The following is a 229,206-nucleotide window of genomic DNA, read 5'->3' on the forward strand; positions in this document are numbered from 1 at the left end:
CCACTTGCGATAGTCGCCGGAGGCGACCTCGTCCGACCATGCCTGATTGTCCAGATACCACTGGACCGTTTTCGCGAGACCCGTTTCGAACGTTTCCGCAGGCTTCCAGCCGAGTTCGCGTTCGAGCTTGCGCGCGTCGATTGCATAACGGCGGTCGTGGCCCGGACGATCCTTCACATACGTGATCTGATCGCGGTACGACGCGCCCGTCTTCGGGCGCAACTGGTCGAGCAGGTCGCACAGCGTGTGGACCACGTCGAGATTCTTCTTCTCGTTCCAGCCGCCGATGTTGTACGTCTCGCCCGGCGTGCCGCGCGCGAGCACTTCGCGGATCGCGCTGCAGTGATCGCCGACGTACAGCCAGTCGCGCACGTTCTGACCGTCGCCATACACCGGCAGAGCCTTGCCGCCGAGCGCGTTGGCGATCATCAGCGGAATCAGTTTCTCGGGGAACTGGTACGGACCGTAGTTGTTCGAGCAGTTCGTGGTGAGCACCGGCAAACCATACGTATGATGGTAGGCGCGCACCAGATGGTCGGAGCCTGCCTTGGTAGCCGAGTAAGGGCTGTTCGGCGCGTACGGCGTGGTCTCGGAGAATTGCGGATCGGTGGCGGAGAGCGAGCCGAACACTTCGTCGGTCGACACGTGCAGGAAACGGAACGCGGCCTTGTCGGCCTCGCCGAGCGCAGTCCAGTATTGACGGGTCGCCTCGAGCAGCGTGAAGGTGCCGACCACGTTCGTTTGCACGAAATCAGCCGGGCCGTGGATCGAACGATCCACATGGCTTTCGGCGGCGAAATGCAACACGGCACGCGGCTTATGCTCGGCAAAGAGCGCGTCGAGCGCGGCGCGATCGCAGATATCCGCGCGCACGAAAACGTGCTTCGGATTGTTTTGTTGCGACTTGAGCGTACCCAGATTGCCGGCGTACGTCAGCTTGTCCACGTTCAGTACCGCTTCGTCCGACGCATTGAGCCAGTCGAGCACGAAATTGGCGCCGATAAAACCGGCGCCGCCCGTTACCAGAATCATGAAATTCCCTTCTAGATGTTGGTGGCAGATCGAAATGGTTTGACTGATCTGCCACCACGCGTTGTGGTGTCGGAATCTTGTGGACGCCCGCCGCCGCCCCTGTGCACTACGGGTGGGCGCTCAAACGCCAATCTTATGAAGCCCCGATTATAAAGCCGCCAAAGGCAAAAACTAGAACCCTAACAACTTGAAACAGCTTGACAAGTTTGGTTTCCATCAGTTAATTCGGCCGTCACACTTTCGTGACGCATGTTGCAGTAAACGGCCGCAAGCGTGATGGACCGCCGCGCCGACGGAACGGCTAGCGGTCTTACTGAGCGTAATGCACTGGGAAAAACGGAAGCAAACGCCGCACACACCTGATCAAATCAGCCTGCAATGCGAGGCATTATGATTGTTTATACGCGAACGAAAGTCGCGCGTCACGGTGACGCAAAAAGATGGCGGATCGTCGCGCAAATGCGGCTGATTATGCCGCCAGCATCCAGCGCAGCGTATCCATGAACGGGATAGCTTCGACTTTCGGCACGAGCGTGCGCAACTTGGCTGGCGAGCCGGCCAGCATCTTCACATCGGTCTGCCGCACGAAGGCGGGATTGATCTGAATCTCGAGTTCATGCCCGGTCAGATCACTCGCCGCCGAGAGGACTTCGCGCAATGTGAAGGGCGTGCCCGTGCAGACATTGACGGTTTCCGAGGCGGCCTCGGAGTCGAGCAACGCTTCGTAGGCGCTCGCCACGTAGCGTACGTCGGAGAAATCTCGCGCGACGTCGATATTGCCGAGTTCGATCGACGGTTCGCGGCGCGCGAAGTGCTCGACGATCTTCGGCACGAGGAAGTTGGACGCCTGGCCGCGGCCGGTATAGTTGAACGGCCGCACGATTAGAATCGGCAGGCGGTCGAACCAGGTCCGCACCATCGTTTCCATCGCCGCCTTGCTGGCCGCGTAGTGATTGACCGGCGTGACGGGAAAGCTCTCGTCGATCGCGGCGCTCGTCACGTTGCCGTAGACGTTCGCGCTGCTCGCGATCAGCAGCTTGCGCGGCGTATGACCGGCGGCGGCGCACGCCTCCAGCAGATTCAGCGTGCCGATCACGTTGACGCGGTAAAAGTCGAGCGGGTCGTTATGGCCTACGAAGCTGATCGCAGCGAGGTGGACAATGTAGTCGGGCCGCGCGATTTCGATCGCGCGCCGGCAGGCATCCGGCGACGTGATGTCGAGCCGCAGGCGCGTCCGCGTTTCCGGCTCGTCGCGCCCGGCGATCGTTTCGATCACGGTGTGGCCGCGGCCGAGCAGGTTGTCGACCAGATAGCGGCCCGTAAAGCCGCTTGCCCCGGTGACGAGCGTACGAATAGGTTGCTCTGCATGAAAAGACGACATGCTTTCTCCATTCATGAAAGTCATCCTGTTGTGTCGCAATATCGTGAGCGCCCCGAGCCGAGCCGCTTGCCAGCGGCGCCTCACCCGATATCAAGCCTTCAAACGGGCTATTATGTCACGCTAATATGTTGCATTGCCCAACGCGGCACGCCTCGTGCGTAACAGCGTGTATCAAACCGCACCCACTTCCTTGATGACACCCGCCACTACGTCTTCCGCTCTTTCCGATCCGTCCCCACACCCGCTCGCTTTCGGCGATCTGCAAGGCTGCCGCACGCCGTTCCAGCGCCTGCTGGCCAAGGCCGCGCCGCCGGCCGGCACGCCGCTGTGGTTCGCGGGCGACCTGATCAACCGCGGCACGGAGTCGCTGGCTACGTTGCGCGACGTCATCGCGCTCGGCGAGCAGGCGGTGCCGGTGCTGGGCAATCACGATCTGCATCTGCTGTCGGTGTCGGCGGGGATTCGCAAGTCGAAAAAAGGCGACACGATCGACGAGATTCTTGCCGCGCCGGACGCCGCCGACCTGCTCGAATGGATCCGCCACCGTCCGATCGCGCACTTCGACAATGGCATGCTGATGGTTCATGCGGGTGTGCTGCCGCAGTGGGACGTGAACCTCACGCTCGAACTCGCCGACGAATTGCAGCGCGCCCTGCGCGCGCCAAACTGGAAGGAGACGCTCGCCGGTTTGTACGGCAACGAGCCGAACCGCTGGAAACCCGGACTCAAAGGCATCGAGCGGCTGCGTTTGACATGCAGCGCATTGACGCGCATCCGCTTCTGCAACGCCGAAGGCACCATGGATTTCAGCAGCAGCGGCGGCCTGAATGCGGCGCCGCCGGGTTGCATGCCGTGGTTCGACGTCCCTTCGCGCAAGACCGCCGACGTGACCGTGGTGTTCGGTCATTGGGCCGCGCTTGGCCTGATTCTGCGCGACAACCTGATCGGTCTCGACTCAGGCTGCGTATGGGGCGAACAACTGTCCGCCGTGCGTCTTGCGCAAAAACCCGCGGAACGCACGCTGACACAGGTCGAGTGCGAGAACTGCCGCGCCGCGGCCGGTGGCAACTAAGCAGCCGCGCCGGCTCAGTAACGTGTCGGGGTCGACCGTAGGACGAATTTCAGGCCGAACGCCCTGACCGGTCGACCTGATCGACCTGATCAACCGGTTCTTCGATCAGCGTTGCCACGGCGGCGGATGTCGCGGCTCGCTCCGCCATCACCGCGCCGGTCATCGCAGCGCCGCTCTGCATATCCCGCAATGCGGCCGCGATCACGCCTTCCGCTTCGGCCGCCAATGTGCGCCGGTCCGCGCCTGGCGCGAGCGGTGCGCAGACATAGATATGCGCGATGAGCGGTCCGCCTCGCAGCAGCAGATTCAGCGAATCGGCGAGTGACAGATCGTCGATATAGGCAGGCGCGGTGGATTGCCGGCCTTGCGCGTCTTCATACATGATGCACAGCGGCTGCACCGGCACGGAGGCCGACACGGCCGCCTGAAACATGTTCGCGTGAAACGGCAGCACCGCGAGACCGTTGGACGTAGTGCCTTCGGGAAACACGCACATCAGCTCCCCGGCGCTCAGGCGGTCGGACAGTTCATGCATGATCCGCTTCGCGTCGCTGCGCTTCTCGCGCTGAATGAACACCGTGTCCAGTTGCTGCGCGAGCCAGCCGACCACCGGCCATTGCCGGATCTCGGCCTTCGAGACAAACGGCGTAGGCCGCCACGCGTTGATCACATAGATGTCGATCCACGAAATGTGGTTGGCAACCACCAGCGCGCCGCGATCGAGCCGCGCGCTGTCGTTATGCACGACGAGCCGCATGCCGCATAGGCGCAACATCTTCAGCGACCATTCGCGATTGAGCGTGTGACGCACCTCGGCGCTGGCTTTGGGAAAGCGCGTCGCCACGATCCACATGCCGTGCAGCAGATGAACGACGAGACGGGCCTTGCGTAACGCGAGCTTCATGGTCGGAGCGTTCCTGATTGGGCCAGTGATCTGGCCTATAAGCGGGACAATGCGCGTAGCAACACCGCGGCGATCAGTCCTGTTCGAATGCGACGTGCCCGGACACGATGGTCGCCCGCACGCGCGCCGGCAGTTCGTAGCCGAGGAACGGCGTGTTATGCCCTTGACTCTTCAGTGCGCGCGGCTCGACACGCCAATGCGCATTGCGGTCGAACACGCAGAGATCGGCCACGCCGCCCACGGCGATACGGCCGGCCGCGTCCAGCTTGAGCACATCGGCCGGCGCCGTGGTGATGCGGTTCAGCGCCTTCGCGAGCGGCACGCGTGCCTCATCGGCCCACTTCACCGTCAGCGACAGGAACAGCTCCAGCCCGGTCGCGCCGGGTGTCGCCTCGGCGAACGGCAGCAGCTTTTCGTCGTCGTCGACCGGCGTGTGGTCGGAGCAGATCGCGTCGATCGTGCCGTCGACCAGGCCCGCGCGAATCGCTTCGCGATCGCGCTGTTGACGCAGCGGCGGGTCGAGCCGGAACTGCGCGTCGAAATAGCCGATGTCGAGGTCGATCAGATGCACGTGATTCACGGTGACGTCGCACGACACCGGCAAGCCCTCGGCCTTCGCCGCGCGCATCAACGCAATGCCCGCCGCCGACGACACGTGCGACAGATGCACCCGCGCGCCGGTCACGCGCACCAGTTCGAAAATGGTGTGCAGCGCGATGGTTTCCGCCGACACCGGCACGCCCGAGAGCCCCAGCCGCGACGCCAGTGCGCCGCTCGCGGCGACGCCGCCCTTGCCGAGATAGGCGTCCACGGGACGCAGCCACACGGTATAGCCGTAGGTGTTCGCGTATTGCAGCGCGCGCATCAGCACCTGGGTGTCGACCACTGGCACGTCGGCCTGCGAAAAGCCGATGCAGCCCGCTTCGGTCAACTCGACCATCTCGGTGATGACCTGCCCTTTGAGGCCGACCGTCAGCGCGCCGAGCGGATAGACATGCGCCTGGTTCAGATTGCGCGCGCGGAATTTGAGCATCTCGACGAGGCCCGGTTCATCGAGCGTCGGATCGGTGTCCGGCGGGCAGACGAGGCTCGTCACGCCGCCCGCGAGCGCGGCGGCCATTTCGGATTCAAGCGTCGCCTTGTGTTCGTAGCCCGGTTCGCGCAGACGCGCGGACAAATCGACGAGGCCCGGCACGACGCAGAGACCTTGGGCGCCGATTGTCTTCTCCGCGTGGAAATCCGCAGGCGCGTTGCCGATCGCGGCGATCTTGCCCGCTTCGATAAAAATGTCCTGCTGCTGTTCGGTGCCCGCTACCGGATCGATCAGCGTGCCGCCTTGAATATGAATCTTCATGCGCTGCCTTATGTTCAGCTGAGTTCAGCTAGTTCCGCGTGACGTGCCGCGGGTTCGTACTGTGCGTGAGTGACGCGGCGCTCTGCATCTGCATCTGCATCTGCATCTGCATCTGCAAGATCAATCGTGATTGCCCGCGACAATCCCCATCACCGCCATGCGCACCGCGATACCGAAAGTCACCTGATTCAGAATCACCGATTGCGGACCGTCGGCCACCTGCGAGTCGATTTCGACGCCCCGGTTCATCGGTCCCGGATGCATCACGATCGCGTCGGGCGCGGCGAGCGCGAGGCGCTCCGGCGTCAGGCCCCAGCTCTTGAAATATTCCTGCGCCGAAGGCAGCAACGCGCCACTCATGCGCTCGTTCTGCAGACGCAGCATGATGATCACGTCGACGTCTTTCAGGCCTTCGTCGAGGTTGTGGAACACGCGCACGCCCATCTGTTCGAGGCCACCCGGCAAAAGCGTGCGCGGACCGATCGCACGCACTTCCGGCACGCCGAGCGTGGTCAGCGCGTGAATGTCCGAGCGCGCGACACGCGAATGCAGAATGTCGCCGACGATCGCCACGCGCAGCTTCGTGAAATCCTTCTTGTAGTGGCGGATCGTGTACATGTCGAGCAGCCCCTGTGTGGGGTGCGCGTGACGCCCGTCACCGGCATTGATCACGTGCACGTGCGGCGCGCAATGCTGGGCGATCAGATACGGCGCGCCGCTCGACGCATGACGCACGACGAACATATCGGCATGCATTGCCGAGAGGTTGTTGATCGTGTCGAGCAGCGACTCGCCCTTGCTGGTGGACGACGCGTTGATGTTCAGATTCAGCACGTCCGCCGACAGACGCGTCGCGGCGATCTCGAAGGTGGTGCGGGTGCGCGTCGAGTTCTCGAAGAACAGGTTGAACACCGACTTGCCGCGCAACAGCGGCACCTTCTTCACTTCGCGATCGGTCACGCTGACGAACTGGTCGGCGGTATCGAGAATGTGATTGACGATCGCCTTCGGCAAGCCCTCGATCGACAACAGATGTTTGAGCTCGCCGTTTTTCGTGAGCTGCGGGTTGCCCTTGAGGAAGCCGTAACGGAAGCGCTCGGCGGCGCTATCGGCGGAATCCTTGGGAGCCTGGGTGGCGGTGTTCATGATGTACCTGCTTCAAATACGGGCTTCAACGTGATCGGTGTCGATGCGGACTGCGTGTGACGATGCCAGGCTGTGCTTCGCGCGTTGAGCTGCGACGACCGGCTTGAAAATTCTCTTTTGCGTGGCGCGTGATGGTTCGATGCGAAGCGTGAAATGCGACGGATTCGAGGCACACTCGCGCAGTTTCGCGCCGCGTTCAATCGACGCGTGCTTCAGTGTGAAAAGTGAAACGCGGCTGGTCTTGCGCGCCGTCCGAACGGGCCAGGACGAGCGTGGCGTCGGCGGGAATGTTCACCACACCGCCGACAAAGCGCGCCGCCACCGGCAATTCGCGTCCACCGCGATCGGCCAGCACCGCCAGTTCGACCGATGCCGGGCGGCCGTAGTCGTACAGCTCGTTGAGCGCCGCGCGAATCGTGCGGCCGGTGTAGAGAACATCGTCGACCAGCACGATGCGGCGGCCGTCGACCGAATACGGCAACGAGGTGGGGCTCGCCTGTGAGTGCAGGCCTTTTTTTGCGTAATCGTCGCGATGCAGCGCGACGTTCACCACACCGAAGCTCGGCAGCTTCAGGTCGCGCGCCAGCCGTTCGGCGAGCCACGCGCCGCCGCTGTATATGCCGGCCAGCACGGCGCCCTCGGCGCCGTCTTGCCCGGCGCCGAGCTGGTCGCCATACACCGCGCGAATCTGGTCGAGCAACGCGCGATAAAGCGCTTCGGCGTCAATGGAACTCATGATCGTCGGAAAGTCCGTCTAGATATTGCTGGAGGATGATGCTCGCGGCTTCGGCGTCGAGCATGTCGGCGCGGCCGTTGCCGGCGCGGATTTCCGCCTTCGCCTCGACCGACGAATAGCGTTCGTCGACCCACGTGACCGGAAGATTGAAGCGGCCATTCAGCTGGTTGCCGAAGCGCTTCGCGAGTTGCGTCATTTCGTGCGGCGTGCCGTCCGGATGCAATGGCAGGCCGACCACGAGCACGTTTGGCTTCCACTCGGCAATCAGCTTACCGACTGCCTCGAAGCGATATTCGCGGCTGCGGTTCTGCACGATCACGAGCGGCCGCGCGCGACGTGTCAGCGAATTGCCGACCGCCACGCCGATGCGTTTTTCACCGTAGTCGAACGCAAGCAGCGTCGCCTCACGTCCGGCCGGCAGACTCATGCGTGGCCCGCCTCGCCCGACAGCATCGACAGGTTGATGCCGAGCAAGGCCAGCGCCGCTTCGAGACGTTCTTCGGCAGGCACGTCGAAGACGATTTTCGGGTCGGCTTCGACCGTCAGCCAGCCGTTCTTCGAAATCTCTTCTTCGAGCTGGCCCGCGCCCCAACCGGCATGGCCGAGCGTGAGGAGAAAACGCTCCGGACCCGTGCCGCTCGCCACGGCTTCGAGCACGTCTTTCGACGTGGTCATCTCGAGGCCGCCCGGCACCGACATGGACGACGTGTACGCGTTGCCGTCTTTCGGATCGTGCAGCACGAAGCCGCGCTCGGTTTGCACCGGGCCGCCGAAATAGACGGGCACATGGAGAAGGGGTTCGATCTCGAGCTTGAGATCGATGCGACTGAAGAGCGCTTGCAGGTCGATGTCGGTCGGCCGGTTGATCACGAGGCCGAGCGCACCGCGCTCGCTGTGATCGCAAAGGTAGACCACCGTTCCTGAAAACGTCGGATCCGCCATGTTCGGCATGGCGATCAGGAACTGGTTGGTCAGATTGATGCGATCGGTACTCTTGGACATAGTTCGGATTTTAGCAAAGACGATGCAGGATGGCGGGGCTTTGAGCGTGGAACCGCGATGTGTGCCATGGAACGTGCCGCGAGCCATCGACGGCGAATCAAGTTGCACTCTATCACGCACGCGGGCGCTCGCCACGGTGCGGGTTCGCGAGGCTTCGCGGCACACGGGTTGCGTGCCGCCGGCTTGTCTCATTGCGGCCCGTTGCTGCCGGCCGGCGGAGGGCGAGGCTTACCGGTTCGGTCACGCATCTCGCTCACGCGCCGCCCTGCTCGATCGAGCGAGTCAAGGCGGCCAGCGCGGTGTTGCCGCCGGGCGGCGCGACGCCCGCCGCCACTTTGTGCAGCGTGGCGCGCAAGGCTTCGGCGGCTTGCTCGAGCGTGCTCGCCGCCGGCGCGCCGACGATCACGTGCGCGCGCACCGCGGGCGTCGAGACGCCGGCATGCGCGCGACGGCGCCACGCAAGCCCCAGTGCATCGGCCAGCAGCGCCACATGGCCGAGGCCCAGCGCGCATGCGGCGGAGCCGAGCCGATAAGCGGCATCGCCCGCTTGCAGCGCTTCGCTCGGATCGGCCTTCTCCGGCTGCTCGGCTGCACGGGCATGCTCGGACAACGCGGAGATCGATGCATCCGCCGTCTGCAGAAAATCTTCGTAGGCGTTCACATTGACGGCCAGCACGCCCAACTCACGTGTCAACGCGCTACGCGTGGCGCTGATCGCCTGGGCCTGCACGGCGCCCGCTTCCCACAGCATTTCGGACGCCTGGGTGGCCGCGACGTGCCAGTCGACGGTCAAGCCGTAGTCGTGCAGGACTTCCACCTGATCGGCGTCTTCGGCGGCGGCGCCGAATAACGCGTAGTCGCGCCACAGCAGCGCAAGCGTTGCGCGCACGAGCGAGCGCGGCGCAAGTTCGATGCCGCGCGCATGGTCGGCGAGCGCGAGGTTGCAACGGGCGTAAAAACGCCGCGCGTCGGTTTCGCCCGCGGCGCGGCCGCTGACTCGCAACGCCTTGGCGCAAGCTTTCGCGAGGCGCCAGAAATCATAGGGTTCCGGGCCGGCGAGTTCGCCGAACACGGCGTCCAGTTCGTCGAGGGCCGCATTGGTAACCGCCAGCGCCGCCGCACTGCCGGTGTCGGCCTGCGAGCGCAGCACCGGCAGCAGCGCGCGCTCATAGCGCGCCCGCAGATGCGCCAGTTGATCGGCGGACTGCGCGTACAGCGAGACCGGCGGCACCGGCCGCGCGGTCAACGCGAGATCTTCGAAGGCAACGGTGGAACCGGGCGTGTGCTCCGACAGATGCGCGCAGAGCGCCCGGTAATGATTGAACAGCACGGGCGAACAGGACAGTTCGCGCAGATTGTGACGCTCGAGCGCGGCGCGGAAGTCGCGCAAGGCCGCGCCGAACACGGGCCGGGCGTTGACCGCGTCGGCCGGATCGCCCTCCGCGAGCGGCGACAGCCGCACCAGCGCGTCGGCGAAGCGCTGTGCGCTCAGCCAGCCGGCTCCGCGCAATGCGTGTGACGCCCGCAACAACGCCGACGTGCTCTCGCTGTGCTGTTCGAATGCCAGCAGCGCCTCAGCCAGCGCGAGTTCGGCGGGACGCACAGCGCCGCCGCGCGGATTCGGCAAGGCATCGAAGGAAACGGGTGCAGCGGATTGAGGAGTCATGGGCAGGCGACACGAAGCTGACGGGCCGTCGCCTCGCGCCGCACGCAGACTGATCGGCTAACGCGCGAACCGGCGACGGGACAATGACAGACTAACGTTGCGACACGGCGCGACCGAGGACGTTCCGCGTCGACGCATTCGGGCAAACCTCAGAGCGCACCACGTGCGTTCGATCCGGCGCGTCACGCCGGCGGCTGCGAAACACCTTGCCAATGCCGCGCCGCGGGCATGCGGCACGGCCCGCAGCCGGCCTGCCGGCTGCTCCCGACTTCAGATCTGGACCATCTCGAAGTCTTCCTTACGCGCGCCGCACTCCGGGCAGGTCCAGTTGATCGGGACGTCTTCCCAGCGAGTGCCCGGCGCAATGCCTTCGTCCGGCAAACCGGCTTCTTCGTCGTAAATCCAGCCGCAAATCAGGCACATCCAGCTTTGATATTCCATTCTTGTGTCGCGTCGTAGAGTCCGTGGAAACGGGAGCCATGATGGTACCGTGTTGCCGCCCCAATGCCTAGCAATCGAAACGCGCAATCGTAGCGTGCGACGGCCTTTGGCTATGCAGTTTGCGTCGGCTGGCACAGCGGTCGCGGCGTCGTGCCGCGCGCCGGCCCGCGCCTGCTTGCTGCGACACATCGCGAGATGCGAAAAAACGCCCTCGGGACGGTTTAGGCCGCATAATTGAGTCGATTGCGCACTCTCTGCGCCTAAATTCAGCTCCTTTCCGCAAATCTTCATGCCCAGCGACACGCCTCCGATCGTCCTCACCTTCGGCCTTTCCGATCCCACCGGCGGGTCCGGCCTGCAAGCCGACCTCATGACCCTTGCCAGCATGGGCTGCCATGGCGTCTCCGTGCTCACGGGCTACACCGTGCGCGACTCGGCAAGCTGCGACGAAGTGACCGGGCTCGACCCCGAAGTGGTCGCGACCCAGGCGCGGATGCTGCTCGAAGACATGCCGATCGCCGCGTTCAAGGTCGGCGCCTGCACCCGCGCGGAAGTGGTGAGCGCTATTGCCGAAGTCGTCGCCGATTACGACGATATTCCATTGATTCTCGCCCCCGACTTCACGCTCGACGACGAGCACGTGCTGTCCGCCGACGAACTGCGCGAAGCGATCGCCGACCTGCTCGCGCCGCAAACCACCTTGCTGGTCGCCGATTCGGCCACGCTGCTCGCGCTCGCCCAACCGGACGGCGACGCCGAAGCTCCGAGCCTCGACGCCGCCATCTCGCATCTGCTGTCGCAAGGCTGCGAATACATTTTGTCGACGGAAACCGGCACGCACCGGCACGTCAATACGCTCTTCAGCGAAGACGGCCAGTTGCGTCAGGACATGTGGGACCGTGGCAGCCAGCGGATCATGGGCTTGACGGATACGTTGGGCGCGGCGATCGCAGCTTTGCTGGCGAATGGCCAGGATCCCGCCGAAGCGGTGCGCGAGGCGCAGGAGTATTTGTACCAGGCCGTGCGCAATGCGTTCCGGCCGGGCATGGGCGCGTATATGCCGGATCGGTTCTTCTGGGCGCGCAGCGCCGACGACGAAACGCCGCCGGCAGCCGGCAAGGACGCGGCGCCGGGCGAAGCGCGGCACTGATAGTTGATGGCCGGCGCGAAGCGCCGGTCTGTTTCGCGCCCTTCATCCTGAAACAAACGCCCACAAAAAAACCCGCAAATGCGGGTTTTTTTGTTTGGGAAGCACGCCTCGCGGCGCACTTCCCCATGTGCTTCCAACTGGACCTCGCAGTGAGGCCCAATCGAGATTACATGTCCATGCCCATGCCGCCCATGCCGCCGGGCATGCCGCCAGGCATCGGTGCATCTTCCTTCGGCAGTTCGCAAACAGCTGCGTCGGTCGTCAGCAGGAGACCCGCCACCGAAGCTGCGTTTTGCAGCGCCGTGCGCGTCACCTTCGTCGGGTCGACAACACCGGCGTCGACCAGGTCGACGTACTCGCCGGTTGCTGCGTTGTAGCCGTAGTTGCCTTGGCCAGCAGCAACTGCCGCCACCACGACGCTGGCTTCTTCGCCGCCGTTCGTGACGATCTGGCGCAGCGGCTCTTCCATCGCGCGCAGCACGATCTTGATACCTGCGTCCTGATCGGCGTTAGCGCCCTTCAGGCCGGCGATTGCCGTACGTGCGCGGATCAGTGCGACGCCGCCGCCAGCCACGATGCCTTCTTCCACAGCTGCGCGCGTTGCGTGCAGTGCGTCTTCGACACGCGCCTTCTTTTCCTTCATTTCGACTTCGGTCGCAGCGCCGACCTTGATCACTGCAACGCCGCCTGCCAGCTTGGCAACGCGCTCTTGCAGCTTTTCACGGTCGTAGTCCGACGTTGCTTCTTCGATTTGCGTGCGAACCTGCTTCACACGTGCTTCGATGTTCGCGGCTTCGCCAGCACCGTCGATGATCGTCGTGTTTTCCTTGCCCACTTCGATACGCTTCGCTTGACCCAGTTCAGCCAGCGTTGCCTTTTCGAGCGTCAGGCCGGTTTCTTCAGCGATGACTTGACCGCCGGTCAGGATCGCGATGTCTTCTAGCATAGCCTTACGACGATCGCCGAAGCCCGGAGCCTTGACAGCAACGGTCTTCAGAATGCCGCGGATGTTGTTCACAACCAGCGTAGCCAGCGCTTCGCCTTCGACGTCTTCTGCGATGATCAGCAGCGGACGGCCAGCCTTGGCGACCTGTTCCAGTACCGGCAGCAGATCACGGATGTTCGACACCTTCTTGTCGTGCAGCAGCACGAACGGGTTGTCCAACACGGCAACTTGCTTGTCCGGGTTGTTGATGAAGTACGGCGACAGGTAGCCGCGATCGAATTGCATACCTTCGACCACGTCCAGCTCGTCTTGCAGCGACTTGCCGTCTTCAACTGTGATGACGCCTTCCTTGCCGACCTTGTCCATCGCTTCAGCGATACGGTCGCCGATCGACGAATCGCTGTTTGCCGAAATCGCGCCGACTTGAGCGATTTCCTTGTTGGTCGTGCACGGCTTGCTGATCTTGCGCAGTTCTTCGATTGCGGCCGTCACAGCCTTGTCGATACCGCGCTTCAGGTCCATCGGGTTCATGCCCGATGCAACGTACTTCATGCCTTCGCGGACGATCGACTGAGCCAGGACCGTTGCGGTCGTGGTGCCGTCACCTGCGTTGTCGCTGGTCTTGGAAGCCACTTCCTTGACCATTTGCGCGCCCATGTTCTGGAGCTTGTCTTTCAGTTCGATCTCTTTCGCGACCGAGACACCATCTTTCGTGACCGTCGGGCCGCCGAAGCTGCGTTCCAGGACAACGTTGCGACCCTTCGGGCCCAGCGTGACCTTCACAGCGTTCGCGAGGATGTTCACGCCTTCAACCATCTTGGCACGGGCGGAATCACCGAATACGACGTCTTTAGCTGCCATCTTCTAACTCCTTGAATTCTTTAAGATATGACCGGGAAAAGTAGCGGCTTGCCGCTTACTTCTGCACCACGGCCATGATGTCTTCTTCGCGCATCACGAGCAGTTCGTTGCCGTCGACCTTAACGGTCTGGCCTGCGTACTTGCCGAACAGGACGCGGTCACCAACCTTCACGTCGAGCGCGATTTGAGCGCCCTTGTCGTCGCGCTTGCCCGGGCCGACTGCCAGAATTTCGCCTTGATCCGGCTTTTCTGCTGCGGCTTCGGGGATCACGATGCCCGACGCGGTCTTGGTTTCTTGATCCAGACGTTTGACGATCACGCGATCATGCAAAGGACGAAGGTTCATACATACTCCTCTCTTGATTGAGACTGAAGAACGCTGAGAAAACCCGGCTGGCTGAGCCAACCGGCGATGTTGTTAGCACTCTCGTGCAGTGAGTGCTAATTATATGGACGGGTGGTGACAAATTCAAGAAGGGATGCTGCGGTTGTTGAGATTTGCCGAGACTCGGTTAACGTTGAACTTTGGTCGCTGCATTTCGCACTGTCTCCGTTGCCGGGAGTCGCTGAGCGTCGGTTGATTGTTATAGAAAAAACAATAGGTTAGGTTGAGTCTCCGCCGCAGATTGATCTTTCGCCCGTATCAGGCACATTGCGCGCTCACGGCTCCTCAGCCCTGCGCGAAGCCTACCGCCGCGACCCAGGGGAATCCCGTAGCGCCATTCTCCGACCAATATTTTGGTGCCCAGCCGCCCGCCTGCGTTACGCAATTGATTTCGGTAGTCGCGGGTTCCGTTGCAACGAAAATGAGCGTTCGTTGATCCGCGGACCGGTGTCTGTTTCGGCAATCTCGCCGGCCGCGAACTGTTTGCGGTAAGCGCCGGGCGTGAGTTCTTTCAACGCCTTGAATTGCCGGTTGAAGTTGGCGACGTTCGGAAATCCAGACCGGGCTGCAATCACGGAAACAGGCGTGGAGGTGTGCGCGAGCATCCGGCAGGCATGTCCAATCCTGACCCGCGCGATATATCGCCCGACGCTCTCTCCAATGTGCTGCTCGAAGTAGCGCGCCAGAGAACGCTCCGACACGTTCGCAGCCTCGCACAGCTCGGATAAACGCAAAGGTTCAGCGAAGCGCAAATCGATCATCGAAAGCACGCGGTTGATACGCTCCGGTTCGTGACCTGAAGGACCCTCCGTCCGGTCGCTAAACGCGGCAGGCGAAGCGAGCGGTTCACCGGGTGCTTCCGCTAGCGCGCACAAAACATTTAGCACGACCGCAAGGCGTTCGCGCGGCGCGTTGGACAGAAGATCGTCGAGTTGGCCGTGCATGGCAGCGGCGACCTCCGGACTGAATGCCAGCCCGCACGCCGCCCGCCGTAGCAGGTTACGCAACGGCGCATATTCCGGGCAGACATCAGCCAGTCGCCGCGCCCATTCGCCGCCGAACCAGATCACGACGGCAACCTGAGGGGACGCCGCGTCGATCGAGCGATTCGACGCCCATGTGTGAGGAAGATTCGGCGGCACGAGAACCAGGTCTTTCTCTACATAGTCCGCAATCGAATCTCCGATGTAACGCTTGCCTTGACTGTTCAGCGTCAAAGTCAGTTCGTACTCGGGATGATGGTGCCATTCGAACGGAATGCGCGGCAGACGCCGATGGTAAACCCGGACCGAGCAGTCGTCGCCAAATTCGACGTGTTCGTATGCTGGTTTCATGGCAGAAGACGCAAAGAAATTGTCTGAATGGTATCACTTTTACGCGTGCGGTCAGCCTATCCTGCGGATACACCAGAACCCACAAGGAGACGACCATGGCACTCATCATCGACGATTTGCCGGCAGCCATCCGGCAGGCCAAGCAGGAGCTTCGCGCACGACTTCCGAACTATCGTGATGTTTTCGCCGAGGTCGATGAAGCGATTCGCGCCGAAGCCGGCAGAATCGCCGCGCAACGCAATCGCGGCGAAAACGTGATCCCGGAAATCCAGTTCTCCGACATCGCGGAGCAGCGCATGAGCGCCGAGCAGATCGAACTCATCAAAACGCATGGTGCATGCGTGATCCGCAATGTGTTCGACCGCGCGCTGGTGGAAGGGTGGGACCGTGACATCGCGGACTACGTCGAACGCAACGACCTGGAGACGCGTCTGCAGAACCGCGCCGAGGACAAATACTTCGGCCAGCTCGCGTCGAGCAAGCCACAGATTTACGGCGTGTACTGGTCTAAGCCGCAAGTCCTCGCGCGCCAGGCGCCGTCGCTGACTGCGGCACGCGTCTTTCTGAACCGGCTGTGGCGCAATGAAAGCGAAGGCCGGGTCCATTTCGATCCGGAGCGAGTGCCGGTTTACGCTGACCGGATGCGTCGGCGGCCGCCTGGTTCCGAGTCATTGGGCTTGTCCGCGCATTGCGACGGCGGCTCGGTCGAGCGGTGGATCGAGGCGAATTTCCGCAAGGTGTACCGGCATGTGTTCGACGGCAACTGGCGTCGATATGATCCGTTCGATGCCGCGTTCCGGCCCGACGTGGAAGAGATCGCGTCGCCCGCGGTCTGTTCGATGTTCCGCACGTTTCAGGGCTGGACCGCACTGACGCCGCAAGGTCCCGGCGACGGCACGTTGCAACTCGTGCCCATTGCGAATTCGATGGCCTATATCCTGTTGCGCGCCCTTCAGGACGATGTCGCCGACGACGACCTGTGCGGCGCGATGTCAGGCCGCGCGCTCTCCATCAAGCCGGAATTTCACGCGCCGCTGTTCGACGCGCTCTCATCGATTCCCCACATGCAGGCGGGCGATACCGTGTTCTGGCACAGCGACGTGATCCACGCGGTCGAAGACGCGCATCGCGGCGCGGGCTACAGCAACGTGATGTATATCGCGTCGGCGCCCGCGTGTGCCAAGAACGATGAATACCTCAAGCGGCAGTTGCCGAGCTTCCTTGAAGGCAAGAGCCCGCCCGACTTCCCGACCGACCATTTCGAAGTCGACTTCGTAGGACGGGCAACCGCCGAAGATCTGACGCCCCTCGGGAAAGCCCAGCTCGGTTTCGATCTGTAGGGACTGCGTGAACGCACGCCATCGTGGCGTGCGCCTGCCTGGTGATTCATAAAGAAAATTAACGGAGACAGCAATGAAAAGAACACTCACGTCAGTTGCAATTGTCGCATCGACCCTCGCCACGGGCGCACAGGTCGCAAGCGCTGCCGAGTCACTTTCTGTATTGCACTGGTGGACCTCGGGCGGTGAATCGAAGGCAATCAGAGTGCTTAAGGACGACATGGATAAACAGGGCTACGAGTGGAAAGACTTCGCCGTAGCCGGAGGAGCGGGTGCGGCTGCCATGACGGCGTTGAAGACCCAGGTCATGTCCGGCAACGCACCGTCGGCTGCGCAGATCAAGGGGCCGTTGATACAGGACTGGGCCGATCAAGGCGTGTTGGTCGATGTAGACAAGTCCGCCACCGACTGGAAAGCTCAACTCCCCGCGCAGATCAACACGACCATGATGTCAAAAGGCCACTACGTGGCTGCGCCATTTTCGGTGCACCGAATCAACTGGCTGTGGATCAACAAAGCCGCCCTCGATAAAGTGGGCGGCAAGCCGCCGACCACATGGCCCGAATTCTTCGCGCTCGCCGACAAGTTTCGGGCTGCGGGCATTACGCCCGTCGCGCGTGGTGGCCAGCCCTGGCAAGACATGACCATCTGGGAGACGGTGGTGCTTTCTCAGGGCGCGGATTTTTATCGCAAGGCCATGATCGATCTCGATCAGAAAACACTCACTTCGCCTCAGATGTTGCAGGTGTTCCAGACTGTCCGGAAGATTCAGGGTTACTTCGACAAAGGCTCGACCGGTCGCGACTGGAATCTCGCGACAGCGATGGTCATCAACGGATCGGGTGGGATGCAATTCATGGGCGACTGGGCGAAGGGTGAATTCGCGAATGCGAACAAGAAAGCCGACGTCGACTATATCTGCGCGGCTGCGCCTGGTACGTCGAACGCCTTTACCTACACAGTAGACTCGTTCGTGTTTTTCCAGCAGAACGGCAAAAAAGAAGCGACGCCCGGACAGCTTGCGTTGGCAAAGACAATCATGTCGCCCGCTTTCCAGGAGCAATTCAGTCTTTACAAGGGTTCGATTCCGGTCAGGCAGGATGTTTCAATGGACAAGTTCGACGCCTGCGCGAAGAAGTCATACGCGGATGAGCAGGCCACAATTAAATCCAAAACGTTCTTTCCCTCGTTTGCGTTTGGTGACGTTCAGTCGTCAGCCACCGAAGGCGCGATTACCGATGTCGTGACCGGCTTCATGAACTCGAATGAAGACCCGCAAGAGGCAATGCGCAAGGTCGCCGCTGCAGCGAAGGTCAAATAGGTACGAGCTTCGCAGCCGCTCGCGAAAATCAAGCGGTTATGCAAGGTCATTCGAGGATATGTGGTGACCTTTATGAACGTCTCCTCCATGTCTCCATGGACGTGGATTTAGCCCGCCGTTCGCGCGGGCTTTCTTTTTGTCGGAGACCCTCGCAACCGACGTATTGTCGTTCAGACGGACACATATTGGTGCCGGATGACATAGGCAGAGCGTCTTAAGATGGATCGTGCGCCACTGCTATTCAGCGGTGGCATAAAAAGATGCCGATTGCGACCGGCAAATCATCGAAAAGAGGCCAGAAAAAAGCCCTGTTCGTGACGCAAGCGCACGCACACGACCGATAGAATTTATTCCGATACGCACGTTACGCAACGTCACGCGCCCGACACCTGTCGGATCGTTTTCTCACATCGGATTTCCCCGGTTAATTCAGCATGACACGGCTTGCACGGCACTACGTCCCAGACCAACCGCAGCACGTTATCCTGCAGGGGCTCACAGGGCCCGCATTCCTGGACGAAGGAGACTACCGGTACTTCCTCGCCTGCCTGGCCGACGCAGCGCGTGTCGCCGATCTTGCAGTCCACGCGTGGGTACTCATGCCCGACGCGGTACAGTTCCTTGTCACGCCTTCATACGAGTCGAGCGTGGCCATGGCGATGCAGGCGGTCTGCCGTCGCTATGTCGAAACCTTCAACCGCCGCCATGGGCGCCGCGGAACAATGTGGCGTGGCGAGTACCAGGCGACGGTGATCGAACCCGACCGTTATTTCCTGCTCGCGAGCCAGGCCATCGATCATGCGCCGGTGCGCAACCGCCTTGTGGTCGAGCCGGGACACTACCCGTGGTCGAGCTATACGCATCACGTCGGGCTGCGTGTCGATAGCTTCATCAAGGATCATCCGCTCTACCGGGCGCTCGGCAATACGCCGTCCGAACGCCACCGGGCTTACCGCGATCTGGGCGCACAGGCTCTCGACGAGCGCGATGTCGATAACCTGATGCAGTCGACGCTCAAGGGCTGGGTGCTCGGCAGCGCCGCATATTGCGAGTGGGCGGCGCAGACCGCCAACCGACGTTTGATGCCCCTGCTGCTGCGCGACCGGCCGCGCAAACTTCAGACGACGCGCGCGCTCGAACACGCGGGCTGATCAAAAGATCGTCGGGGTAGAAAAGTTCATGGCAGTGTGGGCACTCCGGTATGCCCACAGTTGCTAATGCGACGCCCAAGTTGCACCTCTTGCGTCCCGCCGGCCGAACCTTCCAGACCCTCATCCAAACACCGGAAGATCGAGCACAGGTACGTCGTCAGCCGCCTCCGCGCGGCCGACGACCGACCGCGCACCGAGCTTGATCGCCCTCTTCTCTTCCCGCCGAATCCGACATCCTGCGAATTGACTTGCATCCCGGCCGAATACTGTATAAATTTACAGTACTGTTTTTATATACAGGATCGGCCATGAACCAACTCATCCGCATCTTGAACGACGGTGACCGCGAAACGCTTGCGTGGTTGCGCAAGCATGTCGGAGACGTGCGTGTGGCTGCCGCGGCACGACATCTGGGAGGCAACGGCAAGCCGTATCTATCCGCCGTGTGCCGCTATCTCGGCGTGCGTCCGCCCATGCCTCATCAACTTAGCCGGCCTGTTGAAGACTGCACGGTCGGCGACAACCATCTAGCCCAGATCCGCGAATTGTTGGCACAGCGAAACCGGGCATTGTTGAAGCATCAGTTTTGATGCTGCGAGTTACTGCGAATTCTCAGGAAGATAACAATATGCTTAACGACGCTGCTCTTGATATGGATGTCCACGAGATCAACCCCGCAGCCCTCGAGCGCGCGCTCCGCAGCGCGTCGCTGGACCTGCAGCAGATCATTGCCACGGTCGCAAGTCGTCACCTCGACACGGGTCGTCGCCGTCACTCGAATAGCGCGCGATTGCCGACCTGGCGCGCGCTGCTCACAATCGATGAACAGGTTTTTGAGAATCGGGGCTTCCTGGCCAGGCACAACGAGACAGTACGTTCGACGTTTGTGCGGTTCGAGGACAGTCGTTTGTGCGGGATGGATCTCGACGAACCCGTCGACTGGCGGCGTGACGACGACAACCTGCCAGCCGTTTACCTGCTCGTGCGGGCACTGGTGCAGGCCGACGCTAGTGATATGGCCACTCAGGACTGATGCGCGGCGTCAGCCGTTGTCGTCATAGTTTTGGATGCGCTCCAGAAGTCGCGCGGCGAATCCTGATGTCGTTCGCGATTCCACCGACGGAGCCATCGGCTGACACGCCCGTAGGCGACCAGCTATACACACGCTGCGTCGCCCTTTACAACGCCGTGCTCACGCGGCAAAAGCCCTCGACAATAGCGAGGCGGAACGCGCCATCAACTCCAACGTGTCAATGGGAAACGAGTGTGGTCGACCAATGAAGTGAAAGAGCACTATCCGACTCGCAACGACGTCTGAATAGTTTCTCACGTCCCGCTCCGCGGCTCCTGAATCATCTTCCAACCGTTACCGGCGGGGTCGCGAAAACCCGCATCGACGCTGCCGAAGCGGTCCACCGGCTCCTGGGTGAATTCCACGCCACTTGCCTTTAGCCGGGCGTAGCTCGCGCGGCAATCGGACACCAGCAGGACGAGCGGCGGCATGGCGCCCTTCGCGACCATCGCACGCAGGGTCTGCGCGGTGGCGTCGTCATGGATGGGCGGACCGGGTCTGAACAGCCCGAGCTGGAACGAAGGCTGATCCGGATGCTGCACCGTTAGCCACCGGTAGGCGCCGTTGACCACGTCCGTATGGACGCGGAATCCGAGTTTGTCGACATAGAACTTGAGTGCTTCGTCCTGATCGTCGACGTACAAGCCCACCACACTGATACCCTGGTTCATGAGACCTCCTTGGTTGATGTGGGCAATGTACCTTTGACCGAGCGGCGACGCTTCTCCAAAACTGCGATGGTGAGATCGGGACGCTGGGCGGCCTTCAGAACGCAGGCGGGTACGCGGTCGAGCTGCTGCATGCCGGCCTGCGCCTCGCGGCGCATGGCGCTGGGGCTCCGACCGTTGATGTCGCGGAAGACGCGGCCAAAGGTGCCCAGGCTCTCCCAGCCAGTGGCGAAGGCGATTTCCGTGATGCTGAGCGCCGTGTCGCGCAGCAGCGTATTGGCTTGCTCGATGCGCCGCGTCAGCAGGTAGCGATGTGGCGGGATGCCGAAAGCCCGCTTGAAGGAACGCGCGAAATGGGCCTCGGAAACGCCACTGACCGCGGCCAGCCGTTCGACCGGCCAAGCCTCGTGCGAAGCCGCGTCCATTCGGTCTTTGGCGCGCAGCAGCCGACGCAGCAGCGCCGGATCCTGCAACGTGTCCGTGCCGGCCGGCGCCGCAGACGAAGTGAGTGGTGGATTGGATTCGGCCATGGTCGTCAATGATTCGGCATCGCTGGCTGCGAGCGTAGTGTGTCGAAGACGGATTACGGAAACGTCGGCACCGTTGGTGAGTCTCGACGTTGGCAGGCCGTACTGCGCCTTCATCCCGGTTAATTCTAACGCGCTGGATGCACGGTAGCCGCGCCGTGGCGCAACCAATGGGCGCTCGAAGGGTACGCAAAGCGGGCAGCAAAGAAGCCCCCGGTGAGACGACTGTTCAATTCGCCCCGCTGCGCCTAACATTGCCTGAAATGCAGTGGGGAGGCGTATGAACAGCTTCGGTACCGATACTCGCTTCACCGGCTCGATCGCCGAACTCTATGAGAGCCACCTTGTTCCGATGCTCTTTGAACCCTACGCCGCGGATCTGGCGAACCGGGTCGCCGGGCGTCATCCGTCACGCGTGCTCGAGACCGCGGCCGGCACGGGCGTAGTGACCCGCGCGATGGCGCATGCGCTACCCATGCATGTCGAGCTGATTGCAACCGACCTGAATCAGCCGATGCTCGATCGCGCCGCTGCAATCGGCACTTCGAGACCAGTGAGGTGGCAACAGGCAGACGCGACCCACCTGCCGTTCGACGACGCGAGTTTCGACGTCGTCGTCTGCCAGTTCGGGGCCATGTTTTTTCCGGACAAGGCGCATGCGTTTTCCGAAGCTCGGCGCGTGCTTCGTCGCGACGGCGCGCTGTTGTTCAACGTCTGGGATCGCATTGAAGAAAACGAGTTTGCCAATATCGTCACGACGACGCTCACCGGTCTCTTCCCGGCGGATCCGCCACTTTTCTTAGCGCGCACGCCGTACGGTTATTTCGACCCGGCGATCATTTCACGCGACCTGGTCAATGCGGGCTTCCGAGAGGCTCCACGCTTCGAGACCATTGCGGCGCGCAGTCGTGCGGCATCGGCGCTTGTGCCGGCCGTCGGCCTTTGTCAGGGAACGCCTCTGCGCAGCGAGATCGTGGCGCGCTCCGGCGGCGCTGTGGATGACGCGACGTCAGCGTGCGCCACTGCGATTGCCAAGCGCTTCGGGACGGGGCCGGTCGACGGTAAGATCCAGGCGCGCGTGGTCATGGTCCAAAGCTGACCAACGATACGAACGCTCGCCGGCGCGGCGACTCCAAAAATACACACCACGGCCATTATTATGGATAGCTGAATGACAACGTGAGAATAGTCCATGAACGCATCGGTTATCTCTGCCCTGGCTGCACTTGTCGGCGCTGCATCGCGAGGAAAGCCGGGGTTTGCGCGCTGAGCGGCCAGAAGGTTGCAAGAGGCGATGCCGTGTATCGACCGAGGCATGCTCGACCTGCACCACGAAATGTCAAAGCGATGATTCTGGCTACCGTCACGCAAGCAACACCCGTGGAAGAAGCTGGCTGAAATGTCGGACTCACCTTGCCTCTGAACGATGAGCGAGTGCAATCGCATCGAGCCCTGCCAGCACGAACCGCACAAAATCCTCTGCAAGCGCATCCTTGTCCTTTGCGACAGCCGGCAACAGCGCCGACTGCATCTGCTTGGGCGCGATCATCATGGCGACGCAGGGCAACACGGTAAACATCAAAGCCCGCTGAACCACGGGCGTGGTCGGGTCCAGACCCAGCACTTCGCCGATCACCTTGAGCAGGAGAGCGGCTTTCGGACGCACCGCTTTCTCGATGAGCGCCGGGATAGCTTTCGACGGCGACAGCACTTCGCGCAACATCAGCATGAAGCCCCAAGGCGTGCCTGTGCTCGTTGAAAGACCCAGGAATCGGGAAAGGATGGCACGCAACCGATCCCTGGGATCGTCGAGGCCCGCGACAAGCGCCGCCAGCTCGTCAAGACCCACGACTTGCCGGTGTGCCTCGACCAGCGCCGCTTCGTAGAGCGCCTCCCTGCTGCCAAAGTGATAGTTCACCGACGCCATCGGTGTGCCGGCACGCTCGCAAATTTCCTTGCTGGTGGCATCCGCGAAACCACGTTCGGCAAACACCCGGCCCGCAGTCTCGAGCAGGTGCTGACGGGTCGCCGCGCCGTCTTGGCGCGAGGCCCGCTTAGGCTGCGTCGCGGTTGTTTTTTTCGGACTCGTCGGCATAGTCGAAGGCTGTCATTCCAGAAACAGTTTGAATTTGAATTCAAATTCGCATAGCATTAATTCTACTTCATCTGCGTCCGGTCCGCGAACGGATGCACCGGCATGGAACGCCGAGTCACCAAGGCAGCCGGATCGCCCTCGCGGAGATTGCAGATTGCGCTCGCCGCGTGCTTCTTCTCGTGCTGAGTCGATCCGCCTGATGTGCCGGTCGCGGTTCCATGGGATTTTAATTATGTATTACTCACTAAATAAACGACTCTCTGTGGAAGTCTTGTCTAACTCCAAACGAGCGCAACGAATTGCCTGGACCGCACTATCGGTGCTGCTCGCCGCTCTGTTATCGGCCTGTTCGCGGCACGAAACCGCAACCTATCAGGGCTACGTCGAAGGTGAATTCGTCTACCTCGGCTCCTCGCAGGCCGGCAAGCTCACGGCGCTATCAGTCTCTCGCGGCCAAACGGTCAAGGCGAACGCCTCGCTATTTTCCCTTGAATCCGACGACGAAGCCCACGCGCTCGAAGAGGCGCAGCAGCAACTCGCGGCAGCCCGCGCTCAACTCGCGGACATCCGGACGGGCAAGCGCGCACCCGAGGTCGACGTCAACCGTGCGCAGCTGGCCGAGGCCGTTGCCAACGCTCGCAAGGCGGCGCTGCAACTGACGCGCGACGAAGCCCAATACCGCGCAGGCGGCATCGCAAAAGCTCAACTCGACGATTCGCGCGCCAACGCCGAGTCGACCGCCGCGCAGGTTCGGGAGCTCACGCACCAGGTCGACGTGGCTCGCCTGCCGGCCCGTTCACAACAGATCGTCGGGCAGGAAGCGCAAGTAGCCGCCGCCAACGCCGCAGTCGCGCAAGCCCAATGGAAACTCGATCAGAAACGCGTCGCCGCCCCATCAGAAGGCCTCGTCTATGACACGCTCTATCGCCAGGGTGAATGGGTGCCCGCCGGCACTCCGGTCGTCCAGATGCTGCCGCCGCAGAACGTCAAGGTGCGTTTCTTCGTTCCGGAAACGATCGTCGGCCAACTGGCGCTCAATCGCGGCGTGACGCTGCATTGCGACGGCTGCGCGGCTGACGTGCCCGCGAAGATCACTTATGTGTCGAGTCAGGCCGAATACACGCCGCCGGTCATCTATAGCAACGAGAGCCGCGCCAAGCTCGTGTTCATGGTCGAAGCCCACCCGTCGGTTGCGGATGCAACTAAGCTTCACCCGGGCCAACCTGTCTCGGTGGTGCTGCAATGAACGACGACGCCCAACAGTATGTGATCGACGTGCATGACCTGAACAAGCGCTTCGGCAACAAACACGTCGTCAATAATGTCTCGCTGCAGGTCGGCCGTGGCGAAATCTTCGGCTTTCTCGGGCCGAACGGCAGCGGCAAGACGACCTCCATCCGCCTCATGTGCGGATTGCTCACGCCGGATTCAGGCAGCGGCACCTGCCTCGGCTACGACATCGTGCGTGAGAGCGAGCAGATCAAACGCAATGTCGGATACATGACGCAGCGCTTTTCCTACTGGGAAGACTTGACCATCCGCGAGAATCTGGACTTTGTCGCGCGCATCTACCAGATGCGCAACCGGCGAGAAGCGGTGGATCGCTCGCTGGAATCGCTCGGCCTGCAAACGCGCGCGAACCAGTTGACCGGCTCGCTATCGGGCGGCTGGAAGCAGCGGCTCGCGCTGGCCGCCTGCATGTTGCACGAGCCCAAATTGCTGCTGCTCGATGAGCCCACCGCCGGCGTGGACCCCACCGCGCGGCGCGACTTCTGGGAAGAATTGCATCGCCTCGCCGCCACCGGCATATCCGTGCTCGTCAGTACCCACTACATGGACGAAGCGGAACGCTGTCACAAACTCGCTTATATCGCTTACGGAAAGATGCTCGCGCGCGGCACCGCGAGCGAGGTGATCGAATCACAAGGTCTGTCGACGTGGGCTATCCACGGCGAACACCTGAGCAAGCTATCCGAACAGCTTCGTACCACGCCCGGCGTCGACCAGACCGTCGTGTTCGGTTCCGCGCTGCACGTCAGCGGGCGCGATCATCAAGCGCTCGAAAACGCGGTGCGGCAAGCGGTCGCCGGAACCTCCCTGCGCATCGAACCGATCGGCACGGGACTCGAAGATGTATTCATCTATCTGATGAGCCATTCGAAGGACAACTTCGGAGCGCCGTCATGAAGAATCGCACCGCCTTCTCTCTGACGCGCTGGTGGAGCATCGTCCTCAAGGAGTTTCTTCAGTTAAGGCGTGACCGCATTACGTTCGGCATGATCGTCGGGTTGCCGATCATCCAGCTTGCACTGTTCGGCTTCGCGATCAATACCGATCCGAAGCATTTGCCGACAGCCGTCATCATCCACGACCAGAGCGAATTTTCCCGCAGCTTCGTTGCGGCGATGACGAACTCGGCCTATTTCGACATCGTTGCAATCTTGCCTGACGAAGAGGCCGGGCGTCGCGCGCTCGCCCAAGGCAAGGTGCAGTTCGTCCTCAACGTGCCCGTGGACTTCTCGCGCAAACTGCTGCGTGGCGAGCATCCGTCGCTGCTGGTCGAAGCCGACGCGACCGATCCCACCGCAACGAACACCGCCGTCGGCGTGCTGCCGAAACTCGTCCAACCAGTCGCGGATAAAGATCTCACGGGTCCGCTCGCACACCTGAACGGCACGCAAAACGCCTTCGACGTGCAGGTTCACAACCTCTACAACCCCGAAGGCGTGACGCAATACAACGTGGTGCCCGGACTGATGGGCGTAATCCTCACCATGACGCTCGTCATGATGACGGGGCTCGCCGTGACCCGCGAACGCGAGCGCGGCACGATGGAAAATCTGCTCGCCACTCCCGTTCTGCCAATCGAAGTGATGACCGGCAAGATCGTGCCCTATGTCGTTATCGGGCTCATTCAGGCGTCGATCATTCTTGCCGCGACACGCTACGTATTCCATGTTCCGTTTGTCGGCAGCGCGCTCGCCATCTATCTCTCGGCATTGCTTTTCATTGCGGCGAATCTGACGGTGGGCATCACGCTTTCTTCGCTCGCACAAAACCAGTTGCAGGCGATGCAGCTCACCGTCTTCTACTTTTTACCCAATATTCTGCTCTCGGGCTTCATGTTCCCTTTCGCGGGCATGCCGGCGTGGGCACGGTTTATCGGCAACCTCTTGCCGCTGACCTATTTCAACCGGCTGATTCGCGGCATCCTGCTCAAGGGCAATGGCTGGGCCGACCTGTGGCCCTCCGTCTGGCCAATGGCGGTGTTCACTGCAATCGTCATGGCTATTGCATTGCGCTTCTACCGGCGCACGCTCGACTAGGAAGATACGATCATGAAGCAACTCGCTTTCCTGTGCTCACTCGTGCTGTGCGGCTGTGCAGTGGGTCCGGACTTTCACGCGCCCGCGGCACCGGACACGCAAACCTACACGCACAAGGCCGAGCCGGTTCGCACAGTACTGGCCGACGGCACCGAGAGTTCCGCTCAAACCTTCACGACAGCGGATGCGCCACTGCCGATGTGGTGGCGCCAATTTCACTCGGCGGACCTCGACCGTCTGGTCGATCATGCGCTGAGCGGAAACCCATCGCTGGCGCAAGCTCGCGCAAAGCTGATCGAGGCGCGCGAAAACTACAATGCGCAGTCGGGTGCGACACGATTTCCGAGCGTCGACGCAAAGATTTCCGGAACGCGTCAACAGGTCGACCTCGCGGCGTTCGGCATCCCGCATGTGGAGAACCCGGGCCCCTTTTCGCTATTCAATGCATCGGTGACAGTGGCGTACACATTCGACGTTTTCGGCGGCAATCGCCGGGCGCTCGAAGCCACGTTGGCGCAGGTCGACTACGCGGCGTTCCAACTGGATGCAGCGCGTCTTTCGATTGCAGGCAATGTCGTATCGACGGTGGTGCAGCGCGCTTCGTTGCAACAGCAGGTCTCGCTGACGCAACGTCTCGCCGACGCGCAGGCGCAACAGCTCAGCATCATGGAGGCGCGCCTCGCTGCCGGAGGCGTATCGCAACTCGACGTGAACAGCCAGCGCACGCTGCTCGCGCAAACGCGCGCGTCGCTGCCGCCGCTCGCCACGCAACTTGCGCAGGCGGATCACCAGCTTGCGATCCTGGTGGGCGACCTGCCGTCCAAAGCGGAGTTCGATCGACTCACGCTGGACTCGCTTCATTTGCCGGCCGAGATACCCATTACGCTGCCATCGTCACTTGCACGGCAACGCCCTGACATTCGCTCCTCCGAAGCACTGCTGCACCAGGCCAGCGCAAACGTGGGCGTCGCGACAGCGAACCTGTATCCACAGTTTTCGCTGTCGGCGGGAATCGGCTCTGAACGCACGCGTATTCAGGACATTGTGAATGGCCTGAACATCTGGAATATCGGCCTGAATCTGACCCAACCCATTTTTCACGGCGGCGAGTTGCATGCGAAGAAACGTGCTGCCCAGGCGGCTTATGACGCTGCGTTCGCGAGCTATCAGCAAACAGTACTTCAGGCCTTGCAACAGGTTGCAGACGCGCTGACGGCATTGCATGACGACGCGCACGAATTGCAAGCTCGCGACGAGGCTGCCCGGCGTGCGCAAGCGAACCTCGACATCGCACGTGCGCAGTATTCGGCGGGTGGCGTCAGCCAGTTCAGCCTGCTCGACACGCAACGCCAGGCGCTGCAGACCGCTCTCGATCAGACGCGTGCGCAGGCGGCGCGATTAAGCGATACGGCCGCGCTGTTTCAATCGCTGGGCAGCAACGAGGCGGACATGGCGTTGGGAAGCGCGCCGCAATAACTTGCGCCGTTCAAATCGTGGCCGCGCGCCACGCGTATGTCCAGCGTCTAAACACCTCATTTTGTGATACTCGTCCGAGTTATTCTGCCCGTCAAGTGGGCGCTATTCCTCTTCTCATCCCCCTGATTACATCTATCACGTCGTGATATATAATGAAATCGAGGAAGTCATGTGACGCGTGGGAGGCGGAATGGTCATCAACAACGACTTTGAAATCAGCTACCTGCTGATCGCATTTGCGCTACTCGGCACTATTCTGATCGGCGATCTGCTCAGCATGCCGCGCTTGCGGCTCTGGCACCCCAAACTGCTAGGTGCGGCAATGGGTGCGTTACTGGGCTTCGCGCTGATCGAGGCCGTGCCCATGTTCACCTGAACAATTGCGTGGCGAGCCGATCCAATCGATCGAATCGACAATCCCGCAGAAGTTGGCAAAGGAATCCACCATGGCTCCGTTCAACCGGATCCTGCTCTGTTACGACGCTACACCGGAGGGACGGCTCGCGCTGCGCTGCGGCGCGTCCCTCGCTCAGCAGTTGCACGCGGAAACCCATCTGCTGTCGATCTTCGACAGCACCTACTGGTCCGGCGGATTCGACGTTTTGTCGTCGATGAAGTTCGAGATCGATGAGCAGGCGGCAAAAGAAACGCTGAGTGAAGGTATCGACCGCCTGCGGGCATGGGGCGTAACCGCAACGGGACACTACTTGGTCGGAAATGCCATTGATCAGATTTCCCACCTGGCGGATTCATTGAGGGTCGACCTGATCGTCATTGGACACCATCCGCACGGATTTTTTGCGCGCTGGTGGACCGGAGAGAACCACGCATTGCTGCTTGATCGCGTGTCTTGCGCTGTCCTCTTCAAGGTAGACGAATGACGGGCTGGCGAGAACCCGGATCAGGATGCGAGCTTCTGAATGGAGACAGGCGCCGCAACCATGACAGAGGCAATGATGCTAATGGATCTTCTGGTACAGATTGCTGTTTCGACCGCCGTGCTGGTGATGGTGATTCTTTTCGTCGTCACGCTGGATGCGCGCGTTGATCCACGTGAGCGCGTTCTCCGGCGTTTGACCGGCAGGCATTGGTGGAACCACACGCGTCACGGACCAGATTGAAGCTGCCGGTGGAGTCGGTCCGGTGTCTGTTCGCGTTGCACGGATCGTCTAAAGTGCCGGCCACAGAAAGTTCACGTGCTGGGCGTCGTCGGCGTGGCCTTGCCGCGTGTCCGCCGGGCGCCACCGTCTGCTTTGCGGACAACAGCCGTCTGGCCACTTCACGAGCATGAATGGTCCGCTCGACAGCATATCGAGCGTCGTATGACCGTACACGCCGACAATCGTCATCGGAATATCTGCGAAATATGGGGCAACCGTTGCGTTGCCTGGCATCGATCGCCGCGTCCCGAGTTGCGGGCAATCAGTATGGTCTGCGCATAATCCCCGGCGGCCTTCTTGCGATTGCGCGCCAGGTTGCGCATTTGCCCACGTCGACGGGTAAATGCCGCACGTACCAACAGCCGCGGCAACCAGGCTGTGTGCAATCCATCGTTTCATTCCGGTCCTTCGATAAGATACGCGGCATGGGCTCGGCGAGAAACCGGCGCCTACAGTCCCCAGATGATGTCGGCGTCCTGTTTGCTGGCTTCGCGCATCATGTCGAGAAATGGCCAGGCACGTTGCGAAAGTCCACCGCCGGATTGCTGCCGGCGTTCGCGGGAATACTGCAGCGATTCGGGAGCGACCTCGGCTTTTTCATCGTCCGAAATCGCCGCTTCGAGACGGCTGATTGCATGAGGCAACTCGTCATGGAGAATCACCCCGCGCGTATCGAGCCGCTTGCCCACCAGCCCCAGCAGATACTGGGCAAGATCCCTGAGCATGACGACATCGGGCGTAGCCGGCGATTGAAACGTGATCAGCATGATGGCTCCTTTGCGATCTCTACTGCGTCGTCGCATCGAACCACGCGAGCGGCGAGAGTCGCCTACAACGACGGCGGGGGCCTTCACGATAACCGGCCTCGTGCATCGGAGCACGGCGTCCCCATAGGCGCGTGCAATCCGGGCAAATCATCCTTGCAGTTTTATCCGGACTGTTCCTGCAGAGTGACCGGTCACGAGAAGGCCTGTTTTCATTTTATATCACAACGTGATCCAATCAAGCGGTGATTGCAAACACCGCCAGCCAATCCGTGCCTTGCGGAAAGACGCGCTGGAACCGTTGGCCACCGCCCGGCTCTGCTGCACTGCATCAACCCGCACAGGGGGTTTTATATCACAATGAAATATAATCATGACGATGCAGTCTTTCGTTTCCCGAGGATTTGGCCTTAATGTGTGGCCTCCTCTAATGCGGTATCGCCTTCATTCTTCTATTCGAACCTTGTCCCGCTACGCTCTCATCCGCTGGCTCGCCAGCTTCGCCCCGCATCCCATGGCCGTCCGGTGGCCTGAACGCCTGAGATCATGTGTCGGCGCGTTGCTCGGCATCGCGTTCACCGGCGGGACCATGCACGTTCTTCTCGGACCTGCGGCAAATATTCCATTGCTCGTCGCGCCAATGGGCGCTTCGGCCGTGCTGCTGTTCGCGGTTCCGGCAAGTCCGCTCGCGCAACCGTGGTCGATTATCGGCGGCAATATCGTCTCCGCTACGGTCGGCGTGGCCTGTGCAAGCTGGATCGGCGACCCGGTGGGCGCGGCCGCTTTGGCCGTTGCGCTGGCGATCTGTGCGATGTTTGCGCTGCGTTGTGTCCACCCGCCGTCGGGCGCGGTTGCGCTGACCGCGGTGCTCGGCGGTCCGGCGGTGCACGCGCTGGGCTATCGCTTCGTAGCCGAGCCGATTGCGATCCAGTCGGTGACGCTGCTGTGCGCCGCCATCATCTACCACGCGGCTACCGGGCATCGATATCCCCACGTCGCCCAGGCGAGTTCGCTCAAAGGCGCGAGAGCGTCGGCCTCGGCGTCGAGCGAAGGTTTTACGCGCGCGGACCTCGAAGCGGTGCTGAACCGGCGCGGCGAATTGCTCGACATCGACACGGACGATCTGGAATCCCTGCTGCGCGACGTGCAGTTGCAGGCCTATGCCCGCACGTTCAATGAACTGACCTGCGCGGACATCATGTCGCGGTCGCTCGTCGCCGTGTCGGCAACCACGCGCGCTTCCGCCGCATGGAGCCTGCTGAAACAGCGCCATATCAAGGCACTGCCGGTCACCGACGAGAAGCAGCACGTGATCGGCATCGTGACCCGCGCCGATCTTGTGGACAAACGGGCATTCGGCAAAGCGCCCGGCCAGACGTCTCCCGTGCAACGCTGGTTCAGGCGTAATGTCACTCCAGCGCCGCTCGTTGGCGCACTGATGAACGTGGACGTTCAGACAGTCGAAGGAACGACCGCGATCGTCGAACTCGTGCCGGTGTTTGCGAACTACGGACACCACCACATCCCGGTTCTGGACTCGCAACAGCGGCTTGCCGGCATGATCACGCAGGCCGATCTCATCGCGGGACTGTATCGCCAGGCTTACGCCAGGCAGCGAACCGCGGCATAGCCAGCGTCATTCACACCAGGATCGAGCACGGACATACATATCACGTCGTGATATAATCTACGCTTTACCTCTTCCTCCACGGCACTCCGATGAAAACACTCGCGCGCGGCTTGACCAAGGCGAACTTCGAGCAACTGTCAGAGTTTCGCTATCAGATGCGGCGCTTCGAGCGTTTTTCCGAGCAGGCCGCTCAGGGCGAAGGCATCACGCCGCTGCAGTATCTGCTGCTTCTGCATATCAAGGGTTATCCGGAGCGCGACTGGGCGACCGTCGGCGAGCTTGCGGAACGGCTGCAGGCGCAGCATCACGGCGTGGTCGCGCTCGTGTCCCGCTGCGAGGCGCTCGAGCTGGTCCGCAGAAAAGTCAGCGAGACGGATCGCCGCCAGGTCGAGGTTCATCTGTTGAAAGCCGGCGAGCAGGTGCTCGCCCGTCTCGCCGAGATGCATCGTGCCGAGCTGAAGTCGCTCAAAGGCGCGTTTAACGTTCCCCAGATCGATATTTGAGTCCCCATGAGTTTCGATACCCATAAGCGCGATTTTTCCACCAACGCGCGGCTTCCCGGCATTTCCGTACTCGCCGCCGGAATCGGCGCGCTCAGCACGCTCGCGGCATTCGTGCTGCTGAGCCTGATTCATCTGTTCACCAATCTGTTCTTCTTCCAGCAGTTTTCGTTTGCGGACCGCTCGCCCGCCGTCAATACATTGGGTGTCTGGGTGGTGGTCATCCCCGTGATCGGCGGCCTGATCGTCGGTCTGATGGCGCGCTATGGTTCGGAGAAAATTCGCGGTCACGGCATTCCCGAAGCGATTGAAGCCATCCTGTTCGGCAAAAGCCGCATGTCGCCGAAGGTGGCGATTCTCAAACCGTTGTCGTCCGGCATCGTGATCGGCAGCGGCGGCCCGTTCGGCGCGGAAGGCCCGATCATCATGACGGGCGGCGCGCTGGGCTCGCTTATCGCTCAGTGCGTGAAGGTCACCGCCGCGGAACGCAAGACGCTGCTGGTGGCGGGCGCGGCGGCGGGCATGACGGCGGTCTTCGGCACGCCCGTGGCGGCCGTGCTGCTGGCGGTCGAACTGCTGCTGTTCGAATGGCGCCCGCGCAGTTTTCTGCCGGTCGCGCTGGCGTGCGCCGTCGCGGGTTTTGCGCGCGCGGCATTCTTCGGCACAGGCCCGCTGTTTCCGCTCGAAACCGCGCCGCCCGGCGCGCTGTCGCTGCTGTCCTGCATCATCGCCGGCTTGCTGTCCGGTGCGCTCGCCTCGGGCTTGTCGGCCGCACTTTATAAAGTCGAGGACCTGTTCGGCAAGCTGCCGATTCACTGGATGTGGTGGCCCGCGCTCGGCGGACTTGTCGTCGGCATTGGCGGCTTTCTTGAACCGCGTGCGCTGGGCGTCGGTTACGACGTAATCGGCGATCTGTTGCATCAGCACATTGCCATCCAGATCGCGTTGGCGATCCTCGTCGTGAAGGCTGTCATCTGGGTCGTCGCGCTCGGCTCGGGCACCTCGGGCGGCGTGCTGGCTCCGTTGCTCATGTTGGGCGCGGGACTCGGCGTCCTGCTCGGGCACGTGCTGCCGGGCGGCGAACCCGCGCTGTGGCCGCTCGTCTGCATGGCGGCCACGCTCGGCGCCACGTTGGGCGCGCCGTTGACCGCCATCGTGTTCGCCTTCGGTCTGACACACGACAGTAACGCCCTGCTGCCGCTGCTTGCCGCGACACTGATCGCGCACGGGTTCGCAACGGTCGTCATGAAGCGTTCCATCATGACCGAGAAAATCGCCCGGCGCGGCTATCACATTTACCGGGAATACGGTGTCGATCCACTCGAACGGCACCACGTCGACGAGGTGATGTCGCGCACGGTCAAGACAATCGATGGCGACATGTCCGTGGCAGAAGCACTGGCAACGTGCTTCGGCGCGACGCAGACACATCGCGCCTATCCGGTTGTACGTCAAGGCGCGTTGGTGGGCGTCGTCGATCGCGCGGTACTGGAGGCAATCCGTGATGACGAGACGCACAATGCGCTCGACTCGCGACTCGCCGATATATTGCGGCACCGTTCGCCCACTTTCGCGTTGCCCGGTGAAACCTGCCGCCTCGTCGCCACGCGGCTTGCGGTGCACGGTCTTGAACGTTTGCCCGTGGTTGCGGACTCCACCACGTTGCGACTGATCGGCATCGTGTCTCGCAGCGATCTGATCAAACCGTCTCTTGCGCACTTCGACGAAGAGCACAAGAAAGAGCGCTTCCGGCGCTTACGGATGCACACCGGCAAGCGGCACTTCCCGCCGGTTCCGTAAGCCGCCCGATCTGCAAGCAGTGCTTCCGTGCCCCTTCCCAGGGGCACATCTGTTTTCGCCAACCGATGGTGGACTTATGTGGCACGGCAGACCGTCCGCTATCCTTATCCGTGTCCTCTCCTGGTCACGATGCCGCGCAATGCCTCTGCATTCCGCAAGCGCCAGTTAACCGTTTCATTTCTGCGGACGAACCCGCACGGCGTTCTGCGCCATCCACTTGAGCCGCTCGCAGTCAGCCTTCACTCGCGACGCGAATTCCTGCGGATCGTTCAACCGCAGGGCGTTCATCTGAATGCCGTCCTTCTCGCCGCGGCGCCAGCCGGTCTGCCATCGCAGGTCGAAGTTGCTGGCGTCGTGCAGCACCTTGCGCAAGCGCTCCTTATACGCGCCGATGCGCGCGGGCGAGATCCCGCAGTATGTCTGCGCGAAATAAGCTCGCTGCCCCGCGGTTTGCGCATTGTCGTTCGCGGTTTGCTCGTTCGCCACGGCCGATAGCGGCCACGCCACCGATAACGACAATGCGGATGTCACCGCCAACAGTATTCGATAGCAGTACTGCCATTGATTCATGTCCGACTCCTCATCATCCACGGCGGCGCGGCTGTCCAATCGCTCCCGGCACGGCCGCGATGCCTGGGGATACTCCCTACGTTTTCCGCCATTTCACGCCGATCTGTCTTGTTTCGACTGCAGGATGGCGGTTTCGCGCGCTATGCCAGTGTATTGCGTTGACAATACACGGTGTTACGCTCGGTAAAGCAGCCTTCGCGGTAGTGAGCCGCCGTCCAGCGGCAAAATTAGCAGGCATAGAACACATCGCGAAGCGCCATTGCCTACGAAAGGCGAAACATCGCTGCGGGAGAGACTGCGATGCAAATCAAAACATATACCGTACTGACGCTATTGGTGTTTAGCAGTGCTGCTTTCGCATGGCAGCCGCTCACTTATCCAATCCGAAGTCAAAGCCCTTATCAGCGCAGCGTCGATACCGCGCTGTGCTACGCGGCGGCGAACAAACAGACCAAGGTCAACATCGTTCACGAGTCGCAGATTCCACCGCGCAAGCCGGCTGCCACCAAGACTTCGTCGACCGGCGCGCCGTCGCGGCCGCCTTTGCCGTCCAGCACCTTCGCGTCCGCGCCGTTCGGCGCGAGTATGCCGGCCGCCACCGAGCCGGGCGCGAGTGCGCCCGTAGCAACCACGGCAGCCAAGGCGGCCACGGCGAAGGGTGCCTCAGCACCCATGGCGGCGAGCGCGACTTCGGCGGGCACCACGACTACGGCCGCCACCGCGGCATCGGCGACGACTGCGGACAACAGCGCCTCGGAAATGGCGGCTGCGAGCGCCGCGCAGACGGCTGCGGCATCCAGCGTGAAGCTGCCGCCGCTGCCGGCGCCCGAACCGCCAATGACACAGTACTGGGCCGCGTATGGCGCGTGCATGCAAGCGCGGGGTTACGTAGTCGCACAGTAACCCTGCTTGCATGCCTCGTTACGGTGCCTTGTTTTTCTGATTGTGGCGCCGGCATTCGACGCCCCTTTGCGACACGGCGATGCTTAGCGACTTGACTTCCGATCAGCACGATCCCTTCCGATGCGGGCACTGCGGTGTCCCGCTAGCCGGTCGCTTCACGCCCTGTCCTTCGTGCCATCGGCGTCAGGCCGATTCGTTCGGCGCGCGTGCGGCGCCGCCTGCCTCGCTCAAAGTCCCGCTGAACAGTCCATTGGACGACTCCCAGCCGCTCGTCGACAACCGTCTGCCGGCACGCAGGATCTGGAATCCGTCCTCGCGCGCACTGGTCAATCCCTACGAGTTCGTCGAGGAGCCCGAGGTCGCCGTGTCCGCCTATCAGCGTCTGCGCCAGCCCCTCGTGCTGGGCGCGTCGGCGTTGGTGGTGACCTCGGCGGTGTACCTGGGTTTCATCCATAGCAACGACTCGAATGTCGGCACGCCAATCGCCGTGTCCGGCAAGGTGAAGACGCAAAATGTCGCGCCGCTCGTCGTCGTTCCGCAGAAGCCGGCGGCCACCGTCGCGCAGCGGCCCGCGTCTGCCGCCCCGCAAAAGCCCGCGATTGTCGCTGTGCAGAAGCCTGCCGCTGTCGCTGTTCAGAAGCCTGCCGCTGCCGTCACCCTGAAACCGGCCACGGTCGTCACCCAGAAGCCCGCTATTGCGCCGTCTGCGGCCGCACAAAAGCCCGCGGTCACCGCCGCCACACAGCGCGCCACGACCGCGGCGACCATCGCCGCCGTGCGGCCCGCGCCACTGCGTTCGTCGCCGATTCCAGCACCGGACACTGCACCGCCGCTTTCGCGCCGCGTCGCATCCGTTGGACCCGAGGCGAAGCGCAATCCCGGCGGACAGTCAGGCAACGCGCCGGAGCAACCACGCGCCGATATGTCGCGGCATCTCAAAGCCGCGCGGGCCAATCTGCAGCAGAACAATCTGTCGGCGACCAGAGCGCGCCTTGCGGCGATCATCGCCGTGCAACCGAACAATCGCGACGCGTTGAACATGCGCTCCACGCTGAACACGCGCGAACAGCAGCGCGACGCGCTACTGAGTCTCGCACGAGGCTGCGGATATATCGCGCGATGGACCTGCGTCTCGCACAACGCCGGCACCGCGCTGCAGATCGATTCGAGCAGCAAGGAGGCGCAGCGTCTCGTAACACTCGCGCAGCGCGAAACGGAACTGCAGATTCCGCCGCCCGTGGAGCCCGCGCCCGAACCGGCGCCCGATTTGCGTGACGTGAGCAATCATCACTGATCGCAGCGCCCAACGGGCCGTGCTTGAACAAGAACAGGACCAGGCGCGCCAAGCGCGCCCTAGCGGGCCGACACGGCGAGACTCACCTGACGCGCGATCGCGCGATAGCGGTCAGCGGTATCTCTGAGCGTCAAGCCGGCCAGAGAGCGTTGCGCCCGCGCCTGCCCTAGCGCAACGATCACCGCCTCGGCATAGCACTGCACGTTGCCGGTATCGACCAATTGGACGCCCGGAAATCCGCTCGCGAAAGCGAAGGCCGGAATCTTGCTCGCGACGATCGGCACGCCGGAAGCCAGTGCCTCCAGAAACGCCACACTGTGCGCCTCGGATTGCGACGGCATGACGAACACGTTCGATTCCGACAGCACCGTGGCGACATCGGTGCGCGGGCCCGCCACCGCGACACGCTCCGCGATGCCCAGCGTCTTCGCCTGCGCGATGACGTCGCGCCAGTAGTCGGGGTCTTCGATCACGCCGTACAACACGAGCCGCGCGTCTCTCTCGTGCTTGAGTACTTCACTGAACGCGCGCACGGTTAGCAGTTGATTTTTCACTGCCGCGTACCGGCCGATCTGCACCACCTGCGGCGCGCGGCCGTCGCGTTCCACGCCGTCGGTGAACGCGAAACGTGCGAGATCCACGCCGTTCGGCACCACGGTCATCGAAGGATGCGCCCCAATAGCCTGCACGTAGTCCGTCACGCCCTGCTCCGACACGCCGATCACCATCCGGGCGCGTCCCGACAGGACATGTTCGATGCGCCTGAACAGCGGACGCTCGAAGTCGTTGGTCGCCGAATGCATGACGTAGACCACCGGCACGCGCAGCGGCAACGCGCGCGCGTAAAACGACGGAATGGTCGCGTGCGCGAAGATCACATGCGGATGAAAACGCCGCACCGCACCGAACAGATGGCACAGCTTGATAAACGAACGATGACGCCGCTGGGGAAAGAAGCACTGCACGCCGTGGCTTTCCAACTCGTTTTGCAAAGGCGCGAAATCGGCGTGCGCCGGCAACAGCGAAGCCACGCACACTGCCATGCCCTCGGCACACTGATCGAGCGCAAGGTCCCTGGCCAGAACTTCAGCTCCTGACAGACGCGGCGCAAGAACCAGATGAAAGACGCGCATCACGGCGTCCTTGCCGTCAACGTCCGCAATAGCATCCATGCCGCGGCGCAGCCAAGGCCGAGCGTCATGGACCACGCAATGCCCGTCACGCCCCAATAGTGCACGGCGGGCGGCGCGCTCAACAGCAGCACCACGACCTGAATCGCCGACGCATGCACGGTCGCCTTCGCGTCGCCCACCGCGCGCAGATAGGCCACGAGCACGGCGATCAATGCGCCGATCGCCATGTTGATCACGAGAATCCTGAAGAGCGGCACCGCAGGCAGCCATGCGGCGCCGAGAATCAGCGAGAAGAGCGGCTCGGCGATCAGCCTCAGCAGCGCGACGAAAGCCGCAAGCCCGAGCGCGATCGCCAGCAGATAGATCTTGATGATGCGCGCCGCCGACTGCGGACTGCGGCGATGATGCGCCGCGAAAGTCGGAAAGAGGTATTGCGACATGGCGATCGCGGCGTCGGCGAGCAGCATCTGCGCGAGCCGCGACGACATCTGATAGCTGCCCAGTTGCGCCGGCCCGAGCAGCTTGCCGACCACGACCTTGTCGAACTGATTGAGCAGCAGATTGATGACGCTGCTGGCCCAGATCCAGCGGCTGAACCCGACATAGTGGCCGATGCCCGACCACACGGCGCGGATCGGCGGACGCGGTTTCATGGTCGCCCAGGTGAGCGTGCTTTTCAGGCTTTCGCCGGCCACGAGGCCGATCAGCACCGACGACGCGCCGGCGCCGAAATACGCGAGCGCGAGTCCGACCGCGCAATCGACGAACGACGCCGCCACTTCCACGCCCGCGATGTGCTGGAAGCGCCGCTCGCGCTGCACCACGTAATAAGCCGGCGACGCCAGACCGCGCAGCAACGGCAGCAGCGCGGCGAGTTGGATCAGGATCAGCGAGCCGTCGAGATGGAACTGGCTGCTCAGCAATGGGGCGAGCGCGACCAGCAGCAGCGAGATGAGCACGCCTCGCGCCGTCAATGTGGTCCACACCGCGCCGAGCTGCGAGCGCGAAGGCGGATGTTCGCCTTGAATGACCGCTTGCGCGAGGCCGGTATCGGACAGTGCTTCGGCAATCGCCACCGCGAGCAGAGCCACGCTCACGCTACCGATTGCCGCCGGCCCGAGCATCCGGCCAATCGCAAGAAATTTGATCGCTACAAGTCCACGCACGGCGAACTGCTGTAGCAGGACCCACGTCGCCGCACTCGCGCCGAAGCTGCCCGCCACCGAGAACGCCGGAAGCCTGATCGCCCGCAAGCTGTTTCTCCGTCGAATCGGAGCGCCGTTGAATCGGCCGCGCGCGGAGCGATTTCGTGGATCGCTCTGCGAACGCCGCCAGCGCATAATTTGTTAGGTCGCGCCAGCAAGCCGGCGAGTTTTTTCATCGAACTTCATGCACGACCATACCGCGAGAGAATCGCCTACAACCGCCATCAGCTAGGCCGGTTCAGCCTAAGCCGACGCCCCCTAGTACGCTGACCCACAAAGCCGGACAAATTAGTAGTTACACGGATTCCGGCGATGCTAACGTTGTTCAGCCAGCGCCATGCGGGAAGCGGCGCTCGGGTACTTATTTCCGCAACGCAAATGGTTACCGACGCAATGGAACAAGACTACGTCCTGATCGTGGAACCGAATCTCACCGGCCACCGCTGGCGATACGCCGAGTGGATCATGCAGGCCTGCGCGGAAGCCGGCTATCCGTGCATGCTCGTGACCGAGTGCGCCAACGAAGACCACCGGCTCGCAAGACAGATCACCGCCGCCAACCGCCCGGACCAGCAAATCGCTTTCGTCGATCCGGAGGAGCGAACCCGCAACCGCCTGCCCGATCCCAACGAGTACTGGCGCTTTCACCGCTATTTCAAGCGCGTGCACTCGATCATCACCCGCATGCAGTCGATCCGTCTCGTGGTCGTGCCCTACGTCGATTACTTTTTCTATTCGCTGCCGTTTCTCGGCTCGCCTTTCGGCAAGACGCCATGGATCGGCATCACGATGCGCTCGACGTTCCATCATCACAAGGTCGGCATCAAGGCGCCCGATCGTCCGGTCGTCAATGCGGTCAAGGCGCTGCTCTTCAAGCGCGCGATTCGCACCACCGGCCTGCGCACGCTGCTGACTATCGATCCGACCTTGCCGGAATGGTCGGCACGCAGCGCGTCGAAGCACAGCGCGGCGATCGCCTACGTGGCCGACCCGTTTCCCGATGAACACGCGGAAAATCCCGTGCTGGCCCGCGAGCGCCTGGGGCTCGATCCCGACCAGCGCTATCTGCTGGTGTACGGCGCGATCACGGAACGAAAGGGCATCTATGAGCTCGTGCATGCGCTGACGCGTCTCGAGCATGCGCCCACGCTGATCGTCGCCGGCGAGCAGGATGCGGGCACGCGTCACTTCATGCGCAACCATGTGCGCAGTCTCAACCCTGCGCCGCTGGTGCTCGACGCCTTCATTTCCAACGATATGGAACGCGATCTGTTCTCCGCGTGCGACGCGGTGTGGCTCGGCTATAAGGGGCACTACGGCATGAGCGGCGTGCTGGTGCAGGCGTATCGTTTCGGCAAGCCCGTGATCGCCACTGAAGACGGTTTGATCGGCTGGTTCAGCCGGCGTTGCGAGCTGGGGCCGATTCTGAGCGACCTGAGTTCCGCGTCGATCGGCCGTGCGATCACAGAGACCATGACCTCGTGGCCGCATGCGCCTGAAGCCATGCCGTCCGCGCGTGAAGATCTGCTGTCACGACATACGCTCGGGCAATTCAAGCAGACCTTGCTGCAACAGATGGCCTGATTCCGCGGCAGGTTCTACAAAAAACGAGGCGTCCATCGGTGCGATGGACGCCTCGTCACATTTGGCATCGGTTTATCGCCGCCTATGCAAGTAAGCGGCGCGCATTCTCTTGCATACTCAGGATAACTGCCCACCGGCGGCAGCGGCGGGCACTTCCTCGCGCACCGAGCTGCTGCGCTTTTCGGGGAACAGCGCATTGCGCATCAGCAGGAACGGATACTCGATGGCGCGCGTGGTCACGTAGCCGATTGCAATCGCGATCGCAAACTGCGCCGCGAGCGCGACGACCCAGATCAGGCTCGGCGCGAGACCGAGCGCGGTCGCTTTGCGGATCAGCATGTCGCCGGGCGCGAGCGCGAGCGAATGCCACAAGTAAATACCGTACGAATAGAGTCCGATCCAGGCGACGCCGCGATAGATCCACGACGTACGCAACGATCCAGAATATTCGAGCACCAGCACGATCAGCGCGGCGAATCCGAGCGCCTGGATCGTATAGCCGATGCTTTCGTCCAGTACGAGGTTCCTGGTGGCGAATGCGAGCCATGCACAGAGCAGGACGACACTGAAGATCAGCAGCCACTTGCGCTTCGCGAGCTGATGATAGACGCCGGGTTTCATCCAGTAGATCGCGGAAAGAATCACGCCCACCAGCAGGCTGTCGATGCGGTATTGCGTGTAAGCAAACGCGCCGTCGAGATTGCCGCCCGCCACCGCGAAGCAGCGCGCCGTCAGCACCACCGCGCAGATGCCGGTGAGCACGCCGACGATCGTCCACGCGCCGAGACGCCAGCGCGAGAACATCAACAGAAGCGCCGGCAGCACCAGATAAAAGTGTTCTTCGACCGCCAGACTCCAGGTCTGCGTAATCGACGTGCCCAGGTAGTTCTGCAAGTGCGTCAGGTTCTGGACGAGGAAGCTATTCCACGGGTGGCGTCCGGCCAGCACATGGAAGGCGATCAGCACGTAATACGCGGGCCAGATGCGGAAAATCCGCCGGATGATGAAGCGGCGGGCATCGACATGACCGGTCTCGGCGTACTGTCGAAGCAGCAGGCCGCCCACCAGAAAGCCGCTCAATGTGAAGAACAGGTTCACGCCTTCGCGGCCGAAACTCTTCAGCGGGTACTCAATAATCTGAATGAGGTAATTGCCGGTATGAACCGCATGAAAGTGAAAGCCCATCACCATGATGATCGCGATGCCGCGGACGAAGTCGAGCTCGATTGCCCTTCCGGCTTTTGCGGGTCCCGCCCCGCCGAATAACTTCATGCTGTTCCCCTCTGTCGACCCAAGTTAGCGCTTTAGCGCTTACTTGGGTCCCATGCAAAGCTGTCGACCCAAGTTAGCGCTTTAGCGCTTACTTGGGTCCCATGCAACGCCGTCGACCCGAGTTAGTGCTTTAGCCCACACTCCGATCCCATGCAATATCGCGGTCGTCTCTCTCGCAAGGCACGCGCCCTTTTTGCATATTCGGTGTCGCCAAGCGTGCGTGCGCGCCAACTTCAAGGCATTGGCCGACAACCTGCGCAAGTGTGCGCGCCTCTTGCAGAGCTTACGCTTTCCGCTGACGCCTAAACCCAGGCATTGTTCGACGAATGCGGTCCAGCCCACTAACAGGCCTAGCGATTCCTTCAAAATAAGCCGATACGAGACCGTCCGCTATAGACCGCGGCGAATCTACGGCGACGGGGAGGGAATCGTTAATGCGCCATCAGTATGCAACGCCCTGGATATGGTTTTTTCTGCTGCCGCTCGCGTTCGACTACAAGGCGACCGACGCGAATACGGGTCACTTCGCGCAGTTCATTTTCGTGCTGCCGGCGATCGCCGCAGGTATTGCCCTGCTTCTCATCGCGCCGCGCTTTCACGAGCGCTCGCGGCTGCGCTCGATCGTCACGTGGAGCATGATTCTGTGCGTGGCCGGCAGCATCGTCGCGCAACTGGTTCAGGATAACGACACCGGCAACTATCTGCGCGTGCTGCTGCCGTTCATTCTCTTCACGCTGGGCTATCTCGTGGCGTGCCGCCCGTGGAGCGAATTTCGCATCGCCCAGTTCGAAAAGGCCCTGTTTGTCGCCAACGTCATCAGCCTTCTGTTCACCCTGGTCTACGGCATGGCGACGGGCGGCGATCTCGACGACGTGCGCTTCCGTATCCTCTCCGTGACGTTGCTGGGTTTGCAAGGCGTGTTGCTGCACGAATTCATCGTGGCAAAACGTTATTCGCTTTTCACCGTATCGATTTTCGCCCTGAGTGTCGTCATCGAATTGCTGAGCGTGACCCGCAGCGTGATGGTCGGCACGGTGCTGCTGTTCCTGATCGCAATGGGGCTGAGCGCGCCGTCGATCCGGCACATCTGGCGCGCGATGAGCCGCACCATTATCATCGGCGCCGTGCTCGCCGGCGCGGCCGGCATCGCCGCCCTGACTTTCCCGACCGTCGCCGAGCACTGGACGCAGCGCATTTTCTTCTCCGAGGAAACCCGCTCCGGCAAGGATCCGACCACGATCACGCGTCTCGCGGAAATGCGCGACCAGTACGATCAGGTGACCGCGGAGCCGACGACCTTGTTGTTCGGCGAAGGCTACGGCCACTACTACCGCTACTCGCCGGTCTATCTGCCGGACCTCGCCGGCCAGATCAGCGAGAAGGACTTCTACGCGATCAACGAATGGGCCGCGGGCCACAACTTCTGGGTCTATCAGTTCTTCGCGGGCGGCCTGCTGTTCGGCATCGGCATGCCGCTGGCCACGCTCGCCGCGCTGGCGATCTGCTTCTTCTCGTATCGCTACTGGCGCTCCGTCGTACCCGACGCGCCCATGCTGCCGGTACTGGGGCGCGCCATCATGCTGTTTGCCGCGTTGCCGGCCACGTCGATCGGCGGCAATCCGCTTGGGCCGCGTTTTTCCGGGCTGATCTTCGGCGTCGCGCTCGGCCTGATGATCGCCACGCACGCGCGTTTGCAGCGTGCGCTGCCGGCGCGCGTACGGCGCTTCCGCAGCCCGCCATCCGTGCGCCCGGAAGCGATGCCCGAGTTGCCCGGACGGATCCGGCCGGGCATGGGCCGCGCCGACCTCCCGTCCACACTCGGTATGTCGCGCACCGCCAGTTCCGCGTCCGAAGCCGGCCAGTTCGGCGCCCTCGTTCCGCACTCGCCGCCCAGGCATCGTTCCAACTGACCGAATACCGCCCGATGAAAGTTCTCCACCTGCTAGCAAGCGTCGACCCACGCGCCGGCGGCCCCGTTGAAGGCGTTCGCCGCAGCGGGCTGGCGATGCGCGAAGCCGGCCACGAGATTGAAGTGGCGACCTGCGATGCGCCGCGCGACGCCTACCTCGCGTCCTTCCCTTTTCCGATCCACGTCTTCGGCCCGACCAAAGGCCGCTATAGCTTCAGCGAACGCCTCGCGCCGTGGCTCGCCGCCAACGCGAAGCGCTTCGACGCGGTGATCGTGCACGGCCTGTGGCAATACCACGGCTTCGCGGCATGGAAAGCGCTGCACAGGAGCGAGGTGCCGTACTACGTGTATGTGCACGGCATGCTCGACCCGTGGTTCAAGGAGGCTTACCCGCTCAAGCATCTGAAGAAATGGCTGTATTGGCCGTGGGCCGAATATCGCGTGTTGCGCGACGCGCGCGCCGTCATCTTCACAACCGAAGAAGAACGCGCGCGCGCACGCAAGTCGTTCTGGCTGTATCGCGCGCATGAACGGATCGTGCCGTTCGGCACGACGGTGCCGCAACTCGAAGCGGCGCCGCTGCGGGAAGCGTTCCTGCAAGCCATACCGAGCCTGCGCGGCAAACGCATCGTGCTGTTTCTCGGCCGCGTCCACGCGAAGAAAGGCTGCGATCTGCTGATCGACGCTTTCGCACGCGTTGCCAGCCGCGATCAGACGCTGCATCTCGTGATCGCGGGTCCGGATGAAACCGGCTGGGCCTCGACGCTGCGCAGCCAGGCGCAGGCGGCCGGCATCGCGCATCGCGTGAGCCTGCCGGGCATGCTCCAGGGCGAACTCAAGTGGGGCGCTTTTCATGCGAGCGACGTGTTCGTTCTGCCGTCGCATCAGGAGAATTTCGGCGTGGCGGTGGCCGAGGCGCTCGGCTGCGGATTGCCCGCGCTGATCTCCGACAAGGTCAACGTGTGGCGCGAAATCGAAGCGGACGGCGCGGGGATGGTGGCCGCGGACACCATCGCCGGAACGGAAAAGAATCTGCTGCGCTGGCTGGAACTGGACGACGCGGCTCGCGCTGCGATGCGCGCGCAGGCGTCCGAGACCTTTAACGCGCGCTTCCGTGTCGAGACCATGGTCAACGCGCTGACCGCTCTGCTCGAAACCAGGGGCGGCCACGACGACGCGCGTAACAACGACAACACGCCCACCACATTGCGCGAAACGACCCAGCCAACCCACTGACACGCGCCGGCTGCCACCAGGCAAGCTCCCGAACCGGCAACCCAAGCGAAGATGGCGCGCCTTGTGCGCGCCATCTTCGCTTGTCCCGATCACACGCTCACTGCTCTTTCATCAACGGCGTCAACGTCGAAGCCGCGATCGGCAACGTGTCGACCTGCGGCGGCGTCTGAAGCGACATGGTGGCGCTGTTGGCAACTGCGCCTCGCGTACTGCCAACGGCGTCCGGCACCTCGAGTTGCCGCATCAGATGGCCAGCGAGACGCAACGACAGCGCGGCAATCGTGATGGTCGGGAAATTGGCGCCGACGGTCGGAAACACCGAGCTGCCGCCAATGTAGAGATTGCTGATCCCATGCACCTTGCAGTCGCGATCGACCACACCCTCGCGCGGCGAATCGTGCATGCGCGTGGTGCCCATGTGGTGCCACGTGCCTTCGAGCTTCGCCGGCCATGTCCGGCCTTCGAGCGGCTCATCGAGCGTGACGTCCGCGACGTTCGCCATCTGCAACTCCTGCGCGAGCAACTGGAAGGTCTTGTCGAAAGTGCGCTGCACCTGGTCGCCAAGGCGCCACTCCACCCGCACGCGCGGCATGCCGAAGTGATCGCGCTTGTCGGCGGACAAGGTCACCCGGCTGTCCGGATTGGGCTCCGCTTCGACGATGGCCTGCAGCGTCACGTCGGTGATCAAGGCAGGCCATTGCAACAGCCGCGTCAAGCCGAAACCGACGGTGTCCAGCGGGTGCGCGATCATGGTCTCGATGTCGCGCTTCACGCTGCGCCCGGGCTGGTCCTTGCCCATCAGCGCTTCCTTGAAACGGATCAGCGCCTCGGAACCCGCGCTGCCCTCGCCGTACCATTTCGAGTAAAGCCACACGCGCGAATTGAGTAGCTTCTCGCGTTCCATCCACTCCTGCTTCGGCGCGAACTGGGACGAGATCTTCGTGCCGTGCGCCGAGACAGCCACATTCTGGTAGTGGTACTTGATGTCGTATAGCTTGTTGCGCGCGATGCCCGGACGGAAGCGCACCTTGCCCGACATCATGCGCGGATGATCCATGAAGTAGCGGCCGACCAGATCGTTGGCATTGCCAAGTCCGGCCGCCTGCACGTTGTTCGATGCCAGCAGCAGGCGCGCGTTTTCGATACCGCCCGTGGCCAGCACGAAAATTCGCGCGGTCACCGTTATCGCGCGGCCGCTGATGGTGCCCACCTTCAGTTTCGAAATCGTCGTGCCCTGCGCGTCGGCGTCGATACTCAGCACGTTTGCATGGAGGAACACGCGGACCCGCGTCGAATGCGACAGTTCTTCGCGATACGCCTTGCCGAAGCGAACCGGCGGACTGAACTGCGCAACGGTATCGCGCATGTCGCCGGTGGCGAGCGGCAGACGGCGCACGTCCTGACGCCCGATCTCGCGCTCCCAGTAGGCGGGGTCGAAATTCTGCGGGCCGAGCTTCAACAGTTCATGCGTGCGCGCATAGTAAGGCGCCAGTTCATCGAGGCCGAACGGCCAGCCGCTGTGGGGAATCCAGTCGCGCTTTTCGAAGTCCCAGGGATCGAGCGGGCGGCACCAGCCGCCCCAACAGTTGCTGCTGCCGCCGAAATAGCGGCTGCGCGAGCCGTCCGCGAACGTGTAGGGAAGGCCGATGTTCTCGCCGCGATAGAGGTCGCGAGTTGCGTCGTCAGGTCCAAAACCACCGCTTTCGAGCATGCAGGCGTCGATACCCGCCCTCGACATTTCGAGCGCGAGCGTAATGCCCGCGACGCCTGCGCCGATGATGCAGACCGTCGTCTCGACGACGGTGTTCTGTTCAACAGTACGTGTATCGATGAACATCCGCTACTCCCATCTGCTTCACGCATTTCCTGAGCATGGCGCGGTTCGCCAGGCGGAGCCGGCAACCAGACCACGCAGACGTCGCAGCCGGAACTTGCATGGGTGCCATCGCGAATGCCGCGCATCCCGCAGCGCGGCAATCCTGTTTGCGACGGCCGGCATTCCGGCGAAACGACCTCGGCCACCTCAGCGTACAGACGCTGCGGTTTCAGGTCTGTGGTTCAGGTCACGGAGTCGAACCGTTTCCTGATAAAACGGCAAGGATTGCCGCCGTACACGCCCTCCGCTTCCAGCGAACGATGCACGACCGACAAAGGTGTCACGACCGCCGAACGGCCGATCGTCACGCCCATTTGCACTACGCACTTCGAAGTGATCCAGACGCCGTCCTCGATGATGATCGGCGCGACATGCAGATCCATCGTGGTGCTCATGTCGTGCGATCCCGCGGTGAGGAACGTGCCCTGAGAAATGCACACGTTTGAGCCGATGCGAATCAGCGTCTGGTTGTAGATCCACACATCGACACCGAACCAGCAGTTCTCGCCCACCTCGAGATTCCACGGCGCCTTCACGCGCAGCGGATGCACGAATCGGCAACCCGTACCGATCTTCGCGCCGAACAGACGCAGCAACGCCACGCGCACACCGGAGAACGGCAGCAATTTGTTGTTGATCACACAGGCTTCCAGCACGAACCAGATGAGTTCGATCAGTGCACCGCGCTTCGCCTGATAGTTTCCTTTTCCGGCCTGCGACAGATCGATCACGCGGCCGTTCTCGCGCGCGCTCTCGGCCTGCGGCATACGCCCGACGTGAGGATCGTCGGCTACGTGACCCATCAGCTTTCTCCGAACCACGAACAGTGGTAAACATAGGCAGGCATGCCAGGTAAACCTCTCACATTATGTTGCGGCACCTGGCCCGGCTTCACGCGGTGGCTGTGCAGGCAAGCGTTTTGGCGGCTACACGCGTACCGGTTGGCGCACGATAGCTTTATCCCGACAGCATCTTCTTGAGGAATCAGATGATGACCTCGCTTCGACACACTGCTACCTGGACGCTTCTCGCGATCGCATCGTGCGCGGCGCCGGCGTTCGCGCAGAACGCCGCGCCCAATAACGCGGCGCCCGCCCTGCCGCCCGCCGCGACGGCGGCCAACGGCTACGGTCTCAATGCGCAGCTTCCCGCCAACCGGCGCGCCGCGCATCGCAGTAGTGAGCAGGCGTTGCTCGGCGCTCCGAACCCCTACAGCACCGACGGCGCGCAAGGCGATACGAACGACGCCCAACGCGCGGCGCTGCTCGACACGCAACGCATGACGGTGCTGGGCGGCGACCAGGCCGCGCAGCCCGCGGTGGGTAAAGGCAAGGGCAAGGGCAAAGCGCCGGCTGCGGCCAACGGCCAGCTGCGTGTGGCCGCCCAGCCGGGACGTCCGAACGCGGCTGCCGGTGTTGTGACGCCCGAAGGGGCCGCGAGAACCACCTATACCGATCCCTACGCCAGCAAGCAGGGCGTCTACCGTTCTCCGTGGTGATATCCACTTCATGACAGAGCCGCGTGCCGGATCAATCCGGCGCGGCTTCCTCCGCGGTAGCCGGTTTTCGCCGGCGTCTCGCCGCAGCACCTGAAGGCCGCGCGCCGAAAGACGGTGTGCCGCGGTTGCCGCCTTTACCGCGTTTGCCTCCCACTTCGCGCAACAGCATCGCGAGCCGTTCCTCGAAGGTGCGAATCGTCGACTCCGGCGAGAGCGTGCGCTCCGCGTAAGCGCGCGCCGCTTTGCCAAGTGCCGCGCGTCGTTCCGCGTCGTTCGCGAGCGTCGTGATCGCTGCGGTCAGCGCTTTCAGGTTGTCGGGCGGCACGACCACGCCGCGCGGCGCCACGGCTTCGTAGAGCGCCGTGCCGCGACGCGCCATCGCCACGGTCGCGCGTCCGCTCGCGAACATGCCGGTGAGCTTGGACGGCATGACGAGATCGGCCGCGTCGCCGCGTTGCGGCAGCACGTGAATGTCGGCGAGGTTGAGCAGTTCGTTCAGGCGGTCTAACGGTTGCAGCGGCAGGAACACGCAATTCGTTAATGCCGAGCAGCGTTCGCGCAGATCTTCTTTCGCCGCGCCGCTGCCGCAGAACACGAAAGTGAGGTCCGTGCGCGCGGCGAGTGCGACCGCCGCATCGGCGAGCGTTTCGATGCCCTGCTTCGCGCCCATGTTGCCGGAGTACAAAATCACTTTCCGGTCGTCGGGAATCCCCAGCAGGCGACGGAATTCGCTCGGCCGCGTGAGCGGAAAGATCATCGACACGTCGACCCAGTTGGGCAGGCAAACGACCTTTGATGCGTCGACGCCCTTGGTCGTCGCGCGCTCGCTCATCTGCCGCGTGATCGAAGACACCGCATCGAAGCGCCGCAGCAAAGCGCTTTCCACCCAGCGCGCCACGCGGGCCGCGAGCGAGCTTTTCAGCAGCCCCAGATCGAATGCCGCATCGACCTCATAGTCCTGAATATGCACCCACGCTCGCGCTCGCGCGACGCGTGCAAGCATCAGCGACCCCGGCGCACACATCAAGGTCGGTGCGATCAGCATGACCGCGTGCGGGCGCCACAGCACGTGTCGCGCAAGCAGCGGCAGCGAGGTCGCCGCGAAGGTCGCCAGATGCAGCATGCGCTTCAGGCCGCTCGGACGCGCGGGCACCCACAGCGGCGCGCGCCAGATCGCCACGCCCTCGCGCGTCTCGCGCTGATAGCGCCACGACGCGTAGCCCTCGCCGACACGCCACTCCGGGTAATACGGCGGCGCGCACACCACGCGCACGTCATGTCCGCGGCTCGCCAGCAGCACGGCCATTTCCGCCGTGTACTTGCCCACTCCCGTCAGCTCAGGCGCATAGTTGATGCCGTAGATCAGTATCTTCATCGTGGCTGCCGGAGCGAGTAAGGGCGTTGTGCGCGACCTGGCCGGGCGAAGCGGCTCAGTCGCTCAACATCAATGCACAGCCGCGAGCGATGTTGGCGGCCGCGGAAGGCGGATCGAAACGGCGAATCACATCCATGCAGCGGCGCGCGGTGCCGCCCGCATCGGCGAACGCCTCCATGGCCTTGAGCATGGTGCGCTGCAGGCCGGCAACATCGCCCGCGGTAAACGCATAGCCGCTCACCCCGTCGATCACCAGTTCCGGCACGCAGCCGCAACTTTCGCTGACCACCGCCGGGCAACCATGCGCGAGCGCCTCGTTGACCACGAGTCCCCACGGTTCGCTGTAACTCGGCAGCACCATGCAAGTGGCGCCGTAATATTCCCGCGTCAGCGGCTCGTCCTGCAGACTGCCGACGAACGTCACCGCGTCGCCGAGTTCGAGCTCGGCCACCTTCGCATGCAACGCGTCGCACATCGGGCCGGTGCCGACAATGCGCAGCTTCGCCGCCGGAATACGCCGCCGCAATCCAGCGAACGCGTCGATCAGCGTGCCGATGCCTTTCTCTTCGGACAAACGTCCCACGAACAGAAACACCGGCGGATTACCCGCGCGGGCGGCGACCCGCTCGACCAGCGCACGTTCCGGCGAAAACGAACCGGGCATTGCCGCGGCCTGACACGGCACGAAAATCTTGTCGCGCTTCGCGCCGAGCGACAGCAGATACTCGCGGCTGCGCTCGCCGAAACCGAAATAGCCGTCGCATAGCGAGAAAAACACGCGCTTCGGAATCGACGTCAGCAACTTTTTGGGCCGGTCGCGCGCGGTCGAATCGCAGAACACCGCGCGCCGTTTACCGGTCACGATGCACGCCGCGAGCATCGCCCAGTACTCCGGCCGGTGATAGCCCGGCAGCACGATCAGATCCGACTTGGTACGCAATACTTCCCACGTGAGCCGCGCGATCAGCTTCATGGTCGGCACGTCTTCGTAGCAGCCATCGAACAGCTTTTGCATCGGATAGCGGTGAAACGAATAATCGACGTCGGAAAAACCGACGCGGTCGTGCTCGGTATCGGCGATCTGCACCATCGAATAGCGAATCGCTCCGGATGCCGAAATGTTATGCAAGGCGGAAAACACGACACCCTTGTGGCGCGACCACACGACGTTGTGGAAGATCGTGACTGACGCTGTCATTTTTATGCCACTCCTAGAAATATCGTCCTGCGCGCATTGCGCGTCCTGCGCATGCACAGCGTCCCCTTTGGTCCTTCAATGCAAAGCCGCGCCGAGGCGGCCGTCCACGCGCCTACGCTTCGATGGCGGCGGCGGGCGTCGAACCAGCGTGTGATTCGACGAAGTCACGATAGGTGGAGGCAATGCCGTCGGTGAGGCCGATCGTGGCCTGCCAGCCCATCTGCGCGAGTCGCGAAACGTCGAGCAGCTTCCGCGGCGTGCCGTCGGGTTTCGAGGCGTCGAACACGAGTTCGCCTTCGAAGCCGACCACCTTGCAGATGCATTCGGCCAGCTCGCGAATCGACAGGTCGTCACCCACGCCGACGTTGAAGAGGCCTTCGGTCACGTTGCGCTCGAGCACGAACAGCGTGGCCGCGGCAAGGTCGTCGACATGCAGGAACTCACGGAGCGGCGTGCCCGATCCCCACACCGTCAAGGTGGCGTCGCCGTTCAGCTTCGCTTCGTGCGCCTTGCGCAGCAGCGCCGGCAACACGTGGCTGCTCTTCAGATCGTAGTTGTCGTTCGGGCCGTACAGATTGGTCGGCATCAACGCGACGTACTGCGTGTTGTACTCGCGGTTGTACGCTTCGCACAACTTCACGCCGGCGATCTTCGCGATCGCATAGGCGTCGTTGGTCGGCTCCAGCGGCGAGCTCAGCAGATACTCCTCGCGGATCGGCTGCGGACATTGCTTCGGATAGATGCACGACGAACCGAAGAACACCAGCCGCTCGACCTTGGCGCGATACGCGGCATGGATCACGTTGGTTTCGATCACCAGGTTTTCATAGATGAACTCACCGGGCTGCGTCGCGTTCGCGAGAATGCCGCCCACGCGCGCGGCCGCGAGCAGCACCACGTCGATCTTTTCGCTTTCGAAGAAGCGATTCACGGCCGCCTGATCCGTGAGATCGAGCTCCTTGCGCGAGCGGGTAATCACGTTCTGATACCCGTCGGCGGCGAGACGCCTGACCAGCGCGGAGCCGACCATGCCGCGGTGGCCCGCGACGAAGATGCGTGCTTGTTTGTTCATCGCCGTTACTCGTGATGTTCCAGCGCCGTGAATCCGGCCAGCGTGACGAGCGCGTCACGTCGCGCGATCTGATAGTCGGAGCGCACCATTTCCTTGACGAGCGAGGCGAACGAGGTGGTCGGCTGCCAGCCGAGCTTCGCATGCGCCTTCGACGGATCGCCGAGCAGCGTCTCGACCTCGGCGGGCCGGAAGTAGCGCGGATCGACGCGCACGATCACATCGCCCGGCGACATTCTGATCTCGCGCCCTTCCACCTTTTCGACGATGCCGATTTCGTCCACGCCGGTGCCTTCGAAACGCACGGTGACGCCCAGTTCAGCGGCGGCGTGCTGCACGAACTGACGCACGCTGTACTGCACGCCGGTCGCGATAACGTAGTCCTCCGGCTGCTCCTGTTGGAGCATGCGCCATTGCATCTCCACGTAATCACGCGCGTGACCCCAGTCACGCAGCGCCGACAGATTGCCGAGATACAAGGTCTTCTGCATGCCCACCGCGATGCGCGCGACGGCGCGCGTGATCTTGCGCGTCACGAACGTCTCGCCGCGCACCGGTGATTCGTGATTGAACAGAATCCCGTTGCACGCGTAGAGACCGTACGCTTCGCGATAGTTGACCGTGGTCCAGTACGCGAACAGCTTGGCGACGGCATACGGGCTGCGCGGATAGAACGGCGTGGTCTCCGACTGCGGCACCTGTTGCACAAGGCCGTACAGTTCCGAGGTCGAGGCCTGATAGAAGCGCGTTTTCTCCTGCAAGCCGAGAATGCGGATCGCTTCGAGAATCCGCAAGGCGCCGAGGCCATCCGCGTTGGCGGTGTATTCCGGTTCTTCGAACGACACCGCAACATGGCTTTGCGCGGCGAGGTTATAAATCTCGTCCGGTTCGACGCGCTGGATCACGCGCAGAATGCTGGTCGAGTCGGTCAGATCCGCGTGGTGCAGAAAGAGGCGCTGGTCCGGATCGTGGGGATCGCGGTAGAGATGATCGATCCGGTCAGTGTTGAACAAGGATGACCTGCGTTTGATGCCGTGTACGTCGTAATCCTTGGAGAGCAGCAGTTCCGCCAGATACGACCCGTCCTGTCCAGTGATACCGGTGATCAGCGCGACCTTACGTTTCATGGAGCCTTCTCCTCGTTAACCTTTGCAATCCCACCGGTGCCACAAGCTTGGCTGCGCGGCTTTGCGAGCGGCCGGCCGCCGGCCCCGCTGCATCAACCGGCGATGCTGTCGTAGCCGTAGTAGCCGCCCTGATAGCCCGAGCCGAGGAACGCGCCTTCCTGCGGCACATCGGTCAACAGAACGCCTCTGAGCCCCACGCCGCCATTGCGCAGCCGCTTGGCCGTTTCCATGACTTCGTTGAGCGGATGGCGGCCGTGGCGCACCACCAGCAGCGTCGTGCCCGCGTACTTGCCGATCACCGTCGAGTCGGTCACCGCGAGAACCGGCGGCGTATCGACGATCACGAGGTCGTAATGCGCCTTCAGTTCTTCGAGCATCGTCTCGAAGCGCTTGCTCATCAGCAGTTCGGCCGGATGCGAGGGCAGCGTGCCCTTCGCAAGCACGTCGAGACCGGGCAGCACGTCGCGCTGAATCATCGAGCCCAGATCGCCGCCGCTCAGCACGTCGGACAGACCCGGCTGATGCGCGACACCGAAATGCGAGTGCACGTCGCCGCGCCGCATGTCGCCGTCGATAATCAGCACGCGCTTGTTCGCCGACGCCACCAGCGCCGCCAGATTCACCGACAGGAACGACTTGCCCGAGTCGGGCCGCGAGCCGGTGATCATCACCACGTTGTTCTCCGCGTGATCGAGCGAGAGCTGCAACGAGGTGCGCAGATTGCGCACGCCTTCCACCGCGATGTCTTCCGGCGCCTGCTGCGCCAGCACATGCAGACCGCGACGGCGCAGCATGACGTTCTCCTGCAGCTTCAACTGCGTCTGGCTGCGCGGCACCACCGCGAACACCGGCACGCCAAGCATGCCTTCGAGTTCGTCCGGACGTTCCACGCCGCCGTACATCGCGCGCTTGAAGAAGGTCAGCAGAATGCCGAGCACGAGGCCGCCGCCGAGCGCGATCAGAATCGCGAGCACGCGCTTCGGCCGCACCGGTTCATCGGGCGCTTCGGCGAAGTCGACCACGCGCACGTTGCCCACCTGTCCCGCCTTCGCCACCCGCAGTTGCTGCGCGCTGTTCAGCAGATTGGTGTACAGCTCCGTATCGACGTGCACGTCGCGCAGCAAACGCAAAGCGGTTTGCTCGGTATCCGGCATCACCGCCACGCTGCGGTTCATGTTGGCCGCCGCGCCTTGCAATGCGGCGATCTGCGCGTCGAGCGCGGCCACCGCCGGGTGATTCGCCGTGAAGCGTTGCGACATCTCCGCGCGTTGCTGCTGCAGATCCATCAGCTTGGTTTTGTTATCGACGATCTGTTGCAGCAGCAGGCGGCTTTCTTCGCCCAGGTCGACCGTGCCGTGCGTGTTGCGGAACTTGTTGTAGCGTTGTTCGGCGTCGTCGAGTTCCTTGCGCAAGCCCGGCAGCTGCTGATCGAGGAAGGCCAGCATGTGCTCGGCTTCGGTCGAACGGCTCTCCACATCCTGACGCACGAACTCGCGCGCCATGCTGTTGACGATCGCAGCCGTCAGGCCGGCGTCGCCGCCTTCCAGACTCGCGCGGATCACGCCGGATTGCAGCGTGGTTTCCTGCACCACCAAAGCCTTTTGCAAACGGTCCACGGTGCTCAGTGTCGAGGCGCGCTGCAATTCGAAACGCGAGCCGGCGGGGCCGACCAGCTTGTCGACGCGCAGCGTGATCGGGCCGTCCGCGGTATCCGTTTGCACGGTTTCGCCGACTTTCCCCGACAGAATCGCAATACCGTTCTTGTCCCGCAGCACATACGACCCGTCATTACCGGAAACCAGCGTGAAGGTCGCGTCGTACATCTCCTTGGACGTGTCGAACTGCGACACCGAAATGCTCTCGTCACCCCATGCATAGCCGGACAGGTTGATGAACTGCGGCAACCTGAAGCCCCATTGCCCGTTCACCAACCCCGCGATCATTCCACCGATAACCGGAAAATAGCGCGGCGTAGCCGTGATATCGAGGTGCAGCTTCTTGACGGTCTCTTCCGTGACGAGCCGCGACTTCAGCAACTCGATCTCCGCCGCCGTCGAAGGCTTGGTGTCGAACATGCCGGTGAGCGGCGGCAGGGAATCCTTGTTGTTCCCATTGGCATTCGCCGTCTTGTCCTCTACATGAAACAGAACATCCGCGCGGTACGTCGGCGGCGCGAGGAAAGCGTAAGCGCACCCCAGCGCGAGCGCGATCAGCGTCACCACGACGATCGTGCGCCAACCTCGCACGATCGTGCGCAGATAGTCCGACAGGTGAAGCTCGTCCGGACCGGACACGTCGGTGTAACGGTTTTCAAAGTTGATTGCCATTTTGTTCACCCAACAAGGTCCGGAGGTTCGAGTTCACACTGTGCGGCTACTATTTCGCGAGAACGGCGCCCGTTACAGCCGCGTTGATCGCCGGCAGCAGCAGGTTCAACACACGGTTGAAGCGGACCAGCCCGCCTTGACCGACATACACCACGTCTTTCGGCTGCAGTTCGAACTGATTCGCGAGCACCATCGACACCGGCGAGGTCGCGTCGAGGTGGTACACCTGAGGCGTTTCGCTCGTCGAGTTGCGGATCACGAACAGTTGCCGCGCCGCGGCCGTGTTCGAGTCGAAGCTGCCGCTGTCGGAGATCGCTTGCGAAAGCGTCAACGAACCGTTGCGCATCGGCAGGATGGTCGCAGGCTTGTTGACTTCGCCCATCACGTAGACGCCACTGTCTTCACGCGATGCCACCCGCAGCACGTCACCCGGTTGCAGGTAGATGTCCGAAGGATTTTTGCCGCGCTTGATCAGGTCGTCCACGTTCAGCTGATACGGCACGCCGTTGCGCAGCAACACCACGCGGCTGCGATCCGCATTGGCGCTGAGGCCGCCGGCCTGACCGATCGCGTTCGTCAGCGACATCGGAATGTCGGTGACCGACAGCGCGCCAGGCGTGCGCACTTCGCCGTCGATATAGACCTGCTGCGCGCGGAACGAGGCCACCCGCACCGTCACTTCCGGCTTCTGGTACACCTTGCTCAAACGCCTGTAGAGCTCCTTCTGGATCGACGTGGCGTCCTTGCCGGCCACATGCACCGTGCCGGCATACGGGAACTGCACGTCGCCGTTTTCGTCGATCAGGAAGCCGGGCGCGGCGTCCGAGGTCTTCGTGTTCTGCTGCGGCTGACCGAGCGCGGCCGCGAGTTCCGGGTGATCCCACACGGTGATCTGCAGCACGTCGCCGGGGCCGACCTTGTAAGCGGTCGGCTTGCCGAACAGTGCGGTCGTCGCCGGCGGCAGCGTCGAAGCCGTCTGCGCCTGGTTCATCTTGCGCAGCAGCGAAAGATTGATATCCGTAATCGGAATCTGCGTTTGCTGCGACGGCTCAGTACTGTAATCACCACCGGTGTCCTGAATGGCGGCCGGTGTGATCATCCGCTGGCCGGGTGCGATCCCGCATCCGGAAAGCAGTGTTGCAGTAGCGAAAACCAGGAGACTTCCCGTGCGTAGACCAAGCGAGCTCATGATGTTCCTCCTTGTGCCACGGCGTTTTTCCTCAAGGAACGAAGCGCGCGGCGTTTTGTTAACAACTAATAAGCGTTTCGATGCACCAGTCCGGCGACTATCGTCGCGCCGATAATCCGCATGTCGAGCGCGAACGACCAATGGCCCAGGTAATACAGGTCATGTTCGACGCGACGTTCCATCTTCTCGATGCGGTCGGTTTCGCCACGAAAACCGTTGATCTGTGCCCACCCCGTGATCCCCGGTTTTATGCGGTAGCGATTGATATAGCCCGCGACCACTTTCTGGTAGAGGTCGTCGTGCTCGAGTGCGTGGGGACGCGGTCCTACGACCGACATGTCGCCACGCAACACGTTAAAGAATTGAGGCAATTCGTCGAGACTCGTGCGGCGCAAAAAGGCGCCCACTCTGGTGACTCGCGGATCGTTACGCGTAGCTTGCCTGACGGTGCCTTTTTGCTCCGTGTGCAACCGCATAGAACGGAACTTATAGATTGTGAAGACGCGACCGTCGGCGCCTTTGCGTTTCTGCCTGAACAGAACCGGACCGCGCGAGGACAGCTTCACCGCGATCGCGATGACGAGCATGACCGGCGCGAGCGCGATCAGGGCGGTCAAGGCGAACAGGCGGTCGAAGATTTCCTTTTTCAGCATCGAACTGGCGGACAGCGGCGAAGCCACGAGATTGATCGCCGGCACGCCGAGCAGATCGATCACGCCGCTGCCCTCGAAGAGCGCGAGGCTGCGCACGTCCGGCATGAAGCGGATGTTCACCAGGTCGTCGCGGAATTCGCTGACCAGCGAACAGATCAGCGGCTCTTCGGAAAGCGACAGCATCAGCCACAACTCGTGCACGTCGTTGGTCCGCATGTAGTTGGCGAGCGCGTCGACGGTGTCGAACACCGGGACGCCAGGGCTTGCGACCGGCGACACATCCGGACGCGCGTTGTACACGGCGGTGGCGCGAAAACCGGTGGTCGGCGCGGCGTTGATCCGGCGAATAATCGCGTCGCACTGCGAGCCGCTGCCCACGATGGCGACCTGATGCAGATTCATCCCGGCACTGCGCGCGCTCGCCAGCACGGCATGCGTCATCAGCCGGTAAGCGATCAGCAGGCCGCCTGTGACCGCTGTCCAATACGAGAACCACAGCCGCGACACGAAGTCGATACGATGTAGCGAATACATCAGCACGAGCGCGCTGACCTGCACCATCAGCCACGCGAGCGACACCTGGCCGGCCAGCACCAGCTTGGAGCGGCCACGCCATGATTCGTAGACGCCGAACGCCGGAAAGATGGCGAGAGCGAAGGCTGCGGAGAACATCACGAGCGCCCAATAGAAGCCGGATTGAGCGAGGTAATCAAAGCGGATTTGCGACGCCACCGCCGCACCCACCAATACCAATGCAACATCAAAAATTCGCGCGAGCAAATCCTGAAACTTGCGCATTCTGGTCACCTCGTTCTTGCCGTTCTTGTCCGCAGTTGAGTCCGGCGTGCTGTTTAGGAGCAGCGGCCGTAGTTGTCGTTGAACCTCACAATGTCGTCTTCGCCGAGATAGGCGCCTGACTGGATTTCAATGATTTCGAGCGGCACCTTGCCCGGGTTTTCGAGCCGGTGCTTGATGCCGAGCGGGATGTAGGTCGATTCGTTTTCACTCAGCAGAAACTGCTCTTCGCCGCGTGTGACGAGCGCCGTGCCGCGCACGACGACCCAGTGTTCCGCGCGATGGTGATGCAATTGCAACGACAGTTGCGCGCCCGGCGTCACCACGATGCGCTTGACCTGGAAACGCTCGCCATGGTCGATCGAATCGTAGAAGCCCCAGGGACGGCGCACCTTGCGATGCGCGTCGGCCTCCGGCGCGTGTTGCGCCTTGATGCGCGACACCAGCCCCTTCACGTCCTGCACATGCGAGCGGTCGACCACCAGCACCGCGTCGGCGGTTTCGACCACCACCACGTTGGTGGTGCCGACACAAGCGACCAACCGGCCTTCCGAATGCGCGTAGCTCGACACAGCGCCTTCGAACGTCACCCGGCCGCGTCCTGCATTACCGTTCGCGTCCTTCTCCATCGCGGCCCAGACGGCGTCCCAGGAACCCAGGTCCGACCAGCCGGCATTCAGTCCGACCACCACGCCCGCCGGCGTCGCCGGTGCGCTACCCGGCATTTCGGGGCCGGCCGTCTCGGTGAGGCGCTCCATCACCGCGTAGTCGATCGAGTTCGCGGGCGCACTGAGGAACGCATCGACCAGCGGCCGGAAATACGCACCGTCCAGCCGGCCGCCGGTGAATGCGCGTTCGCAGGCCGAGTGCATGTCCGGTTGCAGACGCTTCAACGTATCGAGCCACACGCTCGCGCGCACGATAAAGATGCCGCTGTTCCACCAGTACATGCCTGCCGCGACGTACTTCGCCGCGAGTTCTTCCGCCGGCTTTTCGACGAAACCGTCGATCACATGGCCGCCGCCCGCCAGCCCGGCGCCGACGCGGATATAACCAAAACCGGTGTCGGGCCGCGTGGGCGGCACGCCCAGCGTCGCGATCGAACCCTGCGCGGCATAGCGCGCGGCAAGCTCCAGCGCGGACTGCAAGGCGGGCACGTCGGCGATCGAGTGATCCGCGGGCATGACGACGAGAATCGCGTCGCCACCGTCCGCGCACGCGAGCGACGCCGCGAGCGTCAACGCCGGTGCCGTATCGCGACGTGCCGGCTCGACAATAAGACGAGCGTCGACGCCATTTTCATGAAGTTGTTCTGCGATCACGAAGCGATGTTCTTCGCCGCATACGATGATCGGCGAGACATCCACGCTCCAGCCGGCCGGAAAGCCGTCCATGCGCCGCGCGGTAGCCTGCAGCAGCGAGTCGGAACCGACGACGTCGATCAGTTGCTTCGGATAGTTCTCCCGCGACACCGGCCAAAGCCGCGTGCCCGACCCGCCCGCCAGAATGACTGGGACGATGCGCGTGCAACGCGCGCCCGCCGTCGTGGCATCCGCACCGTTCGTGTCGACCGATGCGGCGCCTACAGCTCCCTGATTCAACATATTCGCATTCCTTACAATTCCCAAAGTTGGGCAGAAGTACGGACCGGATGCCGTGTTGTCACACGGCATCCGGCTGGCCCCGTCGCGCTATTCGCCGACTAGTCGGCGACTTTGAATCCGAAATTCGGTTGGCGAGATTCTCATCCGCTTGCGAAACACTTTCGCGAGTCGATCGCCGTTGCCCATGCCGGTGCGCCGGGCAATCTTGTCGACCGGCAATTCCGATTCGGTCAACAGGCTGCAAGTCACCGCAAGGCGCTCGTGCAACAGAAAACTGGAGGGCGTAATGCCCATTTCCATCTTGAAGCGGCGCAGAAAGTTGCGCTCGCTCATCGCGGCGAACTGCGCCGCGTCGGCAATCGAAATGGCCTGCTGGCAATTCTCTTGCAGCCAGCGAGCTGCCGCGCGCACCTTGTCGCCGGGACTCAGGCCGCCGTCTTCGCCGAGCAGCGGCGCGAGATTCGAGCACGAGTCCGCCAGCAGGCGCTCGGCAACGGTACGTGCCGTGGCGCCGCCGAGATCGCGCTTGATCATGGCGAGCGCGCTTCGCATCGATTCGAGACGATCGCCCGCATCGGCTGTCTGTTCGGGCTGGCGCGCGGGTGCGGCGGACTGCGCATGCGCATCGCCGACCTCCTGGCTGTCGGGCACATAGGCTGCCTCGAGCAACGCGCGACCTTCCGCGATCGGCCGGATCATGCCGGTGTTGCGGCGCACACGGCGCAGCCACGCAATCAGGCGTTCATCGCTAGCGGCAGCCAATGCGCCTTTGCCGCCCGCGACATACAGCGCGTCGAAACCGCCGTAATGCCGCGCGTCGAGTCCGTCTGTCCAGACCCGCAGCGCGGACGACGACGTCACCATGCCGCCGTCGGCCGACAGGAACGAAACGTCGTATAACCAGCCGCCCGAGCCGGACGAAGCCATTTCGTTCGCTGCCTGGAACACCTCGGCAACAACCCCTGCTCCCTGCAGCGAGCAGTCGTTGAACATCAGTATCGCGATGCGACGCATACCCTTGCTCGGAGCGTGCACCCAGCGCAGCATTGCGGACTCGAGACTTGCGCAGGTCATAGTCATCCTCTCACCAGAAAACGGATCTACTTTTCACCTTGGACGGCCACAGAGAGGCCATCCTCTGTGCAGCGCATCATAGTCACCGCCACTCAAGCACTTTGCCGCCATGACCGAAAGCGCAGACATGTTGGCGTATGGACAGGGTGACCATCCAGGGATTTTCGGAACAACCCCGCTACCGCCGTCTTTTCAACGAATTAATTGCCGATTCCGCATAGGAATGAATTTGCATTCTGCGAATGTTAATGCAAATAAAAACGCCATTTCGTACGCCACCGCACACACCACGACTACTCGAAAACGGCGTAGTTACAATTTGATCCATCCATCGCGATGCCGATTTAAAGTGATTTTTCCCCATTCGGATGCCAGAATGAGTGCAACCGGCTTTGCAATCCCGGCATCCGCCGCGCCCCTTGCCCACCTGGGTTTCTTCTGACGATATATGCGCGGGGATGGCAATAAGTAAAACGAACAACCAATATAAACACTTGAGAGTTCGACAAAATTATTTACTTGGTTGTTATTGGATCTCGGGAATATAAACGTGACGATTAATGTTTCAAACGTGAAACACGGGAATAAGGCAACTTTAGGGCGCACGGCAATAGACGGGCCAATGGCCGAATGTGTCGAGGGGGCACCGAGCCATTTCCGCCACCGGTTTGCGGAAATACACTATGCGGTTTCCGCAACACATTACTTGAAGAGGTCACGCGAGGCGGCTCTGACCTGGTGAACTAGTAGTTGGGCGACGCGTCTCTAACCTTTGGACGGACTGCGAACGGCACGGGGAACACATGTCGAATGTACGCGAGCAGCGCGCGCCGCGAAACCGCGATGGCGCCTTTTCCGGCGGCGCGAGAAGCCTCGGAATTGCCATCGCTTTCTCGGCGATGATGGTCGTTCTGCTTGGCTTCGCGGCCGGCCAATGCGCAGCCGCTGATGCTGCGCCGCAAGCGAATGGTGTGAGCAATAGCGAGTTCAGCGCAGACGGCAGGAAGTGGACACCGTGCGCGGCGGAATACGGCACCTGCCGTTTCAGCGGCACGCGCGACGTGCTGTACGGCACGCCGCAACAACACGTCATCAAAACATTCTCGAGTAGCGCGGAGTGCAATAACGGCGTTTTCGGCGATCCTGCGCCAGGGGTGGAGAAACGTTGCGCGATGGCGCCGGCGGCGGCGAGCAATGCGCCCGCGCCTGTCGCGAAGCAGGACGCAGCGCCGAGCGCTGCGATGCAATCGGCCACACCGGTAGAGCTGAAGGCGCCATCCGGGCAAGGGCTGCGTTGCTCGTCGCCCTCATCGCAAGTTCCCGCTGCGGCGAATGGCGCTCTGCTTGAGGCCGATACGCCCAGCGACGGCACGCGTCTGTTCGCCGCGAACAAACCGTTCGCGCTGGTTTTCGCCACACGCCCGACGCAAGCCGACACACTCAACTGGCAGATACGCGACGCGTGGAATGCCGTGCGCGCCAGCGGACGCTTTCCCGTCAGGGCGGGTGCGACGCTGTCCACGTTGAGTTGCGCGTCGAGCGTGGCGGGCTACTTCGCGGTGTCCGCGTCGCTGGAACGTGCACATGGTCAGCTCGAATCGCGTGGCACGCGCCCCGCGGGCATCGCGACGTTCGGCGTGCTGCCGGATGTGTCCGTTGCATTGCCCGCCGTCCGTTTTCCGTACGAAGATCTGCACCGCTTCGGCGGACAGGGCGCGGCTTATCTTGCGCCGGGGCAGCATTGCTGCGACGGCGACGGTTATCGGCCGGTCTATACCGCGCTCGGCCTCACATGGGTCAATGACAATCGCAACTGGTATACGGAGGAGCCGAAAAAAGCGGGCACGTTCGAGCCCGCGAGCAAACAGCTCACACCGTTTTTCCGGCGCGGCGACCTGCTGCGGTTGATCCAGCTCGACGGCATTCCGCAGTGGGCGAGTCCAACCGGGAGCGAGACGCACAGCTATGCGCCGACATCGCTCGCGCAAATGAAGGACTACATGGCCAAGGTGGGCGCCGAGTCGAATCGCGTGCGCACGACTTACTTTCCCAAACAGCGCGACAACTACTATCAGGTGACGTGGGAACCGGACGCCGACGGCGGTCTGCCATGGCGCGACACCGACGCGAATTTCATCGCCATGTACAAGGCCGTCTGGGAAGGCATCCATCAGACGGATCCGCATGCGGTGGTCATGGGTTTGACTTATTCGTCGGTGCAGGGCAACGTCAAGTGGATGCGCAAGCTCGGCCCGCTTGGAATCGGCCGCTATATGGATGGCATGACGATTCACGGTTACTACGACATCGGCACGACGCCCTCGCATCCGCCCGAGCGCGTCGCGGACACCGGCAATCAGGGCACCGTGCCGGGCGCGCTGCCCGCCGCGATGCGCGCGCTGCGCCACGAAATGCGTCTGTACCTGAAGCCCGGCGCGCCGCTCTTCGTGACCGAAACCGGCATCAGCTACGACATCGGGCAATCGTATGGCAAGAACTATCCGGGCGCGAACGTGCTGTACGCCCAAGCTGCCGTGACGGCGCGCACGCATCTGATTTTGCTTGGCGAAGGCGCCGACATGACCTACGTGTTCTATCTCGCGGATATGCCGGACGCCGCGCCCGGCTACGGGATTTTCTTCGAGCTCGATCATCCGAAAGGTGCATACGGTCCGGCCCAAATCAGCCCGAAACCGGCGGCGCTCGCGGTGGCGGCGATGACGCGCATCGTCGACGGCACCGACACGCTCGGCCCGCTCAAGGATCTGCCCAAAGGCGTCTACGCTTACGCGTTTCGCCGGCTCGGCGGCGGCAAGATCGTGACCGCGCTATGGACGCACGACAACGACAAGTGGAACGCCAAAAGCGGCTTCGACGCGAGCCGCAGCGTGGACTATCGTCTGCGGGTCGACTCGCCGGGCACGACCGGCGAGGTGACGGCGTTCGACATGATGGGCAACGCGACGAGCTTGCCGTACCGCGACGGCGTGGCTAACCTGAAACTCTCGCCCGCGCCGGTCTATGTCGTCTCCGGCAACGCCGACGTCTTCAAGGACGCGGTCATCACGCCCGAGGGTTACGTGGCGCATTAGCGGCGCGATGTGCCGATACTTCGGCGTGATGGGACAGCCTCTGCGGCGACTGGCGCACATAGTATGCAAGCGGAGGCACGTTAGCATGCCTATCAACACGCTGGAGCCGAGACATGAACGGCCTTGCTTGGATGACACTGATACTGGCCGCAATGATCGGCGCGTTTTTCTTCGCGACGATCGGCGCGATTGTGCTCGCGCTTTTTTTGACGAGCGTCTCGGGCCGGCTTACGCGGCACGACGACCACCATCGCGATTATTAGTCGATGACGCGCACAAGCAGCGCGAGAACCGCGGGAGATGACATGCTGCTGACCGAGATCGATTTCCTGGATGTGGTCCGCCTCACGCCTCTGGTTGCGTTCGATCTGATTGTCAGCGATGCGCAAGGGCGCGTGCTGGTGGGCCGCCGCCGCAACCGCCCTGCGCGCGGCACCTGGTTCGTTCCAGGCGGCCGCATCCACAAAGACGAAACACTCGACGCCGCGTTTGCCCGCATCGCCGACGCCGAGCTGGGCATCGCGAAACTGGCGCGCTCGACGGCACGCTTCGAAGGCGTGTTCGAACATCACTACAGCGACAACTTCGCAGGCGAGCCGGATGTGTCGACGCACTACATCGTGCTCGCCTATTCGCTTGCGCTTACGGGCACCGCGCCGCTCGGGCGGCCCGAGCAGCACAGCGAATATGTGTGGCTTGCGCCTTCGGAATTGCTCGCGCGCGAGGACGTTCACGACAACACCAAAGCCTACTTCCGCTAACGCAGTCGCAAACCATCGCACGATGGCTGAATCCGCGCCGCCGGATCGCGATTTGCCACTGACTGTGAGTTCGGCAACGTGCCCATCAAAGCCGCTACAGTATGATTCGAGCTTACCGTCAGAGCTCGAATCACTATGCGATTATCGGCAAGCCCGCTCGTTCGCGATTCATTCTTTGCTTTTCTCGCGGTTCTCTTCTTCGCCTTCCTGCCGGGCGCGGCGCGCGCGGCCGAGTGCGGCCCCGGCACACTGGTTACGGTAGTCGCGCATCTCGACGACGATCTGCTCTTCGTCGACCCTGCCATCAGCGAGCGTCTCGACGCGGGCTGGTGCATCACCACGGTGCATCTGATCGGCGGCGCCAACGGTGCCGACTTCGCCTACGTGCAAACCCGCGAGCGGGCCTCGCGGCTCGCTTACGCGCGCATGGCCGGCGTGCCCGACGAGTGGCTGGAATCCAACGTCACGATTGCCGGCAAGCTCGTGCATCAGATGGTGCTGAAGGCCAGGCCGCAAGTGCGATTGCTCGAACTTCGCCTGCCCGGCGGCGCCGTGCGCGGCGGCCGCGTGCCGCTCGGCCTGCTGTGGGAACAACACGCCACGATTTCCACGTATCCAATGAACGCGGACGGCTCCGTGCGCGTGAAATACGATCGCGATTCGTTGTCGGCCACTTTAAAAGCGATGCTCGCGCCGGCGACGCTGATCTACACCCTCAATCCGGACACCGTGCCGTTTATCGAGCATCCCGATCATATCTATTCGGCGCGTATTACTCGCCACGTAGCGCAGACGCTCGGCAAAGGCGTGCCGATCGTCTACCACGTCACCTATCCGACCGGCGGCTGGCCCGGCAATCTTCCCGCGGCCGAAGTGCAGCGCAAGCGCGACATCGTCGCCAGTTATTTTTCGATCGACGGCAGCGAGTCGTCCCATGTATTCGGCGAGTTTCAATGGGACGGCAACTGGATTTCGCGACGCTACGCGTTTGCCGATCGCGCCGATCGCCGCGTGCCGGATTTCGTGTCTCATCCGATCCAGCTGTTCAACGCGGCGGCGAGCCGCTGCCTGACGTCCGCGGGGCCAGGACGCGCGCCGACGCTCGCCGCCTGCACGGACTCGTCCACGCAGCAATGGCGCTGGGATCCGCTGACCGTGTATCCCGGCAATACGCGCAACGCCGCGCTCGTGAGCGTCGCGACCTCGCAATGTATTGCCGAGCGCGACGGCTATCTGGTCGCCGAGACTTGCGATCGATGGGATGTGGCGCAAAGCTGGACGCCGTGGGACTTCGGCCTCGTCTATACGCCGCTGCGGCATTGCCTCGGCGAAAACGACGGCAAGCTGACCATGCGAGGCTGCACCGCGCTCACCACGCGCTACCGCTGGGCCACCACGCAGCGCACGCAGGCGAACGACTTGAGGCTCGCCACCGCGATGGCCGGCGATATTGCCGGCTCGGGCGAGCAGTCCGCGGTGTATGTCCAGCGGCAACACGACGGGCCGGGATTCAACGTGTATGCCGCTTCCCTCGCCAAAGCTTCGGCGCCCGCGCTGTGGTATGCGAACGCCATCCCGTTCGATCCTCAGGCTACCGCACCGAGTTGCGCCGGCGACAAACTGTGCTTCGACAGCGTGCGCTTCCTGCTCGGCGATTTCGACGGCGACGGCAAGGCGGACCTGATGATTGTCGCGGCACGCCAGGGCGGCACCGCGTTCTGGTTGCTTCGCAGTACCGGCGAATCGTTCGAGGCGCCACGCCTCTGGCTGCAGACGAGCAATGCGTTCCGGCCGGAACTGACGCAGCAATATGTGGCGGCGAACTTCACCGGAACGGGACGAGCCAGCGTGCTGATCGCGCAGAAACGGCCCGACAGTGGACTCGATCTGTGGCTGGCGTCTTCGCAAGCACCGGGCGCCTCGACGGGATCGGCGCCGGTGCTCTGGGCGCAGGCCAGGAATCTGCCGCAGAACGTCGATCTGCTGGCACGCGGAACGGCCGGCTCGCGCGCCTCGCTGGTCGCGGTGGACGGCGCCGACGGACGCCTCGCGCTCACGCCGATCACCAACGAGGGCACGCGCATGAGCGTCGGCGAACGCAACGTCTTGCCGGCGAGTTTTGCGCCCGGCTTCGTGAAAGTGACAATGGGCGCCGTGCATGGCCGCGACGGCAACACGCTGATTCTGCTGACGCCGCATCTGGACGAATCGAGCGAAGAAGCCATGATCGACGTCGCCACGCTCGACCTGAGCGGCGCGGCGAGCGCGCCGGCCCAGACGGCGACATTGCATGGCATGTCGTGGTCGGATGTGTTTCCGGAATTCGTGCGCGACAAACAGGGGGCGGCACTCGTGCTGTTTCGACGAACCGACGCGACCCTCGGCGATTTCTATTTCACCGGCGGCGCGCCGGCAATCACGCGCTATCCATCCGGAAACGGCCTGGTGCTGGGCGAAGCTCAGGAACTCGGCAAATTACCGGGGCTCTTCTCGGAGACCGTGCGAATCGACCGGCTCGCACAGTAACCGCGGTAACGTTAAGCAAGCCGGCCGGTCCGACCGGCGTCAGGCCGAAACCTGCAGCGGGTGAACGAACTTCCGCGCGATCGTCATGTAACGATCCGCCGTGTCGTGCAGCGTGTAGCCGGCCAGCTGCCGGTTCGCGCGCGGCGTGTCGAGCGCGTGCAACAGCGCGCGGCCGTAGGCTTCGGCGTCGGTCGTGTCGACCAGGCTGACGCCGGCAAACGCGCTCGCAAAGCCGAACGAGGGAATCCGGCTCGCCACGACTGGAATGCCCGACGCAAGCGCCTCGAGAAACCCAATGCTCTGCGCTTCGAAACGCGACGGCATCGCGAAGACCCGCGAGGCGCGCAGAATCGCGGCGACGTCGGAACGCGGCCCGCCCACCGTCACCCTACTTTCCAGGCCGAGCTGACGAACCAGCGACAGCACCGCCCTGTGATAGTCGAGATCTTCGACGACGCCGCAAAACAGCAGACGTGCCTCAGGCTCCGATTGCAACACGCGCTCGAACGCGCGGATCGTGTCCAGCTGGCTCTTGCCTTCGATATAGCGGCCGAGCTGGACGATCTGCTTCGGGTGCATGCCGATGTCCGGCGCGGCGACGTCGTTGGCTTGCGAGAACAATTGCGCATCCACGCCATTCGGAATCACCACCATGGCGGGATGCCGGCCAATCTCACGAAGGTAGTCGTCGATATTCTGCTGTGACACGCCGATGATGGCTCGCGCCCGCCGCGAGAGCAGGCGTTCGGCCCGCTTCAGCGCGCCGTTCTCGAAATCATTGACGCCGGAATGCATGACCCACGCAATCGGCGTATGGACCGGCAGAAGGCGCACATACAGCGCGGCAAGCGTGGCATGAGCGACGATGAAATCGGGCCGGAATCGCCGCACCACGCGATACAGGTGCAGCAGCTTTCCTACCCTGCCGTAGCGAACCTCGGGAAACAGACACGTGACGCCGGCTGCCTGAAGTTCTGCATGAATTGCGGCGAAATCCTCCTGCTCCGGAAGCAGCGATGTCATGCAGACCTCATGGCCACCGCGCTGATGATGAATGGCCAATCCTTTTACGAGTACTTCTGCGCCGGACAAACGCGGTGCATGAACCAGTTGAAGAATCCTCACGATTTATCTCTCTGGATAACCGCCCTTTTTGCGCAGCGGAGGGATGCCGCCCCCGTTATGGCAGACGCAAAGTAACGTCGGCATCCAACATCGTGGTTGGCGCGTTCCGCTTTGCAGAGCGCGTCAATGTCTTCGTAAAACAGCGACAGTTCCGCTGCGAAGTCCATGTCGCGAAGAAACCTTACACCCAAGGTTCAGCACTTTTACGCCAACCCCAAGAGCTTTTCGGCTGACCAATGAGCGCTAGCGCCCATTTCTCAGTCGATTGACCATGCCAGATAGTTAGGCATCCGTTTCAAATTATTGCGGCCCCCAATTCGCTCTGGCGGGAAAATACTGGTTTCGCCTGACAGATATTTTCGTGCGATCAAAGCAATTAGTACTGCATTAATGTTCATACGTAACGACTCGTTACTTCTTTTAAGCATACTAATGCGTATCGTTGCGGTCGATTCTTCCCAAACTAAGCTCTTCTAGCTTGCAGGACAGTAAAAAATTCAATGGCTGCGCCGTGAGTTCACGTACTGCGATCTGAATCGCGCTGTTCCTCAACACGCTGGCCGTTTTCGTCGTACCTTCCCCGGTCGTCCGATTCCGCCAAAATCCGCTTCCTCTAAGCGGTGGCTTTCGTATGACAAACGTTTTCTCAGCACAGAAGCGTTCGGGGCCGGCATCCCGGGAAGGCATCACCCTCGCGCAGCCGCGAAGCTGCGCACTCAGGACGCCAGTGTCGAAGCCTCGGTCATCGGCTGGCTTGCAAATGAACCCCGCTGTTCACCCGACCTCCCGACGCGCTTTGCGCGAGGACGTCGACCCATGATCAGCTCACGCATTGCTTACAGATTGATGAAATCACGACTACTCCTACTCTCGACACTCTCCCTCGCACTCGCCGGATGCGGCGGTGGCGGCGGCAGTAACGGCGCCGCCAGCACCGCGGCAGCCCAGGCCGGCGCCACCGGTTCAAGCAGTTCGGCCAGCACGTCTGCCGCCGGCAACGCCAGTACCGGCACCGCCGCACTGAACGCCGCGGGCGGCACCGCGGCCATGAGCTGCGCCTCGCCCGCCACGTCGGGCGGCTCGGGCAGCGCCACGATCTCCGCCGATACGCCAAGCGCCGACAACACGCGCATCTTCGCGTCCGGCAGCGCCTTCCAGCTCGTCTTCAACACCAACGCGCCGAGCGCGGACACGCTGAACTGGGCCGTCACGGACACGCTCGGCCGCGTCGCCGCGAGCGGCAGCACCGCCGTGCCGAGCGGCGCGAAAACCATCACGTTCAATTGCACCTCGACGCTCGCCGGCTATTTCGCGGCGACGGGTACGCTGGCGAAGAACGGCGGCCAGTTGCCGCAAGCCGGCACACGTCCGGTCGGCATCGCCAGCTTTGGCGTAACGCCGAACCTCTCCGGCGTCGTTCCGGCCGTGACCTATGCGCGCCAGGAGCAGCATCGCTTCGGCATGCAAGGCGCGAACGACAACGGTCCTCTGCTCGCCGCGCTCGGCATTTCGTCGACGATCGACGACCGCCAGCTCTCCAGCACGGAACCGAACGGACCGAACACGTTCAACCCGTCGGCGAATAATCTCGACTCGTTCTACAAGAGCGGCAACGTGATGCGCCTCATCCGCCTCGACGGCATTCCCGCGTGGGCGAGCAGCACCGGCGCCTTCCAGGATGACACGACGCTGCCGACCGACATGTCGTACTACCAGAGCTATATGAGCCGCGTCGGCACGGAATCGAACGCGATCCGCGCCGCGTACTTCCCGACTCAATCGGCAAACTACTATCAGGTGACGTGGGAACCGAACCAGATGTGGACCGACACCGACGCCAACTTCGTCGCGTTGTACCAGGCGGCCTATCAGGGCATTCATTCAACCGATCCGCACGCGATGGTGATGGGCCCGGCCGATGCCTTCCCGAGCCTGACCACTTCGCACCTGAAGCGTCTCGCCTCGCTCGGCTTCGGCCAATACATCGATGCGGTCGCCACGCACGGTTACTACGACGCGGGCACCTCGCCGTCGCATCCACCTGAGCGCTACGACAGCGATCCGTCCACCGCCGACGGTTCGTTGCGCGGCCAGATGCGCAACCTGCGCGCGGAAATGGCCACCGACTACCGCACGGGCATGCATCTGTTCTCGACGGAAGCGGGCATCAGCTACGACCTCGGCACGTCGTACGGCCCGAACTATCCGAGCGCGAACGTGTTGTACGCACAAGCGGCGGTCGCGGCGCGCATGCACATCATCACGCTCGGCGAAGGCGCGGACCAGACCTACGTGTTCTACGGCGCGGACTATCCGGATGAAGTCGGCTACGGCACTTTCTTCGACCTGAGCGACGCGCAAGGCGCCTACGGCGCGACCAACATCAGCCCGAAGCCGGTCGCCATGGCGATCAGCGCGATGACGCACACGCTCGACGGCACCACCACGCTCGGTCCTGTGAACGGCACGCCTAACGGCGTCTACGCGTACGCGTTCCAGCAGGTAGGCAACGGCGCGGTTGTCACCGCTTTGTGGGCGCACAACAACAACGTGTGGAGCGCGAGCGCGGGCTTTAGCTCGACCTATAGCGTCGCGTACAGCCTCGACGTCGACGCGCCGGGCACGAGCGGCACCGTGAAGGTGGTCGACATGATGGGCAACGCGACCAATGCGAAGTACAGCAACGGTGTGCTGACGCTCAACCTGACTGAATCGCCGGTGTACGTGGTGTCGAACAATGCGTCGGTCGCCAAGGCCAACGCGACGACGCCGGTGGGATACGTCGGCATGTAAGACACGCGTTTGATGGACCCGGATTCGGGTACTCGGCGGACATGAAAAACGTCAGCCGGCTCATGGGCCGGCTGACGTTATTTTTTTGGCCGCTCGAAACAGGCACCGCAAGTTCGGCGTCGAAACGAGTCACGCTGTCACAGCAGCGCATCAAAAGCTTGAGATTTGTCTTATAGCGAAGCAGGTTCCCGCTGCCTAGAATCCGCTACTCCTTTAAACAGTCAACAGGCCAGCACTCTCAGCGGGCGAGGTAAGACGTGAGCAACACCTACCAGATGAACTACAGAACTCCGATCGCTGAAAGCTGGAACCACAACATTCCCCTCCCCACACCTGAAGCAGCAGAAGACGTCTCGTCGATGCTCGAACGGTTGAAAGCCGAATCGAATTCGCTGGAGTCGTACTTCACCGAACTCGAGAACGAACTCAAGCGCGTCCATCTCAAACGAAAGATCGTGGGCAAAAAACTGGGCGTGCTTTCGGAACTCGTCAAGGATGTCGACGCGCTGCATGCGGAGCCCGCAGTAGCGGTACGGACCGTAGCTGCCGGAGCCGAGACGCAAACCGTTCCGCGACGCTCGCGCAAGAAACAGATATTCGCCGTTGCGGCGATTATTCTCGTGGCGCTGGCGATTGCTTTCATCGCACTGGAAAAAACCGGTCAGATTTCTTGCGTGACTTGCGCGCCGGCCAGGCTGCTGGGCCTGATGTAAGTTTCGCTGCGACCCGAGCCAGGCGAACGTCTTAAAAACCAGAAACCCCAACATAAAGCGCTAAATCGGGCGCACACTAGCGTATTGCTCGTATGCGGAGCAAAAACCGCCAATTGGGGAGTCCATCATGGCAAAAGGTCAAATGCGCAGTAACCGCGAAGTCAAGAAACCGAAGCAGGCGAAAAAACCCCAACCCGCCACTTCGCCATCCGGCGCGCCGCCGATCCGCGTAGCACCCAGCGTGTCGGCGACCCAGAAGAAGCACTAAAACGAGCAAGCCCGCCACGTACAGGCGGGCATTCTCGTCAACGAATTACTTCGAAATATCCTCCAGCGCCACGTCCCGTGTCTTCGGTCCAAGCATCCCAATGGCCAGCATCACAACCGCCATCGCTCCGGAGATAAACACGAACACGCCGTCCACGCCGAAGCGGCTCAAACATCCCGCGATCACGAACGCGGAGAACATCGCCGAGATCCGGCTCCACGAATAAACGAATCCCACGGCCCGCGCCCGGATACTGGTCGGAAACAACTCGGCCTGATACGCGTGATAGCTATACGAAATAATATTTCCCGCTAGCACGAGACACACGCCCAGGCTCACCAGCAAGACCGTCTCGCGCGCCTGGCTAAACGCCAGCCCGCACACCACGTTCACCCCCGCCATGCAGATGATCACCGTCTTGCGCTCGAAGCGGTCGGCAATCAGCAAGCCCAGCAACGGCCCGAGCGGCGCGGCAATCGCGATGATGCTCGCGTACATCAGACTCGTCGTCACCGTAATGCCCTGTTTGATCAGCAAGGTCGGAATCCAGTTCGCGAAGCCGTAATACCCCATTGTCTGAAACACGTGGAAGATGATCAGCATCAGCGTGCGTTTGCGGTACGGCGGCACCAGCAGATCGCGAAACGCCGCCCTCGCGCGCACCGGTTCGGGCAACGCGGGTTCCGGCAGCGGCCGTCCGTACTCACGCTCGACGCGTGCTTCGAGCCGCGTCATGATCGCGTCCGCTTCGTCGATGCGGCCTTTTTGCGCGAGCCAGCGCGGGCTCTCCGGCAGACGCAGACGGATCCACCACACCACGATCGCGCCGACCACGCCGGTCAGCACGACCAGACGCCAGCCATCCAGACCGAAGTAACGATGCGGCACCAGCAGATACGACATAAACGCGACGATCGGCACCGCGCAAAAGCCGACCGCCTGCGAACACGCCGACGCGCGTCCGCGCACATGCTTCGGCACGAGTTCGGAGATGTAAGTGCCGATCGTGACGATCTCCACGCCAATGCCGATCCCTGCGATGAAACGCCAGAGATTGAGCCCGAGCGCCGTGTCCTGAAACGCCATGATGATGTTGGCCGCCGTGTACCAGAGCAGCGACCACGTGAAGATCGCGCGCCGGCCGAAACGATCGGCGAGAAACCCGCACGCGGCCGTGCCGATGAACAGGCCCGCGAACAAGGCCGCAATGAAACTCGCCACACCGCTCGTGCCGAACAGCCCGTGCGTGGTCGCGGTGAGAATGCCGCTGCGCACGAGTCCCGGTGCGATGTAGCCGGAGAACATCAGGTCGTACAGTTCGAAGAAGAGCCCGAGGCTCAGCAGCATCACCAGCTTCCAGATCGACCGCGTGGCCGGCAGGCGGTCGAGCCGCGCGGAAATGCGCGCGCCGTCCAGCCCGATTTCGTCCGCGCGGTCGCCGGCGGATGCGCCCGCGCCGGAAGGTAATCCGCCGAGCGCGCCGGCATCGCCGATCGACGTTGCATACACCGCTTGATTCGACGACTTCATCGTCTGTCTCCTTGATCCGGTCTCGCGCCGGATGAGATTGATTTGATTGCGTTCGATGCGTCGAGCGCAGCGCTCAGGCAGCGGCTTCGCGCGGCACCTGCGTCGAACCGCCGCCCAGCGCCGCGGTCTGCGCTTCGTCGTAGCCCAGCTCGCGCAGCACTTGCGCGGTGTGCTCGCCGATCTTCGCGATCGGTTGACGCGGTTGCAGACGCGCGCCGTCGAGTGAGATCGGCAGCAGAGGCATGGCGGTTTCGCTGCCGTCGTCGAGCGTGAGGCGCGCAAGACCGCCGCTCTCGTTCAGGTGCGGATCGTCGAACAACGCTTCGGGTTTCGTGATCGAGGCGAACGGAATGTGGTCGCGCTCGAACTGCGGCGCGAGCGCCGCGCCTTCGAACTGGCTCAGCGTTTCGCCGAGCGTGCGCAGCAACCATTCGCGCGCCTGCACGCGGTCGTTGTTGGTGGTGAGGCGCGGGTCGGCCAGCAGATCCGCGCGGCCGAGAATCGCGCACAGCGCGCGCCACTGGCCGTCGCCGGTCGCGGCTATGAACATCTGCTCGCCGTTGGCGAGCGTGAACACGTCGTACACGGCCCATGCGCTGATGCGCTCGGGCATCGGCGCGGCGGGCACACCGGTCGCAGCGAACTGCTGCATGTGCTGCGCGGAGAGCAGCACGCAGTTCTCGAACAGCGCGCTCTGCACTTCCTTGCCGCGGCCGCTTGCACTCCGTTCATGCAACGCGGCGAGCACGCCGATCGCGCCGAACATGCCGCCCATGATGTCGTTGACCGAACTGCCCGCGCGCAACGGACGGCCAACCGGTCCCGTCATATAGGCGAGGCCGGCCATCATCTGCACGACTTCGTCGAGCGCGAGACGGTGTTCATACGGACCGTTCAGGAAGCCTTTGTGCGAGACGTAGATGAGCTTCGGATTGCGCTCGCGCAACGAGGCGTAATCGAGGCCGAGGCTCGCCATGCGGCCCGGCTTGAAGTTCTCGACGAACACATCGGCGGTATCGACCAGCTTGTGCAGCGCGGCCAAGCCCGCTTCGCTATCGAGGTCGAGCGCCACGCTCTTCTTGTTGCGGTTGAAGGTGCGAAAAAAGCCCGCGCCGGTGCCGAGCAAACGACGCGTACCGTCGCCGCGCGGCGGTTCGACCTTGATCACTTCGGCGCCGAGGTCGCCGAGAATCATCCCGCAGGTCGGGCCCATCACCATATGCGACAACTCGATCACGCGAATGCCCGCGAGCGGCAGCGCGCCGGACTGCGGCTGCGGCGCCAAAGAAGAAGTAGAGGAAAGCGGATTCATTGCAGTACCTGCGAGTCGGAGGATTCGAAACGTTGACGGGTGGCGCTGAACTGTTTCGGCAAGCCGGCGCGCGCCAGATAGCCGTACAGCGGTTCGCCGGGCAAAGCGTCGGCGAGCACGGCGCGCGACGCGAGCAGACGGTCGAGGTCGATGCCGGTCTCATAGCCCATGCTGTCGAGCATGAACACGAGGTCTTCGGTGTTGACGTTGCCGGTCGCGCCCGGCGCGTGCGGGCAGCCGCCGAGTCCGGCGAGCGACGCGTCGAATTCGCGGATTCCGTGTTGCAGCGCGACCAGCGTGTTGGCGAGACCGAGGCCGCGCGTGTCGTGGAAATGCAGCGAGCGCAGCTTGCCGCCCACGAAGTCGCGCACCAGTTCGATGATCTCGCCGACCTGACGCGGCGTCGCTTCACCGGTGGTGTCGCCGAGCGCGACCACATCGGCGCCCGCTTGCACCGCGGCGCGAGCGATCGCGGCGATATCCGCGTACGGCACCGCCCCTTGCAACGTGCAACCGAACACCGTCGATAACCCGGCGATCAGTTCGACGCGCCGCGCGCCCGCTTTCGACGCACCGTCGATCGACTCGCGCATTGCCGCGAACGCCTCGATCATTTCGGCCGGCGTCTTGCGCACGTTCGCAAGGCTATGCGCGGTGCTCACCGAAATCGGCGCGACGATGCGGTGCACGCCGGCTTCGAGCGCGCGTTGCGCGCCCTTCAGGTTCGGCACCAGCGCCGTCACGATCAGATCGTCGTAGGTGAGCGCGTGGGCGATGACTTCGTCGGCGTCGGCCATTTGCGGCAGCAGCTTCGCCGGCACGAACGAGGCGACTTCCATATGGCGTACGCCGGCGGCATACGCGGCGTCGATCCAGCGCCGTTTGAACTCGGTGGGCATCGTGCGGGCGATGCTTTGCAGGCCGTCGCGCATACCGACTTCGGTCACGACAACGCGCTCCTGGATGTCACTCATGGTCTTGTATCCCGGTCTTGAATGCCGCGGAGAATGCGGGGAATGAAGCAACTGAGTGACAGCGTGCCCACGCATCGGCGCGCGGAAAAGTCTGCGTTGGCGACGCACTCCATCGCCGTTCGCGATGGCGGCTCAGGCAGGCGGGACGGGCGTGAGCCGTCGCAAAGGGGAAACCCTTAAGGGCTTTTCAGAGGGTCTTGATGCGTGGATCGCCGTTGGATTCGCAGGCTTCGCCTCCCACCGCGTTCAACAGATGATCGAGCAGATGCGCCGCCGCGAGCGTGAGCGCCTGACGGTCGCGCATGCAAATCACGAAGCGCCGTTCGGCCCAGGCTTCGCGCAAGGGCACGGCGATGATGCCGTATTCGTCGGCGGCATGGCGGGGCAGCGCTTCGCGCGGCAGGATCGCCACGGCGAGGCCGGCCTGGATGAAACGATAGGCGGCGTCGAACGTCGACACGTAGGTGCGATAGTTGAGTTCGCGGCCCTTTTCCAACGCGATGCGCTGCATCAGCGCGTTCACCGACGCATTCGACGAGAGCCCGAGGTGATCGAACGCCAGCGTCTGCTCGAAGCTGATCGCGGCCTCGCCCGCGAGCGGATGATCGCGCGGCACGATCAGCGCGAGATGATCGGCGCGATACGGCACGATGTCGAGACTGCCCATCGCCACGACGTCGCGGCAAATGCCGAGATCGGCGACGCCCTCTTCCAGCCCTCGCACGATTTCCGCGCTCACGCGCTCTTCGACGTCCACGCGAATTCGCGGGTTCGCCTTCAGAAACGCCGAAAGCGCCTCGGGTAGGAATTCGACCATCGACGACACGTTCGCCAGCACGCGCACATGGCCGCGCGCGCCGGCCGCGTATTCGCTGAGTTCGGCCTGCAGGCGTTCGTGGCCGCGCATGATGAGCCGCGCGTGCCGCAGCAGCGCCTCGCCGGCGGCGGTCGCGCGCACGCCGCGCTGGCTGCGCGAGAGCAACGCGACGTCGACCAGCGCCTCGAGATCGGCGAGCCGCTTGCTGACCGCCGACGGCGCGATGAACTCGCGTTCGGCCGCGCGCGCGATCGTGCCTTCCTCGCAGACGGCAATGAACAAGCGCAACGTGACCTGATCGATCTGCCACATGAGCGGGCGTGCTCCCAAGCTTCAAAGTGGGAAAATTATGCCCGACGATGACGGCGGCTGAGGCCATGTCAGGGTATCTACCGCGGGAGTTGCTTGGACTGTCGCGTCGTGTGGACTGATTGGGCACCTGAGGCGCTCACCGCTGCGTGAGACGCCCAAGCCGCTTGATCCGCCTGAGCTCGTGACCGCGCCCGCACTTGCCGGGCTTTTCCAGTCTGGCTATGCTGAGGGGCTTGCCGGGCGCGCGCATCTTTGCAGCGTGCATGTTTTGCAGTGCGCATCACCGCAGAAACACCAGAACAATCAATCAGAGATAGCCATGTCCACCACCAGTCTTTTCCTTACCGCCGCTGGCGTCGGCCTCGCGATTGCCGCGCCGGTCGGCCCGATGGGCATGCTGTGTATCCGCCGCACGCTGACCGGCGGTCCGCGAGCCGGGCTTGCCATCGGTTTCGGCATCGCAACCGGCGACGCCGCTTATGGTTTGATCGCGGCGCTCGGCCTCGTCAGCATCTCGCAGTTCATGCTCGCGTACGACCGGCCCTTGCATTTGCTGGCCGGGTTGTTCCTGTTGTATCTGGGGGTGCGCACGCTGCTGCAAAAAGCGCCCGCCGACGCGTCGAACGGCAACGGCGAAGCCAACGGCAAGCTCGCGCAAGTGGGCCGCGCGGGCGCGCTGCGCGCGTACGCGAGTTCCTTGCTGCTCACGCTGACCAATCCGCAAACGGTCATCATGTTCGCCGCGCTGTTCACGACGCTCGCCCCGCGCGGCGCGTTCTCATCGAGCATCGCGCTGACCACGGTCGGCGGCGTGTTTTGCGGTTCGATCGCGTGGTGGTGTTTTCTCGTGACCGTGGTGTCGCTCGCGCGCCATGCGATCGGCAGCAAACTACGCGTGGCCATCGACAAGATTGTCGGGTTCACGCTGGCGGCGTTCGGCGTCGTGGAAATTCGCCGGGCGCTTTGAGCGGGGGTTGGAACACATCGCTTTGCGCTAGCGCTGCGGTTGCGCTGGCGGTGCGGCCTCACTTTCACGAGCGCTCGCGCAGCGCCACGACCACCACGTCGGCAATCGCCATCAACCCACCCCATAGCGTCGCGAGCCCCGGGCGCTCGCCGATGCCTATCTGCAGCGCAGCGGTCTCGCGCGCGTGGGCCGCCATGAAGTCGCCTCGCCGCTGACGTACTACTTCGTGCACGCGAAAGGCGAGACCCGGCCCGAAGTGCTGGCGTTGATCGACCGTATGCATGCCGCTTCATACGCAAACGCGGCAGTTTTGCGACAATAGCGGCTTTCGCCGCGCCCCGGCGGCCTGAGCGCCGCGCTCCATCGACCGTCGAAGGCCGGCGCGCCGGCCTTGCCGCCTATAACCCGTCCAATTCACCCGACCGTCAGCGGTCCGCTCAATGGCCCTTCCCCACATCGATCTGCTGTACTCCGTCTCCGGCCTGTTTGTCGGCTTTCTGGTCGGACTGACGGGCGTCGGCGGCGGCTCGCTGATGACGCCGATCCTGGTCCTGCTGTTCAACGTGCATCCGGCCACCGCGGTCGGCACCGACCTGCTGTACGCGGCGGCCACCAAGGCGACCGGCACGCTGGTGCACGGCCTGAAGGGCTCGGTCGACTGGCAGATCACGCTGCGTCTCGCCGCCGGCAGCGTGCCGGCGGCCACCATCACGCTGATCCTGCTGCATCGGTTTGGGATGGACACGCCGGGCGCCGGCCGGCTTATCCAGGTCGTGCTCGGCGCGGCGTTGCTGGTGACGGCGGTGGCGCTGGTGTTTCGTCCGCAACTCGCGGCGCTCGGTGCGCGCAAGCAGCGTACGCCGCGTCAGGGACGCACGCTCGCGCTCACCGTGCTGACCGGCGCGGTGCTCGGCGTGCTGGTGTCGCTGACTTCGGTCGGGGCGGGCGCGATCGGCGTGACGGTGTTGCTGCTGCTGTATCCGCTGTTGCCGACCACGCGCATCGTCGGCTCGGACATCGCGCATGCGGTGCCGCTCACCTTGCTGGCGGGCGCCGGCCATTGGCTGCTCGGCTCGATCGACTGGTCGATGCTGTTGTCGTTGCTGGTGGGATCGCTGCCGGGCATCGCGATCGGCAGCTATCTGTCGTCGCGCGCCCCGGACAAGCTGCTGCGCAACCTGCTCGCCGCCACGCTCACGCTGGTCGGCGTGCGTCTCGTGCTGGCCTGAAACCGCCTGAAGAATATCGACGCACGCCGACGCAAACGCGCCGACGCAAAACGTCCAGCGGTTATTTGAAGAACCGGCAGGTCAGATCGGACTCGAACTGCCTGATCCATTGACCGTGACGGTCATGATAGGACTGCGCCCAGCCGCCGCGCCGCACGGTGACGAGACGTTCGTGCGCCACGTCGCCTGGATCCGCGCAGGCGCTGATGTCGAAATGCGCCGGCGCGAAACCGTGACGCGCGCACACCAGTTCGAAAGCCGCCCGATCGCCGATAGGTAGATCGGTATAGCGCAAAGGCGAGGTTTCCATGGCGTTGACTCCGGTTTGCTATCCGTCACAGTACGCTTAGCAACGCGTCAGCAGTGTGTCACAGCGCACAGACGGACCGTGGCCGCGCCACCGTCCCGTTCGACATGGCTAAGCCTCATCATCGCCGCGTCAATAATCGCCAGATAAAAATAAAAAAAGGCTCCGGTTTTTTGCCGGAACCTTGGTGCACGTCTGCATCACGATGGCGCATGACGGCATGAACCGCCCGCGCCAGGTGCCGCAGCTTACTTACTGCTGCACAACGGTCAGCTTGTTCGACACCGACGTCACGCCGGCGACGCCCTTGGCGGCCTGGCCGGCAGCGTCGATCTGGCCTTGGTCAGGCACCGAACCCGTCAGCGTCACCGCGCCGCCACGAGCACGCACGGCGATGTTCGACACGTCGACACCTTGTGTCTTGGCCAGCGCGCTACGCACCTTGCGGCCCAGCTGGCTATTCGCCTTCTTGACCGACTTGGCGCTCGCAGCCGGCGCGGCGGTCGTGCCGGTTGCCGTTGCGTCGCTTGCCTGAGCGTACACATTGCACGCCACCACCATTGCCACAACCGAACCCAGCGTTTTCAGAAAACCGACCGATTTCATAGCTTTTCTTCTCCTTTGCTTCACATTGGACCGCATAGACAAGCGGCTTCGTTACGACTTCCGGCGGCCATGCGAGGCGCACGCGACAAAGCGCGCGCGAGCGACGGCCGACTATGGCTGTAACACGATGTGCGAGAGGCGAGAGAGGCCGGTTGCCGTTGCCGCCCGCGATGACGGGCATGCAGCGCGGTACGAAAACCGGCAAGCCGCGAGGTCCGCCGACGCGCCCGGTTCTTGTATGTCGTGCCGGGTCGCGCCGCGCAAAACATCCGTTTGCGGCAGCGATGCACAATTTAATCTAGCCGGGCCAGAATCGCAAAGGGTTTAGTCAGGTTTAGTCATACTCGAGATGCTTTAGATGCAAATCGCGTCAGCGTGTGGACTGCCACGCCACGTTCACGATTTGTTACGGGTTTGTCGGCGCCGGCCGCCGCCACGCGTTTCGCCGGGTGGTGAATCTCAGGTACCATCGGCGCGACGCGCGCTGCCGCACCGCCGCGCGCTTGCGCGCCGCGGAGCGCCGCCCCTGTTCACTTTCGACCGTAGCCGTCACGTCATCCGATGAAGCCAGCCACCGGCCGCAAAAGCCCTCCCCGTCTCGTCGCCCGTTTTGTCGCGATCTCCTGGCGCGATCTCGCGGTCTCGTTCGGGCCGATCCTGCTGATCGTCGCCGTCGCGATCTGGGTCGCCGTGCGGCTGATCCAGCCCGCGCCGCCCAGCACGCTGACCATCAGCGCCGGCCCCGAAGGCAGCACCTTCTGGAATGCCGCACAAAAGTACAAGGAGATTCTGGCGCGCAACCGCATCACGCTGAAGGTACTGCCGTCGGAAGGTTCGCTGCAGAATCTCAAGCGGCTGTCGGACCCGAAGTCGGATGTGGATGTCGGCTTCGTGCAGGACGGCGTCGCGCCCGGTCCGGCCGCGGAAGGGCTGATGTCGCTCGGCAGCGTGGCCTATGTGCCGCTCGCGATTTTCTATCACGGACCGACCGTCACGCGGCTTTCCGAGTTCAAGGGCGAGCGGCTCGCGGTCGGCGCCGAAGGCAGCGGCACGCGCGAACTGGCGCTCGCGCTGCTCAAGGCCAACGGCATCGTGCCGGGCGGCGCGACCAAACTGCTGCCGCTCTCCGGCGACGACGCCGCCGAGGCACTCGTCTCCGGCAAGGTCGACGCGGCGTTCCTCGCCGGCGATTCGGCGCAACCCGCGGTGATGGGCAAGCTGTACCGCACGCCGAACGTGCAGTTCTACGACTTCTCGCAAGCCGACGCCTACACGCGCCGCTTTCCCTACCTGACGCAACTCCAAATGCCGATGGGCGCGTTCGACCTCGGCAAGAACCTGCCGTCGGCGCCGATTCACATGGTGGCGCCAACCGCCGAGCTGGTGGCGCGCGACTCGCTGCATCCCGCGCTGTCGGACCTGTTGATCGAAGCCGCGCGCGAGGTGCACGGCAAGGCGAACATCATGCAGCGCGCCGGCGAATTCCCCGCGCCGCTCGCGCACGACTTCCCGATCAGCGACGACGCCGCCCGCTATTACAAGTCAGGCAAGAGCTTCCTCTACCGCATCCTGCCGTTCTGGCTCGCGAGTCTCGCCGACCGGCTGCTGGTGGTGGTCGTGCCGCTGATCGTGTTGCTGGTGCCGGCCTTGCGCCTGGTGCCGTCGCTCTATGCATGGCGGGTGAAATCGCGCATCTATCGCTGGTACGGCGCGCTGATCGCGATCGAACGCAGCGCGCTCAGCGACCATTCGCCGGCCGAGCGCGCCACGCTGATCGAGCGGCTCGACGCGATCGAGGAGTCGGTCAACGGGCTGAAGATGCCGCTCGCCTATGCGGATCAGTTTTACGTGCTGCGCGAGCATATCGGCTTCGTGCGCCAGCGGCTCACGCAGGCCCGCGACGCCCAGCGCGACGACGCTGCCAACGAAGTGGAAAGCGCGGAGAGCAATTCAGGCGAACCTGGTGCGGAGCCCACGCCGGCCGCCGCGAACGAAGCGGCCGAAATCGGCGAAACACGCGAAGGCGGCGACGAGGGCAACGCCAAACCATATTGACGGGTGCAAGCCGCGGCTGCACCGCGTAAGATCATTACAATTCCGACGGTGCAGCAGACGCGCCGTGAGGAAACAGGCAATTCGGGAGACATTTATGACCGTTGGCATCGACGCCAGGCAACCGCTGTGGTTTTACGACTTCGTCTCGCCGTTTACCTACCTGTTGCTGGAGCAACACGACAAATGGCCGGGCTTCGACTTCGTGTTCACGCCGGTCGTACTGAACGATCTCTATCGTCACTGGGGACAGCGGCCCGCTTACGGGGTGCCCTCGAAACGCACCTTCCTGTACCGGCACGCTCTGTTTCGCGCGGAGCAACTCGGCATTCCGTACAAGATGCCGCCCGCGCATCCGTTCGACTCCATGAAGCCGCTGCTGCTCGCCACCGCGGCGAACGGCGACGTCCAGTTCGTGCGCGAGATCTTCCGTTTCATCTGGCGTGAAGGACGCGATCCGTCCACCGAAGCAGCCTTTGCCGAGCTGTGCGACCGCGTCGGCATGCCTGACGGTCCGGAGATCATCCAAAGCGCAGCCGTGCTCGAACAATTGCAGCGCAATACGGCGGATGCGATCGGCCTCGGCGTCTACGGTGTGCCGACCTTCTTCCTGAACGATCAATTGTTCTGGGGCGAAGACGCGTTGCCCATGGTGCTGTACTGCGCGCGCACGCCGAACTGGCTCGAATCGAGAGAAGTCAAACGGATCAGTTCGCTGCCCTCGGGGCTCGCGAACATTCAAACGTAGGCGATACGTAAGCGTAGCGCGGACAAAACGCGCGCCGCACGGCGCTTATGTGGCTTTGTCGCGGCAAAACGGGCTTGCTGATGCCGGCCATACCGTGCCCGCTATGCCGCTACACCGCAAACGGGCCTAAGGTTATGACCTTCGCGCCATGCGCGTTGGCGTTGCGCGCTTGCGAGAATCTCGCGAGCGGCTCCGTAAGACGCCTCATCGGATCCGATTCGTTTGCCCCGCCTTGCTTAAACCATGGACGACACCGCCGCTTCCCTCGATATCTGGCTCGTGCGCGTGCTGCGCACGCTGCTGGTCGAGCGCAGCGTCACGCAGACAGCGTTGCGTCTGAATCAGACCCAGCCCGCCATCAGCACCGCGCTGCGCAAACTGCGCGAAACATTGAACGACCCGATCCTCGTGCGCGGCAAGTCGGGCATGGTGCCGACCGAATATGGCGAATCGCTGCTGGCTTCCGCGCAACGCGTGCTGCGCGACGTGGACTTCGTGGCGACGCCGCACGGCGACTTCGATCCCGGCCGCTCGCGCCGCACGTTTCGCGTGGCCGCGCCGGACTATCTGAACGACTTCTTCATGCCGACGGTCATCGCGCAGTTTCGCGAGGCGGCGCCACATGCTCGGCTCGAGATCGGTTCGCTCAGCCCTTTGCTCGATTATTCCGCCGCGCTCGACGCCGGCGAACTGGATCTCGTGATCGGCAACTGGCCGAAGCCCGAGCCGCGTTTCGAGCGCAGCGATCTGTTCTCCGACACCGTGGTGTGCATGATGCGCGCCGATCATCCGTTGACGCGTATGCCGTTGACGCGCGAAGCGTATCTCGCCGCGCCGCATCTCGCGCCGACGCCGTACAGCGGCGCGAGCAGCGGCGCCATCGACATCGGCTTCGCGCGGGCGCGCGCCGAGCGCCGCATCGTCGCCACGCTGCCCTACTTCGGGCTGGTGCCGCAGACGCTGCTGCAATCCGATCTGATCTTCACGACGACGCGCCGCTTTGCGATGCACTACGCGGACATGTTGCCGCTCGCGGTCGTCGATGTGCCGATTCCGTTTCCGCGCATCAAGTGCTATCAATTGTGGCATCCGCAGCCGGACCGGCCGAGCGATGTCGGCTGGCTGCGTACGCTCATGTCGCAAGTGTCGGATACGCTGGTCGCGCAGAAGGTGCGGCGTGCGAAGCGCGCGCCCAAAAAGGAAACGTCAGCCGCAACGGGCTGACGTTTCGAGTTTTGCAGTTCGATCGGCGCCGGCCGGGCGCCTCGTTCTGATTCGCTCTATTGCTCAGACATCACACGCTCGCGCAGAGTTGCTGCGTCGCGCGTTGCGCCACGACCTGCCGCGTGCGAATCTGCAGCAACTCGGCGCACACCGCCACGGCAATCGCCGAAGGCGCCTTGTCGACGATACCCGCCACGCCGATCGGACACGTCATCTCCACCAGCCGATCCAGATCCACGCCTCGATCGAGCAAACGACGCTCGAATTTCACGCGCTTCGTCTTCGAGCCGATCATGCCGAAGTAGGTGAAATCGCGCCGCCGCATGATGCGCGCGGCGAGCGAAAAATCGAGCGCGTGGTTATGCGTCATCACGAGAAAGTAGGCGCCGGGCGGCGCGGCATCGACGATCGCGTCCGGCGTGTCGGTCGCTTCGACTTGCACGTTGGCGGGCGTTTCGTCGGGGAACAGTTCGTCGCGTTCGTCGACCCACTGGACCACGCACGGCAAGCTGCCGAGCAGCTTGACGAGCGCGTGCCCGACGTGCCCCGCGCCGAACAGCACGATATGCATCGGCGCCGGACGCGGCATCTGCACGGTGCTGCGTCGGCCGATCTGAACGGATGAAAAATCGTTCATGGCGATCATTCCAGTGAGTGTGTTGTTCACGTGCTTCTTTCCCGGCTTATTGGCGCGCGACAGCCGCGCTTATTGACGCGCCGCTGCGGTTGCGGCCCGCACCGCGCCGACCGCCTTGAGGATTTCCTCGCTGGTCGCGGGCGCATTGAGCGGCGGATTGACCTTGTGGTCACCGACTGCCGATACCGCATCGCGCACGGCGAAGAACACCGAGAACGGCAGCAGCAGCGGCGGCTCGCCGGTTGCCTTCGAACGATGGATGCTGTCCTCCGCATTGCGGTTCTTGAAGAGACGCACGCGGAAATCGGGCGGCGTATCGTTGACGGTCGGAATCTTGTAGGTGGACGGCGCATGCGTCATCAGCTTGCCGCCCGCGTTCCACCACAGTTCTTCGGTCGTGAGCCAGCCCATGCCTTGAATGAACGCGCCTTCCACCTGGCCGACGTCGAGCGCGGGATTCAACGAAGCGCCCACGTCATGCAATGCGTCCGCGCGCAGCACGCGCATTTCGCCGGTCAGCGTATCGATCACCACTTCCGACACGGCCGCGCCGTACGAGTAGTAGTAGAACGGACGGCCTTGCAGCTTCGATTGATCCCAGTAGAGCTTGGGCGTCGCGTAGAAACCGTCTGACCAGAGTTGAATACGCGCGACATAAGCTTTCGCGATCACTTCTTCGAACGGCACGATCGCGTCACCGACCACCACGCGGTCATGCATGAAACGCACTTCCGACGCGCTCACGTTCCCCGCGCCGAAACGCTCGGCGGCAAACGCTGACAGACGTTCGCGCAACTGGCGCGCGGCGTCCTGCGCGGCCTTGCCGTTCAGATCGGAGCCTGTGGATGCCGCCGTCGCCGACGTATTGGCGATCTTGCTGGTGTCGGTCGCCGTGACGCGAATGCGGTTAAAGCCAACGCCCAGCTCATGCGCGACGACCTGCGCCACCTTGGTATTCAAACCTTGGCCCATTTCCGTGCCGCCGTGATTCACCAGCACCGAACCGTCGGTGTAGATGTGCACGAGCGCGCCGGCCTGGTTGAAGTGCGTCACGTTGAACGCGATGCCGAACTTGACCGGCGTCAGCGCCATGCCCTTCTTCAGGATTGCGTTGTTCGCGTTGAACTCGTTGATCGCCGCGCGACGTGCGCGGTATTCGCTGGTCGCTTCGAGTTCGTCGATCAACTCGTGGATCACGTTGTCTTCGACGATCTGGCCGTACGGCGTCTGGTTACGCTCCGTCTTGCCGTAGAGATTGCGGCGGCGCACGTCGAGTGAATCTTCACCCACCGAACGCGCGACGTTGTCCATGATGTACTCGATCGCGAACGCGCCTTGCGGACCGCCGAAGCCGCGGAACGCCGTGTTCGACTGCGTGTTGGTCTTGCCGCAGAAACCGTCGATCGTCACATCGGAGAGCCAATAGGCGTTGTCGAAGTGGCACAGCGCGCGCGTCATCACGGGACCGGACAGGTCGGCGGAGAAGCCGCAGCGCGAGGTCATGTCGACCGTCACGCCGTCGATCACGCCCTTGTCGTCGTAGCCGACTTCATACGTGTAGTGGAAGTCGTGGCGTTTGCCCGTGACCATCATGTCGTCGTCGCGGTCCGGACGCAGTTTCACCGGACACAGCAGCTTCCATGCGGCGAGCGCCGCGCAGCACGCAAACAGACCCGATTGCGATTCCTTGCCGCCGAAGCCGCCGCCCATGCGCCGGCACTCGATCAGCACGTTATGCGACGCCACGCCCAACGCATGCGCGACCATGTGCTGCATTTCGGTCGGGTGCTGCGTCGAACAGTAGACGTGCATGCCGTCGTCATCCTTCGGCACCGCGTACGAAATCTGGCCTTCCAGATAGAACTGCTCCTGGCCGCCGAGCAGCATTTCGCCGGCTTCGCGACGCGCGGCGCGAGCGATTTTCGTGTCCGCTTCGCCGCGCGCGAGTTTCATCGGCGGCAGCACGTGCTGGTTGGCGGCGCGCGCCTGTTGCGCCGTCAGGATCGCCGGCAGTTCCTCGTAGACGATCTCGGCGCGGCGCGCGGCGAGACGCGCGGTGTCATGCGATGTCGCGACTACGATAAAGATCGGCTGGCCGATGTATTGCACGAGGCCGTCGGCGAGAATCGGATCGTCGCCGTGGATGATCGGACCGACGTCGTTGACGCCCGGGATGTCGTCAGCGGTGAAGATCGCGACCACGCCCGGCGTGGCGCGCACTTTGTCGAGCGATATCGAGACGATCTTCGCATGCGCTTTCGACGACAAACCGAGCGCGGCGTGCAGCGTGCCGGCGAGCGTTGGGATGTCGTCGGTGTAGGTCGCGCGGCCGCTCACGTGCAAATGCGCGGACTCGTGCGGACGTGAGACGTGGACCTGCGTGAAGTCGTCGAGCTCCTTGAGGTCTTTCAGGAACGGTTCGGCGTGCTGATTCATTGTGTGTGTTCTCCATATCCGTTGGGCTTCTGCTTAGACGCCTGCAGGCGCGCACGCCGCGGCAACCGCGCGCACATCGAGCGCGCTCTTGGGCAGCGGATTGTTCGGCCGCGTTTCGAGCCAGAAGCGGTACAGCGTGTTCTTCGCCGATTCGAGGCGATAGTTGCTGGTCGCGCGCATGTCCGAGAGCGGCGCGTAGTCGTTGCCGAGCGCGAGCATTGCGGCTTGTGCCGTGGCTTCGTGCCATTCGGCATCGCGCAACACGGCTTCGGCGTGCGAAGCGCGTTTGGACGTGGCCGCCATGCCGCCGAACGCGATGCGCGGTTCGCGAATCACGTTGCCGTCCGCGATGAACGAGAACGCGGCGCACACCGCCGAGATATCCGAATCGAAACGCTTCGAGAGTTTGTAAGAGCGGAACTGCAGGTTCTTGCGAACGCCAGTGCGCGACGGCACTTTCAGGCCGACGACGAACTCATGCTCCGCCATGTCCTTCTTCTGATACGCGAGGTACAGGTCTTCGAGCGGCATTTCGCGCTCGATCTCGCCGCCCCGCACGATCACGCGCGCGCCGAGGGCGATCAGGCCCGGCATCGAATCGCCGATCGGCGAACCGTTGGCGATATTGCCGCCGAGCGTGCCGGCGTTGCGAATCGGCAGCGACGCGAAGCGCTGCTGCATTTCGAGCAGTTCCGGGTACTGCTTGACGATTTCCGTGTAGGCCTTTTCGACGCTCACGCCAGCGCCGATCTCGATCCATTCGTCGTTGGTTTCGAGCTTCTGCAACTCGACGATCTGCCCGACATACACGATGTTGCCGAGGTCGCGCATCATCTTCGTGACCCACAGGCCGATGTCCGTGCTGCCGGCGAGAATGCGCGTAGCCGGTTCGGCTTCCTTGATCTTCGCGAGCGCCTCGACCGTGCGCGGCGCGTCGAACTGCTGGCCGGCGTGCTGGTAGTGGAAGGTGTCCTTGCGCTCGATCGTAGCGAGCGTTTTCGACAGCGCCTCGATGTCGACCGGCGCTTTAGGCGCGGGCGCTTCGAACATGCGCACCGCCGCGTCGACGATCGGACGATAGCCTGTGCAGCGGCACAGGTTGCCGGTCAGCGCGTTGCTGATCGCGTCGCGCGACGGCACGGTCTTGTTCGCGCAGCTATGTTCATGGCCGTGCTTTTCGTACAGCGACCACATCGACATGATGAATCCCGGCGTGCAAAAGCCGCACTGCGAGCCGTGGCACTCCACCATCGCTTCCTGCACCGGATGCAGCGAGCCGTCCGGCTGGCGCAGGTCCTCGACCGTGTAGAGCGCTTTGCCGTCGAGCGTCGGCACGAACTGGATGCAGGCGTTGACTGCCTTGAAGTCGACGCCGCCTGCCTCGTTGCGCTCGCCGATCACAACCGTGCACGCGCCGCAATCGCCTTCGGCGCAGCCTTCCTTGGTGCCCGTGCAATGCGCGTCTTCGCGCAGATATTGCAGGACGGTGCGGGTGACGGGCGCGTCCTTGATCTCGCGGATCGCGTTGCGGTGGTAGAAGCGAATCGGCTCAGTCATGTCTCGTTACTCTCGAATGTTCTGTGTCCGTGGGGACCTGCAGCAGTGATGGTTCGAAAACTATCACCGTCAATAAATACAACCCATAGCTCGGATCGCATGCGGGACATATCCGCGAAAAGATATCGAGATGAGTTTGGGAGTCGGCTGGCTTATGGTCATTAGGGCGTTTCGCTGTGTTTTTAAATTTAATGCGGCATAACGGACATTTTAGATCGCGGTAGTTTGGCCGATCGAGCTCAAAAATTAGGCATCGAAGGGGCAAAAACGGACCACTATATGGTTCCCGGAGCAGCTTTTCGTCCGACGAATTATTAAGCAAGTCCTGCAAGAGAATCGGTTCCATGGGAAAATCACGCCTTCCCGCCGATTTCAAGTCTCGTTTTCCCCATGTCCACCGACTCAGCGACACCTCGCAGCGAATTTGCGACGACCATGCAGATCATTCCGGTCGTCTTTTTCACGTTTCTTTGCTATCTGACGATCGGAATTCCGCTTGCGGTGCTGCCGGGCTACGTCCACGACGACTTGGGTTACAGCGCCGTGCTGGCCGGCGCGGCAATCAGCGTGCAGTATCTGGCGACGCTGGCGTCGCGGCCTCTGGCCGGCCGCTCCGCGGATACGTTGGGGCCGAAGCGGACTGTGACGATCGGTTTGCTGGGTTGTGGCGCGAGTGGGGTTTTGTTGCTGCTGGCTGTGCTGTGTGGGCGCTGGCCGGTGGTAAGTCTTGGGCTTTTGGTCTGCAGCCGTCTTGTGTTGGGCTTCGGCGAGAGCCTGTGCGGCACGGGTGCGATTCTGTGGGGCATCGGCCGGGTCGGCACTAGCAACAATGCTCGGGTGATCTCGTGGAACGGCATCGCCACTTACGGCGCGCTGGCGGTCGGTGCGCCGCTCGGCGTCGCCATCGCGCATACGGTGGGCTTTGCCGCGCTGGGCATTATGGTGATTATGCTGGCGGCGCTAGGCTTCTACCTCGCCCGCCCGATCGCACCGGTGCCCATCGTGCACGGCGAGCGCATGTCGTACCGCAGCGTTTTCACACGCGTACTGCCGCACGGCCTTGGTCTTGCGCTCGGCTCAGCCGGCTTCGGCTCCATTGCTACCTTCATCACGCTGTTTTATGCCGCGAAGCATTGGCCGAACGCGGCGTTGTCGCTAACGGTCTTCGGCACGCTGTTCATCGGCGCGCGCCTGCTGTTCGCCAATACGATCAAAACCTACGGCGGCTTCCGCGTCGCGATCGCTTCGTTTTCGTTCGAATGTGCCGGCCTGCTGATGCTGTGGCTCGCGCCCGAACCGCATATCGCGCTGGCCGGTGCGGCGCTGACCGGCTTCGGCTTCGCGCTGGTGTTCCCAGCGCTCGGCGTGGAAGCAGTCGGACTCGTGCCGCCGGCAAGCCGCGGCGCAGCCTTGTCGGCGTACTCGGTGTTTCTCGATCTGTCGCTGGGGATTACCGGTCCGCTGGCCGGCTACATTGCCGGCGAGTTCGGTTACGCGCAGGTGTTTCTGTTCGCGGCGGTTGCGTCTGCCGCCGCGGTCGGCCTCTCGACCATGCTTTATCTGCGCAATGCGCGGGCGCCGGGTTCGCCTGCGATAACCTGAATTCGCGCGAGAGCCACGAGCGCGAGGCGCGCGATCAATCGTTCAACGCCTCGCTGCTTCATGCCCGCCAGTCGCCGTTCAAGCCTTCGTGTAAAACATCACACCACATCGGCGCGCAGTTGCGTGAAGCGCAATCCGCGGCACGCAGCACACGCGACGCGATGCGCCCCGCCGCGTGACGACCGCTGTCAGCGCGCGACCGCGCGCGCACCGCCGGACAACGATTTCTCCAACGCCGCCACACCGGCCGGCAGATCGACCGCCGAGCCGAGATCCACCATCGTGCGGCCGAGCGCGTGCAGTGTCCTGAACAGATTGTGCTCGCGGCACTGCTCGCCCATCTGGCCGATGCGCACGATCGGCAATCCGAACGAGCCCGAAATCTCCACCTGATGATGCCGCGAGATATGCCCGCAAATATCGCCAGGGCTCGAACCGGCCGGCACTTCGATCCCGACCACCGAGTTCAGCCGGCAAGCCTGCGGCGCGTATAGCTTGAGCCCGAGCGCGGCGATCCCTTCCTGCAGCGCCAGCGAGCACTTCAGATGCCGCGCAAAACGCTTCTCAAGCGTCTCCGCGCATACGAGCCGCAGCGCCTCGTGCAACGCCAGCACGCCGGACACCGGCGCCGTGTAGTGATAGCCCGCGTTGTGCCAGAAGTTCTCCGCCAGCGACGCGTCCAGACACCAGTGCGCATTCGGCGCCGTGCGCGTTTTCACACGCTCCCAGGCCGCGTCGGAAAACGCGATCAGCGAGACGCCCGGAATCGACGACAAGCCCTTCTGCCCGCCCGTGATCACCGCGTCGATGCCCCATGCGTCCATTTCGAGCGGCATGGTGCTCAACGTGCACACCGCATCGACGACGACCAGCGCGCCCGCCGCCTTGGCAAGCGCGGCGATGTCCTTCAGGTGGTAATTCCACACTGTATTCGACGTCTCGCCCTGCACCACCGTTACGACTTCAGGGCGCTCGCGGCGAATCGCCTCGGCCACTTCGTCGAGACTCGCTACCGCTCCGTCCGCGACGTCGAGCACGCTCACGTGCGCGCCGACACGCCGCCCCATTTCGGCCATCCGTTCGCTGAAAAAGCCGTTCTTGATGGACAGCACGCGCGTGCCTTCCCACGCCAGGTTGGAGATTGCCATTTCCATCGCGGCCGAGCCCGGACCCGCTACGCCCAGCACCCATTTCGAATTGGTCTGGAACACGTAGCGCGCCATCGTCTTGACCTGGCCGATCACCTTCACCATCGTGCCGCCCAGGTGATTGATGACGATGGTATTGGCCTTGGCGACGGCCGCGGGAATCGGCACGGGGCCGGCGCCCATCATCAGAAGCGGCTCTTCTGGAAGAATGGCGTCGAGCGATTCGACAACCGGACAGGGCACTACGGAAGCAGCGGAAGTGAATGAGGAAGTCGGCATGATGATCGGTACGTGAATAACGGAACGCCAGGGAGCAAACGGCCTCGCCGACAGTGACGCCGGCGAGGCCGCGTGTCCGATCATTCACCGATCCGCGCGATTGCGCAAGTTTTTTGACTGTGCTTCTGTGCGCGAAATTTCGTTCAGCATCCGCGCAAATGACAGTTATTTAACCTTGGTCTTGTCGAGATTCTTGCCGGTCGCGGCATTGAAGCGCTCCACCAGTTCCTCGATCAGCTTGCGCATGGCGCGGCCAATCTGCCGATAGTCCGACTCGTTGAGGTTCGCGAGCGACACCCGTCCCGAAGGATGTTGCGTGCCGAAGCCAAGGCCCGGCAGCAGCACCACGCGTGCTTCGCGCGCGAGACGGAACAGCAGTTCGGAAGGCTCCGTGTTCTTCAGCAGCCAATCGACGAACTCGCGTCCGAACATCTTCTCGCCCAGGAATTCGACGTCGAGAATCGTGTAGTAATCGACCTGATTCGGATCGTCGTCCTTGAACGAAATGCCGACCTCTTCGTAGAGCGCCTGCTTGCGTTTGCGGATCAGGCGCTTCAACGCGTTCTTGTATGCGTCCGGCGTGTCCATCAGCGAGAACAGTGAAAACAGTACCATCTGCACCTGTTGCGGCGTGGACAGACCCGCCGTGTGATTCAGCGCGACGGTGCGGCTGTCCGCCACCAGACGGTCGATGAACTTGAGCTTGTCCGGCTCCGTGGTGATCGACTCGTAACGTTCGTGCAACTGCTTCTTGACGTCTTTCGGCAAATCGGCAATCAGCTTGTCGAGCACGTTGTCGCGGTGCGTGGCAATTGCACCCAGACGCCAGCCGGTCGCACCGAAATACTTCGAATACGAATACACGAGAATGGTGTTCTTCGGCGCGAGCGCGAACAGCGACACGAAGTCATCCGCGAACGTGCCGTACACGTCGTCGGTCAGCAGGATCAGATCGGGCCGTTCCTTGACGATGTCGGCAATGTACCGAAGGCTTTCGTCATTCATTTTCACCGAAGGCGGATTGCTCGGATTCACGAGGAAGAACGCCTTCACCTTCGGATCGCGCAGCTTGTCGAGTTCCTTCTTCGAATACTGCCAGCCGTTCGCGACGTCGGCTTCGAGATTCACCACGTTGAGCCTGTAATCGTTCAGGCGCGGAATCTCGATGTACGGCGTGAAGATCGGCATGCCGAGCGCGATGGTGTCGCCGGCCTTGATCAGGTGATTCTCGCGCATCGTGTTGAAGATGTACGTCATCGCCGCCGTGCCGCCTTCCACCGCGAACACGTCGAACTCGCCGACAAAAGGATGGTCGCCAATCATCTCTTTGCGCAGATACTGCCCGACAATCAGTTCGGACAGCTTAAGCATGCGGTCCGGCACCGGATAGTTCGACGCGAGAATGCCCTCGCACATTTCATAGAGAAAGTCGCCCGCCGAGTATCCCAACTGGTCGCGCACATACGACACCGCGCCGCGCAGGAAGTCGATGCCCGCCACACCCTTGTTTTCGCGCAGGAACAGATCAAAGCGCTCTTCGAGGCCATCGCGTCGCGGAAAGCCGCCCACGCCTTCCGGCATGTAGGCAAACGAGCGCTCCGATTCGCGCATCGCAAAGAGGCCGAGTTGCCAGAAGCCGTGGCGCGGAATCGTCGCCAGAAAATTGGGGTTGCCGCGGCCGGCGTTGAGCATCGATGCATTGGCGGGCCGCTCCACGGCGCCGCCCCCGGCCGCCTTGATCAACTCGTCCTTCAACTCGAACGGGCTGAGCGCGGCCATGCCTGCTTGTGCCATATCTGCATGCTTCTTGTCGCCCTTCTCTTTTGCCATGATGCGTTCTCCAATGAGTCAAGTGAAAGACGCCGGCGCGGCGATGATCGCTCGGTGAGCGCCGGCGCGAGAGATCGATTGCGCCCGCGCTAGACGAGCCCGACCACGAGCGGCCCGAGCAGCGTCAACGCGACGTTCGCGATGGCATACGTGATCGCGAACGGCACGGTCGGCACGGCGCTTTCCGCTTTGTCGAGCACGCCGCCGAATGCCGGATTCGCGCTGCGCGAGCCGGACAGCGCGCCGGCCAGAATGGCCGCGTTGTTGTACTTCAGCACGTAGCGGCCGAACAGCATGGTGAGCAGCAATGGAAACAGCGTGACGAACACGCCGAGCAGGAAAATCGTGATGCCGAGTTGCTTGACCGTCACCACGGCCTGCAAGCCCGAGTTAAGCCCAACCACCACCACGAATGCCGCCAGACCGAAATCCTGCAGCAGCCGCGAAGCCGCCGACGGCATCACGCCGTACATGGGATGCTTGCCGCGCATCCAGCCGAACAGCAGGCCGGCCAGCAGACAGCCGCCGCCCGATCCGAGCGTGAGCGGAATACCGCCGACGTTGATCACGATCAGCCCGATCAGCAAACCGAGCACGAGGCCGACGCCCATGTAAATGAAGTCGGTTTTGATGCTGTACGGCAACTCGTAGCCCGCGGCTTCGACGGCGCGCTTGGTGTCTTTCGGCGAACCATAGAAGGTGATGACGTCGCCGTGCTCGAGTTCGGTTTCCGGCAGGATCGGCAACGGCTGACCGGCGCGCGAAATACCCTGAATGTAGACACCGTGGCGCATATCGCGGTCCACCACTTCTCGCGCGGCGGCGATCGTGGTGTGATTCATGCCCTTGCGCGTGAACACGCCCTGGCGTGTCTGCATGACCACGCCGACGTCCTCGACGGTGGCCACTTCGCCGCCGCTCGCGCCGAATGCGACCACGGCTTCACGGCGGCCCACCACCAGCACCACGTCATCGGGCTTCAATACGAGGTCGGGCGCCGGGTCGAGTTGCTGGCCATCGCGCTTGATCCGCTCGATCGTCAACAGGTCCTGATGCTGCGTTTCGACGGCCTTCACCGTTTTCCCGGCGCTGACGTCGATCTTGTACGCGCGGCCGACCATCTCGGGCAACGCGGAAAGCTGCCCGGGCGCGACGGACGGCGCGCCTGACGTCAACTCGCGTTCCGCCTGGATCGAGGCGTCGCGCAAACTTTGGCCCATGAATTTGGGCAGAATATTCACGCACACGATGATCGCGCCCAGAGAGCCGAACACGTAGGTCACCGCGTAGGCGATCGCCACATCCGATTGCAGCGACTTGACCTGATCGGCGGGCAAGCCGAGACGCGCGATCGCGTCGCCCGCCGTGCCGATAATCGCCGATTGCGTGAGCGCACCGCCCGCGAGCCCGGCGGCAAGTCCCTTGTTCAGGTGGAACAGCTTCGCGCAGATGACCACCGTAACCAGCGCGCTGGCCGCCAGAAACACGGCCATTGCAATCTCGCGCAGCGTCTTGCGGTTCAGCGAATTGAAGAAGCCCGGCCCGGAGTCGTAGCCGACCGCGTAGATGAAGACGGCGAACATGACCGACTTCACGCCGTTATCGATCGTCACGCCCGCCTGACTGATCACGACCGCGGCCAGCAGCGACCCGCCCACGCCGCCCAACTGAAACTTGCCGAAGTTGATCTGCCCGATGAAGTAGCCGACTGCGAGCGACAGAAACAACGCAATCTCGGGTGACTTCTGAAAGATGTGATGTAGCCAGTCCATCGTGCCCTCGCTGGATAGTTTGCGATACTGAGTACTTTACCGAGTGCGCCCTGTGCACACGGAGCGCCATCGTGTCGCGCGTCGCGTGCCGCATGCCGCATCGGCCGAACGTGACATGGCGCGCCACCTCCGGCACATCTGACCGCCTAGTGGAATTTCCCGGCGAGGCCGACCACTACCGGCCCCATCAGCGGCAACAGAATGTTCGAGAGTGCATACGTGATCGTGTAGCCGATCACCGGCGTGGAATTTCCCGTGACGCCCACGAGTGCGCTGATCGCGGGCGTGCTGCATTGCTGGCCGGCAATCGCGCCGAGCAGCATGGGCGCCTCGAGCTTGAGGAACATGCGGCCGATCCACAGCGACAGCAGTCCCGGCACGAGCACCATCAGAATCCCGGCCACCGGCAACGCGAGACCGTATTCACGCACCAGCTTGATGGCGTCCGGTCCCGCCGACAGACCCACTGCCGCGATAAAAGTGGCGAGACCAAAGTCCTTGAGGATTTGCGCGGCCGCCGAAGGCAGCGAACCGATCAGCGGATACCGCGAACGGATCCAGCCGAACAGCAGCCCCGACAGCAAACAACCGCCGCCGGTGCCGAGCGCGACCGACACGCCGCCCACCCGTCCGCCGAGATGGCCGATCGCCATACCGGCCAGCACGCCCAGAGCCAGATAGACGAAGTCGGTCTTCTGCGTCGCGACGACTAGGTAGCCCAGACGCTTCACGCCGCGTTCGACATCGGCCTTTGCGCCTACCAGCGTCAGGACGTCGCCGCGATTCAGTTCGGTGCCGGGCAGCGCCGGCACCGTGGTTTCAAGCCGCGTGACCGCCGCGATGTAGACACCGCGGCCGTTTTCCGGCGTCGCCTGTTCGCGCACCTGCGCGATGGTCCGGCCGTGCAGATCGCGGCGCGTCAGCACGACATCGACCTTTTCGGCGACCACGAGGCCGAAGTCCGCGCCGCTCACTTCGTCGCCGAGACCGGCTGCGGCCGCCACGATCGCTTCACGCCGCCCCGCCAGCAGAACGATGTCGTTGGGCGCGAACGTCAGTTGCGGTTCAGCCGGCACGTCCGCGCCGTCGCGCCGCACGCGCTCGACCGTCAGGTTGAAGCCGTACTGCTGTTCGAACGCCTGGATCGTCGCGCCGGCCGCCGCGCCGACGAAAAACGCCCGCCCCACCAGCGCCGGCGCAGCCGCGCGCTGGCCCTCGCCGAACGAGCCTTCGCCGCCGAGCTTGCGCCACACGCGCTCGGCTTCGTCGCGCAGATTGACGCGCAACAGCAGCGGCGCGAACTGGCTCGTAAAGAGCACAATGGTGATCAGGCCGAACAGGTAGCTCACGCTGTACGCGGTCACGATATTGGCCTGCAGCCGGATCGTTTCCGCTTCGCCGAAGCCGAGCTTGGCGATCGCCTCGGATGCCGTGCCGATCACGGCCGATTCCGTCGCGGCGCCGGCCAGCAGACCGGCCGCGGTGCCGGCATCGAGCCGCATGACGGCCACGGCGATCATGATCAGCATCAGCACCGACACGATCTCGACCACCGACAGCAACCCGTAGCGCCAGCCACGGCCAATGTTGGCAAAGAACTGCGGCCCGCCGGTGAAGCCCAGCGCGAAGATGAACAGCGCGAAGGCGATGTTCTTCAGATCGGGGGCGATGCGCGCGCCCGTCTGGCCCAACAACAACGCGACGATCAAGGTGCCGCACACACCGCCGAGCTGAATCGGACCGATGCGGAACGAACCAATGAAATATCCAATTGCAAGGCTTGCGAACAGCGCGATCTCCGGTTGAGACCTCAGCAATTCACCGATCATGTTGGCTCGCCGATTGACGGGTTTATTAACAGGAGACTGAACAATCATTCGAAAAACTCGAATAGATTAATTCGTCGCAGTATGACGCACGCTTTACTCAACCCGCATCGTGATTGAGTGAAAATTTAATTTATGGCAATGAAATGACGCGAATTGCGCCCGAGCTGATTTGCCGCACTGCAGCGGCAGTTATTGAAACAGTCTTCCGATAGCTCGACAGTCACTCTTTCCTCGCGAAGTCGCCTTGCGCCTTGAAAAGACATCGTCTGCTGATGGCCGATTTATTACAGCATGAGCGAACATGCTTTTTTGGAACTGCTTTTTAATAAATATTGTAATTTTCTGTAGCTGTCAATATTATTTTCACCTCGCGTTCGCTTGACTTCGCAAAACAATGATTTTTAGCAAAGGTAAATGGATTGGCAATGCAGCGCGTGCGAGACGCTAACCTATATATTGGACCGCTCGGCTGCCGCGTCGTGATTCCGCGTGGTTAGTGCCGGCACGCATTCTTCGGAGCCCGACATGCGCATGATCCTGTTCAGCAGCCGCCAATACGACCGCGACACGTTCGCCGAAGCCAATGCCACGCATTGCTATGAATTGCACTGCCAGGAGTCGCACCTCGACAGCGAGACGGCCATTCTCGCGCAGGGTTACGACGTGGTGTGTCCGTTCGTCAACGACAACGTCGACGCGGTGGTCCTTGCGCGGCTTCATGCCGGCGGCACGCGCATGATCGCGCTGCGCTCGGCGGGCTTCAATCACGTCGATCTGGCCGCGGCCGAGCGCCTCGGCATCACGGTCGCGCGGGTGCCGGCCTACTCGCCGCATGCGGTGGCCGAACATGCGGTCGGCTTGATTCTGGCGCTGAACCGGCGGCTGCCACGCGCTGTCGCACGTACGCGCGAAGGCGACTTTTCGCTGCACGGTCTGCTCGGTTTCGATCTGCATGGCAAGACCGTGGGCGTGATCGGCACCGGCATGATCGGCCGCGTATTCGGGCGCATCATGGCGGGCTTCGGCATGCAGGTGCTCGCGTACGATCCCGGCGAGCCCGCCGACGATCTGCTCGCGCTCGGCGCCCGCTACGTGCCGCTCGACGCGCTGCTCGCCGGGTCCGACGTAGTCAGCCTGCATTGTCCGCTGGTGCCGGACACGTACCATCTCATCGACGGCCCCGCGCTCGCCAAGATGAAACGCGGCGCGATGCTGATCAATACGGGCCGTGGCGGCCTCGTCGAAAGCAATGCGCTGATCGGCGCCCTGAAAGATGGCCAGCTCGGCCATCTCGGGCTAGACGTGTACGAGGAAGAAAGCGGCCTGTTCTTCGAGGATCACTCGAACCTGCCGTTGCAGGACGATGTACTCGCGCGTCTTTTGATGTTCCCGAACGTGATCGTCACCGCGCATCAGGCGTTCTTCACGCGCGAGGCGATGAACGAGATCGCCCAGACCACGCTCGACAACGTCGCGGCCTGGCAAGCCGGCACGCCGCGCAACGTGGTGCGCGCGCCCGCCTAGACGCCGCCGGTGTTCAGCGGCGTCGCGCGGACCACGGTGCGCGCGTCGTCCGCCGCGCCGCAAAGTTCGCGCAGCAAGGTCGCCTCACGTTCGTGCACTTCCACTGGAAACCAGCGCGCGCCCGCATCGGCCAGATAGCGCGCACGATGCTGGCCGTTGCGAAACGCCACCACGCCTTCGCGCTCCAGTCCGAACCAGCCCAGAAGACCCGGCGCGCGACGCGTCGAGATGGTCACGTACGGCATCTGCGGAATACGCGGATTCTCCGGATCGAGAAACTCGCGAATGCCGCGCACCTTGCCCGAATGCCATTCGGCGACCGGCTTCAGCACGTAATCGGTGTTGTCGCGATCGGCGCACGCGAGCAGCTTGCGCACGTCGACGAGCACAACCTGATGGCGCGTGCCGTCCGTGACGAAGACGCGTTTCAGACGCACATGGTCGTACCATGGATGCTCTTGCAGAGGCACGGTCCAGACCGTTTCGGCACAAGCCGGCGCGGCGGCTGACGATGAATTGGACAAGGGCAAAGGCAGGCTCGATAAGCTGGCGAAAAGACGCCAGCGTGTTAGGAGAGCGCTTACGCTACGAGCCGATTGTGTAAGAAGCATGACAGACCACGGTATTAATTACTCTGCATGAGCACACTGCTCACAACCCCGCAACGAGCGGGCAGACGCTGATGACTTGTACGGTGACAACGATGATAACCACGCAAAATTTCAACGACCACGTGCGCATCGAAGCTAATCGGGATATCGGCGTGGCCACGATCGTCCTTGAGCGTCCCACGCGTCGAAATGCCGTGGATCGTCCTGTCGCCGAGGCGCTCAGCGCCGCGTTCGCCTGCTTCGAGGCGGAGCCGGCCTGGCGCGCGGCGGTGCTGTTCGGAGCGGGCGGCACCTTCTGCGCCGGCGCGGACCTGACCGCTCTCGCCGACGACACCCGCCGCAACGAACTGCACGCGGACGGCAGCGGCCCCGGTCCGATGGGACCGACGCGCACGAGCTTCAGCAAACCGGTGATTGCCGCGATTGCGGGCTATGCGGTGGCGGGCGGGCTGGAACTGGCTGCCCTGTGCGATCTGCGAGTCGTCGAAGAGGACGCGGTCCTGGGCGTGTTCTGCCGACGCGTCGGAATTCCGCTGATCGACGGCGGCACGATCCGCTTGCCGCGCTTGATCGGACTGTCACGTGCGCTGGACCTGATCCTGACCGGGCGCGCCGTGAGCGCGCAGGAAGCGCTCAGCTTCGGTCTTGCCAATCGCGTCGTACCGAAAGGCACGGCACGCGCGGCGGCCGAGCAGCTGGCCGCCGAACTGGCTGCCTTTCCGCAGGCCGCGCTGCTCGCCGACCGTCGTTCGGTGCTGGAAAACAGCATGCTCGACGATCTCGCCGAAGCATTGCGTCGTGAAGGCGCCGGCGGCTATCAAGCGGTTTTCGACGAAGGCGTGACGGGCGCGGCACACTTCGCGAGTGGTGCCGGCCGGCACGGCAGCTCGCTCGATCCCAATGGCGGCGGTCGCTAAAAACGCAGCGAGGCTCGCGATCGACAGCGGCTTTCTGCAAAAAACAACATCCGTGCCGACGATCAGCAAGCCCGATTTGACTTAGGTAGAATCCCCTACTGTTTTACCCCTGTACGGCGCACGCGTTTTCGCCCCGAAAATGCGCGCCGGCCGCGCGACGCTTCCCGTCGCGCCGATTCACGCTCTTTCGCCATGCCCTTACCCCTGCTTGCTCTTGCCGTTGCCGCGTTTGGAATCGGTACCACCGAGTTCGTGATCATGGGGCTGCTGCCCGATGTCGCGCGCGACCTGTCCGTGTCGATCCCGGCGGCCGGCATGCTGGTGTCGGCGTACGCGCTCGGCGTCACCATCGGCGCGCCGATCGTCGCGATCGCGGTCGCCAACATGCCGCGCAAAAAGGCGCTGATGAGCCTGATCGGCGTGTTCATCGTCGGCAATCTGCTGTGCGCGGTGGCGCCGGGCTACGCGGTGCTGATGGCCGCGCGCATCGTGACGGCGTTCTGCCATGGCGCGTTCTTCGGCATCGGCTCGGTGGTGGCTGCGGGCCTCGTCGCGCCGAACCGCCGCGCGCAAGCCATCGCGTTGATGTTCACGGGCCTCACGCTCGCCAACGTGCTGGGCGTGCCGCTCGGCACCGCGCTCGGCCAGGCGGTCGGCTGGCGCGCCACCTTCTGGGCGGTGACGGGCATCGGCGTCGTCGCGGCGGCCGCGCTCGCCGTGTGCCTGCCGGCGAAGATCGAGATGCAGAAGGCCAGCCTCGTGCGCGAATTCAGCGTGTTGAAGAACCCGCAAGTGTTGATGGTGCTCGGCATCAGCGTGCTGGCGTCGGCGAGCCTCTTTTCCACCTTCACCTACATCACGCCGATTCTCGAAGACGTGACCGGCTTCACACCGCACGCCGTCACGCTCGTGTTGCTGCTGTTCGGCCTCGGCCTGACGGTGGGCAGCACGCTCGGCGGCAAGCTCGCGGACTGGCGGCTGATGCCTTCGCTGGTGGCGTTCCTGCTGGCGATCGTCGTGATTCTGACCATCTTCACCGGCACCATGCACGCGGAGATCCCGGCGATGATCACGATTTTCGTGTGGGGCATTCTGGCCTTCGCGATCGTGCCGCCGCTGCAAATGCTGATCGTCGACCGCGCGAGCCATGCGCCGAATCTGGCCTCGACCTTGAATCAGGGCGCCTTCAACCTCGGCAATGCGACGGGCGCCTGGCTCGGCGGCATGGCGATCGGCGCCGGCGCACCGCTCACCACGCTGCCGTGGGTCGGCGTGGCGACGTCGATCGGCGCGCTGGTGCTGACGCTGTGGTCGGTGTCGATTGACCGGCGTGCGCAACGCATGGCGATGGCGGGTTAAGCGCCCCTCTCTCCGCGGTCCTCTCAGACCGCACGCAGGTGCGGTCGACTCACGGCCGTAGTAGCATCTCGGCCGATGAAAGTCATCTTCACTCGCGATTTCCTCGCTTTGATCCTGAGCGTCGCCGTCGTCGGACTCGGCAGCGGCGCGACGCTTCCCCTCACCGCCCTCGCGCTCACGCAAGCGGGCTACGGCACCGACGTGGTCGGCCTGCTGACCGCCGCGCAAGCGGGCGGCGGGCTCGTCATCGTGCCGCTCGCGGGATGGATCGCCGCGCGTTTCGGCGGCCGCCAGGTGATCGTCGGCGCGGTGCTCGTGGTGGCGTTCGCCACCGCGTTGATGCAACTCACCTCCAACCTGTGGCTGTGGGCCGTGCTGCGCGTGCTGTGCGGCGCCGCGCTGATGCTCCTCTTCACGATCGGCGAAGCCTGGGTCAACCAGTTGGCCGACGACGCCGCGCGCGGCCGCGTCATCGCTATCTACGCGACCAACTTCACGCTGTTCCAGATGGCCGGTCCGGTGCTGGTGAGTCAGATTGCCGGCTTCGCGCCATGGCGCTTCCTGATTTGCGGCGTGATCTTCCTGCTGGCCCTGCCGATGCTCTCCACGATCCGCAAGACGCCGCAAGCATCCGAGGACGAGCACGCGGCGCACGGCAGTTGGCGTCATGTTTTACCGCAAATGCCCGCGCTCGTGATCGGCACCGGCTTCTTCGCGTTGTTCGACACGATCGCGCTTTCGCTGCTGCCGCTCTTCGCCATGTCGCACGGCATTTCGAGCGAGGTGGCCGTGCTGTTCGCGTCGGCGTTGTTGCTCGGCGATACGACGATGCAATTTCCGATCGGCTGGCTTGCCGACCGGCTTGGACGAGAGCGCGTGCATATCGGTTGCGGTGTGGTCGTCGTGGCGCTGCTGCCCTTGCTCCCGTGGGCCATCGCCTCGCCTTGGCTGTGCTGGCCGCTGCTATATGTGCTCGGCGCGGCAGCCGGTGCGATTTATACGCTGTCGCTGGTTGCCTGCGGCGAACGCTTTCGCGGTGTCGCATTGGTGTCCGCGAGTTCGCTGGTGGGCGCGTCGTGGAGCGCGGCGAGCTTCGGCGGGCCGCTGGTGGCTGGGGCGTTGATGAAGGGCGTCGGGAATGACGCGATGGTCGGTGTGTTGCTCGTCGCCGCGTTGGCGTTTCTGGCGGCCGTTTGGTGGGAAAGACGGCGGGTGACGGTGCGGGTCGCGGGTTGATCGGCTGATCTTCGTGCAGCACTGCGGCGTCGGCAGCGATGCGATCGCCGACGTGCCGCTCTCCGCTGCTTTGGCGTTTTTTGCGGCAGCTTTGAGAGAGGCGGCGGGTGCGGGTCGCGAGGTTGGATCGCGGCTCACAGTTGGCGGTTCGCCAGTCGCCGATAGCCGCTCGCCGCTCGCCGCTCGATCGACAGTCTCTGGCACGGGCGCAAGATGATGCGCAAACAACAAAACGGGGAAGCCACTATCGCGGCTTCGCCGTTCTCGTCATGCACGCTGCGAGCGCGTCGCCCGCTATGACAGCGTCACGTCAACGCCGGCAAAATCTCCCCGACACACGCGCCAAAACCCACGCGATAACCCTCACCCTGGCACCATCCGGCGAGCGTCAGTTCGTCTCCGTCTTCGATGAAACTGCGCGTGCCGCCTTCCCGCAACTCCAGCGGCTTCTTGCCGTTCCACGTCAACTCCAGCAGGCTGCCGAACGAATCTTCCGTCGGTCCGCTGATCGTGCCCGAGCCCATCAGATCGCCCACGCGCGTATTACAGCCCGATACCGTGTGATGCGCGAGCTGCTGCGCCATCGTCCAGTACATGTGCTTGAAGTTGGTCCGCGAGATCGTGCTCGCCGCTTTCGCCTGCTGCGGGCGCAGCGTCACTTCCAGCGTGATATCGAACGCATGCTCGCCCTCATGACGCAGGTACGCGAGCGGCTGCGGCTCCTGCGCCGGCTGCGCGACGCGGAACGGTTCGAGTGCGTCGAGCGTCACGATCCACGGCGAGATCGTCGTCGCGAAAGTCTTCGCGTTGAACGGTCCGAGCGGCACGTATTCCCATTGCTGAATATCGCGCGCGCTCCAGTCGTTCAGCAGCATCATGCCGAAGATATGCGCTTCCGCATCCGCGCACGCAACCGGCTCGCCCAAGGCATTGCCGGCGCCGATCACGAAGCCGGTTTCCAGTTCGATATCCAGCTTGCGGCACGCGCCGAACACCGGACGATCCTGATCCGGCAGCTTCAACTGTCCATTAGGACGACGCACCGGCGTGCCGCTCACCACCACCGACGACGCCCGTCCGTTGTACCCGATCGGCATCTCCGACCAGTTCGGCAGCAGCGCGTTCTTCGGATCTCGGAACATGGAGCCGACGTTCGTCGCGTGCTCCTTCGACGAATAGAAATCGGTGTAGCCTGGAATTTGCACCGGCAGATGCAATTGGGCATCGGCCTGGCGGATCAGCGCGCGGCTGCGGAGTTCGGCGTCGTCGCGCAACGTTGCGTTATCGCGTGACAGCAGCTTGCTCAACTGAATGCGCACGCCGCGCCAGGCGTCACGACCGAGTGCGATGAAATCGTTCAACGCGTCGCGCACGAACACGCTGTTGCCCGCGGCCGATGCAGGCACGCTCAGCAGACCCGCGCTTTCAAGCGCGGCCAGATCGACGATGCTGTCGCCGATCGCGACGCCCACGCGGCGAGTCGCATTCAGGTGGTCGCTAAAAACACCGAACGGCAGATTCTGAATCGAAAAGTCGTTGGCCGAATCGTTAGCCGACTCGACCCAACTTTTACGCGACGGATCGAGCGTCGCCTGAAGATCGCTCAATGCGTTCATCGTTGCTCCGGGTTGAAGTGTTTCGTGAGACCTTGCCAGCACTCGTAGTAATGCGCCTGCAATTGCGCCGTTTCGAGCGCGAAGCGCGTGGGCTTGATCAGCGTGCGCGTCTCGAACATGAAGGCCATCGTGTCGCCGACTTTCTTCGGCGTCGACGTATCGCCGTGCGAGGCTTTCTCGAACGTCTCCGCATCGGGGCCATGACCCGACATGCAGTTATGCAACGATGCGCCGCCCGGCACGAAACCTTCGGCCTTGGCGTCGTACACGCCGTGCACGAGGCCCATGAACTCGCTTGCCACATTGCGATGGAACCAGGGCGGACGGAATGTATCTTCGGCGGCGAGCCAGCGCGGCGGGAAGATCACGAAGTCGATGCTATCGACGCCCGGCGTGTCGGTTTGCGATTGCAGCACGAGAAAAATCGACGGATCCGGATGGTCGAAGCTGATCGAGCCGATCGTGTTGAAGCGGCGCAGATCGTACTTGTACGGCGCGTAATTGCCGTGCCACGCGACCACGTCGAGCGGCGAGTGGCCGATATCCGCGCGCCACAGGTTGCCGTTCATCTTGGCAACGAGTTCGAAGTCGCCTTCGCGGTCTTCATAGGCCGCGTGCGGTGTGAGGAAATCACGCGGATTGGCAAGGCCGTTCGAGCCGATCGGACCAAGGTCCGGCAAGCGCAGCAACGCCCCGAAGTTCTCGCAGATGTAGCCCCGCGCCACGCCGTCCGGCAGGCTCACCGCGAAGCGCACGCCGCGCGGAATCACCGCGATTTCGAAGGGCTCGACGTCGAGCTTGCCGAACTCCGTGGCGATGTGCAGGCGCCCTTCCTGCGGCACGATCAGCAATTCGCCGTCGGCGGTGTAGAAGAAGCGGTCCTGCATCGAGCGGTTCGCCGCATACACGTGAATCGCGCAGCCGGTCATCGACTCGGCCGCGCCGTTGCCCGCCATCGTCACCCAGCCGTCGATGAAGTCGGTCGGCTCGGCCGGCATCGGCAACGCGTCCCAGCGCAACTGGTTGGGCGGCGTCGGAGGCACCTCGGCGAAGTTGGCGACGAGCCGCTCCGAAGGCAGCGGCGTGAACGGCATATGCACTGCCGCCGGACGAATCCGGTACAACCACGAGCGGCGATTATGGCCGCGCGGCGCGGTGAACGCCGTGCCCGACAGTTGTTCGGCGTACAGACCATAAGCCGCGCGCTGCGGCGAGTTGCGGCCTTCCGGCAACGCGCCCGGCAAGGCCTCGGTGGCGAATTCGTTTGCGAAGCCCGACTGATAGCCGGGCTCGATTTCGAGCCGCGAGCTGCCAGTGTGCGGCGTACGGGTTTGGGTATCCATGCTAGGTTCTCCGTTGATACTCGATCTCGTCATTTCATGCGGTCCGCGGCTCGGACGGCTGGCCGCGCTGGCGCGTCGCGGCGGCCAGCGCGATCACCAGCAGCGCGGAGCACAGCACCGGCAAGGCGGCCGCATGAAACAGCGCGGCGTTCGACCAGTTCAGCGCGATCAGCTGGCCGCCGATCAGCGGTCCGATCACCGAGCCGATCCGCCCGATACCGAGGCTCCAGCCGATGCCCGTCGAGCGCAGCGTGGTCGGATAAAAATGGCCGGCCAGCGCGTTGACGGCGGGTTGTCCGCCGACCACGCAGAAGCCGCCCGCGAACACCACGAGCAACAGCCACGGCAACGCATGCGCCACCGTGCCGATCGTGCCGACCGCCAGCGCCGCGCCCGCGAAACACACGAACAGCACGCGCACAAAACCAAAACGTTCGATGAACCAGCCGAGCAGCAAGGTGCCGACCACGCCGCCCGTCTGCAACACCGTGCCGACGATCACCGCCGTGCTCGGCGAATAGCCTGCGTCGCGCATCACGGTGGGCAGCCAGTTCGACAGAAAGTACAGATCGATCAGGTTCATGAAACTGATCGCCCACAAAATCAAGGTTACCGGACCGCGGCCTGCACGGAACAGCTCGGCGACCGGCGCGCCGCCATTGCCCTTCTCACGCACGATGAGCCGGGTGTTCGCGTCGATCGGCAGCGCCGGGTTGAACTTCGCGAGCCAGCGCAACGCGCGCTCGCTGCGGCCCTTGAGCACGAGGAATTGCAGCGATTCCGGTAACGCCATAAGCATGGCCAGCGCGAGCAGCAGCGGCACCGCGCCGCCAACCCAGAACACCGCGCGCCAGCCATAAGCCGGAATCAGCGCGGCGCTGATAAAGCCGCCGAGCGCCGCGCCCAGCGTAAAGCCGCACGACACCAGCATCATGCGCTTGACGCGATGGGCGGGGGTCGAGAATTCGCCGACCAGCGCCATCGCGTTCGGCATGATGCAGCCGAGCCCAAGACCGGTGATGAAGCGCAGCGCGATCAATTCGGGGATGGTGGCGACGAAGGGCGTGGCCAGCATCGACAGCGCGAAGAAAAACGTCGACCCGATCAGCACCGGCCGGCGCCCGATGCGGTCCGCCAGCACCGACAGCCCGAGCGCGCCGAGCAGCATGCCGAACAGGCTCGCGCTGAACACCGGACCGAGCGCCGCCTTCGACACGTGCCATTCGCCGATCACGCTCGGCGCAACGTAGCCCATCGCCTGCGCGTCGAAGCCGTCGATCACGAGGCACAACCCGCATAGCGCGAGCAGCAGCAACTGGAATGCCGGGTGATGCGTTTCGCCGAGCACCTGCTCGACTTCGATCACATTGGCGGCGGCCGCGGCCGGTTTCGCGCTCATTGGGTCGTCTCCTGATGCTGACTGGATGGATTGCTCGTTGGTTGCGAGGGGGCTGAACACTGCTGGAAAGCGCCTGTCCGCGGCGCTTGGGCGGCGTGCACGGCACAAGCCATCACACGATCGAAGCCGCATTGCAATTTACGTATAGTAAAACTAATTACGTATAGTGAAATTAACGTAAACCCTGAAAAGTCACCCGAAATCCCCGAACGGCCCGTCGGCACAAGCGTTCGCCGGATAACGTTATGAGCAATTTGTTCATGTGAGCGCGGTTCGGACTGCTACCATCAATGGATGCGCCTCACTTTCGCCATCCATACGCCTACATGATTCCGCCGACCATCCCCAACCTCATTGCCCGCTGTGCCGATCATCCGTTTCTCGGCGAGCATCTGGTGATGGGGCAAGGCTTGCATCACGACGTCGCGCTGGCGCAATTCGACGGCTTTGAACTCGCCAGTGCCTATGAGCCGATCTTCGATATCAGCGTGCATGCGTTGGCGCAGTCGCTTTCGTCTGGGGTCGAAGGGGTGGACCGTTTCGGCGATGAACTCGGCTTTCAGGCCGTCACGCATCAGGTCGACGCGGCGCCGTTCGACGTATTCGATCCGTTCGACCGCATCGCCGACGATCAGGAATTGGTCGCGCTCGACCGCATGTCGCGTGCGCTGCATGCCATCAACTTCTTTGGCGCGCAGCGGCATGGTCTGCTGTTTTTGCGCGTGCACGAGCGGCTGCTCAAGAGCGTGAAGTACGACCACGGGCGGCATTTTTCGAGCGTGCTGGTGTCGTTCGGATTGAACCCGTCGCGGGTGGTGATCGAGCTGCCCGCAGCGGCGGTCGCGCACAAGACTTTTCTCGGCTATCTGACCAAGAGCTACCAGCACTACGGCTTCAAGGTGGCGGGCAATCTGTCCAACGCGGGGCAGATTCTGTCGGTGTCGGAGACCGCGCGGCTCGACTTTCTCAAGATGGATGCAGGGACCGCTTTGCGCGATGCCACGGTCAAACCGCTAGTGGGTTATGCAGGCCGGCTGCGGATTCCGCTGATTTTCAATCGCGTGGTGGATGAAACGCAGTTCGAGGCTTTGCAGCAGTACGACGTGCGCTTCGTGCAAGGGCCGCTGTTCAATGCGCATTATCACGACCGGGCGGTTTGAGCGGGGCGTTGACCTGGTGCAGTGACAAACGCGCGCCACTGGCGTCAACCGGTATCGCCCAAACGCCGCGCAAGCGCCTTCAGCCGCGGCGCGACGTTGTCACGAAACACATCCTCTCCCATCGACGACGCCGGCCCGCTGCAGCTCAGCACCAGCCAGCGCCCTTCGCGCGGCTCGCGAAACGGCACGGCGACCGCGTTCACGTCGTCGTGCCACGCGCGGAACGAATAGCAGCAGCGCTGCTCGGCGAAGGCGGCGATTTCTTGCTCGGCGTCGGCGACCAGTTCGGCGCCTGCCTTGCCCGCTGCTTTTTTCAATTCCGCCAATAACGCGGCGCGCGCGTCGAACGGTTGCACGGCCAGATAGGCGCGGCCCATCGAACTCGTCAGCATCGACAGTTTCGAACCGGACGCCAACCCAAGCGTCAATGCGGTTTCGCTGCGGATCGTCTCCAGATAAATCATGTCGAGCCCGTCCCGGCAACCTAGCGAAACTGCCGCGCCCACGTCGCGTGCGAATACGCGCAAGTGCGGGCGTGCGAGTTCGAGCGTGTCCGTACCCGAAAGCAGCGCGAAACCGAGCGACAACACGCCGGCGTCGAGCGCGTATTTGCCCAATGTTTCGTCGAGCCGCAGATAACCGAGCACGGTCAGTGTGTAAGCAAGGCGGTTGACGGTCGCCTTCGGCAAACCCGTGCGTTCGACGAAATCGCGATTGCCGAGCATCGTTTCGCCCGGCTTGAACGCGCGCAGCAAATCCAGCCCGCGTGCCAGAGCGACGACAAATTTGCGCTCGTCGAGCGGTTCGGAGGGAGTAGATGTCGGCGTCATGGGGTGGTACACTCGGACGTGGTTTGCAAAACATTGTTTCGCATAGCGGAACTCAAGTCAAGCGCAAACACGTTTCCGTCAAGCAAGGAATCAGGAGATAAGCCATGGCCGAGGCCGCGCAGTTTCACTGGGAAGACCCGTTGCTGCTGGATCAGCAGCTCACCGAAGACGAACGCATGGTGCGCGACGCCGCCGCGGCTTACTCGCAGGACAAGCTGCAGCCGCGCGTGCTCGAAGCGTTCCGTCATGAGAAGACCGACATCGAGATCTTTCGCGAGATGGGCGAACTCGGCCTGCTCGGCCCGACCATTCCTGAGCAATACGGCGGCCCCGGCCTGAACTACGTGGCGTACGGCTTGATCGCGCGTGAAGTGGAGCGCGTCGATTCCGGCTACCGGTCAATGATGTCGGTGCAGTCGTCGCTGGTCATGGTGCCGATCTACGAATTCGGCTCGGAAGCGCAAAAGCAGAAGTACTTGCCGAAGCTCGCCACCGGCGAATGGATCGGCTGCTTTGGTCTAACCGAGCCGAATCACGGCTCCGATCCAGGCAGCATGGTCACGCGCGCGAAGAAAGTGGACGGCGGCTATTCGCTGTCGGGCTCGAAGATGTGGATCACCAATTCGCCGATCGCCGACGTGTTCGTCGTGTGGGCAAAGCTCGAAGAAGATGGCAAGGACGCGATCCGCGGCTTCATTCTTGAGAAGGGCTGGAAGGGGCTGTCGGCGCCCACCATCCACAGCAAGGTGGGTCTGCGCGCGTCGATCACCGGCGAGATCGTGCTCGACGAAGTGTTCGTGCCGGAAGAGAACCGCTTTCCGGAAGTCAGCGGTTTGCGCGGTCCGTTCACCTGTCTGAACTCGGCACGCTATGGCATTGCCTGGGGCGCGCTCGGCGCGGCTGAGTCATGCTGGCACACCGCGCGTCAGTACGTGCTGGATCGCAAGCAGTTCGGCCGGCCGCTCGCCGCGAACCAGTTGATCCAGAAGAAGCTCGCCGACATGCAAACCGAGATCACGCTCGGCCTGCAAGGCGTGCTGCGCCTCGGCCGCATGAAGGACGAAGGCACCGCGGCCGTCGAGATCACCTCGATCATGAAGCGCAATTCATGCGGCAAGGCGCTGGACATTGCACGGCTCGCGCGCGACATGCTCGGCGGCAACGGCATCTCGGACGAGTTCGGCATCGCGCGGCATCTGGTGAATCTGGAAGTGGTGAACACCTACGAAGGTACGCACGACATCCATGCGCTGATTCTCGGGCGCGCGCAAACCGGCATTCAGGCTTTTTTCTGAAGGTTTTCTGAAGAACGGATCGCGCGGATTGCTTCGATTGCGGCAGGTTTGCGCAGCACGATAAAAAAGCCAGTTCATTCGTGAACTGGCTTTTTTCATTCGATTGAAAGCACCGTGGCTAACGGTCCGCTTCGCGGCGCTTCAACCCTTTACTTGTTCGGCTGCGGCGTCATGCGCAGATACGGACGCAGCGCCTTGTAGCCCTTCGGGAATTTCTGCTTGATGACTTCCTCGTCCTTCAGCGACGGGACGATCACCACGTCATCGCCCTGCTTCCAGTTGCCCGGCGTGGCGACCGAGTGGCTGTCGGTGAGTTGCAGCGAATCGATCACGCGCAGCACTTCGTCGAAGTTGCGGCCGGTGCTGGCCGGATAGGTGATGATCAGGCGCACCTTCTTCTTCGGGTCGATCACGAACAGCGAGCGCACCGTGAGCGTCTCGTTGGCGTTCGGGTGAATCATGTCGTACAACTCGGCGACCTTGCGATCGCCGTCCGCGAGAATCGGGAAGCCGACATTGGCGGCTTGAGTCTCGTTAATGTCTTTGATCCACTCTTTGTGCGACTCGGCGCTGTCCACCGACAACGCGATGGTCTTCACATTGCGCTTGTCGAATTCGTCGGCCAGCTTGGCGGTCAGGCCGAGTTCGGTCGTGCAGACCGGCGTGAAGTCGGCGGGATGCGAGAACAACACGCCCCAACTATCGCCCAGCCACTCGTGAAATTTGATCGGGCCGACACTCGATTGCTGTTCGAAATCCGGCGCGATATCGCCAAGACGTAGACTCATTGTGCATCTCCTATGGGTTTGGACATTGCCGCACGAAGCATTCACACGCGGCGCCCCGCAACGATAAAGCATACGGGAGCGCCGGTGTATGACGAACCAACATCGCGTCACTACTTTATGCGTTTTTGTAATTTTCACCGATTTAGTGGAAACTTTGCGGGACAGATCAACTCCATCTTAAGCAAACTTTGTCTGCACGTCGTGCGGCAGCGGCGTTGTTTGTGGCTATGCTTCAAGCGGGAACGGTTCGTGCGATGTTGTGAACCAACCAAGCCCTGCGCTCGCCAGCGGCCGTTTCTTTGGTTACGATTCACGCGTGGCGTGAGACGAAGGGGAGCTGTCAATGTCGGAAATCAACAAGGAGAGATTGATGTCGGATATCAAAACCGTCCTCGCGGACGCTGAAGATCTGCTGAAACAGGCCGCGAGCGCCACCGGCGAGCGCGCTTCGGAACTGCGTGAAACGGCGCTGACGCGCCTGAAGCAAGCCAGGGAAAAGGCGGCCGACGTTCAGGTCGTGGTGGTCGAAAAAGGCAAGAAGGCGGCCCGCGCCACCGACGACTACGTGCACGAGCATCCGTGGGCGTCCATCGGCATTGCCGCTGGCGCCGGTGTGCTGCTTGGGCTGTTGATCAACCGCAAGTAAGCACTGGCAATGTCGCCGGGCGTGTCTCGTCCGGCGCACCAGCGAATCGAGTTGACCGGCGCATGCCTGGCCGGTCCGCTTCTTCTGGCGCGCGCGCGCGCCGGTTAGGCCTTCACGCGCAACGCCCACAGCCATGACGATCGAAACACAATCGCAGCGCGGAGAACATAGTCCGTTGCGCCGCATAATCGGTTCCGTGTTTGCCATTCTGCAAACGCGGCTGGAACTGGTCGGCATCGAACTCGCCGAAGAAAAGGACCGATTGCTCGCCGTGCTGTTCCTCGGCCTTGCCGCCATGATGCTCGCCACCATGGCCTTGATCGCGCTGACTGCGTTGATCGCCATCGCGTTCTGGGACACCTACCGCTGGCAGGCGCTGGCAGGCATCACCGCGGTCTACGCGATTGCCGGACTGATCTGTGCATTAAAAGCGCGCAGCGGTTTGCGCAATGCGCCCATGGTGTTCGAAGCGACCATCGCCGAGTTTGAAAAAGACCGCGATGTGTTCCGCAAACCGTGAGCCGGAAGACGCAACCGCGTGGCACTTGCGTCTTGCGTCTCTTCGGTTCTGCGTCTTGCTTAACAAACTTGCGCGATTTGCAGCGCCGTTCTACTGCTCCACCTTCACTGCCGCCGACACGCCATGAGCCAGAACCATTCCGATACCGCGTTCCGTAACAAGCGCCATCAGGCCAAAGATCTGAGCGCGCCGCATTTGCGCGCACTGCGCAAGGAGCTCCTGCTGGTGCGCGCCGATGTCGAGCGCATGGAACTCGCTCAGGCGACCATCGAGTTGCGACAGGCGGTCACGCACTTCAGTTGGCTCAAATTTATTCTGCCGGGCTTCGGCGGCATGCGCGTCGGTAAAGGCTCGAAGGCGAGTTTCATCAACGCGGGCAGCATCGGCGCCCTGCTCAAACAATATCCGCTGATCAGCTCGATCGCCTCGATCGTGCTTGCCAAGCCGCTGCGCACAACGGTCGTAGCCGGCGCCAAACCCGTGCTCAAATGGGGCAGCCTCGGTCTTGCCGGGTGGGAAGCCTATCGGATCTGGCAGCAGATGAAGCGGGATTCGGCGGCATCATCGGGTGGCAAGGTTGAGTCGACGGATGGTGGGTACTGAGGGCAAACGCTGCGTGCCGCTATGCCTCGCTATGCCTCGCTTTGGTTCGGTTCGCTAGCTCGTATTCCAGCAGTCGCCGCTAGCAGCGGTCGAACCGGTTGCCGCGTTTTTGTTGCCGCGTAATCCTGTCGCATCGAGCGTGAAAATGCCGCATGTGTCGTCGCGCATCGGGCCGGATTCGCTCGGCGTTGCTTCGATCGCATAGCCACCGTTTGCATCGTCCGCGGGCAGTACATGCAGGCGATAGACAGCCGTGCCGAATTGCGGCGCCTGGTCGAGACCCGGTGGCAATGTCGGTGCGCTGTCGTTTGTCGCTCCTTCGACGAATTGCGCCGCGCGATAGAGCGCGGACGCCGCGTCGATTCGATGAGTTCGCGCAATATGGCTGCGATACGACGGCACGGCAAAGACGGCCAGCGTGGCGGCAATCGCTAGCGTGATCACCAGCTCGAGCAGCGTGAATCCGGATGCATGCGGCTTCATGTCGCCTCCGTCAGAACGGCCTGGCGGCAACGCGCCGCCAACGACGTTCGATCTTCTCGCCATCAATCACGAGTTCCATTTGCAGCCATACCTGCGACTCGCTGGTACGGCCGAAACCTCGCGACGTCAATAGATACGCCCGCGCGTCGGCACGAGTGGCGAGACGCCACGCCTCGATCAAACATTGCGGCGCGCGCGGCGATCCCGGCCATTGCGCCACGGGCGTCACGGCCCCTGTGTCGAATGCGGCAGCGAGTTTCCATTGCGCGGGCGTGCCGGATGCAATCGGCAGCGATGCTGCGGACTGCGCGCTTGCAGCCGCGATGACACTGCGGGTGCACAAGGTCAGCGCCGAATCCGCGGCATGAAAGGCCTGCAAGTACTCGCGAACATTGGTGGTGCCACGCGCTGCCGCTAGTGACGTCTCGAACCAGGCCGCGGACGTGACCAGCATCATTGTTGAAATCAGCAGGACGATCGGCAGGACCATGCCGTGTTGTCTGGTGCGTCGCGCGTTGCACCTCATCCGATTGAGGCCTGCCACGTTTGTCAGGTTTGCCGGTTGACCGTGAAGTCTCACGCACTTCCCCTCTGTGCGGTACGGTTGCTTTTCCATTCGCAATCTCGTCATGGCGAAACCTCCACGTGATTGCGTATTGCCACACGCCGCGAGAACGCCTGACGCGGTCGTAAATCCGCGCCGAGAGCGCTTACGCCATCGCAATCGACATAGCGCGAACGCTGTTGCCCCAGCGGCGCGCCACGTACAAGCACGCAAAGATCGACGGCGACGATCTTCGCCCATTGATCGGCCGTGACGGCAGAAGCGTCGATCGCGGCCAGCCCACCGGCTAACCAGTACTTGATCCGCAGCCGCTCGATACCTTCGACCAGCGGTTGCGCGGATCCCGTCTTGCCGTTGCCCTCGCAGTAAAGTTCCGGTTCACCGGTCGAACCGCTGACCCTCGCGAAGTATCGGTTGACGACCGCCGCGCCCTGGTCGCCGAGCGCGGCGCTGCTGCCTGATACGGCCTGTCCGAGGCAGTCGGTTGTTTGCCCACTGGCCGACGGCCACGTGGAGACGTTGTCACCGACATAACGGACCGCGACGCCGTCCGAGTGACTGGGCAAGCTCTCACAGGCGAGGCTATCGTCCGCGCCGGTCGGGCGGCCGCCCGAGCATCCGAACACCGGCGGCGGACTGTTGTACCGCGCGATGTCCGCGGGTACGAAGCCGGCCATTTGCAATTGCTGGCCAATCAGCATCAGCGCAGTCAGCCCGGCTTCGCGAATCCGCATCGCATCGCTCGCGCGTTCGAATGCGCTCCGCTGCGTCGTATAGAGCGAGACGGCACCCGCAGTCACTAGCAGGCCCAGCGCCATGGCAATCACGAATTCGATTAAGGTGTGGCCGCGCGCAGGATTCGAACGCCGCGTCATTTCGCAAACGCCAACACTACGCATGACGAGCCCACGGGCAGATCCGCTCCGCCGCAGGGCGCGGGCTTGTCGATCACGTCGTCGGAAGGTGGCAAGTCGCGTAGTGAGGTCCAGGTCACACGCGCAGCGGACACACCGCCGATGTCACCCACCGAGGCTTCGCCATGCGGCAAAAGTGTCGCTGCCCGCGCGCTCCATTGCCTGATTGCGGAGTCGCCCGAGGTGGGAGCGTACATCGCCTCCGCGACGGAATCGGCTATCCAGGCAGCATGTTCGCGCTGGGACATCGCACGGGCTTCGCGCGCGGTCCATAACTGACCGGCAATCAAGCCTAGTGCGGTGACCGCCATTAGGCCGACAGCCAGCATGACTTCGATCAATGAGCTGCCGCCACACCTGGAATCGCAGCAGCGCGAGTGCGGACTCTGCGAATGTCGGCTCATGACGCTGCTCCGCATGCACCCTCGACGACCCGCGCGCGGCCGCCCGCAGCAATGTGAATGCAGCGTCGCCACTTGCCCCCTTGCGTCACCCTCGACGGTGTACGCGGCGCGATATCAAAACTGCGAAACGTACCGATCAATTGCCCGGCCGGCGGCGTGAACGTGAGGTTCGTCTGCGTGCCGGTGATACTCACGGCCGCAAGGAGAGGTTGCGCACGCAAGAGCGAAAGCGTGCCGCCACGGTCGGCCAGAACGGCCCAGCCGCACGACCAGTCAGCGACGCCATTACCGCACGGCTGCCCCGCGGCGAGACAATGGCGCGCGGCGTCGGTCCGGCATACGGTGACGCGCGCGCCTCGGCGTAACGCTTCACTGCGCGCATAAGCGAGCGTCGAGGCAAGCGCCTTCGCGCGGGCGTCGACCTGGTCTCGCACGTGCCACGCTACGAACGACGGCGTGGCCATCACAGCGACGACGGCCAGCAGCGCAATAACGGCCAGCGTTTCGACAAGCGTGAAGCCGCGGTATCGCGGCGGACGGACTGCATTCCGATTCATCTGCATCCCTGATCGATTCGAAGAATGCAGCCAATCTAGCGATTTGCAAATCGCCCAACAATCGGCCGAACGGCCAGGTGGCACTCAGACGCTATCCCGCGCAAAAATGCACGCGACGATCCATAACGGCAGCGGGAGATACGGATGCGCGAAACAACGCGAAACAGATCGGCGATTCAAACGCAACGCGCGATGCGGCTGCGTTCAGCGCTTGCGGGAAGGCTTGGGAGGAGAAGAAGCGCGGCGAAATTCTTCAATCACGTCTTCGAATTCGGAGACGTCTTCGAAACGCCGGTAAACGGAAGCAAAACGAACGTAGGCAATGGTATCGAGCGCACGCAATTCGTTCATCACGAGTTCGCCGAGGCGCTCGCTGCGCACTTCGCGCTCGCCGCTGCCGAGCAGCAGATACTCGATGCGGGCAACCGCGGCGTCGATCGCGTCAGCTGCCACCGGGCGCTTGCGCAGCGCCAGTTGCATGCTCGCGACGATCTTGCGGCGGTCGAACTCGGTGCGGCTGCCGTCCTTCTTGACGACCGACGGCAACGCCAGCTCGACCCGCTCATACGTCGTGAAACGTTTGTCGCAGGCCGGGCAACGGCGGCGCCGGCGAATCGTCGCGCCGTCTTCGGATACGCGCGAGTCGACCACTTGCGTATCGGCGTGACGGCAGAAGGGGCAATGCATGGCGGCTTAGCGGTAAACCGGGAAGCGCTGGGTCAGCTCGGCGACCTGGCCACGCACACGTTCGATCGTGGCGGCGTCTTCCGGGTTGTCCAGCACGTCGGCGATCAGGTTACCCACCTGCTCGGCTTCCTTGACGCCGAAGCCGCGCGTGGTCATGGCCGGCGAGCCGAGGCGCACGCCGCTCGTCACGAACGGCTTTTCCGGATCGTTCGGAATCGCATTCTTGTTGACCGTGATGTGAGCGGCGCCCAGTGCGGCTTCCGCAGCCTTGCCGGTGATCTTCTTCGCGCGCAGGTCGACGAGCATCACGTGACTTTCGGTACGGCCCGACACGATACGCAGACCGCGCTTGACGAGCGTCTCAGCCAGCACGCGCGCGTTTTCGACGACTTGCTGCTGATAGGCCTTGAATTCCGGCGACAGGGCTTCCTTGAAGGCGACGGCCTTGCCGGCGATCACGTGCATGAGCGGACCACCTTGAATGCCCGGGAAGATTGCCGAGTTGATCTGTTTTTCGAACTCGGCCTTCATCAGGATCACGCCGCCGCGCGGGCCACGCAGGCTCTTGTGCGTGGTGGTGGTGACGAAATCAGCGTGCGGCACCGGGTTCGGATAGACGCCCGCGGCGATCAGACCGGCGTAATGCGCCATGTCGACCATGAAGTACGCGCCGACCGACTTGGCGATCTTCGACATGCGTTCAAAATCGATACGCAGCGAGAACGCGGAGGCGCCCGCCACGATCAGCTTCGGCTTGTGTTCCTGAGCGAGCTTCTCCGCAGCGTCGTAGTCGATGTCTTCGGCTTCGTTCAGACCGTAGCTGACCACGTTGAACCACTTGCCCGACATGTTGACCGGCGAACCGTGCGTGAGGTGGCCACCGTGCGCGAGGCTCATGCCCATGATCGTGTCGCCCGGCTTGAGCATGGCGAAGAACACGCCCTGGTTGGCCTGCGAGCCGGAATTCGGTTGCACGTTCGCGGCTTCGGCGCCGAACAGTTGCTTGACGCGGTCGATCGCCAGTTGCTCGGCGACGTCGACGTACTCGCAGCCGCCGTAATAGCGCTTGCCCGGATACCCTTCGGCGTACTTGTTCGTGAGTTGCGAGCCTTGCGCAGCCATGACAGCTGGGCTCGTGTAGTTTTCCGACGCGATCAGTTCGATATGCTCTTCCTGACGGCGATTTTCCTGCTCGATGACCTTCCAGAGTTCAGGATCGACGTTGGCGATGGTGCTTTGGGCTCTGTCAAACATACGGATTCCGTTGAATGTGTTCAGGTTGACCGGATCGTGCGCCGAATCTTGCGTAGAGGGTACGCAGCGCTGCTGGCGGCTGTGCCAGCCCTGACGTGGCGGATGGAGAGTCGCCGCACACGCGAGGCAGGACAGCCACCGTCAGCGCAGATCGATGCGCGCGGATCACGGCTGCCCAGGCGAACGGCAAAACGGCACCCTGCGCTTCACGGTGGGTTGCTCCACCTTGAATCCGGTTGTTTGAACCGGTTCTATCGCCAGTCACGCAGGGATGAGCGCGTTAGTTTATTGGAAGCGGATCGAATAGGCAACCGGCGCCCGGCCGATCCCGCAGATGCCCGCCTGGCGGCCCGCAGAGCCTTCTTATGCGGCGCACAACCGTCTGAGGAAAATCCCACGGAAACTCGCGTCGCCTCCCTGCCACGGCCTCTCGTGCGCTTGGTTCATCCTTGCCGCAGCGCCGCAATGGAAGTAGGCTTGGGGCCTTTCTCTCTTACCAGCCTGGGAACCACTGCAATGATCGTGTTCGTCACCGGAGCGTCCGCCGGATTCGGCGCCGCCATCGCTCGCGCCTTCGTCAAAGGCGGCCACCGCGTCATCGCCACCGCTCGCCGCAAGGACCGCCTGCAAGAGCTCGCCGACGAACTGGGCGACGCGCTTCTGCCGTACGAGCTCGACGTGCGCGACCGTGCCGCCGTCGAAGCCGTGCCGGCCTCCCTGCCGGCCGACTTCGCCGCCATCGACGTGCTGGTCAACAATGCCGGCCTCGCGCTCGGCATCGAACCGGCGCAGAAAGCCAGTCTCGATGAATGGAACACCATGATCGAGACCAATTGCACAGGGCTCGTCCAGGTCACGCACGCGCTCCTGCCCGGCATGGTGGAACGCGATCGCGGCCACATCTTCAATCTCGGCTCAGCAGCCGGCAGCTGGCCTTACGCGGGCGGCAACGTCTACGGGGCCACCAAGGCGTTCGTGCATCAGTTCAGCCTGAATCTGCGCGCCGACGTGGCCGGCACCGCGCTGCGGGTGACGAACGTCGAGCCCGGCCTGTGCGGCGGCACCGAGTTCTCGAACGTGCGATTTCGCGGCGACGACGCGAAGGCCGGCAAGATGTACGAAAACGTGCAGCCGCTGACGCCCGAGGACATCGCCGACTCGATCTACTGGATCGCCACGCGTCCCGCGCACGTCAACATCAACACGATCGAACTGATGCCGGTGGCTCAATCGTTCTCTGCCTTATCCGTCCATCGCGGCTGAAGTCCCGGCTGAAGCCCGCCGGACGGGGCGCACATCTTGAAACAGACCTGGGGGTGTGCGTTCCGGTAAAATGCGCCGCATGAATATGTCGACCAGCCAGCCCGGCGCGGAAATCGGCTACACGTGGCCAATCCGCGTGTACTACGAAGATACCGACGCCGGCGGCATCGTGTTTTACGCGAACTACCTGAAGTTTTTTGAACGTGCGCGCACCGAATGGCTGCGCGCGTGCGGCGTCGACCAGAACCGGCTCGCGGACGAAGCGGGCGCGATTTTTATCGTCCGCAGCACCGCGGTCGATTATCGGGCGCCGGCCCGGCTCGACGACGTGGTCAACGTGGTCAGCCGGATCGAACGGCTCGGGAGAGCCTCGGTCGATTTCGCACAAGAGGCGTGGCGGGACGGCACGCTGCTTGCTACCGGTTCCATCCGGGTCGGCTGCGTGGACCGCATTGCGCTGCGGCCGGCCGCGATTCCTCCGCCGGTTCTCGACGCCTTGCGGCGTGGGCCGAACGTGAGCGAGCCCCGCGTGTCAACGGACAACGAATGAACGCCGTTGTTACGGGGTCAGTGAACTCGTAACGATCAAGCAACACAAAGCATGGTTCGGCTTGCAATATCGCCGATGCTTCCGTTTTGCTCACGGCAAGCTTCGAGCGGCCTTGCAGCCGGACGCCCCCTTTCGGGACGTTAAAACGAACCTTTATGAACACTACACAAGATCTGTCGATCGTTTCACTCGTACTCAACGCAAGCCTGCTGGCGCAGGCTGTCATGGCCCTGCTACTGCTGTTGTCGCTGTTGTCGTGGACTTTCATTTTTCGCAAGTGGTTTGCGATCCGCCGGGCGCGCGCGCAAACTGAGCGTTTCGAACGCGATTTCTGGTCGGGCGGCGACCTGCAGGCGCTGTATCAGAGCGCTGCGAACAACCGTCACACGATCGGTGCACTGGAACGGATTTTCGAATCCGGCATGCGCGAATTCCTGAAAGGCAAGGAAAAGCGTTTGAACGATTCGGGCGCGATTCTCGACGGCGCACGGCGCGCCATGCGTGCCGCGTTCCAGCGTGAAATGGACGTGCTCGAGGCCAACCTCGCGTTTCTCGCGTCTGTCGGCTCCGTCAGTCCGTATATCGGTCTGTTCGGCACGGTGTGGGGGATCATGAATGCGTTCCGCGGCCTTGCCAACGTGCAGCAGGCCACGCTGGCCAACGTCGCGCCGGGTATTGCCGAAGCGTTGACCGCCACCGCCATCGGCCTGTTCGCCGCGATTCCTGCCGTGGTTGCCTACAACCGTTACGCGCACGACATCGACCGTCTGGCAATCCGCTTCGAGACTTTCATCGAAGAATTCTCGAATATCCTGCAGCGCCAGGCACAGTAAGGAGTCCACGATGGCAGGCTCTCGCTCCTCCAGCATGCGCGGCAGCCGCTCGCGCCGCGCGATGGCCGACATCAACGTCGTGCCTTACATCGACGTGATGCTCGTGCTGCTCGTGATCTTCATGGTGACCGCGCCGCTCGTGGCGCCTTCGATCGTCAATCTGCCGACCGTCGGCGGCGCCGCGCCGCAACAGCAAACGCCGCCCGTGATCGTCAACATTCGCGCGGACGGCAACATGAGCGTCAAGTACAAGGACGATTCGGGCGCGCAACAGCAGGAGAACATGACTAAAGCCGATCTGAACGGCTTCATCGCCGATCGCGCGCAATCGCATCCTGATCAGCCGGTCGTGATCGCCGCCGACAAGACCGTCAAGTACGAAGTCGTGATGAACGTGATGTCCGAGCTGAAAGCTCGCGGCGTCAAGCGCGTTGGATTGCTCGTCAAATCGCAATGATCCGCAAGAATTCCGAATACCCGCTCCAGCCACCGCGTGAACGCGGCACCGGGCGAGCCTTTGCGTTCGCGCTGGTGATGCACGCGTTGCTCGGGTTCTTCCTGTACCACGGCATTCAGTGGCAAAACAGCACCCCGGAAGGCGCGGAAGCGGAGTTGTGGACGGAGGTGCCGGATACGGCGATCCCGCGTCCCGTTCCGCCGCCGCCCGCTCCGGTCGTGGCCCCTCCTCCGCCGGTGCGCGACGACCAGGCAGACATTGCGCTGCAGGAAAAGAAGCGTCAACAGCAGCAAGCGGCGCGCGAGGCGCAATTGGCTGAACAACAGCGTCAGCAGAAGCTGCAGGCGCAACAGGAAGCCGAGGCGAAGCGTCAGCAGCAACTGGCAGCCGAGCAGGCGGCACAGCTGGCTGCGCAGAAAGCCGCGGCGGCCAAGCAGAAACAGCAGCAGCAACAGCAACAACAGGCCGACAAGCTGAAACAACAGCAATTGGCCGAGCAGCAGAAGCAACAGCAACTGAAGGAACAGCAGCAGGAACAGAAGCTGGAACAGCAGAAGCAAGCCGAGGCTGAAGCGCAGAAGAAGGCCGACGCGCAGAAGGCAGCGAAGGCCAAGGCTCAAGCCGAAGCCGCGGCGCAGGCAAAGAAGGCGGATGCCGAGCATCGCGCGCGCGTCGCGCAAATGATGCAGGGCTCGGCCGGAGGCACCAGTTCGAACAGCGACGGGCTTGGCAAGAGCGGCACGGGCAGCGGCTCGGGTGGCACGGCGACATCGCCGGGGTACTCTGACAAAGTGCGTCGCGCCGTGCGCCCGAATATCTCCTGGGGAGGCGAAACGAGCGGTCTGGAGACGGTGGTCTCCGTACGCTGCTCACCGACGGGTACCTTGCTTGGCGCATCGATTTCGCGCAGCAGCGGCAACGCGGCGTGGGACGATGCCGCACTGCGCGCCGTCCAGCGTACTGATCCGATGCCTCAGGACATCAATGGCAAAACACCGACCAGCTTCCTGATCACGTTGCGCCCGGCCGGTTGATTCACCGTAGTTTGACAATCAGTTGACAGCAGACTCCGCGCCCTGCCCACCGGGGCGCGCTCGGGAACGAATTAGTTCTTTTCGGGTCTGTCTGCTGTCTTGAAGTGTTAGTAAAACCGTTTTTGGGGAATCCATACAGCATGAGTTTGATGACCAAGCTAGGCCTGCGGACACTTGTAGCGTCGTGCCTGATCGCCGTCGGCGGCGCCGCCCACGCACAACTCAACGTCCTCGTGACAGGCGTCGGGTCCACCCAGTTTCCGATCGCAACGGCGAATTTCGCCAACGAAGCGAACTCGCCGCAGCAAGTCAGCACGATCGTGCGTCAGGATCTGCAACGCAGCGGCAAATTCACGAATATCGACGCGGGCTCCACGCCGGTTGCCGAAACGGATTCCGTCGACCTCGGGAGCTGGAAGGCCAAGGGCGCCAACGCCTTCGTGTCGGGCAGCGTGAACCGCTTGCCGAACGGCCAGTACGAAGTGCGCTTCAAGCTGTACGACACTGTCAAGGGCGAAAGCCTCGGCGGCCTCGTGCTGGTGAGCCCGGAAAGCGGCTTGCGCATGAGCGCTCACAAGGTCGCGGACTACATCTACGCGAAGCTGATGGGCGGCCGCGGCGTGTTCGCCACGCGCCTGTCGTACGTCATCAAGACGGGCGGCCGTTATCAGCTGCAGATCTCCGATTCGGACGGCCAGGACGCGCACATCGCGCTGTCGAGCCCCGAGCCGATCATCTCGCCGGCATGGTCGCCTGACGGCACCAAAGTCGCTTACGTCTCGTTCGAAAAGAAGAAGCCGATCGTCTACATCCACGACCTGCCTACGGGCCGTCGCGTGGTCGTTTCGGACCAGAAGGGCAACAATAGTGCGCCGGCGTGGTCGCCGGACGGACGCACGCTGGCCGTCGCGCTCTCGCGCACCGGCAACACGCAGATTTTCGCCGTCAATGCGGACGGCAGCGGCTTGCGCCGTCTCACGCAAGGCAGCTCGATCGACACCGAACCGTGCTTCTCGCCCGACGGCCAGTCGATCTATTTCACCAGCGACCGTGGCGGCCAGCCGCAGATCTACAAGATGTCGGCGCAAGGTGAAAACGCCGGCGCCGCGCAACGCGTCACGTTCACGGGCAGCTACAACACCAGCCCGCGCGTGAGCCCGGACGGCAAACAGCTCGCTTATATCTCGCGCGTGGGCGGCGGGTTCAAGCTGTACATCCAGGACCTGCAAGGCAACACCGCCACAGGCCTGACGGACACGACACATGACGAATCGCCGAGCTTCGCGGCGAACGGTCAGTACATTCTTTACGCCACACAGGTGAACGGCCGTGGCGTGTTGGCCGCAGTATCGACCGACGGTCGCACTCGGCAGGTCCTGTCCGTTCAGGGTGGCAGCGTACGCGAGCCATCCTGGGGCCCGTTTATGCAATAACGTTGATGCAATAACACAAGGAGAGTTATCAAAATGATGTCCAAACTTCGCTTCGCTTTTGCAGTATTGATGGTCGGTGCGCTGGCCGCATGTCACTCGGGCGTCAAGCTCGACGAAAACGCTAACAAGGGTGGTACGGTTTCGGCACAGCCGAACCCGAACGATGTCGCAACGGTCAACGTCGACCCGCTGAACGATCCGAACAGCCCGCTCGCCAAGCGCAGCATTTACTTCGACTTCGACAGCTACTCGGTCAAGGACGACTACCAATCGCTGCTGCAACAACACGCGCAATACCTGAAGAGCCATCCGCAACGCCACGTCCTGATCCAGGGCAACACTGACGAACGCGGCACCAGCGAGTACAACCTGGCACTCGGCCAGAAGCGTGCTGAAGCTGTGCGCCGTTCGCTGTCGCTGATGGGCGTGACGGACTCGCAAATGGAAGCCGTAAGCCTCGGCAAGGAAAAGCCGCAAGCTACGGGTCATGACGAATCGTCGTGGGCACAAAACCGCCGCGCCGACCTCGTGTACCAACAGTAAGTAACGGGTGATGAGCCGAATGACGCATCGTTTCTCCTGGCTGCGGTTTGCCGCAGCGGCCTGCGTCGCAGGCACGGCCTTCGCGGCTGTGCCCGCGCATGCGGGCATCTTCGACGACGACCAGGCCCGTCAGGCTATTCTCGACCTGCGTTCGAAGACCGATAGCCTGTCGAGTCAGTTGTCGGCCGCGCAGCGCACCATCCTCGATCAGTCCAACCGTCTCGACCAGCTGAATCAGCAGGTCGCCACGCTGCGTGGACAGAACGAGGACATGGCCAACCAGCTCGCCACGGTGCAAAAGCAGCAGAAGGACTACTACACCGATCTGGACACGCGCCTGAAGAAATTCGAGCCGCAGCAGCAGACAGTGGACGGCGTCCAGGGCGAGGTGCAGCCGGGTGAGACCGATTCGTTCAACGCGGCTTCACAGCAATTCCGCAACGGCGACTTCAAGAATGCCGCGGCGTCGTTCCGCACCTTCATCGCCAAGTTCCCGAACAGCCCTTACCAGCCGACCGCGCAGTACTGGCTCGGCAACGCGCTGTATGCACTGCGCGACTACAAGGGTTCGACGGCGACCTGGCAGGGCGTGGTGCAGAAATATCCGCAGCATCCGCGGGCGCCGGAAGCGCTGCTGGCAATTGCTAACAATCAGCTCGAGCAAGGTCAGAAGGCTGCGGCCAAGAAGACGCTGGAGCAGATCGTCGCGCAATACGGCGGCTCGGACGTCGCACAGTCGGCGCAGAGCAAGCTATCGCAGATTAAGTAGTTGTGGTATTGCTCAAGTAGTTGAGCAGTAACGCGCAGTGACCGACGTCATAGCCACGCGCGCCTCTCGCTGAAAAGCCCGGGTAGTGATGCCCGGGCTTTTCACTATCTGAAGTGCCGATCGCTCGGATTGCCGCGATGGGTTGACAGCGCGCCGAGGCTATCGCTATAATCTCGCTTCTCTTTTGGGTCGTTAGCTCAGCTGGTAGAGCAGCGGACTTTTAATCCGTTGGTCACAGGTTCGAATCCCGTACGGCCTACCAAAGACATGAAGGGCTCAGCGCAAGCTGAGCCCTTTTTCTTTGCTCCGCAAAAATGCGATCTGCGCCCTTGGCACATCGTCCGCAAATTGGTCTGGATCACGCGCTCCGCGTCGAAATCAAGGCTGGGAGCGCTGCCGATACCTCGGCTCCTCCTGAACATCCATGTTCAGATATTAACCAATCGTGTTGCGCGGCAGGCTCGTGAGACCCGCTATCTCGCGTGCCGACCTGTTCTGGCGATTGAACATCCGCCGCACCGTGCCGATCATCGTCATCGGGATCGTCCCCAAACACCCTGGCAGAAAAACTGGCGGGATAGGTTGACTGCCCGGCTCAATTTTCAGTCAGCGCGATCGGGCTGAATTTTGGTCCGCGTAAACACTATGTATAGCAAAGTCGAATACTCGACCGAAGAAATAGAATTTCCTCGAGTAGATTCGCGGCGATATGCTTCGATCTGTGCTCGCGCCAAGCGAAGGTTCGGTGAGCCGGTCACATATACGGTGGCGTACGACGCCCGTGCGGCATGGACGGCAATGGTTTGCAAAACAAGCAGAAGAGACACATCCGGCAGAGAAGCCCGCGAGAGACGTTCCCAAAAGGAATATTCCTCGCCGCGTCGGGCTGCAGTCATGCATGAGATCACACGTGAGCAGCTATTGATCCACCTCAAGCTGCCTGGAATGGGCGGGGATAATCGATAAACGTCGAAAGTAGTTATCTGCGCAAACATGCGAGAGCGCAGATAGCCTATTTTTGGAATGTTTAGAATTTTCTACAACGTTCATAAACGATAACGCAAAAGAGAGGCTACTCGAAATACGTCGACTTTTAAGTCGCTGAAAAATAATGGCAGCGACCTAAAATTGACGACTCCGATTCTTCAATATTATTCGTACTACCAACCACCACAGCAACATGGTTAACCAATATTGCGGAACATTCACTCGCCGGCCGAGTGCAGAAGTATAAAGCGCAGCAGCGGCCACAGCCGACTTTCATCTCTATACCCAGTGCCAACACTTCAAATCTAATTCAGTTATGACGGCAATCAAAAACGAAAATATCCCCATATAAAGCTTTGCACTGCCAATTTAAATCAGCTCTCCGGCAGACAGGAAAACAGATCCGATCACCACACAAAAAGATCCTTCGAGCCAAACCCAGTACCAACAAGGAAGCGAACGATGAAGCGAATAAAATACGTGAAAATTACCCTGACCAGCACTGCAGTACTGGCAGCCGTTCCTGCTCTCGCGCAAAGCAGCGTTACGTTGTACGGAATCGTTGATGCAGGTATCGGATACTTGAGCAGCTCGACGCCAAGGGGCGCCGCGACCGGCGGCAAGTCGTCAATTGCTATGAACAGCGGCATTTGGTCGGGCAGCCGGTTCGGGCTAAAAGGTAGCGAAGATCTGGGCGGTGGCACAAGGGCCATTTTCACACTGGAAGAAGGTTTCAACAGCGCAACCGGCGCCCAGTCGGTGTCCGGATTGGCGTTCAATCGCCAGGCATTTGTTGGCGTGGAGAATAAAAGCTACGGCACGTTCACAGGGGGGCGCCAGTACACTTCTTATTATCAGCTTCTGTCACCCTACAGTCCGACCAAATGGCTGACCGGCGCATACGGCGCCCACCCCGGTGATATCGACTCGCTCGATACGAGTTATCGTGTCAGCAACGAACTCAAGTATACGTCGCCGGTCTTCAATGGCCTGACGCTGGGCGGCTCCTACGCGCTGAGTGGTACTCCGGGGTCGCTGTACAGCGGCTCGACATGGAGCGTGGCGGCCCAGTATGCCAACGGACCAGTCGGCATCGCTACAGGCTTCATGAGGGTCAATAACGCGACAACGAACGGTGGTCCGTGGGGTTCCAACTCGACCCTGTCGAATAACGGCTCCCAACCCGCCGTCTCGGCAATCAATATCGGCTATCAGACCGCGAGAGCACAACAGCGCTTTGCGGTGACAGCGGGATATAACATCAACCCGCAATGGGACATTACTGCCTCGTACTCCAACGTGCAGTATGTTCCCGGCACAGGCTCCGCATTCCGTGACACGGCGATCTTCAATACAGGTGGCGCGGTGGTGCACTGGAGGCCACTCACGGCACTGGACCTGGCCGCAGGCTATAGCTACACGCGTGCGACGAAGGCGAACCGCATCTCCAGTCCTGCAAGCTATTCGCAGTTCAATCTCGTGCAGTACTACAGCCTGTCCAAGCGAACGGGCCTGTATGCCGCGGAGGCCTATCAACGCGCCGGAGGGCAGACGCTCCTGGCGAGCGCCACGAGCACCAGCATCGTCAACGCCACCGCATCGATCGGTGATGGCCAGAACAGCACGCCGTCGTCCTCGCGCAGCCAGGTTGGTATCGGCGTCGGCATGATCACCCGTTTCTAGTCGCCGTTGCCAGAACAGGCCGCGACCCGACCACGTCGCGGCCATGTCGTCCTTTCCGTTTCTCGGGATGGGACGACCGGCACTACTTCCACGTGCGATCCCACCCGGCAGGGCTTCTCCGCATCCGGGCGTGTGCGTCGCGGTGGCGATCGATGGGCCTGTCACTCTCTTTGGGGCGCTGTCCAATCGTCGCCGCCGGGCTCGTCGCCCAAGGGTTTCCTCACATTCAGGATATGAACATGAAACGAATATTTGCGGCGATCTTCGCTTTCGTTGCGTCTGCTCAACTATCTCTGGCCTGCACCACGATTATCGTCGGCAAGAAGGCCACGGTGGACGGCTCAATCCTCGTGGCCCGCAATGACGACGGTCCGGGAATAACTGCCGTCAACTTCCTCTATCATCCCCCCAGGCGCGACGGCTACACACTGCGCAGCGTCATGAAGAACAAGTTTTCATATGAGATGCCCTCGCATCTGATGGGCTACACAGGTTCTCCAAGAGGAAGTGGCAGTGCCTACGACGAGTCGGGGTTTAACGATGCCGGCGTCGGCGTATCGGCTACTGAAACCATCGTAAGTAACGCACGGACTCTGTCCGTCGATCCCTACGTAAAGGAAACGGGCATCGTCGAAGAAGTGATTCCCACCATTATTCTTTCGCAGGCGAAGTCGGCGCGCGAAGGAGTCGAGCTGCTTGGTGCGCTTGTTGAATCACACGGATCCGCGGAGGGCTTTGGCGTCGCGTTCGTCGACAGTAACGAAGCGTGGTATCTGGAAAACGCGGGCGGTCATCAATGGCTTGCCATGAAGATCCCGGACGACAGCTACTTTGTGTCGGCTAACCAGTCGCGACTTGGCGAATTCGATCCTGACGACCACAACATTCTTTCGTCCCCGAATCTGGTCGGTTTCGCACAAACGCATGGCCTGTACGATCGTGGAACAGATGGGCCGTTCAGCTTTCGCCGTGCATTCGGACGTGACAATGAGATCGACGTCAGGTACAACTACCCGCGGGTCGCTCAGCTCCAGAAGTGGTTTACTGCGAATGCTGCGGATCAGTCCGTCACGGCAAACGGCTTTCCGACGTTCCGGCGACCGGATCACCCGGTGGCGGTGACGGATGTCCAGCGTGCGCTGCAGGACTACTTCGCCGGGACGCCGAGCGATCCTTACACAAGCGGAAATCCGGCCGCTACGGCGAGACCGATTTCGGTCTATCGCACCTATCAGTCGCATGTGCTGCAAACGCGCAAAGGACTGCCGGAAGGAATCGCCAACGTGGAGTACCTCGACCTTGGCATGACTGCGCTCGGAATCTATCTTCCGTTCTACCAAGGCGCGGCGATCCCGGAATCCTATCGGGGCGTCACCGGCGATTCAGACGACAGCAGCGCATTCTGGCAATTCCGCAAGGTCCAGTTGCTCGCGATGCAGGACTTCCCCCACCTCGCTCCAATCGTGCGTAGCCGATACGACGCATTGGCATTGGCGATTGCCGACAAGCAATTGCAGTTTGAGAAAGACTACGCGCGGGTTGCAAAGACCGACCGGGTCGAGGCAGACCGTATGCGGGATCGGTTCACGCGCGGGAATGTCGACGCCGCGCTCGCGGTATCGCGAGAACTTGTCAATACTCTCGTCACGCAACTTTCCCTGCGGACAAACCAGTTGTACAGATTCCCGGGCTCATAAAACGACTGTTCGCGCGCGAGAGGGAGTGCCCTCGGAATTCGGACTTTTCTGTATGCAGAGTCGATGGCTGGGTACTGAGGAAAATCGAGAGAGGGACTGCAAGCCGGCCGTTTGACTGTGGTTGAGTTTGCACCGGGTAACTGATCACCGGCAAAAGTGCCATTCACGCCGACCTCTCCGGCACGCCCTTCTCTCTCGCGCGCCGACACCCAGAAAGTCACGCAAAAACGCTCGTGAAATTTATATCGCAGCCACATATAAATACCAATCACGTTGCGGAAATTTCCCGCAACACTCAACGCCATTTCCACAACACAACCGCGTTTTCCCACGCCAACACGATTGGTACAAACAGGAAACAACGGACTCCGAACTGGACATTTATTGAGACGTAAAGACGTGCAATGATCGCGGCCGGTCCGGCGAAATACGCTGCGACTCTGCGTGAGCAGACGCTTTGGTAACGCCGCAGCCCCCTGCGCTTTCATTTCATCGATATGACTAATTTCCTGTTCGACCTGTTCTCGAACCTGGCTCTGCTTGCCTTCGTGCTGGCAGCCTGTCACTTGTGCAATCGCTTCGTCCCCGGCGCGTCACTCAATGGTTCGCATATATTCGCCGCGCTGGCATCGGTCGCATTCCTGCTCGATGCCGCGCTGACCTTCCTGGTATTCGCCGACTCGCAGAGCCGCTACGGTCAGTTCAGCACATCGACTGCATTCTTCGAGCGCGGCGGCGCCTACCTGCTCGCGATCATCGCCGCTTTCATCCCGCGTCGCGCCGCACGCCGGACAAAAGTCAGCGCCGACAAAACGCTCGTCATCCACACTTCGCCGTATTCGAAATCGAATCTGCCAATGTAAGCCACGGCAAGCGCGGTCGAGCCGAAAGCTTCCGCCGAGCCGCCTGCTTTTTCCCGCCAGACATGGCATATGAGCAACTGGAACGGTCCTTGCGCATGCCCGCGCCGTCGCCTATAACTTCCGAAGACCGAGTGGTACCCCGAGTTACCATTTGCGCCCGCCGCCGGGCATTTGCCGCTGTATTGCACCACCGCTGTCCAATCAGTCGAAGGCAACTCACCCAGCGAGGAACATCTTGGATCTCGAAACCGTACGCGTCTTCATCATGACCCGAGGCATCGACCTCGGCACCAAGGTCGTCGGGGCGATCGTCCTTTGGATCGTCGGCCGCTGGCTCATCGGCTTGATCACCGGACTACTGCGCAAAGTGCTGGCGCGCAACGGCCGGGTCGATCCCACGCTGGCGCATTATCTCGGCTCGATTCTCGGCGCACTGCTGAACCTGCTGCTGATACTCGCGATCCTGCAGGTATTCGGTGTCCAGACAACGTCGTTTGCCGCACTGCTCGCCGGCCTGGGTCTCGCGATCGGCACTGCCTGGGGCGGCCTGCTTGCGCACTTCGCAGCGGGCGTGTTCATGCAGGTATTGCGGCCGTTCAAGGTCGGCGATTTCGTCACCGCGGGCGGCGTCACCGGCACGGTTTCGGAGTTGGGTTTGTTCGGCACGACTATCGTGACGCCGGACAACGTGACGACCATCGTCGGCAATAACAAGATCTTTTCCGACACTATCTCGAACTACAGCATCCTCCCGGTGCGGCGCGTCGAACTGACGGCGAAGATCGCCAATGGCGTCGATCCGACTGACGCGATGAACCGGTTGAAAGCGGCCGTCACACAGATTCCGAACGTGGCCGAAAGTCCCGCGCCGGACATCGAAGTACTGACCTTCACGCCGGAAGGCCCCCTGCTGTGCGTGCGGCCTTACACGAACAATGAGCACTATTGGCAGGTCTATTTCGACACCAATCGCGCGATCATCCAGACGTTCAAGGAAGCCGGCTACCCGACGCCGGAAACGCCGCTGGCGCCGCGTGCGGTGACCTGAGCATCGTCGCGAGACGCGGATGTCTCGCGTCGTCAATTGTCAAATCCATAGGATCTGGACGTACCAAAGAAAACGGCGTCGCTAGATTCGCGACGCCGTTTTTTTCATCTGGCCGGCTCTGCTTGTAGAACGTCAGCGGTTGTTCGCATTCGACGTGTTCTTGCGCATCATCTTCCACACCGCTCCGAGCACGACGGGCACGATCGCGGCGCCGATACCCACCAGCACGATCACATTCAGATACTGACGGATAAACGGAATGTTGCCGAAGAAGTAGCCGAGCAACGTGAGCAGCAACACCCAGAAAAAAGCGCCGGCAAAGTTGAACAACTGGAACCGGCTCACCGTCATTTCCGATGCGCCCGCAACGAAAGGCGCGAAGGTCCGCACCACCGGAATGAAACGCGCCAGCACGATGGTTTTGCCGCCATGCTTCTCGTAGAAGTTGTGCGTCTTCTGCAGCGCGGTGCGATCGAGAAAGCGTTCGAGAAAAGGAATGTGCGAATTGAATACCCGCGGCCCGATGGCCCGCCCGATCATATAGTTGACAGTATTGCCGGCGATGGCCGCCACAAGCAGCAACACGATCAGCAACCCAATGTTCATTTCGCCAGTCGCGCAAAAAGCGCCGCCGATAAACAGCAGCGAATCGCCCGGCAGAAACGGCAGGATCACGAGCCCGGTTTCGCAGAACACGATAAGAAACAGCACCGCGTAGACCCAGGCGCCGTACACATGAATGAAGTCTCCGAGGAACTTGTCGATATGCAAGACAAGGTTGACGAAATGTAGCAACGTGTCCAAAGAGAATCCTTTATGAAGCGAATATGACGATGGCAAGAACAGCCGTGTGAACAGGCCTGTTGACGATGGCGGCAAGCGCTCACTCGCCGCCGGAAATTGACCGCGTCATGATACAGAAAGTGCCCGGCCATCATTAAAAATCTCCCGCGCGCGGGTGTGCTTGCACGCGCTGCGGGCTTGCCGCGCCGAATCGCTATAATTTCGCCATGTCCGAATTCTCCGAAACGCCTGCCGGCCTCGACGCCGCGGCCGCGGTTTCCGCCGCCGCGCCCGCCCCACGCCCGTTACGCGCGATCCAGCCCCTTCCCGATCAGCTGATCAGCCAGATCGCCGCCGGCGAGGTGGTCGAGCGGCCGGCCTCGGTCGTCAAGGAACTGCTGGAAAATGCACTCGACGCGGGCGCGCGGTCGCTGCGCATCCTGCTCGACGAAGGCGGCGTCAAACGCATCTCGATTACGGACGACGGCTGCGGCATCCCCGAGAACGAACTCGTGCTTGCGCTAATGCGCCATGCGACCAGCAAAATCCGCTCGCTTGCCGAGCTGGAAGCCGTCGCTACGCTCGGGTTTCGCGGCGAGGCGCTGGCCTCGATTGCCTCGGTCGCGCAGATGACCATCACGAGCCGCACTGCCGACGCGGCGCATGCGGTGCGGGTGGACGCGGACACCGGCGTGCTGAGCCCGGCTGCGGGCACGCAGGGCACCACGATCGAAGTCCGCGAGTTGTATTTCAACACGCCGGCACGCCGCAAGTTTCTGAAGAGCGAGCAGACGGAACTCGGCCATTGTCTCGAACAGATCCGTCGCGCGGCGCTGGCGCGGCCGGATGTCGCGATTTCGGTGCTGCATAACGGCAAGGCGGTCGAACACTGGAACGCCAGCGAGCCGCCCGTGCGGGTCGCGAAGATTCTCGGCGAGACGTTCGCGACCGCCCATCTGCCGCTCGACGAATCCGCCGGACCGCTGGCCGTCTACGGTTGCGCGGGTCTGCCGACCGCGAGCCGCGGGCGGGCCGATCAGCAATATTTTTTCGTCAACGGCCGCTTTGTGCGCGACAAGCTGCTTACGCACGCCGTGCGCGCCGCTTATGAAGATGTCTTGCACGGCGAACGCTATCCGTCCTATGTGCTGTTCCTCGATCTGCCGCCTGAAGCGGTCGATGTGAACGTGCATCCGTCGAAGATCGAAGTGCGGTTCCGCGATTCGCGCTCGATTCACCAGTTCGTCTTTCACGCCGTGCAGCGCGCACTGGCGCGGCATGCGGGCGCATCGCCGGAAACAACGGCGGGCGGGCATGCGGCGCATCTGGAGCCCACGGCGGGCGGACCGGCTTCGTTTGGCGCGACGCCGTTGGGTGGCGCGGGCATCGGCGGCGGCGCTTTCGGCGCGAGCAACGGCGCAAGCGGCTTCGGCGGCGGCTTGGGTGGCGGCTTGGGTGGCACATCAGGCGGCGGCTTCGGCTCGTCGCAACCAGGCCCGTCAGGCAACACGTGGATGCGCCAGGCTCGCATGACGCAGGGCACACTGCCGGTCGCGCAACCGCTCGCGTTTTACGACGCGCTGTTCGGCCGCAGGGATACCAACGCGGGTACGGCAGAAGGCGCCACGCTGTTCGAAGCGCGCGACTCGGCGGCCGAATCGCCATCGCCGTACAACGCGTCAGCGCCCTACCCGGCGCCCGCTTTCCACGCCGCCGACGAGCAACCGCTCGGCTTCGCGCTCGGCCAGATCCATGGCATCTACGTGCTGGCGCAGAACGCGCACGGTCTGGTGATTGTCGACATGCACGCCGCCCACGAGCGCATTCTGTACGAGCAGTTCAAGAACGCGCTGGCCGATCGTACGATCGCCGTGCAGCCGCTGCTGATCCCGCAATCCATGCAGGCGGACCCGATCGAAATCGGCACGGTGGAAGAAGAGCGCGACACGCTCGACGCGCTCGGCTTCGACCTCGCCGTGCTATCGCCCACCACGCTCGCGATCCGCGCCGTGCCGGCGCTGCTGAAAGACGCCGATCTGCAGGCGCTGGCGCGCGCGGTTCTCTCCGATCTGCATGCGTACGGCGGCTCGCGCGTGTTGACCGAACGTCAGCACGATATGCTCGGCACGCTCGCCTGCCATCACGCGGTGCGCGCGAATCGTCGTCTGACGCTCGATGAAATGAACGCGCTGCTGCGTCAAATGGAAGCCACCGAGCGCGCCGATCAATGCAATCACGGGCGTCCCACGTGGTATCAGTTGACGCTGTCCGATCTGGATCGGCTGTTCATGCGCGGGCAATGACGTGACGCTGCTTCGACGCGCACCCGTTTGCCCATGACCGCGCACATGACGTCGCGCCCACCCACGGTCGTGCCATGCCTGCTCGGCCCGACCGCATCCGGCAAAACCGCGGCCGCGCTGGCGCTCGCCGCACGGCGTCCGGTGGAAATCATCAGTGTCGATTCAGCGCTGGTCTATCGCGAGATGGATATCGGCACGGCCAAGCCAACCGCTGAGGAACGCGCGGTGGCGCCGCATCACCTGATCGATATCGTCGATCCCATCGACGCCTATTCCGCCGCGCAATTCCGCGCCGACGCTTTAAGGCTGACCGCCGAGATCCACTCGCGCGGGCGGCTGCCGTTGCTGGTCGGCGGAACCATGCTGTACTACAAGGCGCTCACGCAAGGGCTCAACGATCTGCCCGCCGCCGACGCGGATGTGCGCGCCACGCTCGACGCCGACGCCGCACGCGAAGGCTGGCCGGCCCTGCATGCGCGGCTCGCCGCGCTCGACCCCGTAACGGCTGCGCGGTTGGCGCCAAACGATTCGCAGCGGATTCAGCGGGCGCTTGAAGTCTTCATGCTGACCGGACAGACCATGTCCGCGCTGCTGGCCGCGCCGGTCATGCAAGACGACTCCGCTGCCCGGTGGCGCTTCGTGCCGATTGCGCTGGAGCCGTCCGAGCGCAGCGTGCTCCATGCGCGCATCGAGAAACGCTTCGACGCGATGCTGGCCGGCGGCTTTATCGATGAAGTGGTAAAGCTGCGCGAACGCGGCGACTTATTGCCCGAGATGGCGTCCATGCGTTGTGTGGGCTACCGGCAAGTCTGGGAATATCTGGATGGCGTGGTCGATTATTCGACCATGCGCGACAAGGGCGTCTTTGCGACGCGGCAGTTGTGCAAGCGACAGCTCACATGGCTGCGAAGCATGCCGGAGCGGGTGGTGGTGGATTGCTGCGATCCGCACGCGACGGCGCGGGTGCTTGAAGCGGTTGAAGCGTTGCTTTGAGATTGCTGCAAAGTTTTGAACCCGCGAGGTGAAGACTATCCTCACACCACGCGGGTACCAGAAGCTTTGACTTTAGACCACGACAGTTTGAGCTTCGCCGGCCGCGCTTTCGCGAATCACGCCGATCTTCCAAACTTGCTCGCCGGCGGCCGACAGCAGACCGATTGCCGCATCCGCATCAGCAGCCGACACAACCACCGCCATGCCGATACCGCAGTTGAACACGCGATGCATTTCCGCATCCGCCACGCCGCCGTGCTTTTGCAGCCACGAGAACAGCGGCGGCAACGGCCAGCCACGATGATCCAGTTCGGCCGTCAGGCCTTCACGCAGCACGCGCGGAATATTCTCGACCAGGCCGCCGCCGGTGATGTGCGCCATGCCTTTGACGGCGATCTGTTGCATCAGCGCCAGCAGCGGCTTTACATAAATATGCGTGGGCGCCATCAGCGCATCGGCGAGCGAGCGGCCGTCGAAATCCGCGTTCAGATCCGGCTGCGCGCGCTCGATGATCTTGCGCACCAGCGAAAAACCGTTCGAATGGATGCCGCTCGAAGCCAGACCCAGCACGACGTCGCCCGGGGCGATGGTGCTGCCGTCGATAATCTTGCTCTTCTCCACCGCGCCGACTGCGAAACCGGCCAGATCGTACTCGCCGTCCGGATACATGCCCGGCATTTCCGCCGTCTCGCCGCCGATCAGCGCGCAGCCCGACAGTTCGCAGCCATGCGCGATGCCCTTCACGACCGTTGCCGCCGTGCCCACGTCCAGCTTGCCGCAAGCGAAATAGTCGAGGAAGAACAGCGGCTCGGCGCCCTGCACGAGAATGTCGTTCACGCTCATCGCCACCAGATCCTGGCCGACGGTGTCGTGTTTGTTCAGCTGAAACGCGAGACGCAGCTTGGTGCCGACGCCGTCGGTGCCGGACACCAGCACCGGCTCCTTGTACTTCTTGGGCACTTCGAACAGCGCGCCGAACCCGCCGATGCCACCCAGCACGCCGTCGCGCATCGTCTTTTTGGCAAAGGGCTTGATCGCGTCGACCAGGGCGTCGCCCGCGTCGATGTCCACGCCGGCGTCGCGATACGACAGACCTTGGGCCGAATCAGTTGAATTCGGGGCGGATTTCGGTTGATTCATGGGGAAGAGCTCGAAGGTCGGTAAAATGCGATTTTACCTGATCCGGTCGCGACGACACCTGGAAAACCACCTTGCAAGAGAACTCTTCGATCCTGACGCCTGTTCAGCGCCGCGCCTTCATCTGGGTGGCTATCGCGCTGGGCGTCGGCATTCTGCTCTGGCTGCTGAGCCCGGTCCTAACGCCGTTTCTGCTCGGCGCGATCCTCGCGTACATTCTGCAGCCGGGCGTGGCGTGGATGGTGCGCCGGCGCGTGCCGCGCGCTCTGGCCGCCTTGCTGATGATGCTGCTGTTCACGCTCGTCATGACGCTGCTCGTGCTGCTGGTTCTGGCTGTCATCCAGAAAGAAGCGCCGCAACTCAAGCAACAAGTGCCTGTATTCTTTGCGCACGTGAACGCCTGGCTGCAACCCAAGCTGGCCATGCTCGGACTCGCCGATTCGCTCGATTTCGCCAGCATTCGCGATCTGGTCATGGGGCAACTGGAAGGCAGCGCGCAAACCGTTGCTGTGTACGCGTGGACCTATATCCGCACGAGCGGCAACGTGATGGTGACCGTGGTCGGCAACGTCGTACTGGTGCCGCTCGTGCTGTTCTATCTGCTGTACGACTGGAACCGCATGCTCGCGCGTGCGCAGGTTGTCGTGCCGCGCCGCTGGCTCGACAAGACGCTGCAGCTCGCGCGTGACATGGACCAGATGCTGTCGCAATACCTGCGCGGCCAGTTGCTCGTAATGGGCGTATTGGCGGTGTTTTACGCGGTGGCGCTGACTATCGCGCGCTTCGAGATCGCCTTGCCGGTTGGTATTTTTACCGGACTGGCGGTGTTCATCCCGTACATCGGTTTCGCAACCGGCCTCGTGCTGGCGCTGCTCGCGGCGTTGCTGCAGTTCGGCGACTGGTACGGCTTCGGCGCGGTCGCGGTGATTTACGGTGTCGGCCAGATTTTGGAGAGCTTTTATCTCACGCCGCGGCTGGTGGGCGAACGGATCGGCCTGCACCCGCTCGCGGTGATTTTCGCGTTGCTCGCGTTCGGGCAGCTGTTCGGCTTTTTCGGTGTTTTGCTGGCCTTGCCGGTCAGCGCGATTCTGTCGGTCGCCGTGCGCGAGTTGCGGCAAAGCTATCTGACGAGCACGCTCTATAACAACTGACTGCTCCTTGACTATTTCGGCCCGTCATACGGCCGTTTGCGGCCCAAGCCTCATTTTCGGCATTCACCTACTGTGCTTCGTCAACTGACGCTCGATCTCGGCACCCCGCCGCCATCGACATTCGACAATTTCTTCGCCGGCGCCAACGCCGAGCTGGTCACGCGCCTGCGCGAGCTCGAGAACGCGCTCGCCGCCGGGCCGGTCGCCGATCGCACCTTCTATCTGTGGGGCGAGTCGGGCAGCGGCCGCACGCACCTGTTGCAGGCGCTCGTGCACGAAGCATCGCCGGGGCATGCGCGTTTCGCCGGCCCGCAGAGCAGTCTCGCCGCGTTCAGCTTCGACCCGCGCGTCGCGCTCTACGCGATCGACGATTGCGACGCCTTGTCGGCCGCGCAGCAGATCGCCGTCTTCAACCTGTTCAACGAGGTGCGCGCGCATCCCACCAGCGCGCTGGTCGCCGCGGGCAACGCGCCGCCCATCGGCATGACGGTGCGCGAGGATTTGCGCACGCGCCTCGGCTGGGGTCTCGTGTTTCATCTCGCGCCGCTGCCGGACGAAGGCAAGGCCGCGGTGCTGAAACACGCGGCGCGCGAGCGCGGCATCATGCTCGCCGACGACGTGCCGGCCTACCTGCTCACGCATTTTCGCCGCGACATGCCCAGTCTGATGGCACTGCTCGACGCGCTCGACCGCTTCTCGCTCGAACAGAAACGCGCGGTCACGCTGCCGCTGCTGCGTACCATGCTGGCTTCGCCCGACGCCGAAGAACGGCGCGGCGGGCCGACCTCGGCGGCCTCATCCGCGTCATCCGCCGCTTCAAGTAAAATAGACCCCCATGGCTAACCTCGCACTCTTCGATCTCGACCACACGCTCATCCCCACCGACAGCGACCACGAATGGGGCCGCTTCATGGTGAAACACGGCATGGTCGACGCCGAAAATTTCGCCCGTGAAAACGACCGCTTTTTCGCCGACTACAAAGCCGGCAAGCTCGACATTCACGCGTATCTGATCGCGATGCTCACGCCGCTGTCGAAGTACACGCGCGCGCAACTCGCCGACTTTCACGCGCAGTACATGCACGAAGTCATCAAGCCGGCCATTTTTCCCATCGCGCTGGAACTGGTGAAGCAGCACCGCGAAGCCGGCGACCTGTGCTGCGTGGTCACCGCCACCAACGAATTCATCACCCGCCCGATCGCTCAGGCATTCGGCGTCGACGCGCTGATCGCCTGCGAAGCGGAAACCGTCGACGGCGAGCCGCATTCGCCGTACACCGGCCGCCCCACCGGTACGCCGAGCTACAAGGAAGGCAAGATCGTGCGCACCGAAGCATGGCTCGCCTCGCTCGGCAAGACGTGGAGCGACTTCGAGCGCAGCTATTTCTATAGCGATTCGCACAACGACATTCCGCTGCTCGAAAAAGTCACGGACCCGATCGCGACCAATCCGGACGACACATTGCGCGCCCATGCGCAGGCCAAAGGCTGGCGCATCCTCGAACTCTTTCAACCCTCGTGATCAAAAAACTTATCCGCAAGCTATTCGGCCAGGACTCGGCGCCCGCTGACGACAACCTGCCCGCCGAAGCCGAGACAGACGAAACCGGCAGCGCACCCGCGCGCACTCCGTCAGGCGCGAGCAAAGCGCGCCGCAAACCCGCCCGTTCCAGCGCGCCCGTCAAGACCGTGCGCGATCCGGACGTGCCGATCATCATTCCGCACGACGTGCATGGCATCGACCAGGCGCTGATCTCGAGGAACGCGATTCGCGTGACCGAAGGTCTGCAACAGGCGGGGCACCGCGCGTTCATCGTCGGCGGCGCGGTGCGCGATCTGCTGCTCGGCATCAAGCCGAAAGACTTCGACGTCGCCACGGATGCCACGCCCGAACAGGTGCAAAAGCTGTTCCGCCGCGCGCGCATCATCGGCCGGCGGTTTCAGATCGTGCACGTGCAGTTCGGTCAGGAAATCATCGAGACCTCGACGTTCCGCGCGCTGGTCGATCCGCCCGCGGCCGACGCGCCTCCGGCCCGCCGCCTGAAACGTGACGAACTCGACCGCCGCACCCACGCGGTGGACGCGAGCGGCCGCGTGCTGCGCGACAACGTGTGGGGCGAGCAGCACGAAGACGCCACGCGCCGCGACTTCACGATCAACGCGATGTACTACGATCCGGCCACGCAAACCGTGCTGGACTATCACAACGGCATGGCCGACATGCGCGCGCGTCTGCTGCGCATGATCGGCGACCCGGCCACGCGTTATCGCGAAGATCCGGTGCGCATGCTGCGCGTAGTACGTTTCGCGGCCAAGCTCGACTTCGAGATCGAGGACAGCACGCGCGAGCCGATCGCCAACATGGCCGATCTGATCAACAACGTGCCCGCCGCGCGTCTGTTCGACGAGATGCTCAAGCTGATGCTCTCGGGCCATGCGCTCGCGTGTCTGAAACGCTTGCGCAAGGAAGGCCTGCATCATGGTCTGTTGCCTTTGCTCGACGTGGTGCTCGAGCAGCCCATCGGCGAAAAATTCATCACGCTCGCGCTGAACAACACAGATTCCCGCGTGCGCGCCGGCAAGCCGGTGTCGCCGGGCTTCCTGTTCGCTACGCTGTTGTGGCACGACGTGCAGCAGCGCTGGCAAAAATTTGAAGCGAACGGCGAATATCCGGTGCCCGCATTGCATCGCGCGATGGACGATGTCCTCGACATGCAAACGGAGAAACTCGCGATCCACAAACGCTTCTCGTCGGATATGCGCGAGATCTGGGGCCTGCAGTTGCGCCTCGAAAAACGCTCCGGCAGAAGCGCGCTGAAGCTGCTGGAACACCAAAGATTTAGAGCGGGGTATGATTTCCTCCTGTTGCGCTGCGAATCGGGCGAACTCGACGAGTCGGTCGGTGCGTGGTGGACGGAGTTCATAGAAGGAGACATCGCCGCGCGTGAGGCATTGCTCACGCAAGGCGGGAAGGACCGAAGCCCCAGAAAACGACGGCGGCGCAGCAGCGCCGGTAGAAACCGCAAGCCGGGGGACGGATTGGAGGGCGGCACGCCAGCCGAACGCACAGCCGAAGACGCAGGCCATGACGGCCCGCACGAAGACTGACCTAGCGTTGGCTGTTGCCGTCGAACGATAGTTGCAGGAAGTTATGCCATGACGGTTGCTTATCTCGGCCTCGGCGCGAATCTCGGGGACGCGCGCCAGACCCTGAAAGACGCGGTGGTGTGCCTCGCACAACAGCACACCATCTCCGTGCTCGCCAAGTCGAGCCTGTATCGCACTGCCCCGATCGACGCGGGCGGCGACGATTATTTCAACTGCGTCGTGAAGATCGATACGACGCTCCCCGTGCGGCATCTGCTTGCGCTCTGCCACAAAATCGAGCATCAGTTCGGCCGCGAGCGGCCGTTTCGCAATGCACCGCGCACGCTCGATCTGGACATCCTGCTGTTCGGCGATCAATCGATCGATGAAGCCGATCTGATCGTGCCGCATCCACGTTTGATCGAACGCGCATTCGCGCTGCTGCCGCTCGTCGAGATCGATCCCTCACTCGTGATCCCACAGCATGGCCGCGCCGAAGCGTTGCTCAGCGGTGTGAGCGATCAGCGCATCGAGAAAGTGAAGGGGCCTTGCCAGTGCCCCATGCTAAATGCATTGGCCGCAGGTGAAAGCACCACTCCTAAAGGCCGTTGCGAATGAATTCAACGCCGCTTACCGTCACGGCGCCGCAGTTGCGGCCTCCGTTCGGCTATCTCGCGATCGAAGGGCCGATCGGCGTTGGCAAGACCTCGCTCGCACGGCGCCTCGCGCAACGCTGGTCGATGCAGGAACTGTTCGAACGGCCGCAGGACAATCCTTTCCTCGAACGCTTTTATCGCGACACCGCGCGTTATGCGTTGCCTACGCAGTTGCACTTCGCCTTGCAGCGCGCGCAGCAGGCTCAGGACGTAAGCGCGGCACACGCATCGGGCACACCGCTGGTCGCCGATTTCATGACGCAGAAGAACGACATCTTCGCGCGTCTGACGCTGCAGGAAGACGAGTGGCAGTTGTATCGCGCGCTCGCCGCGCGCATCGACGTCAATGCGCCGGCACCGGACTTCGTGGTCTATCTTCAGGCAAGCCCGGAAGTGTTGTTCGCGCGAATCCAGAAGCGCGCGGTGCCGATGGAGCTGCAGATTTCCGACGCCTACCTGCACGCCCTGTGCGACGCGTACAACGAGTTTTTCTATCACTACGACCGCACGCCCGTGCTGACGGTCAATGCCGAACATCTGAATCCGCTCGACTCGGACGCGGACCTTGCGCTACTCGCCGAACGCATCGAAACCATGCGCGGCCGCAAGGAATTCTTTGTCAAAGGCACGTCGCTGTAAGCAGCGCGGCCACCTCTCTTTTCTCAACGGATTGACCCCATGACCTATTTGCAGGAAGCGAGCCGGAACGCCATCACCGTGCCGAAACTGCAGGCAATGCGCGATGCCGGCGAAAAAATCGCCATGCTCACCTGCTACGACGCGAGCTTCGCCGCGCTGCTGGACCGCGCGGGCGTCGACGTGCTGCTGATCGGCGATTCGCTCGGCAATGTGTTGCAAGGCCAGACGACCACGCTGCCCGTGTCGCTCGCCGACATCGCGTATCACACGGCTAGCGTGGCGCGCGCGCGGCCCGCGGCGCTGATCGTGGCCGACTTGCCGTTCGGCACCTACGGCACGCCGGAAGACGCCTTCAGAAGCTCGGTGGAGTTGATGCGGGCTGGCGCGCAGATGGTGAAGCTCGAGGGTGGCGAATGGCTCGCGGACACGGTGCGCTTCCTGGTGGAGCGCTCGATTCCTGTATGCGCGCACGTCGGTCTGACGCCGCAATCCGTGCATGCGTTCGGCGGCTTCAAGGTGCAGGGCAAAACCGAAGCAGGCGCGTCGCAGTTGATGCGCGACTCGCTCGCCGTGCAGCAGGCCGGCGCGCAATTGATCGTGATGGAAGCGATTCCGACGCTGCTCGCCGGCGACGTCACGAAGCAGTTGCGTATTCCGACGATCGGCATCGGCGCGGGCGTGGATTGCTCGGGTCAGGTGCTGGTGCTGCATGACATGCTGGGCATTTTCCCCGGCAAGCGGCCGCGCTTCGTGAAGGATTTCATGCACGGGCAGCCGAGTATTCTCGCTGCTGTGGAAGCGTATGTGGCAGCGGTGAAGGATGGTTCGTTTCCCGGGCCGGAGCATACGTTCTGAGTTTGAAATCGATCAAGTTTGCGGCAAAACGGGCTGCTTCGTGCCCGTTTTGAGATCGATCCGATATTGCATGCAAAGCCGGTTGTCTATCTTCGTCTTCCTGTTTATGCGGCCTGGCCGCGAGCCGAGGAGAGACCACCATGAGCCCATTTTGTCTGATCGACGTAGCGGGAATCCGCGACCACGCGACCGTGCCGCATGACGTGCGCGAATCGGGTTTGCATGCATGTTTGAGCGGCTGGATGATTCGGCTGCTGCATGCATTTCACGGTTGAGGCGCGGGCGGCGGCCCTGCTTTGCGTTGATTGCCGCATTTAGCGGCTTGCGCTCTCGCCTCTATCAGTTCACGATCCGCGCCGGTACTGCGCCTCGCAGCGCATTGCACACCATTAGCGCTTCGGCGTTTTGCAGATCGGTCCGGGTCAGCACACGTTCGCCCGCCTGCAGTTCCGACGCGCTATCCAGCAACACGCCACGCATCACGCCTGGCAGCACGCCCGACGCGAGCGGAGGCGTCCACCAGCGGCCAGCCAGTTTCACGAAGACGTTCGAGCGGCCGCCTTCGGTCAACTCGCCTTGCGCGTTGAAGAACAGCGTGTCGAACGCGCCCTTTGCTTCGGCTTCACGCCAGCCACGATCGTATTCGGCGCGGCGCGTAGTTTTGTGATGCAGCAGCGGGTCGGCGGCGTCGGTTGCAGGGAATGCGTGATCGGGTCCAAGCATCACACCGACGGTCGGTTCGGCTAGCGCCGTCAACACCGCGACCGTGATCTGAATCGTGCCGTTTTTGCTCAGCGCAAGCCGCATGCGATGCGGCGTTTCAGCGGGCAGCGACGCGCATTTCGTGGCGATCTCTGAGCTAATGGCGTTTGCGTCGTCGAACCTGAAGCCGAGCGTCGCGGCGCTCGATGACAGTCGCGCGAGATGGCGGGACAGATGCCGTACGCCCTCTTCGCGCGTCGCATACATCGTTTCGAACAGCTCGAAACCCGGCTCGGCGCCGGTCAGAAAGCTGGCCTTCAATTGGCACTCCGCAAATTCGTCGGCGGCGACGCTGTCGAGCACGATGCCCGCGCCGACGCCCATCTTGCCTTTCAGATGACCGGTTTGCGTGGACGGACTCAACGTCAGCGTGCGGATCGCGACAGATAAGCAGAAGTCGCCGCAGCCGGTCCGGTTTGCGTCGCGCCTGGTCGCGTCCGCATTCTCAGCCGACGATGAAGGCGCGTCCAGCCAACCAATCGCGCCGGTATAGAGTCCGCGCGGCGTGCTCTCGAGCTCATCGATCAACTGCATCGTGCGATGCTTCGGCGCGCCGGTGATCGAGCCGCAAGGGAACAGCGCGCGCAACGTCTGGGCGAACGACGTGGCGGGCTTTAGCGCCGCCTCCACGGTCGAGGTCATTTGCCACACCGACGCATACGGCTCGACCGAAAACAGCGCCGGCACTTTGACCGAGCCCGTTTGCGCCACCCGCGACAAATCATTGCGCAACAGGTCGACGATCATCACGTTTTCGGCGCGGTTTTTCGGATCGTTGCCGAGGAATTCGGCAGCACGCCGGTCCACCGCCGGGTCGTCCGAGCGCGGCGCGGTGCCTTTCATCGGCCGCGCACGCAACGTCGCGCCCTGCTTCTCGATGAAGAGTTCCGGCGAACACGACAGCACCCAGTGTCCGCCCGGCAATGCGATCAGCGCGCCATACGGTACCGGCTGACGCGCCCTCAACCGCCGATACAGCGCGCTGGGCGAGCCGAAGATATCGAAGCCGAGCCGGTACGTGTAGTTGACCTGATAGGAATCGCCGGCGCGCAGGGCCGAGTGGATCGCATCGATCGCTGCGTTGAACTGAGCCGGGTCGACGCTCGCACGCACGTTCATCGTGCCCGCCACGGACGGCTCGACCGCGCTTGCGTCGCGCGCCATAAGCCACGCGTCGACCTCTTCACGACTGAGCTTCTCGCAACGTTCGAATAATAAAAAACGCAGCGTGGCATCGCCACGCTGCGTTTTCAAAGACTGGCTCGAATCTCCGCCGAGAAGATGCCGGCCGAACTCATAGTCGGCGAGCACGACGGCATGCAAACCACACTGCGTCTGCGCTGCCACGGTTTCGCACACGGCTTCGAGCTGCGCGGCGTCCGCGCACACCCGTTCCTGCACAAAACCCGTGTACAGACGACTCGAACGGCGCGCCGCCGTCGCGTCGCAATCGTCGAGCAACGCGAACACCGTGCCGCGCTCATCTGCCGTCATACCTACCGCCAACTTCAAACCGCCATTAATCGAAGAAGCTCTTCACCCGGTCGAACCAGCTCTTGCTTTGCGGGCTATGCCGCGAGCCGCCTTCAACCAACGCCTTCTCGAACTGCTTGAGCAGATCGCGTTGCGGCTCGGTGAGTTTGACCGGCGTTTCGACTTGCACGTGCACGTACAGATCGCCGGCAATGCTCGAACGCAGCCCCTTGATGCCCTTGCCACGCAGACGGAACGTCTTGCCCGACTGCGTGCCTTCCGGCACGGTGAAGCTGGCGCGGCCCGCGAGCGTCGGCACTTCGATTTCGCCGCCGAGCGCCGCGGTGGTGAACGGAATCGGCATCTGGCAATGCAGATCGTCGCCGTCGCGTTCGAACACCGAGTGCTGCTTGATGTGAATCTCGACGTACAGATCGCCCGACGGGCCGCCGTTGATACCCGGCTCGCCGTTGCCGGCGGAACGGATCCGCATGCCGTCGTCGATACCCGCCGGGATCTTCACTTCCAGCGTCTTGGTTTCCTTCACCTTGCCCGCGCCGTGGCAGTGGCCGCACGGTTCAGGAATATAGGTGCCGGTACCGTGGCACTTCGGGCAGGTTTGCTGAATGCTGAAAAAGCCTTGCGACATCCGCACCGAACCCGAACCGCTACAGGTCGGGCAGGTTTCCGGCTTGGTGCCGGGCTTGGCGCCCGAACCGTGGCAGATTTCGCACGATACCCAGCTCGGCACGCGAATCTGCGTGTCGTAGCCGTGCGCGGCCTGTTCCAGCGTGATTTCCATGCTGTAGCGCAAGTCGGCGCCGCGGTACACCTGCGGACCAGCGCGGCCGCCGCCGCGTGCGGCGCCACCGGCCGCCTGGCCGAAGATGTCGCCGAAAATATCGCCGAATGCGTCGGCAAAACCGCCGAATCCTTGCGCCCCGGCCCCGCCCATGTTCGGATCGACGCCCGCGTGGCCGTACTGATCGTACGCGGCACGCTTTTGCGAGTCCGAGAGCATTTCATAGGCTTCCTTCACCTCTTTGAAATGCCCTTCCGCATCCTTGTTGCCCGGATTGCGGTCGGGGTGGTGCTTCATCGCCAACTTGCGATAAGCCTTCTTGATTTCGTCGTCGCTCGCGTTCTTTGCGACGCCCAGAACCTCGTAGTAATCCCGTTTCGCCATATCGGTTCAACGCCACTCGCGCAATGCGCACGGTGGCTCCTCTTGAATGCTGGAGTCTCACGACTCGTCCGGCCGCTGTTTCATGCCGCCTGAATGCGGTACAAAACAACGCCCTCCATAAAACAAATGTGCCCGGAGAGCCTAAAAGGCTCGCCAGGCGAGATAACCGCTCTTGCACGTTTGCTGTCCCGATGTCCGGCACGCGGGCGCAGTCTCTGGTGCAGCCGGGCCGCACACAGGGCTGTGTGCGGCTTTACGGTCGAAACGCGACCTGGCTTTAGTCTTTCTTGACTTCCTTGAACTCGGCGTCGACCACATCGTCCTGCTGCTGGCTCGCGCCACCCGCCGTTGCACCCGCGCCAGCGGCCGCAGCTTCGGCACCTTGCGCAGCCTGCATGTCGGCGTACATCTTCTCGCCCATCTTCTGCGAGGCGGTGGCCACCACTTCGATCTTGGCTTCGATCGCAGCCTTGTCCGCCGAACCGCTCTTCAGCGTTTCTTCGAGGTCCTTCAGCGCGGCTTCGATCTTTTCCTTCTCGGCAGCTTCCAGCTTGTCGCCGTATTCGGTCAGCGCCTTCTTCGTGCTGTGGACCAGCGCGTCGCCCTGATTGCGAGCATCGGCCAGTTCACGCAGCTTGTGATCTTCTTCCGCGTTCGCTTCGGCGTCCTTCACCATTTTCTCGATTTCGGCTTCGGACAGACCCGAGTTCGCCTTGATCGTGATGCGGTTTTCCTTGCCGGTCGCCTTGTCTTTCGCGCCGACGTGCAGAATGCCGTTCGCGTCGATGTCGAAGCTCACTTCGATCTGCGGCGTGCCGCGCGGTGCCGGCGGAATGCCTTCGAGGTTGAACTCGCCCAGCAGCTTGTTGCCGGCTGCCATTTCGCGTTCGCCCTGGAACACCTTGATCGTCACGGCGCCCTGATTGTCGTCAGCCGTCGAGTAGACCTGTGCGTGCTTGGTCGGGATCGTGGTGTTCTTGTTGATCATCTTCGTCATCACGCCGCCGAGCGTTTCGATGCCGAGCGACAGCGGGGTCACGTCGAGCAGCAGAACGTCTTTACGGTCGCCCGACAGAACCTGGCCTTGAATCGCGGCGCCCACGGCCACGGCTTCGTCCGGGTTCACGTCACGGCGCGGATCCTTGCCGAAGAACTCCTTGACCTTTTCCTGCACCTTCGGCATGCGGGTCATACCGCCGACCAGAATCACGTCGTCGATTTCGCCGACCTTCACGCCCGCGTCCTTGATCGCCACGCGGCACGGTTCGATCGTGCGTTCGATCAGCTCTTCAACCAGCGCTTCCAGCTTGGCGCGCGTAATTTTCAGGTTCAAGTGCTTCGGACCCGATGCGTCGGCCGTGATGTACGGCAGGTTGATTTCGGTTTGCTGGCTCGACGACAGCTCGATCTTCGCCTTTTCAGCCGATTCCTTCAGGCGCTGCAGCGCAAGCACGTCTTTCGACAGATCCACGCCTTGCTCTTTCTTGAACTCGGCGATGATGTAATCGATGATGCGCTGGTCGAAGTCTTCACCGCCCAGGAACGTATCGCCGTTCGTGGAGAGCACTTCGAACTGCATTTCACCGTCGACGTCGGCGATTTCGATAATCGACACGTCGAACGTACCGCCACCCAGGTCATACACCGCGATCTTGCGGTCGCCCTTTTCGGCCTTGTCCAGACCGAATGCCAAAGCGGCTGCGGTCGGTTCGTTGATGATCCGCTTCACTTCCAGACCGGCGATGCGACCTGCATCTTTGGTGGCCTGGCGCTGGCTGTCGTTGAAGTACGCGGGAACCGTGATCACGGCTTCGGTGACCGGCTCGCCGAGGTAGTCTTCAGCGGTTTTCTTCATCTTGCGCAACGTTTCCGCCGAGATTTGCGGCGGCGCGAGCTTCTGATCGCGCACTTCGATCCATGCGTCGCCGTTGTCGGCTTTCATGATCTTGTACGGCATCAGCGCGATGTCTTTCTGAACTTCCTTTTCTTCGAAGCGGCGGCCGATCAGGCGCTTGACCGCGTACAGCGTGTTCTTCGGATTCGTGACCGACTGACGCTTCGCCGGTGCGCCGACGAGAATCTCGCCGTCTTCCATGTAAGCGATGATCGACGGCGTGGTGCGCGCGCCTTCCGAGTTCTCGATCACCTTGACCGAATTGCCTTCCATGATCGCCACGCACGAGTTGGTCGTGCCCAGGTCGATACCGATGATTTTGCCCATTTTTCCTATTCTCCTAACTTTGATCGCTGCGGGAAGCGCCTTGTTTGCCCTGCCGGCCGTAAGGCGATCCGCTCTCAATTCCTACCTGCACTCAACATAAGTGCGTCCGCATCGTTTTCAAGACCTCTTTTACGATGCGGTCTTTAATTTTTTTCAATCGGGCGAACTTTTGCCCGAATTCGTTCCATCGGCCTGGGCACAGTTCGTGGCGCCGGGCATTTTGCCCGTGTGTCGGCCCGAATCCTCTCCCCGTGCGGCGGTGACCGCGGCCGCAGGTTCGAACTGCTCAAGGCCTTGCCAGCCGAGTCGCTTGCGCAGCAGAAAACTATGAGGGCAGACCATGCACGATAAAGCACAAGCCGGGTTCGCGATGCCCGTCAACGCTGCTGTGAAGCCGTTGAGGCCGAGGGCGGTGGCGTCGACGGGAGGTCTGCCATGGAGCGCATTGCCTGCCGGACGAAGCGGCTTACCGAATCCTCTGCGCTTACTTCGGTGCGGCGACGGTCACGAGTGCCGGACGCAGCACGCGATCGGCGATCACGAAGCCCTTTTGCAGCACGGCTACCACGGTGTTCGGCTCCTGCTCGGCCGGCACCATGGAAATGGCCTGATGACGGTGCGGATCGAACTTCTCGCCAACCGGATTCAGGGCGACCACGCGGCCCTTTTCCAGCGCGCCGGTGAGCTGGCGCAGCGTGAGCTCGACGCCTTCGCGCACCTTCTGCAGATCGTCGGACGAGTGGGCGACCGCGGCTTCGAGACTGTCGACCACCGGTAGCAGATGCTCGGCGAAGCTCTCGATTGCAAATTTGTGCGCCTTGGCGACGTCTTCCTGAGCGCGGCGGCGGACGTTTTCGGTCTCAGCCTTGGCGCGCAGGAAGCTCTCCTGCAACTCGGCGATCTTCGCTTCGGCTTCGGCCAAGGCCGTCTGCTCTGCGTTGACCGGCGAGTCGGTTGCGGCGTTGGCCGCCGCTTCCTGCTGAGGTGCTGCGGCCTCGGCGGCCTGGCGCGCGGTTTCGTCGGCGGGCGTGGGATTCTGGCTCGTCGGGTTCTCTTGCGTGTTTTCCATGTCGCTGAAAGTCGTTAAATAGGTGAAAGCGAGGTAAAAGCCAACGGTGGCCGGCAGCACATCAAACCTGGCGCGGTTTGTGCGTTGCAAAATCGCGACAGACAACTTCGCGAGTCACCGTCAATCAAAACGGCAGATGAGGCCGGGAGCAACCATTTCAAGCGGTTCTCCCGGAACTTTTCGCACCGCGGATGAGCCGCGGAAATGCCCGGTTACAACCATTATTGCTGCGCAATCAGATTGAGATTGAGTGCTGCTGACAAGTGGCCTATGCTCCACTTAAGCATCGGAAAAGACACGTTAACCCTAATCTGACGTAAACCTTTCCGATATATTGCAATTCCCACCCGATTTGCCCGTCTTTATCCTGAACCTTCCCAAGGGGAGTACCGTGAAACTGACCTTTGCAATCTCGGTGGTCGCATTGGTTCTGATTGCGGGCACCACGACCATCTGTATGTCCGGGGCTGTCAACGACCACACCACCGAATACGGCGGTGTGCACGCGACCATGGAACAGCTGTTCAACCCCCACCTGAAAGTTTGTCGATAGTGCGCCTGTCGCGCTTGGTCGGCCGGCCATGCAGTGCGGCCGCCGGTTCGCGATACGTCTTGCGCCGCTCCTGTTCGACCTGCCGCTTCACCTTGCTCTCTTCGGTCTCCGCATAAAGCGTTTGTGCGACGCTCGCCGGACCGCGCACGTCGCACACGCCCAGCACCTCCACCTGCCACACAATCCGCTCGATCTCGATTTCGACCAGGTCGCCGACCCGCACGTCTTTAGCCGGCTTGACGCTGGCGCCGCCAATCCGCACATGCCCTTTTTCGACGGCGTCCGCCGCGAGCGAGCGCGTCTTGAAGAAGCGCGCCGCCCAGAGCCATTTGTCGATGCGCAGCTTCGCGCCCGGGTCAGTTGCAATCCTGTAGTTCATGAGCCTGTTCAAGCTCCTGTCGTATGCGGCACCGGCAACGCCTGCACCGGCCAGCCTTGCAGGTTCTGCGCAACGATTTCGCCCAGCGCGGCAATCCACGCCTGCGAGGCATTGAGGCAGGGAATCCGATGGAAATCCTTGCCGCCTGCATGGAGGAATTCGTCGCTCACTTCCATGCCGATTTCCTCGATGGTTTCAAGGCAATCCGCCGTAAAGCCCGGACAGAACACGTCGGCGCGCCGTACGCCCGCCGCGCCCAGTTCCTTTAACGTGGGCGCCGTGTACGGCTGCAGCCATTCGGCCTTGCCAAAGCGCGACTGAAACGTGATTCGGCATTCCACCTGCGTCAGCTCAAGCGCCTGCATCAGCAGCGCGCCGGTTTGCTGGCATTGCTCGTGGTACGGATCGCCGAGATCCATCGTGCGCTTGGGCACCCCGTGGAAACTCAGCACTAGCTTGTCGCCCGCGGCAAAATCCGGCCGGCCATGCTGATGCCAATAGTGATGCACCTGCGCCGCAAGCGCCGCAATGTAGGCCGGATGGTCGGCGTACTGGCGCACTGTGCGGATTTCCGGCTGATTGCGCATGCGCTTGAGCGCCGAAAAGGCGTCGTCAAACGCGGTGGCGGTGGTCGACGACGAGTACTGCGGATACATGGGCATCAACAGCACGCGCTCCGCGCCCGCCAGCTTGAGCTGATTCAGCATCGCCGGGATGCCCGGCGTGCCGTAGCGCATCGCGTAATCGACCAGCACCGTGTAGTCGTTCAATTGCAACAGATGGCGCAGGCCTTCCACCTGTTTCTCCGTGTGGACGCGCAGCGGCGAGCCCTCCGGCATCCACACCGCGGCGTACTTCTTGGCGGAGGCGACGCCCCGAAACGGCAAAATCAGCAGACGCAAAATGATCTGCCAGAGCAGCGCCGGAATTTCGACCACGCGCGGATCGGACAGAAACTGCGCGAGATAGCGGCGGACCGCGCGCGGCGTCGGCGCGTCGGGTGTGCCGAGATTGATCAGCAGCACGGCGACACGGTGCGACGTGGCGTTCTGTGAGGGCCGCTCGAGGTCGAAGCGCATAGGCAGCAAAGTACCGGTATTGGCGGAGAGTCGGTTGAGGTGGGATTCATTATAGCGGCGCGGTCCATGCACCGGTCCGCCGCACACCCCTGGCCATTCGGCCAATTGGCAAGCCGCGCGCCGTCACGCATTATCTGCAGCAGGAGCAGGAGCCACGCGCGACCGCGGCCCAGGAGTCGAAGCCGCCTACTGCTGGCTGAGTGTCAGCGAAAGCAGGCGCGCGGTGATATCCACAATCGGGATCACGCGGTTGTAGGCCATGCGAGTCGGCCCGATCACGCCGAGCGTGCCGACGATCTTGCCGTTCACCTCATAAGGCGCGGTGACCACGCTCATTTCCTCGATCGGTACGAGATTCGACTCACCGCCGATGAAAATCTGCACGCCCGCCGCGTGACTCGACACGTCGAGCAACTGAAGGAGACTGGTCTTTTGATCGAACACATCAAACAGTTTGCGCAAGCGCGCCATGTCCGACGAAAGGTCGGCCACTTCGAGCAGATTGCGCTCGCCGGAAATCAGCACGGTTTCGCCCGTGTCGGATTCGTCCGTGCTGGCCGTGACGGCGGCGTGCATCAGCGTGGTCATGTCGCCGCGCAGTGCGTCGATTTCTTCGCGCAGGCGGCGCCGCACGTCGTCGAACGACAGGCCCGCGAAGTGCGCGTTGATGTAGTTGGACGCTTCGACCAGTTGCGAGGGCGAGAAGTCGCGCTGAGTCGCCATGATGCGGTTCTGCACGTCGCCTTCCGGCGTGACGATGATCAGCAGAATGCGCTTGTCCGACAAACGCATGAATTCGATCTGCTTGAACACGTGGCTGCGCCGCGGCGTGAGCACCACACCGGCGAACTGCGACAGGTTGGACAGCACACTGGCCGCCGCCGCAACGATTTTCTGCGGCTCGCCTGCCTGCAGCGTAGTCTTGACGGTACGCGTCACGGCTTCTTCGTCCGCGGCGGACTCCACTGTGAGCATGGTGTCCACGAACAGACGGTAACCGCGCGGAGTGGGAATGCGGCCCGCGGAAGTATGCGGACTGATCACGAGCCCGAGATCCTCGAGGTCGGACATCACGTTGCGGATCGTTGCCGGACTCAATTCCAGGCCCGAATAGCGCGACAACGTGCGCGAGCCGACCGGCTGACCTTCGGCGATGTAGCGCTCGATCAGCGTTTTTAGGAGGGTTTGTGCGCGAGGATCTAGCATGAGAGAAAATTTTAGCTCAATGGCACGACTACCGCGAGCGCTAGGGGCACCCATCCCTGACGAACGAGCCGCCGTTTGCCAGGGCGGCGCACTGCCTTCGGTCCGGCCCGCAAGCCGGCGTTCCGCCCGGCGCTGTTCGGACCACCTTGCTGACCACTTTGCGAGCCACCTTCCGGGCGGCCCGGCTGCCGGCGCCCCGCCGCACTTTACACGGCGCACATGTCATCAAGGCTTCACCATTCTAACGATAATCGCGAGATGCGCTGACGGCCCGCGCGCGCCGGCCCGCTACCGGGTCTGTCTGCGGTTCTTTTCAGGCCCTACCTATGGTGTAATGCCGGCATGCAAGTGACCAGCCAGTTCAAGACCGTCGCGCTCGTCGGGCGCAACAATACGCCGGGCATCGCCGAGCCGTTGACCGCGCTCGCCTCGTGCATCGCGAAGCGCGGCTTCGAGGTCGTATTCGAAGCAGACACGGCCGCCGAGATCGGCGTCACCGACTACCCGGCGCTGCGTCCCGCCGAGATCGGCGCGCGCGCTGACGTCGCGGTCGTGCTGGGCGGCGACGGCACCATGCTCGGCATCGGCCGCCAGCTCGCGCCCTACCGCACGCCGTTGATCGGCATCAACCACGGGCGGCTCGGCTTCATCACCGACATTCCGATCTCCGACATGCGCGAGATCGTGCCGCAAATGCTGTCCGGCAATTTCGAACGCGAGGAACGCGTGCTGCTCGAAGCGCGCATCATGCGCGGCGGCAATCCGATCTATCACGCATTGGCCTTCAACGACGTAGTGGTCAACCGCAGCGGCTTTTCGGGCATGGCGGAGCTGCATGTCTCGGTGGACGGCCGCTTCATGTACAACCAGCGCTCGGACGGTCTGATCGTAGCCACGCCCACCGGCTCGACCGCCTACGCACTGTCGTCGCAAGGGCCGATTCTGCATCCGCAATTGCAGGGCATCGTGCTGGTGCCGATCGCGCCGCACGCGCTCTCGAACCGGCCGATCGTGCTGCCGGACGACTCGAAGGTGAGCATCCAGATCGTTTCGGGGCGCGAAGTGAATGTCAATTTCGACATGCAGTCGTTCACCTCGCTCGAACTGGGCGACACGATCGAAGTGCGCCGCTCGCGTCATACGGTGCCGATGCTGCATCCGGTCGGCTACAGTTTCTTCACCACGCTGCGCAAGAAACTGCACTGGAACGAATACCCGTCGCACGAAGAAGACTCCAAGCCCTGAGCGGCGAGCACACCGGAACGCGAACGCCGCCGCTGCCGAAACCCGAACATCAAGCTCACCAGACGACCTCCATGCTTCGCCACCTCTCGATACGCGACTTCGTCATCGTCGCCGCGCTCGACCTCGAATTCGACAGCGGCTTTACTGTTTTCTCCGGCGAAACCGGCGCCGGCAAATCGATTTTGATCGACGCGCTGGCGCTCGCGCTCGGCGCCCGCGCCGATGCGAACGTCGTGCGCACTGGCGAAAGCCGGGCGGACCTCGCCGCTGAGTTCGAGACCCATGCGCAGGTCGAGCAATGGCTCGACGAGCAGGCGCTCGGCACGACCGGCGAGGACGGCCATCACGGCAACACAGTGATGCTGCGGCGCGTGGTGGATGCCAACGGCCGCTCGCGCGCCTTTATTAACGGCACCGCGGCCACGCTCGCGCAGTTGCGCGAGGTCGGCGAGATGCTGGTGGATATTCATGGCCAGCACGCGCACCAATTGCTGATGCGCCCCGACGCGCAACGCGAACTGTTCGACACCCACGCGGGCCTGTCGGACACCGCGGCAAGCGTCACGCGGGCATGGCGCACGTGGCGCGAGAAAGTTCAGGCGGTCGAGCACGCGCAAACGCGTGACCGTGAACTGCAACTCGAACGCGAGCGTCTCGCCTGGCAACTCACCGAACTGGACAAGCTCGCGCCGCAACCGGGCGAGTGGGAAGAGGTCAACGCCGAGCATCGGCGGCTGTCGCATTCGGCCAATCTGATCGACGGCGTGCAGGGCGCGCTCGGCGCACTGTCCGAATCGGACGAGGCCATGATCACGCATCTGTCCTCGATCGTCTCGAAGGTGCGCGATCTGGCCGAGATCGACCCGGCCTTGAACGACGTACTGGCCGCGTTGGAGCCCGCCGAAATCCAGTTGCAGGAAGCGGCTTATTCGCTGAGCCACTACGCGCAAAAGCTCGAACTCGATCCGGACCGGCTCGCCCAAGTCGAAAAACGCCTCGACGTGCTGCATTCAGCCGCACGCAAGTTTCGTCTGCAGCCTCAGACGTTGCCTGAGGAACATGAGGCGCGTCGCGCGCAACTCGCCGCGCTCGACGCGGCCGCCGACCTCGACAGCCTGCACGCAGCCGAAGCCAAGGCCAAGGAAGCTTTCCTGACCGAAGCGAAGAAACTCTCGAAGGCGCGCGCCAAGGCCGGCAAGGCGCTGGGAGCGGCGGTCACCACCGGCATGCAGGAACTGTCGATGAAAGGCGGCAGCTTCGAAGTCGCGCTGGTGCCGCTGCCCGAAGGCGGCGCGCATGGGCTCGAACAGGTCGAGTTCCGCGTCGCCGGTCATGCCGGCGTGCCGCTGCGGCCGCTCGCGAAGGTTGCCTCGGGCGGGGAACTGGCGCGGATCAGCCTCGCGCTCGCGGTCATTGCCAGCGCCGCCAGCCCGACACCCACGCTGATCTTCGACGAAGTGGACACGGGCATTGGCGGGGGCGTCGCCGAAGTGGTCGGGCGGCTTTTGCATCAGCTTGGCCAGCAACGCCAGGTGCTGTGCGTAACGCACTTGCCGCAAGTCGCCGCACGCGGCGACCATCACTTCCAGGTGGCGAAGGCGGGCAACGGCAAAGGCGGCACGGTCAGCAGCGTGACTTCGCTCGACAAGGCGAGCCGCGTCGAAGAAGTCGCGCGGATGCTCGGCGGGTTGGAGATCACGCCAACCACGCGGAAACACGCGAAGGAAATGCTGGCGGCGTAGTTGTTCGTTGGCTGGGAATGCCGTCGCCATCTGCGTCTCGCGCAGAAAAGCTAGCCGCCTGGTTGGTCGCGAGAAACCGGCACCCATGCGGCTCGCAGGCACAACGCCCGCGGCGGCGAACGATCGTAGGTGAGCCCGCCTGACGTCTTGCTTCGCCGCGCCTCACCTCACCACCCTTCATGCCGTTTCGGAGAGCGAACGCCGCGAATTCGCTCACGCCGCTGTATAAGGCACCGCAAGGCACCGAGCTGAACAAACCGCGAACTCCCGACCAACCCTCATCCAAACACGCGCTTCCACAGCGCGAGCACCGCTTCCCGCTCCTTAGCCACCAGCGCCGGCTCGACCCGCGCCTTCTCCATCCCATCCAGCCGCAGCTGATGCTGCAACTTGCGGTAAGTGCGATACGCCGCGCCCACTGTCTCCGCTTCCGCCTCGCTCATCAGGCCGAAGCGCGATACCTCCCGCAGCAACGCGATGTTGCCGGTATTGCGGATCAGTTCGGGATCGCTCGCCGCGTGCAATAACACCCAGTACTGCACGGTGAATTCGATATCCACCATCCCGCCGCTATCGTGCTTCAGGTCGAACAGCGCCGTATGGTTCGGATGCCCGGCTTCGACGCGCGCGCGCATCTCGACGATCTCCTTCATGAGCGGCGCCGCTTCGCGCGGCGTAGTCAGCACCCGTTCGCGGATGGCCTCGAACTTCGCACCGATCTCGGCGTCGCCCGCGCAGTAACGCGCGCGGCTCAATGCCTGGTGCTCCCAGACCCATGCCGTATTGGCCGCGTCGCCCTCGCGCAGCTGGTAACGGCGGAACGCGTCCAGATCGGTGACGAGCAGGCCCGACTCGCCGTTCGGCCGCAGACGCAAGTCGACGTCGAACAGGGTGCCGGCGCCGGTTGCGGTCGTCAGCCAGGTGATCAGGCGGCGCGTGTAAGTGGCATAGACGTCGGCTGCGGCATCGTCGGGGTCGTCGTAGAGGAAGATCAAATCGAGATCAGATGCGTAACCCAGTTCCTTGCCGCCCAGCTTGCCGTACGCGATCACCGCGAAACGCGGCACGTCGCGATGGCGTTTCTGCAACTGGTTCCAGACGGCCTGGAGCGTGACGTCGAGCACGGCGTCGGCCAGTTCGGACAGCCGGTCGCTCACATGCTCGACGCTCAGCTTGCCGGCCAGATCGATCAGCAGAATGCGAAACACCTCGGCCTGGTGGGCATGGCGCAACAGATCCATTTGCTGCTCGACGCCGTCCGCCGCGGCCAGACGCAGGCGCAATGTGCGCTTGAACTCGGGCCAGTCGAACGGACTATTGATCGCTTCGTCGTCCAGCAATTCGTCCAGCAGTTGCGGATGGCGGATCAGATAGCCCGCCGCCCACCGCGAACCGCCGAGCACTGACAGCACACGATGCAGCGCTTGCGGATATTCGGTCAGCAGCGCCAGGTACGCACCGCGCCGGCTCACCGCTTCGAGCAGGTTGAAGAAACGCGCTACCGTATCGCCGCGGCGCTCCGCAGGTTCCAGCGTGCGGGCGGCTTCCAGCGCCCGTTGCGCGACGATGTCGAAACGTTGCCGGCTGCGCTCGGCCAGCCCCGCGTAACGCGACGACTGCCAGATCGCGCGCAGTCGCGCGACCAGTTCGCCCGGCTCGGCCACGCCGAGTTCGACGAGGCGCGACTGCAGGGCTTCGTCGGCGCTGTCGTCGGCAAGCGCGCTGCTCCAGACCCACGCGGCTGCGCCGTCTTCGGGCGCGCCACAGCCGTCGCGGCCGTTCACTTTGTCAGCGAAAATCTGGTCGAACTGCTGTTCGACGAATTCGCGATGGGCATCGAGCTTGGTCATCAGCGCGGCGTAGTCGTCGCAGCCCATTGCGTGGGCAAGCGCCGAACGGTCCTCCGGATCGACCGGCATCGCATGGGTCTGCGCATCGTTACGGTATTGCAGACGATGCTCGAGTTCGCGCAGGAAGCGATAAGCCTGCGAGAGCTTCACGCAAACCGACGTGTCGAGCAGCCCATGCGTGGCCGCGTGACGCAGCACCGCAAGTGTCGGCCGCACGCGAAAGCCCGCGTCCTGGCCGCCGCGGATCAACTGGAACACCTGCGCGCTGAATTCGATTTCGCGGATGCCGCCGCGCCCGAGCTTGATGTCGTCGGCCTTGTCGGGCCGCATCGACGCGCGCCGTTGCGCCTCCTGACGAATCTGCAGATGCAGCGCGCGAATCGCGCTGATCACGCCGAAGTCGAGGTAGCGGCGATAGACGAACGGCATGACGATCGCATCGAGTTGCTTCTGCAGCCGCTGCGCCGCATCGCTCGCGCCTTCGGACACGAGGCGCCCCTTGATCCACGCATAGCGCTCCCACTCGCGGCCTTGCACGTAGAAATATTCTTCGAGCATGCCGAGACTGCACACGAGCGGCCCCGAGTCGCCGTTCGGCCGCAGCCGCATGTCGACCCGGAACACGTAGCCGTCGCCGGTCACTTCGGCGAGAGCGCCGATCAGGCGTTTGCCGAGGCGCGTGAAAAATTCCTGCGTGGCGATCGGCGAACGCTGGCCGCCCGAGGTCTCGCCGTCCTCCTCATAAATGAAGATCAAGTCGATATCGGACGACACGTTCAGCTCGCGCCCGCCAAGCTTGCCCATGCCCACCACGCCGAGCGAAAGCCGTTCGCCTTGCGGCCCGCGCGGCTCGCCATATAGCGTTTCGAGCTCCGCTGACAGAACAGCGAGCGCGCGCTGGACCGTCGTCTCCGCCAGGTCGGTCATCGCGCCGGTGACTTCGGCAACATCCGCCTCGCCCGCCAGATCACGCTCCATCACGGCGCAAAAGACCTCGGTGCGCAATTGGCGCAAGGCCCGTTTGAGTGCATCTTCATTCAATGGCGCGTCGGTCGCGCCGGCCGCTTCGGCGCACAAAGCGTCGAAACGGGCGTCGATACGCTCGCGAGTAAGCGGCCCGGACGCGAGCGCTGCCACCCGCGCCACGAGTTTCGGACGGGCAGCCGCAGCGCGCGCCGCGTAGTGTGAATAGTTGGAACTCAGGAGAGTGGCGTCAGTCATCAGGGGTCTGGCTCGCTCGTTGCTTGATCAGCGTGGTTCAGTTCGCAGTAGTACACGGCAGCGGCGGTCGCGGCCGCCTCCCGCAGGTCGCGAGGCGGCATGCAGACAGGGTTTGCAGGAGGTCCGCCTACGCTTTCCCGTGTGTTACATTTCGTCGTTAATTCGCAAAACTACCATACGCCCACCCGCCGCAGCATGTCCGAGCGAAACGAATCCGCCGATCCGCGCGAAACTGTGCAGGTCCGGCCTGTGAGCGGAAGCGACCACATCGTGCTGCGTCGGATCCTGCACGTGGTCCTCGCGCTAGCGCTCGTCCTGTACTTCATTGCGATGGGTCTGTTTCTCGGCTTGCGCTACGTGGTGCTGCCGCGCGTGGACTCGTTCCGGCCGCGTATCGAAGCGGCCATTTCCGACAAGCTGCACGCGCAGTTCACCATCGGCAAGCTCGCGCCGCACTGGAGCGGCTTCCAGCCTGGCCTCGACGTCACCAACCTGGTGATCCGCGATCACGACGGCAAAGCCGCGCTGACAATCCCGCACGCCACCGCCACGCTCTCGTGGCGCTCGCTCTGGCAGTTTCATCCCGCGCTCTCCAGTCTGATCGTCGATCAGCCGGACGTACTGGTGTCGCGCAGCAGCGACGGCGTGCTCTCGGTGGCGGGCGTGCCGGTGCCGACCCGTCACAGCGGCAACGACACGTTGTCCACCTGGCTGCTGCGCCAGCAGGCGATCGTGGTGCGCGGCGGCGCGCTGCGCTGGCGCGATGCGCAGCATGACGCGCCGGAGCTGGCGTTACGCGATATTCGTATCGCGATCCTCAACGACGGCTACGATCACCGCCTCGCGCTGCAGGCGCCCGCCGACGGCCAGGTCCTGCACGGGCCGCTCGATTTCCGCACGCACTTCAAACACGCACGGCTCTCCGCGATCGGCAAGCCGATCAACTGGACCGGCCAGGTCTACGTCTCGACCGGCCCCGTCGATCTGCCGACGCTCGCGCGCTACGTCAATTTCCCGATCGAGACGTTTGCCGGCCGTATCGACAACGCCATCTGGATCGACTTTGCCGAGGGCCGCATGAAGTCAGCCGGCGGCCAATTGGCCGGCACCGATGTCGCCCTGCGGGTGCGTCCGACCCAGCCGAAGCTGCTCGTGCCAGTCGCCAATTTTTCATGGCGCCTCGAAGCCGACGAGGGCGACTACAAACTGCAACTGACCAATCTGCACGCCGAACTCGGCCAGCCGCCGCTCGACGACGGCACGCCGCTCACCCGTACGCTGGCGCTCACCACGCTCGATGGCCGCTACCGGACCGCCTCGCAGCAACACGGACAGCTCGTCAGCGTGAGCGGCGATCGCGTCGATCTGGGCATCCTCGCCGAATTCAGCCGCGCGTTGCCGCTGCCGCGACGCCTGCTGAACAATCTCGTGCGTTTCAATCCCCGCGGTCTGGTCGCCAACTATGTGATCGAAGTCGAGCGCGGCAAGCCGGAATCCGGCGAAGCAGGCAGCGACCGTCACCCGAGCGGCGCCGAACCGATCGAACATTATCGTTTCAAGGGCGATCTGCAGGGCATCAGCGTCGCCGCCCAGGAACCGCCGCCGGGGCTCACGCCGCTGAACCACCCGCGCGCGGGCATTCCCGGCATCGAGAATCTGTGGGGCAAGGTCGATGCCGACGAAACCCGCGGCACCGCCCTGCTCGACACCTCCAATGTCGCCATCACCCTGCCGGGCGTGTTCGACGATCCGCGGCTGAAGCTCGACTATCTGCATGGCCGCGCCGACTGGACCATCACGCCGAAGAAGCCGGGCGAAGCCCGCCCCGCCTTCACCGTGAAGCTGGCCGATTTCAGCGTCTCGAATGCCGACGTCGCGGCCAGCGCCTCCGCCGACTACAGCAACCCTGGCCACGGACGCGGCTCGCTCGATCTGAAAGCCGACTTCCAGCGCGCGCAGGTGAAGCGCATCGTCCGTTATCTGCCGACCAGCATCAGCGAAAAGCTGCGCATCTATCTCGGCCACGGCTTGCAGGCCGGCATGTCGCACGGCGCGACCATCGAAATTCACGGCGATCTGACCAAGTTCCCCTACTCGCGCGATCCGGGCGCCGGCTTGTTTCATATCGTTGCGCCGTTCAAGGGCGGCAAGTTCGATCCGACGCCTTTCCCGCCGCGCAAGATGCGCAATGGCACGCCGAACGTGTGGCCGGCGCTCGACGGCATCGACGGCGTGTTCGAGCTCAAGCAGAACGTGCTGCGCTTCGACGTCGAACGGGCGCATTACAAGCAGGTCGCGCTGATGGGCGTCAGTGGCAGGATCGACGATCTCGGCACCAAAGCGTCGAGCCTCGTCATCAAGGGCGATGGCCACGGCCCGCTCGCCGACATGCTCGACTATGTGAACGCCAGTTCGCTCGGCATCATGGCGAAGCATGAAACCGAGAAGGTGCGCGCCGAAGGGCCAGCGTCGCTCGCGCTGCAACTCACGGTGCCGCGCACGCCGAAGCCGCACGTCGCCGTGGAAGGCGCGCTCGGCTTCCAGAACAACCGCTTGAGCGTCGACAATGTGCCGCCGCTGTCGCAACTCAAGGGCAAGGTGCATTTCACCGAGCACACGGCGCAGGTGGACCGGCTCTCCGGGCAGTTCCTCGGCGGCGACGTGCATGCGAACGGCGGCTTGAAGCAGGACGGCACCTACGCGCTCGACCTCCGCGGCCATATCGCTGTCGACGCGGCGCGTGGTCTCGATCTGCATGGCCCGGCCGCGCAGGTGCTGACGCGCATGAGCGGCAGCGCGCCCTACGCGCTCAATGTGCGCGGCGCTAGGGGACGGTTGCCCGAAGTGAAAGCGAACTCCGACCTGACCGGCCTCGCGCTCGACTTCCCCGCACCGTTCAACAAGCCAGTCGGCACGCCGATGCCGCTGCGTTTCGCCGTCAGCCCGGCCGCTGCCTCGGGCGAAGCGGGACTAGAACGCGCCGATCTCACCTTCGGCCCGATCGCCGCCACCTATCTGCTGCGCTATCAGCCGCAAACGACGCCGACGGTCGTGCGCGGCGCGATCGGCGTGAACAAGCCGGCCGACCTGCCGTCCGAAGGCGTAATCGCCGCCGTCGACCTGGACACATTCGACGCGGACGCGTGGCGCGCGCTGATCACGCAGATGCGCAGCAAAGAAGCGCCCGCGCCGGCCGCGGCGACGCCGGTCACGCCGAATCCGACCGTCACGCAATTCCTGCCGAGCCGCTTCGCGCTGCACATCGGCACATTGACGCTGCTCAAGCGCCACTGGGACAGTGTGATCGTCGGCGCTTCCCATACGGACCGCACGTGGCAGGCGAACATCGCGTCGAACCAGGTGTCGGGCCATGTATCGTGGCTGCCGGGCGCGACGAAAGAATCGCCGGGCACGCTGCAGGCGCGCTTCGCCCGCGTGGTGATTCCGTCGGCCACCGACAAGGACCTGATCGGCCAGGCGATGTCCGCGCCGGCGCAGAACATGCCGTCCATCGATCTGGTGGTCAACGAACTGATCTTCCGCGACCGCAACGTCGGCCGGCTCGAAGTCGACGCGCACAACTTCGACGAAAACGGCGTGCCGGTCTGGCAACTCGACAAGCTCGACATCACGAACTCCGCCGCCACGCTGACCGCCACCGCGAACTGGCGCACTTCGACCGAACTCGGCAACAGCGCCGACGAAGCCACGCCGCGCCGCACTGTGTTCGATTTCAAGCTCGACATCAAGGACGCCGGCGCGCTGCTCGAGCGCTTCGGTCAGCCGCGCACGCTCAAGGGCGGCGCCGGCTCGCTGTCGGGCAAGGTGGTGTGGCAAGGCGGCCCGACCAAGATCGACTATCCGACCTTCAACGGCAATCTCGCCGTCGATCTGCGTCACGGCCAGATTCTCAAGGTCGATCCGGGCGTCGCCAAGCTGTTGGGCGTGCTTAGCCTGCAAAGCCTCGCGCGCTTCGCGACGCTGAATTTCCGCGACGTGATCGGCGAAGGCTTGCCGTTCGAACATGTCACCGGCACCGCGCAGATTCACAACGGCATCGGCCGCACCGACAACTTCGAGTTGGTGACCGCGCCGGCGCGCGCCGAGATGAAGGGCTCGGTCGACCTCGCTCAGGAAAGCCAGGATCTGCGCGTGCGGGTCGTGCCGACCATCAGCGCCGGCGCCGGCGTGATTGCCGCGGCGGTCATCAATCCGCTGCTCGGGCTGGGCGCGCTGGTGGCCGATGTCGCCTTCAGCCAGACCGTCTCGCACGCGTTCGCGCGCGACTATGCCATCACCGGTTCGTGGTCGAAACCGCACGTTGAGCGGGTGCGGAGCGATCGCGGTAAGATGGACGCTCCGGCTTCGACCGTGGAAGCGAACTGAGCCTGCCTCCGGCCGCCTGTCTGGCCGGACAGGCGCCGTCGCGCACCAGCGGCTCCAGCCAGCCTTGAACGACGTATGCGGCGCCAGCGGTTCGCGCCGCCGCCTTGCCGGGAGTTTTTCGAAACGCTCATGAGCGAAACACACGTCTCTTCAACCGTCTCCAGCGGCTCTCTGGAAAGTGCCTTCCGTGTCGCCGCGCTGCAAATGGTCAGCACGCCGGATCGCGAGCGCAATCTGGCCGAGGCCGGGCGCCTGATCGCCGAAGCCGCCGCCGACGGCGCGCAACTCGTCCTGCTGCCGGAATACTTCTGCTTCATGGGCTTCAAGGACACGGACAAGCTTGCCGTGCGCGAACCCTATCAGGACGGTCCGATCCAGCGCTTTCTCGCCGACGCGGCGCGCCGCCACCAGGTCTGGGTGATCGGCGGCACGTTGCCGTTGATGTCACCCGAAGCCGCGCGCGTGCTGAACACCACGCTAGTGTTCGACCCGCAAGGCAATGAGGCCGCGCGTTACGACAAGATCCATCTGTTCAATTTCGAAAAGGGCGAGGAATCGTTCGACGAGGCGCGCACCATCTGCCCCGGCGGCGAGGTCCGCACCTTCGGGGCGCCGTTCGGCCGCGTCGGTCTGTCGGTCTGCTACGATCTGCGCTTTCCGGAGCTGTACCGGCGCATGGGCGACTGCGCGCTGATCGTGGTGCCGTCGGCGTTCACTTACACGACCGGCCGCGCGCATTGGGAAATGCTGCTGCGCGCCCGGGCGGTCGAAAACCAGTGTTACGTGCTGGCCGCGGCGCAAGGTGGCAAACATGAAAATGGCCGCCGCACGTGGGGCCACAGCATGCTGATCGACCCGTGGGGCGAAATCGTCGCGGTGCGCGACGAAGGCGCGGGCGTGGTCGCCGGCAATCTCGAGCGTGCGCGCATCGACGAAGTGCGACAGAGTCTGCCTGCCTGGCGTCATCGTGTGCTCAGTTGATCAACCCCTTCGCGTGACATTGAAACTGCGGCGCCCCCGACTCATATAGTGTGTGACAGAGGCGCTAACCGAATCCTTCGTATCGAGCAGAACATACTTCGCATGAACATCATCGAACCCGGTATCCGTAATCTCGCCACCGCCAAGGACATCCTCCTGACGCCCTACGGTCTCGACGAAGCCCTGCTCACCCGCACGCTCGCCGAAATCTTCACGCACAAGATCGATTACGCCGACCTGTACTTCCAGTACACGCGCAGCGAAGCGTGGAGTCTCGAAGAAGGCATCGTGAAGTCCGGCAGCTTCAGCATCGACCAGGGCGTCGGCGTGCGCGCCGTGTCGGGCGACCGCACGGCTTTCGCCTATTCGGACGACCTGTCGCCGGAAGCGATCCGCCAGGCGGCCATCGCCACGCGCGCCATCGGCAAGGCTGGCGGCGGCAAGCAGAAGATCAAGGTGGCGTCGTCGCTGACCGGCATTGCGGGACGCGATCTGTATCTGCCGGCCGATCCGCTGCATTCGCTCGACGCGACCGCGAAGGTCAAACTGCTCGAGCGCATCGAACAGATGGCACGCGGCCGCGATCCGCGTATCCAGCAAGTCATGGCCGGCCTCGCCGGTGAATACGACGTGGTGCTGGTCGCGCGCAGCGACGGCGGCTTCGCGGCCGATATTCGTCCGCTGGTGCGTGTGTCGGTCACCGTGATCGCCGAGCAGAACGGCCGCCGCGAAATCGGCAGCGGCGGCGGCGGCGGCCGATTCGACTACGGCTATTTCACCGACGAGATTCTCTCCGGCTATGTCGACGACGCCGTCCATGCAGCGCTGGTCAACCTCGACGCTCGTCCGGCGCCGGCCGGCGCGATGACCGTCGTGCTTGGACCGGGCTGGCCCGGCGTGCTGCTGCACGAAGCGATCGGCCACGGTCTCGAAGGCGACTTCAACCGCAAGGGTTCGTCGGCGTTCGCGGGGCGCATCGGCGAACAGGTCGCGGCCAAGGGCGTCACCGTGGTGGATGACGGCACGCTGCCGAATCGTCGCGGCTCGCTCAATATCGACGACGAAGGCAATCCGACCCAGTGCACCACGTTGATCGAAGACGGCATTCTGAAGGGCTATATCCAGGACACGCTGAACGCGCGTCTGATGAAGATGCCGGTCACGGGCAATGCGCGCCGTGAGTCGTACGCGGCGTTGCCGATGCCGCGCATGACCAACACGTACATGCTCAACGGCGACAAGGACCCGCAGGAAATTCTCGCCTCCGTGAAGAACGGTTTGTATGCGGTGAACTTCGGCGGCGGCCAGGTCGACATCACCAACGGCAAGTTCGTGTTCTCGGCCTCCGAGGCGTACATGATCGAAAACGGCAAGGTCACGTACCCGGTGAAAGGCGCGACGCTGATCGGCAGCGGCCCGGAATCGCTCAAATACGTGACCATGATCGGCAATGACATGAAGCTCGATTCGGGCGTCGGCGTGTGCGGGAAGGAAGGCCAAAGCGTGCCGGTGGGTGTGGGTCAACCCACGTTGCGCATCGAGAAGATGACGGTCGGCGGTACGGCCTGAATTCGCGTCAAACGCATACTTCGTGCATGCGTCGCGCGAAGTATGCGGATTTTCCGCATTTTTGCACCCTGCAGCTTGCAAGCACCGCCTGCCCGGGTTATAAAGTCACTCACCCTTTTTGACCTGCGACCTCATTCGTCATGTCCGCCAAGTTTTATTTTTACTTTTTTTGGCATCTCAGACCGCTGGCGGATCGAGAGGGGTGTTAGTGCACGCAAGACACCGAGAATTCCCGAAAAACCGCCAGCTAGCCTGGCGGTTTTTTTTTGCCTCATGCCTTTGAAACTTTAATTTTGATGATCGTCCGCTCTGGCATTGCTGCTTCATCGCAAACCTGATTGCCCGCGCGAACACGCTACGAACCGATTGGAGAACAACATGCCCCCGCACAACACCGACGATGTCCGCATCCGCGAATTGAAAGAACTCACGCCGCCCGCTCACCTGATCCGTGAATTCGCTTGCGACGAAACGGTGTCCGACGTGATCTACAACTCGCGCACCGCGATGCATCGCATTCTGCATGGCATGGAAGACCGGCTGATCGTGATCATCGGACCGTGCTCGATTCACGACACCAAGGCGGCGATGGAATACGCGGGGCGTCTGATCGAACAGCGCAAGCGCTTCGCCGGCGAACTCGAAATCGTGATGCGCGTGTACTTCGAAAAGCCGCGCACGACGGTGGGCTGGAAGGGTCTCATCAACGACCCGCACATGGACAACAGCTTCAAGATCAACGACGGCCTGCGCACCGCGCGCGAGTTGCTGTTGCGCATCAACGAACTCGGCCTGCCGGCCGGCACCGAATACCTCGACATGATCAGCCCGCAGTACATCGCCGATCTGATCTCGTGGGGCGCGATCGGCGCGCGCACCACCGAATCGCAAGTGCATCGCGAACTGGCTTCGGGCCTGTCGTGCCCGGTCGGCTTCAAGAACGGCACGGACGGCAACGTCAAGATCGCCGTCGACGCGATCAAGGCCGCTTCGCAGCCGCACCATTTCCTGTCGGTCACCAAGGGCGGTCACTCGGCGATCGTCTCGACCGCGGGCAACGAGGACTGCCACATCATCCTGCGTGGCGGCAAGACGCCGAACTACGACGCCGACAGCGTCAACGCGGCGTGCGCGGACATCGGCAAAGCGGGTCTCGCCGCGCGTCTGATGATCGACGCGAGCCACGCAAACAGTTCGAAGAAGCACGAGAATCAGATTCCGGTGTGCGCGGATATCGGCCGCCAGATTGCTTCGGGGGACGAACGGATTGTCGGCGTGATGGTGGAATCGCATCTGGTGGCGGGCCGCCAGGATCTGCAGGAAGGCTGCGCGCTGACGTACGGCCAGAGCATCACCGACGCGTGCATCGGTTGGGATGAAAGCGTCGCCGTGCTCGAAGGTCTCGCCGACGCAGTCAAGCAACGCCGTGTGGCACGTGGTAGCGGCAACTAAAAAACCACGCTGATTGCAGTGGTGGATGCATGGGAAACCCGGCTCGATGGATGAGCCGGGTTTTTTGTTAGCCGAACGGACGAATGGTGCTCCTCTAATTGCCTCTGTACCGTAACAACTCATGGCCGGGTCGAATACGACTTGACCGGGGTGAATGTTGCGTATAAGATTTTGTACATGAAAGGTGATTATGGAGCAGGAAAAAGAAATTCGCTGGCTAGGCTCCAGCTATCACGATTTACTCGCTTTCCCCGCAGAGATGCGCCGCCGAGCGGGGTTTCAACTCAGCAAAATTCAGGCAGGCCTCGACCCGGACGACTGGAAGCCGTTTGACTCGATCGGCCCTGGAACCCGTGAGATTCGCCTCAAAGAAGCAGACGGCATTTTTCGCGTCATGTACGTGACCAAGTTCGTGGAGGCATTGTACGTGTTGCATTGCTTCCAGAAGAAAACGCAGAAGCTGGGTCCGCTTGACAGGAAGATTGCCGAAACACGGTATCGCGCTATCGGGCTGCACCATCGGCCGCACCACCACTAACAATAGGAAAACTTAACAAATGACGACCGACACCAAAATTCGTCACGTAACTAGGCCGGGCGCCAATCTGTTCCTCGAACTCGGCTTTTCCGCCGAAGAGGCGAAACGCCTGCACGCCGCGTCGCAAAAGCAGATCAACGACACGCGGCTGCTCAAAGAGCAACTCATGACGGAACTGTCCACGTGGATCGAGCAGCATCATTTGAAGCAGGCCGAGGCGGCCGAGATTCTGATGGTGTCGCGCCCGCGCGTGTCCGACGTGGTCAACAAGAAGACGACCAAGTTCACCATCGACACCTTGGTGGAAATGATGAGCCGGATCGGCAAGCCGGTCACGCTGGCGGTCGGCTAACGTGCCAGGCTCGTCGACGCGCGTGACGCGGCATGCGTCGTTACGCGGTCACGCGAGTATTGCCACGGCAGGTCTTAGCCGGCGTTGCGCTCGTGTTGCCACAGCACGTCGGTGCCGCCGTCCGCACGATTGAGCACGCGCGCAAGCACGAACAGCAGATCGGACAGCCGGTTCACATACTGGCGGGGCGCGGCGTTGATGATCTCGTGCTCACCCAACGCAACAATCGCCCGTTCGGCACGGCGGCACACGGTGCGACACACATGTGCGAGCGAGGCCGCGCGCGAGCCGCCGGGCAGAATGAACTCCTTCAGCGGCGGCAGAGCCGCGTTGTAGTCGGCAAGCCAGTCGTCGAGTTGAGCGAGTTGCCGATCGGTAATCATCGTGTGGCCGGGAATGCACAGCTCGCCGCCAAGGTCGAACAGATCATGCTGAATCGCTATAAGCGCTACCCGCACCTTGTCCGGCAAAGTTTCACACAGCAGCACACCGAGGTTCGAGTTGAGTTCGTCCACGTCGCCGATCGCGGCTATGCGCGCGCTGTCTTTGCGCACACGGCTACCGTCGCCGAGGCCGGTGGTGCCGTCGTCGCCCGTGCGGGTGGCGATCTTGCTCAAGCGGTTGCCCATGGTGTCTCCCTTGTATTCAGTGACGATGCGCCGCGCCGCCGGCCGACATCAATCCGAAGCGGCACATCAAGCACCGCGTTTATCCATATTGCACGCATCGTAAAGTCGCCGCCATTATAGAAGCGCTGGCCGGCAATGCCGGCCCACGGGCGATCGGCGTAAAATGAAACACATGCTGCAAACCAGCACCGCCCCAAATACCAGGAGACATGCGTGAATCATCCCGTGCCGCCGGCCCCGCTGCGCCGGCCGTTTCCCGCCGAGTTGCTAAACGCGCTCAAAGCCGTGTTCGCCGATCGCGTCTCCGTATCCGAAGCCGTGCGCGCTCATCATGGCCGCGACGAATCGCCGTTCGACCCGCAACTGCCTGACGCCGTCGTGTTTGCGCGCACGACTGAAGACGTGCAAACCATCGTCAAACTGTGCGGCCAGTACAACGTGCCGATCATCCCTTATGGCAACGGCTCGTCGCTTGAAGGGCATCTGCTCGCCGTGCAAGGCGGCGTCTCGATCGATCTGTCGGAAATGAACCGGGTGTTGTCGATCAACGCCGAAGACCTGACGGTCACTGTCGAGCCCGGCATCTCACGCAAACAGCTGAACGAGGCATTACGCGACACGGGCCTGTTCTTCCCGATCGACCCGGGCGCGGACGCGAGCATCGGCGGCATGTCGGCCACGCGCGCCTCGGGCACCAACGCCGTACGCTACGGCACGATGCGCGAGAACGTGCTCGGGCTGACCGTGGTGCTGGCCGACGGCCGCGTGATCAAAACCGGTACGCGCGCTCGCAAATCGTCCGCGGGTTACGACCTCACGCGCATGTTCGTCGGCTCGGAAGGCACGCTCGGCGTGATCACGGAAATCACCGTGCGCCTGTATCCGCAACCGGAGGCGGTGTCCGCGGCGGTGTGCGCGTTCCCGTCCATGGGCGCCGCGGTTCGCGCGGTGATCGAAACGATCCAGATGGGTGTACCGATTGCGCGCGTCGAGTTCGTCGATTCGCTCGCCATCCGCTCGATCAATCGCCACTCGAATCTGACGCTGCGTGAAGCGCCCACGCTGTTCTTCGAATTTCACGGCACCGAGGCCAGCGTGAAGGAGCAGGCCGAACTGGTCCAGGAGATCGCCGCGCAGAATGCCGGCGAAGGCTTCGAATGGGCGACCCGTCCGGAGGATCGCAGCCGTCTGTGGAACGCGCGGCACAACGCCTATTTCGCCATGCTGCAACTGAAGCCCGGCTGCCGCGCGGTCACGACCGACGTCTGCGTGCCGATCTCGCGTCTCGCGGAATGCGTGGAGGAAACGGAACAGGATCTGCAAGCGTCGCCGCTGCCCTGCCCGATCGTCGGCCATGTCGGCGACGGCAACTTTCACGTCGCGATCCTGATCGATCCCAATAAGCCAGAAGAACTCGTCGAAGCCGAACGTCTGAACCATCGCATCGTGCAACGCGCGCTGCGTATGGACGGCACCTGCACGGGCGAGCATGGCGTCGGCCTGCACAAGATGGGCTTCCTGCTCGAAGAGCACGGTGAAGTCGCGGTCGACACCATGCGTTCGATCAAGCACGCGCTCGACCCGCACAATCTGATGAACCCGGGCAAGATCTTCACCTGGGCGGCATGACGCGTATTCAGGCGCGGCGGCGCTAGAAAACCAGCCGCGCTGGACTTGAAAGGCACGAGGAGACAGGTCACATGAACGCACCCGCTGAACTGACGGCCGAAGTACTCGCCCAGCGCCAGCGCGAAGTCGTGCAGGCGTTGATGGCCGTATTGCCGACCCATTGTTTGCTGTATCGCGAAGAAGACACCGTCGCCTACGAATGCGACGGTCTGGCCGCCTACCGGCGTCTGCCGCTTGCGGTCGCGTTGCCGGAGACGGAATCGCAGGTGCAGCGCATCGTGCAGATCTGCCACCGTCTCGACGTGCCGATCGTGCCGCGCGGCGCGGGCACCGGCCTGTCGGGCGGCGCCATGCCGATTCGTCACGGCGTGGTGGTGTCGCTCGCGCGCTTTCGCAAGATCGTCGAAGTCGATTCATACGCGCGGACCGCCACCGTGCAGCCGGGCGTGCGCAATCTGTCGATCTCCGAAGCCGCCGCACCTTATGGCTTGTATTACGCGCCGGACCCGTCGTCGCAGATCGCCTGCACGATCGGCGGCAATGTCTCGGAGAATTCCGGCGGCGTTCACTGCCTCAAATATGGTCTCACGGTGCATAACGTGTTGCGCGTGCGCGCCGTCACCATGGAAGGCGAGATCGTCGAATTCGGCTCGCTCGCCCCAGACGCGCCCGGCCTCGATCTGCTGGCCGTGCTGATCGGCAGCGAAGGCATGTTCGCGATCGTGACCGAAGTCACGGTCAAACTGATCCCGAAGCCGCAAACGGCGCAGGTCATCATGGCCAGTTTCGACGACGTCGTGAAAGGCGGCGACGCGGTCGCCGGCATCATTGCGGCGGGCATCATCCCGGCCGGTCTGGAGATGATGGACAAGCCAGCCACGCGCGCGGTCGAGGAATTTGTCCACGCCGGCTACGATCTCGACGCGGCGGCGATCCTGCTGTGCGAATCGGACGGCACGCCCGAAGAAGTCGCGGATGAAATCGTGCGCATGACCGCTGTACTGCGCGAACAGGGCGCCACCCGCATCCAGATTTCCCGCTCGGAGACCGAACGGCTGCGCTTCTGGTCGGGGCGCAAGAATGCATTTCCCGCCGCCGGGCGTATTTCACCCGACTATTACTGCATGGACGGCACGGTGCCACGCCGCAGTATCGGGCCGCTGCTGGCGCGCATCGAGGCGATGGAGAAGACCTACAACCTGCGCTGCATCAACGTCTTCCACGCGGGAGACGGCAACATGCATCCGCTGATCCTGTTCAATGGCAATGACCTGGACGAGTGGCACCGGGCCGAAGCGTTCGGTTCCGACATCCTCGAAGCATGCGTCGAACTGGGCGGCACGGTGACCGGCGAGCATGGCGTCGGCATCGAGAAGATCAATTCGATGTGCGTGCAGTTTTCGCCGGAAGAACGCGATACGTTCCACGCGGTCAAGCGAGCTTTCGACGCACCCGGCCTGCTCAACCCCGACAAAGGCATCCCAACGCGAGCACGTTGCGCCGAGTACGGCAAGATGCATGTGCGCGGCGGCTTGCTGCCGCATCCTGAGCTACCGCGGTTCTAACGCTGTACGGCTCCGCCCACGCATCGCGCATCGCCGCGTGGGCGCCGTTTTTCCTGCTCTCACCCTGATCACCCGATGCGGGTCCGCTCCTGGTTGCCAGCCAGCCCCCGCCCGGTACAATCAAACGAAACACAACGAAGCAGGACACCATGGAAGAGGACGACATCGTCGCCGTGTGGTCGGAACGTGTGCGTTCGGCCAGCGCCGAGGGGCGCGCGTTGCGCATCCGTGGCGGCGGCACCAAAGACTGGTACGGTCAGACGCTGGAAGGTGACATCCTCGACACGCGCGCTTATCGCGGCATCATTGCGTACGATCCGGCGGAGCTGGTCATCACCGCGCGCGCGGGCACGCCCTTGCTGGAGATCGAGGCCGCGCTCGCCGAGCATCATCAGATGCTCGCCTTCGAACCGCCGCACTTCGGGCCGCAGGCTACCTTCGGCGGCTGCATCGCGGCGGGCATCGCCGGTCCACGCCGCCCGTCGGCCGGCGCGGCGCGCGACTTCGTGCTGGGCGCCGTGATCATGAACGGCCAGGGCCAGAAGCTGCATTTCGGCGGCCAGGTGGTGAAGAATGTCGCCGGCTATGACGTCTCGCGCCTGATGGCCGGCTCGCTCGGCACGCTGGGACTGATCCTCGAACTGTCGATCAAGGTGCTGCCGTTGCCGCAGGCCGAAGCCACGCTCAAATTCGACATGAACGGGACCGACGCGGTCCGCAAGCTCAACGAATGGGGCGGCCGGCCGCTGCCGATCACCGCGAGTGCGTGGCGTCATGGCACGCTGGTCCTGCGCCTTGCCGGCGCCGAGGCCGCGGTCAAGTCGGCGAAGATGGCTCTCGGCGGCGAAGTGGTCGATGCCGTCGAAGCCGAACGCTTCTGGGCCGGCCTGCGCGAACAGACCGACTCGTTCTTCGCCGCCATCCCGCCGCGGGCCGCGCTGTGGCGCCTTGCTCTGCCTTCAATTACGGAGCCGTTGCAATTGCCCGGCGCGCAACTCATGGAATGGGGCGGCGGCCAGCGCTGGTGGATCACCGACACCGACGCGCAGACCGTGCGCATCAGCGCCAAGCAGGCCGGCGGCCACGCCACGATCTTCCGCACCGGCCACGGCTACGACCGCGGCGCCGGCGTGTTCACCCCGCTTCCCGCGCCGCTGATGAAAATTCATCGCGGCCTGAAAACCGCTTTCGACCCGGCCCGCATCTTCAATCGCGGCCGTCTCTACCCCGACTTCTGAGCGACGCGATGCAAACCAACCTCGCGGACTTCATTCGCAACACGCCCGATGGCGACGAAGCCGACGGCATTCTGCGCAATTGCGTGCATTGCGGTTTCTGCACGGCCACCTGCCCGACCTATCAGATCCTCGGCGACGAACTCGACGGCCCACGCGGACGGATCTATCTGATCAAGCAGATGGTCGAAGGCGCGCCGGTCACGCGCAGCACCCAAGTCCATCTCGACCGCTGCCTGACCTGCCGCAATTGCGAATCGACGTGCCCATCCGGCGTGCAATATGGCCGGCTGGTGGAAATCGGCCGCAAGCTCACCGAAGAGAAAGTCACGCGCCCGCTCGGTCAACGGCTGGTGCGCCGGATGCTCGCGAGCTTCGTGCCGAACAGCGCGCTGTTCACGCCCACCATGCGTATCGGCCAGCATTTTCGTCCGTTGCTGCCCAAGAAGTTGCGCGACAAAGTGCCCGCGCGGCAGCGTCCGCTCGAATGGCCGACGGCGAAACATCCGCGCAAGATGCTGATGCTCGCGGGTTGCGTGCAACCGTCGATGATGCCGAACGTGAACATCGCCACCGCGCGCGTATTCGACGCGCTCGGCGTGGAAACGCTGATCGCGCCGGATGCCGGCTGCTGCGGCGCGATCCGTCTGCATCTGGGCTACAACGACGACGCGCTCGACGACCTGCGCGCCAACATCGACGCATGGTGGCCGTACATCGAACAAGGCGTGGAGGCGATCGTGATGAACGCGTCCGGCTGCGGCGCGACCGTCAAGGAATACGCGCACCTCTTGCGCCATGATCCGGCGTATGCGGAAAAGGCGCGCCGCGTGGTGGAATTGACGCGCGACGTCGCGGAGATCCTGCCGGAGTTCGAAGAAGCTTTGGTCTCGGTCACGCGCCGCCGCTCGGTTCACACGGTGGCGTTTCATCCGCCCTGCACGTTGCAGCATGGCCAGCAGATTCGCGGCAAGGTCGAGCATTTGCTGACCGCGCTGGGCGTCGAGGTGCGTCTGCCCGCCGACAGTCATCTGTGCTGCGGCTCGGCCGGCACCTACTCGCTGACGCAACCCAAACTCTCGTACGCGCTGCGCGATCAGAAGCTCGATCGGCTGCAGGCGCAAGAGCCGCAGGTGATCGTGTCGGCGAACGTCGGCTGCATTGCGCATCTGCAAAGCGGCACCTCGACGCCGGTCGCGCACTGGATCGAACTGGTCGAGCACATGCTGTCCGTATAATCGGATAATCGACTTTCGCTGGACTTCCGGTTCCGACATGCCCGATCTGATTCACAACCTCGAGGCGGTGCAGCAGCGCATCGCCATGGCCGCGCACGTGGCCGGACGCGATACGCGCTCGGTCCATCTGCTCGCGGTCTCCAAGACCTTCCCCGCCGAAGACGTGCGCGCCGCCTATGCCGCCGGCCAGCGCGCGTTCGGTGAAAACTACGTGCAGGAAGCCCTCACCAAGATCGAGGCGCTCGCCGATCTGCGCGCTACGCTCGAATGGCATTTCATCGGTCCGTTGCAATCGAACAAGACGCGGCCGGTGGCCGAGCAGTTCGACTGGGTGCACTCAGTCGATAGGTTGAAGATCGCGCAGCGGCTCTCGGAGCAGCGTCCGGACAATTTGCCACCGCTCAACGTGTGCTTGCAAGTCAACATCAGCGGCGAGGCGTCGAAAAGCGGCGTGAGCATTCCCGAGGCGGTGGAAGTCGCGCAGGCGATCGCCGCGCTGCCGAAGCTGAATTTGCGCGGGCTGATGGCGATTCCCGAGCCGGCCGGCGGCATCGACGAACAACGCGTGCCGCATCGGCACTTGCGCGAATTGTTCGAGCGTCTGTGCAACGACGGTCTCGAACTCGACACGCTGTCCATGGGCATGTCGAGCGATCTCGAGGCCGCCGTGCTGGAAGGCGCGACGATCGTGCGCGTCGGCACCGCGATCTTCGGCGCGCGAGATTACTCTAACTGAGCTCTTCGGGCCTTTCAGGCTCCATAGGTTCTTCACGGCAGTTGGCACTTCATCCGGAACATCATGAAAATTGCTTTTATCGGCGGTGGCAACATGGCCGCCGCGTTGATCGGCGGTCTCATCAAGCGTGGCGTCGCGCCCGCTGACCTCTACGCAATCGATCCCAACGAAGACGCGCGCAAGCGCAATGAGCAGCAATTCGGCATCAAGACGGGCGCCGCCGCGGATGCCGCGCTCGCCGCGTACGACGCCGTCGTGCTGGCGGTGAAACCGCAGATCCTGAAGAGCGTCGCCGAGGCGGTGGCGCCGCATCTGAATGCGTCGCAACTGGCCGTGAGCATTGTGGCCGGCATTCGCATCGGCGACATGTCGCGCTGGCTCAATGGGCACAACCGTATCGTGCGTGTCATGCCGAATACGCCGGCGCTGATCGGCATGGGCGTGACAGGACTGGTGGCGACCAGCAGTGTCGACGAAGCGGGCCGCGCGCTCGCGTCGCAAGTGCTGGGCGCGGTCGGCGAAACGGTCTGGTTCGACGACGAAGCGAAAATCGACGCCGTCACCGCGATCTCGGGGAGCGGGCCGGCCTACGTGTTCTATTTCATCGAGGCCTTGCAGGAAGCCGCGCGCCAACTCGGCATGGACGAAGCGCAAGGCCGCGCGCTGGCGGTCGCGACCTTCACCGGCGCGGCGCAACTGGCGGCGAATTCCGACGAGCCGCCGAGCGTGTTGCGCGAACGTGTGACGTCCAAAGGCGGCACGACGGCGGCGGCTCTGGCGTCGTTCGACGCGAGCGGCATCAAGAATGCGATCGTGCGCGGCGCGCTCGCCGCGGATGCCCGCGCGAAGGAAATGGGCGACGAGTTCGGCAAGCAGTGAGCGGGTTCGGCGGCGCCTGCTCAAGAGAAACGCAAACCCGGCAACAACCCGTGCGGGAAGCCGCTCAACGGAGTTTGGGAAACCGAATTGCGCTGCGGCATGTCTCGGGGCCTTTTTGAGGTGTACCTCAGTTAGGCAAGAAAAACTAGAACGAGCCCGCCGCGTAATGCGCGGCGATGCCGACAAACAGCGCGCCGCCCAGCCAGTTGTTATGCCGGAACGCGGCGAAGCACGCCATCCGTTCGCGGTCACGAATCAGCGTGTAGTGATAGATCGCGCAGCCCGCGGCCACCGCCCATCCCAGCCAGTACAGCATGCCGAAGCCGAGCAGCACGCCGATACCGACGTAAATCCCAAGCGTCGCCGCGTAGCAAATCATGATCGCGGCCACGTCGAAGCGGCCGAACGTCAGCGCCGACGTGCGGATGCCGATCTTGATGTCGTCGTCACGATCGACCATTGCGTATTCGGTGTCGTACGCGACCGACCAGAACACATTGGCCAGCAGCATCACCCACGCGAGCAGCGGCACGTGGCCCTGAATCGCGGCGAACGCCATCGGAATGCCGAAGCCGAACGCGATCCCCAAATACGCCTGCGGGATAGCGAAAAACCGCTTGGTGAACGGATACGAACCGGCGACGAAAAGCGCCGCCACAGACAGTTCCTTGGTCAACGTATTGAGCGGCAGAATCAGCAGAAACGCCAGCAACGAGAGCGCAGCCGCCAGCGCCACCGCTTCCCACGCCTTGATCTTGCCCGACGTGATCGGACGGTTCTCCGTGCGCTTCACGTAGCGATCGAAATCGCGATCCGCGTAATCGTTGATCGCGCAACCCGCCGAGCGCATCAGCACCGTGCCCACCGTGAAAATCACCAGCAACGGCCACGTCGGATGACCGTCGGAAGCGATCCACAGCGCGTTGAGCGTCGGCCACAGCAGCAGCAGGCTGCCGATCGGCTTGTCCATGCGCACGAGGCGCAGATACAGGGGGAGTCGGGCGAACATGGGCGGAGTCGGTGAAAGTGCGAAGACGGTGCGGCTATTTTACGGGATACGGACGACGCGCCGCTTCTGGGCTCGCTCGGCTGACAAGGCAGGCGCCGCAAAAAACAAAGCCTCCCGTGCAGGGAGGCTTTGTTGGTGTCGCGCTCGGCTTTAACTTCAACGATAGCTTCAACGACAACTTCAACGCCGGCGCCGGAACGAGGCGCCTTGCGCGCAGATCCTTAAGCCAGCATCGAACGCAGCATCCACGCGGTCTTTTCGTGCGTTTGCATGCGTTGCGTCAGCAGGTCGGCGGTCGGCTCGTCGTTGGCGGCTTCCGTCGACGGGAAAATCGCGCGTGCGGTACGCACCACGGCTTCCTGACCCTCCACCAGTTGGCGGATCATTTCTTCAGCGGCCGGCACGCCGTCCGCTTCCGGAATCGACGATAGCTTGGCGAAATCCTTGTAGCTGCCCGGCGCATGCACGCCCAGCGCGCGAATGCGTTCAGCGATCGAATCGACCGCTAGTGCCAGCTCGTTGTATTGCGTTTCGAACATGAGGTGCAGCGTATTGAACATGGGACCCGTCACGTTCCAGTGGAAGTTGTGGGTCTTCAAATACAGCGTGTAGGTGTCGGCGAGCAGGCGCGACAGACCTTCTGCAATCTTCTTGCGATCCTTGTCGCTGATCCCGATATTGACGTGCTGTACGGCTGCTGCGGCTTCTTTTTTGGCCATGATGACTCCTTCGAAGAGTGATACGAACCGGTCGGCAAAGTGACGGTCTGCGGATAGCAAACTCGACAGCTCGAACGCTCGACAGTTTAGCCTAGAAAGCTGCTGCGTTCGTATGACGCGTAGCCACTTGCCGCGTCGCGGCGGCGGCCTGTATCAGCCGCCTAGCGCGTGTTGCAGCGCCTGCGCGGCGATCACCGCGAGTCCGCTCGCGAAGATTGCAAAGCCCACCGCCCTGCGCGCCATCAATGCGTGTCGTTGCGCACTATTTGCGGCTGACGTGCCGCCTAGCGTGGCCATCATCATCTGCATCATGGTCGTGCTCCTTCGGTTCGTATCGGTGCTAGCGGGACGCAAATGCGTCCCGCTCTACTGCATGACTTCAATTGCTCGATTGCTGCTTATTGCCTGTTGCGTTCCGCGAGGTCGGCCATCGAGGCGATCACGCCTTCCGCGTAAGCGGGATCGGCACGGCGGAAATGCTCGATCTGGCGCGTAACGATCTCCTGCGGCACACCGTTGATATGGCGTGCGATGTTGCCGAACAGACGTTCGCGCTGAGCCGCATCGAAAAGCGCAAACAACATACCCGGCTGCGTGTAGTAGTCGTCGTCCAGCCGATGCTCGTAGCGATCCACCGCGCCCGCCGCGAGCGGCGGTTCAGACGCGTTGGCGTCCTGCACGAAGTCGCCGAAGCGGTTTGGCTCGTAATTCACATTGCCGCCGAGGTTGCCGTCCGTGCGCATTGCGCCGTCGCGATGGAACGAATGCGGGCTCGGCACGCGCGCCGCATTCACCGGAATCTGGTGGTGATTGATGCCGAGTCGATAGCGCTGCGTGTCGCCGTACGAGAACAGACGGCCCTGCAACAGACGGTCCGGCGAAAAGCCGATACCCGGCACCACGTTGGCCGGCGTGAACGCCGCTTGCTCCACGTCGGCAAAGTAGTTCTGTGCGTTGCGATTCAACTCGATCGTGCCGACGTCGATCAACGGATAGTCCTTCTGCGACCACACTTTCGTGATGTCGAACGGATTGAAGCGATACGCGGCGGCTTCTGCTTCCGGCATCACCTGAATGGCGAAGCGCCACTTCGGGAAGTTGCCTGCATCGATATTGCCGATCAGATCGCGTTGCGCGCTTTCGCGATCTTGCGCGACCACTTGTGCCGCTTCGGCATCGGTGAAGTTCTCGATGCCTTGCATCGACTTGAAATGGAACTTCACCCAGAAACGTTCGTTGCTGGCGTTAATAAACGAGTACGTGTGCGAGCCGAAGCCGTGCATCTGACGGTAATTTTGCGGAATACCGCGGTCGCTCATCAGAATCGTTACCTGATGCAGCGATTCCGGATGACGCGACCAGAAATCCCACGCCGCGACATTGCTGCGCATGTTGGTGTACGGGTCGCGCTTTTGCGTGTGGATGAAGTCCGGGAACTTCAGCGGATCGCGGATAAAGAACACCGGCGTGTTGTTGCCGACCACGTCCCAGTTGCCTTCTTCCGTGTAGAACTTGATCGAGAAACCCCGCACGTCGCGTTCGGCGTCGGCTGCGCCGCGCTCGCCGGCCACCGTCGAAAAGCGCATGAAAAGCGGCGTTTCCTTGCCGACTTGCGCGAACACCTTGGCCTTCGTGTAGCGCGAGATATCGTGCGTGACCTTCAACGTGCCGAATGCGCCCGAACCTTTGGCGTGAACACGGCGTTCCGGAATCACTTCACGATCGAAGTGGGCGAGTTTTTCGAGCAGCCAGACATCTTGCAGAACAGCCGGACCGCGAGCGCCGGCGGTCATCGAATTCTGGTTATCGGCGACGGGTGCGCCGGCGGCGCTGGTGAGCTTACGTTCGGACATGCGTGACTCCTGGTTGGCGCTTATTGAAAACAGATCGTGAGGAGAGGGGCGATGCACTGATGCCGGAGGCTCAGGCGTTATGCGGACAGGGCCCGATCGACCAGCAGGGACAACGCTACGGTACGCAGACTCGCAATCGATGCGACAAAGCCGCGCGGCATCAAGGCTGACGGCGAGGCGAGGATATGGACTGGCGGCTGTGGCTTGGACTGCGTCATGCTTCCTCCGGGTCGGGTGGATCGGGCGATCCATGGAGGAAACTATATCAAGACTATCGAATTACTGCCTTTGATTAATTTTATCTATTCGATAGGAATTATGGCGGCTCGAGGTCTTGTTGAGGCTTGTGAGGTTTGTTGCTGCCGGCACCTTCTTAGGCAGGCGCCGGCCGGTCGCCGGACTTGCGCAGCAAGCCGCCTTTCAATGCGCTCGTCAGTTGACCGCTACCGGCAAATCGAGCTTCTTGACGCCTGCCAGATCGCAGGAGCTGATGGCGTCGCAGATGGCCTCGATCGCGGGCATGCGCGTGAAGCTCTTGCGCCAGGCCAGCACGACGCGGCGATCCGGCACGGGTTCGTCGAAAGCGACGTAGCTCAGCAGCCCCGAATCGATGCCACCGGCGTGCGGTTTCACTTCATGCACAGACATGCGCGGCAGCACGGTAATGCCGACCCCGCTCGCCACCATGTGACGGATGGTTTCCAGCGACGACCCTTCAAAGGTCTTCTGGATGCCGTCCGCGTTTTGCGAAAAGCGCATGAGTTCCGGGCAGACGCCCAGCACGTGGTCGCGGAAGCAGTGACCGCTGCCGAGCAGCAGCATGGTTTCCTGCTTCAGATCGTCGGCGTCGATTTTCGGACGGTTCTCCCAGGCGTGCCCGGACGGCAAGGCGACTACGAACGGCTCGTCGTACAGCGGGCGCAGCATCAGGCCGGTTTCCGGAAACGGTAGCGCCATGATGGCAACGTCGATTTCGCCTTGTTTGAGCAGCTCGATCAGCTTGAGCGTGTAATTTTCCTGCAGCATCAAGGGCATTTGCGGGACGCGCTTGATCATCTGCTTGACGAGCGTGGGCAACAGGTACGGCCCGATCGTATAGATGACGCCAAGGCGCAGCGGCCCGACCAGCGGGTCTTTGCCCTGTTTGGCGATTTCCTTGATGGCGAGCGTCTGTTCGAGAACGCGTTGCGCTTGCGTGACGATCTGTTCGCCGATTGGCGTGACGCTCACTTCGCTCGTGCCGCGTTCGAAGATCTGGACGTTGAGTTCGTCTTCCAGCTTTTTGATTGCCACCGAGAGCGTCGGCTGGCTGACGAAACACGCTTCGGCGGCCCGGCCGAAGTGCCGCTCGCGGGCGACCGCAACGATGTATTTCAATTCGGTGAGCGTCATTAGGGGATCAATCAGCGCGGTGAGTTTGATAGGTTCTAGTTATACACCTATAGGGTCGGTTCGCCAACCATTTGGTTTTTTTGCGCGGGGCGCTGGGGGTGAGTGGCTTGCTTGTGCTGTGTTGGCCTTTCCTTGAATTGTTAGTGGTCTATTGGCGTTGCCCCTGTGCGGGGCGGCACCTACTTTCTTTGCCGCGGCAAAGAAAGTAGGCAAAGAAAGCCGCTTCACACCGCCAGCCCAGAAGCGGGTCCCCTGGCTTGGAGGAGGTAGTGGTGCATGTGGAATCCGGCATCTCGCCCATCCCCCGGGAGCGACAAGGCAGTCATACCTCCCGCCTCGCACTCCGTGCTCGCCGGGGCGGTCTGCCCTAAAGACCGCGGCTTCGGTTAGCGCGGCGGGGGCCGTCGGCTTCGCCTCGGCGACATGCAGGGAGGATGATGGGAGCGCACCGCGCGGCACGCCCTGATGCCGCGTGGAGACCAGGTGCAGGTGAACGCCTGCACCCCCACGGGTTGATGAAGTACCGCCGCGGCGCGCGCAGCGTCGCCGGAAGAATGACTGCTTTGTCACCAGGGCGGAATGTGCGAGAACACGGATTCCAGATGCACCACTCCCGTGGCTGTGCGGGGGACCCGCTTCCAGGCTGGCGGTGCAAAGCGGCTTTCTTTGCCTACTTTCTTTGCCGCGGCAAAGAAAGTAGGTGCCGCCCCGCACAGGGGCAACGCCAATAGACCACTAACAATTCAAGGAAAGGCCAACACACTACAAAACCAAAAACCCCATCAACCACCAGCAACAGCACCCACACCATCAGACGGACAAGCCGGCACAACCACCACCCCAGCTTTACCAGCAGCCCCCCCCCCCTTCCCCTGCGGAGCAGCAACAGAAGCAGCAACAGGAACAGCCACCGCCATAGCCTTCACAGCAGAAGCCACCTGCATGGAAATCCGCTGCAATGCCCGCCGATGCCCCTCCACCAACGCATCATACCCACCGCTAACCGGCTCACTCACCACACTCCGGCAGGTCATCACTGCCGCACCACGCACAGCCCTCACACTCCACACTGCGTCGATCAACGCATGCGAACCCGGCCATGATTCAAACCGCTGCACATTCATGCTGAGCCGATAAACCGGCGTCCCATCCGGATAAGCCGTCCCATACACATCGATCGTGTTGAGCTGCTGCGTCAGACTCGTCGACAATGCCCGGCGAATCTCGTCGCCCGGCAGCGAGGCCCAGCGCTCTTCCTCGAGCACTTTGACCTGCGTCGGTGCCGTCTGCACGACGAGCTGATTCTTCGACACCTGCGGCGGTACGTCGATCGGCGCGACTTCGATCAGCCACGCCGGCGCGGCCGGGGTCCGGGCGCTGACCGGCGCGACGGATCCAGCAGCACTATCAGCGCCCAGCGTATAAAAGCGGCTCGACGGCGACGAACACGCCGCCAGCGCCGCGAGTCCGGCCAGCGCGCCGGCAACGACAGCGCCGCGCACGAGCCCGCGCGGCGGGCGGGGAAGCCGGGCAAACATCATGGTTTATCTCCTGATTTACCGCGCAGCAGCGATTCGGGGTGGCGCTCCAGATAATCCGACAGCGCATTGAGCGACTGCAACGTGCGCGTCAATTCCTGCAACGCCTGATGAACATCCGATTGCAACGGCGAGTCCTGCTGCAACGTCGCCTCGGCCGAACCGAAGGTCTGCTTCGCCGCCGCGAGGGTGTCGCGAGCCTGCGGCACGACTTCCTTGTCGAGTCGCGTGAAGAGCTGGTCTGCGTTCTTCAGCGCGCTGTTCAGGTTGTTGCCGATCTGATCGAACGGCACCTTGTCGAGCTTCTTCGCAATGTCGGCGACCTGGAGTTGCAACTCGTCGAGCGTGTTCGGAATCGTCGGCAGTTCGAGCGGATCGCTCGCCACGTCGACGGTTGCCGGCGGCGCTTTCGGGAAGATATCCACCGCCACGTACAACTGGCTCGTAATCAGGTTGCCAGTGCGCAACTGGCCACGCAGACCATGTTTGACGAGCTGCTGCAGCATGGTTTGACCCGCGAGGCTGCCCGGTGCCGGCGCGGTTTCGCGGAAGCGCCTGCCGAGACGGTCGGGGTACAGATTCATCGTCACCGGCATGGTGAAGCTGCGGGTCTTCGGATCGTAGTCGATGCCGATATTGGTCACCTGGCCCAGCACGATGCCGCGGAAATCGACCGGTGCGCCGATCGACAAACCCCGCAGCGACTGGTTGAAGTTCATCACCACGCGCAACGGCACGCCGTCCGGTTCGCGCATTGCGTCCGCTTCGTCCGAGCCGAGGCGGAACGTCATGTTGTTCGGCGCCTGCGCGCCCACGCCCTGACCCGGCGGCGACTGGAACGACAAGCCGCCCACAATCACCGTGGCAAGCGACTGCGTGTTCAGCTTGAAGCCGCTGGAATCGAGCCGCAGATCGACGCCGCTCGCATGCCACCAGCGCGAATTGGTGCCGACGTACTGATCGAACGGCGCGGACACGAAGACCTGCATGGTCACGCCGGTGCCGTCCTTGTCGAGCGAGAAGCCCACCACCTGGCCGACCTGCACGCGCCGGTAGAAGATCGGCGAACCGATGTCGATCGAGCCGAGCGAGTCGCCGTGCAGGACGAACTGGTGGCCCTTCTGGTCGCCGGTAATAGGCGGCGGCGTTTCGAGACCGACGAAGTTCTTCTCGGTATCCGGCGAATGCCCGGCGTCCGCGCCGATATACGCGCCCGAAAGCAGCGTGGTGAGACCCGACACGCCGCTCGCGCCGACGCGCGGCCGGACCACCCAGAAGCGCGAATCCTTGACCGCGAAGTCTTCGCCTTCCTTGGTCAATTGCACCTGCACCAGCACGTGGGACAGATCTTTCGACAGTGTGATGGTCTTCACCGAGCCGACATCGACATCTTTGTACTTCACCTTGGTCTTGCCGGGTTCGAGACCTTCGGCGCTCACAAAGCTGATCGTGATGGTCGGGCCTCTCGCGGTCACCGACTTGATCACGAGCGCGATACCGATCAGCGCGGCGATCAGCGGAATCACCCAGACGAGCGAAGGCAGCCAGCGGCTGCGCGGCTCGATTTCAGGGTCCGGGAGTTGGGGCGGCAGCTTCGGTCCGTTCGAATCGTTGCGCGGCGCATCGGACGCGGGCGTCGGTTCTTGCGGGCTAGTCATGTTTGAGATCCTGAGGTTTTTGGGTACTGCCTTCCACGCGCCCTTCTACGCTGTCCCAGATGAGCCGTGGATCGAATTGCATGGAGGCCATCATGGTCAGAATCACCACCGAGCCGAAGGCGATCGCGCCGGGGCCGGCCGTAATGACTGCAAGCGATTTGAAGCGCACCAGCGCGACCGTCAGCGTGACGACGAACACGTCGAGCATCGACCAGCGGCCGATCCGCTCGACCATCCGGTAAAGCGTGGTGCGCTGCTCGGGCCGCCAGCGCGAACGACGCTGCGCCGTGACGGTCAGCAGCACGAGCACGCTCAGCTTGAGCATCGGCACCATGATGCTGGCGATGAACACGATCACCGCCAGCGGCCAGTCGCCCGAGGTCCAGAAATAGACGACGCCGCTCATGATGGTGTCGTCTTCGGAACCGAGCAGCGACGAGGTGTGCATCACCGGCAGCAGATTCGCGGGAATATACAGGAGTGCCGCGGCGATCAGCAGCGCCCAGGTGCGCATCAGGCTGTCGGGGTTGCGCGAGTGCAGGCGCGAGCCGCACCGTCCGCAGTGCTGCGGCGTGACAGACCGGATGCGCGGTTCGACCCGTCCGCAGGCGTGGCAACTCAGCAGGCCGGCGCGTTTCGCGGTGACGTATTTCATGGCGTGCTCATCCTCGACGTGGCGTCGGCGGCACCGGCGGCGTGCCCGGAGGCAAGGCGGACGGCGCAGTGCGGATGTCGGGCGCCGCGGCGGTGTGCGCTTCGGCCGGCGCAGGCGGACCAGCGACCGAACCGACGGCGGCCGCCGCGCTATCGGCGGAGGTGCGCGGCAGCGGCCGCTGATTGCGGGCGCCGAGTTCGTCGGCGAGGTCCCACAGAATGCGCGGATCGAATGTGACCACCACGGCGAACATCAGCGTGAGCACGCCGAACGCGAACAGCGCTGCTTCGGGAATCACGCGCGCGAGGCTCACCATCTTCACGATCGTGATCAGCACGCCGAGCATGAACACTTCGATCATGCCCCACGGGCGCACGAACTGAATGGCGCGCAGCACCTGATTGAAGGCGGGCGGCACATAACCCGCGCGCAGCGGGATCAACACATAGAGCAGCGCGATGAGTTCAGTCAGTGGAAACAGAATGGTCGAGCAGAACACCATGACCGCGACGATCTGCATCTCCTCGCCCCACAGCGCGACGAGCGCGCCGAACAGCGTGGTCTGCGAGGTGATGCCGTTGGTTTCGAGTTCGACGATCGGGAAGCCCTGCGCGATCAGGAAGGTGATCAACGCGCCCAGCGTCATCGCGCTGATTGCGTCGAGCTTGCGGGACACGCCGCGATAGAGCGTCGCTCCGCAGCGCGGACAGCGCGCGACCGTGCGTCCGACGAGCTTCGGCTTGCGGAACAGCGTATCGCATTCGTGGCACGCGATCAGATTGTCATGGTCCATAGGGCAAAGGGCCGACGGTGTGAGAGGAAGCGTGCAAAGCCCGTTCTATGGCAGGTCTGATAAAAAGGTGATAGTACCAAAACGCGTCCGGCCGTCGCACTGACCGCGGCACGGGCGGATAGCCTTGTCGGCTGGCAGTTGATCCTACATGCAATCGGTATAACTCTGACAGCCTCCGTCCCCAATTGTTCAATGCGGACCCCTGCGCGCTGAAGCGGCCGGTCCGCGCCCTATCCGTGGGCTACAGCCAGTTTTTTCCGATTGGGGTAGCATGGCCGCCTTGGCGTATGCCGCAGCTGGCATGGTCCCGTAAAACGCGTCGATGCCATGTGCATCGAACGCTGGAATAGCAGTGCGGGCTGCGCCGTTAACCTCAATTAGCTTGCGTTGACCTGTCATGGCACTCAATCCTTCATTCGGCAACCGGGAGTCGTACACGCGTACTGCCGTCGCCCTGCATTGGCTAATCGCGCTGCTGATCGTGTGCGGCTTCGCGCTCGGCTGGGTGATGACCGATATTCCCGGCTTCACGCCCACCAAGCTGAAGTACTTCTCGTGGCACAAATGGATCGGCGTGACGGTGTTCGCGCTCGCCGTCCTGCGCATTCTGTGGCGCGCCACGCATGCGGCTCCCGTGATGCCGCGCCGCATGCCGGTCTGGCAGCGCGGCGCCGCGCATCTCACGCATCTGCTGCTGTACGTGCTGATGATCGCGATTCCCGCCTCGGGCTATCTGTACAGCTCGGCGGCCAACATCCCGGTGGTGTACCTCGGGCTGATTCCGCTGCCGCGCCTGATCGCGCCGGACCCGCATCTCAAGGAACTGCTGAAGAACGTGCACATCACGCTGAATTACACCTTGCTCGTGCTGGTCGCATTGCACGTCGCGGCCGCGCTCAAGCATCAATGGCTGGACCGCGACGGCCTGCTTTCGCGCATGCTCCCTTTCCTCAAATAAGGACAACCATGAAGGTCTCGTTTTATCGCTACATGCTCGCCGCCTTCGCCGCGGCCTCGCTGACGGTGGCCGGCAGCGCTCTCGCGCAAGTCGACGTCGCGAAGAGTTCGGTGACCGCGACGTCGAAGCAGATGAACGTGCCGGTGGAAGGCAAGTTCGGCAAATTCACCGCGCAGCTCAAGTTCGATCCGGCAAAACCGGCCGAGGGCACCGCGCAACTCAGCATCGACGTGGCCAGCTACGATCTCGGCGACGAAAGCTACAACGACCAGGTGCGCGGCAAGGACTGGTTCGACGCCAAGACATATCCCACCGCCACCTTCGTTTCGAGCGCGATCGCGCCGGCCGGCGGCAACCAGTTCAAGGTCACCGGCAAGCTGACCATCAAGGGCAAGTCGCAGACGGTGGTCGTGCCGGTCACGGTGTCGCAGCAAGGCGCCGTGCAAACCTTCGACGGTTCGCTGCCGATCAAGCGCTCGCAATTCGACATCGGCACGGGCGAATGGAAAGACACCTCGGTAGTCGCCGACGAGGTGGTCATCAAGTTTCATATCGTTGCAGCACACAAGTGACATTCGCCGCGCCGTTCGGGCGCGGCAGCCTTTTTCAGGAACCTAGGAGCGTGAATTGAAAACATCCGTATTGATCGCCGTCGGCGCGCTGGCTTCTTCTTTCTCGTTCGGCGCGTTCGCGGCCGCCGATACCTATCAGCTCGACCCGACCCACACGTATCCGAGCTTCGAGGCGGATCACTTCGGCGGCCTCTCGGTATGGCGCGGCAAATTCACCAAGAGCTCGGGCACCGTTACGCTCGACCGCGCGGCCAAAACCGGCACGGTCGACGTGACGGTCGATCCGGCGTCGATCGAGACGGGCAACGGCAAGCTCGACGAACATCTGAAGTCGAACGAGTTCTTCGACGTCGCCAAGTTTCCGTCGGCGACCTATAAGGGCACAGATATCAGATTCGACGGCGACAAGCCAGTCGAAGTTGTCGGCAGCCTGACGATGCACGGCGTCACCAAGCCGCTGAATCTGAAGATCGACTCGTTCAAGTGCATGCAGCATCCGGTGCTCAAGCGCGAAGTGTGCGGCGTGGAAGCGAGCGCGCATTTCAGCCGCGCCGATTACGGCATGGATTTCGGCTCCAAGTACGGCTTCAGCATGGATACCAAACTGCACATTCAATCCGAAGGCATCAAGCAATAAAGCGATCTGATGAGCCTTTGATTACAGGCATCAATCGCGACGCGCATTGCGCCGCAACAAAAAAACCGCTTCGTTCGCTTTGGCGACGAAGCGGTTTTTTATTGACCGGTTGAACCCCGGAAGCCTTGTGCAGCGGCATCGCGCAATTTCGCACTCGCGCGGCATTAATTTTTCGGGTACATAGAGCGCAGGCACCGTATTGGTTGTGCGCGCATCCAGTCGGGCGTTTCAGGCGTAATGCCAGCATGAATAATATTTCGCGCGACCTGGAGATCTGCATGAACGCAACGACAGCAGCAAGCCTGGCGGGGAGCCGGCAGAATTCTTGGCGCGCGGTGATCGCGGCCTCGATCGGCAACGCGCTGGAATGGTTCGATCTGGTGGTGTACGGTTTTTTCGCGGTGATCATCGCGAAACTGTTTTTCCCGGCCGGTAACGACACGGTCTCGCTGCTCCTCACGCTCGGCACGTTCGGCGTGTCGTTCTTCATGCGCCCGCTCGGCGCGATCGTGATCGGCGCCTACGCCGACCGCGCCGGCCGCAAGGCGGCGCTCACGCTCTCGATCCTGCTGATGATGGCCGGCACGTTGATCATCGCGATCCTGCCGACCTATCAAAGCATCGGCCTCGCGGCGCCGGTGATCCTCGTGCTGGCGCGTCTGATGCAGGGTTTCTCGGCGGGCGGCGAGTTCGGCAGCGCCACCGCGTTCCTCGCGGAACACGTGCCTGGGCGGCGCGGCTTTTTCGCGAGCTGGCAGGTGGCGAGCCAAGGGCTCACCACCCTGCTTGCCGCCGGGTTCGGTGTGTTGCTCACCGGCAAACTCTCGCCGGAACAGATGGCTTCCTGGGGTTGGCGCGTGCCGTTCTTCTTTGGTTTGCTGATCGGGCCGGTCGCGTGGTACATCCGTACGAAGCTCGACGAAACGCCCGAGTTTCTCGCGGCCGAAACCACCGAAACGCCGCTGCGCGACACCTTCACCAACCAGAAATTGCGCCTGCTGATTGCGATCGGCGTGGTGGTGCTCGGCACGGTGTCGACGTATCTGGTGCTGTTCATGCCGACGTTCGGCGTGAAGCAGTTGGGATTGGCGCCCTCGGTCGCGTTTTCGGCGATCGCGTTGACCGGCCTGATCCAGATGGTGTTCTCGCCGCTGATCGGCCATCTGTCGGACCGGCATGGGCGCACCACGATCATGCTGAGCTCGGCGCTGCTGCTGCTCGTCCTCATCTATCCGGCTTTCGTGTATCTGGTCGCGCATCCGACCTTCGGCACCTTGATCACCATGCAGATCGTGTTCGGCTTTCTGATGACCGGGTATTTCGCGGCGCTGCCAGGTTTGCTTTCGGAGATGTTCCCGGTGCAAACGCGCACGACCGGCATGTCGCTGGCCTATAACATCGCCGTGACGATCTTCGGCGGCTTCGGGCCGTTCATCATCGCGTGGCTGATCAGCGTGACGGGTTCGAAGGCCGCGCCGAGTTACTACCTGATTTTCGCCGCGATCGTGAGTCTCGTCGCGCTGATGGCGGCGCGTCGCAAGCTCGGCTTTCGTTAAAGCGGGCGCTGCGTCTTTCCGCTGCGGCGTAGGGCGGCGGTAAACGCAAAAGGCCGGTTCATGATGAACCGGCCTTTTGCATTGCGAGGTCTGACGCTACAACAGAATCAGACTTGCGCACCCGCGTTCGGATCGTCCGCGTCGGGGCGATCCTTCCTGTCCTTGATCAGGTCTTCGCGCTTCACGCCGAACCACATGGCGAGCGCCGCGGCGACGAACACCGACGAGTAGATACCGAACAGAATACCGACCGTCAGCGCGAGAGCAAAGTAATGCAGCGTTGGGCCGCCGAACAGGAACATCGACAGCACCATCATCTGCGTACAGCCGTGGGTGATGATGGTTCGCGACATGGTGCTGGTGATCGCGTGGTTGATCACCTCGATTACGGTCAGCTTGCGCTCGCGGCGGAAGGTCTCACGAATCCGGTCGAAGATAACCACCGACTCGTTCACCGAATAGCCGAGCACCGCGAGCACCGCGGCCAGCACCGACAGCGAGAACTCCCACTGGAAGAACGCGAAGAAGCCGAGAATGATGATCACGTCGTGCAAGTTCGCGATCACGCCGGCCACCGCGTACTTCCATTCGAAGCGGAACGACAGGTAAATCACGATGCCCACCACCACACAGGCAAGCGCGAGCAGGCCGTCGGTGGCGAGTTCCTTGCCGACCTGCGGGCCGACGAACTCGACGCGTTGCAGTTGCACCTGCGGCGTCTCGGCCTTCAGCGCGGTCATCACCTGATCGCTCTGTTGCGCGGAGGTATAGCCCTGCTTGAGCGGCAGGCGGATCAACACGTCGCGCGAGGTGCCGAAGTTCTGCACCTGAGCGTCGGCGTAACCGAGCTTGCCCAGCGTCGCGCGCACCGGTTCGAGCGGCGCGGCGCCCGGATACTGCACTTCGACGACCGTACCGCCCGTGAACTCCACCGACAGATGCAGCCCGCGATGCAGCAGGAAAAACACAGCAGCAAGGAACGTCAGCAGCGAGATCGCGTTGAAAATCAACGCGCGCTGCATGAACGGAATGTCTTTGCGGAAACGGAAAAATTCCATGGTCTTGTTCTCCGGGACTCAGCGGGATGAACCCGGTTTCTGCGGCGTGTTCGACGTAGCGGACGAATCCGGCGCATTGCGGCGACGCACAGTCGGCTTGCCAGCGCGAGCCTGCGCGACCGCAGCTCTCGCTTTCGACGGCTTGGCAGCGACCGCGGCGACGGCTTGCGCCGTGTCGGTCGCCGCATCTTCGCTACCGAGGTAAGCAGCCGAGCCTGCCGGCGCCGTCTCCGGACGCCACACTTGGCCGATGGCCAGCGACTTCAGCTTCTTCTTGCCGCCGTACCAGAGATTGACGATGCCGCGCGAGAAGAACACGGCCGAGAACATCGACGTCAGAATGCCGATACAGTGCACGATCGCAAAACCGCGCACCGGGCCGGAGCCGAACGCGAGCAGCGCGATACCGGCGATCAGCGTGGTGACGTTCGAGTCGAGAATCGTCGCCCAGGCGTGCGCGTAGCCGTTCTGGATGGCCAGTTGCGGCGGCGCGCCGTTGCGCAGTTCTTCACGCACGCGTTCGTTGATCAGCACGTTGGCGTCGATCGCCATACCGAGCGCGAGCGCGATAGCCGCGATACCCGGCAAGGTGAGCGTGGCCTGCAGCATGGACAGCACGGCGATCAGCAGCAGCAGGTTGACCGACAGGCCGATCATCGAGATCACGCCGAACAGCATGTAGTACGCGATCATGAAGACGGCGATCGCCGCGAAGCCCCACACCACCGAGTGGAAGCCCTTCTTAATGTTGTCCGCGCCGAGGCTCGGGCCGATCGTGCGTTCTTCGATGATGTCCATCGGCGCGGCCAGCGAACCGGCGCGCAGCAGCAGCGCGAGGTCGGCGGCGCCTTGCGGCGTGGCCTGGCCGGTGATCTGGAAGCGGTCGCCCAGTTCCGACTGGATGGTGGCCACCGTCAGCACTTCGCCCTTGCCTTTTTCGAACAGCACCATGGCCATCGGCTTGCCGATGTTGTCGCGCGAGATGCTCGCCACCGCGCGGCCGCCGGCCGAATCCAGACGGATGTTCACGGACGGACGTTGATGTTCGTCGAAGCCCGCCGACGCGTCGATGATCCGGTCGCCCGTGAAGATGATCTGCTTGCGCAGCAGCACCGGCGTCTGGTTGCCTTGCGTGAACAGCTCGTCGCCCGGCGGCACCGGATCGGACGGATTCGGATGCGTGTTGACCGGATCGGCGAGGCGCGCTTCGAGCGTTGCCGTGCGGCCGATGATGTCCTTCGCCTTCGCCGTGTCCTGCACGCCCGGCAGTTCGACCACGATGCGGTCGGCGCCTTGCTGCTGGATCACCGGCTCGGCCACGCCGAGTTCATTAACGCGGTTATGCAGCGTGGTGATGTTCTGCTTGAGCGCGGCGTCCTGCACGGCTTTCTGCACTGCCGGCGTGAACGTGCCGACCAGTTGCACGCCACCGTCGGGACCGGCTTGCGAGGCCCACTGGAGTTCGGCGATGCTGCGGCTCAGTTGCTTCGACGCGTTGTCCGCCGTGGCCTGGTCGGCGAAATTGATCACCACCGACTGGTTGACGCGGTTCACGCCGCCGTCGCGAATGTTCTTGTCACGCAGCAGCGTGCGCGCGTCCGAAGCGTCCGAATCGAGCTTCTTGTTCAGCGCGCCGGCCATGTCGACCTGCAGCAGGAAGTGAACGCCGCCGCGCAGATCGAGACCGAGGTACATCGGCAGCGCGTGCAAGGCGGTCAGCCAGCGCGGCGACGCGCTTTGCAGGTTCAGCGCCACGATGAACTGCGGGTCGGTCGGGTCGCTGTTCAGCGACTTCTGCAGCAGGTCCTTCACGCGCAACTGCGTGTCGGTGTCCGGCAGACGCACGCGGATGTTCGCGTTGGTCGCCGAGTTGTCGAACGTGACGTCGTCCGGCTTGATCTGATTCGCGGCGAGCGCGGCTTCGACGGCCGACAGCGTGGTCGAGTCGAGCTTGACCGTGGCCTTGCCGCTCGACACCTGCACCGCCGGCGCTTCGCCGAACAGGTTGGGCAGCGTGTACACGAGGCCGATGACCAGAGCCACCAGCATCACGGCGTATTTCCAGAGGGGGTAGCGATTCATGAGTGGTCCAACGGGAAGGTTGGCTTGGAAGCGATGCGTCCGGCGATGAGCGCGGGCAATTCAGCGTCAGATTGCATGAATCGCCGGCGAGGCCGCGCCGGACGCGAGAGAGCAGGCCTTACAGCGACTTGATCGTGCCCTTCGGGAGAATCGTCGTGACCGACGCTTTTTGCACGGTGATTTCCGTGCCTTCCGAGATTTCGACGCCGACGTAAGCTTCGCCCACCTTGGTCACCTTGCCGACGATGCCGCCATTCGTCACCACTTCATCGCCCTTGGCCATCGCGGCGAGCATGTTGCGATGTTCCTTCTGGCGCTTCATTTGCGGCCGAATCATGATGAAGTACAGCACGCCGAACATCAGGATCAGCGGCAGGAAGCTCATCAGGTTCGATTCAATGCCACCTGTTGCTGTGCCTTGGGCGAAGGCATTGGAAATGAACGACACGTTGGTCTCTCCGTTATAAGTCAAAACGATCAAAAAAATCAGCCGGTTATTCTACCACCGGCCCGACGCGCGTCGGCGCGGCGAATCGGCTTTGCGATCAACCGTTTAAAGCCTGCTTGGCCGTTTTTCTCGCCGTTCGCGAAAGTTGATTGTAAGGTTTTCCGTTGTGCGGCGGACGGATTGTTCTGTGGAATCCATCCGCCGCGCGCCGTCAGGGCGCCTCGGCGGTGCCGCGCGCGCGGTTCTCGTGGAAGCGTTTGCGGAAAGCCTCGAACATTCTGGCGTCGATCGCGTCGCGGATTTCCTGCATCAGTTCGAGGTAGTAGTGCAGGTTGTGGATCGTGTTCAACTGCGCACCGAGGATTTCCCCTACTCGATGCAGATGATGCAGATAGCCGCGAGTGAAATTTCTGCAGGTGTAGCAGCCACATTGCTCGTCGAGCGGGCGCAGCGAATTCTTGTGCGCGGCGTTACGGATCTTGACGTCGCCGAAACGCGTGAACAGCCAGCCGTTGCGCGCATTGCGGGTCGGCATCACGCAGTCGAACATGTCGACGCCGGCGGCCACGCCCGCCACCAGATCTTCCGGCGTGCCGACGCCCATCAGATAGTGCGGCTTGTTGGCGGGCAACTTGGGGCCGATGTGGTTCAGCACGCGCATCATGTCTTCCTTCGGCTCGCCGACCGACAGGCCGCCGATCGCCAAGCCGTGGAAATCCTTCTCCGCGAGGCCCGCCAGCGACTCGTCGCGCAGGTCTTCGAACATGCCGCCCTGCACGATGCCGAACAGCGCGTTCGGATTGCCCAGGCGCCTGAATTCGTCGATGGAGCGCTGCGCCCAGCGCATCGACATGCGCATCGAATCGGCGGCTTCCTTGTGCGAGGTCGGCACGTTGTTGGTCGCGTACGGCGTGCATTCGTCGAACTGCATGACGATGTCCGAGTTCAGCACTTTCTGGATCTGCATCGACACTTCGGGCGACAGGAACAGCTTGTCGCCGTTGATCGGCGACGCGAACGTGACGCCGTCTTCGGTGATCTTGCGCAGATCGCCGAGCGAGAACACCTGGAAGCCGCCGGAGTCGGTGAGGATCGGCTTTTTCCAGCCCATGAAGCCGTGCAGGCCGCCGTGCGCCTCGATGGTTTCCAGACCCGGGCGCAGCCACAGGTGGAAAGTGTTGCCGAGAATGATCTGCGCGTGCATTTCCTCCAGCTCGCGCGGCTGCACGGCCTTCACGGTGCCGTAGGTGCCGACCGGCATGAAGATCGGCGTTTCCACCACGCCGTGATTCAGCGTGACGCGGCCGCGGCGGGCCTGGCCGTCGGTGCCGAGCAGTTCGAATTTGAGGCCGTTGTCGGGGCGAACGTGATCGCCCAGGTATGCGCCGTGATCGGCGCGCGGGCTAACGGTTTGACCGTCGGTCATGAATTGACTCCTGTGCTACCGGAAACAGCTTTGCATGGGACCGGAGTAAGCGCTAAAGCGCCAACTCCGGATCGACAAGTCCGGCGCAATAAGTTGAAACGCCGCCAGCGAGGTTCGCGGCGGCTTGAGGAACTGCAAAGCTGTAACGGTTCTGAGCCAGCGTTAAGCGTCGCGCCGCGTGAGCAGCATCGCGTCGCCGTAACTGAAGAAGCGGTAACGCTGCTCAATTGCGTGGCGATACGTCTCGCGAATCGTCTCGACGCCCGCGAAAGCCGACACCAGCATCAGCAGCGTGGACTTCGGCAAATGGAAATTGGTGACCAGCCGGTCGACCACGCGGAATTTATAGCCCGGCGTGATGAAGATATCGGTTTCCGTGCTGGCTGCGGCCAACGGGCGACCCGCGGCCTCGGCGTCGCGCGCGGCGGCTTCGAGTGCGCGCATCGAGGTCGTGCCCACCGCGATCACGCGGTTGCCGCGCGCGCGTGTCGCCGCGATCTTGTCGGCGAGCGATTGCGGCAGGTGATACCACTCGCTATGCATCTTGTGCTCGGCGAGATTTTCGACACGCACAGGCTGGAACGTGCCCGCGCCGACGTGCAGCGTCAGCGTCGCGCGTTCCACGCCTTTTTCGTCGAGGCGGCCCAGCAGCGCGTCGTCGAAATGCAGGCCGGCCGTGGGCGCGGCGACCGCGCCGGGATTCTGCGCGAACACCGTCTGATAGCGGGTTTCATCGGTCGAATCGGGATCGTGCTCGATGTACGGCGGCAGCGGCAGACGGCCGAACTGCTCGATCAGCGTCAGGCAGTCGTTGGGGAAATGCAGCGTGTAGAACGGTTCGACACGCTCGCCGACCGTGACGTCGAAGGCATCCGCCAGCCGGATCGTGGTGCCCGGCTGCGGGCTCTTGCTTGCGCGGACCTGCGCGAGCGCCGTGCGCTCGCCCGTGAGCCGCTCTACCAGCACTTCGATCTTGCCGCCACTGGCCTTCTGGCCGAGGAAGCGCGCCTTCAGGACTTTGGTATCGTTGAAGACCAGCAGGTCGCCGGGCGCGATGCATTCGGGCAACTCGGCAAAGCGGCGGTCGATCAGGCGCGCGGGGCCGGCGGCGTCGGCCGGGTGATCCACCTCGAGCAGGCGGCTGGCGCTGCGCTCAGGCAGCGCGACTTGCGCGATCAGCTCGGGAGGCAGATCGAAATCGAAATCGGAAAGCGTCAACATGCGAACGACTGGAAGCGAAATGAAACTGAATTGAGCCGAAGCCGGAGCCGGGCGGCTATGATTGCGGGACGCCAGAGCGGCCCGCGAGCCCGCGCGCTGTATGGCGCCGAACCCTTTGACAGCCGATATTGTACTTGCGAAGCAGCCCATGCCTTTGTCCGACCGCCGATTGCCCTCCGTTACCGATGAAGCGAGCGCCGAACCCAGGCGCCGCGTCTCGCGCGGCAAGGCGGCGGCGCAGGGGAGCGACGCGGGTGTGGACGCAGGCGCGGAGGTTGGGTTAAGCCCTGGAAAAGCCGCGCGACGAGGCGGCGAATCGGATGGCAAGCCCGCGGACGCAATTGGCGGCAAAAGCGTAGGCACGCACGCTGACACATCCGGCGGCGAGCACACCGACGGCCTTGCTGGTGCATCTGGCCGCGAGCACGCCGACCGTCTTGCTGGCACATCCGGCGGCGAGCGCACCGAAAGCCTCGTGGAACCATCTGGCGACAAACCCGCCGTCAAGCCTGACGACATATTCGGCGACAGACCCGCCGGCAAGCCCGGGCCCAAGGTCGCCACGAAATCCGCAGCGAAGTCCGCCGCCAAACCCGCCGCCAAACCCGCGGAAAAGACCGCCGACAAGCTCGCCAAACTCGGCCTCACACGCGACATCGACCTCGTGCTGCATCTGCCCATGCGCTACGAGGACGAAACCTCGCTGACGCCGATCGGGCATCTGCTGCCGGGCGGCATTTCGCAAACCGAAGGCGTGGTGTTCGACAACGAAATCGCCTATCGTCCGCGCCGTCAGTTGCTGGTGAAACTGCGCGACGACGCCGGCGACGAACTCGTGCTGCGCTTTCTGAATTTCTACGGCTCGCAAGTCAAGCAGATGGCGATCGGCGCGCGGCTGAGGGTGCGCGGCGACGTGCGCGGCGGTTTCTTCGGCATGGAGATGGTGCATCCGGCCGTGCGCGTGGTCGACGAAGACACGCCGCTGCCGCAGGCGCTCACGCCGGTGTATCCGAGCACCGCGGGCGTGACGCAGGCGTATCTGCGCAAATCGATCGACAACGCGCTGTCGCGCACGTCGCTGCCGGAGCTGCTGCCCGAAGCGGTCGCGCGAACGTTCATGGAGCCGCTCGGCGTGCCGTCGTTGATGGACGCCGTGCGCACCCTGCATCATCCGGGCGTGCATTCGGACGAGACCGCGTTGATCGACGGGACGCATCCGGCCTGGGTGCGTATCAAGTTCGAGGAACTGCTCGCGCAGCAGATGTCGCTCAAGCGCGCGCACGACGAACGCCGCACGCGCGCCGCGCCGGCCATGCCGCGGCGCAAGCTGGGCGACGAAGCGGCGCTGGTGGCGCGCTTGCTGAAGGCGCTGCCGTTTTCGCTGACAGCTGCGCAGGAGCGCGTCGGTGGCGAGATCGCGCTCGATCTGACCCAGCCTCATCCGATGCAGCGGCTCTTGCAGGGCGACGTCGGCAGTGGCAAGACAATCGTCGCCGCTTTGGCTGCGGCGCAGGCCATCGACGCCGGCTACCAGGCCGCGCTCATGGCGCCGACCGAGATTCTCGCCGAACAGCACGCGCGCAAATTGCGCGGCTGGCTGGAGCCGCTCGGCGTGAGCGTCGCGTGGCTCGCCGGCAGCCTGAAAACCCGGGAGAAGCGCGCCGCGATCGAAGCCGCCGCGCTCGGCACCGCGCAACTCGTGATCGGCACGCACGCGATCATCCAGGACGCGGTCGAGTTTGCGCGCCTCGGGCTCGTGATCGTGGACGAACAGCACCGTTTCGGCGTGGCGCAACGGCTCGCGCTGCGCGCCAAGGCGCAGAACGCCGCCGATGGCGCGCGCGATTTCCAGCCGCATCAATTGATGATGTCGGCGACGCCGATTCCGCGCACGCTCGCGATGACGTATTACGCCGACCTCGACGTTTCGACCATCGACGAATTGCCGCCCGGGCGCACGCCGATCCTGACCAAGCTGGTGTCCGACGCGCGGCGCGAGGAGGTGATCGGACGCGTGCGCGAGGCCGCGTTGACGGGGCGCCAGGTGTACTGGGTGTGTCCGTTGATCGAGGAAAGCGAGACTTTGCAGCTGCAGACTGCGGTCGAGACGTATGAGACGCTGGTGGCCGCTTTGCCCGAGTTGAAAGTCGGCCTTGTGCATGGACGTCTGGCGCCGGCCGAAAAAGCGGCGGTGATGGATGCGTTTACTCGCAACGAGGTGCAGTTGCTGGTGGCGACGACGGTGATCGAAGTGGGTGTCGATGTGCCGAATGCGTCGTTGATGGTGATCGAGCATGCCGAGCGGTTTGGGCTGGCGCAGCTGCATCAGTTGCGGGGACGGGTCGGGCGTGGGAGTGCGGCTTCGGTTTGCGTGCTGCTCTATACCGGGCCTTTGTCGATGACTGCGCGGGCGCGGCTTCAGACGATGCGGGAGACGACCGATGGGTTTGAGATCGCCAGGCGGGATCTCGAGATTCGCGGGCCGGGGGAGTTTTTGGGGGCGCGGCAATCGGGGGCGGCGATGTTGAGGTTTGCGGATCTTCAGAATGATCAATGGTTGATTGAGCCTGCGCGGGAGGCTGCGGCGGTTTTGCTTGAGAAGTATCCGGAGGTTGTGATGCAGCATTTGGCGCGCTGGCTTGGCGCGCGGGAGCAGTTTTTGAAGGCTTGAAGGTGTGGGGTTTTTTGCTTGCGCGGTGCTTGGTCCGGTTTTTTTTGTGTTGGCCTTTCCTTGAATTGTTAGTGGTCTATTGGCGTTGCCCCTGTGCGGGGCGGCACCTACTTTCTTTGCCGCGGCAAAGAAAGTAGGCAAAGAAAGCCGCTTTGCACCGCCAGCCTGGAAGCGGGTCCCCCGCACAGCCACGGGAGTGGTGCATCTGGAATCCGTGTTCTCGCACATTCCGCCCTGGTGACAAAGCAGTCATTCTTCCGGCGACGCTGCGCGCACCGTGGCGGTACTTCATCAACCCGTGGGGGTGCAGGCGTTCGCCTGCACCTGGTCTCCACGCGGCGTCAGGGCGTGCCGCGCGGTGCGCTCCCATCATCCTCCCTGCATGTCGCCGAGGCGAAGCCGACGGCCCCCGCCGCGCGAACCGAAGCCACGGTCTTTCGGGCAGACCGCCCCGGCGAGCACGGAGTGCGAGGCGGGAGGTATGACTGCCTTGTCGCTCCCGGGGAATGGGCGAGATGCCGGATTCCAGATGCACCACTGCCTCCTCCAAGCCAGGGGACCCGCTTCCAGGCTGGCGGTGTGAAGCGGCTTTCTTTGCCTACTTTCTTTGCCGCGGCAAAGAAAGTAGGTGCCGCCCCGCACAGGGGCAACGCCAATAGACCACTAACAATTCAAGGAAAGGCCAATCCAACAAAAAAACCCGTGCAAAAGCACAACATCTCGACCGCGTACAATACGCCCTTACCCATCCGCCTCCCGGCAACCTCAATGTCCTTCGATTTCTTCCTCCCTTGCCCGCGCGGCCTCGAAGCTTCGCTTGCGGCTGAACTCACCGAAATCGCCGCCAACCACCTGAACGGCGCGCCGTTCACAGCCGGCGCACAAGTGCCGGGCGGCGTGCATTTCCGCGGAGGCTGGGCCGCCGGCATGGCCGCCAACCTGTATTCGCGTCTCGCGAGCCGCGTGCTGCTGAAAATCGCGCATCGCCCGTATCGCAGCGAGCAGGACATCTACGCACTCGCCGTCGAACAGCGCTGGGAACAATGGTTCTCGGCGAATGAAACGCTGCGCGTCGACGTCACGGCGATCAAGTCGCCGCTGCGCAGCCTGGAATTCACGACGCTGCGCGTCAAGGACGCCATCTGCGATCGTCTGCGCGAAGTCAGCGGCGCGCGTCCCAACATCGACACGGCCACGCCCGACGTGCGCGTCTTCGCCTTTCTCACCGCCGCCGACTGCACGCTGTATCTCGACACCTCGGGCGATCCGCTCTTCAAGCGCGGCTGGCGCCTCGACAAGGGCGCGGCGCCGCTGCGCGAGAATCTGGCCGCGGGCATTCTGCGTCTGACCGGCTGGACCGCCGGCATGCCCCTGTACGACCCGATGTGCGGCAGCGGCACCTTCCTCGCGGAAGCCGCACAAGTCGCGCTGAACATCGCGCCGGGCGCGGAACGCCGCTTCGGCTTCGAGAGGCTCAAGCAATACGAAGCCAAAACCTGGCAAACGCTCAAGGCCGCCGCGCTCGATGCGAAGCACGCCGCGCGTAGTTCGCGCGCCGATCTGCAAATCTTCGGCAGCGATATTTCCGGCGACATGCTCGACAAGGCGCGCGCTAACTTCCAACGCGCGGGCTTGCCGTCGATCCCGCTTAAACAGGTCGACGCGCGCGGCATGACGCCGCCGACATCCGCAGCAGGCATCCTCGTCGCCAACCCGCCATACGGCGAACGGATCGAAGTGCGCGGGCGCAATGCTCGCGGCGAGCTTCGTGAAGGCCGCGGTAATCGCGAAAGCCGCGACAATCGCGAAGACGAGGGCTTTCGGCGCGTCCAGGAAGAAGCGCCGGACAGCGAATTTTTCCAGTCGCTCGGCGATGCGCTCAAGCAGCGTTTCACCGGTTGGCACGCGTTCATCCTGACATCGGATCGCAAGCTGCCGGGCCAGTTGCGCCTGCGTGAATCGACCAAGACGCCGCTCTTCAACGGCGCGCTCGAATGCCGTCTGTTCCGTTTCGATCTGATCGCGGGCAGCGTGCGGCAGCGGCCGCAAAGCGATACGCCGGCGGCCTGAGGCACGCAGCGTCCGACATGCAATACGGCGACGAAAACCGCGGACCGGCTCCGCGGTTTTTTTTCGCCTATGGCCTGCGGGCGGTCTTTTCTTTCACCACTGCTTTCGTCGCTCCTGCCACCTCCTACTGACACCACGCTGTCAGTAGCACCCCCGCACACTCCTTCTCACGCCATCTGGCGCTTTGCACGGCTTACGCCATCCACAGGAGAGTGACATGTCCGCATCATCCAAAGTTGTTGCATGGTTCGAGATTCCGTCCGTCGATTTCGATCGCGCCGTCCGCTTCTATGAAGCGGCGCTCGACGTCAAACTGAACGTCCAGGAAATCGGCGGCCAGCCGATCGCCGTGTTCGGCTACGAGGAACCGGCGACCGGCGGCGCGATCGTCCACAGCCCGTCGATGACGCCCACCGGCGACGGCGTGCTCGTCTATCTGAACGCGCAGCCGACCGTCGACGCCGTCCTCGCGCGCGTCGAGCAAGCCGGCGGCAAGACCGACGGTCCGGTGATCAAACTGCCGCAGGACATCGGCTATATCGCGTTCTTCACCGACACGGAAGGCAACCGCCTCGGCCTGCATTCGCGGACCAACGGCTAAACGCAACGCAACACAACGTCGTGCGCGGCGGTGGCTGAGCGCCGCGCGCGAACGCCGACCGGAGCGCGGCATGCGGCGCTATCATCGCGGAACTGTCCCCGTCCTCTTCTACAAGACGCCCACGATGACGCGCCGCGCCGACCGCCTGTTCCAGATCGCCGAGCTGTTGCGCGGACGGCGTCTGACCACCGCGCAACAACTCGCCGACTGGCTGCATATCTCGCTGCGCACCGTGTATCGCGACGTGCGCGATCTGCAACTGTCAGGCGTGCCGATCGAAGGCGAAGCCGGCATCGGCTATCGGCTGAGCCGGACGGCGAGTTTGCCGCCGCTCACGTTCACCGCCGATGAACTGGCCGCGCTCGCCGCCGGCGCGCGCATGCTCGAATCGTGGGGCGGCGCCGGCTTTGCGGGCGGCGCGCGCGGCGCGCTCGCCAAGATCGCCTCGGCCATGCCCGCCGACAAGCGCGCGACCTTGGAAAGGCTGGCGGTCTTCGCGCCGTCCTTTCACATCAAAGGGGATTTTTCCGCGCAGCTCGACGCGCTGCATCGTGCGATCGACACGCGGCATGTGGTGAGCTTTGCCTACGTCGATGTGAACGGCGCGGCGAGCGAGCGCCGTGTCTGGCCGCTCGCCCTCGCGTATTGGGGCGCGCGCTGGACGCTTGGCGCGTGGTGTGAATTGCGCGGCGATTTCCGCAATTTCGGGCTGGAGAAGATTCAGAATCTTCAGGTGCTCGAACAATATCCGGATCAGGAAGGCAGGCGGCTTGCGGACCTGCTGCGGCATGTGAATGCGAAGCCGAGATAGGATCGCTGTATCGAACCGGTGGAGACAAAACCACGTTTGAGCACGAGTATTCAAGCAGACAAGCCAGTTGTTCGCGGCCGTTTGCAAGGCGGGCCGCGAACTTCGAGCATGCAGTTATTCCACCGCTTTCACCATATCTTCGATCACCTTCTTCGCGTCGCCGAACACCATCATCGTCTTGTCCATGTAGAACAGGTCGTTGTCGAGACCGGCATAACCTGCGGCCATCGAGCGTTTATTGACGATGACCGTGCGCGCCTTGTACGCCTCGATGATCGGCATGCCCGCGATCGGCGACTTCGGATCGGTCTTCGCCGCCGGGTTCACCACGTCGTTCGCGCCGAGCACCAGGACCACGTCGACCTGACCGAACTCGCCGTTGATGTCGTCCATTTCGTGGACCATGTCGTACGGCACTTCGGCTTCGGCGAGCAGCACGTTCATGTGGCCCGGCATGCGGCCGGCCACCGGGTGAATCGCGTACTTCACCTCGATGCCCTTCTCGACCAGCTTGTCGGTCAGCTCCTTCAACGCATGCTGCGCGCGTGCGACGGCCAGACCATAACCCGGCACGATCACCACGGTTTCCGCATTGCCGAGCATGAACGAAGCATCGTCGGCCGAACCGGATTTCACCGGACGCTGCTCCGCCGACCCACCCGCCGCCGCCGCGCCCGCCTCGTTGCCGAAGCCGCCGAGAATCACGTTGAAGAACGACCGGTTCATCGCGCGGCACATGATGTACGACAGAATCGCACCAGACGAACCGACAAGCGAGCCCGCGATGATCAGCATCGGATTGTTCAGCGAGAAGCCGATGCCCGCCGCCGCCCAGCCCGAATACGAGTTCAGCATCGACACCACCACCGGCATGTCCGCGCCGCCGATCGGAATGATGATCAGCACGCCGAGCACAAACGCGATCAGCGTCATGATGATGAACGGCAGCCACGATTGCGTGAGAAAGAAGATCACGCCAAAGCCGAGCATCGCGAGCGCGAGCAGCAGGTTGATCAGATGCTGGCCCGCGTACACGACCGGCGCGCCCTGAAACAACCGGAACTTGTACTTGCCGGACAGTTTGCCGAACGCGATCACCGAACCGGAGAACGTAATCGCGCCGACGAACGTGCCGATGAACAGCTCGACGCGATTGCCGTACGGCAGGAAGCCCGGCGCGGTGTTTTCCGGATCGACGAGACCGAACGCGGCCGGCTCCGACACCACCGCGTACGCAATACACACAGCGGCAAGACCGATCAGCGAGTGCATGGCCGCGACCAGCTCCGGCATCTTGGTCATCTCGACGCGCGCGGCGACGAACGCGCCAACCGCACCGCCGACCACCAGCGCGACCAGCAGCAGGCCAAGCCCAAGACCGAGATTCGAACCGAGCCCGTTAGCCTGCTTGACGATCAGCGCGATGGTCGTGAGGATCGCAATCGCCATCCCCGCCATGCCGAAGGTATTGCCGATGCGCGCCGTCTTCGGATTGGACAGCCCTTTGAGCGCCTGAATGAAGCAGACCGACGCGACCAGATAAAGCAGCGTGACGACGTTCAGACTCATTACGCGTTCTCCTTGGCAGCGGCGGGGAGCTTCTTCGGCTCTTTCTTGCGGAACATCTCCAGCATTCGTCGTGTGACGAGAAAGCCGCCGAATACGTTGACCGCCGCGAGCGCGACGGCCAGCGTGCCGAAGAACTTGCCGGGCGTGCCCAGAGTGAGGCCCGCAGCGAGCATCGCGCCGACGATCACGATCGCCGAGATTGCATTGGTCACGGCCATCAGCGGCGTGTGCAGCGCGGGCGTGACGTTCCAGACCACGTGGTAGCCGACGTAGATCGCCAGCACGAAGATGATCAGGTTGATGACGGTGTGGTTGATGACTTCCATTGCCGCACTCTCCTCTTAGGCCTTGCGCGTGACTTCGCCGTCACGGGCCAGCAGCGTGGCCGCGACGATATCGTCCGCGAGATCGATGTTCAGGGCGCCTTCCTTCGTGATGATCAGCTTGAGGAAGTCGAGCAGGTTGCGTGCGTAGAGCGACGATGCGTCAGCGGGCACCATCGAGGCCAGATTCGTATAACCGACGATCGTCACGCCATGCTTGATGACGACCTTGTCCGCCTCAGTGAGCGGACAGTTGCCGCCGCGCTGGCCTTCATACTCGGCGCCGCGGCCCGCGGCGAGGTCGACCAGCACGGAGCCGGGTTTCATCGCCTGCACGGTGTCGACCGAGATCAGCGTCGGTGCCGCGCGGCCTGGAATCAGTGCGGTGGAAATCACCACATCGGCCTGTTTGGCGCGTTCGTGGACCAGCGCCGATTGACGCGTGAGCCAGGAAGGCGGCATCGGCCGCGCATAGCCGCCGACGCCTTGCGCGGCTTCGCGTTCCTCGTCGGTTTCGTAGGGCACGTCGAGAAACTTGGCGCCGAGCGATTCGATCTGCTCCTTTACGGCGGGACGCACATCCGAGGCTTCGATCACAGCGCCCAAACGCTTGGCGGTCGCGATCGCTTGCAAACCGGCCACACCCGCGCCGAGAATCAGTACGCGCGCGGCTTTCACAGTACCGGCAGCCGTCATCAGCATCGGCATGAAGCGCGGATAGAGCGTGGCGGCCAATAGAACCGCCTTGTAGCCCGCGATATTCGCCTGCGAGCTCAAAACATCGAGGCTCTGCGCGCGCGTGGTTCTTGGCGCGGCTTCCAGAGCGAACGCCGTCACGCCCGCCGCAGCCAGCTTTGATGAGTTTTCGGTATTAAACGGATCGAGCATGCCGACGAGCGTCGCGCCGCGTTTAAGCAACGGCAACTCAGCATCGGTCGGCGACTGGACCTTCAGGACGAGATCGGCGCCGAATGCGCTCGCCGCGTCGACGATCTCCGCGCCGGCGGCCGTAAAGGCATCGTCTGGAAAGCTGGCGCCGGTGCCGGCGCCGCTCTGGATCGTGACCCGGTGGCCCTGGGTCACATACTTCTTGACCGTTTCGGGCGTCGCGGCGACGCGGGTTTCGTGCGCGCGCGTCTCGGCTGGCACTCCGATGTGCATCTTGTTCCTCCTCGACTTCCTGTTTTACGACAGATCGGCCGACGAGGCACGCCGGCTTGCAGGTGCAACGGCTAACGCCTCACTTTAACCGAAAGATGGGGGTGCGCAGAAATCGGGGACAATCCGGGGGTGCCCGGCGGGCGGGGTCGACCTGACCGCGCGCCGCCCGCTTCCCGGCAGGCGAGGCCCATAACCGGTAAAATGCGCAGCCATGAAACCGGAAACCTGGCTGCCGCACGTCACGGTCGCGGCCATCGTCGAGCGCGACGGGCGCTTTCTCGTGGTCGAGGAACATACCGTCGACGGTCTGCGCCTGAACCAGCCCGCGGGCCATCTCGAGGCGGGCGAGACGCTGGTGGAAGCGGTGATCCGCGAAACGCTCGAGGAAACCGCCCATCCATTCACGCCCGAGGCGCTGGTGGGCATGTACATGACCCATTTCGAGCGGCCCGGCAGTGAGGGCGTCACCTACCTGCGCTTCACCTATTGCGGCGCGGGCGGCGAAGCTGATCCACGGCGCGCCCTCGACCCCGACATCGTCCGCACGTTGTGGATGAGCGCCGACGAATTGCGCGCCTGTCCCGAACGGCACCGCACGCCGCTCGTCATGCAATGTCTCGACGATTACCTCGCGGGCCGGCGTTTCCCGCTCGACTTCGTGCATACGCATTCGGTCGGGCCGAAAAGATAGCCGCAACGAGCGGCCAACCCACGATCCATGAAGTCACGCAGCACCCAGTGAGCATCTTATGAGCAAGCAGAAAGTCGTAGTAGGCATGTCGGGCGGCGTCGATTCGTCCGTTACCGCATGGCTGCTGAAGGAACAGGGCTACGACGTGGTCGGCCTGTTCATGAAAAACTGGGAAGACGACGACGACAGCGAATATTGCTCGACGCGGCAGGACTGGATCGACGTGGTCTCGGTGGCGGATCTGATCGGCATCGACGTCGAAGCGGTCAACTTCGCCTCGGAATACAAGGACCGCGTGTTCGCCGAATTCCTGCGCGAATACTCGGCCGGCCGCACGCCGAATCCGGACGTGCTGTGCAATGCCGAAATCAAGTTCAAGGCTTTCCTCGACCACGCCATGTCGCTCGGCGCGGAAACCATCGCGACCGGCCACTACGCGCGCGTGCGCCAGAACGAGCGCAACGGCCGCTTCGAACTGCTGAAGGCGTTCGACCATACGAAAGACCAGTCGTACTTTCTGCATCGATTGAATCAGGCGCAATTGTCGAAAACGCTGTTTCCGCTCGGCGAGATTCCGAAAACGAAAGTACGCGAAATCGCCGAGCAGATCGCGCTGCCCAATGCGAAGAAGAAAGACTCGACCGGGATCTGCTTTATCGGCGAACGGCCGTTCCGCGACTTCCTGAACCGCTATCTGCCGACGAAACCCGGCCCGATGAAAACCACCGAAGGCAAAGTGGTCGGCGAACATATAGGCCTCGCGTTCTACACGTTCGGCCAACGCAAGGGCATCGGCCTCGGCGGCAGCAAGGACGGCAGCGGCGAGCCGTGGTTCGTCGCCGGCAAGGATATTCCGTCGAACACGCTGTATGTTGCGCAGGGTCACGATCATGCGTGGCTGCTCAGCCATACGCTGTCCGCCGGCAACACGAGCTGGGTGGCGGGCGAGCCACCGGCGGACGGCTTCGCGTGCGGCGCCAAGACCCGTTACCGGCAAGCGGATGCGCCGTGCACGTTCAGCAGCGCGGGCAGCGGCGAAGGCCTCTTCGAACTGAATTTCGACGCCGCGCAATGGGCTGTCACACCGGGGCAATCTGCGGTGCTCTACGATGGCGACGTGTGCCTCGGCGGCGGCATCATCGAACATGCGGTCACCGGGCAGCCGGTCGCGCGCGAGCCGCAAAAAGCGGCGCTGCTGAACGCCCGTTGAGCCACGTGAGCCACGCGTCTGATCGTGCGGCGACACGACTGGCGCCGCACACGTAATAGCTGCACATTTCGACCTGCGCGGCGCGCGGCACCCACGCGCCCGCTCTTCAAGCCACAACTAGCTTCACCATAAAAGCAGTCGTTCGTTTTCCTTCGCGGCGGATTCCGTCTGTGCCGGCAGCGCTGGCGATCCCGCCGTGACGATCCTCACTGCACTGGAGTCCCCATGTTTTCTCGACGTTATCTGGCCATGTGGTGCGCAGCCGCCCTGTTCGCCGTCTGCGCGGCGTTGGCCGGCACGCATCACATCTCGTGGTTCTGGATCATCGTGCCGCTCGCGCTGGTCGCGCTCGGTCTGTTCGACCTGACGCAGCAGCGCCACGCGATCCTACGCAACTATCCGCTGTGGGGCCACTTCCGGTTCCTGTTCGAATTCATCCGCCCGGAAATCCGCCAGTATTTCGTCGAAGGCGACACCGACGAAAAACCGTTCTCGCGCGCCCAGCGCAGCATCGTCTATCAGCGCGCGAAGAACGACGTCGACAGCCGCCCGTACGGCACCGAACTCGATGTCAAAGCCACGGCGCATGAATGGATCAGCCACTCGCTCGCGCCGACCACGCTCGAGAATCACGACTTCCGCATCGTCGTCGGACCGGATCGCGCGCAGCCTTATTCCATGTCGATCTTCAACGTCTCGGCGATGAGCTTCGGTTCGCTGTCGGCGAACGCGATCATGGCGCTGAACCTCGGCGCGAAGAAAGGCAACTTCGCGCACGACACCGGCGAAGGCTCGATGTCGAAATATCACCGCGAGCACGGCGGCGACATCATCTGGGAAATCGCTTCGGGTTACTTCGGCTGCCGCAACGACGACGGCACTTTCAACGCGGAGAAATTCGCGAGGCAGGCCGCCGAGCCGCAAGTGAAGATGATCGAGGTGAAGCTCTCGCAAGGCGCAAAGCCGGGTCACGGCGGCGTGCTGCCGGCCGCGAAGATCACACCGGAAATCGCGGAGACGCGCGGCGTGCCGATGGGCCGCGACTGCATCTCGCCGGCCACGCACTCCGAGTTCTCCACACCGCGTGGCCTGCTCGAATTCGTCGACCGTCTGCGCACGCTGTCGGGTGGCAAGCCGACCGGCTTCAAGCTGTGCATCGGACATCCGTGGGAATTCTTCGGCATTGCGAAGGCGATGCTGGAAACCGGCATCCTGCCGGACTTCATCGTCGTGGACGGCGCGGAAGGCGGCACGGGCGCGGCGCCGCTCGAATTCACCGATCACGTCGGCGTGCCGTTGCAAGAGGGCCTGCTGCTGGTACACAACACGCTGGTCGGCATCGGCCTGCGGCAACGTATTCGTATCGGCGCGAGCGGCAAGATGATCACCGCGTTCGACATCACCAAGACGCTCGCGATCGGCGCGGATTGGGTCAACGCAGCGCGCGGTTTCATGTTCGCGGTGGGCTGCATTCAGGCGCAAACTTGCCACACAGGGCGCTGCCCGACCGGCGTCGCGACGCAGGACCCTGTGCGCCAGCGCGCGCTTGTCGTGCCGGACAAGGCCGACCGCGTGTTCAACTTCCATCACAACACGCTGCATGCGCTGAAGGAAATCATTCAGGCCGCGGGGCTGAAGCACCCGGCGGAACTGCGCGCGCATCACATCGTGCGGCGCGTGTCGTCGCATGAGGTGCGGTTGATGTCGGAATTGCTGAAGTATCTCGAACCGAACGATCTGCTCAACGGCAACCATCGCTACTCGTTGTTCGAGAAGTACTGGCCGGTCGCGCAAAGCGATTCGTTCTCGCCGAAGGTGGAGTTGGCGGCAACCTGAGCCGCCTGGCCGACACGGCCTGCAACACGCACGACAAAGACGAAAGGCCGCCACGCGCGGCCCTTTGTCGTCTAAAGCGCACTCGAACTCCCGTCCGACCCCGCAAAACGGACACCCCCCTCCCTTTCCGTTAAAATCTACGGTTTAGCACTTCGCTCCACGGCCACCCGGCGCGCTTCGGCGCTCACGGCGCGGCCTCATGCCCGAAAGGCACTTCATGCTCACGTTTCAGCAAATCATCCTGACAATGCAGTCCTATTGGGACAAGCAGGGTTGCGCGTTGCTCCAGCCGATCGACATGGAAGTCGGCGCGGGCACGTCCCACGTCCATACCTTCCTGCGCGCGGTCGGCCCCGAGCCGTGGCGCGCGGCGTACGTGCAACCGTCGCGCCGTCCGAAAGACGGCCGCTACGGCGAGAACCCGAACCGTCTGCAGCACTACTACCAGTATCAGGTGGTGCTCAAGCCGGCGCCGGAGAACATTCTCGACCTGTACCTCGGCTCGCTCGAAGCGCTCGGCTTCGACCTGAAGCAGAACGACGTGCGCTTCGTCGAAGACGACTGGGAAAACCCCACGCTCGGCGCCTGGGGTCTGGGCTGGGAAGTGTGGCTGAACGGCATGGAAGTGACCCAGTTTACGTACTTCCAGCAGGTCGGCGGTCTCGACTGCAAGCCGGTGCTCGGCGAAATCACGTACGGGCTCGAACGCCTCGCCATGTATCTGCAGAAGGTCGAGAACGTCTACGACCTCGTCTGGACCGAGTGGGAAGAACAAGGCCCGAATGGCCCGGAACTGCGTCGCCTGACTTACGGCGACGTGTACCACCAGAACGAAGTCGAACAGTCCACCTACAACTTCGAATACGCAAACGTCGAACTGCTGTTCTCGATCTTCAACAGCTACGAAGCCGAAGCCAGGCGCATGATCGAAGCGCAGATCGCCCTGCCCGCCTATGAACTCGTGCTGAAGGCCGGCCACACGTTCAATCTGCTCGACGCGCGCGGTGCTATTTCGGTCACGGAACGCGCGGCGTATATCGGCCGCATTCGCGCGCTGTCGAAGCTGGTCGCGCAGGCCTACTACGATTCGCGCGAAAAGCTCGGCTTCCCGATGCTCGGCAATCCGGTGCACGGCGTGCCCGGCCTCACGACCGACGAACAGGACGCCGCGATGCCCGCGTGGGCGCCGCCGCTCAAAGTCGAACGCAAGATCGACCAGGACTGACGAGAACATCAAGAAATGACTCAACCCCATCAAGCTACCCTGCTCGTCGAACTGCTGACCGAAGAACTGCCGCCGAAAGCGCTCGCGCGTCTCGGCGACGCCTTCGCGGAAGGCATTGCGCAGCGCCTCGCGGCGCGCGACCTGGTCGAAGGCGAACTGTCGTTCGAACGTTTCGCCACGCCGCGCCGTCTCGCCGTCACGATCAAGAACGTGCGCGCCGTCGCACCGGAAAAACACGTGCGCGAAAAAGTGCTGCCGGTTTCCGTCGCGCTGGATAAAGACGGCCAGCCCACCGCGCCGCTCGCCAAAAAACTCGCCGCGCTCGGTTTCCCCGATTTTTCGGTGAACGACCTGGATCGCGCGCAGGACGGCAAGGCCGAAGCCTTCTTCTTGCGCTATGCCGCGCCCGGCGCCACGCTTGCCGACGGCCTGCAGGCCGCGCTCGACGAAACGCTCGGCAAGCTGCCCATTCCGAAGGTCATGACGTATCAGCGCCCGGACGGCACCAACGTGCAGTTCGTGCGTCCGGCGCAGCGCCTCACCGCGCTGCATGGCGAACAGGTCGTGCCGGTGAGCGCGCTCGGCATCGACGCCGACGACACCACGCTCGGCCATCGTTTCCTCTCCGAAGGTTTCGTGCAGATCCAGCATGCGGATACGTACGCCGAGACGCTGCTGCACAAAGGCCACGTGGTAGCGAATTTCGCCGACCGCAAGGAAACGATCCGCACGCATCTGCTCGCGCAGGCCGACGGCGATCAGGTGGTGATGCCGGAATCGCTGCTGGACGAAGTGACGTCGCTGGTCGAATGGCCGGTGGTCTACGCCTGCCGTTTCGAGGACGAATTTCTGCAAGTGCCGCAGGAATGCCTGATCCTCACCATGCAGACCAACCAGAAATATTTCGCGCTGACGGATGCGAACGGCAAGCTGCGCTCGCGCTTCCTGATCGTGTCGAACATCGAGACGTCCACGCCGGGCGATATCGTCGAAGGCAATGAACGCGTGGTGCGTCCGCGTCTGGCGGACGCGAAGTTCTTCTTCGAGCAGGACAAGAAGAAGCCGCTCGCGGATCGCGTGCCGCTGCTCGCGAACGTCGTGTATCACAACAAGCTGGGCTCGGCACTGCAACGCGTGGAGCGCGTCGAAGCGCTGGCCGGCGCTATCGCCGAACTGATAGGCGCTGACGTGGCGCTCGCGAAGCGCGCCGCGCGACTGGCCAAGGCCGACCTGATCACCGACATGGTGGGCGAATTCCCCGAGTTGCAAGGCACGATGGGCACGTACTACGCGCGCCACGACGGCGAGCCGGAAGAAGTCGCGCTCGCGTGTTCGGAACACTATCAGCCGCGTTTCTCCGGCGACGCGTTGCCCACCACGCGAACCGGCACCGTCGTCGCGCTGGCCGACAAGCTCGAAACGCTGGTCGGCATCTGGGGTATCGGCCTGCAGCCCACCGGCGAAAAAGATCCGTTCGCGCTGCGCCGTCACGCGCTCGGCGTGCTGCGCATTCTCGTCGAGAAGCAATTGCCGGTCGACTTCGTCGAACTGCTGCGCGCCGCTTACGCGCAATTCGCCGCAGTGCCGAACGTCGCCGATTCGACGCAAGCCATTTACGAATTCGGCATGGACCGTCTGCGCGGTCTGCTGCGCGAACGCGGCTATGCAGCAGGCGAAATCGACGCGGTGCTGGCACTGAACCCCACACGCCTGGATGACATCGTCGCGCGTCTGGATGCCGTGCGTGAATTCGCAGCGTTGCCGGAAGCGGCGTCGCTCGCGGCGGCCAACAAGCGCATCTCGAACATTTTGAAGAAGTCGGAAGGCGCGGCGATCGGCGGCGTGCAGGTTGCGCTGCTCACCGAGGCTGCAGAAAAGGCGCTGTACGCGCAGCTCGAACAAGTCGCGCCGCGCGTGCAATCGCAACTCGCCGCACACGACTACACGGGCGCGCTAACGGCGCTCGCCGCGTTGCGCGAACCGGTCGACACGTTCTTCAACGACGTGATGGTCAATGCCGAAGATCCTGCGTTGCGCGCCAATCGTCTGGCTTTGCTCGGCGCACTGCATCAGCAGATGAATTGCGTCGCCGACATTTCCCGACTCGCCGCCTGAGCCCTAAGCCATGCCGATGCCGACCAAAAAAGTGGTGATCCTCGACCGCGACGGCGTGATCAACGTCGACTCCGACGCGTTCATCAAGTCGCCGGACGAATGGGTGGCACTGCCGGGTTCGCTCGAAGCCATCGCGCGTCTGAACCAGGCCGGCTATCGCGTGGCGATCGCCACCAACCAGTCGGGCATCGGCCGAGGCCTGTTCGATATGAACGCGCTCAACGCCATGCATCTGAAGATGCATCGCATGGCGGCGGCGGTCGGCGGGCGCATCGACGCGGTGTTCTTCTGTCCGCATACGGCGGAAGATCACTGCGAGTGCCGCAAGCCGAAGCCCGGCATGCTGAAGATGATCAACGAGCGTTTCGAGGTCGATCCGGAGCAAACGCCGGTGGTCGGCGACTCTCTGCGTGATCTGCAAGCAGGCGCGTCGCTCGGGCATCCGCCTCATCTGGTGCTGACCGGCAAGGGCCGCAAAACGCTCGAGGCCGGCGGCTTGCCCGAAGGCACGATCGTCCACGACGACCTGCGCGCCTTCGCGCTCGACTTCCTCGCCGACGCTCAAGAGTGACGCGCGTCACGCGCGTCCCCAACCCTCACTGACCACGCCGATGCGCTTCATCCGCTCTTTGCTTCTGCTGATTTACTTCGTTCTGTTCACGGTGCCGTACGCGACTGCATGCTTCATCGCATTCCCGTTCATGCGCGCCGACAACCGCTACTGGATGGCGGCCGGCTGGTGTCGCGCGACGCTGCATACGGTGCGCTGGCTCAACGGCATCCGCTACAACATCGAAGGCTTCGAGAACCTGCCTAACGGACCCGCCGTGCTGCTCTCCAAGCATCAATCGGCGTGGGAAACGCTGGCGTTTCCGGCGCTGATGCCGCGACCGCTGTGCTACGTATTCAAGCGCGAACTGCTGTACGTGCCGTTCTTCGGCTGGGCGCTCGGCATGCTGAAGATGGTTCATATCGATCGCAAGGAAGGCAAGTACGCGTTCGAGTCGGTCATCAAGCAAGGCAAGGCGCGCATGGCCGAAGGCGCCTGGGTCATCATGTTTCCGGAGGGCACGCGCACGCCGACCGGCAAGCAAGGCAAGTACAAAACCGGCGGCGCGCGTTTTGCGACAGCCACCGGCGCGCCGGTCGTGCCGATCGCGCACAACGCAGGACGTGTGTGGCCTCGCAACTCGTTTCTCAAATATGCGGGTATAGTCACAGTGTCGATCGGCAAGCCGATCGAGACGACGGGGCTCACGCCCGACGAAGTGAACACGCGCGTCGAACAGTGGATCGAAGCTGAAATGCGTCGCATCGATCCTACCGCGTACCGCGCGGCGGAAAGCAGTTCCGCCGCCGCACCAATCTGACGCGCCCACGCCCTCGAAGGCGTATTTGCGCGAAGCCGAATCCGATGCAGAAGTCTCCCACGCCGCAGCATGCTGCGGCGCTCGATAACCGGCAACTCGATCTCCCGCTCTTCGCCGAGCCGGGGTCGACGTCGTCGTCGCCTTCACCTTCCGCACCCACACCCGGCGCTTCGCAGGGCTCAGCGGGCGGCCAGCAGCCGGCCCTGCCGCTCGCGCCGGATGGCAGCAAGCTGCGCAGTCTCGCGATCGGCTCACGCACGCTGCACTACGCGCTCAAACGTTCGGCGCGCCGCTCGATTGGTTTCGCGATCGACAGCACGGGGCTCACGATCACCGCACCGCGCTGGGTCACGCTCGCCGATATCGAAACCGCGATCACCGAAAAGCAGCGCTGGATTTTCACGAAGCTGATTGAATGGCAGACGCGTGTCGAACAGCGCGCGTTGCCGAAAGTCGATTGGAAAGATGGCGCCGAGGTGCCTTATCTCGGTCAGCCCGTGCGCGTGAAACTCGGCGCGCCGCAAGGCATGCTCGCGTTCAGCGCGCAAGATGCGGCGCTGCAAGTGCCGCTGCCCTTGCAGGCGGATCCGCAGCAGATCAAGGATCGCGTGCAAGGCTGGCTGCAGGGTGAAGCAAAGCGTCTGTTCGGCGAGCGCCTCGCGATTTACGCGGAGAAACTTGGTGTGAACTATCGCGCGTACGCGCTCTCGTCAGCGGCGACGCGTTGGGGCAGTTGTTCGAGTGACGGCAAGATTCGCCTGAACTGGCGGCTGATTCACTTCCCGCTTTCCATCATCGATTACGTCGTCGCGCACGAACTCGCGCATCTGCGTGAAATGAATCACAGCCCGCGCTTCTGGCAAACAGTCGAATCGATTTTTCCGGAATTCCGCGAAGCGCGGCAGACACTGAAGTCGCATCCGCCGGAATTGCTGCCGACGCTTTAACGCCTATTTCGTGCTTTGTAGTGTCTTGTAGTGCCTTGAAACCGGCGCTTCGATTTCAATCCAAAGCGCCGGTTTGTCACACACGCCCGCTCATTCCGAGCAGAAAGTTTCCTGCAGATGACGCCACGTCACCTTGCCGTGCGCGTCGAGATCCATCACTGCCGTGGAGCGCCGCACGTTCGCGTTGCCGGCGCCGTCGCGCTGATACTCGCGATATTTCACCACTGCCGCTGACGGATACTCGGCGACGATCTCCTTGTCGCGGATCGTGATTTGCGAGCCCGGACGCGCGCCGCGCAGCTTCGAGAAAATCTCGCGCACGCCGGCATGATCCAACGCGATGCCCGATGTCATGACCAGCGTGAATTGCGGTGCGAAGCGCGCCATGATTCGCTGCAGCGCGCCTTCGTCCGCGGAACCGTTGAACAGGGCTTCGATTTCAACGTGGATCTCGTCGAGTTCTTTGAAGTAGGGATTGATGTTATTCATTGTCGACCTCGCCCTGCCGCCAGCCTTATTTCTTCTTCTGGATGAACTCGATCTTGTAGCCGTCCGGGTCCGTGACGAAAGCGATCACGGTCGTGCCGTGTTTCATCGGACCGGCTTCACGCACGACCGTACCGCCTTGTGCCTTGATCTTGTCACAGGCAGCGTAAGCGTCTTCCACTTCGACGGCGAGGTGGCCGAAACCGGTGCCGAGGTCGTACGAAGGCGTGTCCCAGTTGTGGGTGAGTTCGAGCACGGTGCCGTCGCGTTCATCTTCGTAACCGACGAACGCCAGCGTGAATTTGCCGTCCGGATAGTCATCGCGGCGCAGCAGTTTCATGCCGAGCAGGTCGGTATAGAAAGCAATCGAACGATCCAGGTCGCCGACCCGGAGCATGGTGTGAAGCAGGCGCATGATGCACTCCCAGTTGCGTGGTAACGAGACCGTCAATGTACCCGGAATCGCCTGGCGTTGCAGGGAGCGCCACCTTTGAATCAGTACTCAGAACTGATGTCGAATACCCGCCATCAAGCCGATCTGCGAGCCCTTCTGCGCGAGCCCGACGCTGTTGACACCCTGCAGTTGCGCGCCGATCAGGTCGCCGCGATACAGCGAATAATCGCCTTCCAGATAGACGTCCGTGCGCCGCGACAGGTTGTAGTCGGCGACCAGCTGATACTGCCACGCCGAGCCGTCCTGCGCGGCGGTCTTGCCGTCCTGCAACGTGCGCCAGACGTTCGCGGCGAAGTGCCATTTGTTGCTCACCTGCTGCGTGATGCCGCCCATGATCATGCGGCGCCGCGCGAAGTCCGTGTACTTGAGCGCCGCCAGCACGGGCGCGGTGAACGGGCCGTTGGCGAAATTCGAAAAGCCCGCGTCGTTCTGATTGACGATATAGCCGGCGGAAAAACGCGTCAGATTCCACGTGTACGCGCCGCCGAACGTCCATGTCTTCGCGGCCGCGCCGTTGACCGAATCTTTCGACACTTCGTACGCGCCGCCAACGCTCAACGGACCGCCTTCGGGTTTATAAGCCGCGGCCGCGCCGATCTGGCTGCCGTATGAATTGCCCGCATTGCCGCCGAATGCGTAGCCGGCCGCGAACGTGAAGCCGTTATATCTCGCCTGATATTGCACCTGGTTGCTGGTCCAGATGCCGCCCGTCATGGTGATTTCAGGCTGGAAACTGAAGTCGTACGGGATCCACGAATTGCTGCCGTAGCCGGCCACCGTGACACCTTCGATCACGACGTTGTACTGCCGCCCGAGGATGATCTGGCCGTACGAATCCGATCGCACGCCGACCTGTGCTTCATTGAAGAACGGCAGCGTGGGATCGCTCTGGCCGGTGTTGACGTAGATGCGGTTTTCGAGTTTGAAGAAGGTAGACCAGCCGCCGCCGAGATCCTCGACGCCCTTCAGCCCCCAGCGGCTTTGCGTCATGCCGCCCGTGCCGAGTCCGATCGACGAATCGCCGGCCTTGTTGGCGTGAGTCAGGTAGCGCACGCTTTCGTCGACCACGCCGTACAGCGTCACGCTGGATTGCGCCTGCGCCAACTGACACCCCAACGACGCCAATGCCGCGGGCACCGCGACCGCCGCCAACCTGCCTACGTTCTTCATCACTTCTCCTCGTACAGGTTCCGCGTCGCGCGGATGGAGTTCGTCTGCCTGGAATGTCCTGATAAAACCTTAGTGGCAGAACCTTAGCGCGAAACGCGAGCCGTGCGAAATTAGTCTGAGACAGGTGTTGTTAAGTCGGCAAAAACGCTTGCAGCCTTGCTTGCGGCCTAAAAGAAGCACGCGTAGGCAATGGGGTCATCGGCGGGCAGCGTCGGCAGGTTTGCTATCGTACGAGCTATTTCCGACTCGACACCGCCCATGAGCACCCCCGTCCTGCCCACACGCCGCGCCCCGGATAGCTTCGCCATCCTGTTGATGATCGGCCTGTGCGCGATCTGGGGCCTCCAGCAAGTCGCGATCAAAAGCACCAATGCGGCAGTGCCGCCGGTCTTCCAGGCGGGCCTGCGTTCGGCGATTGCGTCGGTATTGGTGTGGGGCTGGGCGCGCTCACGCGGCACGCCGCTCTTTCGCGACGACGGCACCCTGGGCGCCGGCCTGCTCGCGGGCGTGCTGTTCGCGGGCGAGTTCGTGTGCATTTTTCTCGGCCTGACGCTGACCAGCGCATCGCGCATGGCGGTCTTTCTGTACACCGCGCCGTGCTTCACGGCGCTCGGCCTGCACTGGTTCGTCGACGGCGAGCGCATGCGGCGGATTCAGTGGGCGGGTATCGTCGTGGCGTTCGCGGGCATCTCGCTCGCCTTCGCGGACGGCTTCCTGCATGGCCACGCCGCCGGCGGTTCGCAGCTCGCGGGTGTCGCGGGCGACGCGCTCGGGGTGCTGGGCGGCATCGCGTGGGCCGCGACAACCGTGGTGGTGCGCGCCACGCGACTCGCCCAATCGAGCGCCAGCAAGACGCTGTTTTATCAACTGATGGTGTCGGCGGTGGTGCTGCTCGCGCTTGCGCTCGGACTCGGCCAGGCGCACGTGGAAACCGTCACGCCGCTGACCGTGGTGAGCCTCGCGTATCAGGCGGTGATCGTGGCGTTCGTCAGCTATCTGCTGTGGTTCTGGTTGCTGACGCGCTATATCGCTTCGCGCCTGTCGGTGTTCTCGTTTCTCACGCCGCTGTTCGGCGTGACCTTCGGCGTGCTGCTGCTAGGCGAGTCGTTCAGCCTGCGCTTTCTGATGGCCGCGGTGCTGGTGCTGACCGGCATCGCGCTGGTCAACGCGCCGGCAAAACGCGTGGCAGGCTAGAGGATCGCGTTATTCGAGACCGCAGACGCGATACCTCCGCCAAGGCTTAGGCTTTGGCCGCCACGATCTGCGCCACGCGCACATATTCGCTCACCGGCACGTCTTCAGCGCGGCGTTGCAGGTTGAAGCCGAGCGCCTCAAAATCCACCGAATCACGATAGGCAGCCAGCGTGTTGCGCAACATCTTGCGACGCTGCGAGAACGCGGCCGTCACCACTTCACCGAGCACGCGCTCGTCCACCGGCGCCAACTCATGCAGTTCGTACGGGATCATCCGCACGATCGCCGAATCGACTTTCGGCGGGGGGTTGAATGCTTCGGGCGGCACGTCGAGTTGCTTGTCGATCACGTAGCGGTATTGCAACATCACCGAGAGACGGCTGAACGCCTTGGTGCCCGGCTCCGCCACCATCCGCTCGACTACTTCGTTTTGCAACATGAAGTGCTGATCGATCACGCGATGCGCGAACGACGTCAGATGAAACAGCAGCGGGCTCGAAATGTTGTACGGCAGATTGCCGACAATGCGCAGCGACGCTTTCTCGCCGGGCGCGGCCAGCGAACCGAAGTCGAATGCGAGCGCGTCGCCGGCGTGCAGTTCGAGCAGGCCGCCGAATTTGGTCTTCAGACGGCCGATCAGATCGCGGTCCAGTTCGACGGCGTGCAAGGGCGCTTCCGGCGTCGCCAGACGCTCGATCAGCGGTTCGGTGAGCGCGCCGAGACCTGGCCCGATCTCGACCATGCGCTCGCCGCGTTGCGGCCGGATGACATCGACGATCGAATCGATCACGCCCATGTCGACCAGAAAATTCTGACCGAAACGCTTGCGCGCGATATGACCTTGGTGCCGGCCCTGTTGCTGTCTGCTGGTGGACATCGAAGAAACGCTAAGAAAGAGAACTGCTTAAGAAAAGGAACTGGCTGAGCGGGGCGCACTTGCCGAATGCGCTCGACGCGCCGGCCGCATACGCTGCTGCTGCTGCTGCTGCTGCTGCTGCTGCTGCTGCTGCTGCTGCTGCTGCTGCTGCTGCTGCTAGCGGCAGGATACACGCGAGCAGTTGCACGGCAGCGCCGAATCAGCCCGCGCGGCGGTGCTGCGCCATCGACACCGCCGTCTCGATCGCGGCGATCAGGCTGCCCGCGTCGGCGCGGCCGGTGCCGGCCAGATCGAGCGCGGTGCCGTGATCGACCGAAGTGCGGATGATCGGCAAACCGAGCGTGACATTGATGCCTTCGCCGAACGTGGCGTACTTCAACACCGGCAGGCCCTGGTCGTGGAACATGGCCAGCACGCAATCGGCTTCATCCAGATAGCGCGGCTGGAACAGCGTGTCGGCCGGATACGGACCGCGCGCGTCGATGCCTTGAGCGTCCGCGAGCTTCAGCGCCGGTGTGATGACCTCGATTTCCTCGCGGCCCAGATAACCGTTTTCACCCGCGTGCGGGTTCAGCCCCGTCACGAGGATGCGCGGCGCCGGCAAGCCGAAGTGATGCCGCAAATCGTGATCGATGATGCGCAGCGTTTCGACAATGCCTTCGATGGACAACGCGGCGGACACATCCTTGAGCGGCAAATGCGTGGTCGCCAGTGCGACGCGCAACGGGCGCTTGCCGGTGCCGGCCAGCATCATCACCACGCGCGGCGTGTGGGTGCGCTCGGCCAGATATTCGGTGTGGCCGGTGAACGGCACGCCGGCATCGTTGATGGTGCTCTTTTGCAGCGGCGCGGTGACGATCGCGTCGAACGTACCGGCTACCGCGCCGTCGATCGCGCTGTCGAGCAGGTCGAGCACGTAGCGGCCGTTGGCCGCGTTGAGCTTGCCCGCGATTGCAGGCGCTCCGAGCGGCCGGTGCTGCAGGCGCACGCGCTTGCCGTCCGCGACCAGCGCGCTCCAGTCGACGCCCACGGCCCGCGCGCGTTCGGCGAGCAGGTCGGCGTCGCCCAGCACGGTGAACTGCGCGTGCGGCCAATGCGCCGCCGCGCCCGCCAGTGCCTGCGCTGTCAATTCGGGACCGACGCCGGCGGGCTCGCCGGTCGTGATCGCGATCTGCAGCGGTGGGTGGGCGGACTGGGTGGCGCTAGTCATGACAGTTATTGCGTGCTCGACAGAGTGGGCTTCACTTCCACATACGCGGTGTCGCGCAGTTCACGCAGCCAGTCGGCGTAGGCCTGTTCCGCCTTGCGCTGACCGATGGCCTGGCGCGCCAGATCCATCTGCTGCGAGACTGAACCTTCGGATTCGCGGCGGCCCAGCACCTGAATCAGGTGATAGCCGTATTCGCTGCGGACCGGATCGCTGATCTGGCCGTCCTGCAGGTTGTTCATGGCGCGCTCGAATTCCGGCACCGTCTCGCCCGGGCTGATCCAGCCGAGGTCGCCGCCTTGCGACGACGAACCGTCTTGCGAGTAAGTATGCGCGAATTTGGCGAAGTCGCCGCCCGCGGCAATTTCGTTCTTGATTTCGAGCAGTTTCTGACGCGCTTGCGGTTCCGACATGCCGTCGCCGACGCGCAGCAGAATGTGGCGCACGTGCGTTTGCACGAGCTTCGGCGCATCCGAGCTGGTGCCCTGACCCGCACGGCGATCGACCAGACGCACGATTTCGAAACCGTCGTTGGTGCGGATCAGATCCGGATTGACTTCGCCGGGACGCATGGTCGAGACAGCCTTGACGACTTCAGGCGGCAGCTTGGACGGCGCAACGAAACCGATATCGCCGCCTTTCGATGCGTCCGGCGCCTGCGAATTCGACTTCGCCAGCTTGTCGAAATTGGCTCCGCCCTTGGCTTCGGCAAGCAACGCCTGAGCCTTCTGCTGCGCCGCTTCGATGTCCGTCTCCGGCGCGTTCAGCGGCGCCTTCAGGAAAATGTGCTGCAGATGCAGGTCGCTCGTCGCGCCGGCGTTCGGGCCACGCTGACTGGCGATATAGTTCGCGACTTCGGCGTCCGACACCGTGACCTTGCTGTCCACTTCCTTCTCGCGCAGGCGCGAGAGCGTGAGTTCGGTACGCGCGTCGCTGGTGAACGTGCTCCAGGGCACGCCTTGCGCCTCGATGCGCGAGCGGTACACGTCGAGCGAGAGGTTGTTCGCCGCGGCCAGCCGTTCGAGCGTTTTCTGCACGGTCGCGTCGTCGATATTGATGTTGTCTTCTTTGGCCTTCTGCAACTGGATGCGTTCCAGCACCATCTGGTTGAGCACCTGCTGACGCAACTGGTCCAGCGGCGGGACCGGCGCGTTCTGCTGGTTCAGGCGGCGGGTGATCAGACTCATGCGTTCGTCGAGCTCGCGCCGCGTGATGACACCGTTGTTGACCACTGCGGCAATGGTGTCGACCGTCTGGCCGCTACTGCCGCCCAGCGCTTGCGCCTGCACCGGCGCGACCGACAGGAAAGACGCCGCGGCGGCCAGACCGGCCGCAAGCGTTGCCAAGCGAAGCTTTTTCATGATTGCCACAGATACTCCAATGATGTCGGGCGCGCCTGGCCCGTCTTTTCGCACTTTATGAATGATCGGCCGAGCGTCATTCGTAATTGGTGAAACGCGACTCCGGCGGTGGCGGTGGCGGCAACGGCGTATAGCCCGCCACGCTGGCGCGGAATGCGCTCATCAGCCCGTTGTCGACGCTCGACAAGCCCTTGAACGTCAACTGCGCGAGAAACCGCGTGCTCGACTGATTCTGCCCCGAGGTGTTCAGTCCGTTCGCGTAGCGCTGGATCCCCGCGCCGAGCGTCCAGCAATCGGCGTCGTACTGCAGGCCGACCAGACCGTCGACGATCCGATGACCGCCCAGGTCGTAATTGAAACGGCCCACGCCGAACACCCGATGCGTGAGCGGCCATTGCCCCGAGATCAGCACCTGATTGATCGGCTGGTTGTCCAGCGTGGTGTTCGCGCGGGTGTAACGGTACCCGACGTTGATCACCTTGCCGGTGGCCGGGCTGAACCCGAAGCCGATGCTCGTCTTCACCAACTGGTTGTTGTCGGCATTATATTGGAACGCCGTTTCCGAAGCGAAACCGGCGCCGAGCTTGAACGACGCGCCCGCGATCAGGTCCGAATGCGTGGCCTGCGTGCTGGTCTGCGTAGGCTGCAGCGTGACGCGCTGGTCCTGGAAATAGTACTGCTGCGCGATCACGAAACGCGCCCGCTCGTCGCCCGTGGCCGCGTCGATGAAGCGCGTGGTGAGAGCGGCCGTCAGGCGGTTCGCGTCCGCGATCCGGTCATTGCCGACGAAGGTGTTCGGCGTGAAGATTTCCGCGAGGCCGAAGTCGGAGTCGGCGGTGTCGAACAGCGGCGCGGACTCCTGATTGCGATACGGCGTGTACACGTAATACAGACGCGGCTCGAGCGTCTGGATGTAATCCTGCCCGAAGATCCGCACCGAACGGTCGAAGATCAGGCCCGTGTCGAAGGTGAACGTCGGGATCGATTCGGTAAAGTTCTTCGGGGTGCCGAGGGGCACGTCGTCGTGAATATTGCGCAGGTTGTACGACGCGAAGTGCCACTGCACCTTTGGCGTCACGAAGTAACCCGGCCCGACCACCGAATACGCAAGGTACGGATTGAACATGACCCGCTGACCTTCGGTCTGGTCCGCGGTGGTGATGCTGAAGTTCGTGTAATCGGCTTCCGCGCCGTAGTCGAAGCCGCCGACGTTGTACTTCGCGTACTTCACGTTCAACTGCGGCTCGCGGCCGTACGGCGCCGTCGAAGGCGCCAGCGTCTGCCAGTGCTGTTCACGCGCGAGCACCGACCACGGACCGTTGCTGTAGGTCAACCCGGCTTCCTGTTGATACAGGAGCTGGGTGCCGTTCATGAACTGACTGACCGACGACGACAGGTCTTCCGGATACGTGTTGTCCGAAACCTTGTTGTAGTAGATGTAGCCGCCGAACCCGTTGCCGAAGTTCTGGTTGTGCTGGATGTACAGCGCGTAGCGGTTGGTCTTGGTCAGATGATCGTCCGGCAGGAACTCGCCGGTGATCGAGCCGGAATACGTGGGCGACAGATAACGGAACGTGGACTGCAATTGCACGCCGCGCTTGGAGATCACACGCGGCGTGACTGTCAGATCGCGATTCGGCGCGATATTGAAGTAATACGGCACCGACAGTTCGAAGCCGTTCGACGAACTCAGCGAGAACGTGGGCGGCAGAACCCCGCTGCGCCGCTGGCCCGAAAGCGGGAACGACAGCCAGGGCGAGGCGAACACCGGCACGCCCTGGAAAAACAGCACACCGTTATGGGCAACGCCTTCGTCCGCGCCGGTGTCGAAGTCGAACTCGCTGCCCTTGATGTACCACGCCGGATCGTCCGCACACGCGCAGGCCGTGTAAGTGCCCTTCGTGAACACCGAGCGCTCGTTGTCGAGCAGGTCGACGCGCTCCGCGCTCCCCGAGCCGCCCGTCACGTTGAAGTGGTACTTCGGCGCGGTCATGAAACCTTCGCTCGAATCCACGCGCATATGCGCTTCCGGGCCGACGAACGAATTGCCGTTGTTGACCACGTGGACCTTGCCGTACGCGTCGGCCATGTCCGTGTCCTGGTCGTAATGCAGCGCGTCGGCCTTGATCACGACCGTATTGCGGCGCACCTCGGCCGAACCCTTGGCGGCCATGTCCTGGTCGCTGGTGCCGGTGGTCGCGTCGCCGAGCACGAACGTGGCCGGCTTCTGGCCCGTCTGAAGCGGACGGTCTTCGAGCTGCGGGGCGAGTTGCATGCCCCAAGGCGCGTCGATAGGTTGCGGCTGCGCGGCTTCCCCCACCAGCTGGGCGTGCGCAAGCGCGGGCATCAGGCCCGGAACGGCGATCAACGCCGCGACGAGCCGCCTTTTGCGCGGCACACCAGCACAAGAGGGAGTCGTTTGGGAAAGCTGTCTAGGCGGCATGTATCGTTTGGCGAATCGGCTCGTCCGTCAGCATCTGCAGTCACGGTCCACCGCCTGCACACCCCGACCGTGACAGTCGGCTGCACATCAATATTTACAATCTGTTGAACGATGCGGCGGGCGGTAAAGCGGAATACGCGAAAAGCTGGCGTGAGCCGCGTCAAAAAAGTCGTGGGGTATTATATGGCAAGACGTTGCCCCTCTGAATTTGCCGCCGGTTTTCATGACGCTGCCCCCATCCCAAGACTCCACCGATACCCGTCTCGACCTGCTCAAAGCCTGGCTGAAAGGCCACGCGGCGCGCTATGCGCTCGAGCTCGACACACTTGTCCCGGCTTCGTCCGACGCCAGTTTTCGCCGCTATTTCCGGCTCGCCGGTAAGGCGGCGGAAGGCGCAAGCAACGGCACGCTGATCGCCGTCGATGCCCCGCCGCCCGAAAAGTGCCGCGAATTCGTGCAGGTCGCGCAGTTGCTCGCGGCCGCCGACGTGCACGTGCCGCGTGTGCTGGAGGTCGATTTCGAGGCCGGCTTCATGCTCGTCACCGATCTGGGCACGGCGTCGTACCTCGGCGCGTTGACCGAAGCGCAAAACGCCGATGACCCGCGCCGCGCCCGCTCGCTGATGCGCGACGCGCTCGATGCGCTGATCCGCTGGCAACTCACCTCGCGCGAAGACGTGCTGCCGCCGTTCGACGAAGCCTTCCTGCGCCGCGAGATGGAGTTGATGCCGGAGTGGTTCCTCGGCCGGCATCTGGAGCGCGGGACGGACGAACAGGCGGACGAAAAAATCCGTGGCGTGCTCGATCGCACGTTCGCGCTGTTGATCGCGAGCGCCCGCGCGCAGCCGCAAGTGTTCATGCTGCGTGACTTCATGCCGCGCAATCTGATGATCGCCGCCGAACCGAATCCCGTGAACCCCGGCGTGCTGGACTTTCAGGACGCGGTGTACGGTCCGATCACCTACGACGTCGCCTCGCTGTTGCGCGACGCGTTCCTGAGCTGGGGCGAAGAGTTCGAACTGGACTGCTTCGTGTACTACTGGGAACGGGCGAAAAAAGCCGGCTTGCCGGTCGACCCCGATTTCGGCGAGTTCTACCGCCAGATCGAATGGATGGGTTTGCAACGGCACATCAAGGTGCTCGGCCTCTTTTGCCGGATCAACTATCGCGACGGCAAACCGCACTACATGAAGGACCTGCCGCGTTTCATCGGCTATGCGCGCAAAGTTGCCGAGCGCTATGCCCCGCTGCGTCCGTTCGCGAAGCTCCTCGACGATCTCGAAGGCCGCGCGAATGAAGTCGGCTACACCTTCTGACCGATGACGATGTCCCTGAAGAAAGCGATGATTTTCGCCGCCGGACGCGGCGAGCGCATGCGTCCGTTGACCGACACATGCCCTAAGCCTTTGCTCGAAGTGGGCGGCAAGCCGCTAATCGTGTGGCAGATCGAACGGCTTGCGCAAGCGGGCTTTCGCACCATTGTGATCAATCATGCATGGCTCGGCGAGCAGATCGAAGCCGCGCTCGGCGACGGTTCGCGCTGGCAAGTCCAGTTGCGCTATTCGGCCGAGCGCGAAGCGTTGGAGACGGCGGGCGGCATCGTGCAGGCACTGCCGCTGCTCGAAGATGACGGCGCGAGCGAAGTGTTTGTCGCGGTCAGCGGCGACGTGTACGCGGATTTCGATTACGCGACGCTGAATGCGCGCGCTGAAAAACTGCGCGCATTGCCCGAGCCGGGCATGCATCTGGTGATGGTGCCGAACCCGGCGTTTCATCCGAAGGGCGACTTTGGTCTGGTGGACGGCGGCGCGTTATCGCTCGATGCCCAGCCGCGCTTCACGTTTGGCAACATCGGGCTATACGACACCCGCATGTTCCGCGATCTGCCGAGCGGCACGCGACGCGCGCTCACGCCGTACTATCGCGACACGATTGCACGTGGTCTCGCGAGCGGCGAGTTGTACGAGGGCTTGTGGGAGAACGTCGGTACGCCGGCGCAGTTGGGTGAACTGGATCAGCGTTTGCGCGTGTCAGACGGCAGGAGTTAGAAGTTTGGCGTTTGGCGTTTGGCGCTAAAGTTTCGCGCCGCAGTGCGCTGAGACAACGCCAAAAAATCGCCGCGCAAATCTACCGCCCGCCGTCGCCCGAGCCGACCGTTTCCACCGCCTCCGGCGCCTCTGCCGCGCGTTGCTGCTGCAACGCCCACATCTGCGCGAACAGGCCGTTCGCGCGCAGCAGTTCCGCATGCGTGCCGCGCTCGACGATCCGCCCTTTGTCCATCACGATGATCTGCTGCGCGTGCACCACCGTCGAAAGCCTATGCGCGATGATCAACGTCGTGCGCTCACGGGCAATCTGATCGAGCTCATGCTGAATCGCGCGCTCGGAACGTGAATCGAGCGCGGAGGTCGCTTCGTCGAACAACAGGATCGGCGGATTCTTGAGAATGGTCCGCGCGATCGCCACGCGTTGCTTTTCGCCGCCCGACAGCTTCAGTCCGCGTTCGCCGACCGGCGTTTCATAGCCTTTCGGCAAGCCCTCGATGAACTCGTGAATATGCGCCGCGCGCGCCGCCGCGATCACTTCCTCGCGCGTCGCCGAAGGCCGGCCGTAAGCGATGTTGTAGTAGATCGAATCGTTGAACAACACCGTATCCTGCGGCACGATGCCGATCGACGCGCGCAGCGAATCCTGCGTGACGTCACGAATATCCTGGCCGTCGATGGTGATCGCGCCGCCCGTCGCGCGGTCCAGATCGTAGAAGCGGAACATCAGCCGCGCGAGGGTCGATTTGCCGGAACCGCTATGTCCGACCACCGCCGTCGTGGTGCCCGCCGGAATCGTGAAGCTCACGTCGTGCAAAATCTGCCGCGCCGGTTCGTACGCGAAATTCACATGTTCGAAGCGCACCTGCGCGCCGCTCACATGCAATGCGGGCGCGTCCTCGAGATCGGGCACTTCCTGTGACGCGCCGAGCAGCGTGAACATGCGGTCCATATCAGTGAGACTTTGCTTCAACTCGCGATACACCACGCCGAGAAAATTCAGCGGAATATAAAGCTGCAGCATGAAGGTGTTGATCAGCACCAGATCGCCGAGCGTGAGACGCCCGGCCATCACGCCTTGTGTGGCGCGCCACAGAATGAACACGAGCCCGGTGCCGATGATCGCCTGCTGCCCAAAGTTCAGCGCCGACAGCGAGCGCTGCGACTTGATCGCCGCCGTGCGATAGCGCTTGAGGTTTTCGTCGTAACGGCTCGCTTCCCACTCTTCGTTGCCGAAATATTTGACCGTCTCGTAGTTCAGCAGCGAATCGATCGCGCGTGAATTCGCCTTCGAATCGAGATCGTTCATGGTGCGGCGAAAATGCGTGCGCCACTCCGTGACCTTCACGGTGAACACGATATACACGGCCAGCGCGATGAACGTGACCACCGCGTAATACGCCTCGTATTTGACGACGAAAAAGCCGAGCACGAGCCCGACTTCGACGAGTGTTGGCAGAATGCTGTACAGCGAATACGAGATCAGTTGCGTGATGCCGCGCGTGCCGCGCTCGATATCGCGCGACATGCCGCCCGTCTGCCGTTCGAGGTGAAAGCGCAGCGACAGCGCATGCAGATGGCGAAACACTTTCAGCGCGAGTTGCCGCACCGCGCTTTCAGTCACCTTCGAGAACAGAATCTCGCGCAGTTCGGTAAACAGCGACGTGGACAGCCGCACCACCGCATACGCGACCACCAGCAAGCCGATGCCGCCCAACAGCACGATGCCCGGCGAATCGTGCGCGCGGCCGAGGGCGGTAAGATGCTGCACCGAGGCGAGGCCATCGACGATCCGCTTCATCACGATCGGCACGCCGAGATTGGCGACCTTCGCGCCGATCAGGCAGCTCAGCGCGAAGCCGACGCGCCATTTATAGGTGGCGAGATACGGCAGCAGCGAGAGGATCGTCTGCCAGTCGTTGCGCGGCTGGGTGGAGATCGGAGAGGGTTCGGACGAGGGCGTGCGGCGCATGGGGATCGGCTGGGGAGAGTGTGGAAATGCCGGAGTTCGCAGCGGCGCGCCGACCGCGGCGTGCCTGCCCGGCACACTGCTGGTTGTCGCGCGACCTCGCTGGGCGCTTTCCCGTACAATTCCTGATCTTTCTATTGTCGCAGAAGCCGGCTGGCGCCGCTTTTCATGGGTTGGCCCGCCGTAGGTGGCACGTTGGCCGCGCGGTGCGTGCCGTACCGTTGTCGTGAAATCCCCCGCCTGCCGGTCGAGCCGACCGAGCCAACACGTATCTCAAGGGTGCCCCCGATGACCGATATTCTTCAACTTCCGCAAAAGCACTGCGCGCTGCGCGTCGTGCCGCAGCCCTCGGACGCGAACGTCCATGGCGACGTGTTCGGCGGCTGGATCATGGCGCAGGTGGACATTGCCGGCTCGATTCCGGCGAGCCGCCGCGCCAACGGGCGGGTGGCGACCATCGCGGTCAATTCGTTCGTGTTCAAGCAACCGGTGTTCGTCGGCGATCTGCTGAGTTTCTACGCGGACATCGTCAAGACGGGCAATACGTCGGTCACCGTGGCGGTCGAGGTCTACGCGCAGCGCATGAGCCTGACCGAAGATCTGGTGAAGGTTACCGAAGCCACACTGACCTACGTCGCCACCGATAGCGACCGCCGTCCGCGCGCGCTGCCGGTACTGGACTGAGCGCCCTGACTGAGCACAGTGAAAAACGAGGCGACGCGCCGCCTCGTTTTTTTCAACCGTAGTACCGCGTCACTGGCTCGCTGCCTGGCCGATTCCCGCCTTCTTCTGAGCCTTCTGAATGTCGTTCGGATAGTTCGGATCGGTGCTCGACGGCTGATAGCCGTTGGCCTCCAACTTCTTCAACTCGGCGTTTTTCTTCGCCCGCGCCTGCTTGCGCGCGGCCTTGCGCTGAGCTTTGGTGGACGGCGCCGCTTTCGATGCGGCCGACGGAACCGCCGCGTCAGTATCGTTCCCCGCCGGACCGCCACCGCCGCCGCTTTGCGCGAACGCCGGCGCGGCGCAAGCCACGCTCAGTACAACCGATGCCAGCAACACGGACAGTTTCTTTGCAGGTGACCACGTCATTGTTCTCTCCAGTCGGATCAATCAGATTGGCGGATAGTCGACGGCGCAACGCCACGTAAATCGGTGCTTCGTGGTTCCCAGCGCGGTCTGAGATGGGAACCACGAATATAGCCGACCGAAACCCTTGCGCAAACGTTTTATGCGAACGAATACGGGCTAACCCGCACGCAGCGCCGCCAGCGCACCGCTGCTGTGCAGATAGGTGTCGACCTGCCCTTCGATCCACTGCGCGAAATGCGCCTGCGAAGCATTGAGCATGTCGCGTTGCTGCCAGACCAGCCAATAGGGATAACGGTACGGCACGCGGACATCGGTGATCTGCACCAGCTCGCCGCACGCCAGCGCGTACGCAACCAGGCTGCGCCGTTCGAGCGCGACGCCCTGGCCCTGAAGCACGGCGCCGATCACGATATTCGAGTCGTTCGCCGACAACACCACGGCGCCCTCGGCCGGCTCCGCGACCTGCGCCGCCTGACACCAGTCGTGCCACGGCGTATCAGGACTCGAAAT

The 229,206-nt window shown here is 63.0% G+C and carries 204 protein-coding genes, 1 tRNA gene, 1 pseudogene and 1 riboswitch (1 of these 207 only partly in view); of the genes and pseudogenes, 105 read left to right on the top strand and 101 right to left on the bottom strand.

The genetic code is table 11. From position 1 onward, the window contains the following. Together rfbB and ACFSNN_RS12510 are read right to left on the bottom strand one after the other, a co-directional pair. Positions 1–1,032, bottom strand: a 1,032-nt coding sequence (gene rfbB / locus ACFSNN_RS12505) for a dTDP-glucose 4,6-dehydratase (RefSeq protein ID WP_377779176.1), incomplete at its 3' end; no start/stop codon positions are given. 469 nt (positions 1,033–1,501) lie between these two features. After that, positions 1,502–2,413: a GDP-mannose 4,6-dehydratase gene (locus ACFSNN_RS12510; RefSeq protein WP_134456995.1), complete on the bottom strand. Its 912-nt coding sequence runs from the start codon at positions 2,411–2,413 to the stop codon at positions 1,502–1,504. Positions 2,414–2,606: 193 nt separating this feature from the next. Between ACFSNN_RS12510 and ACFSNN_RS12515 the strand changes: the two genes are divergently transcribed. Then, on the top strand, positions 2,607–3,485 hold the full coding sequence (locus ACFSNN_RS12515; RefSeq protein ID WP_134456996.1) for a symmetrical bis(5'-nucleosyl)-tetraphosphatase: 879 nt from the start codon (positions 2,607–2,609) through the stop codon (positions 3,483–3,485). Between the two features lie 49 nt (positions 3,486–3,534). Here ACFSNN_RS12515 and ACFSNN_RS12520 read toward each other — a convergent pair whose 3' ends face one another. The 8 genes from ACFSNN_RS12520 to ACFSNN_RS12555 form a co-directional block, all read right to left on the bottom strand. Continuing rightward, a complete protein-coding gene (locus tag ACFSNN_RS12520; protein WP_134456997.1) occupies positions 3,535–4,389 on the bottom strand; it encodes a lysophospholipid acyltransferase family protein in 855 nt (284 codons plus the stop codon). Between the two features lie 73 nt (positions 4,390–4,462). After that, positions 4,463–5,743: a dihydroorotase gene (locus ACFSNN_RS12525; protein ID WP_134456998.1), complete on the bottom strand. Its 1,281-nt coding sequence runs from the start codon at positions 5,741–5,743 to the stop codon at positions 4,463–4,465. 120 nt (positions 5,744–5,863) lie between these two features. After that, a complete protein-coding gene (locus ACFSNN_RS12530; RefSeq protein ID WP_134456999.1) occupies positions 5,864–6,889 on the bottom strand; it encodes an aspartate carbamoyltransferase catalytic subunit in 1,026 nt (341 codons plus the stop codon). A 196-nt stretch (positions 6,890–7,085) separates the two neighbouring features. Then, positions 7,086–7,625, bottom strand: a complete 540-nt coding sequence (gene pyrR, locus ACFSNN_RS12535; RefSeq protein WP_134457000.1) for a bifunctional pyr operon transcriptional regulator/uracil phosphoribosyltransferase PyrR — start codon at positions 7,623–7,625, stop codon at positions 7,086–7,088. Then, the gene (gene ruvX, locus ACFSNN_RS12540; protein ID WP_134457001.1) at positions 7,612–8,052 is read right to left on the bottom strand and encodes a Holliday junction resolvase RuvX; all 441 of its coding nucleotides are present in this window, start codon (positions 8,050–8,052) and stop codon (positions 7,612–7,614) included. Before ruvX ends, pyrR begins: the two co-directional genes overlap by 14 nt. Further along, positions 8,049–8,627 carry a YqgE/AlgH family protein gene (locus ACFSNN_RS12545; protein ID WP_007178990.1) on the bottom strand — a complete coding sequence of 193 codons (579 nt, stop codon included), beginning with the start codon at positions 8,625–8,627 and terminating at the stop codon, positions 8,049–8,051. Before ACFSNN_RS12545 ends, ruvX begins: the two co-directional genes overlap by 4 nt. Positions 8,628–8,880: 253 nt before the next feature. Further along, positions 8,881–10,293: a hypothetical protein gene (locus tag ACFSNN_RS12550; protein WP_134457002.1), complete on the bottom strand. Its 1,413-nt coding sequence runs from the start codon at positions 10,291–10,293 to the stop codon at positions 8,881–8,883. 270 nt (positions 10,294–10,563) lie between these two features. Continuing rightward, the gene (locus ACFSNN_RS12555) at positions 10,564–10,734 is read right to left on the bottom strand and encodes a rubredoxin (RefSeq protein ID WP_006047743.1); all 171 of its coding nucleotides are present in this window, start codon (positions 10,732–10,734) and stop codon (positions 10,564–10,566) included. A gap of 289 nt (positions 10,735–11,023) precedes the next feature. Here ACFSNN_RS12555 and ACFSNN_RS12560 point away from each other — a divergent pair, with 289 nt between their 5' ends. Further along, positions 11,024–11,884 (top strand): hydroxymethylpyrimidine/phosphomethylpyrimidine kinase, encoded by an 861-nt coding sequence (locus ACFSNN_RS12560; protein ID WP_134457003.1) that lies wholly within the window; start codon positions 11,024–11,026, stop codon positions 11,882–11,884. Between the two features lie 166 nt (positions 11,885–12,050). Here the strand turns inward: ACFSNN_RS12560 and groL are convergent, their stop codons facing one another. The 3 genes from groL to ACFSNN_RS12575 form a co-directional block, all read right to left on the bottom strand. Beyond that, entirely contained in the window at positions 12,051–13,691 is a 1,641-nt protein-coding gene (gene groL / locus ACFSNN_RS12565; RefSeq protein ID WP_106310160.1) for a chaperonin GroEL, read from the bottom strand. Between the two features lie 55 nt (positions 13,692–13,746). Further along, positions 13,747–14,037, bottom strand: a complete 291-nt coding sequence (gene groES / locus ACFSNN_RS12570; RefSeq protein WP_007178996.1) for a co-chaperone GroES — start codon at positions 14,035–14,037, stop codon at positions 13,747–13,749. A 416-nt stretch (positions 14,038–14,453) separates the two neighbouring features. Continuing rightward, the gene (locus ACFSNN_RS12575; protein ID WP_134457004.1) at positions 14,454–15,410 is read right to left on the bottom strand and encodes a helix-turn-helix domain-containing protein; all 957 of its coding nucleotides are present in this window, start codon (positions 15,408–15,410) and stop codon (positions 14,454–14,456) included. 95 nt (positions 15,411–15,505) lie between these two features. Here ACFSNN_RS12575 and ACFSNN_RS12580 point away from each other — a divergent pair, with 95 nt between their 5' ends. From ACFSNN_RS12580 to ACFSNN_RS12600, 5 genes are all read left to right on the top strand, one after another. Further along, positions 15,506–16,750 (top strand): DUF1479 domain-containing protein, encoded by a 1,245-nt coding sequence (locus tag ACFSNN_RS12580; protein WP_134457005.1) that lies wholly within the window; start codon positions 15,506–15,508, stop codon positions 16,748–16,750. 73 nt (positions 16,751–16,823) lie between these two features. Next, complete coding sequence (locus ACFSNN_RS12585) at positions 16,824–18,071, top strand: ABC transporter substrate-binding protein (RefSeq protein ID WP_134457006.1); 1,248 nt, start codon at positions 16,824–16,826, stop codon at positions 18,069–18,071. A 434-nt stretch (positions 18,072–18,505) separates the two neighbouring features. After that, complete coding sequence (locus ACFSNN_RS12590) at positions 18,506–19,222, top strand: transposase (protein WP_134457007.1); 717 nt, start codon at positions 18,506–18,508, stop codon at positions 19,220–19,222. Between the two features lie 308 nt (positions 19,223–19,530). After that, positions 19,531–19,812, top strand: coding sequence for a hypothetical protein (locus ACFSNN_RS12595; protein WP_134457008.1), 282 nt, complete (start codon positions 19,531–19,533; stop codon positions 19,810–19,812). Positions 19,813–19,850: 38 nt separating this feature from the next. Then, positions 19,851–20,255: a DUF2471 domain-containing protein gene (locus ACFSNN_RS12600; protein WP_134457009.1), complete on the top strand. Its 405-nt coding sequence runs from the start codon at positions 19,851–19,853 to the stop codon at positions 20,253–20,255. 293 nt (positions 20,256–20,548) lie between these two features. On the opposite strand, the gene ACFSNN_RS12605 is transcribed toward ACFSNN_RS12600, so the two are convergent. Next, positions 20,549–20,965 carry a VOC family protein gene (locus ACFSNN_RS12605; RefSeq protein ID WP_134457010.1) on the bottom strand — a complete coding sequence of 139 codons (417 nt, stop codon included), beginning with the start codon at positions 20,963–20,965 and terminating at the stop codon, positions 20,549–20,551. Continuing rightward, positions 20,962–21,492 (bottom strand): helix-turn-helix domain-containing protein, encoded by a 531-nt coding sequence (locus ACFSNN_RS12610; RefSeq protein ID WP_134458996.1) that lies wholly within the window; start codon positions 21,490–21,492, stop codon positions 20,962–20,964. Before ACFSNN_RS12610 ends, ACFSNN_RS12605 begins: the two co-directional genes overlap by 4 nt. Before the next feature lie 277 nt (positions 21,493–21,769). Between ACFSNN_RS12610 and ACFSNN_RS12615 the strand changes: the two genes are divergently transcribed. Further along, positions 21,770–22,588, top strand: coding sequence for a class I SAM-dependent methyltransferase (locus ACFSNN_RS12615; RefSeq protein ID WP_134457011.1), 819 nt, complete (start codon positions 21,770–21,772; stop codon positions 22,586–22,588). An 80-nt stretch (positions 22,589–22,668) separates the two neighbouring features. After that, a complete protein-coding gene (locus ACFSNN_RS12620; protein WP_244322779.1) occupies positions 22,669–22,887 on the top strand; it encodes a DUF3331 domain-containing protein in 219 nt (72 codons plus the stop codon). A 10-nt stretch (positions 22,888–22,897) separates the two neighbouring features. On the opposite strand, the gene ACFSNN_RS12625 is transcribed toward ACFSNN_RS12620, so the two are convergent. After that, the gene (locus tag ACFSNN_RS12625; RefSeq protein ID WP_134457012.1) at positions 22,898–23,584 is read right to left on the bottom strand and encodes a TetR/AcrR family transcriptional regulator; all 687 of its coding nucleotides are present in this window, start codon (positions 23,582–23,584) and stop codon (positions 22,898–22,900) included. A 232-nt stretch (positions 23,585–23,816) separates the two neighbouring features. Between ACFSNN_RS12625 and ACFSNN_RS12630 the strand changes: the two genes are divergently transcribed. The 6 genes from ACFSNN_RS12630 (at position 23,817) to ACFSNN_RS12655 (ending at position 29,267) form a co-directional block, all read left to right on the top strand. Continuing rightward, positions 23,817–24,830 (top strand): HlyD family secretion protein, encoded by a 1,014-nt coding sequence (locus ACFSNN_RS12630; protein WP_134459000.1) that lies wholly within the window; start codon positions 23,817–23,819, stop codon positions 24,828–24,830. Further along, positions 24,827–25,771 carry an ABC transporter ATP-binding protein gene (locus tag ACFSNN_RS12635; RefSeq protein WP_134457013.1) on the top strand — a complete coding sequence of 315 codons (945 nt, stop codon included), beginning with the start codon at positions 24,827–24,829 and terminating at the stop codon, positions 25,769–25,771. The genes ACFSNN_RS12630 and ACFSNN_RS12635 overlap by 4 nt, the downstream gene beginning before the upstream one ends. Beyond that, positions 25,768–26,910, top strand: a complete 1,143-nt coding sequence (locus tag ACFSNN_RS12640; RefSeq protein WP_134457014.1) for an ABC transporter permease — start codon at positions 25,768–25,770, stop codon at positions 26,908–26,910. The genes ACFSNN_RS12635 and ACFSNN_RS12640 overlap by 4 nt, the downstream gene beginning before the upstream one ends. 12 nt (positions 26,911–26,922) lie before the next feature. After that, positions 26,923–28,386, top strand: a complete 1,464-nt coding sequence (locus ACFSNN_RS12645; protein ID WP_134457015.1) for an efflux transporter outer membrane subunit — start codon at positions 26,923–26,925, stop codon at positions 28,384–28,386. Positions 28,387–28,576: 190 nt separating this feature from the next. Then, entirely contained in the window at positions 28,577–28,762 is a 186-nt protein-coding gene (locus ACFSNN_RS12650; protein WP_134457016.1) for a hypothetical protein, read from the top strand. A gap of 70 nt (positions 28,763–28,832) precedes the next feature. Continuing rightward, positions 28,833–29,267 carry a universal stress protein gene (locus ACFSNN_RS12655; protein WP_134457017.1) on the top strand — a complete coding sequence of 145 codons (435 nt, stop codon included), beginning with the start codon at positions 28,833–28,835 and terminating at the stop codon, positions 29,265–29,267. A 78-nt stretch (positions 29,268–29,345) separates the two neighbouring features. Here ACFSNN_RS12655 and ACFSNN_RS12660 read toward each other — a convergent pair whose 3' ends face one another. The 3 genes from ACFSNN_RS12660 to ACFSNN_RS12670 all read right to left on the bottom strand — a co-directional run bounded on the left by ACFSNN_RS12660 (position 29,346) and on the right by ACFSNN_RS12670 (position 30,313). Beyond that, the gene (locus ACFSNN_RS12660; protein WP_279631123.1) at positions 29,346–29,474 is read right to left on the bottom strand and encodes a hypothetical protein; all 129 of its coding nucleotides are present in this window, start codon (positions 29,472–29,474) and stop codon (positions 29,346–29,348) included. 81 nt (positions 29,475–29,555) lie between these two features. Then, the gene (locus ACFSNN_RS12665; RefSeq protein WP_377779177.1) at positions 29,556–29,780 is read right to left on the bottom strand and encodes a hypothetical protein; all 225 of its coding nucleotides are present in this window, start codon (positions 29,778–29,780) and stop codon (positions 29,556–29,558) included. Positions 29,781–29,995: 215 nt separating this feature from the next. Further along, the gene (locus tag ACFSNN_RS12670) at positions 29,996–30,313 is read right to left on the bottom strand and encodes a DUF1840 domain-containing protein (RefSeq protein WP_134457019.1); all 318 of its coding nucleotides are present in this window, start codon (positions 30,311–30,313) and stop codon (positions 29,996–29,998) included. A gap of 460 nt (positions 30,314–30,773) precedes the next feature. Here ACFSNN_RS12670 and ACFSNN_RS12675 point away from each other — a divergent pair, with 460 nt between their 5' ends. From ACFSNN_RS12675 to ACFSNN_RS12685, 3 genes are all read left to right on the top strand, one after another. Next, positions 30,774–31,940 (top strand): HPP family protein, encoded by a 1,167-nt coding sequence (locus ACFSNN_RS12675; RefSeq protein WP_208949483.1) that lies wholly within the window; start codon positions 30,774–30,776, stop codon positions 31,938–31,940. Positions 31,941–32,029: 89 nt separating this feature from the next. Further along, a complete protein-coding gene (locus tag ACFSNN_RS12680) occupies positions 32,030–32,443 on the top strand; it encodes a MarR family winged helix-turn-helix transcriptional regulator (protein ID WP_134457020.1) in 414 nt (137 codons plus the stop codon). 6 nt (positions 32,444–32,449) lie between these two features. Beyond that, complete coding sequence (locus tag ACFSNN_RS12685) at positions 32,450–34,240, top strand: chloride channel protein (protein WP_134457021.1); 1,791 nt, start codon at positions 32,450–32,452, stop codon at positions 34,238–34,240. Positions 34,241–34,414: 174 nt separating this feature from the next. Here ACFSNN_RS12685 and ACFSNN_RS12690 read toward each other — a convergent pair whose 3' ends face one another. Beyond that, complete coding sequence (locus tag ACFSNN_RS12690; protein WP_134457022.1) at positions 34,415–34,810, bottom strand: hypothetical protein; 396 nt, start codon at positions 34,808–34,810, stop codon at positions 34,415–34,417. Between the two features lie 300 nt (positions 34,811–35,110). Here ACFSNN_RS12690 and ACFSNN_RS12695 point away from each other — a divergent pair, with 300 nt between their 5' ends. Next, positions 35,111–35,713 carry a hypothetical protein gene (locus tag ACFSNN_RS12695; RefSeq protein ID WP_134457023.1) on the top strand — a complete coding sequence of 201 codons (603 nt, stop codon included), beginning with the start codon at positions 35,111–35,113 and terminating at the stop codon, positions 35,711–35,713. Between the two features lie 250 nt (positions 35,714–35,963). Further along, positions 35,964–37,007 carry a hypothetical protein gene (locus ACFSNN_RS12700; protein WP_244322782.1) on the top strand — a complete coding sequence of 348 codons (1,044 nt, stop codon included), beginning with the start codon at positions 35,964–35,966 and terminating at the stop codon, positions 37,005–37,007. 59 nt (positions 37,008–37,066) lie between these two features. Here ACFSNN_RS12700 and ACFSNN_RS12705 read toward each other — a convergent pair whose 3' ends face one another. Both ACFSNN_RS12705 and ACFSNN_RS12710 read right to left on the bottom strand, forming a co-directional pair. Beyond that, positions 37,067–38,140 carry a glycosyltransferase gene (locus tag ACFSNN_RS12705; protein ID WP_134459004.1) on the bottom strand — a complete coding sequence of 358 codons (1,074 nt, stop codon included), beginning with the start codon at positions 38,138–38,140 and terminating at the stop codon, positions 37,067–37,069. After that, the gene (locus ACFSNN_RS12710) at positions 38,140–39,393 is read right to left on the bottom strand and encodes an oligosaccharide flippase family protein (RefSeq protein WP_134457025.1); all 1,254 of its coding nucleotides are present in this window, start codon (positions 39,391–39,393) and stop codon (positions 38,140–38,142) included. Before ACFSNN_RS12710 ends, ACFSNN_RS12705 begins: the two co-directional genes overlap by 1 nt. Positions 39,394–39,723: 330 nt before the next feature. Between ACFSNN_RS12710 and ACFSNN_RS12715 the strand changes: the two genes are divergently transcribed. Further along, entirely contained in the window at positions 39,724–40,929 is a 1,206-nt protein-coding gene (locus ACFSNN_RS12715; protein ID WP_134457026.1) for a glycosyltransferase, read from the top strand. 117 nt (positions 40,930–41,046) lie between these two features. Here the strand turns inward: ACFSNN_RS12715 and ACFSNN_RS12720 are convergent, their stop codons facing one another. Beyond that, positions 41,047–42,201 (bottom strand): acyltransferase family protein, encoded by a 1,155-nt coding sequence (locus ACFSNN_RS12720; RefSeq protein WP_134457027.1) that lies wholly within the window; start codon positions 42,199–42,201, stop codon positions 41,047–41,049. Positions 42,202–42,635: 434 nt separating this feature from the next. Here ACFSNN_RS12720 and ACFSNN_RS12725 point away from each other — a divergent pair, with 434 nt between their 5' ends. Both ACFSNN_RS12725 and ACFSNN_RS12730 read left to right on the top strand, forming a co-directional pair. After that, a complete protein-coding gene (locus ACFSNN_RS12725) occupies positions 42,636–44,111 on the top strand; it encodes a hypothetical protein (RefSeq protein ID WP_134457028.1) in 1,476 nt (491 codons plus the stop codon). Between the two features lie 14 nt (positions 44,112–44,125). Next, positions 44,126–45,346 (top strand): glycosyltransferase, encoded by a 1,221-nt coding sequence (locus ACFSNN_RS12730; RefSeq protein WP_134457029.1) that lies wholly within the window; start codon positions 44,126–44,128, stop codon positions 45,344–45,346. A 97-nt stretch (positions 45,347–45,443) separates the two neighbouring features. Here the strand turns inward: ACFSNN_RS12730 and ACFSNN_RS12735 are convergent, their stop codons facing one another. Both ACFSNN_RS12735 and ACFSNN_RS12740 read right to left on the bottom strand, forming a co-directional pair. Beyond that, positions 45,444–47,183 carry an FAD-dependent oxidoreductase gene (locus ACFSNN_RS12735; protein ID WP_134457030.1) on the bottom strand — a complete coding sequence of 580 codons (1,740 nt, stop codon included), beginning with the start codon at positions 47,181–47,183 and terminating at the stop codon, positions 45,444–45,446. A gap of 221 nt (positions 47,184–47,404) precedes the next feature. Further along, a complete protein-coding gene (locus ACFSNN_RS12740) occupies positions 47,405–48,025 on the bottom strand; it encodes a DapH/DapD/GlmU-related protein (protein WP_134457031.1) in 621 nt (206 codons plus the stop codon). Positions 48,026–48,210: 185 nt separating this feature from the next. On the opposite strand from ACFSNN_RS12740, the gene ACFSNN_RS12745 reads away from it, so the two are divergent. Beyond that, the gene (locus ACFSNN_RS12745) at positions 48,211–48,720 is read left to right on the top strand and encodes a hypothetical protein (protein ID WP_134457032.1); all 510 of its coding nucleotides are present in this window, start codon (positions 48,211–48,213) and stop codon (positions 48,718–48,720) included. A 31-nt stretch (positions 48,721–48,751) separates the two neighbouring features. Here the strand turns inward: ACFSNN_RS12745 and ACFSNN_RS12750 are convergent, their stop codons facing one another. The 9 genes from ACFSNN_RS12750 to ACFSNN_RS12790 all read right to left on the bottom strand — a co-directional run bounded on the left by ACFSNN_RS12750 (position 48,752) and on the right by ACFSNN_RS12790 (position 61,131). Further along, the gene (locus ACFSNN_RS12750; protein ID WP_134457033.1) at positions 48,752–50,095 is read right to left on the bottom strand and encodes a glycosyltransferase WbuB; all 1,344 of its coding nucleotides are present in this window, start codon (positions 50,093–50,095) and stop codon (positions 48,752–48,754) included. 55 nt (positions 50,096–50,150) lie between these two features. Next, complete coding sequence (locus ACFSNN_RS12755) at positions 50,151–51,293, bottom strand: glycosyltransferase family 4 protein (protein ID WP_134457034.1); 1,143 nt, start codon at positions 51,291–51,293, stop codon at positions 50,151–50,153. A 112-nt stretch (positions 51,294–51,405) separates the two neighbouring features. Then, on the bottom strand, positions 51,406–52,365 hold the full coding sequence (locus ACFSNN_RS12760) for a GDP-L-fucose synthase family protein (protein ID WP_134457035.1): 960 nt from the start codon (positions 52,363–52,365) through the stop codon (positions 51,406–51,408). 5 nt (positions 52,366–52,370) lie between these two features. After that, positions 52,371–53,489: a GDP-mannose 4,6-dehydratase gene (gene gmd / locus ACFSNN_RS12765; protein WP_012431878.1), complete on the bottom strand. Its 1,119-nt coding sequence runs from the start codon at positions 53,487–53,489 to the stop codon at positions 52,371–52,373. 92 nt (positions 53,490–53,581) lie between these two features. Then, complete coding sequence (locus ACFSNN_RS12770) at positions 53,582–55,816, bottom strand: polysaccharide biosynthesis tyrosine autokinase (protein ID WP_134457036.1); 2,235 nt, start codon at positions 55,814–55,816, stop codon at positions 53,582–53,584. A 49-nt stretch (positions 55,817–55,865) separates the two neighbouring features. Beyond that, positions 55,866–57,005 (bottom strand): polysaccharide biosynthesis/export family protein, encoded by a 1,140-nt coding sequence (locus ACFSNN_RS12775; protein ID WP_134457037.1) that lies wholly within the window; start codon positions 57,003–57,005, stop codon positions 55,866–55,868. 65 nt (positions 57,006–57,070) lie between these two features. After that, positions 57,071–58,456 carry an undecaprenyl-phosphate glucose phosphotransferase gene (locus tag ACFSNN_RS12780; protein ID WP_134457038.1) on the bottom strand — a complete coding sequence of 462 codons (1,386 nt, stop codon included), beginning with the start codon at positions 58,454–58,456 and terminating at the stop codon, positions 57,071–57,073. Between the two features lie 53 nt (positions 58,457–58,509). Then, on the bottom strand, positions 58,510–60,057 hold the full coding sequence (locus ACFSNN_RS12785; RefSeq protein ID WP_134457039.1) for a mannose-1-phosphate guanylyltransferase/mannose-6-phosphate isomerase: 1,548 nt from the start codon (positions 60,055–60,057) through the stop codon (positions 58,510–58,512). Between the two features lie 87 nt (positions 60,058–60,144). Then, the gene (locus ACFSNN_RS12790; RefSeq protein ID WP_134459006.1) at positions 60,145–61,131 is read right to left on the bottom strand and encodes a helix-turn-helix domain-containing protein; all 987 of its coding nucleotides are present in this window, start codon (positions 61,129–61,131) and stop codon (positions 60,145–60,147) included. 803 nt (positions 61,132–61,934) lie between these two features. Between ACFSNN_RS12790 and ACFSNN_RS12795 the strand changes: the two genes are divergently transcribed. The 4 genes from ACFSNN_RS12795 (at position 61,935) to ACFSNN_RS12810 (ending at position 67,510) form a co-directional block, all read left to right on the top strand. After that, entirely contained in the window at positions 61,935–64,223 is a 2,289-nt protein-coding gene (locus tag ACFSNN_RS12795; protein ID WP_134457040.1) for a hypothetical protein, read from the top strand. Between the two features lie 113 nt (positions 64,224–64,336). Next, entirely contained in the window at positions 64,337–64,486 is a 150-nt protein-coding gene (locus ACFSNN_RS12800; RefSeq protein WP_012431871.1) for a hypothetical protein, read from the top strand. Positions 64,487–64,531: 45 nt separating this feature from the next. Beyond that, positions 64,532–64,984, top strand: coding sequence for a GDP-mannose mannosyl hydrolase (locus ACFSNN_RS12805; protein WP_134459008.1), 453 nt, complete (start codon positions 64,532–64,534; stop codon positions 64,982–64,984). Positions 64,985–65,119: 135 nt separating this feature from the next. Then, on the top strand, positions 65,120–67,510 hold the full coding sequence (locus tag ACFSNN_RS12810) for an RICIN domain-containing protein (protein ID WP_134457041.1): 2,391 nt from the start codon (positions 65,120–65,122) through the stop codon (positions 67,508–67,510). Positions 67,511–67,549: 39 nt separating this feature from the next. Here ACFSNN_RS12810 and ACFSNN_RS12815 read toward each other — a convergent pair whose 3' ends face one another. Together ACFSNN_RS12815 and ACFSNN_RS12820 are read right to left on the bottom strand one after the other, a co-directional pair. Next, the gene (locus ACFSNN_RS12815; RefSeq protein WP_134457042.1) at positions 67,550–68,635 is read right to left on the bottom strand and encodes a glycosyltransferase family 4 protein; all 1,086 of its coding nucleotides are present in this window, start codon (positions 68,633–68,635) and stop codon (positions 67,550–67,552) included. A gap of 836 nt (positions 68,636–69,471) precedes the next feature. Further along, positions 69,472–69,918: a hypothetical protein gene (locus ACFSNN_RS12820; RefSeq protein ID WP_377689183.1), complete on the bottom strand. Its 447-nt coding sequence runs from the start codon at positions 69,916–69,918 to the stop codon at positions 69,472–69,474. On the opposite strand from ACFSNN_RS12820, the gene ACFSNN_RS12825 reads away from it, so the two are divergent. The 3 genes from ACFSNN_RS12825 to ACFSNN_RS12835 all read left to right on the top strand — a co-directional run bounded on the left by ACFSNN_RS12825 (position 69,887) and on the right by ACFSNN_RS12835 (position 72,409). Continuing rightward, positions 69,887–71,428, top strand: a complete 1,542-nt coding sequence (locus ACFSNN_RS12825) for a hypothetical protein (protein ID WP_244322784.1) — start codon at positions 69,887–69,889, stop codon at positions 71,426–71,428. The two genes, ACFSNN_RS12820 and ACFSNN_RS12825, sit on opposite strands and share 32 nt — an antisense overlap. A 257-nt stretch (positions 71,429–71,685) precedes the next feature. Further along, entirely contained in the window at positions 71,686–72,141 is a 456-nt protein-coding gene (locus ACFSNN_RS12830) for a hypothetical protein (protein ID WP_134457044.1), read from the top strand. A gap of 127 nt (positions 72,142–72,268) precedes the next feature. Beyond that, positions 72,269–72,409 (top strand): hypothetical protein, encoded by a 141-nt coding sequence (locus ACFSNN_RS12835; protein WP_166679071.1) that lies wholly within the window; start codon positions 72,269–72,271, stop codon positions 72,407–72,409. Between the two features lie 45 nt (positions 72,410–72,454). Here the strand turns inward: ACFSNN_RS12835 and ACFSNN_RS12840 are convergent, their stop codons facing one another. The 4 genes from ACFSNN_RS12840 to ACFSNN_RS12855 all read right to left on the bottom strand — a co-directional run bounded on the left by ACFSNN_RS12840 (position 72,455) and on the right by ACFSNN_RS12855 (position 77,354). Next, positions 72,455–73,939: an MFS transporter gene (locus ACFSNN_RS12840; RefSeq protein WP_134457045.1), complete on the bottom strand. Its 1,485-nt coding sequence runs from the start codon at positions 73,937–73,939 to the stop codon at positions 72,455–72,457. Positions 73,940–74,012: 73 nt separating this feature from the next. Next, positions 74,013–75,251, bottom strand: coding sequence for a CaiB/BaiF CoA transferase family protein (locus tag ACFSNN_RS12845; RefSeq protein WP_134457046.1), 1,239 nt, complete (start codon positions 75,249–75,251; stop codon positions 74,013–74,015). Continuing rightward, positions 75,248–76,225, bottom strand: a complete 978-nt coding sequence (locus ACFSNN_RS12850; protein WP_134457047.1) for a hydroxymethylglutaryl-CoA lyase — start codon at positions 76,223–76,225, stop codon at positions 75,248–75,250. The genes ACFSNN_RS12845 and ACFSNN_RS12850 overlap by 4 nt, the downstream gene beginning before the upstream one ends. A 187-nt stretch (positions 76,226–76,412) precedes the next feature. After that, positions 76,413–77,354 (bottom strand): LysR family transcriptional regulator, encoded by a 942-nt coding sequence (locus tag ACFSNN_RS12855; RefSeq protein ID WP_134457048.1) that lies wholly within the window; start codon positions 77,352–77,354, stop codon positions 76,413–76,415. 319 nt (positions 77,355–77,673) lie between these two features. Here ACFSNN_RS12855 and ACFSNN_RS12860 point away from each other — a divergent pair, with 319 nt between their 5' ends. From ACFSNN_RS12860 to ACFSNN_RS12870, 3 genes and pseudogenes are all read left to right on the top strand, one after another. Further along, entirely contained in the window at positions 77,674–78,321 is a 648-nt protein-coding gene (locus tag ACFSNN_RS12860; protein WP_134457049.1) for a LysE family translocator, read from the top strand. Positions 78,322–78,466: 145 nt separating this feature from the next. Then, a pseudogene (locus ACFSNN_RS12865) lies at positions 78,467–78,643 on the top strand (LysR substrate-binding domain-containing protein); the annotation flags it as partial. A gap of 118 nt (positions 78,644–78,761) precedes the next feature. Further along, positions 78,762–79,550 carry a sulfite exporter TauE/SafE family protein gene (locus tag ACFSNN_RS12870; RefSeq protein WP_134457050.1) on the top strand — a complete coding sequence of 263 codons (789 nt, stop codon included), beginning with the start codon at positions 78,762–78,764 and terminating at the stop codon, positions 79,548–79,550. Positions 79,551–79,611: 61 nt separating this feature from the next. On the opposite strand, the gene ACFSNN_RS12875 is transcribed toward ACFSNN_RS12870, so the two are convergent. Beyond that, on the bottom strand, positions 79,612–79,860 hold the full coding sequence (locus ACFSNN_RS12875; protein WP_012431859.1) for a hypothetical protein: 249 nt from the start codon (positions 79,858–79,860) through the stop codon (positions 79,612–79,614). A gap of 249 nt (positions 79,861–80,109) precedes the next feature. Beyond that, positions 80,110–80,463 (bottom strand): BON domain-containing protein, encoded by a 354-nt coding sequence (locus ACFSNN_RS12880; RefSeq protein ID WP_134457051.1) that lies wholly within the window; start codon positions 80,461–80,463, stop codon positions 80,110–80,112. 561 nt (positions 80,464–81,024) lie between these two features. Between ACFSNN_RS12880 and ACFSNN_RS12885 the strand changes: the two genes are divergently transcribed. The 3 genes from ACFSNN_RS12885 (at position 81,025) to ACFSNN_RS12895 (ending at position 84,487) form a co-directional block, all read left to right on the top strand. Then, positions 81,025–82,518 (top strand): TAXI family TRAP transporter solute-binding subunit, encoded by a 1,494-nt coding sequence (locus tag ACFSNN_RS12885; RefSeq protein ID WP_134457052.1) that lies wholly within the window; start codon positions 81,025–81,027, stop codon positions 82,516–82,518. Positions 82,519–82,612: 94 nt separating this feature from the next. After that, complete coding sequence (locus ACFSNN_RS12890) at positions 82,613–83,263, top strand: 2-hydroxychromene-2-carboxylate isomerase (RefSeq protein ID WP_134457053.1); 651 nt, start codon at positions 82,613–82,615, stop codon at positions 83,261–83,263. 243 nt (positions 83,264–83,506) lie between these two features. After that, a complete protein-coding gene (locus ACFSNN_RS12895; RefSeq protein ID WP_134457054.1) occupies positions 83,507–84,487 on the top strand; it encodes a LysR substrate-binding domain-containing protein in 981 nt (326 codons plus the stop codon). A 70-nt stretch (positions 84,488–84,557) separates the two neighbouring features. On the opposite strand, the gene xdhC is transcribed toward ACFSNN_RS12895, so the two are convergent. From xdhC to xdhA, 3 genes are all read right to left on the bottom strand, one after another. Continuing rightward, positions 84,558–85,124 carry a xanthine dehydrogenase accessory protein XdhC gene (gene xdhC, locus ACFSNN_RS12900; protein ID WP_244322785.1) on the bottom strand — a complete coding sequence of 189 codons (567 nt, stop codon included), beginning with the start codon at positions 85,122–85,124 and terminating at the stop codon, positions 84,558–84,560. A 69-nt stretch (positions 85,125–85,193) separates the two neighbouring features. Beyond that, positions 85,194–87,560: a xanthine dehydrogenase molybdopterin binding subunit gene (gene xdhB / locus ACFSNN_RS12905; RefSeq protein WP_134457055.1), complete on the bottom strand. Its 2,367-nt coding sequence runs from the start codon at positions 87,558–87,560 to the stop codon at positions 85,194–85,196. Between the two features lie 33 nt (positions 87,561–87,593). Beyond that, complete coding sequence (gene xdhA, locus ACFSNN_RS12910; RefSeq protein ID WP_134457056.1) at positions 87,594–89,117, bottom strand: xanthine dehydrogenase small subunit; 1,524 nt, start codon at positions 89,115–89,117, stop codon at positions 87,594–87,596. Positions 89,118–89,507: 390 nt separating this feature from the next. Between xdhA and ACFSNN_RS12915 the strand changes: the two genes are divergently transcribed. After that, the gene (locus ACFSNN_RS12915; RefSeq protein ID WP_134457057.1) at positions 89,508–90,719 is read left to right on the top strand and encodes an MFS transporter; all 1,212 of its coding nucleotides are present in this window, start codon (positions 89,508–89,510) and stop codon (positions 90,717–90,719) included. Positions 90,720–90,907: 188 nt separating this feature from the next. Here ACFSNN_RS12915 and ACFSNN_RS12920 read toward each other — a convergent pair whose 3' ends face one another. The 4 genes from ACFSNN_RS12920 to aspT (ACFSNN_RS12935) form a co-directional block, all read right to left on the bottom strand. Further along, positions 90,908–92,146 carry a pyridoxal-phosphate-dependent aminotransferase family protein gene (locus ACFSNN_RS12920; protein WP_134457058.1) on the bottom strand — a complete coding sequence of 413 codons (1,239 nt, stop codon included), beginning with the start codon at positions 92,144–92,146 and terminating at the stop codon, positions 90,908–90,910. A 165-nt stretch (positions 92,147–92,311) separates the two neighbouring features. Then, positions 92,312–93,976 (bottom strand): bifunctional aspartate transaminase/aspartate 4-decarboxylase, encoded by a 1,665-nt coding sequence (locus tag ACFSNN_RS12925; RefSeq protein WP_134457059.1) that lies wholly within the window; start codon positions 93,974–93,976, stop codon positions 92,312–92,314. An 89-nt stretch (positions 93,977–94,065) separates the two neighbouring features. Continuing rightward, positions 94,066–95,748 carry an aspartate-alanine antiporter gene (gene aspT / locus ACFSNN_RS12930; protein WP_134457060.1) on the bottom strand — a complete coding sequence of 561 codons (1,683 nt, stop codon included), beginning with the start codon at positions 95,746–95,748 and terminating at the stop codon, positions 94,066–94,068. Positions 95,749–95,894: 146 nt separating this feature from the next. Beyond that, entirely contained in the window at positions 95,895–97,577 is a 1,683-nt protein-coding gene (gene aspT / locus ACFSNN_RS12935) for an aspartate-alanine antiporter (RefSeq protein ID WP_134457061.1), read from the bottom strand. 525 nt (positions 97,578–98,102) lie between these two features. Here aspT (ACFSNN_RS12935) and ACFSNN_RS12940 point away from each other — a divergent pair. Further along, the gene (locus ACFSNN_RS12940; protein ID WP_134457062.1) at positions 98,103–99,101 is read left to right on the top strand and encodes a 2-hydroxyacid dehydrogenase; all 999 of its coding nucleotides are present in this window, start codon (positions 98,103–98,105) and stop codon (positions 99,099–99,101) included. On the opposite strand, the gene ACFSNN_RS12945 is transcribed toward ACFSNN_RS12940, so the two are convergent. Continuing rightward, positions 99,098–99,712: a plasmid fertility inhibition factor family protein gene (locus ACFSNN_RS12945; RefSeq protein ID WP_134457063.1), complete on the bottom strand. Its 615-nt coding sequence runs from the start codon at positions 99,710–99,712 to the stop codon at positions 99,098–99,100. The two genes, ACFSNN_RS12940 and ACFSNN_RS12945, sit on opposite strands and share 4 nt — an antisense overlap. A 92-nt stretch (positions 99,713–99,804) precedes the next feature. Here ACFSNN_RS12945 and ACFSNN_RS12950 point away from each other — a divergent pair, with 92 nt between their 5' ends. From ACFSNN_RS12950 to ACFSNN_RS12960, 3 genes are all read left to right on the top strand, one after another. After that, positions 99,805–100,629, top strand: coding sequence for a crotonase/enoyl-CoA hydratase family protein (locus tag ACFSNN_RS12950; protein ID WP_134457064.1), 825 nt, complete (start codon positions 99,805–99,807; stop codon positions 100,627–100,629). 192 nt (positions 100,630–100,821) lie between these two features. After that, the gene (locus tag ACFSNN_RS12955) at positions 100,822–101,988 is read left to right on the top strand and encodes an MFS transporter (RefSeq protein ID WP_134457065.1); all 1,167 of its coding nucleotides are present in this window, start codon (positions 100,822–100,824) and stop codon (positions 101,986–101,988) included. A gap of 75 nt (positions 101,989–102,063) precedes the next feature. Continuing rightward, complete coding sequence (locus ACFSNN_RS12960) at positions 102,064–103,224, top strand: MFS transporter (RefSeq protein ID WP_134457066.1); 1,161 nt, start codon at positions 102,064–102,066, stop codon at positions 103,222–103,224. A gap of 305 nt (positions 103,225–103,529) precedes the next feature. Here the strand turns inward: ACFSNN_RS12960 and fahA are convergent, their stop codons facing one another. From fahA to ACFSNN_RS12975, 3 genes are read right to left on the bottom strand one after another with little or no spacing between them, the layout of a single operon-like run. Then, positions 103,530–104,840: a fumarylacetoacetase gene (gene fahA / locus ACFSNN_RS12965; protein WP_134457067.1), complete on the bottom strand. Its 1,311-nt coding sequence runs from the start codon at positions 104,838–104,840 to the stop codon at positions 103,530–103,532. Beyond that, positions 104,837–106,183, bottom strand: coding sequence for a homogentisate 1,2-dioxygenase (gene hmgA, locus ACFSNN_RS12970; protein ID WP_134457068.1), 1,347 nt, complete (start codon positions 106,181–106,183; stop codon positions 104,837–104,839). The genes fahA and hmgA overlap by 4 nt, the downstream gene beginning before the upstream one ends. Positions 106,184–106,217: 34 nt before the next feature. Further along, positions 106,218–107,582, bottom strand: coding sequence for an MFS transporter (locus ACFSNN_RS12975; RefSeq protein WP_134457069.1), 1,365 nt, complete (start codon positions 107,580–107,582; stop codon positions 106,218–106,220). Positions 107,583–107,908: 326 nt separating this feature from the next. Here ACFSNN_RS12975 and ACFSNN_RS12980 point away from each other — a divergent pair, with 326 nt between their 5' ends. Further along, positions 107,909–108,742, top strand: a complete 834-nt coding sequence (locus ACFSNN_RS12980; protein WP_134459012.1) for an EAL domain-containing protein — start codon at positions 107,909–107,911, stop codon at positions 108,740–108,742. Positions 108,743–108,786: 44 nt separating this feature from the next. On the opposite strand, the gene ACFSNN_RS12985 is transcribed toward ACFSNN_RS12980, so the two are convergent. Next, on the bottom strand, positions 108,787–109,572 hold the full coding sequence (locus ACFSNN_RS12985) for an IclR family transcriptional regulator (protein ID WP_134457070.1): 786 nt from the start codon (positions 109,570–109,572) through the stop codon (positions 108,787–108,789). A gap of 104 nt (positions 109,573–109,676) precedes the next feature. Here ACFSNN_RS12985 and ACFSNN_RS12990 point away from each other — a divergent pair, with 104 nt between their 5' ends. Then, positions 109,677–110,867 carry an acyl-CoA dehydrogenase gene (locus ACFSNN_RS12990; protein ID WP_012431834.1) on the top strand — a complete coding sequence of 397 codons (1,191 nt, stop codon included), beginning with the start codon at positions 109,677–109,679 and terminating at the stop codon, positions 110,865–110,867. A 149-nt stretch (positions 110,868–111,016) separates the two neighbouring features. Here the strand turns inward: ACFSNN_RS12990 and ACFSNN_RS12995 are convergent, their stop codons facing one another. After that, the gene (locus tag ACFSNN_RS12995; protein ID WP_116119029.1) at positions 111,017–111,655 is read right to left on the bottom strand and encodes a peroxiredoxin; all 639 of its coding nucleotides are present in this window, start codon (positions 111,653–111,655) and stop codon (positions 111,017–111,019) included. Positions 111,656–111,998: 343 nt separating this feature from the next. Here ACFSNN_RS12995 and ACFSNN_RS13000 point away from each other — a divergent pair, with 343 nt between their 5' ends. The 3 genes from ACFSNN_RS13000 to ACFSNN_RS13010 all read left to right on the top strand — a co-directional run bounded on the left by ACFSNN_RS13000 (position 111,999) and on the right by ACFSNN_RS13010 (position 113,424). Then, positions 111,999–112,301 (top strand): ElaB/YgaM/YqjD family protein, encoded by a 303-nt coding sequence (locus ACFSNN_RS13000; protein WP_011486909.1) that lies wholly within the window; start codon positions 111,999–112,001, stop codon positions 112,299–112,301. A gap of 133 nt (positions 112,302–112,434) precedes the next feature. Continuing rightward, on the top strand, positions 112,435–112,821 hold the full coding sequence (locus ACFSNN_RS13005; RefSeq protein WP_134457071.1) for a phage holin family protein: 387 nt from the start codon (positions 112,435–112,437) through the stop codon (positions 112,819–112,821). Between the two features lie 123 nt (positions 112,822–112,944). Further along, positions 112,945–113,424, top strand: a complete 480-nt coding sequence (locus tag ACFSNN_RS13010; protein WP_134457072.1) for a DUF3318 domain-containing protein — start codon at positions 112,945–112,947, stop codon at positions 113,422–113,424. A gap of 54 nt (positions 113,425–113,478) precedes the next feature. Here the strand turns inward: ACFSNN_RS13010 and ACFSNN_RS13015 are convergent, their stop codons facing one another. From ACFSNN_RS13015 to glyA, 7 genes are all read right to left on the bottom strand, one after another. Next, the gene (locus ACFSNN_RS13015; RefSeq protein ID WP_134457073.1) at positions 113,479–113,907 is read right to left on the bottom strand and encodes a type IV pilin protein; all 429 of its coding nucleotides are present in this window, start codon (positions 113,905–113,907) and stop codon (positions 113,479–113,481) included. A gap of 10 nt (positions 113,908–113,917) precedes the next feature. After that, positions 113,918–114,397: a pilus assembly PilX family protein gene (locus tag ACFSNN_RS13020; RefSeq protein WP_134457074.1), complete on the bottom strand. Its 480-nt coding sequence runs from the start codon at positions 114,395–114,397 to the stop codon at positions 113,918–113,920. Between the two features lie 137 nt (positions 114,398–114,534). Beyond that, entirely contained in the window at positions 114,535–115,347 is an 813-nt protein-coding gene (locus tag ACFSNN_RS13025) for a PilW family protein (protein WP_134457075.1), read from the bottom strand. Further along, positions 115,344–115,790 (bottom strand): type IV pilus modification PilV family protein, encoded by a 447-nt coding sequence (locus tag ACFSNN_RS13030; protein WP_134457076.1) that lies wholly within the window; start codon positions 115,788–115,790, stop codon positions 115,344–115,346. The genes ACFSNN_RS13025 and ACFSNN_RS13030 overlap by 4 nt, the downstream gene beginning before the upstream one ends. Beyond that, positions 115,787–116,347, bottom strand: a complete 561-nt coding sequence (locus ACFSNN_RS13035) for a GspH/FimT family pseudopilin (protein ID WP_244322786.1) — start codon at positions 116,345–116,347, stop codon at positions 115,787–115,789. Before ACFSNN_RS13035 ends, ACFSNN_RS13030 begins: the two co-directional genes overlap by 4 nt. 204 nt (positions 116,348–116,551) lie before the next feature. Continuing rightward, positions 116,552–117,034, bottom strand: a complete 483-nt coding sequence (gene nrdR, locus ACFSNN_RS13040) for a transcriptional regulator NrdR (protein ID WP_012431825.1) — start codon at positions 117,032–117,034, stop codon at positions 116,552–116,554. 6 nt (positions 117,035–117,040) lie between these two features. Next, complete coding sequence (gene glyA / locus ACFSNN_RS13045) at positions 117,041–118,288, bottom strand: serine hydroxymethyltransferase (RefSeq protein WP_012431824.1); 1,248 nt, start codon at positions 118,286–118,288, stop codon at positions 117,041–117,043. 166 nt (positions 118,289–118,454) lie between these two features. Beyond that, a riboswitch (ZMP/ZTP riboswitch) is annotated at positions 118,455–118,563 on the bottom strand. Between the two features lie 241 nt (positions 118,564–118,804). Here glyA and ydfG point away from each other — a divergent pair. From ydfG to ACFSNN_RS13110, 13 genes are all read left to right on the top strand, one after another. After that, positions 118,805–119,551 (top strand): bifunctional NADP-dependent 3-hydroxy acid dehydrogenase/3-hydroxypropionate dehydrogenase YdfG, encoded by a 747-nt coding sequence (ydfG, locus tag ACFSNN_RS13050; protein WP_134457078.1) that lies wholly within the window; start codon positions 118,805–118,807, stop codon positions 119,549–119,551. Between the two features lie 70 nt (positions 119,552–119,621). Continuing rightward, the gene (ybgC, locus tag ACFSNN_RS13055) at positions 119,622–120,101 is read left to right on the top strand and encodes a tol-pal system-associated acyl-CoA thioesterase (RefSeq protein WP_134457079.1); all 480 of its coding nucleotides are present in this window, start codon (positions 119,622–119,624) and stop codon (positions 120,099–120,101) included. A 155-nt stretch (positions 120,102–120,256) separates the two neighbouring features. Continuing rightward, positions 120,257–120,934, top strand: coding sequence for a protein TolQ (gene tolQ / locus ACFSNN_RS13060; protein WP_012431821.1), 678 nt, complete (start codon positions 120,257–120,259; stop codon positions 120,932–120,934). A gap of 10 nt (positions 120,935–120,944) precedes the next feature. Further along, positions 120,945–121,391 carry a protein TolR gene (gene tolR / locus ACFSNN_RS13065; RefSeq protein WP_012431820.1) on the top strand — a complete coding sequence of 149 codons (447 nt, stop codon included), beginning with the start codon at positions 120,945–120,947 and terminating at the stop codon, positions 121,389–121,391. Beyond that, positions 121,388–122,425 carry a cell envelope integrity protein TolA gene (gene tolA, locus ACFSNN_RS13070; RefSeq protein WP_134457080.1) on the top strand — a complete coding sequence of 346 codons (1,038 nt, stop codon included), beginning with the start codon at positions 121,388–121,390 and terminating at the stop codon, positions 122,423–122,425. Before tolR ends, tolA begins: the two co-directional genes overlap by 4 nt. 140 nt (positions 122,426–122,565) lie before the next feature. Continuing rightward, a complete protein-coding gene (tolB, locus tag ACFSNN_RS13075; RefSeq protein ID WP_012431818.1) occupies positions 122,566–123,858 on the top strand; it encodes a Tol-Pal system beta propeller repeat protein TolB in 1,293 nt (430 codons plus the stop codon). A gap of 33 nt (positions 123,859–123,891) precedes the next feature. Beyond that, positions 123,892–124,401: a peptidoglycan-associated lipoprotein Pal gene (gene pal / locus ACFSNN_RS13080; RefSeq protein ID WP_012431817.1), complete on the top strand. Its 510-nt coding sequence runs from the start codon at positions 123,892–123,894 to the stop codon at positions 124,399–124,401. 19 nt (positions 124,402–124,420) lie between these two features. Beyond that, positions 124,421–125,170, top strand: a complete 750-nt coding sequence (ybgF, locus tag ACFSNN_RS13085; protein WP_041758249.1) for a tol-pal system protein YbgF — start codon at positions 124,421–124,423, stop codon at positions 125,168–125,170. A gap of 186 nt (positions 125,171–125,356) precedes the next feature. After that, a tRNA-Lys gene (locus tag ACFSNN_RS13090) sits at positions 125,357–125,432 on the top strand. 1,187 nt (positions 125,433–126,619) lie between these two features. After that, entirely contained in the window at positions 126,620–127,840 is a 1,221-nt protein-coding gene (locus ACFSNN_RS13095; RefSeq protein WP_134457081.1) for a porin, read from the top strand. A 239-nt stretch (positions 127,841–128,079) separates the two neighbouring features. Then, the gene (locus ACFSNN_RS13100; RefSeq protein WP_134459014.1) at positions 128,080–129,537 is read left to right on the top strand and encodes a C69 family dipeptidase; all 1,458 of its coding nucleotides are present in this window, start codon (positions 128,080–128,082) and stop codon (positions 129,535–129,537) included. A gap of 497 nt (positions 129,538–130,034) precedes the next feature. Beyond that, positions 130,035–130,400 (top strand): hypothetical protein, encoded by a 366-nt coding sequence (locus tag ACFSNN_RS13105; protein WP_134457082.1) that lies wholly within the window; start codon positions 130,035–130,037, stop codon positions 130,398–130,400. 235 nt (positions 130,401–130,635) lie between these two features. Further along, on the top strand, positions 130,636–131,448 hold the full coding sequence (locus ACFSNN_RS13110; RefSeq protein WP_012431812.1) for a mechanosensitive ion channel family protein: 813 nt from the start codon (positions 130,636–130,638) through the stop codon (positions 131,446–131,448). Positions 131,449–131,580: 132 nt separating this feature from the next. Here ACFSNN_RS13110 and ACFSNN_RS13115 read toward each other — a convergent pair whose 3' ends face one another. Further along, positions 131,581–132,252, bottom strand: coding sequence for a DedA family protein (locus ACFSNN_RS13115; protein WP_134457083.1), 672 nt, complete (start codon positions 132,250–132,252; stop codon positions 131,581–131,583). A 206-nt stretch (positions 132,253–132,458) separates the two neighbouring features. Between ACFSNN_RS13115 and mutL the strand changes: the two genes are divergently transcribed. Both mutL and miaA read left to right on the top strand, forming a co-directional pair. Further along, positions 132,459–134,534, top strand: a complete 2,076-nt coding sequence (gene mutL, locus ACFSNN_RS13120) for a DNA mismatch repair endonuclease MutL (RefSeq protein WP_134457084.1) — start codon at positions 132,459–132,461, stop codon at positions 134,532–134,534. Between the two features lie 45 nt (positions 134,535–134,579). Further along, complete coding sequence (miaA, locus tag ACFSNN_RS13125; RefSeq protein WP_134457085.1) at positions 134,580–135,527, top strand: tRNA (adenosine(37)-N6)-dimethylallyltransferase MiaA; 948 nt, start codon at positions 134,580–134,582, stop codon at positions 135,525–135,527. A gap of 72 nt (positions 135,528–135,599) precedes the next feature. On the opposite strand, the gene purM is transcribed toward miaA, so the two are convergent. After that, a complete protein-coding gene (purM, locus tag ACFSNN_RS13130; RefSeq protein WP_012431808.1) occupies positions 135,600–136,667 on the bottom strand; it encodes a phosphoribosylformylglycinamidine cyclo-ligase in 1,068 nt (355 codons plus the stop codon). 71 nt (positions 136,668–136,738) lie between these two features. Between purM and ACFSNN_RS13135 the strand changes: the two genes are divergently transcribed. From ACFSNN_RS13135 to ACFSNN_RS13170, 8 genes are all read left to right on the top strand, one after another. After that, positions 136,739–137,815, top strand: a complete 1,077-nt coding sequence (locus tag ACFSNN_RS13135) for an AI-2E family transporter (protein WP_134457086.1) — start codon at positions 136,739–136,741, stop codon at positions 137,813–137,815. A gap of 72 nt (positions 137,816–137,887) precedes the next feature. Beyond that, positions 137,888–138,658 carry a DnaA regulatory inactivator Hda gene (gene hda / locus ACFSNN_RS13140; RefSeq protein WP_134457087.1) on the top strand — a complete coding sequence of 257 codons (771 nt, stop codon included), beginning with the start codon at positions 137,888–137,890 and terminating at the stop codon, positions 138,656–138,658. Continuing rightward, positions 138,651–139,337: a histidinol-phosphatase gene (locus ACFSNN_RS13145; protein ID WP_134457088.1), complete on the top strand. Its 687-nt coding sequence runs from the start codon at positions 138,651–138,653 to the stop codon at positions 139,335–139,337. The genes hda and ACFSNN_RS13145 overlap by 8 nt, the downstream gene beginning before the upstream one ends. Further along, positions 139,334–140,923: a polynucleotide adenylyltransferase PcnB gene (gene pcnB / locus ACFSNN_RS13150; protein WP_134457089.1), complete on the top strand. Its 1,590-nt coding sequence runs from the start codon at positions 139,334–139,336 to the stop codon at positions 140,921–140,923. Before ACFSNN_RS13145 ends, pcnB begins: the two co-directional genes overlap by 4 nt. Before the next feature lie 48 nt (positions 140,924–140,971). After that, entirely contained in the window at positions 140,972–141,520 is a 549-nt protein-coding gene (gene folK / locus ACFSNN_RS13155) for a 2-amino-4-hydroxy-6-hydroxymethyldihydropteridine diphosphokinase (protein ID WP_134457090.1), read from the top strand. Next, positions 141,517–142,197: a deoxynucleoside kinase gene (locus tag ACFSNN_RS13160; RefSeq protein ID WP_012431802.1), complete on the top strand. Its 681-nt coding sequence runs from the start codon at positions 141,517–141,519 to the stop codon at positions 142,195–142,197. The genes folK and ACFSNN_RS13160 overlap by 4 nt, the downstream gene beginning before the upstream one ends. A 39-nt stretch (positions 142,198–142,236) precedes the next feature. Next, positions 142,237–143,052 carry a 3-methyl-2-oxobutanoate hydroxymethyltransferase gene (panB, locus tag ACFSNN_RS13165; protein ID WP_134457091.1) on the top strand — a complete coding sequence of 272 codons (816 nt, stop codon included), beginning with the start codon at positions 142,237–142,239 and terminating at the stop codon, positions 143,050–143,052. 140 nt (positions 143,053–143,192) lie between these two features. Beyond that, on the top strand, positions 143,193–143,327 hold the full coding sequence (locus tag ACFSNN_RS13170) for a hypothetical protein (protein WP_279631124.1): 135 nt from the start codon (positions 143,193–143,195) through the stop codon (positions 143,325–143,327). Between the two features lie 64 nt (positions 143,328–143,391). On the opposite strand, the gene pabB is transcribed toward ACFSNN_RS13170, so the two are convergent. From pabB to grpE, 4 genes are all read right to left on the bottom strand, one after another. After that, on the bottom strand, positions 143,392–145,308 hold the full coding sequence (gene pabB, locus ACFSNN_RS13175) for an aminodeoxychorismate synthase component I (protein ID WP_134457092.1): 1,917 nt from the start codon (positions 145,306–145,308) through the stop codon (positions 143,392–143,394). A 25-nt stretch (positions 145,309–145,333) separates the two neighbouring features. Beyond that, a complete protein-coding gene (gene dnaJ, locus ACFSNN_RS13180; protein ID WP_012431798.1) occupies positions 145,334–146,473 on the bottom strand; it encodes a molecular chaperone DnaJ in 1,140 nt (379 codons plus the stop codon). Between the two features lie 277 nt (positions 146,474–146,750). Further along, positions 146,751–148,694 (bottom strand): molecular chaperone DnaK, encoded by a 1,944-nt coding sequence (gene dnaK, locus ACFSNN_RS13185; RefSeq protein WP_134457093.1) that lies wholly within the window; start codon positions 148,692–148,694, stop codon positions 146,751–146,753. A gap of 484 nt (positions 148,695–149,178) precedes the next feature. After that, on the bottom strand, positions 149,179–149,763 hold the full coding sequence (gene grpE / locus ACFSNN_RS13190; protein ID WP_134457094.1) for a nucleotide exchange factor GrpE: 585 nt from the start codon (positions 149,761–149,763) through the stop codon (positions 149,179–149,181). Positions 149,764–150,154: 391 nt separating this feature from the next. Between grpE and ACFSNN_RS13195 the strand changes: the two genes are divergently transcribed. After that, positions 150,155–150,316: a hypothetical protein gene (locus tag ACFSNN_RS13195; RefSeq protein WP_012431795.1), complete on the top strand. Its 162-nt coding sequence runs from the start codon at positions 150,155–150,157 to the stop codon at positions 150,314–150,316. Here ACFSNN_RS13195 and ACFSNN_RS13200 read toward each other — a convergent pair. From ACFSNN_RS13200 to hrcA, 3 genes are all read right to left on the bottom strand, one after another. Then, positions 150,288–150,695: an RNA-binding S4 domain-containing protein gene (locus ACFSNN_RS13200; RefSeq protein WP_116142839.1), complete on the bottom strand. Its 408-nt coding sequence runs from the start codon at positions 150,693–150,695 to the stop codon at positions 150,288–150,290. The two genes, ACFSNN_RS13195 and ACFSNN_RS13200, sit on opposite strands and share 29 nt — an antisense overlap. Before the next feature lie 8 nt (positions 150,696–150,703). Continuing rightward, positions 150,704–151,774, bottom strand: a complete 1,071-nt coding sequence (gene hemH, locus ACFSNN_RS13205; protein ID WP_134457095.1) for a ferrochelatase — start codon at positions 151,772–151,774, stop codon at positions 150,704–150,706. Between the two features lie 186 nt (positions 151,775–151,960). Then, positions 151,961–152,980, bottom strand: coding sequence for a heat-inducible transcriptional repressor HrcA (gene hrcA / locus ACFSNN_RS13210; RefSeq protein WP_012431792.1), 1,020 nt, complete (start codon positions 152,978–152,980; stop codon positions 151,961–151,963). Positions 152,981–153,322: 342 nt separating this feature from the next. Between hrcA and ACFSNN_RS13215 the strand changes: the two genes are divergently transcribed. Next, positions 153,323–154,225 (top strand): NAD kinase, encoded by a 903-nt coding sequence (locus ACFSNN_RS13215; protein ID WP_012431791.1) that lies wholly within the window; start codon positions 153,323–153,325, stop codon positions 154,223–154,225. A 71-nt stretch (positions 154,226–154,296) separates the two neighbouring features. Continuing rightward, positions 154,297–155,967, top strand: a complete 1,671-nt coding sequence (recN, locus tag ACFSNN_RS13220) for a DNA repair protein RecN (protein WP_134457096.1) — start codon at positions 154,297–154,299, stop codon at positions 155,965–155,967. A 278-nt stretch (positions 155,968–156,245) separates the two neighbouring features. Here recN and glnE read toward each other — a convergent pair whose 3' ends face one another. Beyond that, positions 156,246–159,038 carry a bifunctional [glutamate--ammonia ligase]-adenylyl-L-tyrosine phosphorylase/[glutamate--ammonia-ligase] adenylyltransferase gene (gene glnE, locus ACFSNN_RS13225; protein WP_134457097.1) on the bottom strand — a complete coding sequence of 931 codons (2,793 nt, stop codon included), beginning with the start codon at positions 159,036–159,038 and terminating at the stop codon, positions 156,246–156,248. Positions 159,039–159,233: 195 nt separating this feature from the next. Here glnE and ACFSNN_RS13230 point away from each other — a divergent pair, with 195 nt between their 5' ends. The 6 genes from ACFSNN_RS13230 to ACFSNN_RS13255 all read left to right on the top strand — a co-directional run bounded on the left by ACFSNN_RS13230 (position 159,234) and on the right by ACFSNN_RS13255 (position 168,316). After that, positions 159,234–163,424 carry a YhdP family protein gene (locus ACFSNN_RS13230; protein ID WP_134457098.1) on the top strand — a complete coding sequence of 1,397 codons (4,191 nt, stop codon included), beginning with the start codon at positions 159,234–159,236 and terminating at the stop codon, positions 163,422–163,424. Positions 163,425–163,553: 129 nt separating this feature from the next. Continuing rightward, positions 163,554–164,405: a carbon-nitrogen hydrolase family protein gene (locus tag ACFSNN_RS13235; RefSeq protein ID WP_134457099.1), complete on the top strand. Its 852-nt coding sequence runs from the start codon at positions 163,554–163,556 to the stop codon at positions 164,403–164,405. 102 nt (positions 164,406–164,507) lie between these two features. Then, positions 164,508–165,974 (top strand): metalloprotease TldD, encoded by a 1,467-nt coding sequence (gene tldD, locus ACFSNN_RS13240; RefSeq protein WP_134457100.1) that lies wholly within the window; start codon positions 164,508–164,510, stop codon positions 165,972–165,974. Positions 165,975–166,352: 378 nt separating this feature from the next. Then, positions 166,353–167,426 carry a 3-deoxy-7-phosphoheptulonate synthase AroG gene (gene aroG / locus ACFSNN_RS13245; protein ID WP_012431785.1) on the top strand — a complete coding sequence of 358 codons (1,074 nt, stop codon included), beginning with the start codon at positions 166,353–166,355 and terminating at the stop codon, positions 167,424–167,426. A 190-nt stretch (positions 167,427–167,616) separates the two neighbouring features. Continuing rightward, on the top strand, positions 167,617–167,964 hold the full coding sequence (locus tag ACFSNN_RS13250; protein WP_134457101.1) for a type II toxin-antitoxin system RelE/ParE family toxin: 348 nt from the start codon (positions 167,617–167,619) through the stop codon (positions 167,962–167,964). A gap of 19 nt (positions 167,965–167,983) precedes the next feature. Continuing rightward, positions 167,984–168,316, top strand: coding sequence for a helix-turn-helix domain-containing protein (locus tag ACFSNN_RS13255; RefSeq protein WP_012431783.1), 333 nt, complete (start codon positions 167,984–167,986; stop codon positions 168,314–168,316). 74 nt (positions 168,317–168,390) lie between these two features. Here ACFSNN_RS13255 and ACFSNN_RS13260 read toward each other — a convergent pair whose 3' ends face one another. Further along, positions 168,391–168,945: a cob(I)yrinic acid a,c-diamide adenosyltransferase gene (locus ACFSNN_RS13260; protein WP_134457102.1), complete on the bottom strand. Its 555-nt coding sequence runs from the start codon at positions 168,943–168,945 to the stop codon at positions 168,391–168,393. 213 nt (positions 168,946–169,158) lie between these two features. On the opposite strand from ACFSNN_RS13260, the gene ACFSNN_RS13265 reads away from it, so the two are divergent. The 6 genes from ACFSNN_RS13265 (at position 169,159) to proC (ending at position 176,227) form a co-directional block, all read left to right on the top strand. Further along, the gene (locus tag ACFSNN_RS13265) at positions 169,159–170,574 is read left to right on the top strand and encodes an FAD-linked oxidase C-terminal domain-containing protein (RefSeq protein WP_134457103.1); all 1,416 of its coding nucleotides are present in this window, start codon (positions 169,159–169,161) and stop codon (positions 170,572–170,574) included. Positions 170,575–170,645: 71 nt separating this feature from the next. After that, positions 170,646–172,139, top strand: a complete 1,494-nt coding sequence (locus ACFSNN_RS13270; protein ID WP_134457104.1) for an FAD-linked oxidase C-terminal domain-containing protein — start codon at positions 170,646–170,648, stop codon at positions 172,137–172,139. Positions 172,140–172,288: 149 nt separating this feature from the next. Next, positions 172,289–173,377, top strand: coding sequence for a glycolate oxidase subunit GlcE (gene glcE / locus ACFSNN_RS13275; RefSeq protein WP_134457105.1), 1,089 nt, complete (start codon positions 172,289–172,291; stop codon positions 173,375–173,377). An 8-nt stretch (positions 173,378–173,385) separates the two neighbouring features. Further along, entirely contained in the window at positions 173,386–174,612 is a 1,227-nt protein-coding gene (gene glcF, locus ACFSNN_RS13280; RefSeq protein ID WP_012431778.1) for a glycolate oxidase subunit GlcF, read from the top strand. 37 nt (positions 174,613–174,649) lie between these two features. Next, complete coding sequence (locus ACFSNN_RS13285) at positions 174,650–175,348, top strand: YggS family pyridoxal phosphate-dependent enzyme (protein WP_012431777.1); 699 nt, start codon at positions 174,650–174,652, stop codon at positions 175,346–175,348. 63 nt (positions 175,349–175,411) lie between these two features. Next, the gene (gene proC / locus ACFSNN_RS13290; protein ID WP_134457106.1) at positions 175,412–176,227 is read left to right on the top strand and encodes a pyrroline-5-carboxylate reductase; all 816 of its coding nucleotides are present in this window, start codon (positions 175,412–175,414) and stop codon (positions 176,225–176,227) included. Positions 176,228–176,372: 145 nt separating this feature from the next. On the opposite strand, the gene ubiA is transcribed toward proC, so the two are convergent. From ubiA to ACFSNN_RS13340, 10 genes are all read right to left on the bottom strand, one after another. Further along, positions 176,373–177,236, bottom strand: coding sequence for a 4-hydroxybenzoate octaprenyltransferase (gene ubiA / locus ACFSNN_RS13295; RefSeq protein WP_134457107.1), 864 nt, complete (start codon positions 177,234–177,236; stop codon positions 176,373–176,375). Positions 177,237–177,457: 221 nt separating this feature from the next. Then, positions 177,458–177,955: a Dps family protein gene (locus tag ACFSNN_RS13300; protein WP_132376013.1), complete on the bottom strand. Its 498-nt coding sequence runs from the start codon at positions 177,953–177,955 to the stop codon at positions 177,458–177,460. A gap of 153 nt (positions 177,956–178,108) precedes the next feature. After that, positions 178,109–178,267 carry a hypothetical protein gene (locus ACFSNN_RS13305; RefSeq protein WP_166799255.1) on the bottom strand — a complete coding sequence of 53 codons (159 nt, stop codon included), beginning with the start codon at positions 178,265–178,267 and terminating at the stop codon, positions 178,109–178,111. A gap of 86 nt (positions 178,268–178,353) precedes the next feature. Then, positions 178,354–179,808 carry a catalase gene (locus ACFSNN_RS13310; protein ID WP_134457108.1) on the bottom strand — a complete coding sequence of 485 codons (1,455 nt, stop codon included), beginning with the start codon at positions 179,806–179,808 and terminating at the stop codon, positions 178,354–178,356. Positions 179,809–179,885: 77 nt separating this feature from the next. Continuing rightward, positions 179,886–180,026 (bottom strand): hypothetical protein, encoded by a 141-nt coding sequence (locus ACFSNN_RS13315; RefSeq protein ID WP_166799256.1) that lies wholly within the window; start codon positions 180,024–180,026, stop codon positions 179,886–179,888. Positions 180,027–180,240: 214 nt separating this feature from the next. After that, positions 180,241–181,200, bottom strand: a complete 960-nt coding sequence (locus ACFSNN_RS13320; RefSeq protein WP_012431771.1) for a LysR substrate-binding domain-containing protein — start codon at positions 181,198–181,200, stop codon at positions 180,241–180,243. A gap of 782 nt (positions 181,201–181,982) precedes the next feature. Next, on the bottom strand, positions 181,983–182,741 hold the full coding sequence (locus ACFSNN_RS13325) for a PqiC family protein (protein ID WP_377688798.1): 759 nt from the start codon (positions 182,739–182,741) through the stop codon (positions 181,983–181,985). Next, the gene (locus tag ACFSNN_RS13330) at positions 182,738–184,396 is read right to left on the bottom strand and encodes a PqiB family protein (protein WP_134457109.1); all 1,659 of its coding nucleotides are present in this window, start codon (positions 184,394–184,396) and stop codon (positions 182,738–182,740) included. The genes ACFSNN_RS13325 and ACFSNN_RS13330 overlap by 4 nt, the downstream gene beginning before the upstream one ends. Next, complete coding sequence (locus ACFSNN_RS13335; protein ID WP_012431768.1) at positions 184,389–185,051, bottom strand: paraquat-inducible protein A; 663 nt, start codon at positions 185,049–185,051, stop codon at positions 184,389–184,391. Before ACFSNN_RS13335 ends, ACFSNN_RS13330 begins: the two co-directional genes overlap by 8 nt. Before the next feature lie 7 nt (positions 185,052–185,058). Further along, positions 185,059–185,844: a paraquat-inducible protein A gene (locus ACFSNN_RS13340; RefSeq protein ID WP_377688797.1), complete on the bottom strand. Its 786-nt coding sequence runs from the start codon at positions 185,842–185,844 to the stop codon at positions 185,059–185,061. A 397-nt stretch (positions 185,845–186,241) separates the two neighbouring features. Here ACFSNN_RS13340 and ACFSNN_RS13345 point away from each other — a divergent pair, with 397 nt between their 5' ends. The 4 genes from ACFSNN_RS13345 to ACFSNN_RS13360 all read left to right on the top strand — a co-directional run bounded on the left by ACFSNN_RS13345 (position 186,242) and on the right by ACFSNN_RS13360 (position 189,567). Further along, the gene (locus ACFSNN_RS13345) at positions 186,242–186,802 is read left to right on the top strand and encodes a cytochrome b (RefSeq protein ID WP_012431766.1); all 561 of its coding nucleotides are present in this window, start codon (positions 186,242–186,244) and stop codon (positions 186,800–186,802) included. A gap of 8 nt (positions 186,803–186,810) precedes the next feature. Beyond that, a complete protein-coding gene (locus ACFSNN_RS13350) occupies positions 186,811–187,374 on the top strand; it encodes a YceI family protein (protein ID WP_012431765.1) in 564 nt (187 codons plus the stop codon). Between the two features lie 55 nt (positions 187,375–187,429). Further along, the gene (locus ACFSNN_RS13355; protein ID WP_134457110.1) at positions 187,430–188,011 is read left to right on the top strand and encodes a YceI family protein; all 582 of its coding nucleotides are present in this window, start codon (positions 187,430–187,432) and stop codon (positions 188,009–188,011) included. Between the two features lie 278 nt (positions 188,012–188,289). Next, positions 188,290–189,567, top strand: a complete 1,278-nt coding sequence (locus ACFSNN_RS13360) for an MFS transporter (RefSeq protein WP_134457111.1) — start codon at positions 188,290–188,292, stop codon at positions 189,565–189,567. Between the two features lie 107 nt (positions 189,568–189,674). Here ACFSNN_RS13360 and secF read toward each other — a convergent pair whose 3' ends face one another. From secF to queA, 5 genes are all read right to left on the bottom strand, one after another. Continuing rightward, positions 189,675–190,625, bottom strand: a complete 951-nt coding sequence (gene secF, locus ACFSNN_RS13365) for a protein translocase subunit SecF (RefSeq protein ID WP_106310526.1) — start codon at positions 190,623–190,625, stop codon at positions 189,675–189,677. An 18-nt stretch (positions 190,626–190,643) separates the two neighbouring features. Further along, complete coding sequence (secD, locus tag ACFSNN_RS13370; RefSeq protein ID WP_134457112.1) at positions 190,644–192,707, bottom strand: protein translocase subunit SecD; 2,064 nt, start codon at positions 192,705–192,707, stop codon at positions 190,644–190,646. Positions 192,708–192,825: 118 nt separating this feature from the next. Next, a complete protein-coding gene (yajC, locus tag ACFSNN_RS13375) occupies positions 192,826–193,155 on the bottom strand; it encodes a preprotein translocase subunit YajC (protein ID WP_007179286.1) in 330 nt (109 codons plus the stop codon). A 211-nt stretch (positions 193,156–193,366) separates the two neighbouring features. Beyond that, positions 193,367–194,581 carry a tRNA guanosine(34) transglycosylase Tgt gene (gene tgt, locus ACFSNN_RS13380; RefSeq protein WP_244322788.1) on the bottom strand — a complete coding sequence of 405 codons (1,215 nt, stop codon included), beginning with the start codon at positions 194,579–194,581 and terminating at the stop codon, positions 193,367–193,369. A gap of 162 nt (positions 194,582–194,743) precedes the next feature. After that, complete coding sequence (gene queA / locus ACFSNN_RS13385; RefSeq protein WP_134457113.1) at positions 194,744–195,802, bottom strand: tRNA preQ1(34) S-adenosylmethionine ribosyltransferase-isomerase QueA; 1,059 nt, start codon at positions 195,800–195,802, stop codon at positions 194,744–194,746. Positions 195,803–195,950: 148 nt separating this feature from the next. On the opposite strand from queA, the gene recG reads away from it, so the two are divergent. The 4 genes from recG to ACFSNN_RS13405 all read left to right on the top strand — a co-directional run bounded on the left by recG (position 195,951) and on the right by ACFSNN_RS13405 (position 201,955). Further along, a complete protein-coding gene (recG, locus tag ACFSNN_RS13390; protein WP_244322789.1) occupies positions 195,951–198,473 on the top strand; it encodes an ATP-dependent DNA helicase RecG in 2,523 nt (840 codons plus the stop codon). Between the two features lie 768 nt (positions 198,474–199,241). Continuing rightward, entirely contained in the window at positions 199,242–200,543 is a 1,302-nt protein-coding gene (locus ACFSNN_RS13395; protein WP_134457115.1) for a THUMP domain-containing class I SAM-dependent RNA methyltransferase, read from the top strand. 217 nt (positions 200,544–200,760) lie between these two features. Continuing rightward, positions 200,761–201,144, top strand: coding sequence for a VOC family protein (locus tag ACFSNN_RS13400; RefSeq protein WP_134457116.1), 384 nt, complete (start codon positions 200,761–200,763; stop codon positions 201,142–201,144). 70 nt (positions 201,145–201,214) lie between these two features. Continuing rightward, positions 201,215–201,955: a helix-turn-helix transcriptional regulator gene (locus ACFSNN_RS13405; RefSeq protein WP_134457117.1), complete on the top strand. Its 741-nt coding sequence runs from the start codon at positions 201,215–201,217 to the stop codon at positions 201,953–201,955. 114 nt (positions 201,956–202,069) lie between these two features. Here the strand turns inward: ACFSNN_RS13405 and ACFSNN_RS13410 are convergent, their stop codons facing one another. From ACFSNN_RS13410 to ACFSNN_RS13420, 3 genes are read right to left on the bottom strand one after another with little or no spacing between them, the layout of a single operon-like run. After that, the gene (locus ACFSNN_RS13410; RefSeq protein ID WP_134457118.1) at positions 202,070–203,524 is read right to left on the bottom strand and encodes an NAD(P)(+) transhydrogenase (Re/Si-specific) subunit beta; all 1,455 of its coding nucleotides are present in this window, start codon (positions 203,522–203,524) and stop codon (positions 202,070–202,072) included. Further along, positions 203,524–203,850, bottom strand: a complete 327-nt coding sequence (locus tag ACFSNN_RS13415; RefSeq protein ID WP_012431753.1) for an NAD(P) transhydrogenase subunit alpha part 2 — start codon at positions 203,848–203,850, stop codon at positions 203,524–203,526. The genes ACFSNN_RS13410 and ACFSNN_RS13415 overlap by 1 nt, the downstream gene beginning before the upstream one ends. A gap of 15 nt (positions 203,851–203,865) precedes the next feature. Continuing rightward, complete coding sequence (locus ACFSNN_RS13420) at positions 203,866–205,008, bottom strand: Re/Si-specific NAD(P)(+) transhydrogenase subunit alpha (protein ID WP_134457119.1); 1,143 nt, start codon at positions 205,006–205,008, stop codon at positions 203,866–203,868. 211 nt (positions 205,009–205,219) lie between these two features. Here ACFSNN_RS13420 and ACFSNN_RS13425 point away from each other — a divergent pair, with 211 nt between their 5' ends. The 8 genes from ACFSNN_RS13425 to ACFSNN_RS13460 all read left to right on the top strand — a co-directional run bounded on the left by ACFSNN_RS13425 (position 205,220) and on the right by ACFSNN_RS13460 (position 214,402). Continuing rightward, on the top strand, positions 205,220–205,699 hold the full coding sequence (locus ACFSNN_RS13425) for an NUDIX hydrolase (RefSeq protein WP_134457120.1): 480 nt from the start codon (positions 205,220–205,222) through the stop codon (positions 205,697–205,699). A 58-nt stretch (positions 205,700–205,757) separates the two neighbouring features. Further along, on the top strand, positions 205,758–206,909 hold the full coding sequence (gene mnmA / locus ACFSNN_RS13430; protein ID WP_134457121.1) for a tRNA 2-thiouridine(34) synthase MnmA: 1,152 nt from the start codon (positions 205,758–205,760) through the stop codon (positions 206,907–206,909). 225 nt (positions 206,910–207,134) lie between these two features. Beyond that, entirely contained in the window at positions 207,135–208,745 is a 1,611-nt protein-coding gene (locus tag ACFSNN_RS13435) for an FMN-binding glutamate synthase family protein (protein WP_134457122.1), read from the top strand. 217 nt (positions 208,746–208,962) lie between these two features. Next, positions 208,963–209,970 (top strand): glycine--tRNA ligase subunit alpha, encoded by a 1,008-nt coding sequence (glyQ, locus tag ACFSNN_RS13440; RefSeq protein WP_091800811.1) that lies wholly within the window; start codon positions 208,963–208,965, stop codon positions 209,968–209,970. A gap of 15 nt (positions 209,971–209,985) precedes the next feature. Further along, entirely contained in the window at positions 209,986–212,085 is a 2,100-nt protein-coding gene (glyS, locus tag ACFSNN_RS13445; protein ID WP_134457123.1) for a glycine--tRNA ligase subunit beta, read from the top strand. A 16-nt stretch (positions 212,086–212,101) separates the two neighbouring features. Next, positions 212,102–212,656 carry a D-glycero-beta-D-manno-heptose 1,7-bisphosphate 7-phosphatase gene (gene gmhB / locus ACFSNN_RS13450; RefSeq protein WP_134457124.1) on the top strand — a complete coding sequence of 185 codons (555 nt, stop codon included), beginning with the start codon at positions 212,102–212,104 and terminating at the stop codon, positions 212,654–212,656. Positions 212,657–212,696: 40 nt separating this feature from the next. Then, positions 212,697–213,455 carry a lysophospholipid acyltransferase family protein gene (locus ACFSNN_RS13455; protein ID WP_134457125.1) on the top strand — a complete coding sequence of 253 codons (759 nt, stop codon included), beginning with the start codon at positions 212,697–212,699 and terminating at the stop codon, positions 213,453–213,455. A 44-nt stretch (positions 213,456–213,499) separates the two neighbouring features. Then, a complete protein-coding gene (locus ACFSNN_RS13460; RefSeq protein WP_134457126.1) occupies positions 213,500–214,402 on the top strand; it encodes a M48 family metallopeptidase in 903 nt (300 codons plus the stop codon). 90 nt (positions 214,403–214,492) lie between these two features. Here the strand turns inward: ACFSNN_RS13460 and ACFSNN_RS13465 are convergent, their stop codons facing one another. The 3 genes from ACFSNN_RS13465 to ACFSNN_RS13475 all read right to left on the bottom strand — a co-directional run bounded on the left by ACFSNN_RS13465 (position 214,493) and on the right by ACFSNN_RS13475 (position 216,512). Then, positions 214,493–214,891 carry a hypothetical protein gene (locus tag ACFSNN_RS13465; protein WP_134457127.1) on the bottom strand — a complete coding sequence of 133 codons (399 nt, stop codon included), beginning with the start codon at positions 214,889–214,891 and terminating at the stop codon, positions 214,493–214,495. 25 nt (positions 214,892–214,916) lie between these two features. Beyond that, positions 214,917–215,303 carry a lactoylglutathione lyase gene (gloA, locus tag ACFSNN_RS13470; protein WP_134457128.1) on the bottom strand — a complete coding sequence of 129 codons (387 nt, stop codon included), beginning with the start codon at positions 215,301–215,303 and terminating at the stop codon, positions 214,917–214,919. 87 nt (positions 215,304–215,390) lie between these two features. Next, positions 215,391–216,512, bottom strand: a complete 1,122-nt coding sequence (locus ACFSNN_RS13475) for a porin (RefSeq protein ID WP_134457129.1) — start codon at positions 216,510–216,512, stop codon at positions 215,391–215,393. Between the two features lie 258 nt (positions 216,513–216,770). Here ACFSNN_RS13475 and ACFSNN_RS13480 point away from each other — a divergent pair, with 258 nt between their 5' ends. After that, positions 216,771–217,706: a DMT family transporter gene (locus ACFSNN_RS13480; RefSeq protein WP_134457130.1), complete on the top strand. Its 936-nt coding sequence runs from the start codon at positions 216,771–216,773 to the stop codon at positions 217,704–217,706. A gap of 46 nt (positions 217,707–217,752) precedes the next feature. Here ACFSNN_RS13480 and rsmA read toward each other — a convergent pair whose 3' ends face one another. The 4 genes from rsmA to ACFSNN_RS13500 all read right to left on the bottom strand — a co-directional run bounded on the left by rsmA (position 217,753) and on the right by ACFSNN_RS13500 (position 223,594). Further along, positions 217,753–218,583: a 16S rRNA (adenine(1518)-N(6)/adenine(1519)-N(6))-dimethyltransferase RsmA gene (rsmA, locus tag ACFSNN_RS13485; protein WP_134457131.1), complete on the bottom strand. Its 831-nt coding sequence runs from the start codon at positions 218,581–218,583 to the stop codon at positions 217,753–217,755. 199 nt (positions 218,584–218,782) lie between these two features. Further along, positions 218,783–219,793: a 4-hydroxythreonine-4-phosphate dehydrogenase PdxA gene (gene pdxA, locus ACFSNN_RS13490; RefSeq protein ID WP_134457132.1), complete on the bottom strand. Its 1,011-nt coding sequence runs from the start codon at positions 219,791–219,793 to the stop codon at positions 218,783–218,785. A 5-nt stretch (positions 219,794–219,798) separates the two neighbouring features. Then, the gene (locus tag ACFSNN_RS13495; protein WP_134457133.1) at positions 219,799–221,160 is read right to left on the bottom strand and encodes a peptidylprolyl isomerase; all 1,362 of its coding nucleotides are present in this window, start codon (positions 221,158–221,160) and stop codon (positions 219,799–219,801) included. 67 nt (positions 221,161–221,227) lie between these two features. Next, a complete protein-coding gene (locus ACFSNN_RS13500; RefSeq protein WP_134457134.1) occupies positions 221,228–223,594 on the bottom strand; it encodes an LPS-assembly protein LptD in 2,367 nt (788 codons plus the stop codon). A gap of 223 nt (positions 223,595–223,817) precedes the next feature. On the opposite strand from ACFSNN_RS13500, the gene ACFSNN_RS13505 reads away from it, so the two are divergent. Both ACFSNN_RS13505 and murU read left to right on the top strand, forming a co-directional pair. Next, complete coding sequence (locus ACFSNN_RS13505) at positions 223,818–224,909, top strand: aminoglycoside phosphotransferase family protein (protein ID WP_134457135.1); 1,092 nt, start codon at positions 223,818–223,820, stop codon at positions 224,907–224,909. A 3-nt stretch (positions 224,910–224,912) separates the two neighbouring features. Continuing rightward, complete coding sequence (gene murU / locus ACFSNN_RS13510; RefSeq protein WP_134457136.1) at positions 224,913–225,641, top strand: N-acetylmuramate alpha-1-phosphate uridylyltransferase MurU; 729 nt, start codon at positions 224,913–224,915, stop codon at positions 225,639–225,641. Positions 225,642–225,720: 79 nt separating this feature from the next. Here the strand turns inward: murU and ACFSNN_RS13515 are convergent, their stop codons facing one another. Then, positions 225,721–227,610, bottom strand: coding sequence for an ABCB family ABC transporter ATP-binding protein/permease (locus tag ACFSNN_RS13515; RefSeq protein WP_134457137.1), 1,890 nt, complete (start codon positions 227,608–227,610; stop codon positions 225,721–225,723). Between the two features lie 285 nt (positions 227,611–227,895). Between ACFSNN_RS13515 and ACFSNN_RS13520 the strand changes: the two genes are divergently transcribed. Beyond that, positions 227,896–228,291, top strand: coding sequence for an acyl-CoA thioesterase (locus tag ACFSNN_RS13520; protein WP_116118972.1), 396 nt, complete (start codon positions 227,896–227,898; stop codon positions 228,289–228,291). 69 nt (positions 228,292–228,360) lie between these two features. On the opposite strand, the gene ACFSNN_RS13525 is transcribed toward ACFSNN_RS13520, so the two are convergent. Both ACFSNN_RS13525 and ACFSNN_RS13530 read right to left on the bottom strand, forming a co-directional pair. Beyond that, positions 228,361–228,696, bottom strand: a complete 336-nt coding sequence (locus tag ACFSNN_RS13525; RefSeq protein ID WP_134457138.1) for a DUF4148 domain-containing protein — start codon at positions 228,694–228,696, stop codon at positions 228,361–228,363. Positions 228,697–228,852: 156 nt separating this feature from the next. Continuing rightward, positions 228,853–229,206, bottom strand: partial view of a LysR substrate-binding domain-containing protein gene (locus tag ACFSNN_RS13530; protein WP_134457139.1) — the end only. The gene runs 573 nt beyond the window's last position; the window shows 354 of its 927 coding nt (coding positions 574–927); the start codon falls outside the window, past its right edge; its stop codon occupies positions 228,853–228,855.

This window comes from Paraburkholderia dipogonis, assembly GCF_042680985.1.
Taxonomy (GTDB): domain Bacteria; phylum Pseudomonadota; class Gammaproteobacteria; order Burkholderiales; family Burkholderiaceae; genus Paraburkholderia; species Paraburkholderia phytofirmans.

Excerpts from the sequence above, each read along its gene's own strand:
- ACFSNN_RS13310 (WP_134457108.1), bottom strand. The coding sequence starts at position 179,808 with ATGTCCGAACGTAAGCTCACCAGCGCCGCCGGCGCACCCGTCGCCGAT.
- ACFSNN_RS13325 (WP_377688798.1), bottom strand. The coding sequence starts at position 182,741 with ATGATGTTTGCCCGGCTTCCCCGCCCGCCGCGCGGGCTCGTGCGCGGC.
- ACFSNN_RS12590 (WP_134457007.1), top strand. The coding sequence starts at position 18,506 with ATGACACGGCTTGCACGGCACTACGTCCCAGACCAACCGCAGCACGTT.
- rsmA (WP_134457131.1), bottom strand. The coding sequence starts at position 218,583 with ATGTCCACCAGCAGACAGCAACAGGGCCGGCACCAAGGTCATATCGCG.
- ACFSNN_RS13465 (WP_134457127.1), bottom strand. The coding sequence starts at position 214,891 with ATGAATAACATCAATCCCTACTTCAAAGAACTCGACGAGATCCACGTT.
- hmgA (WP_134457068.1), bottom strand. The coding sequence starts at position 106,183 with ATGGATACCCAAACCCGTACGCCGCACACTGGCAGCTCGCGGCTCGAA.
- purM (WP_012431808.1), bottom strand. The coding sequence starts at position 136,667 with ATGAATCAACCGAAATCCGCCCCGAATTCAACTGATTCGGCCCAAGGT.
- ACFSNN_RS12810 (WP_134457041.1), top strand. The coding sequence starts at position 65,120 with ATGCGATTATCGGCAAGCCCGCTCGTTCGCGATTCATTCTTTGCTTTT.
- ACFSNN_RS13420 (WP_134457119.1), bottom strand. The coding sequence starts at position 205,008 with ATGCACATCGGAGTGCCAGCCGAGACGCGCGCGCACGAAACCCGCGTC.
- ACFSNN_RS12840 (WP_134457045.1), bottom strand. The coding sequence starts at position 73,939 with ATGAAGTCGTCGAATCAAGCGGTGTATGCAACGTCGATCGGCGATGCC.
- recN (WP_134457096.1), top strand. The coding sequence starts at position 154,297 with ATGCTTCGCCACCTCTCGATACGCGACTTCGTCATCGTCGCCGCGCTC.
- ACFSNN_RS12945 (WP_134457063.1), bottom strand. The coding sequence starts at position 99,712 with ATGCTTCTTACACAATCGGCTCGTAGCGTAAGCGCTCTCCTAACACGC.
- ACFSNN_RS12980 (WP_134459012.1), top strand. The coding sequence starts at position 107,909 with ATGATTCCGCCGACCATCCCCAACCTCATTGCCCGCTGTGCCGATCAT.
- glcE (WP_134457105.1), top strand. The coding sequence starts at position 172,289 with ATGGAAGAGGACGACATCGTCGCCGTGTGGTCGGAACGTGTGCGTTCG.
- ACFSNN_RS12705 (WP_134459004.1), bottom strand. The coding sequence starts at position 38,140 with ATGCGCGTCTTTCATCTGGTTCTTGCGCCGCGTCTGTCAGGAGCTGAA.
- ACFSNN_RS13300 (WP_132376013.1), bottom strand. The coding sequence starts at position 177,955 with ATGGCCAAAAAAGAAGCCGCAGCAGCCGTACAGCACGTCAATATCGGG.
- secF (WP_106310526.1), bottom strand. The coding sequence starts at position 190,625 with ATGGAATTTTTCCGTTTCCGCAAAGACATTCCGTTCATGCAGCGCGCG.
- ACFSNN_RS13435 (WP_134457122.1), top strand. The coding sequence starts at position 207,135 with ATGTTTTCTCGACGTTATCTGGCCATGTGGTGCGCAGCCGCCCTGTTC.
- ACFSNN_RS12670 (WP_134457019.1), bottom strand. The coding sequence starts at position 30,313 with ATGCTGATCACGTTTCAATCGCCGGCTACGCCCGATGTCGTCATGCTC.
- ACFSNN_RS13005 (WP_134457071.1), top strand. The coding sequence starts at position 112,435 with ATGACGATCGAAACACAATCGCAGCGCGGAGAACATAGTCCGTTGCGC.
- ACFSNN_RS12890 (WP_134457053.1), top strand. The coding sequence starts at position 82,613 with ATGACCGTTGGCATCGACGCCAGGCAACCGCTGTGGTTTTACGACTTC.
- ACFSNN_RS13170 (WP_279631124.1), top strand. The coding sequence starts at position 143,193 with ATGAGCCCATTTTGTCTGATCGACGTAGCGGGAATCCGCGACCACGCG.
- ACFSNN_RS13160 (WP_012431802.1), top strand. The coding sequence starts at position 141,517 with ATGAATTCAACGCCGCTTACCGTCACGGCGCCGCAGTTGCGGCCTCCG.
- ACFSNN_RS13015 (WP_134457073.1), bottom strand. The coding sequence starts at position 113,907 with ATGAAGCCGCATGCATCCGGATTCACGCTGCTCGAGCTGGTGATCACG.
- ACFSNN_RS13030 (WP_134457076.1), bottom strand. The coding sequence starts at position 115,790 with ATGAGCCGACATTCGCAGAGTCCGCACTCGCGCTGCTGCGATTCCAGG.
- ACFSNN_RS13145 (WP_134457088.1), top strand. The coding sequence starts at position 138,651 with ATGGCTAACCTCGCACTCTTCGATCTCGACCACACGCTCATCCCCACC.
- ACFSNN_RS12995 (WP_116119029.1), bottom strand. The coding sequence starts at position 111,655 with ATGAGTCTACGTCTTGGCGATATCGCGCCGGATTTCGAACAGCAATCG.
- ACFSNN_RS12835 (WP_166679071.1), top strand. The coding sequence starts at position 72,269 with ATGGCAAAAGGTCAAATGCGCAGTAACCGCGAAGTCAAGAAACCGAAG.
- ACFSNN_RS13025 (WP_134457075.1), bottom strand. The coding sequence starts at position 115,347 with ATGACGCGGCGTTCGAATCCTGCGCGCGGCCACACCTTAATCGAATTC.
- ACFSNN_RS12845 (WP_134457046.1), bottom strand. The coding sequence starts at position 75,251 with ATGAATCCGCTTTCCTCTACTTCTTCTTTGGCGCCGCAGCCGCAGTCC.
- miaA (WP_134457085.1), top strand. The coding sequence starts at position 134,580 with ATGACGTCGCGCCCACCCACGGTCGTGCCATGCCTGCTCGGCCCGACC.
- ACFSNN_RS12665 (WP_377779177.1), bottom strand. The coding sequence starts at position 29,780 with ATGCCAGGCAACGCAACGGTTGCCCCATATTTCGCAGATATTCCGATG.
- ACFSNN_RS12955 (WP_134457065.1), top strand. The coding sequence starts at position 100,822 with ATGCCCTTACCCCTGCTTGCTCTTGCCGTTGCCGCGTTTGGAATCGGT.
- ACFSNN_RS13475 (WP_134457129.1), bottom strand. The coding sequence starts at position 216,512 with ATGAAGAACGTAGGCAGGTTGGCGGCGGTCGCGGTGCCCGCGGCATTG.
- ACFSNN_RS12940 (WP_134457062.1), top strand. The coding sequence starts at position 98,103 with ATGCGCATGATCCTGTTCAGCAGCCGCCAATACGACCGCGACACGTTC.
- aroG (WP_012431785.1), top strand. The coding sequence starts at position 166,353 with ATGCCCCCGCACAACACCGACGATGTCCGCATCCGCGAATTGAAAGAA.
- ACFSNN_RS12680 (WP_134457020.1), top strand. The coding sequence starts at position 32,030 with ATGAAAACACTCGCGCGCGGCTTGACCAAGGCGAACTTCGAGCAACTG.
- dnaK (WP_134457093.1), bottom strand. The coding sequence starts at position 148,694 with ATGGGCAAAATCATCGGTATCGACCTGGGCACGACCAACTCGTGCGTG.
- aspT (WP_134457061.1), bottom strand. The coding sequence starts at position 97,577 with ATGATCGGTGAATTGCTGAGGTCTCAACCGGAGATCGCGCTGTTCGCA.
- ACFSNN_RS12960 (WP_134457066.1), top strand. The coding sequence starts at position 102,064 with ATGAAAGTCATCTTCACTCGCGATTTCCTCGCTTTGATCCTGAGCGTC.
- ACFSNN_RS13035 (WP_244322786.1), bottom strand. The coding sequence starts at position 116,347 with ATGAATCGGAATGCAGTCCGTCCGCCGCGATACCGCGGCTTCACGCTT.
- ACFSNN_RS12770 (WP_134457036.1), bottom strand. The coding sequence starts at position 55,816 with ATGGCAATCAACTTTGAAAACCGTTACACCGACGTGTCCGGTCCGGAC.
- ACFSNN_RS12560 (WP_134457003.1), top strand. The coding sequence starts at position 11,024 with ATGCCCAGCGACACGCCTCCGATCGTCCTCACCTTCGGCCTTTCCGAT.
- ACFSNN_RS13455 (WP_134457125.1), top strand. The coding sequence starts at position 212,697 with ATGCGCTTCATCCGCTCTTTGCTTCTGCTGATTTACTTCGTTCTGTTC.
- ACFSNN_RS12520 (WP_134456997.1), bottom strand. The coding sequence starts at position 4,389 with ATGAAGCTCGCGTTACGCAAGGCCCGTCTCGTCGTTCATCTGCTGCAC.
- ACFSNN_RS13425 (WP_134457120.1), top strand. The coding sequence starts at position 205,220 with ATGAAACCGGAAACCTGGCTGCCGCACGTCACGGTCGCGGCCATCGTC.
- ACFSNN_RS12745 (WP_134457032.1), top strand. The coding sequence starts at position 48,211 with ATGATGACCTCGCTTCGACACACTGCTACCTGGACGCTTCTCGCGATC.
- ACFSNN_RS12660 (WP_279631123.1), bottom strand. The coding sequence starts at position 29,474 with ATGCCTGCCGGTCAAACGCCGGAGAACGCGCTCACGTGGATCAACGCG.
- ACFSNN_RS12870 (WP_134457050.1), top strand. The coding sequence starts at position 78,762 with ATGGCCCTTCCCCACATCGATCTGCTGTACTCCGTCTCCGGCCTGTTT.
- ACFSNN_RS12555 (WP_006047743.1), bottom strand. The coding sequence starts at position 10,734 with ATGGAATATCAAAGCTGGATGTGCCTGATTTGCGGCTGGATTTACGAC.
- tolB (WP_012431818.1), top strand. The coding sequence starts at position 122,566 with ATGAGTTTGATGACCAAGCTAGGCCTGCGGACACTTGTAGCGTCGTGC.
- gloA (WP_134457128.1), bottom strand. The coding sequence starts at position 215,303 with ATGCGCCTGCTTCACACCATGCTCCGGGTCGGCGACCTGGATCGTTCG.
- ACFSNN_RS12595 (WP_134457008.1), top strand. The coding sequence starts at position 19,531 with ATGAACCAACTCATCCGCATCTTGAACGACGGTGACCGCGAAACGCTT.
- folK (WP_134457090.1), top strand. The coding sequence starts at position 140,972 with ATGACGGTTGCTTATCTCGGCCTCGGCGCGAATCTCGGGGACGCGCGC.
- ACFSNN_RS12860 (WP_134457049.1), top strand. The coding sequence starts at position 77,674 with ATGTCCACCACCAGTCTTTTCCTTACCGCCGCTGGCGTCGGCCTCGCG.
- ybgF (WP_041758249.1), top strand. The coding sequence starts at position 124,421 with ATGACGCATCGTTTCTCCTGGCTGCGGTTTGCCGCAGCGGCCTGCGTC.
- tolA (WP_134457080.1), top strand. The coding sequence starts at position 121,388 with ATGATCCGCAAGAATTCCGAATACCCGCTCCAGCCACCGCGTGAACGC.
- ACFSNN_RS12855 (WP_134457048.1), bottom strand. The coding sequence starts at position 77,354 with ATGTGGCAGATCGATCAGGTCACGTTGCGCTTGTTCATTGCCGTCTGC.
- gmd (WP_012431878.1), bottom strand. The coding sequence starts at position 53,489 with ATGAAACGTAAGGTCGCGCTGATCACCGGTATCACTGGACAGGACGGG.
- ACFSNN_RS13095 (WP_134457081.1), top strand. The coding sequence starts at position 126,620 with ATGAAGCGAATAAAATACGTGAAAATTACCCTGACCAGCACTGCAGTA.
- hrcA (WP_012431792.1), bottom strand. The coding sequence starts at position 152,980 with ATGCTAGATCCTCGCGCACAAACCCTCCTAAAAACGCTGATCGAGCGC.
- ACFSNN_RS13505 (WP_134457135.1), top strand. The coding sequence starts at position 223,818 with ATGACGCTGCCCCCATCCCAAGACTCCACCGATACCCGTCTCGACCTG.
- ACFSNN_RS13395 (WP_134457115.1), top strand. The coding sequence starts at position 199,242 with ATGTCCTTCGATTTCTTCCTCCCTTGCCCGCGCGGCCTCGAAGCTTCG.
- ACFSNN_RS12685 (WP_134457021.1), top strand. The coding sequence starts at position 32,450 with ATGAGTTTCGATACCCATAAGCGCGATTTTTCCACCAACGCGCGGCTT.
- ACFSNN_RS12985 (WP_134457070.1), bottom strand. The coding sequence starts at position 109,572 with ATGACGCCGACATCTACTCCCTCCGAACCGCTCGACGAGCGCAAATTT.
- ACFSNN_RS12785 (WP_134457039.1), bottom strand. The coding sequence starts at position 60,057 with ATGTTGAATCAGGGAGCTGTAGGCGCCGCATCGGTCGACACGAACGGT.
- ACFSNN_RS12650 (WP_134457016.1), top strand. The coding sequence starts at position 28,577 with ATGGTCATCAACAACGACTTTGAAATCAGCTACCTGCTGATCGCATTT.
- pdxA (WP_134457132.1), bottom strand. The coding sequence starts at position 219,793 with ATGACTAGCGCCACCCAGTCCGCCCACCCACCGCTGCAGATCGCGATC.
- aspT (WP_134457060.1), bottom strand. The coding sequence starts at position 95,748 with ATGGACTGGCTACATCACATCTTTCAGAAGTCACCCGAGATTGCGTTG.
- glcF (WP_012431778.1), top strand. The coding sequence starts at position 173,386 with ATGCAAACCAACCTCGCGGACTTCATTCGCAACACGCCCGATGGCGAC.
- xdhB (WP_134457055.1), bottom strand. The coding sequence starts at position 87,560 with ATGAATCAGCACGCCGAACCGTTCCTGAAAGACCTCAAGGAGCTCGAC.
- xdhA (WP_134457056.1), bottom strand. The coding sequence starts at position 89,117 with ATGACTGAGCCGATTCGCTTCTACCACCGCAACGCGATCCGCGAGATC.
- ACFSNN_RS12655 (WP_134457017.1), top strand. The coding sequence starts at position 28,833 with ATGGCTCCGTTCAACCGGATCCTGCTCTGTTACGACGCTACACCGGAG.
- ACFSNN_RS12975 (WP_134457069.1), bottom strand. The coding sequence starts at position 107,582 with ATGAGCGCGAAACCGGCCGCGGCCGCCGCCAATGTGATCGAAGTCGAG.
- ACFSNN_RS12530 (WP_134456999.1), bottom strand. The coding sequence starts at position 6,889 with ATGAACACCGCCACCCAGGCTCCCAAGGATTCCGCCGATAGCGCCGCC.
- gmhB (WP_134457124.1), top strand. The coding sequence starts at position 212,102 with ATGCCGACCAAAAAAGTGGTGATCCTCGACCGCGACGGCGTGATCAAC.
- ACFSNN_RS13520 (WP_116118972.1), top strand. The coding sequence starts at position 227,896 with ATGACCGATATTCTTCAACTTCCGCAAAAGCACTGCGCGCTGCGCGTC.
- ydfG (WP_134457078.1), top strand. The coding sequence starts at position 118,805 with ATGATCGTGTTCGTCACCGGAGCGTCCGCCGGATTCGGCGCCGCCATC.
- pal (WP_012431817.1), top strand. The coding sequence starts at position 123,892 with ATGATGTCCAAACTTCGCTTCGCTTTTGCAGTATTGATGGTCGGTGCG.
- ACFSNN_RS12725 (WP_134457028.1), top strand. The coding sequence starts at position 42,636 with ATGCGCCATCAGTATGCAACGCCCTGGATATGGTTTTTTCTGCTGCCG.
- tldD (WP_134457100.1), top strand. The coding sequence starts at position 164,508 with ATGAACATCATCGAACCCGGTATCCGTAATCTCGCCACCGCCAAGGAC.
- ACFSNN_RS12690 (WP_134457022.1), bottom strand. The coding sequence starts at position 34,810 with ATGAATCAATGGCAGTACTGCTATCGAATACTGTTGGCGGTGACATCC.
- ACFSNN_RS12600 (WP_134457009.1), top strand. The coding sequence starts at position 19,851 with ATGCTTAACGACGCTGCTCTTGATATGGATGTCCACGAGATCAACCCC.
- ACFSNN_RS12915 (WP_134457057.1), top strand. The coding sequence starts at position 89,508 with ATGTCCACCGACTCAGCGACACCTCGCAGCGAATTTGCGACGACCATG.
- ACFSNN_RS13235 (WP_134457099.1), top strand. The coding sequence starts at position 163,554 with ATGAGCGAAACACACGTCTCTTCAACCGTCTCCAGCGGCTCTCTGGAA.
- ACFSNN_RS12610 (WP_134458996.1), bottom strand. The coding sequence starts at position 21,492 with ATGGCCGAATCCAATCCACCACTCACTTCGTCTGCGGCGCCGGCCGGC.
- ACFSNN_RS12550 (WP_134457002.1), bottom strand. The coding sequence starts at position 10,293 with ATGACTCCTCAATCCGCTGCACCCGTTTCCTTCGATGCCTTGCCGAAT.
- ACFSNN_RS13270 (WP_134457104.1), top strand. The coding sequence starts at position 170,646 with ATGAACGCACCCGCTGAACTGACGGCCGAAGTACTCGCCCAGCGCCAG.
- ACFSNN_RS13340 (WP_377688797.1), bottom strand. The coding sequence starts at position 185,844 with ATGGACCATGACAATCTGATCGCGTGCCACGAATGCGATACGCTGTTC.
- ACFSNN_RS12795 (WP_134457040.1), top strand. The coding sequence starts at position 61,935 with ATGTCGAATGTACGCGAGCAGCGCGCGCCGCGAAACCGCGATGGCGCC.
- ACFSNN_RS12645 (WP_134457015.1), top strand. The coding sequence starts at position 26,923 with ATGAAGCAACTCGCTTTCCTGTGCTCACTCGTGCTGTGCGGCTGTGCA.
- glyA (WP_012431824.1), bottom strand. The coding sequence starts at position 118,288 with ATGTTTGACAGAGCCCAAAGCACCATCGCCAACGTCGATCCTGAACTC.
- ACFSNN_RS12635 (WP_134457013.1), top strand. The coding sequence starts at position 24,827 with ATGAACGACGACGCCCAACAGTATGTGATCGACGTGCATGACCTGAAC.
- pyrR (WP_134457000.1), bottom strand. The coding sequence starts at position 7,625 with ATGAGTTCCATTGACGCCGAAGCGCTTTATCGCGCGTTGCTCGACCAG.
- ACFSNN_RS12760 (WP_134457035.1), bottom strand. The coding sequence starts at position 52,365 with ATGAACAAACAAGCACGCATCTTCGTCGCGGGCCACCGCGGCATGGTC.
- ACFSNN_RS12545 (WP_007178990.1), bottom strand. The coding sequence starts at position 8,627 with ATGTCCAAGAGTACCGATCGCATCAATCTGACCAACCAGTTCCTGATC.
- ACFSNN_RS12735 (WP_134457030.1), bottom strand. The coding sequence starts at position 47,183 with ATGTTCATCGATACACGTACTGTTGAACAGAACACCGTCGTCGAGACG.
- ACFSNN_RS12615 (WP_134457011.1), top strand. The coding sequence starts at position 21,770 with ATGAACAGCTTCGGTACCGATACTCGCTTCACCGGCTCGATCGCCGAA.
- ACFSNN_RS13200 (WP_116142839.1), bottom strand. The coding sequence starts at position 150,695 with ATGAACTACAGGATTGCAACTGACCCGGGCGCGAAGCTGCGCATCGAC.
- ybgC (WP_134457079.1), top strand. The coding sequence starts at position 119,622 with ATGCGCCGCATGAATATGTCGACCAGCCAGCCCGGCGCGGAAATCGGC.
- ACFSNN_RS13100 (WP_134459014.1), top strand. The coding sequence starts at position 128,080 with ATGAAACGAATATTTGCGGCGATCTTCGCTTTCGTTGCGTCTGCTCAA.
- ubiA (WP_134457107.1), bottom strand. The coding sequence starts at position 177,236 with ATGTTCGCCCGACTCCCCCTGTATCTGCGCCTCGTGCGCATGGACAAG.
- dnaJ (WP_012431798.1), bottom strand. The coding sequence starts at position 146,473 with ATGGCGAAACGGGATTACTACGAGGTTCTGGGCGTCGCAAAGAACGCG.
- ACFSNN_RS12925 (WP_134457059.1), bottom strand. The coding sequence starts at position 93,976 with ATGGCAAAAGAGAAGGGCGACAAGAAGCATGCAGATATGGCACAAGCA.
- ACFSNN_RS13215 (WP_012431791.1), top strand. The coding sequence starts at position 153,323 with ATGCAAGTGACCAGCCAGTTCAAGACCGTCGCGCTCGTCGGGCGCAAC.
- glyQ (WP_091800811.1), top strand. The coding sequence starts at position 208,963 with ATGCTCACGTTTCAGCAAATCATCCTGACAATGCAGTCCTATTGGGAC.
- ACFSNN_RS12790 (WP_134459006.1), bottom strand. The coding sequence starts at position 61,131 with ATGACCTGCGCAAGTCTCGAGTCCGCAATGCTGCGCTGGGTGCACGCT.
- ACFSNN_RS12875 (WP_012431859.1), bottom strand. The coding sequence starts at position 79,860 with ATGGAAACCTCGCCTTTGCGCTATACCGATCTACCTATCGGCGATCGG.
- ACFSNN_RS12775 (WP_134457037.1), bottom strand. The coding sequence starts at position 57,005 with ATGAGCTCGCTTGGTCTACGCACGGGAAGTCTCCTGGTTTTCGCTACT.
- ACFSNN_RS13460 (WP_134457126.1), top strand. The coding sequence starts at position 213,500 with ATGCAGAAGTCTCCCACGCCGCAGCATGCTGCGGCGCTCGATAACCGG.
- pabB (WP_134457092.1), bottom strand. The coding sequence starts at position 145,308 with ATGACGGCAGATGAGCGCGGCACGGTGTTCGCGTTGCTCGACGATTGC.
- ACFSNN_RS12515 (WP_134456996.1), top strand. The coding sequence starts at position 2,607 with ATGACACCCGCCACTACGTCTTCCGCTCTTTCCGATCCGTCCCCACAC.
- ACFSNN_RS13320 (WP_012431771.1), bottom strand. The coding sequence starts at position 181,200 with ATGACGCTCACCGAATTGAAATACATCGTTGCGGTCGCCCGCGAGCGG.
- ACFSNN_RS12750 (WP_134457033.1), bottom strand. The coding sequence starts at position 50,095 with ATGAAGATACTGATCTACGGCATCAACTATGCGCCTGAGCTGACGGGA.
- grpE (WP_134457094.1), bottom strand. The coding sequence starts at position 149,763 with ATGGAAAACACGCAAGAGAACCCGACGAGCCAGAATCCCACGCCCGCC.
- panB (WP_134457091.1), top strand. The coding sequence starts at position 142,237 with ATGACCTATTTGCAGGAAGCGAGCCGGAACGCCATCACCGTGCCGAAA.
- fahA (WP_134457067.1), bottom strand. The coding sequence starts at position 104,840 with ATGAACGCATTGAGCGATCTTCAGGCGACGCTCGATCCGTCGCGTAAA.
- ACFSNN_RS12625 (WP_134457012.1), bottom strand. The coding sequence starts at position 23,584 with ATGCCGACGAGTCCGAAAAAAACAACCGCGACGCAGCCTAAGCGGGCC.
- groES (WP_007178996.1), bottom strand. The coding sequence starts at position 14,037 with ATGAACCTTCGTCCTTTGCATGATCGCGTGATCGTCAAACGTCTGGAT.
- ACFSNN_RS12850 (WP_134457047.1), bottom strand. The coding sequence starts at position 76,225 with ATGAGTGACATCCAGGAGCGCGTTGTCGTGACCGAAGTCGGTATGCGC.
- ACFSNN_RS12880 (WP_134457051.1), bottom strand. The coding sequence starts at position 80,463 with ATGAAATCGGTCGGTTTTCTGAAAACGCTGGGTTCGGTTGTGGCAATG.
- ACFSNN_RS12605 (WP_134457010.1), bottom strand. The coding sequence starts at position 20,965 with ATGAACCAGGGTATCAGTGTGGTGGGCTTGTACGTCGACGATCAGGAC.
- ACFSNN_RS13405 (WP_134457117.1), top strand. The coding sequence starts at position 201,215 with ATGCGGCGCTATCATCGCGGAACTGTCCCCGTCCTCTTCTACAAGACG.
- ACFSNN_RS13250 (WP_134457101.1), top strand. The coding sequence starts at position 167,617 with ATGGAGCAGGAAAAAGAAATTCGCTGGCTAGGCTCCAGCTATCACGAT.
- ACFSNN_RS13010 (WP_134457072.1), top strand. The coding sequence starts at position 112,945 with ATGAGCCAGAACCATTCCGATACCGCGTTCCGTAACAAGCGCCATCAG.
- ACFSNN_RS12755 (WP_134457034.1), bottom strand. The coding sequence starts at position 51,293 with ATGACAGCGTCAGTCACGATCTTCCACAACGTCGTGTGGTCGCGCCAC.
- ACFSNN_RS12525 (WP_134456998.1), bottom strand. The coding sequence starts at position 5,743 with ATGAAGATTCATATTCAAGGCGGCACGCTGATCGATCCGGTAGCGGGC.
- glyS (WP_134457123.1), top strand. The coding sequence starts at position 209,986 with ATGACTCAACCCCATCAAGCTACCCTGCTCGTCGAACTGCTGACCGAA.
- ACFSNN_RS13525 (WP_134457138.1), bottom strand. The coding sequence starts at position 228,696 with ATGACGTGGTCACCTGCAAAGAAACTGTCCGTGTTGCTGGCATCGGTT.
- ACFSNN_RS13260 (WP_134457102.1), bottom strand. The coding sequence starts at position 168,945 with ATGGGCAACCGCTTGAGCAAGATCGCCACCCGCACGGGCGACGACGGC.
- ACFSNN_RS12580 (WP_134457005.1), top strand. The coding sequence starts at position 15,506 with ATGGCACTCATCATCGACGATTTGCCGGCAGCCATCCGGCAGGCCAAG.
- groL (WP_106310160.1), bottom strand. The coding sequence starts at position 13,691 with ATGGCAGCTAAAGACGTCGTATTCGGTGATTCCGCCCGTGCCAAGATG.
- ACFSNN_RS13410 (WP_134457118.1), bottom strand. The coding sequence starts at position 203,524 with ATGAGTCTGAACGTCGTCACGCTGCTTTATCTGGTCGCGTCGGTCTGC.
- ACFSNN_RS13285 (WP_012431777.1), top strand. The coding sequence starts at position 174,650 with ATGCCCGATCTGATTCACAACCTCGAGGCGGTGCAGCAGCGCATCGCC.
- ACFSNN_RS13350 (WP_012431765.1), top strand. The coding sequence starts at position 186,811 with ATGAAGGTCTCGTTTTATCGCTACATGCTCGCCGCCTTCGCCGCGGCC.
- xdhC (WP_244322785.1), bottom strand. The coding sequence starts at position 85,124 with ATGAACGATTTTTCATCCGTTCAGATCGGCCGACGCAGCACCGTGCAG.
- ACFSNN_RS13305 (WP_166799255.1), bottom strand. The coding sequence starts at position 178,267 with ATGATGCAGATGATGATGGCCACGCTAGGCGGCACGTCAGCCGCAAAT.
- mnmA (WP_134457121.1), top strand. The coding sequence starts at position 205,758 with ATGAGCAAGCAGAAAGTCGTAGTAGGCATGTCGGGCGGCGTCGATTCG.
- tolQ (WP_012431821.1), top strand. The coding sequence starts at position 120,257 with ATGAACACTACACAAGATCTGTCGATCGTTTCACTCGTACTCAACGCA.
- proC (WP_134457106.1), top strand. The coding sequence starts at position 175,412 with ATGAAAATTGCTTTTATCGGCGGTGGCAACATGGCCGCCGCGTTGATC.
- queA (WP_134457113.1), bottom strand. The coding sequence starts at position 195,802 with ATGTTGACGCTTTCCGATTTCGATTTCGATCTGCCTCCCGAGCTGATC.
- ruvX (WP_134457001.1), bottom strand. The coding sequence starts at position 8,052 with ATGAGTCTGCCGGCCGGACGTGAGGCGACGCTGCTTGCGTTCGACTAC.
- ACFSNN_RS13315 (WP_166799256.1), bottom strand. The coding sequence starts at position 180,026 with ATGACGCAGTCCAAGCCACAGCCGCCAGTCCATATCCTCGCCTCGCCG.
- ACFSNN_RS13230 (WP_134457098.1), top strand. The coding sequence starts at position 159,234 with ATGTCCGAGCGAAACGAATCCGCCGATCCGCGCGAAACTGTGCAGGTC.
- ACFSNN_RS13480 (WP_134457130.1), top strand. The coding sequence starts at position 216,771 with ATGAGCACCCCCGTCCTGCCCACACGCCGCGCCCCGGATAGCTTCGCC.
- nrdR (WP_012431825.1), bottom strand. The coding sequence starts at position 117,034 with ATGCATTGCCCCTTCTGCCGTCACGCCGATACGCAAGTGGTCGACTCG.
- glnE (WP_134457097.1), bottom strand. The coding sequence starts at position 159,038 with ATGACTGACGCCACTCTCCTGAGTTCCAACTATTCACACTACGCGGCG.
- ACFSNN_RS12895 (WP_134457054.1), top strand. The coding sequence starts at position 83,507 with ATGGACGACACCGCCGCTTCCCTCGATATCTGGCTCGTGCGCGTGCTG.
- ACFSNN_RS12740 (WP_134457031.1), bottom strand. The coding sequence starts at position 48,025 with ATGGGTCACGTAGCCGACGATCCTCACGTCGGGCGTATGCCGCAGGCC.
- ACFSNN_RS13400 (WP_134457116.1), top strand. The coding sequence starts at position 200,761 with ATGTCCGCATCATCCAAAGTTGTTGCATGGTTCGAGATTCCGTCCGTC.
- ACFSNN_RS12575 (WP_134457004.1), bottom strand. The coding sequence starts at position 15,410 with ATGAAACCAGCATACGAACACGTCGAATTTGGCGACGACTGCTCGGTC.
- tolR (WP_012431820.1), top strand. The coding sequence starts at position 120,945 with ATGGCAGGCTCTCGCTCCTCCAGCATGCGCGGCAGCCGCTCGCGCCGC.
- ACFSNN_RS12695 (WP_134457023.1), top strand. The coding sequence starts at position 35,111 with ATGCAAATCAAAACATATACCGTACTGACGCTATTGGTGTTTAGCAGT.
- ACFSNN_RS12990 (WP_012431834.1), top strand. The coding sequence starts at position 109,677 with ATGGCCGAGGCCGCGCAGTTTCACTGGGAAGACCCGTTGCTGCTGGAT.
- ACFSNN_RS13335 (WP_012431768.1), bottom strand. The coding sequence starts at position 185,051 with ATGAAATACGTCACCGCGAAACGCGCCGGCCTGCTGAGTTGCCACGCC.
- ACFSNN_RS12780 (WP_134457038.1), bottom strand. The coding sequence starts at position 58,456 with ATGCGCAAGTTTCAGGATTTGCTCGCGCGAATTTTTGATGTTGCATTG.
- ACFSNN_RS13515 (WP_134457137.1), bottom strand. The coding sequence starts at position 227,610 with ATGCGCCGCACGCCCTCGTCCGAACCCTCTCCGATCTCCACCCAGCCG.
- ACFSNN_RS13415 (WP_012431753.1), bottom strand. The coding sequence starts at position 203,850 with ATGGAAGTCATCAACCACACCGTCATCAACCTGATCATCTTCGTGCTG.
- ACFSNN_RS13255 (WP_012431783.1), top strand. The coding sequence starts at position 167,984 with ATGACGACCGACACCAAAATTCGTCACGTAACTAGGCCGGGCGCCAAT.
- ACFSNN_RS12730 (WP_134457029.1), top strand. The coding sequence starts at position 44,126 with ATGAAAGTTCTCCACCTGCTAGCAAGCGTCGACCCACGCGCCGGCGGC.
- ACFSNN_RS13330 (WP_134457109.1), bottom strand. The coding sequence starts at position 184,396 with ATGACTAGCCCGCAAGAACCGACGCCCGCGTCCGATGCGCCGCGCAAC.
- ACFSNN_RS12630 (WP_134459000.1), top strand. The coding sequence starts at position 23,817 with ATGTATTACTCACTAAATAAACGACTCTCTGTGGAAGTCTTGTCTAAC.
- ACFSNN_RS13500 (WP_134457134.1), bottom strand. The coding sequence starts at position 223,594 with ATGCCGCCTAGACAGCTTTCCCAAACGACTCCCTCTTGTGCTGGTGTG.
- ACFSNN_RS12640 (WP_134457014.1), top strand. The coding sequence starts at position 25,768 with ATGAAGAATCGCACCGCCTTCTCTCTGACGCGCTGGTGGAGCATCGTC.
- ACFSNN_RS12885 (WP_134457052.1), top strand. The coding sequence starts at position 81,025 with ATGAAGCCAGCCACCGGCCGCAAAAGCCCTCCCCGTCTCGTCGCCCGT.
- ACFSNN_RS12715 (WP_134457026.1), top strand. The coding sequence starts at position 39,724 with ATGGTTACCGACGCAATGGAACAAGACTACGTCCTGATCGTGGAACCG.
- ACFSNN_RS13105 (WP_134457082.1), top strand. The coding sequence starts at position 130,035 with ATGACTAATTTCCTGTTCGACCTGTTCTCGAACCTGGCTCTGCTTGCC.
- ACFSNN_RS12720 (WP_134457027.1), bottom strand. The coding sequence starts at position 42,201 with ATGAAGTTATTCGGCGGGGCGGGACCCGCAAAAGCCGGAAGGGCAATC.
- recG (WP_244322789.1), top strand. The coding sequence starts at position 195,951 with ATGCCTTTGTCCGACCGCCGATTGCCCTCCGTTACCGATGAAGCGAGC.
- hemH (WP_134457095.1), bottom strand. The coding sequence starts at position 151,774 with ATGCGCTTCGACCTCGAGCGGCCCTCACAGAACGCCACGTCGCACCGT.
- ACFSNN_RS13000 (WP_011486909.1), top strand. The coding sequence starts at position 111,999 with ATGTCGGAAATCAACAAGGAGAGATTGATGTCGGATATCAAAACCGTC.
- ACFSNN_RS12800 (WP_012431871.1), top strand. The coding sequence starts at position 64,337 with ATGAACGGCCTTGCTTGGATGACACTGATACTGGCCGCAATGATCGGC.
- tgt (WP_244322788.1), bottom strand. The coding sequence starts at position 194,581 with ATGACCGACGGTCAAACCGTTAGCCCGCGCGCCGATCACGGCGCATAC.
- ACFSNN_RS12510 (WP_134456995.1), bottom strand. The coding sequence starts at position 2,413 with ATGTCGTCTTTTCATGCAGAGCAACCTATTCGTACGCTCGTCACCGGG.
- ACFSNN_RS13360 (WP_134457111.1), top strand. The coding sequence starts at position 188,290 with ATGAACGCAACGACAGCAGCAAGCCTGGCGGGGAGCCGGCAGAATTCT.
- ACFSNN_RS12920 (WP_134457058.1), bottom strand. The coding sequence starts at position 92,146 with ATGCCGACTTCCTCATTCACTTCCGCTGCTTCCGTAGTGCCCTGTCCG.
- mutL (WP_134457084.1), top strand. The coding sequence starts at position 132,459 with ATGTCCGAATTCTCCGAAACGCCTGCCGGCCTCGACGCCGCGGCCGCG.
- ACFSNN_RS13345 (WP_012431766.1), top strand. The coding sequence starts at position 186,242 with ATGGCACTCAATCCTTCATTCGGCAACCGGGAGTCGTACACGCGTACT.
- ACFSNN_RS12950 (WP_134457064.1), top strand. The coding sequence starts at position 99,805 with ATGATAACCACGCAAAATTTCAACGACCACGTGCGCATCGAAGCTAAT.
- secD (WP_134457112.1), bottom strand. The coding sequence starts at position 192,707 with ATGAATCGCTACCCCCTCTGGAAATACGCCGTGATGCTGGTGGCTCTG.
- ACFSNN_RS12585 (WP_134457006.1), top strand. The coding sequence starts at position 16,824 with ATGAAAAGAACACTCACGTCAGTTGCAATTGTCGCATCGACCCTCGCC.
- ACFSNN_RS13020 (WP_134457074.1), bottom strand. The coding sequence starts at position 114,397 with ATGGTCCTGCCGATCGTCCTGCTGATTTCAACAATGATGCTGGTCACG.
- murU (WP_134457136.1), top strand. The coding sequence starts at position 224,913 with ATGACGATGTCCCTGAAGAAAGCGATGATTTTCGCCGCCGGACGCGGC.